Annotated in this window: 218 protein-coding genes, 1 tRNA gene and 14 pseudogenes (2 of these 233 only partly in view); 96 read left to right on the top strand and 137 right to left on the bottom strand. The window is 71.6% G+C overall.

The window, feature by feature from the left end; genetic code table 11:
- Positions 1-186, bottom strand: the 5' end (the start) of a protein-coding gene (locus QP939_RS34805) for a GntR family transcriptional regulator (protein WP_285450555.1). Its footprint begins 570 nt before the window's first position; the window shows 186 of its 756 coding nt (coding positions 1-186); it begins with the start codon at positions 184-186; its stop codon lies beyond the left edge, outside the window.
- A 96-nt stretch (positions 187-282) separates the two neighbouring features.
- Between QP939_RS34805 and QP939_RS34800 the strand changes: the two genes are divergently transcribed.
- Positions 283-1,323, top strand: a complete 1,041-nt coding sequence (locus tag QP939_RS34800; protein ID WP_285450554.1) for a YeiH family protein — start codon at positions 283-285, stop codon at positions 1,321-1,323.
- On the opposite strand, the gene QP939_RS34795 is transcribed toward QP939_RS34800, so the two are convergent.
- The gene (locus QP939_RS34795) at positions 1,307-1,879 is read right to left on the bottom strand and encodes a TetR/AcrR family transcriptional regulator (RefSeq protein WP_285450552.1); all 573 of its coding nucleotides are present in this window, start codon (positions 1,877-1,879) and stop codon (positions 1,307-1,309) included. The genes QP939_RS34800 and QP939_RS34795 overlap by 17 nt on opposite strands.
- 140 nt (positions 1,880-2,019) lie before the next feature.
- Here QP939_RS34795 and QP939_RS34790 point away from each other — a divergent pair, with 140 nt between their 5' ends.
- Positions 2,020-3,462, top strand: coding sequence for an MFS transporter (locus tag QP939_RS34790; protein WP_285450551.1), 1,443 nt, complete (start codon positions 2,020-2,022; stop codon positions 3,460-3,462).
- 100 nt (positions 3,463-3,562) lie between these two features.
- The gene (locus QP939_RS34785) at positions 3,563-3,946 is read left to right on the top strand and encodes a hypothetical protein (RefSeq protein ID WP_285450550.1); all 384 of its coding nucleotides are present in this window, start codon (positions 3,563-3,565) and stop codon (positions 3,944-3,946) included.
- Between the two features lie 43 nt (positions 3,947-3,989).
- Here QP939_RS34785 and QP939_RS34780 read toward each other — a convergent pair whose 3' ends face one another.
- Positions 3,990-4,919 carry a GlxA family transcriptional regulator gene (locus tag QP939_RS34780; RefSeq protein ID WP_285450549.1) on the bottom strand — a complete coding sequence of 310 codons (930 nt, stop codon included), beginning with the start codon at positions 4,917-4,919 and terminating at the stop codon, positions 3,990-3,992.
- Between the two features lie 151 nt (positions 4,920-5,070).
- Here QP939_RS34780 and QP939_RS34775 point away from each other — a divergent pair, with 151 nt between their 5' ends.
- Complete coding sequence (locus QP939_RS34775) at positions 5,071-5,508, top strand: Rid family hydrolase (RefSeq protein ID WP_285450548.1); 438 nt, start codon at positions 5,071-5,073, stop codon at positions 5,506-5,508.
- Positions 5,509-5,933: 425 nt separating this feature from the next.
- On the opposite strand, the gene QP939_RS34770 is transcribed toward QP939_RS34775, so the two are convergent.
- Genes QP939_RS34770 through QP939_RS34740 form a run of 7 tightly spaced genes read right to left on the bottom strand, consistent with a single transcriptional unit; the run spans position 5,934 to position 14,788 of the window.
- Entirely contained in the window at positions 5,934-7,157 is a 1,224-nt protein-coding gene (locus QP939_RS34770; protein WP_285450547.1) for an amidase, read from the bottom strand.
- 10 nt (positions 7,158-7,167) lie between these two features.
- A complete protein-coding gene (locus QP939_RS34765; protein WP_285450546.1) occupies positions 7,168-8,979 on the bottom strand; it encodes a hydantoinase B/oxoprolinase family protein in 1,812 nt (603 codons plus the stop codon).
- The gene (locus QP939_RS34760) at positions 8,976-11,081 is read right to left on the bottom strand and encodes a hydantoinase/oxoprolinase family protein (protein WP_285450545.1); all 2,106 of its coding nucleotides are present in this window, start codon (positions 11,079-11,081) and stop codon (positions 8,976-8,978) included. Before QP939_RS34760 ends, QP939_RS34765 begins: the two co-directional genes overlap by 4 nt.
- A complete protein-coding gene (locus tag QP939_RS34755) occupies positions 11,078-11,887 on the bottom strand; it encodes an HpcH/HpaI aldolase/citrate lyase family protein (protein ID WP_285450544.1) in 810 nt (269 codons plus the stop codon). The genes QP939_RS34760 and QP939_RS34755 overlap by 4 nt, the downstream gene beginning before the upstream one ends.
- Positions 11,884-13,050 carry an acyl-CoA dehydrogenase family protein gene (locus QP939_RS34750; protein WP_285450543.1) on the bottom strand — a complete coding sequence of 389 codons (1,167 nt, stop codon included), beginning with the start codon at positions 13,048-13,050 and terminating at the stop codon, positions 11,884-11,886. Before QP939_RS34750 ends, QP939_RS34755 begins: the two co-directional genes overlap by 4 nt.
- Positions 13,050-14,258, bottom strand: coding sequence for a CaiB/BaiF CoA transferase family protein (locus QP939_RS34745; RefSeq protein ID WP_285450542.1), 1,209 nt, complete (start codon positions 14,256-14,258; stop codon positions 13,050-13,052). The genes QP939_RS34750 and QP939_RS34745 overlap by 1 nt, the downstream gene beginning before the upstream one ends.
- Positions 14,255-14,788, bottom strand: a complete 534-nt coding sequence (locus tag QP939_RS34740; protein ID WP_285450541.1) for a MaoC family dehydratase — start codon at positions 14,786-14,788, stop codon at positions 14,255-14,257. Before QP939_RS34740 ends, QP939_RS34745 begins: the two co-directional genes overlap by 4 nt.
- A gap of 130 nt (positions 14,789-14,918) precedes the next feature.
- Between QP939_RS34740 and QP939_RS34735 the strand changes: the two genes are divergently transcribed.
- The 6 genes from QP939_RS34735 to ctaD all read left to right on the top strand — a co-directional run bounded on the left by QP939_RS34735 (position 14,919) and on the right by ctaD (position 23,254).
- Complete coding sequence (locus QP939_RS34735) at positions 14,919-15,659, top strand: FadR/GntR family transcriptional regulator (protein WP_285450540.1); 741 nt, start codon at positions 14,919-14,921, stop codon at positions 15,657-15,659.
- A 97-nt stretch (positions 15,660-15,756) separates the two neighbouring features.
- Positions 15,757-18,495 carry an MFS transporter gene (locus QP939_RS34730; RefSeq protein ID WP_285450539.1) on the top strand — a complete coding sequence of 913 codons (2,739 nt, stop codon included), beginning with the start codon at positions 15,757-15,759 and terminating at the stop codon, positions 18,493-18,495.
- 311 nt (positions 18,496-18,806) lie between these two features.
- A complete protein-coding gene (locus QP939_RS34725; RefSeq protein ID WP_285450538.1) occupies positions 18,807-19,937 on the top strand; it encodes an ABC transporter permease in 1,131 nt (376 codons plus the stop codon).
- Positions 19,934-20,635: an ABC transporter ATP-binding protein gene (locus QP939_RS34720; RefSeq protein ID WP_285450536.1), complete on the top strand. Its 702-nt coding sequence runs from the start codon at positions 19,934-19,936 to the stop codon at positions 20,633-20,635. The genes QP939_RS34725 and QP939_RS34720 overlap by 4 nt, the downstream gene beginning before the upstream one ends.
- Before the next feature lie 12 nt (positions 20,636-20,647).
- Complete coding sequence (locus QP939_RS34715; RefSeq protein ID WP_285450535.1) at positions 20,648-21,292, top strand: TetR/AcrR family transcriptional regulator; 645 nt, start codon at positions 20,648-20,650, stop codon at positions 21,290-21,292.
- Positions 21,293-21,445: 153 nt separating this feature from the next.
- Entirely contained in the window at positions 21,446-23,254 is a 1,809-nt protein-coding gene (gene ctaD / locus QP939_RS34710) for an aa3-type cytochrome oxidase subunit I (RefSeq protein WP_285450534.1), read from the top strand.
- Between the two features lie 59 nt (positions 23,255-23,313).
- Here the strand turns inward: ctaD and QP939_RS34705 are convergent, their stop codons facing one another.
- From QP939_RS34705 to QP939_RS34675, 7 genes and pseudogenes are all read right to left on the bottom strand, one after another.
- Positions 23,314-23,997, bottom strand: coding sequence for a helix-turn-helix transcriptional regulator (locus QP939_RS34705; RefSeq protein ID WP_285450533.1), 684 nt, complete (start codon positions 23,995-23,997; stop codon positions 23,314-23,316).
- A gap of 74 nt (positions 23,998-24,071) precedes the next feature.
- A complete protein-coding gene (gene tal / locus QP939_RS34700) occupies positions 24,072-25,202 on the bottom strand; it encodes a transaldolase (RefSeq protein ID WP_285459916.1) in 1,131 nt (376 codons plus the stop codon).
- 57 nt (positions 25,203-25,259) lie between these two features.
- Positions 25,260-26,081 (bottom strand): annotated as a pseudogene (locus QP939_RS34695) (universal stress protein); the annotation flags it as partial.
- 71 nt (positions 26,082-26,152) lie between these two features.
- Positions 26,153-26,509, bottom strand: coding sequence for a ferredoxin (gene fdxA / locus QP939_RS34690; RefSeq protein WP_285450532.1), 357 nt, complete (start codon positions 26,507-26,509; stop codon positions 26,153-26,155).
- Positions 26,510-26,889: 380 nt separating this feature from the next.
- Positions 26,890-27,054 (bottom strand): hypothetical protein, encoded by a 165-nt coding sequence (locus QP939_RS34685; protein ID WP_285450530.1) that lies wholly within the window; start codon positions 27,052-27,054, stop codon positions 26,890-26,892.
- Positions 27,051-27,419 (bottom strand): DUF488 domain-containing protein, encoded by a 369-nt coding sequence (locus QP939_RS34680; protein WP_285450529.1) that lies wholly within the window; start codon positions 27,417-27,419, stop codon positions 27,051-27,053. The genes QP939_RS34685 and QP939_RS34680 overlap by 4 nt, the downstream gene beginning before the upstream one ends.
- A complete protein-coding gene (locus QP939_RS34675; RefSeq protein WP_285450528.1) occupies positions 27,416-27,874 on the bottom strand; it encodes a MarR family winged helix-turn-helix transcriptional regulator in 459 nt (152 codons plus the stop codon). The genes QP939_RS34680 and QP939_RS34675 overlap by 4 nt, the downstream gene beginning before the upstream one ends.
- Positions 27,875-28,004: 130 nt before the next feature.
- Between QP939_RS34675 and QP939_RS34670 the strand changes: the two genes are divergently transcribed.
- From QP939_RS34670 to QP939_RS34660, 3 genes are all read left to right on the top strand, one after another.
- Positions 28,005-28,349: a hypothetical protein gene (locus QP939_RS34670; RefSeq protein WP_285450526.1), complete on the top strand. Its 345-nt coding sequence runs from the start codon at positions 28,005-28,007 to the stop codon at positions 28,347-28,349.
- A gap of 41 nt (positions 28,350-28,390) precedes the next feature.
- Complete coding sequence (locus QP939_RS34665; protein WP_285450524.1) at positions 28,391-29,296, top strand: slipin family protein; 906 nt, start codon at positions 28,391-28,393, stop codon at positions 29,294-29,296.
- A 151-nt stretch (positions 29,297-29,447) separates the two neighbouring features.
- The gene (locus QP939_RS34660) at positions 29,448-31,415 is read left to right on the top strand and encodes an aconitate hydratase (RefSeq protein ID WP_285450523.1); all 1,968 of its coding nucleotides are present in this window, start codon (positions 29,448-29,450) and stop codon (positions 31,413-31,415) included.
- Between the two features lie 220 nt (positions 31,416-31,635).
- Here QP939_RS34660 and QP939_RS34655 read toward each other — a convergent pair whose 3' ends face one another.
- Together QP939_RS34655 and aceE are read right to left on the bottom strand one after the other, a co-directional pair.
- The gene (locus QP939_RS34655; RefSeq protein WP_285450521.1) at positions 31,636-32,520 is read right to left on the bottom strand and encodes a universal stress protein; all 885 of its coding nucleotides are present in this window, start codon (positions 32,518-32,520) and stop codon (positions 31,636-31,638) included.
- A 5-nt stretch (positions 32,521-32,525) separates the two neighbouring features.
- The gene (aceE, locus tag QP939_RS34650; RefSeq protein ID WP_285450519.1) at positions 32,526-35,246 is read right to left on the bottom strand and encodes a pyruvate dehydrogenase (acetyl-transferring), homodimeric type; all 2,721 of its coding nucleotides are present in this window, start codon (positions 35,244-35,246) and stop codon (positions 32,526-32,528) included.
- A 278-nt stretch (positions 35,247-35,524) separates the two neighbouring features.
- On the opposite strand from aceE, the gene QP939_RS34645 reads away from it, so the two are divergent.
- Entirely contained in the window at positions 35,525-35,824 is a 300-nt protein-coding gene (locus tag QP939_RS34645) for a DUF3040 domain-containing protein (RefSeq protein ID WP_285450518.1), read from the top strand.
- A 71-nt stretch (positions 35,825-35,895) separates the two neighbouring features.
- Here QP939_RS34645 and QP939_RS34640 read toward each other — a convergent pair whose 3' ends face one another.
- Positions 35,896-36,273, bottom strand: a complete 378-nt coding sequence (locus QP939_RS34640) for a hypothetical protein (RefSeq protein ID WP_285459915.1) — start codon at positions 36,271-36,273, stop codon at positions 35,896-35,898.
- A gap of 314 nt (positions 36,274-36,587) precedes the next feature.
- Between QP939_RS34640 and QP939_RS34635 the strand changes: the two genes are divergently transcribed.
- The 4 genes from QP939_RS34635 to QP939_RS34620 all read left to right on the top strand — a co-directional run bounded on the left by QP939_RS34635 (position 36,588) and on the right by QP939_RS34620 (position 38,657).
- Positions 36,588-37,328 (top strand): DUF2249 domain-containing protein, encoded by a 741-nt coding sequence (locus QP939_RS34635; RefSeq protein ID WP_285450516.1) that lies wholly within the window; start codon positions 36,588-36,590, stop codon positions 37,326-37,328.
- Between the two features lie 167 nt (positions 37,329-37,495).
- A complete protein-coding gene (locus tag QP939_RS34630) occupies positions 37,496-37,993 on the top strand; it encodes a hypothetical protein (protein WP_285450515.1) in 498 nt (165 codons plus the stop codon).
- A gap of 42 nt (positions 37,994-38,035) precedes the next feature.
- Entirely contained in the window at positions 38,036-38,377 is a 342-nt protein-coding gene (locus QP939_RS34625) for a hypothetical protein (RefSeq protein ID WP_285450514.1), read from the top strand.
- A gap of 115 nt (positions 38,378-38,492) precedes the next feature.
- Positions 38,493-38,657, top strand: coding sequence for a hypothetical protein (locus QP939_RS34620; RefSeq protein WP_285450513.1), 165 nt, complete (start codon positions 38,493-38,495; stop codon positions 38,655-38,657).
- 64 nt (positions 38,658-38,721) lie between these two features.
- Here QP939_RS34620 and QP939_RS34615 read toward each other — a convergent pair.
- From QP939_RS34615 to QP939_RS34595, 5 genes are all read right to left on the bottom strand, one after another.
- Positions 38,722-39,881 (bottom strand): IS3 family transposase gene (locus tag QP939_RS34615; protein ID WP_434219586.1). Its coding sequence is split into 2 segments (ribosomal slippage): positions 38,722-39,600 and positions 39,603-39,881, totalling 1,158 coding nucleotides; the frame shifts between segments, so codons are not numbered across the junction.
- 294 nt (positions 39,882-40,175) lie between these two features.
- A complete protein-coding gene (locus tag QP939_RS34610) occupies positions 40,176-41,897 on the bottom strand; it encodes a hypothetical protein (protein ID WP_285450512.1) in 1,722 nt (573 codons plus the stop codon).
- Positions 41,898-41,967: 70 nt separating this feature from the next.
- The gene (locus QP939_RS34605) at positions 41,968-42,939 is read right to left on the bottom strand and encodes a tyrosine-type recombinase/integrase (RefSeq protein ID WP_285450511.1); all 972 of its coding nucleotides are present in this window, start codon (positions 42,937-42,939) and stop codon (positions 41,968-41,970) included.
- 28 nt (positions 42,940-42,967) lie between these two features.
- The gene (locus QP939_RS34600; RefSeq protein WP_285450510.1) at positions 42,968-43,462 is read right to left on the bottom strand and encodes a hypothetical protein; all 495 of its coding nucleotides are present in this window, start codon (positions 43,460-43,462) and stop codon (positions 42,968-42,970) included.
- Between the two features lie 449 nt (positions 43,463-43,911).
- Positions 43,912-45,570, bottom strand: coding sequence for a TIGR04141 family sporadically distributed protein (locus QP939_RS34595; protein WP_285450509.1), 1,659 nt, complete (start codon positions 45,568-45,570; stop codon positions 43,912-43,914).
- Between the two features lie 604 nt (positions 45,571-46,174).
- Here QP939_RS34595 and QP939_RS34590 point away from each other — a divergent pair.
- Positions 46,175-46,642 carry a hypothetical protein gene (locus tag QP939_RS34590; RefSeq protein ID WP_285450508.1) on the top strand — a complete coding sequence of 156 codons (468 nt, stop codon included), beginning with the start codon at positions 46,175-46,177 and terminating at the stop codon, positions 46,640-46,642.
- Between the two features lie 355 nt (positions 46,643-46,997).
- Here the strand turns inward: QP939_RS34590 and adhP are convergent, their stop codons facing one another.
- Positions 46,998-48,008, bottom strand: a complete 1,011-nt coding sequence (adhP, locus tag QP939_RS34585) for an alcohol dehydrogenase AdhP (protein WP_285450507.1) — start codon at positions 48,006-48,008, stop codon at positions 46,998-47,000.
- 72 nt (positions 48,009-48,080) lie between these two features.
- A complete protein-coding gene (locus QP939_RS34580) occupies positions 48,081-48,698 on the bottom strand; it encodes an Rv1733c family protein (protein ID WP_285450505.1) in 618 nt (205 codons plus the stop codon).
- A 194-nt stretch (positions 48,699-48,892) separates the two neighbouring features.
- Here QP939_RS34580 and QP939_RS34575 point away from each other — a divergent pair, with 194 nt between their 5' ends.
- Both QP939_RS34575 and QP939_RS34570 read left to right on the top strand, forming a co-directional pair.
- On the top strand, positions 48,893-50,305 hold the full coding sequence (locus QP939_RS34575; RefSeq protein ID WP_285450504.1) for a glycosyltransferase: 1,413 nt from the start codon (positions 48,893-48,895) through the stop codon (positions 50,303-50,305).
- A complete protein-coding gene (locus QP939_RS34570; protein ID WP_285450502.1) occupies positions 50,302-51,231 on the top strand; it encodes a galactose-1-phosphate uridylyltransferase in 930 nt (309 codons plus the stop codon). The genes QP939_RS34575 and QP939_RS34570 overlap by 4 nt, the downstream gene beginning before the upstream one ends.
- A gap of 5 nt (positions 51,232-51,236) precedes the next feature.
- Here the strand turns inward: QP939_RS34570 and QP939_RS34565 are convergent, their stop codons facing one another.
- The 5 genes from QP939_RS34565 to QP939_RS34545 are packed head-to-tail and all read right to left on the bottom strand — an operon-like array spanning position 51,237 to position 55,633.
- Complete coding sequence (locus QP939_RS34565) at positions 51,237-51,686, bottom strand: hydrogenase maturation protease (protein WP_285450500.1); 450 nt, start codon at positions 51,684-51,686, stop codon at positions 51,237-51,239.
- Positions 51,683-52,975, bottom strand: a complete 1,293-nt coding sequence (locus tag QP939_RS34560) for a Ni/Fe hydrogenase subunit alpha (RefSeq protein WP_285450499.1) — start codon at positions 52,973-52,975, stop codon at positions 51,683-51,685. Before QP939_RS34560 ends, QP939_RS34565 begins: the two co-directional genes overlap by 4 nt.
- Complete coding sequence (locus QP939_RS34555; RefSeq protein ID WP_285450498.1) at positions 52,972-53,724, bottom strand: NADH-quinone oxidoreductase subunit B family protein; 753 nt, start codon at positions 53,722-53,724, stop codon at positions 52,972-52,974. Before QP939_RS34555 ends, QP939_RS34560 begins: the two co-directional genes overlap by 4 nt.
- Positions 53,724-54,533, bottom strand: coding sequence for an FAD/NAD(P)-binding protein (locus QP939_RS34550; RefSeq protein WP_285450497.1), 810 nt, complete (start codon positions 54,531-54,533; stop codon positions 53,724-53,726). The genes QP939_RS34555 and QP939_RS34550 overlap by 1 nt, the downstream gene beginning before the upstream one ends.
- Positions 54,530-55,633, bottom strand: coding sequence for a 4Fe-4S dicluster domain-containing protein (locus tag QP939_RS34545; RefSeq protein WP_285450496.1), 1,104 nt, complete (start codon positions 55,631-55,633; stop codon positions 54,530-54,532). The genes QP939_RS34550 and QP939_RS34545 overlap by 4 nt, the downstream gene beginning before the upstream one ends.
- A 174-nt stretch (positions 55,634-55,807) precedes the next feature.
- On the opposite strand from QP939_RS34545, the gene hypF reads away from it, so the two are divergent.
- Genes hypF through hypE form a run of 4 tightly spaced genes read left to right on the top strand, consistent with a single transcriptional unit; the run spans position 55,808 to position 60,515 of the window.
- Positions 55,808-58,087, top strand: a complete 2,280-nt coding sequence (hypF, locus tag QP939_RS34540) for a carbamoyltransferase HypF (RefSeq protein ID WP_285450495.1) — start codon at positions 55,808-55,810, stop codon at positions 58,085-58,087.
- A gap of 6 nt (positions 58,088-58,093) precedes the next feature.
- The gene (locus QP939_RS34535; RefSeq protein ID WP_285450494.1) at positions 58,094-58,357 is read left to right on the top strand and encodes a HypC/HybG/HupF family hydrogenase formation chaperone; all 264 of its coding nucleotides are present in this window, start codon (positions 58,094-58,096) and stop codon (positions 58,355-58,357) included.
- Entirely contained in the window at positions 58,354-59,463 is a 1,110-nt protein-coding gene (hypD, locus tag QP939_RS34530; RefSeq protein WP_285450492.1) for a hydrogenase formation protein HypD, read from the top strand. The genes QP939_RS34535 and hypD overlap by 4 nt, the downstream gene beginning before the upstream one ends.
- On the top strand, positions 59,460-60,515 hold the full coding sequence (gene hypE, locus QP939_RS34525; RefSeq protein WP_285450491.1) for a hydrogenase expression/formation protein HypE: 1,056 nt from the start codon (positions 59,460-59,462) through the stop codon (positions 60,513-60,515). The genes hypD and hypE overlap by 4 nt, the downstream gene beginning before the upstream one ends.
- 38 nt (positions 60,516-60,553) lie before the next feature.
- Here hypE and QP939_RS34520 read toward each other — a convergent pair whose 3' ends face one another.
- The 9 genes from QP939_RS34520 to QP939_RS34480 form a co-directional block, all read right to left on the bottom strand.
- Positions 60,554-60,790 carry a hypothetical protein gene (locus QP939_RS34520; protein ID WP_285450490.1) on the bottom strand — a complete coding sequence of 79 codons (237 nt, stop codon included), beginning with the start codon at positions 60,788-60,790 and terminating at the stop codon, positions 60,554-60,556.
- Between the two features lie 17 nt (positions 60,791-60,807).
- Positions 60,808-61,113, bottom strand: a complete 306-nt coding sequence (locus QP939_RS34515) for a hypothetical protein (protein WP_285450489.1) — start codon at positions 61,111-61,113, stop codon at positions 60,808-60,810.
- Between the two features lie 48 nt (positions 61,114-61,161).
- On the bottom strand, positions 61,162-62,313 hold the full coding sequence (locus QP939_RS34510) for a nitroreductase/quinone reductase family protein (RefSeq protein ID WP_285450488.1): 1,152 nt from the start codon (positions 62,311-62,313) through the stop codon (positions 61,162-61,164).
- Between the two features lie 46 nt (positions 62,314-62,359).
- Positions 62,360-62,800 carry a hypothetical protein gene (locus tag QP939_RS34505; protein WP_285450487.1) on the bottom strand — a complete coding sequence of 147 codons (441 nt, stop codon included), beginning with the start codon at positions 62,798-62,800 and terminating at the stop codon, positions 62,360-62,362.
- Between the two features lie 110 nt (positions 62,801-62,910).
- Entirely contained in the window at positions 62,911-64,248 is a 1,338-nt protein-coding gene (locus QP939_RS34500; RefSeq protein ID WP_285450486.1) for a wax ester/triacylglycerol synthase domain-containing protein, read from the bottom strand.
- Positions 64,245-65,258, bottom strand: coding sequence for an Acg family FMN-binding oxidoreductase (locus QP939_RS34495; protein ID WP_285450485.1), 1,014 nt, complete (start codon positions 65,256-65,258; stop codon positions 64,245-64,247). The genes QP939_RS34500 and QP939_RS34495 overlap by 4 nt, the downstream gene beginning before the upstream one ends.
- A gap of 5 nt (positions 65,259-65,263) precedes the next feature.
- Positions 65,264-65,749 carry a DUF6292 family protein gene (locus QP939_RS34490; protein WP_434219591.1) on the bottom strand — a complete coding sequence of 162 codons (486 nt, stop codon included), beginning with the start codon at positions 65,747-65,749 and terminating at the stop codon, positions 65,264-65,266.
- 117 nt (positions 65,750-65,866) lie between these two features.
- Positions 65,867-66,601 (bottom strand): ABC transporter permease, encoded by a 735-nt coding sequence (locus tag QP939_RS34485; protein ID WP_285450483.1) that lies wholly within the window; start codon positions 66,599-66,601, stop codon positions 65,867-65,869.
- 11 nt (positions 66,602-66,612) lie between these two features.
- On the bottom strand, positions 66,613-67,323 hold the full coding sequence (locus QP939_RS34480) for an ABC transporter ATP-binding protein (RefSeq protein WP_285450482.1): 711 nt from the start codon (positions 67,321-67,323) through the stop codon (positions 66,613-66,615).
- A gap of 167 nt (positions 67,324-67,490) precedes the next feature.
- Between QP939_RS34480 and QP939_RS34475 the strand changes: the two genes are divergently transcribed.
- The 5 genes and pseudogenes from QP939_RS34475 (at position 67,491) to QP939_RS34455 (ending at position 72,071) form a co-directional block, all read left to right on the top strand.
- The gene (locus QP939_RS34475) at positions 67,491-69,041 is read left to right on the top strand and encodes a bifunctional aminoglycoside phosphotransferase/ATP-binding protein (RefSeq protein ID WP_285450481.1); all 1,551 of its coding nucleotides are present in this window, start codon (positions 67,491-67,493) and stop codon (positions 69,039-69,041) included.
- Positions 69,041-70,051: an Acg family FMN-binding oxidoreductase gene (locus QP939_RS34470; RefSeq protein ID WP_285459913.1), complete on the top strand. Its 1,011-nt coding sequence runs from the start codon at positions 69,041-69,043 to the stop codon at positions 70,049-70,051. The genes QP939_RS34475 and QP939_RS34470 overlap by 1 nt, the downstream gene beginning before the upstream one ends.
- A 14-nt stretch (positions 70,052-70,065) precedes the next feature.
- Positions 70,066-70,308 (top strand): SHOCT domain-containing protein, encoded by a 243-nt coding sequence (locus QP939_RS34465; RefSeq protein WP_285450480.1) that lies wholly within the window; start codon positions 70,066-70,068, stop codon positions 70,306-70,308.
- A gap of 212 nt (positions 70,309-70,520) precedes the next feature.
- Positions 70,521-70,679, top strand: a pseudogene (locus QP939_RS34460) (AMIN-like domain-containing (lipo)protein); the annotation flags it as partial.
- A 9-nt stretch (positions 70,680-70,688) separates the two neighbouring features.
- A complete protein-coding gene (locus QP939_RS34455) occupies positions 70,689-72,071 on the top strand; it encodes a wax ester/triacylglycerol synthase family O-acyltransferase (RefSeq protein WP_285450478.1) in 1,383 nt (460 codons plus the stop codon).
- A gap of 9 nt (positions 72,072-72,080) precedes the next feature.
- Here the strand turns inward: QP939_RS34455 and QP939_RS34450 are convergent, their stop codons facing one another.
- Positions 72,081-73,553: a WS/DGAT domain-containing protein gene (locus QP939_RS34450; RefSeq protein ID WP_285450477.1), complete on the bottom strand. Its 1,473-nt coding sequence runs from the start codon at positions 73,551-73,553 to the stop codon at positions 72,081-72,083.
- Between the two features lie 203 nt (positions 73,554-73,756).
- Between QP939_RS34450 and QP939_RS34445 the strand changes: the two genes are divergently transcribed.
- Positions 73,757-75,016: an NAD(P)/FAD-dependent oxidoreductase gene (locus QP939_RS34445; protein WP_285450476.1), complete on the top strand. Its 1,260-nt coding sequence runs from the start codon at positions 73,757-73,759 to the stop codon at positions 75,014-75,016.
- On the top strand, positions 75,013-75,615 hold the full coding sequence (locus QP939_RS34440; RefSeq protein ID WP_285450475.1) for a DUF998 domain-containing protein: 603 nt from the start codon (positions 75,013-75,015) through the stop codon (positions 75,613-75,615). Before QP939_RS34445 ends, QP939_RS34440 begins: the two co-directional genes overlap by 4 nt.
- Here the strand turns inward: QP939_RS34440 and QP939_RS34435 are convergent.
- Together QP939_RS34435 and QP939_RS34430 are read right to left on the bottom strand one after the other, a co-directional pair.
- Positions 75,583-76,410: an ATP-binding cassette domain-containing protein gene (locus QP939_RS34435; RefSeq protein ID WP_285450474.1), complete on the bottom strand. Its 828-nt coding sequence runs from the start codon at positions 76,408-76,410 to the stop codon at positions 75,583-75,585. The two genes, QP939_RS34440 and QP939_RS34435, sit on opposite strands and share 33 nt — an antisense overlap.
- Positions 76,411-76,416: 6 nt before the next feature.
- Positions 76,417-76,914, bottom strand: coding sequence for a universal stress protein (locus QP939_RS34430; RefSeq protein ID WP_285450473.1), 498 nt, complete (start codon positions 76,912-76,914; stop codon positions 76,417-76,419).
- 161 nt (positions 76,915-77,075) lie between these two features.
- Here QP939_RS34430 and gap point away from each other — a divergent pair, with 161 nt between their 5' ends.
- Entirely contained in the window at positions 77,076-78,089 is a 1,014-nt protein-coding gene (gap, locus tag QP939_RS34425; RefSeq protein WP_285450472.1) for a type I glyceraldehyde-3-phosphate dehydrogenase, read from the top strand.
- A complete protein-coding gene (locus QP939_RS34420) occupies positions 78,089-78,304 on the top strand; it encodes a hypothetical protein (RefSeq protein WP_285450471.1) in 216 nt (71 codons plus the stop codon). Before gap ends, QP939_RS34420 begins: the two co-directional genes overlap by 1 nt.
- Positions 78,305-78,408: 104 nt before the next feature.
- On the opposite strand, the gene QP939_RS34415 is transcribed toward QP939_RS34420, so the two are convergent.
- The 4 genes from QP939_RS34415 to QP939_RS34400 form a co-directional block, all read right to left on the bottom strand.
- Positions 78,409-79,209 carry a carboxypeptidase-like regulatory domain-containing protein gene (locus tag QP939_RS34415; protein WP_285450469.1) on the bottom strand — a complete coding sequence of 267 codons (801 nt, stop codon included), beginning with the start codon at positions 79,207-79,209 and terminating at the stop codon, positions 78,409-78,411.
- Between the two features lie 21 nt (positions 79,210-79,230).
- On the bottom strand, positions 79,231-79,812 hold the full coding sequence (locus QP939_RS34410) for a carboxypeptidase-like regulatory domain-containing protein (RefSeq protein ID WP_285450467.1): 582 nt from the start codon (positions 79,810-79,812) through the stop codon (positions 79,231-79,233).
- Between the two features lie 537 nt (positions 79,813-80,349).
- Positions 80,350-81,594, bottom strand: coding sequence for an NAD(P)/FAD-dependent oxidoreductase (locus tag QP939_RS34405; RefSeq protein ID WP_285450464.1), 1,245 nt, complete (start codon positions 81,592-81,594; stop codon positions 80,350-80,352).
- Positions 81,595-81,604: 10 nt separating this feature from the next.
- On the bottom strand, positions 81,605-82,240 hold the full coding sequence (locus QP939_RS34400; protein ID WP_285459912.1) for a CBS domain-containing protein: 636 nt from the start codon (positions 82,238-82,240) through the stop codon (positions 81,605-81,607).
- Between the two features lie 177 nt (positions 82,241-82,417).
- On the opposite strand from QP939_RS34400, the gene QP939_RS34395 reads away from it, so the two are divergent.
- Positions 82,418-82,654 (top strand): PLD nuclease N-terminal domain-containing protein, encoded by a 237-nt coding sequence (locus tag QP939_RS34395; RefSeq protein ID WP_285450462.1) that lies wholly within the window; start codon positions 82,418-82,420, stop codon positions 82,652-82,654.
- Here the strand turns inward: QP939_RS34395 and QP939_RS34390 are convergent.
- Positions 82,609-83,445: a universal stress protein gene (locus QP939_RS34390; protein WP_285450460.1), complete on the bottom strand. Its 837-nt coding sequence runs from the start codon at positions 83,443-83,445 to the stop codon at positions 82,609-82,611. The two genes, QP939_RS34395 and QP939_RS34390, sit on opposite strands and share 46 nt — an antisense overlap.
- Before the next feature lie 210 nt (positions 83,446-83,655).
- Between QP939_RS34390 and QP939_RS34385 the strand changes: the two genes are divergently transcribed.
- Positions 83,656-84,252 (top strand): DoxX family membrane protein, encoded by a 597-nt coding sequence (locus tag QP939_RS34385; RefSeq protein WP_285450458.1) that lies wholly within the window; start codon positions 83,656-83,658, stop codon positions 84,250-84,252.
- 73 nt (positions 84,253-84,325) lie between these two features.
- A complete protein-coding gene (locus tag QP939_RS34380) occupies positions 84,326-85,363 on the top strand; it encodes a zinc-dependent alcohol dehydrogenase family protein (RefSeq protein WP_285450456.1) in 1,038 nt (345 codons plus the stop codon).
- A gap of 54 nt (positions 85,364-85,417) precedes the next feature.
- Here QP939_RS34380 and QP939_RS34375 read toward each other — a convergent pair whose 3' ends face one another.
- The 3 genes from QP939_RS34375 to QP939_RS34365 form a co-directional block, all read right to left on the bottom strand.
- Complete coding sequence (locus tag QP939_RS34375; RefSeq protein WP_285450454.1) at positions 85,418-86,086, bottom strand: CBS domain-containing protein; 669 nt, start codon at positions 86,084-86,086, stop codon at positions 85,418-85,420.
- Positions 86,087-86,190: 104 nt separating this feature from the next.
- Positions 86,191-86,703, bottom strand: coding sequence for a universal stress protein (locus QP939_RS34370; protein WP_285450452.1), 513 nt, complete (start codon positions 86,701-86,703; stop codon positions 86,191-86,193).
- A 22-nt stretch (positions 86,704-86,725) separates the two neighbouring features.
- Positions 86,726-87,325: an Rv1733c family protein gene (locus QP939_RS34365; RefSeq protein ID WP_285450449.1), complete on the bottom strand. Its 600-nt coding sequence runs from the start codon at positions 87,323-87,325 to the stop codon at positions 86,726-86,728.
- Between the two features lie 208 nt (positions 87,326-87,533).
- On the opposite strand from QP939_RS34365, the gene QP939_RS34360 reads away from it, so the two are divergent.
- On the top strand, positions 87,534-87,935 hold the full coding sequence (locus QP939_RS34360; RefSeq protein WP_285450447.1) for a CBS domain-containing protein: 402 nt from the start codon (positions 87,534-87,536) through the stop codon (positions 87,933-87,935).
- A 3-nt stretch (positions 87,936-87,938) separates the two neighbouring features.
- On the opposite strand, the gene QP939_RS34355 is transcribed toward QP939_RS34360, so the two are convergent.
- A complete protein-coding gene (locus QP939_RS34355; protein ID WP_285450445.1) occupies positions 87,939-88,925 on the bottom strand; it encodes an Acg family FMN-binding oxidoreductase in 987 nt (328 codons plus the stop codon).
- Between the two features lie 174 nt (positions 88,926-89,099).
- On the opposite strand from QP939_RS34355, the gene QP939_RS34350 reads away from it, so the two are divergent.
- Positions 89,100-89,612: a DinB family protein gene (locus QP939_RS34350; RefSeq protein ID WP_285450443.1), complete on the top strand. Its 513-nt coding sequence runs from the start codon at positions 89,100-89,102 to the stop codon at positions 89,610-89,612.
- A 4-nt stretch (positions 89,613-89,616) separates the two neighbouring features.
- On the opposite strand, the gene QP939_RS34345 is transcribed toward QP939_RS34350, so the two are convergent.
- From QP939_RS34345 to QP939_RS34325, 5 genes are read right to left on the bottom strand one after another with little or no spacing between them, the layout of a single operon-like run.
- A complete protein-coding gene (locus tag QP939_RS34345) occupies positions 89,617-91,050 on the bottom strand; it encodes an MBL fold metallo-hydrolase (protein ID WP_285450441.1) in 1,434 nt (477 codons plus the stop codon).
- A 19-nt stretch (positions 91,051-91,069) separates the two neighbouring features.
- Positions 91,070-92,662, bottom strand: a complete 1,593-nt coding sequence (locus tag QP939_RS34340; RefSeq protein WP_285450439.1) for an ABC transporter permease — start codon at positions 92,660-92,662, stop codon at positions 91,070-91,072.
- Positions 92,659-93,561, bottom strand: a complete 903-nt coding sequence (locus QP939_RS34335) for an ABC transporter ATP-binding protein (protein WP_285450437.1) — start codon at positions 93,559-93,561, stop codon at positions 92,659-92,661. The genes QP939_RS34340 and QP939_RS34335 overlap by 4 nt, the downstream gene beginning before the upstream one ends.
- Positions 93,558-95,801, bottom strand: coding sequence for a phosphoenolpyruvate synthase (gene ppsA, locus QP939_RS34330; RefSeq protein ID WP_285450436.1), 2,244 nt, complete (start codon positions 95,799-95,801; stop codon positions 93,558-93,560). Before ppsA ends, QP939_RS34335 begins: the two co-directional genes overlap by 4 nt.
- Complete coding sequence (locus QP939_RS34325; RefSeq protein WP_285450435.1) at positions 95,798-96,784, bottom strand: Acg family FMN-binding oxidoreductase; 987 nt, start codon at positions 96,782-96,784, stop codon at positions 95,798-95,800. Before QP939_RS34325 ends, ppsA begins: the two co-directional genes overlap by 4 nt.
- A 170-nt stretch (positions 96,785-96,954) precedes the next feature.
- Between QP939_RS34325 and QP939_RS34320 the strand changes: the two genes are divergently transcribed.
- The gene (locus tag QP939_RS34320; RefSeq protein WP_285450433.1) at positions 96,955-97,410 is read left to right on the top strand and encodes a universal stress protein; all 456 of its coding nucleotides are present in this window, start codon (positions 96,955-96,957) and stop codon (positions 97,408-97,410) included.
- 78 nt (positions 97,411-97,488) lie between these two features.
- Here QP939_RS34320 and QP939_RS34315 read toward each other — a convergent pair whose 3' ends face one another.
- From QP939_RS34315 to QP939_RS34285, 6 genes and pseudogenes are all read right to left on the bottom strand, one after another.
- Entirely contained in the window at positions 97,489-100,161 is a 2,673-nt protein-coding gene (locus QP939_RS34315; RefSeq protein WP_285450432.1) for a cation-translocating P-type ATPase, read from the bottom strand.
- 2 nt (positions 100,162-100,163) lie between these two features.
- Positions 100,164-100,895: a hypothetical protein gene (locus QP939_RS34310; protein ID WP_285450431.1), complete on the bottom strand. Its 732-nt coding sequence runs from the start codon at positions 100,893-100,895 to the stop codon at positions 100,164-100,166.
- Positions 100,892-101,275: a hypothetical protein gene (locus tag QP939_RS34305; RefSeq protein ID WP_285450430.1), complete on the bottom strand. Its 384-nt coding sequence runs from the start codon at positions 101,273-101,275 to the stop codon at positions 100,892-100,894. The genes QP939_RS34310 and QP939_RS34305 overlap by 4 nt, the downstream gene beginning before the upstream one ends.
- 4 nt (positions 101,276-101,279) lie before the next feature.
- The gene (locus QP939_RS34300) at positions 101,280-102,365 is read right to left on the bottom strand and encodes an acetate/propionate family kinase (protein WP_285450429.1); all 1,086 of its coding nucleotides are present in this window, start codon (positions 102,363-102,365) and stop codon (positions 101,280-101,282) included.
- A 10-nt stretch (positions 102,366-102,375) separates the two neighbouring features.
- Positions 102,376-105,010, bottom strand: a pseudogene (locus QP939_RS34290) (GNAT family N-acetyltransferase).
- Positions 105,011-105,079: 69 nt separating this feature from the next.
- Positions 105,080-105,487: an Hsp20/alpha crystallin family protein gene (locus QP939_RS34285; RefSeq protein ID WP_285450426.1), complete on the bottom strand. Its 408-nt coding sequence runs from the start codon at positions 105,485-105,487 to the stop codon at positions 105,080-105,082.
- Positions 105,488-105,678: 191 nt separating this feature from the next.
- Between QP939_RS34285 and QP939_RS34280 the strand changes: the two genes are divergently transcribed.
- Positions 105,679-106,092, top strand: a complete 414-nt coding sequence (locus tag QP939_RS34280) for a dsRBD fold-containing protein (protein ID WP_285450424.1) — start codon at positions 105,679-105,681, stop codon at positions 106,090-106,092.
- 11 nt (positions 106,093-106,103) lie between these two features.
- Here QP939_RS34280 and QP939_RS34275 read toward each other — a convergent pair whose 3' ends face one another.
- Positions 106,104-107,798: a sensor histidine kinase gene (locus tag QP939_RS34275; RefSeq protein ID WP_285459911.1), complete on the bottom strand. Its 1,695-nt coding sequence runs from the start codon at positions 107,796-107,798 to the stop codon at positions 106,104-106,106.
- A 187-nt stretch (positions 107,799-107,985) separates the two neighbouring features.
- Here QP939_RS34275 and QP939_RS34270 point away from each other — a divergent pair, with 187 nt between their 5' ends.
- A complete protein-coding gene (locus QP939_RS34270) occupies positions 107,986-108,975 on the top strand; it encodes an Acg family FMN-binding oxidoreductase (protein WP_285450423.1) in 990 nt (329 codons plus the stop codon).
- Here the strand turns inward: QP939_RS34270 and QP939_RS34265 are convergent.
- The gene (locus tag QP939_RS34265; protein WP_285450421.1) at positions 108,972-109,610 is read right to left on the bottom strand and encodes a response regulator transcription factor; all 639 of its coding nucleotides are present in this window, start codon (positions 109,608-109,610) and stop codon (positions 108,972-108,974) included. The genes QP939_RS34270 and QP939_RS34265 overlap by 4 nt on opposite strands.
- A 165-nt stretch (positions 109,611-109,775) precedes the next feature.
- Between QP939_RS34265 and QP939_RS34260 the strand changes: the two genes are divergently transcribed.
- The 3 genes and pseudogenes from QP939_RS34260 to cydD all read left to right on the top strand — a co-directional run bounded on the left by QP939_RS34260 (position 109,776) and on the right by cydD (position 115,565).
- The gene (locus QP939_RS34260; RefSeq protein WP_285450420.1) at positions 109,776-111,176 is read left to right on the top strand and encodes a cytochrome ubiquinol oxidase subunit I; all 1,401 of its coding nucleotides are present in this window, start codon (positions 109,776-109,778) and stop codon (positions 111,174-111,176) included.
- Positions 111,177-111,191: 15 nt separating this feature from the next.
- Entirely contained in the window at positions 111,192-112,211 is a 1,020-nt protein-coding gene (gene cydB / locus QP939_RS34255; protein ID WP_285450418.1) for a cytochrome d ubiquinol oxidase subunit II, read from the top strand.
- Positions 112,208-115,565, top strand: a pseudogene (gene cydD / locus QP939_RS52265) (thiol reductant ABC exporter subunit CydD). Before cydB ends, cydD begins: the two are co-directional and overlap by 4 nt.
- Positions 115,566-115,583: 18 nt before the next feature.
- On the opposite strand, the gene QP939_RS34240 reads toward cydD, so the two are convergent.
- From QP939_RS34240 to QP939_RS34225, 4 genes are all read right to left on the bottom strand, one after another.
- Positions 115,584-117,224 (bottom strand): sensor histidine kinase, encoded by a 1,641-nt coding sequence (locus QP939_RS34240; protein WP_285450415.1) that lies wholly within the window; start codon positions 117,222-117,224, stop codon positions 115,584-115,586.
- A 360-nt stretch (positions 117,225-117,584) separates the two neighbouring features.
- Positions 117,585-117,992, bottom strand: coding sequence for an arsenate reductase ArsC (locus QP939_RS34235; RefSeq protein ID WP_285450414.1), 408 nt, complete (start codon positions 117,990-117,992; stop codon positions 117,585-117,587).
- Positions 117,989-119,062, bottom strand: a complete 1,074-nt coding sequence (arsB, locus tag QP939_RS34230) for an ACR3 family arsenite efflux transporter (RefSeq protein ID WP_285450413.1) — start codon at positions 119,060-119,062, stop codon at positions 117,989-117,991. Before arsB ends, QP939_RS34235 begins: the two co-directional genes overlap by 4 nt.
- The gene (locus QP939_RS34225) at positions 119,059-119,421 is read right to left on the bottom strand and encodes an ArsR/SmtB family transcription factor (protein ID WP_285450411.1); all 363 of its coding nucleotides are present in this window, start codon (positions 119,419-119,421) and stop codon (positions 119,059-119,061) included. Before QP939_RS34225 ends, arsB begins: the two co-directional genes overlap by 4 nt.
- 83 nt (positions 119,422-119,504) lie before the next feature.
- Between QP939_RS34225 and QP939_RS34220 the strand changes: the two genes are divergently transcribed.
- Positions 119,505-119,984 carry an ArsI/CadI family heavy metal resistance metalloenzyme gene (locus QP939_RS34220; protein ID WP_285450410.1) on the top strand — a complete coding sequence of 160 codons (480 nt, stop codon included), beginning with the start codon at positions 119,505-119,507 and terminating at the stop codon, positions 119,982-119,984.
- 56 nt (positions 119,985-120,040) lie between these two features.
- On the opposite strand, the pseudogene QP939_RS34215 reads toward QP939_RS34220, so the two are convergent.
- The 10 genes and pseudogenes from QP939_RS34215 to QP939_RS34170 form a co-directional block, all read right to left on the bottom strand.
- A pseudogene (locus QP939_RS34215) lies at positions 120,041-122,400 on the bottom strand (phosphoketolase family protein).
- Entirely contained in the window at positions 122,397-123,302 is a 906-nt protein-coding gene (locus QP939_RS34210; RefSeq protein WP_285450409.1) for a universal stress protein, read from the bottom strand. The pseudogene QP939_RS34215 and the gene QP939_RS34210 overlap by 4 nt, the downstream one beginning before the upstream one ends.
- Complete coding sequence (locus QP939_RS34205) at positions 123,299-123,910, bottom strand: CBS domain-containing protein (protein ID WP_285450408.1); 612 nt, start codon at positions 123,908-123,910, stop codon at positions 123,299-123,301. Before QP939_RS34205 ends, QP939_RS34210 begins: the two co-directional genes overlap by 4 nt.
- Before the next feature lie 158 nt (positions 123,911-124,068).
- On the bottom strand, positions 124,069-124,476 hold the full coding sequence (locus QP939_RS34200) for a hypothetical protein (RefSeq protein WP_285450407.1): 408 nt from the start codon (positions 124,474-124,476) through the stop codon (positions 124,069-124,071).
- A pseudogene (locus tag QP939_RS34195) lies at positions 124,473-125,385 on the bottom strand (universal stress protein). Before QP939_RS34195 ends, QP939_RS34200 begins: the two are co-directional and overlap by 4 nt.
- Positions 125,369-125,647: a DUF1918 domain-containing protein gene (locus tag QP939_RS34190; protein ID WP_285450406.1), complete on the bottom strand. Its 279-nt coding sequence runs from the start codon at positions 125,645-125,647 to the stop codon at positions 125,369-125,371. Before QP939_RS34190 ends, QP939_RS34195 begins: the two are co-directional and overlap by 17 nt.
- 14 nt (positions 125,648-125,661) lie before the next feature.
- The gene (locus QP939_RS34185) at positions 125,662-127,056 is read right to left on the bottom strand and encodes a DUF4389 domain-containing protein (RefSeq protein ID WP_285450405.1); all 1,395 of its coding nucleotides are present in this window, start codon (positions 127,054-127,056) and stop codon (positions 125,662-125,664) included.
- The gene (locus tag QP939_RS34180; protein WP_285450404.1) at positions 127,053-127,577 is read right to left on the bottom strand and encodes a flavodoxin domain-containing protein; all 525 of its coding nucleotides are present in this window, start codon (positions 127,575-127,577) and stop codon (positions 127,053-127,055) included. The genes QP939_RS34185 and QP939_RS34180 overlap by 4 nt, the downstream gene beginning before the upstream one ends.
- Positions 127,574-128,158 carry a CBS domain-containing protein gene (locus QP939_RS34175; protein ID WP_285450402.1) on the bottom strand — a complete coding sequence of 195 codons (585 nt, stop codon included), beginning with the start codon at positions 128,156-128,158 and terminating at the stop codon, positions 127,574-127,576. The genes QP939_RS34180 and QP939_RS34175 overlap by 4 nt, the downstream gene beginning before the upstream one ends.
- 20 nt (positions 128,159-128,178) lie before the next feature.
- The gene (locus QP939_RS34170) at positions 128,179-129,009 is read right to left on the bottom strand and encodes a universal stress protein (RefSeq protein WP_285450401.1); all 831 of its coding nucleotides are present in this window, start codon (positions 129,007-129,009) and stop codon (positions 128,179-128,181) included.
- A 108-nt stretch (positions 129,010-129,117) separates the two neighbouring features.
- On the opposite strand from QP939_RS34170, the gene QP939_RS34165 reads away from it, so the two are divergent.
- Complete coding sequence (locus QP939_RS34165; protein ID WP_285450400.1) at positions 129,118-129,735, top strand: hypothetical protein; 618 nt, start codon at positions 129,118-129,120, stop codon at positions 129,733-129,735.
- Here QP939_RS34165 and QP939_RS34160 read toward each other — a convergent pair.
- Positions 129,726-129,917 (bottom strand): hypothetical protein, encoded by a 192-nt coding sequence (locus tag QP939_RS34160; protein WP_285450399.1) that lies wholly within the window; start codon positions 129,915-129,917, stop codon positions 129,726-129,728. The two genes, QP939_RS34165 and QP939_RS34160, sit on opposite strands and share 10 nt — an antisense overlap.
- Before the next feature lie 16 nt (positions 129,918-129,933).
- On the bottom strand, positions 129,934-130,746 hold the full coding sequence (gene ppk2 / locus QP939_RS34155; protein WP_285450398.1) for a polyphosphate kinase 2: 813 nt from the start codon (positions 130,744-130,746) through the stop codon (positions 129,934-129,936).
- A 129-nt stretch (positions 130,747-130,875) separates the two neighbouring features.
- Between ppk2 and QP939_RS34150 the strand changes: the two genes are divergently transcribed.
- On the top strand, positions 130,876-132,018 hold the full coding sequence (locus QP939_RS34150) for a site-2 protease family protein (RefSeq protein ID WP_285450396.1): 1,143 nt from the start codon (positions 130,876-130,878) through the stop codon (positions 132,016-132,018).
- Positions 132,019-132,059: 41 nt separating this feature from the next.
- On the opposite strand, the gene QP939_RS34145 is transcribed toward QP939_RS34150, so the two are convergent.
- Entirely contained in the window at positions 132,060-132,458 is a 399-nt protein-coding gene (locus QP939_RS34145) for a hypothetical protein (RefSeq protein ID WP_285450394.1), read from the bottom strand.
- Entirely contained in the window at positions 132,455-133,681 is a 1,227-nt protein-coding gene (locus QP939_RS34140; protein WP_352247990.1) for an MFS transporter, read from the bottom strand. The genes QP939_RS34145 and QP939_RS34140 overlap by 4 nt, the downstream gene beginning before the upstream one ends.
- A 158-nt stretch (positions 133,682-133,839) precedes the next feature.
- Between QP939_RS34140 and QP939_RS34135 the strand changes: the two genes are divergently transcribed.
- The 4 genes from QP939_RS34135 to narI are packed head-to-tail and all read left to right on the top strand — an operon-like array spanning position 133,840 to position 140,566.
- Positions 133,840-137,529, top strand: coding sequence for a nitrate reductase subunit alpha (locus QP939_RS34135; protein WP_285450392.1), 3,690 nt, complete (start codon positions 133,840-133,842; stop codon positions 137,527-137,529).
- Position 137,530: 1 nt separating this feature from the next.
- Positions 137,531-139,306, top strand: a complete 1,776-nt coding sequence (gene narH, locus QP939_RS34130) for a nitrate reductase subunit beta (protein WP_285450391.1) — start codon at positions 137,531-137,533, stop codon at positions 139,304-139,306.
- The gene (gene narJ / locus QP939_RS34125; protein WP_285450390.1) at positions 139,188-139,829 is read left to right on the top strand and encodes a nitrate reductase molybdenum cofactor assembly chaperone; all 642 of its coding nucleotides are present in this window, start codon (positions 139,188-139,190) and stop codon (positions 139,827-139,829) included. The genes narH and narJ overlap by 119 nt, the downstream gene beginning before the upstream one ends.
- Positions 139,826-140,566 (top strand): respiratory nitrate reductase subunit gamma, encoded by a 741-nt coding sequence (narI, locus tag QP939_RS34120; protein ID WP_285450389.1) that lies wholly within the window; start codon positions 139,826-139,828, stop codon positions 140,564-140,566. Before narJ ends, narI begins: the two co-directional genes overlap by 4 nt.
- Before the next feature lie 7 nt (positions 140,567-140,573).
- Here the strand turns inward: narI and QP939_RS34115 are convergent, their stop codons facing one another.
- Together QP939_RS34115 and QP939_RS34110 are read right to left on the bottom strand one after the other, a co-directional pair.
- The gene (locus QP939_RS34115; RefSeq protein WP_285450388.1) at positions 140,574-142,853 is read right to left on the bottom strand and encodes a heavy metal translocating P-type ATPase; all 2,280 of its coding nucleotides are present in this window, start codon (positions 142,851-142,853) and stop codon (positions 140,574-140,576) included.
- Positions 142,843-143,286 (bottom strand): DUF2267 domain-containing protein, encoded by a 444-nt coding sequence (locus QP939_RS34110; protein ID WP_285450387.1) that lies wholly within the window; start codon positions 143,284-143,286, stop codon positions 142,843-142,845. The genes QP939_RS34115 and QP939_RS34110 overlap by 11 nt, the downstream gene beginning before the upstream one ends.
- Before the next feature lie 189 nt (positions 143,287-143,475).
- Between QP939_RS34110 and QP939_RS34105 the strand changes: the two genes are divergently transcribed.
- Positions 143,476-144,483, top strand: a complete 1,008-nt coding sequence (locus QP939_RS34105) for an Acg family FMN-binding oxidoreductase (RefSeq protein WP_285450386.1) — start codon at positions 143,476-143,478, stop codon at positions 144,481-144,483.
- Between the two features lie 845 nt (positions 144,484-145,328).
- On the top strand, positions 145,329-146,474 hold the full coding sequence (locus QP939_RS34100) for a hypothetical protein (protein WP_285450384.1): 1,146 nt from the start codon (positions 145,329-145,331) through the stop codon (positions 146,472-146,474).
- A 7-nt stretch (positions 146,475-146,481) separates the two neighbouring features.
- Here QP939_RS34100 and QP939_RS34095 read toward each other — a convergent pair whose 3' ends face one another.
- Positions 146,482-148,437 (bottom strand): DUF6541 family protein, encoded by a 1,956-nt coding sequence (locus QP939_RS34095; RefSeq protein WP_285450383.1) that lies wholly within the window; start codon positions 148,435-148,437, stop codon positions 146,482-146,484.
- Positions 148,438-148,889: 452 nt separating this feature from the next.
- Here QP939_RS34095 and QP939_RS34090 point away from each other — a divergent pair.
- Both QP939_RS34090 and QP939_RS34085 read left to right on the top strand, forming a co-directional pair.
- Positions 148,890-149,109, top strand: a pseudogene (locus QP939_RS34090) (transposase); the annotation flags it as partial.
- 39 nt (positions 149,110-149,148) lie between these two features.
- Positions 149,149-149,484, top strand: a complete 336-nt coding sequence (locus QP939_RS34085) for a hypothetical protein (protein WP_285450382.1) — start codon at positions 149,149-149,151, stop codon at positions 149,482-149,484.
- On the opposite strand, the gene QP939_RS34080 is transcribed toward QP939_RS34085, so the two are convergent.
- Entirely contained in the window at positions 149,460-150,095 is a 636-nt protein-coding gene (locus QP939_RS34080; RefSeq protein WP_285450381.1) for a CBS domain-containing protein, read from the bottom strand. The two genes, QP939_RS34085 and QP939_RS34080, sit on opposite strands and share 25 nt — an antisense overlap.
- 2 nt (positions 150,096-150,097) lie before the next feature.
- Positions 150,098-150,982, bottom strand: coding sequence for a universal stress protein (locus QP939_RS34075; protein WP_285450380.1), 885 nt, complete (start codon positions 150,980-150,982; stop codon positions 150,098-150,100).
- A gap of 186 nt (positions 150,983-151,168) precedes the next feature.
- Here QP939_RS34075 and QP939_RS34070 point away from each other — a divergent pair, with 186 nt between their 5' ends.
- Positions 151,169-151,516 (top strand): hypothetical protein, encoded by a 348-nt coding sequence (locus tag QP939_RS34070; RefSeq protein ID WP_285459909.1) that lies wholly within the window; start codon positions 151,169-151,171, stop codon positions 151,514-151,516.
- A gap of 20 nt (positions 151,517-151,536) precedes the next feature.
- Here QP939_RS34070 and QP939_RS34065 read toward each other — a convergent pair.
- Together QP939_RS34065 and QP939_RS34060 are read right to left on the bottom strand one after the other, a co-directional pair.
- Positions 151,537-152,537: pseudogene (locus QP939_RS34065) on the bottom strand (zinc-binding alcohol dehydrogenase family protein).
- Positions 152,538-152,574: 37 nt separating this feature from the next.
- Positions 152,575-152,703 (bottom strand): hypothetical protein, encoded by a 129-nt coding sequence (locus tag QP939_RS34060; RefSeq protein WP_285450379.1) that lies wholly within the window; start codon positions 152,701-152,703, stop codon positions 152,575-152,577.
- A gap of 24 nt (positions 152,704-152,727) precedes the next feature.
- Between QP939_RS34060 and ftsH the strand changes: the two genes are divergently transcribed.
- On the top strand, positions 152,728-154,632 hold the full coding sequence (gene ftsH / locus QP939_RS34055) for an ATP-dependent zinc metalloprotease FtsH (protein ID WP_285450378.1): 1,905 nt from the start codon (positions 152,728-152,730) through the stop codon (positions 154,630-154,632).
- 7 nt (positions 154,633-154,639) lie between these two features.
- On the opposite strand, the gene QP939_RS34050 is transcribed toward ftsH, so the two are convergent.
- Complete coding sequence (locus tag QP939_RS34050; RefSeq protein ID WP_285450377.1) at positions 154,640-156,307, bottom strand: SulP family inorganic anion transporter; 1,668 nt, start codon at positions 156,305-156,307, stop codon at positions 154,640-154,642.
- Between the two features lie 131 nt (positions 156,308-156,438).
- Between QP939_RS34050 and QP939_RS34045 the strand changes: the two genes are divergently transcribed.
- The 5 genes from QP939_RS34045 (at position 156,439) to QP939_RS34025 (ending at position 159,280) form a co-directional block, all read left to right on the top strand.
- Positions 156,439-157,302 (top strand): universal stress protein, encoded by an 864-nt coding sequence (locus QP939_RS34045; protein ID WP_285450376.1) that lies wholly within the window; start codon positions 156,439-156,441, stop codon positions 157,300-157,302.
- A gap of 139 nt (positions 157,303-157,441) precedes the next feature.
- Positions 157,442-157,897 carry a hypothetical protein gene (locus QP939_RS34040; RefSeq protein WP_285450375.1) on the top strand — a complete coding sequence of 152 codons (456 nt, stop codon included), beginning with the start codon at positions 157,442-157,444 and terminating at the stop codon, positions 157,895-157,897.
- Complete coding sequence (locus QP939_RS34035) at positions 157,897-158,877, top strand: magnesium transporter CorA family protein (protein ID WP_285450374.1); 981 nt, start codon at positions 157,897-157,899, stop codon at positions 158,875-158,877. Before QP939_RS34040 ends, QP939_RS34035 begins: the two co-directional genes overlap by 1 nt.
- On the top strand, positions 158,874-159,077 hold the full coding sequence (locus QP939_RS34030) for a hypothetical protein (RefSeq protein ID WP_285450372.1): 204 nt from the start codon (positions 158,874-158,876) through the stop codon (positions 159,075-159,077). Before QP939_RS34035 ends, QP939_RS34030 begins: the two co-directional genes overlap by 4 nt.
- On the top strand, positions 159,065-159,280 hold the full coding sequence (locus QP939_RS34025) for a hypothetical protein (protein WP_285450371.1): 216 nt from the start codon (positions 159,065-159,067) through the stop codon (positions 159,278-159,280). Before QP939_RS34030 ends, QP939_RS34025 begins: the two co-directional genes overlap by 13 nt.
- Here the strand turns inward: QP939_RS34025 and QP939_RS34020 are convergent.
- Genes QP939_RS34020 through QP939_RS33980 form a run of 9 tightly spaced genes read right to left on the bottom strand, consistent with a single transcriptional unit; the run spans position 159,240 to position 169,106 of the window.
- Positions 159,240-161,846, bottom strand: a complete 2,607-nt coding sequence (locus QP939_RS34020) for a cation-translocating P-type ATPase (protein WP_285450369.1) — start codon at positions 161,844-161,846, stop codon at positions 159,240-159,242. The two genes, QP939_RS34025 and QP939_RS34020, sit on opposite strands and share 41 nt — an antisense overlap.
- Entirely contained in the window at positions 161,843-162,967 is a 1,125-nt protein-coding gene (locus tag QP939_RS34015) for a carboxylate-amine ligase (RefSeq protein ID WP_285450368.1), read from the bottom strand. The genes QP939_RS34020 and QP939_RS34015 overlap by 4 nt, the downstream gene beginning before the upstream one ends.
- Before the next feature lie 8 nt (positions 162,968-162,975).
- Positions 162,976-163,485: a flavodoxin family protein gene (locus QP939_RS34010; RefSeq protein ID WP_285450367.1), complete on the bottom strand. Its 510-nt coding sequence runs from the start codon at positions 163,483-163,485 to the stop codon at positions 162,976-162,978.
- Between the two features lie 2 nt (positions 163,486-163,487).
- A complete protein-coding gene (locus QP939_RS34005; RefSeq protein WP_285450366.1) occupies positions 163,488-163,754 on the bottom strand; it encodes a DUF1876 domain-containing protein in 267 nt (88 codons plus the stop codon).
- Positions 163,755-163,764: 10 nt separating this feature from the next.
- A complete protein-coding gene (locus QP939_RS34000) occupies positions 163,765-165,393 on the bottom strand; it encodes an NAD(P)-binding protein (RefSeq protein WP_285450365.1) in 1,629 nt (542 codons plus the stop codon).
- Position 165,394: 1 nt separating this feature from the next.
- Complete coding sequence (locus tag QP939_RS33995; protein ID WP_285450364.1) at positions 165,395-166,390, bottom strand: thiamine pyrophosphate-dependent enzyme; 996 nt, start codon at positions 166,388-166,390, stop codon at positions 165,395-165,397.
- A gap of 4 nt (positions 166,391-166,394) precedes the next feature.
- Positions 166,395-167,636, bottom strand: a complete 1,242-nt coding sequence (locus QP939_RS33990; protein WP_285450362.1) for a transketolase C-terminal domain-containing protein — start codon at positions 167,634-167,636, stop codon at positions 166,395-166,397.
- Complete coding sequence (locus tag QP939_RS33985; RefSeq protein ID WP_285450360.1) at positions 167,620-168,210, bottom strand: 2-oxoacid:acceptor oxidoreductase family protein; 591 nt, start codon at positions 168,208-168,210, stop codon at positions 167,620-167,622. The genes QP939_RS33990 and QP939_RS33985 overlap by 17 nt, the downstream gene beginning before the upstream one ends.
- 2 nt (positions 168,211-168,212) lie before the next feature.
- A complete protein-coding gene (locus QP939_RS33980; RefSeq protein ID WP_285450358.1) occupies positions 168,213-169,106 on the bottom strand; it encodes a class I fructose-bisphosphate aldolase in 894 nt (297 codons plus the stop codon).
- Between the two features lie 159 nt (positions 169,107-169,265).
- Between QP939_RS33980 and QP939_RS33975 the strand changes: the two genes are divergently transcribed.
- The 7 genes from QP939_RS33975 to QP939_RS33945 all read left to right on the top strand — a co-directional run bounded on the left by QP939_RS33975 (position 169,266) and on the right by QP939_RS33945 (position 174,986).
- Positions 169,266-169,625, top strand: coding sequence for a spore germination protein GerW family protein (locus QP939_RS33975; protein WP_285450357.1), 360 nt, complete (start codon positions 169,266-169,268; stop codon positions 169,623-169,625).
- An 87-nt stretch (positions 169,626-169,712) separates the two neighbouring features.
- Positions 169,713-170,396, top strand: coding sequence for a response regulator transcription factor (locus tag QP939_RS33970; protein WP_285450356.1), 684 nt, complete (start codon positions 169,713-169,715; stop codon positions 170,394-170,396).
- A complete protein-coding gene (locus QP939_RS33965) occupies positions 170,393-171,772 on the top strand; it encodes a HAMP domain-containing sensor histidine kinase (RefSeq protein WP_285450354.1) in 1,380 nt (459 codons plus the stop codon). The genes QP939_RS33970 and QP939_RS33965 overlap by 4 nt, the downstream gene beginning before the upstream one ends.
- A gap of 48 nt (positions 171,773-171,820) precedes the next feature.
- Complete coding sequence (locus QP939_RS33960) at positions 171,821-173,203, top strand: ferredoxin reductase family protein (protein WP_285450353.1); 1,383 nt, start codon at positions 171,821-171,823, stop codon at positions 173,201-173,203.
- Between the two features lie 13 nt (positions 173,204-173,216).
- Positions 173,217-173,654, top strand: coding sequence for an FMN-binding protein (locus QP939_RS33955; RefSeq protein ID WP_285450352.1), 438 nt, complete (start codon positions 173,217-173,219; stop codon positions 173,652-173,654).
- Positions 173,655-173,695: 41 nt separating this feature from the next.
- Positions 173,696-174,388 (top strand): FAD:protein FMN transferase, encoded by a 693-nt coding sequence (locus tag QP939_RS33950; RefSeq protein ID WP_285450351.1) that lies wholly within the window; start codon positions 173,696-173,698, stop codon positions 174,386-174,388.
- A gap of 46 nt (positions 174,389-174,434) precedes the next feature.
- Positions 174,435-174,986 (top strand): DUF2231 domain-containing protein, encoded by a 552-nt coding sequence (locus QP939_RS33945; protein ID WP_285450349.1) that lies wholly within the window; start codon positions 174,435-174,437, stop codon positions 174,984-174,986.
- An 8-nt stretch (positions 174,987-174,994) separates the two neighbouring features.
- On the opposite strand, the gene QP939_RS33940 is transcribed toward QP939_RS33945, so the two are convergent.
- From QP939_RS33940 to QP939_RS33930, 3 genes are read right to left on the bottom strand one after another with little or no spacing between them, the layout of a single operon-like run.
- Positions 174,995-175,396, bottom strand: coding sequence for a DUF302 domain-containing protein (locus QP939_RS33940; protein ID WP_285450347.1), 402 nt, complete (start codon positions 175,394-175,396; stop codon positions 174,995-174,997).
- 15 nt (positions 175,397-175,411) lie between these two features.
- Complete coding sequence (locus QP939_RS33935; protein ID WP_285450345.1) at positions 175,412-176,206, bottom strand: sulfite exporter TauE/SafE family protein; 795 nt, start codon at positions 176,204-176,206, stop codon at positions 175,412-175,414.
- 4 nt (positions 176,207-176,210) lie between these two features.
- The gene (locus QP939_RS33930; RefSeq protein ID WP_285459908.1) at positions 176,211-177,569 is read right to left on the bottom strand and encodes an MBL fold metallo-hydrolase; all 1,359 of its coding nucleotides are present in this window, start codon (positions 177,567-177,569) and stop codon (positions 176,211-176,213) included.
- A 220-nt stretch (positions 177,570-177,789) separates the two neighbouring features.
- Here QP939_RS33930 and QP939_RS33925 point away from each other — a divergent pair, with 220 nt between their 5' ends.
- From QP939_RS33925 to QP939_RS33915, 3 genes are all read left to right on the top strand, one after another.
- Entirely contained in the window at positions 177,790-177,951 is a 162-nt protein-coding gene (locus QP939_RS33925; protein ID WP_285450343.1) for a DUF8730 family Cys-rich protein, read from the top strand.
- A gap of 16 nt (positions 177,952-177,967) precedes the next feature.
- Positions 177,968-178,633, top strand: a complete 666-nt coding sequence (locus tag QP939_RS33920) for a PIG-L deacetylase family protein (RefSeq protein ID WP_285450341.1) — start codon at positions 177,968-177,970, stop codon at positions 178,631-178,633.
- Between the two features lie 107 nt (positions 178,634-178,740).
- Entirely contained in the window at positions 178,741-180,432 is a 1,692-nt protein-coding gene (locus QP939_RS33915) for an aminotransferase class V-fold PLP-dependent enzyme (protein WP_285450339.1), read from the top strand.
- Here the strand turns inward: QP939_RS33915 and QP939_RS33910 are convergent.
- The 3 genes from QP939_RS33910 to QP939_RS33900 form a co-directional block, all read right to left on the bottom strand.
- Positions 180,429-180,692, bottom strand: a complete 264-nt coding sequence (locus tag QP939_RS33910) for a metal-sensitive transcriptional regulator (protein WP_285450338.1) — start codon at positions 180,690-180,692, stop codon at positions 180,429-180,431. The genes QP939_RS33915 and QP939_RS33910 overlap by 4 nt on opposite strands.
- A 34-nt stretch (positions 180,693-180,726) precedes the next feature.
- Positions 180,727-181,086 (bottom strand): thioredoxin, encoded by a 360-nt coding sequence (gene trxA / locus QP939_RS33905; protein WP_285450337.1) that lies wholly within the window; start codon positions 181,084-181,086, stop codon positions 180,727-180,729.
- Between the two features lie 82 nt (positions 181,087-181,168).
- The gene (locus QP939_RS33900) at positions 181,169-181,732 is read right to left on the bottom strand and encodes a rhodanese-like domain-containing protein (protein ID WP_285450336.1); all 564 of its coding nucleotides are present in this window, start codon (positions 181,730-181,732) and stop codon (positions 181,169-181,171) included.
- Between the two features lie 249 nt (positions 181,733-181,981).
- Between QP939_RS33900 and QP939_RS33895 the strand changes: the two genes are divergently transcribed.
- The 4 genes from QP939_RS33895 (at position 181,982) to QP939_RS33880 (ending at position 185,060) form a co-directional block, all read left to right on the top strand.
- On the top strand, positions 181,982-183,187 hold the full coding sequence (locus QP939_RS33895; RefSeq protein WP_285450335.1) for an NAD(P)/FAD-dependent oxidoreductase: 1,206 nt from the start codon (positions 181,982-181,984) through the stop codon (positions 183,185-183,187).
- Between the two features lie 6 nt (positions 183,188-183,193).
- On the top strand, positions 183,194-183,724 hold the full coding sequence (locus QP939_RS33890) for an MBL fold metallo-hydrolase (protein ID WP_285450333.1): 531 nt from the start codon (positions 183,194-183,196) through the stop codon (positions 183,722-183,724).
- Positions 183,709-184,593, top strand: a complete 885-nt coding sequence (locus tag QP939_RS33885; protein ID WP_285450332.1) for a rhodanese-like domain-containing protein — start codon at positions 183,709-183,711, stop codon at positions 184,591-184,593. Before QP939_RS33890 ends, QP939_RS33885 begins: the two co-directional genes overlap by 16 nt.
- A 107-nt stretch (positions 184,594-184,700) precedes the next feature.
- Positions 184,701-185,060: a carboxymuconolactone decarboxylase family protein gene (locus QP939_RS33880; protein WP_285450331.1), complete on the top strand. Its 360-nt coding sequence runs from the start codon at positions 184,701-184,703 to the stop codon at positions 185,058-185,060.
- Positions 185,061-185,105: 45 nt separating this feature from the next.
- Here QP939_RS33880 and QP939_RS33875 read toward each other — a convergent pair whose 3' ends face one another.
- Positions 185,106-185,741 (bottom strand): DUF2202 domain-containing protein, encoded by a 636-nt coding sequence (locus QP939_RS33875; protein WP_285450329.1) that lies wholly within the window; start codon positions 185,739-185,741, stop codon positions 185,106-185,108.
- A 79-nt stretch (positions 185,742-185,820) separates the two neighbouring features.
- On the opposite strand from QP939_RS33875, the pseudogene QP939_RS51965 reads away from it, so the two are divergent.
- From QP939_RS51965 to QP939_RS33865, 3 genes and pseudogenes are all read left to right on the top strand, one after another.
- Positions 185,821-186,162 (top strand): annotated as a pseudogene (locus QP939_RS51965) (response regulator); the annotation flags it as partial.
- A gap of 28 nt (positions 186,163-186,190) precedes the next feature.
- Entirely contained in the window at positions 186,191-186,583 is a 393-nt protein-coding gene (locus QP939_RS33870; protein ID WP_285450328.1) for a response regulator transcription factor, read from the top strand.
- Positions 186,573-187,934 (top strand): HAMP domain-containing sensor histidine kinase, encoded by a 1,362-nt coding sequence (locus tag QP939_RS33865; protein ID WP_285450327.1) that lies wholly within the window; start codon positions 186,573-186,575, stop codon positions 187,932-187,934. Before QP939_RS33870 ends, QP939_RS33865 begins: the two co-directional genes overlap by 11 nt.
- A gap of 4 nt (positions 187,935-187,938) precedes the next feature.
- On the opposite strand, the gene nagA is transcribed toward QP939_RS33865, so the two are convergent.
- Positions 187,939-189,090 carry an N-acetylglucosamine-6-phosphate deacetylase gene (gene nagA / locus QP939_RS33860; protein WP_285450325.1) on the bottom strand — a complete coding sequence of 384 codons (1,152 nt, stop codon included), beginning with the start codon at positions 189,088-189,090 and terminating at the stop codon, positions 187,939-187,941.
- Between the two features lie 412 nt (positions 189,091-189,502).
- Here nagA and QP939_RS33855 point away from each other — a divergent pair, with 412 nt between their 5' ends.
- The 3 genes and pseudogenes from QP939_RS33855 (at position 189,503) to QP939_RS51960 (ending at position 191,579) form a co-directional block, all read left to right on the top strand.
- The gene (locus tag QP939_RS33855; RefSeq protein WP_285450323.1) at positions 189,503-189,913 is read left to right on the top strand and encodes an ArsR/SmtB family transcription factor; all 411 of its coding nucleotides are present in this window, start codon (positions 189,503-189,505) and stop codon (positions 189,911-189,913) included.
- Positions 189,910-191,004 (top strand): annotated as a pseudogene (locus QP939_RS33850) (SulP family inorganic anion transporter); the annotation flags it as partial. The gene QP939_RS33855 and the pseudogene QP939_RS33850, both read left to right, overlap by 4 nt.
- Positions 190,938-191,579: an STAS domain-containing protein gene (locus QP939_RS51960; RefSeq protein WP_352252790.1), complete on the top strand. Its 642-nt coding sequence runs from the start codon at positions 190,938-190,940 to the stop codon at positions 191,577-191,579. The pseudogene QP939_RS33850 and the gene QP939_RS51960, both read left to right, overlap by 67 nt.
- A gap of 1 nt (position 191,580) precedes the next feature.
- Here QP939_RS51960 and QP939_RS33840 read toward each other — a convergent pair whose 3' ends face one another.
- From QP939_RS33840 to QP939_RS33810, 7 genes and pseudogenes are all read right to left on the bottom strand, one after another.
- Positions 191,581-191,916, bottom strand: a complete 336-nt coding sequence (locus QP939_RS33840) for a cupin domain-containing protein (RefSeq protein WP_285450321.1) — start codon at positions 191,914-191,916, stop codon at positions 191,581-191,583.
- 79 nt (positions 191,917-191,995) lie between these two features.
- The gene (locus QP939_RS33835; protein WP_285450320.1) at positions 191,996-192,382 is read right to left on the bottom strand and encodes a hypothetical protein; all 387 of its coding nucleotides are present in this window, start codon (positions 192,380-192,382) and stop codon (positions 191,996-191,998) included.
- A 63-nt stretch (positions 192,383-192,445) separates the two neighbouring features.
- Positions 192,446-192,604 carry a hypothetical protein gene (locus QP939_RS33830; protein ID WP_285460048.1) on the bottom strand — a complete coding sequence of 53 codons (159 nt, stop codon included), beginning with the start codon at positions 192,602-192,604 and terminating at the stop codon, positions 192,446-192,448.
- Positions 192,605-192,655: 51 nt separating this feature from the next.
- Positions 192,656-193,723: a fatty acid desaturase family protein gene (locus tag QP939_RS33825; protein ID WP_434219684.1), complete on the bottom strand. Its 1,068-nt coding sequence runs from the start codon at positions 193,721-193,723 to the stop codon at positions 192,656-192,658.
- A gap of 23 nt (positions 193,724-193,746) precedes the next feature.
- Positions 193,747-194,241, bottom strand: coding sequence for a DUF5994 family protein (locus QP939_RS33820; RefSeq protein ID WP_285459905.1), 495 nt, complete (start codon positions 194,239-194,241; stop codon positions 193,747-193,749).
- A 22-nt stretch (positions 194,242-194,263) separates the two neighbouring features.
- Positions 194,264-194,407 (bottom strand): annotated as a pseudogene (locus tag QP939_RS33815) (DUF6307 family protein); the annotation flags it as partial.
- Positions 194,408-194,526: 119 nt separating this feature from the next.
- Positions 194,527-195,387 (bottom strand): slipin family protein, encoded by an 861-nt coding sequence (locus tag QP939_RS33810; RefSeq protein ID WP_285450318.1) that lies wholly within the window; start codon positions 195,385-195,387, stop codon positions 194,527-194,529.
- A gap of 248 nt (positions 195,388-195,635) precedes the next feature.
- On the opposite strand from QP939_RS33810, the gene QP939_RS33805 reads away from it, so the two are divergent.
- The 3 genes from QP939_RS33805 to QP939_RS33795 all read left to right on the top strand — a co-directional run bounded on the left by QP939_RS33805 (position 195,636) and on the right by QP939_RS33795 (position 198,863).
- The gene (locus QP939_RS33805) at positions 195,636-196,106 is read left to right on the top strand and encodes a GyrI-like domain-containing protein (RefSeq protein ID WP_285450317.1); all 471 of its coding nucleotides are present in this window, start codon (positions 195,636-195,638) and stop codon (positions 196,104-196,106) included.
- 131 nt (positions 196,107-196,237) lie between these two features.
- On the top strand, positions 196,238-197,779 hold the full coding sequence (locus tag QP939_RS33800; protein ID WP_285450316.1) for a B12-binding domain-containing radical SAM protein: 1,542 nt from the start codon (positions 196,238-196,240) through the stop codon (positions 197,777-197,779).
- 748 nt (positions 197,780-198,527) lie between these two features.
- Positions 198,528-198,863: a hypothetical protein gene (locus tag QP939_RS33795; RefSeq protein WP_285450315.1), complete on the top strand. Its 336-nt coding sequence runs from the start codon at positions 198,528-198,530 to the stop codon at positions 198,861-198,863.
- A gap of 90 nt (positions 198,864-198,953) precedes the next feature.
- Here QP939_RS33795 and QP939_RS33790 read toward each other — a convergent pair whose 3' ends face one another.
- The 5 genes and pseudogenes from QP939_RS33790 to QP939_RS33770 form a co-directional block, all read right to left on the bottom strand.
- On the bottom strand, positions 198,954-199,220 hold the full coding sequence (locus QP939_RS33790; RefSeq protein WP_285450314.1) for a helix-turn-helix domain-containing protein: 267 nt from the start codon (positions 199,218-199,220) through the stop codon (positions 198,954-198,956).
- Between the two features lie 150 nt (positions 199,221-199,370).
- Positions 199,371-199,691, bottom strand: a pseudogene (locus QP939_RS33785) (DUF4142 domain-containing protein); the annotation flags it as partial.
- Positions 199,692-200,010: 319 nt separating this feature from the next.
- Positions 200,011-200,592, bottom strand: a complete 582-nt coding sequence (locus QP939_RS33780; RefSeq protein WP_285450313.1) for an aminotransferase class III-fold pyridoxal phosphate-dependent enzyme — start codon at positions 200,590-200,592, stop codon at positions 200,011-200,013.
- Positions 200,593-200,668: 76 nt separating this feature from the next.
- A pseudogene (locus QP939_RS33775) lies at positions 200,669-201,253 on the bottom strand (aminotransferase class III-fold pyridoxal phosphate-dependent enzyme); the annotation flags it as partial.
- A gap of 127 nt (positions 201,254-201,380) precedes the next feature.
- Positions 201,381-202,598: a hypothetical protein gene (locus QP939_RS33770; RefSeq protein ID WP_285450312.1), complete on the bottom strand. Its 1,218-nt coding sequence runs from the start codon at positions 202,596-202,598 to the stop codon at positions 201,381-201,383.
- Positions 202,599-202,817: 219 nt separating this feature from the next.
- On the opposite strand from QP939_RS33770, the pseudogene narY reads away from it, so the two are divergent.
- Both narY and QP939_RS33760 read left to right on the top strand, forming a co-directional pair.
- Positions 202,818-203,087 (top strand): annotated as a pseudogene (gene narY, locus QP939_RS33765) (nitrate reductase subunit beta); the annotation flags it as partial.
- 394 nt (positions 203,088-203,481) lie between these two features.
- Positions 203,482-204,641 (top strand): IS3 family transposase gene (locus QP939_RS33760; RefSeq protein ID WP_434219586.1). Its coding sequence is split into 2 segments (ribosomal slippage): positions 203,482-203,760 and positions 203,763-204,641, totalling 1,158 coding nucleotides; the frame shifts between segments, so codons are not numbered across the junction.
- 255 nt (positions 204,642-204,896) lie between these two features.
- Here QP939_RS33760 and QP939_RS33755 read toward each other — a convergent pair.
- A tRNA-Leu gene (locus tag QP939_RS33755) sits at positions 204,897-204,980 on the bottom strand.
- Between the two features lie 138 nt (positions 204,981-205,118).
- Positions 205,119-205,262: a hypothetical protein gene (locus tag QP939_RS33750; protein ID WP_285450311.1), complete on the bottom strand. Its 144-nt coding sequence runs from the start codon at positions 205,260-205,262 to the stop codon at positions 205,119-205,121.
- A gap of 214 nt (positions 205,263-205,476) precedes the next feature.
- Between QP939_RS33750 and QP939_RS33745 the strand changes: the two genes are divergently transcribed.
- Positions 205,477-206,220: a cellulose-binding domain-containing protein gene (locus QP939_RS33745; RefSeq protein WP_285450310.1), complete on the top strand. Its 744-nt coding sequence runs from the start codon at positions 205,477-205,479 to the stop codon at positions 206,218-206,220.
- Here QP939_RS33745 and QP939_RS33740 read toward each other — a convergent pair.
- Positions 206,217-207,107 (bottom strand): LysR family transcriptional regulator, encoded by an 891-nt coding sequence (locus QP939_RS33740; protein ID WP_285450309.1) that lies wholly within the window; start codon positions 207,105-207,107, stop codon positions 206,217-206,219. The genes QP939_RS33745 and QP939_RS33740 overlap by 4 nt on opposite strands.
- A 225-nt stretch (positions 207,108-207,332) precedes the next feature.
- Between QP939_RS33740 and mdlC the strand changes: the two genes are divergently transcribed.
- The 4 genes from mdlC to QP939_RS33720 are packed head-to-tail and all read left to right on the top strand — an operon-like array spanning position 207,333 to position 211,620.
- Entirely contained in the window at positions 207,333-208,781 is a 1,449-nt protein-coding gene (gene mdlC, locus QP939_RS33735; protein ID WP_352252786.1) for a benzoylformate decarboxylase, read from the top strand.
- 2 nt (positions 208,782-208,783) lie between these two features.
- The gene (locus QP939_RS33730) at positions 208,784-210,211 is read left to right on the top strand and encodes a benzaldehyde dehydrogenase (RefSeq protein WP_285450308.1); all 1,428 of its coding nucleotides are present in this window, start codon (positions 208,784-208,786) and stop codon (positions 210,209-210,211) included.
- Positions 210,212-210,225: 14 nt separating this feature from the next.
- On the top strand, positions 210,226-211,449 hold the full coding sequence (locus QP939_RS33725; RefSeq protein WP_285450307.1) for an MFS transporter: 1,224 nt from the start codon (positions 210,226-210,228) through the stop codon (positions 211,447-211,449).
- A 9-nt stretch (positions 211,450-211,458) separates the two neighbouring features.
- Positions 211,459-211,620 carry a hypothetical protein gene (locus tag QP939_RS33720; protein ID WP_285450306.1) on the top strand — a complete coding sequence of 54 codons (162 nt, stop codon included), beginning with the start codon at positions 211,459-211,461 and terminating at the stop codon, positions 211,618-211,620.
- Here the strand turns inward: QP939_RS33720 and QP939_RS33715 are convergent.
- The 3 genes from QP939_RS33715 to QP939_RS33705 all read right to left on the bottom strand — a co-directional run bounded on the left by QP939_RS33715 (position 211,617) and on the right by QP939_RS33705 (position 212,728).
- Positions 211,617-211,787, bottom strand: coding sequence for a hypothetical protein (locus QP939_RS33715; RefSeq protein WP_285450305.1), 171 nt, complete (start codon positions 211,785-211,787; stop codon positions 211,617-211,619). The two genes, QP939_RS33720 and QP939_RS33715, sit on opposite strands and share 4 nt — an antisense overlap.
- Before the next feature lie 29 nt (positions 211,788-211,816).
- Positions 211,817-212,053: a DUF6480 family protein gene (locus QP939_RS33710; protein ID WP_285450303.1), complete on the bottom strand. Its 237-nt coding sequence runs from the start codon at positions 212,051-212,053 to the stop codon at positions 211,817-211,819.
- A gap of 66 nt (positions 212,054-212,119) precedes the next feature.
- A complete protein-coding gene (locus tag QP939_RS33705) occupies positions 212,120-212,728 on the bottom strand; it encodes an HSP18 transcriptional regulator (protein ID WP_285450302.1) in 609 nt (202 codons plus the stop codon).
- 108 nt (positions 212,729-212,836) lie between these two features.
- Between QP939_RS33705 and QP939_RS33700 the strand changes: the two genes are divergently transcribed.
- Both QP939_RS33700 and QP939_RS33695 read left to right on the top strand, forming a co-directional pair.
- Complete coding sequence (locus QP939_RS33700) at positions 212,837-213,277, top strand: Hsp20/alpha crystallin family protein (RefSeq protein WP_285450300.1); 441 nt, start codon at positions 212,837-212,839, stop codon at positions 213,275-213,277.
- Between the two features lie 61 nt (positions 213,278-213,338).
- A complete protein-coding gene (locus tag QP939_RS33695; RefSeq protein WP_285450299.1) occupies positions 213,339-214,148 on the top strand; it encodes an ANTAR domain-containing protein in 810 nt (269 codons plus the stop codon).
- Position 214,149: 1 nt separating this feature from the next.
- Here QP939_RS33695 and QP939_RS33690 read toward each other — a convergent pair whose 3' ends face one another.
- From QP939_RS33690 to QP939_RS33680, 3 genes are all read right to left on the bottom strand, one after another.
- Entirely contained in the window at positions 214,150-214,596 is a 447-nt protein-coding gene (locus QP939_RS33690) for a nitroreductase family deazaflavin-dependent oxidoreductase (protein WP_285450298.1), read from the bottom strand.
- A 314-nt stretch (positions 214,597-214,910) separates the two neighbouring features.
- Positions 214,911-215,489 carry a TIGR03086 family metal-binding protein gene (locus QP939_RS33685; protein WP_285450297.1) on the bottom strand — a complete coding sequence of 193 codons (579 nt, stop codon included), beginning with the start codon at positions 215,487-215,489 and terminating at the stop codon, positions 214,911-214,913.
- 67 nt (positions 215,490-215,556) lie between these two features.
- Positions 215,557-215,910: an ArsR/SmtB family transcription factor gene (locus QP939_RS33680; RefSeq protein ID WP_285450296.1), complete on the bottom strand. Its 354-nt coding sequence runs from the start codon at positions 215,908-215,910 to the stop codon at positions 215,557-215,559.
- Positions 215,911-215,964: 54 nt separating this feature from the next.
- Here QP939_RS33680 and QP939_RS33675 point away from each other — a divergent pair, with 54 nt between their 5' ends.
- Positions 215,965-216,948, top strand: coding sequence for a cation diffusion facilitator family transporter (locus QP939_RS33675; RefSeq protein ID WP_285450295.1), 984 nt, complete (start codon positions 215,965-215,967; stop codon positions 216,946-216,948).
- On the opposite strand, the gene QP939_RS33670 is transcribed toward QP939_RS33675, so the two are convergent.
- The 7 genes in view from QP939_RS33670 to QP939_RS33640 are tightly spaced (at most 42 nt apart) and all read right to left on the bottom strand, a layout consistent with a single transcriptional unit that may run on beyond the window.
- Entirely contained in the window at positions 216,945-218,126 is a 1,182-nt protein-coding gene (locus QP939_RS33670) for an MFS transporter (RefSeq protein ID WP_285450294.1), read from the bottom strand. The two genes, QP939_RS33675 and QP939_RS33670, sit on opposite strands and share 4 nt — an antisense overlap.
- A 42-nt stretch (positions 218,127-218,168) precedes the next feature.
- Positions 218,169-219,500 (bottom strand): uracil-xanthine permease family protein, encoded by a 1,332-nt coding sequence (locus QP939_RS33665; protein ID WP_285450293.1) that lies wholly within the window; start codon positions 219,498-219,500, stop codon positions 218,169-218,171.
- A gap of 10 nt (positions 219,501-219,510) precedes the next feature.
- Positions 219,511-220,110: an SRPBCC family protein gene (locus QP939_RS33660; protein WP_285450292.1), complete on the bottom strand. Its 600-nt coding sequence runs from the start codon at positions 220,108-220,110 to the stop codon at positions 219,511-219,513.
- Positions 220,110-222,452 carry a xanthine dehydrogenase family protein molybdopterin-binding subunit gene (locus QP939_RS33655; RefSeq protein WP_285450291.1) on the bottom strand — a complete coding sequence of 781 codons (2,343 nt, stop codon included), beginning with the start codon at positions 222,450-222,452 and terminating at the stop codon, positions 220,110-220,112. Before QP939_RS33655 ends, QP939_RS33660 begins: the two co-directional genes overlap by 1 nt.
- A complete protein-coding gene (locus tag QP939_RS33650) occupies positions 222,445-222,927 on the bottom strand; it encodes a (2Fe-2S)-binding protein (RefSeq protein WP_285450289.1) in 483 nt (160 codons plus the stop codon). The genes QP939_RS33655 and QP939_RS33650 overlap by 8 nt, the downstream gene beginning before the upstream one ends.
- Positions 222,920-223,789 carry an FAD binding domain-containing protein gene (locus tag QP939_RS33645; protein WP_285450287.1) on the bottom strand — a complete coding sequence of 290 codons (870 nt, stop codon included), beginning with the start codon at positions 223,787-223,789 and terminating at the stop codon, positions 222,920-222,922. Before QP939_RS33645 ends, QP939_RS33650 begins: the two co-directional genes overlap by 8 nt.
- Positions 223,786-223,790 carry the 3' portion of an alpha/beta fold hydrolase gene (locus tag QP939_RS33640; protein WP_285450286.1) on the bottom strand. Its footprint extends 784 nt past the window's final position, so the window shows 5 of its 789 coding nt (coding positions 785-789); its start codon lies off the right edge, out of view — the gene reads right to left on this strand; its stop codon occupies positions 223,786-223,788. The genes QP939_RS33645 and QP939_RS33640 overlap by 4 nt, the downstream gene beginning before the upstream one ends.

The following is a 223,790-nucleotide window of genomic DNA, read 5'->3' as shown; positions in this document are numbered from 1 at the left end:
GTCCGCGCGCAGCTGCCGCAGGGCCTGCCGGACCGTGTGCCTGCTCACGCCGTACTCGTCGACCAGCGCGAGCTCACCCGGGAACCGGTCGGCGAACTCGCCGGCGTCGAGCCTGGTCAGCAGCTCGCGCTGCAGCTGGCGCCAGAGCGGCTCGGTGCCCGAGCGGCTGAGCGTCCGCGGCGGCATGGCTTCCTCCCGGCTGTCGCGCCCGACCCTACCCGTGGCCAAATGTCCGAACATCATCTACTTTGATTGTACGTACATTTATCCGTGGAGGAGCCGGTGACCACATTCCGGGACGCGCCCGCCGAGACTCCGGCGCCACCGGCCCGCGGCACCCGGGCGCTGCCGGGCTTGCTGGTCGCCGTGGCGGTCGCGGCCATCGCGACCGGGCTCGGCGAGCTGGTCCCGGTCGTCGGCGGCCCGGTGTTCGGCATCGTGCTGGGCGCGGTCGCCGGGGCCGTCGTCCCCGGCTTGCGGGGCGAGCGGTGGGCGCCGGGCTACGCCGTGGCGGCCAAACCCGTGCTCCAGGCGTCGATCGTGGTCCTCGGCACCGGGTTGTCCCTGACGCAGGTGCTGAAGGTCGGCGGGGAGTCGCTGCCGGTCATGCTCGGCACGCTGGCGGTCGCCCTCGGCGGCGCGTGGCTGCTGGGCCGCTGGCTCGGCGTCCGCGGCGACACGCAGACCCTGATCGGCGTCGGCACCGGCATCTGCGGCGCGTCCGCGATCGCGGCCACCACGGCGGTCATCAAGCCGCGGCAGGCGGAGGTCGCCTACGCCATCGGCACGATCTTCACGTTCAACATCGTCGCGGTGCTGCTCTTCCCGCCGCTGGGGCACCTGCTCGGACTGGACGCGCACGCGTTCGGTCTCTGGGCGGGCACGGCGATCAACGACACGTCCTCCGTGGTCGCGGCGTCCTACGCCTACGGCGGCGACGCGGGGCCGCACGGCCTGGTCGTCAAGCTGACCCGCACGCTGACGCTGATCCCGATCATCATGGTGCTGGCCGTGCTGAAGGCCCGGCGGCCGGGTTCCGGCGTCCCCGCGCTGCCGTGGCGGAAGATCGTCCCGCTGTTCCTGCTGGGGTTCCTCGCCGCGGCCGCACTGAACAGCCTCGGCGTGGTCCCCGCGTCGTGGCACCCCGCCCTGTCCGCGCTGGGCGCGTTCCTCATCACGACGGCGCTTTCCGGCATCGGGCTGTCGACGCGCTTGGCGGACATGCGCCGGGCGGGGCCCCGCCCTCTGCTGCTGGGCGGCCTGCTCTGGCTCGCCGTCGCGGCAGCGAGCCTCGGCTTGCAGGCGCTCACCGGGGCTCTCTGACCGGTCGGCGAAGGCCGTCGAGCACGGTTTCGAAGAGCGGTCGCAGGTAGCCGGGTGAACCGGCGATCTTCGCGACGGCGACGATCAGGTCGAAGATCTGCTCGAGGGTGACGTCGTCGCGGATCTGCCCGGCTTTCTGGGCGGCGGTCAGCAGGGGGCGGCCCGCCTCGATCGCGCGGGCCCGGTGACTGGTGATGGTGTTGCGGCCGGTGTGCTCCAGCAGCTCGGAGATGATCAGCCGCTTGTGTGGGATGAAGTCGATCTGCAGGCGCAGCCAAGCCGAGAGCGCGGCCTCGGGAGTCTGCCCGGGCTCGATGCGGGCGGCGTCGCAGATCTGGTCGGCTTCGTCGGCGTAGAGCGCTTCCAGCAGTTCCTGCCGCCCCGGGAAGTTGCGGTAGAGCGTGGCCATACCCACCTGGGCCCGGCGGGCGATCTCGGCCATCGAGATTTCGGCCGAAGGGTCGGCGAACGCCGCCCGTGCCGCGTCGAGGATCTTGGCGCGATTGCGTCGCGCGGCCGCCCGCCGGTTGGGGAACGCCGTCTCACCCGTCTCCATCACTGTCTCCACTCGCCGCGCGCTTTGGTGGACAGCCTATCCGCTATCGGTCTACGGTTGGCGGATAGCCTATCCGTCAACTGAGGAGAGCGACCGCGCCCCACCGGACACCCCCTTCACCGCCGCCGCCCAGCCCGGCCGTGTCCGCACCGGCGGATCCCTCGAACGGCGTGGCCAAACGCGGCGTCGCCCTCGCGGCCGTCGTGGCCGTGGCCTGCGTGGCGCAGTTCATGGTGGTGCTGGATTCCAGCATTGTGAACGTGGCCCTGCCGTCCATGAAGTCGGGCCTGGGCTTGTCGACGGGGGCCCAGCAGTGGGTGGTCAACGGCTACCTGGTCACGTTCGGCGGCCTCCTGCTGTGCGCCTCGCGCGCCGGCGACCTGTTCGGACGGCGGCGCGTCTTCCTGATCGGCTTGGCCGTCTTCTCGGCGGCGTCGCTGGCCGGCGGGCTGGCCCAAGACGGCTGGATGCTGCTGGCCGCACGAGCCGTGCAGGGCGCGGGCGCGGCGGCGTTGGCACCGTCCAGCCTGAGCCTGATCACCGCCGGCCACTCCGACCCGTCCCGGCGCAGACGCGCGATGACGTGGTGGGGCGTAGCCGCGTCCAGCGCCGGAGCCGCCGGCATCGTGGCGGGCGGCCTGCTTACGTCGGTGAGCTGGCGCTGGGTGATGCTGGTCAACGTCCCGATCGGCGTCGGCCTGCTGGTCGCGGGCCTGACCTGCCTGGCGCCGACGGTGACCGCCCACCGGCGGTCGAGCGTCGACGTGCCGGGCGCGATCACCGTGACGCTGTCGGCCGCGGCGATCGTCTACGGGGTCTCGGCGGTACCTGACGCCGGCTGGGGAGCACCACGGGTGGTCGTCGCGCTGATCGCCGGCGTCGTGCTGCTCGCGGCGTTCGCGGCCATCGAGCGTCGCGGCGCCGAGCCGCTCATCCCCTTGGGGATCTTCTCCAGCGCCACCGTGCGGATGGGCAACATCCTCACCCTGTGCCTGGGTGTCGTGCTCACCGCACCGCTGTTCTTCCTTTCCCTTTACCTGCAGCAGGTCGAGGGACAAAGTGCGCTGCGCACCGGACTCTCCCTGCTGCCCATGGTCGCCGTGATCAGCGTGGGAGTGCTGCTCTCCCAACGGTTGATCCCCACCATCGGCGCGCGGCGCCTGCTGGTGATCGGCGCCATCGGCGCCGCACTGGGGCTGGCCTGGCTGGGGCAGCTGCCCGCGCACGACGGCTACGTAACCCACGTCCTGCTGCCCACGGTGCTGGTGGGCGCGGGAACCAGCCTCACGATGATGCCGGCGATCGTCGCGGCCACGAGCGGAATCGACCCGCGCGACGCGGGCATCGCCTCCGGTCTGATCACCATGTGCCGACAGCTCGGTGCCGCGCTCGGCCTGGCCGTACTGGTCACGGTGGCCACCACCGTCACCGACCACATCGGCAGCGGTGGGAACGCCGCCGTGGTGGACGGTTACCGGGTCGCCTTCTACGTTCTGGCCGTCGTCAGCCTGGTCACAGCCGCCTTGGTGCCGCTGCTCCGGGAGCCCCCTCGCACCCACCCTGCTCGGAAGGAAGTCCCGTGATCGTCAGCACCTCCCGCGGAACGCTTGCGGGAGACGACCGCGAGAGCCCGGCGTTCGGCATAGCCCCGCCATCGGCCTCGATGAGCAGCCAGCTGGTCGCGTGCGGATGAAGTTCTGTGGGCACGAGAAACTGGCGCGCAATCCCGGCCAGCTGGTCGCCGTCGAGGTCGAGCAACCGCTCTCGGCGATCCTCGGGGAGCACGCCACCGCCGAGGAGCGCAGCCGGGCCGCACTGGAACTCGACCGCGCGCGAGGGCGGCGGCACGCGGAGGAGGTGACGGCCGCACTCGGCGCGGCGGCGACCTGGAAGGACCACGCCGACGTGGCACTGCCGGACGCGGTGCGGCTCGGACTGGACCTGGTGGTGCGGCGCCGCCCGCCCGGCGGCGTCCCGGGAGCCGCGGGTGCCGGAGTCGCCGCTGACCGCACGGGAGCGCGAGATCGCCGCGCTGATCGTCAAGGGACTCGATCACGTCCTGGGTGACGGCCACCGGCGCGGTCCGCTGAGCCAGGTCGCGGCCGCCCGCTCAGGACGTGAGTTCGCGGGCGCCCGCGTGCAGGCGGCGGTACTCCGTCGGCGTCGTGCCGACTTCGCGGCGGAAGACCGCGCGGAAGTTCGCCGCCGTGCCGAATCCGGTGGCGGCCGCGATGCGTTCGACGGCCCAGTCGGACGTCTCCAGCAGCCGGCGCGCGCCCAGGACGCGGTGGTTCGCGACCCAGCGCATCGGCGACACGCCGGTTTCGCGTTCGAACCGCCGGATGAACGTGCGGCGCGAGAGGTGGGCGTGGTCTGCCATGTGCTGCACCGTGATCGGCTCACCGAGGTGTTCCATCACCCAGCCGCGGGTGGCCGAAAGGCTCGCGCGCGGGGCGGCGAGGACATCGACGTACTGCGGCTGGAACCCGTCGCGGGCGGGGGCGACGACGACCTCCTTGCCCGCCTCGTGCGCGGCGGCCTCGCCGAAGTCGGTGCGGATGAGGTGCAAGCACGCGTCGATGCCCGCGCCGGCGCCGGCGGAGGTGAGGATCTTCCCGTCTTCCACGAACAGCCGGTTTTCCAGCACCCGCACCTGGGGGTACGTCTCACGCAGGGAGCGCACGAACCGCCAGTGGGTCGTGGCCTCGCGACCGTCGAGAATCCCGGCCTGGGCGAGGGCGAACGCGCCGGTGCAGATCGCGACCAGCCGCGCGCCGTGGTCGGCGGCTTCACGCAGCGGAGCCAGATACTCCTCGGGCAGCGGCGCGGCCGGTTCTTCGTAGCCCGGCACGACGACGATGTCCGACTCGCCGATCGAGGTCAGCGGATGATCCGGAGCGATGCCCGGCCCGGTACCGCGCTCGTCACCACACACGAGCACGCGATAGCCGGGATGCCCGCCGAGGATGTGCGCGGGAATGCTGAAGTCGAGCCCGATGACGCGGGGCACCGCGACGAGCGCCACACTCAGCTGAGCCATGGGGCCTCCCTCGGAATCGGGTTTTCAGGCTACCCGGCGCTGGCACGATCCTTGCTCAACCTGGCACCGGTGCCGCTGGTGACGGGCGAGGGCCGCTCGTAGCGTTCGGCGTGGTCACGATGATCGAGCGGCAGGAAGGCTGAACCCATCCATGAGCAAGCCAGCGGAGCGGACCGCCGAGCACTTCGGGGTCCCGTGGGAAGGCATCTACGGGTACGCGCAGGCGGTGAAGCACGGAGACACCATCTACGTGTCGGGCCAGCTGTCCCACGACGGAGACCAGCTCGTCGCACCGGCGCCGGTGGGCAGCGACGGCACGGTCGAGGACTTCTCCGCGATGGAAGCGCAGATGCGCCGGACGTACGAGAACGCGGCCGAGCTGCTGGGACGCTACGGAGCGACACTCGACGACGTGGTCGAAGAGGTGCTCTACGTGCTCGACGTGGACGCGGCCTTCGCCGTGGCGGGCACCGTCCGCAAGGCGGCGTACGGCCGGGAGGACCCGCAGGTAGCCAGCACGATGCTCGCGACGCCGCGGCTCGCGTTCCCCGAGCAGCTCATCGAGATCAAGCTGATCGCCCGGGTCTGACCGGATTTCGCGGACTCGGCCCTCACCGCGAAGGCCAGGCTTGCCCCGCACCGCGCGGACGACCTCGGGAACGGCCGCGCGCACCACCGGGGAAGCCGGTACCGAGCCCCGGTCGGCCGCGTACCAGACCAGCTTCGTCGGCACCGGGGCGAGCGCCGCTTCGCGCCAGACCGCGTCCGGCGTGCCCAGCAGGGCGCCGATGACCAGGCCGAACGCCAAGGCAGCCCGGCGCGGGCGGCCCGGCCGAACTCGACGACCTGCCGGTCGGCCGCGGCGAGGACCGAGGCCGCGATCGAGGCGCGGTACCCCGCCGCGCGGTGCACCCACACTTCCCCGTCCGGCACCTCGCCGACCCGGCCAAGGAGCTCGCGGATCGGCGGCTGGTGGCGGCGAACCGGGACTCGTCGCGATGCTCTGTCAGGGGGTCACACCAGCGCTTCGAGGCCGGCCGCCGCTCGCAGCAGGCGGTTCTCCTGCCACGGGGCCGCCGACAGCTGGACACCCACCGGCATTCCCGAGCCCGGGTGGTCGCCGCCCGGGAGGCTGATCGACGGGCCTCCGTAGCACGACCACACGTAGCAGAACCGGGCGATCTCCCTCGTCGATGCCGCCAGGTCGACCGCGTCGCGGCGGGGTACGTCCACCGGGATCGTCGGCATCACGACGACGTCGCAGTCCTCGAACAGTTCGTCCACCCGGTGGCGGAACTCCCGCTGCCACTCCCTCGCCCGCGCCGCGGTCTCCGGGGTGATCGACTGGCCGATCCGCAAGCGCCGCAGCACGTCCGGGTCGATCGTGCCCGGCTCTTCGCGCAACCGGCAGGCGTGGACGGCCGCCGCCTCCGGGTACATGATCTCGATCATGCGGTCCTGGGCCTCCGCCGCGCCCGGCACCTCGACGTCGAGGATCTCCGCACCCGCCGTGCGCAACGCCGCCACGACGTCGTCGACCACTCGCCGCACGCCGGGGTCCACGCGCGCGCGGAAGAAGCCCGTCGCGACGCCGAACCGCAGCGCGGCAACGGACGGGTCCGGCAGCGCGTCCACCGGCGGACCGGCCGACGACAGCACCGCGAGCATCGCCGCCGCCGTGGGAACGTCCCTTGTCAGCGGGGTCACCGTGTCGAACGACTCGCCGACCGGGAGCACTCCCTCGTTCGACACGCGGCCCAGCGTCGGGCGCAGGCCGACGATGCCGTTGACCGACGCCGGGACCCGGCCCGAGCCACCCGTGTCCGTGCCCAGCGCCGCCGTCGACATCCCGCTCGCCACCGCGACCGCCGAACCGCTGCTCGAACCACCGGAAATGCGCTGCGGATCGCGGGCGTTGCGGACGTCGCCGAACGCCGCGTTGCGGCCGACCACGCCCATCGCGAACTCGGCCAGGTTGGCCTTCGACGTGATGATCGCGCCCGCCTCGCGCAGCCGCCGGACGACCTCGGCGTCGACGGCCGCGGGTTCGGTGCCGAGGTGCGCCGAACCCGCGGTGGTCGGCACGCCCGCCACGTCGATGTTGTCCTTGACGCTGACCGTGAGCCCGTGCAGCGGCCCCTCGGCCGGGGCCGCCGGCGGCAGCGTGCGGATCAGCGCCCGCAGCTCGGGATTGCGGTCCCGGGCCACGGCCAGCTGGGCTTCGACGAGCGAGCGCACCGGGTCCACGTCAGACCGCCGCCCGCAGTCGCGCGGTCTCGGTTTCGTCGACCGCCAGGGCCGTGCCGGCCCCGGTGAGCACCACTCCGTAGTGCTCGCGCGCGTCGGACGCGGACAGGTAGTCGTCGAGGACGTCGTCGAGCACCTGTGCGGCGTCCCGCTCGAACGGGTTGCCGTAGCCGCCGCCGGACGGGAGCTTGATCTCCAGCGTGTCGCCCGCCGCGCACTTCTCCTGCGTCACCTTCGAATACAGCGGCTCGTCGCGCTCGGTGCCGGCGTTGCGGGTGAACGAGCCCGCGAGCCCGTCGTGTCCGCCCGCGAGACCCTTCGGCGGGTCGGTGCGGTTGTCCGCCTCGGAGCCGATGAACGTGTCGGTCAGCATCTTCCACTTCCGCACGCTGCCGATCCCGCCGCGGTAGCGGCCGGGCGCGGGCGGCTCGTCGCGCAGCTCGTAGCGCTCGGCGATCATCGCGTGGTTCAGTTCCAGCTCTTCGATCGGGTTGTTGCGCGTGTTGGCCATCAGCGAGTCGACGCAGTCGAGGCCGTCCTTGCCGTTGCGCGCGCCGTAGGAGCCCTCGTTGATCTCGATGTAGACCCAGTACGACTGGCCGTCCTCGGCCAGGCCCGAGTAGGCGATCGCGCACAGCGCGGCCGACGATCCGGCCACCGCTCGTTCCGGGAGGACGTCCGACAGCGCCAGGTTGATCGAGTCGAAGATCCGGTTGATCTGGGAGAACCGCGCGAAGCAGGACGCCGGGAAGTCCGGGTTGAAGATCGTGCCCTCCGGCGCGAACGCCTTGGCCGGGCGGAAGCAGCCGTCGTTCTGCGGCACGAACTCCTCGGTCAGCGCCTCGTCGAGCAGCAGCGTGCGCACCGCCGAGGCGACGGTCGGCAGCACCGAGCCCTCGAACGGGACGTTGAACGCCGTCGGCACCTGGCCGTGCGAGCCGGTGAGGTCCACGACGATGTCGGAGCCTTCGACGCGGACCCGCACCGACACCTTCAGCGGCACGTCCCGGTTCTTCCCGTCGTCGTCCAGATAGGACACCGGCGCCTCGTAGACGCCGTCCGGGATGTCGGTGATCCGGCGGCGCAGCATGTCCTCGGAGTAGTCCATCCACTTGTCGGCGGCGGACATCACCGTGTCGTAGCCGTAGCGGTCGAGCAGCTCCAGGAACCGCTTCTCCCCCAGCCGCGAGCACGCGATCAGCGCTTCGAGGTCGCCCGCGTTCTGCTCCGGCGTGCGGACGTTGTCGAGGATGTGCTGGATGAGCGCGGTGTTGCGGACGCCGCCGTCGTAGATCTTGACCGCGTCCATCAGCTTGCCCTCGGCCCAGACGTCGACGACGTCCATGCACAGGCCGGGGAAGTTGCCGCCGATGTCGGACACGTGCCCGGTGCAGCCGGCGAAGCCGATGTGCCTGCCGCCGAAGAAGATCGGGATCATGATCCCGTAGTCCGGCGAGTGCGCGGCGCCGTGGTACGGGTGGTTGTGCAGGATGACGTCACCCGGCTGGTACGTGCCGGCGAGCTTGCGGTTGATGCCCCGGATGTAGGCCGGGATCGACCCGCAGTGCATCGGGGTGGAGTCCGACTCGCACAGCTCGCGGCCGTTGACGTCGAACAGGCCCGCGCCGAGGTCCTCGGACTCCCGGATCAGGCTGGAGTAGGCCATCCGGTAGAGGATCTGGGCCATTTCCTTGGCGATCGAGTTCAGCGCGCCGCCGATGACGCGCAACGTGATCGGGTCGACGTCGACCGGGCTGAAGTCGTCCGGGCGCGCCCCGGCGAGCGAAACCCCGGCGGGATCGAGAGCGGTCACCGCTGGCCTCCTTCGGCGTCGACGGCCACCGCGGCCGTCTCGATGATGATGTGGCCCACCCGGTCGATCGTGGCGCGCTGGCCCGGCCCGATGACGGTGGTGGAGTCGAACTGCTCGACGATCGCGGGCCCGGTGAGCACGTTGCCCGCCTTGAGCAGGGCGCGGTCGTAGACGGTGGTGGGGAACGTGGCGGGCTTGCTGCCGTCGGCCCAGAAGACGGCCTCACGGGTGCCCTTGACGGCGGCGGCGGCGTCCTCGCCACCGGCCTCGATCTCGGCGAGCGGGACGTGCCCCACCTTGCCGATCCCGGTGACCCGGACGTTGACCAGGTGCACCGGCTTGTCGTCGAAGCGCTGCAGGTAGGTGCGTTCGTGCACCTGGTGGAACGCCTCCGACGCCTGCGCGACCCAGGCGTCGTCGATGTCGCCGGCCGGGGCCGGGACGCGCAGCTCGTAGCCCTGGCCGATGTAGCGGCAGTCCAGGCTGCGCTCGATGACGAAGTCCTCCGGCGCGAGGCCGTCGCCGGTGAGCTGCTCGGTCACCTGGGCTTCCAGCCGCGCGAACGCGTCGCGCACGCCGTCGAGGTCCGGGTCGGCCAGCGACGTCCACACGGTGGAGGGCTGCTCGACGCGGATGTCGGTGGCCAGCAGGCCCATCGCCGAGGCGATGCCGGGGTGGTGCGGCACGATGACGCGCGGGATGTCCAGCTGCTGCGCGATGTGCCACGCGTACAGCGGCCCGGCGCCGCCCTCGGCGACCAGCGAGAAGTCGCGCGGGTCGTAGCCCTTGCGGACCGAGTGCAGGCTGATCGCCTCGGTCATGGCGTGCGCGAGGATCTGGAAGATGCCGACCGCGGCGTGCTCGATCGTGGTGCCGAGCTTGTTCGCGATGTGCTCCTCGATCGCCTTCTCCGCCAGCTGCGGCTCGACCCGCATCGAGCCGGACAGGAAGCTGTCGGCCTGCAGCCAGCCCAGCACCACCATCGCGTCGGTGCTGGTGGGTTCGGTGCCGCCGCGGTTGTAGCAGGCCGGGCCGGGCGTGGCGCCGGCACTGCGCGGGCCGACGCGGAACATGCCGCCCTCGTCGACGAACGCGACCGAGCCGCCGCCCGCGCCGATCGTGTCGACCTCGGCCATCGGCACCATCGCGTGGTAGTCGCCGATGCGCGTGTCGAGCAGGTGCTTCATCCGCAGCTTGCCGTCGGGCGCGACGCCGATGTCGGCCGACGTGCCGCCGACGTCGAGGGTGATCACGCTCGGGTGGCCGGACGCCCGGCCGATGGCGCACCCGCCGAGCAACCCGGCCACCACACCGCTGGTGAGCAGCAGGACCGGGTTGTCGACGGCGTGCTGGGACGTGATGAGACCGCCGGCGGAGGTCATCAGCCGGATGTCGCCGCGCACGCCCGCCTCGCGGGTGGTGTTCGCGAGGTTGTCGATGTAGCGGGCCACCTTCGGCCCGACGAACGCGTTGAGCGCGGTGGTCGAGAAGCGCTCGTACTCGCGGTACTGGGGGGCGACCTCGCTGGAGAGCGAGATGAACACCCCGGGGTACTCCTGCTCGATGATCCGCTTCACGGCCTGCTCGTGCGCCGGGTTCCGGTAGGCGTGCAGGAAGCAGACGGCGATGGCCGCGACGCCGTTTTCCCTCAGCACGCGGACCTGCTCGCGCACGGCTTCTTCGTCGAGCGGGACGAGGACCTCGCCGGCCGCGTTGATCCGCTCGGGCACGACGCGGCGGTTGCGGCGGCGCACCAGCTGCCACTTCTGCCACGGCAGGTCCTGGTAGGAGGAGTAGTTGTAGGGCCGCTTCTTGCGCGCGATGTGCAGGATGTCGCGGAAGCCCTCGGTGGTGATCAGGCCGACGTCGGCGCCGTTGTGCTCCAGCACGATGTTGGTCGCGACGGTGGTGCCGTGCAGGAACTGCCCGAGGTCGGCGACCGAGATCCCGACCTTGTCGGCCAGCTGCCGCACGCCGTCCACTGTGGCCTGGGACGGGTCGTGCGGAGTGGACGGGACCTTGTGGACGGCGAGGCCGCCGTCCTCGTCCCAGTACATGATGTCGGTGAACGTGCCCCCGACGTCGACTCCGATGCGTTTCATCGTGCGGTCCTTTCCGGCCCTGCCAAGTCGGCGACCCGGCGGGCGTGCGCCACGACCGGCGGGTCGATCATCTTCCCGTCCACCACGAGGACGGCGTCGCTCGCTCCCTCGGCGGCCCGGACGATCTCCAGTGCCCGTTCGACTTCGTCGTCGGACGGCCGCAGCACCTCGTGCACCGCGGAAACCTGCGCCGGGTGGATGCACATCCGGCCGAAGAAGCCGAAGCGCCCCAGCTGTCGCGTGTCCGCGCGGAACCAGGGTTCGTCGCGCAGCGCGGTGGAAACCGCGGCGGGGGGCGGCGGGCAGCCCTCCGCCGTGGCGGCCGCGACGACGCGGGACCGCGCCCACGCCAGCGGCGCGCCGTCCACGTCCGGCGGGCAGGTGCCCAGCTCGACGGCCAGGTCGTACTCGCCGAGTGCCAAGGTCCGCACCCGCGGGTGCGCCGCCAGCTCGCGCGCCGCCCACAGCCCGGCCGCGGTCTCGATCAGCGCGACCAGCGGCACGGCGGTCGCGGCGGCGACCCGCTCGACGATCCCGGGCTCCGCCTTCGGCACCACGATCCCGCCGAAGTCCACCCCGGCGAGCGCGTCCAGGTCAGCCGGGTCGTGGTCGACCCGCACCCAGGTCCGCGCGGCCGCATCGGGGTCGGTCTGCAGCGCCCGGACGACCGCGCTCCGGGCGGCGTCCTTGCGGTCCGGGGCGACGGCGTCCTCGAGGTCGGCGACCGCGACGTCCGCCGCGGCGACGGCCTTGGCCAGCCGGCCGGGCCGGTCACCGGGACAGAACAGCCAGCTGCGCGGGATCACCAGCCGACCTTTCCCTTGCCCGCCACCAGCGACTTGGCGATGACCGTGCGCATGATGTCGCTCGTGCCCTCGCCGATGGTCATCAGGATCGAGTCGCGGTAGAGCCGCTCGATCTCGAACTCCGCCGAGTAGCCGTAGCCGCCGTGGATGCGCATCGACTCCTGCGCGGCCTGCAACGCCACCTCCGAGGAGAACAGCTTCGCCATGCCGGTCTGCAGGTCCGAGCGCTCGCCGCGGTCGAGCGCGGTGGCCGACCAGTACGTCATCAGGCGGGCGGCCTGCAGCTGAGTCGCGGTCTCGGCCAGGCGGATCTGGATGGCCTGGAAGTCCGCGATGGGCTGGCCGAACGCCTGCCGTTCGCGCGAGTAGGCCAGCGCTTCGTCGTAGGCGCGCTGGGCGATGCCGAGGCTGCGGCCGGCGATGTTGAGCCGGCCGACCTCCAGCGCGGAGAGCACCTGCTGCATGCCGCGGCCCTCGGTGCCGCCGAGCAGGTTCGCCACCGGCACGCGCACGTCCTCGAACACGACCTCGCAGGACTCGGTGCCCTTGTAGCCGAGCTTCGGGATGTCCTTGGTGACGCGGAAGCCGGGCGACTGGGCGTCGATCAGCAGGACGCTCATGCCCTTGTGCGCGGGCGTCGCGGTGCGGTCGGTCTTCACCAGGACCGGCAACGGGTCGGCGTAGCGGGCGTTGGTGATCCACATCTTCGCGCCGTTGACGACGTATTCGTCGCCGTCGCGGACCGCGGTGGTCCGGATGCCCTGCAGGTCGGTGCCCGCGTCGGGCTCGGTGAGCGCGATGCCGGTGCGCCGCTTGCCGGTGGCCAGGCCGGGCAGGTACTGCCGCTTCTGCTCCTCGGTGCCGTGCCGCGCGATCATCCAGCAGGACAGAGAGTGGCTGCCGAGGATGCCGGCGACGCCCATCCAGCCGCGCGCGATCTCCTCGAACATCAGCGTGAACGAGGTGAAGTCGGCCGCCGCGCCCCCGTACTCCTCGGGGATCATGAGCCCGAACAGGCCGAGCTGCTTCATCTGCTCGACGATCTCGGCCGGATACCGGCCGGCCTGCTCCCACTCGCGGGCGACGGGCACGATTTCCTTGTCGACGAAGGTCCGCAGCATCGAGCGGAACTGCTCCTGGTCGTCGGTGAGGCGGAAGTCCATCACTGCTCCTCGACGCCGAACGCGCCCGCGCGCGTGAGTTCGGCGAACTCGTCGGTCCCGGTGCCGAGCAGCTCGGCCAGGAGGGTTTCGGTGTGTTCGCCCATCCGCGGCGCCCGGACGTGCTCGGCGCGCGGCGTCCCGGCGCGGACCGGGGACGCGACCTGCCGGACGGTCCCGAACCGCGGGTGTTCGGTCTCCACGATCAGGCCGCGGGCGAGGGTGTGCTCCTCGCGCAGGGCCTGCGGGATGGTGTTGATCGGCGCGCACGGCACGCCGGCCGCTTCGAGCAGCGGCAGCCACTCGGCGGTCGTCTTGCGCGCCAGCTCGTCTTCGATGAGCTTCACGCACTCGGCCGAGTGCTCGTAGCGGGACGCCGGGATCGCGAAGCGTTCCTCGAGAGCCCACGCGGGCGAACCGAGCACGCCGACGAACCGCTCCCAGAACTTCTGCTTGGCGCAGCCGATCACGACCCACGAGTCCGCGGTCGGGAAGTTCTGGAACGGCACCAGGCTGGGATGCGCGGAGTGGTGAGTGCGCCGCGGCTCGAAGCCCTCGTTCAGGTGCCAGGTCGCCAGGTAGGTGAGCATCCCGATGGCCGTGTCGTACAGGCTGACGTCGCAGTCCATGCCGACGCCGTCGCGGCGGGCCGCGTGGATCGCCGACACCATCGACAACGCCGCGACGATGCCGCCGGAGTAGTCCACCATGGACAGACCGGACTTCGTGGGCGGGCCGTCGGGCTCGCCGGTCACGGCCATCCAGCCGGCCAGGCCCTGCAGCATGTAGTCGTAGCCGGGCTGCTTGCTGCGCGGGCCGGTCATGCCGTAGCCCGACAGCGAGCAGCAGACGATCTTCGGGTTGAGGTGCTTGAGGTCGTCGTAGCGGATGCGCATCTTCGCCGGGACGTCGCCGCGCAGGTTCGAGTAAACCGCGTCGCTCACCTTGACCAGGCGTTCGAACACCGCCCGCCCCTGCGGGTTGCCCAGGTCGAGGACGATCGAGCGCTTGTTGCGGTTGAACGCCTCGAAGAACAGCGAGTCGCCGTCCTCGGCGTACGGGGGCGTGTGCCTGCCGACGTCGCCGCCGAAGCGCGGGTCCTCGATCTTGATGATCTCGGCGCCGAGGTCGGCCAGGTGGACCGAGCCGAACGGGCCGGCGCCGTACTGCTCCAGGGAAAGGATCCTCAGGTCCTGCAACGGGAGGTTCACGCGCGCACCTCCGCCAGGGTCAGCGGGCCGGGCTTGGCCGCCGGGAACGAGTCGATGTCGCCGGCCGCCGACTGCTTGAACACCAGGACGGTCCGGTCGAACGAGAGGCAGACGTCGCCGTCGGCGTTCAGGCCGCGCGTGTGCACCTCGACCAGCCCCGCGTACGGCTTGGACTTCGACTCGCGCTTGGCGGTGCAGATCGACTCGCCGTAGAGCGTGTCGCCGACGAACACCGGGTGCGTCAGCCGGATGTTGGTCATGGCGAGGTTCGCGACGGCCCGCTGGCTGATGTCGGAGACGCTCTGGCCCAGCAGCATCGCGATGGTGAGCCCGGAGTTGACCAGGATCCTGCCGAACGGCGTCTTCCCCGCGTAGTGCGCGTCGAAGTGCGCCGGGTGGGTGTTCATCGTCAGCAGCGTGAACCACGTGTTGTCGGCTTCGCTGATCGTGCGTCCCAGCGGGTGCCGGTAGACGTCCCCGACGGTGAACTCTTCGTAGAACCGTCCCAGCCGGCTCTCGTGCACAGCCACGGCCACCTCCTCGTGCGTTCCGGGCTCGTGCGGCTGAGTATGCGCACCGAACGCCGCCCGCGCAATATGTCAGACGTTTTTCGTTCGGAGTTGCCTACCGAAATGGTGGCCCACGCCCTAGGCTGGCCGGATGAAGGACGAAACCGCCTCCGGGCTCCGCGTGAAGCGCGTACAGGCCGCGTACGTGCAGGTCGCGAACCAGCTGCGGGAGCAGATCATCGGCGGCGCACTGCCCACCGGCACGCGACTGCCGAGCGAAGCCGAGCTGTGCACCCTCTTCGGCGTCAGCCGCAGCACCGTCCGCGAAGCCCTGCGCCTGCTCGCGAGCCAGCAGCTCATCGACACCACCCGCGGCGTCACCGGCGGCAGTTTCGTGGCCGCGCCGGACGCCGGAGCAGTCGCCGAAAACCTCGGCGGCACGCTGGGCCTGCTGGTCAACGCCAACAACCTGAGCGTGGACAACCTCATCGAAGCCCGGCTGATGATCGAGCCGCCCGCCGCGCGGCTGGCCGCCGAACGCGCCGGCGAAGTCGACCTCCAGAGCCTGCGGCGGACCATGGAGCAGACCACGCAGCTCGACCCCGACAAGGGCTTCGCCCTGCACTGGGACTTCCACACCACGCTCGTGTCCATCACCGGAAACCCGCTGCTGCGGCTGATGTGCCAGCCCGTCAACGTCGTGCTGCGCTCCCGGTTGCACCGCGAACGGATCCTGGCGTCGCGCTGGGCCGAAATCGACACCCACCACGAGGGGATCTACGCCGCCGTGGCCGCGGGCGACGGCGAGGCGGCCGAGCGCCTGACCCGCGAGCACCTCGTCGCGCTACGCCCGTTCTACGAGCGGATGAAACCCGAAGAAGAAAACGTCTGAACTTTTCCTTGCGTCTCGGCTCGTGCACTTGCAGACTTACCCCGCGGGACGCTCCGGCGGCCCGTGGGTCATCAACGCCGAGTCCCTTGGAGGAGCCGTGTCCCCCGCTTCAACCGAGCCCCTCGCCCGGACCGTCGGCGAGTTCGCCGCGCGGGTCCGGCTCGGCGACGTGCCCCCCGACGTGGTCGACCGGGCCCGCCACCTGATCCTCGACGCGGTCGGCGTCGCGCTCGCCGCGGGCGACCACGAGTTCACCCGGCGGGCACGGCGAGCCCTGGCTCGGTTCGGCACCGGTGACCAGCCGGTGCTCGGGCTGCCCGACCGGCTGGCCCCGCGGGAAGCGGCGATGCTCAACGCGGTGCTGGTGCACGGACTCGACTTCGACGACACGCACAGCGGTTCGGTCACCCACGTCTCCGCGAGCGCGCTGCCCACCGCACTCGCCGCCGCGGTCCAGCACGGCCGATCCACCGAAGACCTGCTCCTGGCCTACATCCTGGGCGTCGAGATCAGCGCGCGCGTCGGCCAGGTCTCGCGCGGCGGCTTCCACACGGTCGGCTTCCACCCCACCGGCGTCGCGGGCGCGTTCGGCTCGGCGGTGGCGGCCGCGAAGCTGTCCGGCCTGGACGCCGACGGCATCACCGCCGCGCAGGAGATCGTGGGCTCGATGGCGTCGGGCATCCTGGAATTCCTCGCCGAAGGCGCGTGGACGAAACGCCTGCACCCGGGCTGGGCGGCGAACTCCGCGCTGACCGCGGTCGCCTTCGCCGCCGAAGACTGGCCCGGTCCCCCGCGGGTCTACGAAGGACGCCACGGCCTGTACGCGACCCACCTGCAGGGCCGCGAATGGGACGCCGCCGAGCTGGTGCGGGACCTGGGCACCCGCTGGGAACTCCTCGAGACGGCGGTGAAGCCGTTCCCCAGCTGCCACTTCACGCACGGCTTCGCCGACGCGGTGCTGGCCCTGCGCGCCGAGGCCGGCTTCGGCGCGGCCGACGTCGCCCGCATCCGCTGCTTCATCCACCCGACGCCGGGCGCCGCCGTGTGCGACCCAATCGAGCGCAAACGCGCGCCGCAGGACGACTACGACGCCAAGTTCAGCCTGCCGTTCGTCGCCGCCGCGTGCGTCTCGCGCGGCCGGCTGACACTGGCCGAGTTCACCGACGAAGCCTTGGGCGACCGGGAAATCCTCGAGCTTCGCCCAGCTCGTGGACATCGGCGACGACCCGGAAAGCCTGTTCCCGCACGCGTATTCGGCGGCCGTCGAAATCGACCTCCACGACGGACGCAAGCTCTCCCGCCGCGAAGCCGTCCACCGCGGCCACGCCGAGCGGCCGCTGTCCCACGAGGACATCCGCGAGAAGTTCACCGGCAACGCGGGACCGCGCGCGGACGCCGTGCTCCCGCTCGTGCTCTCCCTGGGCGAGCCCGGCGACGCGCGTGCGTTCGCCGAAGCCCTCGCGTCCTGAATTCTCTTTCCCTCCCTGCGAATTCCCGAGGCGGTACCCCCATGCCCGAAACAGCTCCCGCACGCCCGGTCGTGACCGGCAGGCCCCTCTCCCCCGCCCGCATCGCGACGTCGTCGATGATCGGCACGCTGGTGGAGATCTTCGACTTCATCGTCTACGCGTTCATGGCCGCGCTCGTGTTCGGCCCGCTGTTCTTCCCGGCCGCGTCCCCGTGGATGGGCACGCTCGCCGCGCTCGGCACCCACGCGGTGGCGTTCGGCATGCGCCCGCTCGGCGCGCTGCTGTTCGGCTGGCTGGGCGACACCCGCGGCCGCCGCACGGCGTTGCTCGGCTCGATGCTGCTGATGGGCACCGCGACCGTCGCGATCGGGCTGCTGCCCACGTTCGCCACGGCCGGGCTGTGGGCGCCGGTGCTGCTGGTCGCCTTCCGGATGCTGCAGGGCCTGGCGGTCGGCGGCGAATGGGGCGGCGCGGTCCTGGTGGCGGTCGAGCACGCGCCGAAGCGACGCCGCTCGCTCTACGGCTCGTTCGTCCAGCTGGGCACGGTGCTCGGCATCGCGCTGGCGAGCGCGGTCGTCCTGCTGGTGAGCACGGCGGTCAGCGCGGACGTCTTCCGCGCCTGGGGCTGGCGGGTGCCGTTCCTGGCCAGCGCGCTGCTGGTGGTACTGGGCCTGGTGCTGCGCAAGCGGCTCGAGGAGACCCCGGAGTTCGTGGCGGAGCTGGCCAAGCACGAAGCGACGACCGGCCGCCGCCCGAAGGTGCGCGCGGTGTTCCGCGACCACTGGCGCGAGCTGATCGCGGGTTCGCTGATGTGGTCGGCCCCGTGCTCGTTCCTGTACGTGCTGATGACCGGGCTGGTGGCCTACACGAAAACGTACGTGCCGTCGCTGAGCGGGCTGGACGTCCAGCTCGGGCTGCTGATCACGTCGCTGGTGCTGGCCGGGCTGACGGTGCTGAGCGCGACGCGCGCCGACCGCTGGGGCCGGGAGCGGCTGATCAGCTGGTCGGGCGTGCTCCTGGTGGTGTGGGCGTTCCCGGCGTTCTGGCTGGTCGACACGGGCGCGTTCGGCCCGATGCTGCTGGCGATGCTGGTGGGCAGCGTCTGCTACGCGGCGTTCAACGGCGCGGTCCCGTCGCTGATGGCGGATCTGTTCCCGGTGGCGTCCCGCTACACGGGCTGCGGCCTGTGCATCGCGTTCGGCACGGCCGTGGCCGGCGGCATCCTGCCCATCGCCGGGCTCGCGGTCGTGGGTGAGACCGGCGGTTCGTCGGCGCCGCTGTCGCTGACGCTGATCTTGTGCGGGGTGCTGACCCTGGCGGGTGTCGCGCTCGCGCGCCGCACGCGCCAGGAGCAGACCGCGGCGTGACCCGGCGTCCGGCCGGAAGCCGAGCAGCTTCGCGGCGAGGCAGGCCCATTTCGGACTGACGTCGACGTGATCGAGCACACGACACGCGGCTGAGATACGGCACCGCCATGGCAGCCATTGATGACCGGCTGCTCGGCTCTGCAGCGGGAACTCGGATTCACCCGAAAGCTGCGCCCGCGGGGCAGCCTTGCCCCGCGGGATGGCGGCCCGGGTTCGTCCGGGCCGTGCCGCGTCCCGTCTTCCACCCCGCAGAGTTTGCCGACACCGTGTCGGTATACTTGCCGACATGATGTCGGAAAAAGGGAGACGCAGTGTTCCTCGCCTTACGTGAACTCGCCTTCGCGCGCGGCCGGTTCGCGCTCATGGGTTCGGTGGTCGCGCTCATCGCGATCCTCATGGTGTTGTTGTCGGGGTTGTCGGTCGGACTCGTCAACGACGGTGTGTCCGGCCTGAAGAAGCTGCCGGTATCGGCGTTCTCCTTCCAGGAAGGCACTTCGACCGACGGCGCCTTCTCGCGCTCGGCGGTGGATGTGACCGTCGCCGAGACCTGGCGGGGACGCCCGGGCGTCGAAGACGCGAGCCCCTTCGGCAACACACTGGTGAACGCCGAGTCCGACCGCGGCGTCGACATCGACCTGGCGCTGTTCGGCGTGGAGCCGGACAGCTGGCTCGCCCCCCGGGCGACGAACGGGGAGCGGCTGGGCGGCCACGGCGACATCCTGCTCGGCCAGACCGCCGAGGACGCCGGTGTGCGGGTCGGCGACACCGTCGTGGTGGACCAGCTCGGCACGCCGTTGAAGGTCGCCGGCTTCCTCGACGGCCAGCACACCTTCGGCCATGTCGACGTCGCCTATCTCGACCTGCGGACCTGGCAGGAGATCCACGCCGGTGTGCGGCAGGGCGAGACCGCCCTCCCCCACACCTACGAGCAGGCCACCGCGATCGCCCTGCGCGCCGCGCCGGGAGCCGATCTCGACCTGACGGCCGGTGACCAGGCGGCGGGCACCAGGTCACTGACGTTGACGGAGTCCTTCGGTGCTTCGCCCGGGTACTCCGCGGAAACCTCGACACTGGATCTGATCCAGGTGTTCCTCTACGCCATCTCCGCCTTGGTGGTGGGCGCGTTCTTCACCGTCGTCACCATCCAGCGCAAGCACGAGATCGCCGTGCTGCGCGCCATGGGCGCCGACACGGCCCGTCTGCTCCGCGATTCCCTCGCGCAGTCGCTGATCCTCCTGCTCGCCGCGTCGGCGGTCGGGGTCGGGCTCGGCGTCGCCGCGGGCGCCGCGATCTCGGGCACGCCGATGCCGTTCGCGCTCGACTTCGCCTCGATCGGCGCCGCCACCGCCGGACTCGTCCTGCTCGGGCTGCTCGGCGCCGGTGTCGCCGTCCTGCGCATCACCCGGGTCGACCCGCTGACCGCACTGGGAGGATCCCGATGAACGCCACGGCACCCAGCCTCGTTCTCGACTCCGTCACGCTCGTGCACGGGGACGGCGACGAGACGGTCACCGCGCTCGGCGACGTGCATCTCACGCTCCGGCCCGGCGAGTTCGTCGCCGTCGTCGGTCCCTCCGGCTCCGGCAAATCCAGCCTCCTCGCGGTGGCGGGCGCCTTGGTGGCCCCGACCAGCGGGAGCGTGCGGATCGGCGGGGTCGACCTCGCCGGGCTGAACGCCCGGCGGCTGACCCGGCTGCGCCGCGACCACCTCGGGTTCGTCTTCCAGTCCGGCAACCTCGTGCCCGCGCTGACAGCCGTGGACCAGCTGCGGCTGCCCCTCACGTTCGGCAAGGGGGGCGACCGCCGCGACCCGGCCACGCTCCTGGCGGAGGTCGGCATGAGCCACCGCGCGGACCGCCGTCCGCACCAGCTTTCCGGCGGGGAACGCCAGCGCGTCGGCATCGCGCGGGCGCTGGTCACCCGGCCCGGCCTGCTGCTCGTCGACGAGCCCACCGCGGCGTTGGACAGCCAGCGCAGCCAGGAGATCGTCGGCCTGCTCGCCCGCGAGGCCCATGAGCACGGCGTGGCCACGGTGATGGTGACCCACGACCACGACGTGCTGCACCACTGCGATCGGGTGCTCTCGATGATCGACGGTATCTTGAGCGAGTACGCCCCGCAGACCGTTCCCATCCGCTGACCGAGGTTCGCCATGCCCCGCATCCAGGCACCCACCGTCGCCGAGCACCGCGCCCGGCAACGCCGGTCGATCCTGGACGCCGCCCGGGCCCTGCTCGCCGAGAACGGCGAGTCGCCCTCGCTCGCGGCCGTGGGCGCCCGGGCGGGGCTGGCGAGGTCCAGCGTCTACGAATACTTCTCCTCACGAGACGATCTTCTGGCCGCGGTCATCGCCGACGTCCTCCCCGCCTGGGCGGCCCGGATCGTCGAGTCCGTCGACGACGCCCCCACACCCGGCGCCCGCGTCTGGGCCTACGTCACCGCGAACATGGAGCTGTTCGCGGGTTCGGAACAGGCCGTCGCCCGCGCTTTGACGAACGTGGTGGACCCGGCCGTCCTGGCCGCGCCCATGGCGGAGTTCCACCAGTCGCTGCGCGAACCGCTCCTCGCCGCGCTACGCGCGCACGGCGAGCCCCAGCCCGAAGTCATGGCGGACATCGTCGGCTCGATGGTGGTCCGCGCCAGCCGCGACCTGTGGTCGCCGAACAAGCGGACGGCCCAGCGCCGTCTCGACGCGGCACTGGCGCTGCTGCGCCGGCTGCTGGGCCCCTACCTCCAGCTCCCGGGGAGCGAAGGCGGCGCCGGCGTGGAAAAGCCTTCGCCCAAGCGGGTCCGGTAGGCGTCATCCGGCGTTGGCCTCGAGTTCTTCAACGCCGACGACCTGAACCGAGCACCGACCATGGTCGAGGGTATCCGATCGACCCTTTTTACACTATGCTCAATCGTATAAACGATCCAAGCTGGGGGACTGAGCCGCAGGACGGAAGTGCACATGACCGCGACGCGAGGTCCGGCTCCCATCGAGACGCGCCCCTGTCCGGAGCGTGCGGTGGGGAAAGGCGCCACGCTTTTGCGGTTGCCGCGGACGACGGATCCGAAGCAGATCGGGATCATGTACATGGTCACGTCGTTCGGGTTCTTCATGGTCGGCGGGCTCATGGCCATGCTGCTCCGCACGGAACTCGCCCGGCCGGGGCTGCAGTTCCTCTCGCAGGAGCAGTACAACCAGATGTTCACCATGCACGGCACGATCATGCTGCTGCTGTACGCGACACCGATCGTGTTCGGGTTCGCCAACTACGTCCTGCCGCTGCAGATCGGCGCGCCGGATGTGGCGTTCCCGCGGTTGAACGCGTTCTCGTACTGGCTGTACCTCTTCGGCGGGCTGATCGTGCTGTCAGGCTTCCTGACCCCGGGTGGCGCTGCCGACTTCGGCTGGTTCGCCTACACCCCGCTCTCGGACGCGATCCACTCGCCGGGTGTCGGCGCGGACCTGTGGATCACCGGTCTCGTCGTCTCGGGCCTGGGCACCATCCTCGGCGCGGTCAACATGGTCACGACCGTGGTTTGCCTGCGCGCGCCCGGTATGACGATGTTCCGGATGCCGATCTTCACCTGGAACATCCTGGTCACGAGCATCCTGATCCTGGTGGTGTTCCCGATCCTGACCGCGGCGCTGTTCGGCCTGTTGGCGGACCGCAGACTCGGCGCCCACGTGTTCGACCCGGAGACCGGCGGCGCGATCCTGTGGCAGCACCTGTTCTGGTTCTTCGGCCATCCCGAGGTCTACATCGTTGCCTTGCCGTTCTTCGGCATCGTCACCGAAATCGTCCCGGTGTTCAGCCGGAAACCGTTGTACGGGTACAAGGGCATGATCTTCGCGACGATCGCCATCGGCGGGCTGTCGATGGCCGTGTGGGCGCACCACATGTACGCCACCGGCGCGGTGCTGCTGCCGTTCTTCGCCCTGATGAGCTTCCTCATCGCCGTCCCGACAGGGATCAAGTTCTTCAACTGGATCGGCACGATGTGGAAGGGCCAGCTGAGTTTCGAGACGCCGATGCTGTTCAGCGTCGGGTTCATGGTGACCTTCCTCTTCGGTGGCCTGACCGGGGTGATGCTCGCGTCGCCGGCGATCGACTTCCACGTCACCGACACCTACTTCGTGGTCGCGCACTTCCACTACGTGCTCTTCGGCACGATCGTCTTCGCGACCTACGCCGGGATCTACTTCTGGTTCCCCAAGATGACGGGCCGGATGCTCGACGAGGGCCTCGGCAAATGGCACTTCTGGACCACGTTCCTCGGCTTCCACGGCACCTTCCTGGTCCAGCACTGGCTGGGCAACGAGGGCATGCCACGCCGCTACGCCGACTACCTGTCCACCGACGGCTTCACGACCCTGAACACCGTCTCCACCATCAGTTCCTACGTACTGGGCGCCTCGGTGCTGCCGTTCGTCTGGAACGTCGTGCGCAGCTACCGCTATGGCGAGGTCGCCGAGGTCGACGATCCCTGGGGCTACGGCAACTCCCTCGAGTGGGCCACGACCTGCCCACCGCCGCGGCACAACTTCACCGAACTCCCCCGCATCCGTTCCGAACGCCCGGCTTTCGAACTGCACTACCCGCACATGATCGAGCGGCTACGCGCCGAGAACCACATCACGTTCACCGGCCGCACTGTGCCCACCACGGAAGCCCCCGACGCACCATCGGAAGCGTTCGCCTCAGCCGTGACCCCCGGCGACGCCGATGGCAGCGACACCCTCGGCGACGACCCCGGTTCGGACGCGCCGTAACCGACCGGGTTTCGCGAGCGTGGGTTTCCCGGCTCCTGACGACAGTCGGGGGAAACCCGTCAACTGCTCGACACGGTCAGATGGGCCAGGCACAGGGACGGTTCGACGAAGGGATCGAGCCGCTCGGCGGCGATAGGTGCGCGCACCTCGGCCAGGACACCTTGCATCAGTCCCAGGTGCAGCGCACACACCACATCACGGTGCTGCTGAGCGATCTCTCGGAACGGGCAGTGTCGCAGCGGGATGACCGGGCTCTCGGCGTCATCCACGGCGCCCGGCGCGAAGCCGGCGTCCGCGAGCACGGCCGACAGGCGCCGGATCCCGTCCTCGGCGTCGACACGCTCGAACGGCGTCGGCCGCTCGGTCAGGTAGCGGCCCCATTCCTGGCCGGCGGCGATGGCGGCCTGCCGCGGCTGCGGAAGTTCGCTGGCGACCAACGTGGTCAGCATCGTCGCGAGCAGTTGGTAGCTGCGCTGACCAGCAGCGGTGTCCTGCGGCTTCGCCTGGTACACCATCCGCGGCCGGCCGGGCTGGTTGCGGTCCTCGACCTGCCGCTCGGCCAGACCGGTTTCGACCAGATTGTCCAGGTGGAAGCGGGCCGTGTTCGCGTGCAGGCTCGTCGCCGCGGCGACCTGCTGCACACCGAGGGGACTGTCCGCCGCGCGCAGCAGGTCCAGCACCCGGGCCCGGCTCTCTCCGAGCGTGGGACCCGAGGCGACATCGGTCAACGGCCGTTCACTCATACCGGTCATTTTAGTCCACGTGGATTCGTGCAAACCAGCGTTTGCCCTCGAGCCGGACCTGGTGTCGCTGGTGCTCATGTCCGGCTGTCACGCCGGGCCGCCGCGTGGGCGCGCATGGTCTCCGCCAACTGGTCCGTGAGGTGATCCCAGCTGGTCTCGAACGCCGCCACGCCGTTGTCCTCGAGGGTTCGCACGACGTCGTCGTAGTCGAGGCCGATCTGCTGCAAGCGGTCGAGGACGCGCTGGGCGTCGTCGTAGTGGTCGCGGACGGAGTCGTCCGGTACTTCGCCGTGGTCGGCGACCGCGCGCAGGGTGGCTTCGGGCATGGTGTTCACCACTCCCGGCGCGACCAGTCCGACGACATAGCGGGTGTCGGCATAGGCGGGATCCTTGACCGAAGTCGACGCCCACAGTGGTCGCTGTGGATTGGCCCCGGCAGTCCGCAGCGCTTCCCACCGCGGCGAGGAAAACACCCGTTCGTAGCGTTGGTAGGCCAGCCGCGCGTTGGCGATCGCCGCGCGACCGCGCAGTTGTGTTGCTGCCGCGGTCCCGATCTTGTCCAGGCGAGCGTCGACTTCGGTGTCCACACGGGACACGAAGAACGAGGCGACAGAAGCGATCCGGGACAGATCGTGCCCGGCGTGGCGGGCCTGCTCCATGCCGTCGAGGAAGGCGTTCATCACCGCGTCGTAGCGCTGCAGGGAGAAGATCAATGTGACGTTGACGCTGATGCCCTCGGCGAGGCAGGTGGTGATCGCCGGCAGTGCCTGCCGGGTGGCGGCGATCTTGATGAACAGGTTGGGGCGGTCGATGGTCCACCACAGGGCTTCGGCTTCGGCGACGGTCGCGTCGGGGTCGTGGGCGAGCCGTGGATCGACCTCGATCGAGACTCGCCCGTCCACCCCGCCGGTTGCGTCGTAGACCGGACGGAGGACGTCACAGGCGTCACGGACGTCGTGGGTGGTCAGCGCTCGAAGGGCTTCGCCGGTGTCCACACCGCGCACGGCGAGACTCCGTATCTGGTCGTCGTAAGCGTCGCTACCGGTGATCGCTTTGGCGAAGATGGTGGGGTTCGTCGTCACGCCGACCACGTGATCGTGGGCGATCAGGCCGGCCAGGCTGCCCGAGGTCAGCCGGTCGCGGTCGAGGTCGTCGAGCCAGAGGGACACTCCGTGTTCGGTCAAGGTGGTCAGGGCGTCGGCCATGGGACTCTCCGAATCCGGCGACGGGTACGGGGTCCGGTGGCCCCCGCGGACGACGGCGACCGGGCAGGTCGCGTTGTGCAGCACGGTGTGGCTGGTCGATCCGAGCATGAGCGTGGCGACGTCGCCGTGACCTCGTGAGCCCAGGACGAGCAGCTCGGCATCGGCCGCCGCGGCGGTCAGGGTCGAGGCGGGTGCGCCGGAGAGCACAGCGGAGCTGACGCGGACGCCGGGGTGGCGCCGGGCGTGTGCGGAAAGCAGGCCGTGCAGCGTGTCCGCGGCAGTCACATGGAGGCGACGCAGATCGTCTTGCGGGAGGTTCGCCATGATCTGGATCGTGGCGGCGTCGAACACGTGGATGGCGCGCAGCTCGGCGTGGCGCTGGGCGGCCTGTTCGAAAGCGAACGCCAGTGCCAGGTGTGCGCTCGACGAGCCGTCGACCCCGACCACGACCGCCCTACGGCGGTCCTTGTCGATGTGGTCGCCGAGGTCCGGGACGACCACGACCGTGCAGTGCGCGTGCCGCGCGGTCTGGGCGCTGACCGAGCCCAGGCGGAATTCGTGTGGTCCGTCGGCTCCGCGCATGCCGACCACGAGCAACGCGGCGTCGGCTGCGGCGTCGATGAGCCGGCGTGCCGGGTGGCCGGACACCGCCGCAGGTACCACGTCCACTCCGGGTGCCCGCATCCGCGCATGACGGGCACCGTGGGCGAGGAGCTGTTCGGCCGCTGAGGCCACGGTGTCCTCGGCCCCGCGCTGGTCGGGCAGGCGCGCGTGACGGCCGACGTGGCACAGGACCACCTCGCTTCGGTCGCGCGCTGCCTGGGCCACGGCCCAGTTCGCTGCCTGGATGCTGCACGGCGAACCGTCGAAGCCGACCACGATGCGAGCCCGGTCAGTCACAGCTACCTCCACGTCGGCGACGAACACGAAATCCCCGCACCCCCGGGCCGTCAACTTCCCGGCGCCGGCTCCGGACGGGGCAACGAGGTGACGAGAGCCGTGTCGGCGCCGACGTCACCGACCTTCGCGGCACCACCAGGGCTACCCAGTGGCGCCGAGCGAGTCGCGAGAGTCTCGGTGAAGAAGCGGGCGTTGTCCTCGAGGTAGATCTGCCAGCGTTCGGGCAGGTCCTCCTCGTAGTAGATCGCTTCCACCGGGCACACCGGCTCGCACGCGCCGCAGTCCACGCACTCGTCGGGATGGATGTAGAGCGAGCGTTCCCCGACGTAGATGCAGTCCACGGGGCATTCGTCGACACAGGCGCGATCCATCACGTCGACGCAGGGCTCGGCGATCACGTAGGCCATCGGTGCTCCGTTCGGCTCGCCGGCTTCCGTCTCGGCTATTTATTACTAGAGTACTCGTATAAAAGACTGGCCGATAGCCCGATCGAGGCCGAAGGAGCGTATCGATGGAGAAGTCTTCACTGGACGAGCTCGCTCAGCAGCACACCCGTGCTCGCCCTGGCCGCGGGGTTTTCACTCGCTGAGCACGACAATCCCGGCGAGGCCGGGAGAGATGCTGATCGTGCCGCGTACGCGACATTCCCTCGAGGCGATCGAGGACTCGGCTGTGCTGCTCACCGTCGCCAAGAGCGGCAGCGACTACCCGGCACCCGACCGTGGCTGACCGTGAACCGGTCGCAGGCGCATCGGCCGCTTTTCCACGGCTGGTCTCGAGAGACTGGTTACTTGGCAGAGGCCGGGCAGTGCGACTCCGGGTCGACCTGGGCGTCCTCGATGAACTGGCCGCATTCCGGGCAGACGCGGGACAGCCAGCAGACCGGGTCGCCACCGGACGGCGGCTCCGCGACGGGCTGTTCGTCGCCGGGCGGGTGCCGCGGGGCGGTCATCGATGTCGCCGGAGCAGGTCAGCCAGGACCGCGGCTTGGCTTTGCTCTACGTCCTTGGTCGCCGTGAGCAAGGTCAGCGGCTTGCCTTGCGGCAACGCGCGGAGCCGGTCGAGCGCTGCCCGGCCGGCGACGGTGTCGAGCTCGTCGCGGTACCGGGAGGCGAATTCGGCGAACTTGTCCGGGTCGTGGCCGAACCACCCACGGAGCTCGGCCGACGGTGCGACGTCCTTGTTCCAGTCGTCCAGGTTCAGCGCGTCCTTGCGGATTCCCCGAGGCCAGAGCCGGTCCACCAGGACCCGGACACCGTCTTCGGGTTCCGGGTCGTCGTACGCGCGCCGCACCCGCACCAGCGGCTGTTCCGTCATGCTCCACCACCTTGCCCCTTGTCCGACGGTTCGTCCCAGATCGGCAGCGTGAGCGCGGCGCCCAGGCGCCGGAGTTCGTCCCGGTGCAGAGCACTCAGCTGCGCGAGTGCCTGCTGGCCGTGCTCGGTCAGCTGGACCCGCACGGCGCGGGCGTCGGTCGGATCCGGCGCCCGCTCCACCAGTTCTTGCTTCTGGGCCCGGTTGACCAGTTCGACGACGCTGTGGTGCCGCAACTGCAGCCGCTCGGCCAGTTCGCGCATGGTCGCCCACTCGCGGCCGGGGAAGCCCTTGAGGGCCAGCATCAGCTGGTAGTGCTGCGGGGTGAGGCCGTGGCGGCGCACGGTTTCCTCGCTGAAGCGCAGGTAGCGCCGGATACCGAAGCGGAAGCGCGCGAGCTCCTCGAAGTCCTGCTTGGTGAGCCGTTTCGATCCCACGCGGCCGCCGTCCGTTGTCATGACTCCATGAGACCACGCGCGCCGAGGAGTTTCACGGCGACCGACCCGACCACAACTATATCGTGATACGATACAAATGCATGGTCGGCCGACGTCCCGTCGCAGCCGGGAGGCACCCAGGAGGTGTGGCATGCTCAGTGCACGTGAACAAGAAATACCCGGCGAGATCCAGCAGCAGGCGTACGCGACCGCCGCGCTGGTCACGACAGCGCTCTTCGTGCTGATGCTCGTAGGCCCGAACGTCTTGAGCGAGAAGGAAATCCTCGCCCGGATGACCACACCGCCGCGTCGATCGTGGGCCGCCCCGGGCTCGCTCAACGAGCTGACCGACCTCGATCACTCCCCCTGGGCGCACGCTCAAGTGCTGCACGAACCGGACGCGTTCGGCGGACACCAGGTCCGACAGCTCCTGGCCACGCCGAGAACGGCACGCGGCAACAGCTTTACCGGTTACACACCTTCCGTCGCCGCCTGAAAGGCCGGCGCGGGTTCGAGGAACTCACCCGTGGAGGAACGATGGTCCTCACCTACCTGCTGCTCACCATCCTGGCGCTGGGCGCGATCTGGCTCAAGGCGAGCATCCGGGTCATCAACCAGTACGAACGCGGAGTGGTCTTCCGGTTCGGGCGGGTCCAGCCGGCCATCCGCGGGCCGGGCATCGCACTGCTGGTGCCGATCGCGGACCGACTGCAGAAGGTCAGCATGCAGATCGTCACGATGCCAGTACCCGCCCAGGACGGCATCACCCGGGACAACGTGACCGTCCGCGTCGACGCCGTCGTCTACTTCCGCGTCATCGACCCACGCCGCGTCGCCGTCGACGTGCAGGACTACGTCTCGGCCATCGGCCAGGTCGCCCAGACCTCGCTGCGCTCGATCATCGGCAAGAGCGAGCTGGACGACCTGCTGTCCAACCGGGAAGGGCTCAACCAAGGCCTGGAGCTGATGATCGACAGTCCCGCGCAGGACTGGGGCGTGCACATCGACCGGGTGGAGATCAAGGACGTCGTCCTGCCCGAATCGATGAAGCGGTCGATGTCGCGCCAAGCCGAAGCCGAACGCGAGCGACGCTCCCGCGTCATCACCGCCGACGGGGAACTGCAGGCGTCGGCGAAGCTGGCCCGGGCCGCCGAGACCATGGCCGAACACCCCGCCGCACTGCAGCTGCGGCTGCTGCAAACGGTCGTCGAAGTCGCCTCGGAGAAGAACTCCACGCTCGTGCTGCCCTTCCCCGTCGAACTGCTCCGGTTCCTGGAGCGCGCCACCCCCCGCGACGCAGACCAGCCGGCCGGCGACGCCGTTCACACACCGGAACCGGCGCCGTCCACCAGCAACGGCCGCCCGGCGCCATTCACGCCGCACATCATCGATGTCGACGACGCCGAGCACGCCGCGCCCGTCGGCGGGCGACCGGTCCAGTAGGGCCGCCCGTCGACAACACCCCTGCGGGCAGAGCACCCGCAGAATCGCGCCCCGACAGGAGCGGGGCGTCGCCCGGTCACCGGTGGATTCCCCCCCCCGTCCCCCCACCGGTGACCGGGACACCATCCCCGACCCGGCCAGGAGGCACGGTATGGGACAGAACGTCGCCCAGAAGCTGATCGCCGCGCACCTCGTCTCGGGCGAAATGACTCCGGGGCAGGAGATCGCGCTGCGCATCGACCAGACCCTCACGCAGGACGCGACCGGCACCCTGGTGATGCTCGAACTGGAAGCCCTCGGCCTCGACCGCGCGCGTACCGAGGTGTCCGTGCAGTACGTCGACCACAACCTGCTGCAGACCGACAGCAAGAACGCCGAAGACCACGACTTCCTCCGCTCCGCCTGCCGCCGGTTCGGCATCTGGTACTCCAAGCCCGGCAACGGCGTCTCGCACCCCACGCACATGCAGCGCTTCGGGCGCCCCGGCACAACACTGGCCGGGTCGGACAGCCACACCCCCGCGGCCGGGTCGCTGGGCATGCTGGCGATCGGCCTCGGCGGCATCGAAGTGGCGATGGCCATCGCCGGGGAACCGATCCACCTGCGGATGCCCGAGATCTGGGGCGTCCGGCTGGCCGGCGCGCTCCCTGCGTGGGTCAGTGCCAAGGACGTCATCCTGGAAATGCTGCGCCGCCACGGCGTCAAGGGCGGCGTCAACCGGATCATCGAGTACCACGGCCCGGGCCTGGCCACGCTGACCGCCATGGACCGGCACGTGATCGCGAACATGGGTGCCGAACTGGGCGCCACGACCACGGTGTTCCCGTCCGATGAGCAGGTGCGCGCCTTTCTGCGGGCCGAACGGCGCGAGGACGATTTCGTCGAGATACTCGCCGACGCGGACGCCACCTACGACCTCGCCGACGAGATCGATCTGTCCACAGTAGAACCCTTGATCGCGTTGCCCAGCTCGCCGGGCAATGTGGTCACCGTCCGCGACGTCGCCGGGCGCGACGTGCAGCAGGTGGTGCTCGGTTCCTCGGCCAACCCCGGTCTCCGGGACTTCGCCGTGGTCGCCGCCATAGTGTCCGGCCGGCAGGCCGACCCGCGGGTGTCGTTCGACGTCAACCCGACCTCGCGGCAGATCTTGCAGGACCTCACGAAGATGGGCGCGACGTTCGACCTCATCGCCGCCGGGGCACGGCTGCACCAGTCCGGCTGCATGGGCTGCATCGGCATGGGACAGGCACCGGCCAACGGCCGCAACAGCCTGCGCACCGTCCCGCGCAACTTCCCCGGACGCTCCGGCACCCGCGAGGACTCGGTCTACCTGTGCTCGCCCGAGACCGTCGCGGCCGCCGCCCTCACCGGGCAGATCACGGACCCACGCGATCTGCCCGCTCTGCTCGGCATCACCTGTCCGCGGATCAAGCTGCCGGCCGAGTCCAGCGTGAACACCGCGATGCTCGAACCGCCGCCCGCCGAGTCCGCCGACCACACCGAACTGGTCAAAGGCCGCAACATCGCCTCGCTTCCCGACTTCCCGCCGCTGCCCGACCGCGTCGAGGCGCCGGTCGTGCTCAAAGCCGGTGACGACGTGTCCACCGACGAGATCCTGCCCGCCGGAGCACGGGTTTTGCCCTACCGCAGCAACATTCCCAAGCTGGCGGAGTTCACCTTCGGCCAGATCGACGAAAGCTACGCCGATCGCGCGCTCGGGAGCCGGGACCGCGGCGGGCACATCGTCGTGGCCGGCACCAACTACGGCCAAGGGTCGTCGCGGGAGCACGCCGCCATCACGCCCCGCTTTCTCGGCCTCCGGATCGTCCTCGCCGTGTCGTTCGCCCGCATCCACTGGCAGAACTTGGCCAACTTCGGGGTACTCGCACTCGAGTTCGGCGACCCCGATGACTACCAGCGGATCAAGCAGGACGACGTCCTCGTGGTGGACAACCTCCGGTATGCGATCGCGTCGGGAACCGCGATCACCGTCCGCAACGCGACCACAGAGGACGAGTACCTCGCCCGGCACCACCTCTCCGCCCGGCAAGTGGCGATGGTGCTGGCCGGCGGGATGATCCCCTGGCTGCGCAACCACGAACCCGCATCCCCGCGCTGAGCCGCGGCACATCAGGATTTCGCGACGCCGGCGGGACGATCACCAGAGACCTCTCCCGGCTCACGAAACACACCGAGGCCCCTACCACGGCGCCATGCCCGGCGCCCGGTATGCCGGTCGACGCGCCTGCGCAGCGGCCAAGTGACCGTGGGTGTCACTCGCGAACCCTTCTCGAGAACGCTCCAGGAGAACACCGACGGATAGGGACCCAGGCGGACGGTCACGCCGGCTGTTCCCGGACCACGGCGACCGGACAGCCCGCGTGCTGCAGCACCGCCTGGCTCACCGACCCGCCCAGCGCCGCCCGCACACCGCCTCGACCACGCGACCCCACCACCACGAGGGCCGCGCCGGCGGACTCGGCCACCAGCACGTCCTGCGCGCGCCCCGGAACGAGCCGAAGCTCGATCTGCGCAGTGGCCAGGCGGGAGCGCCACGGGTCGAAGACGCGCTGGAATGTGCGCCACTCGGCGGCTTCGGCGAGCGACCAGTCGTCGGTGACCGCGGCGACGTCGGCCGTGCCGCGCACGGACCAGGCGTGGACCGCCGTGACGCCCACGCCTCGCTGCGCCGCGGCCCGCACGGCGAATTCGATGGTGCGTTCGCACCGTTGTGAGCCATTCACACCCACCACGACGCGGGCGGCCGACCGCCCCGGCGTCGTGGGCTGCATGGGGCGGACCACAACGACCGGACAGGCCGCGCGCGCGGCGACCCGGAAGCTGACCGATCCGCCGAACAGGCCGCGCACGCCGCCCAGACCGCGGCTGCCGAGAACGAGTAGCTCGGCGTCGGCGCTCTGGGCGAGCAGCGCGGGCGCTCCGGCCCCGGTCAGGAGCCGGGTGCTGATCTCGAGTTCGGCAGCGACGTATCGCGCGCGCTGCACCGCCTGCTCGATCACCAGTCTCGCGGCGTCGGGCACGCCGATGTTCTCGTACGGCCGCGGCAACTCACCGAGGACAGCCCAGGAGACCGCAGTCGCGTAGGCGTGCACGACGCGCAACGGGAGTCGGCGGGCCGCCGCCTCGGCGGCGGCCCAGTCGAGAGCGTCGTGAGCGGACTCGGTTCCGTCCACGCCGACGACGACCGGACGTCTGCGCCGCATCCCGCTCACCTGCTCGCGGGATCGAGCCGGTACATCTCGGCGGCCCTGGCCAAGACCAGCCCGCCCAGTTCGCCGCGGCGGACCAGCTGGTGCAGCACCCGGTACACGATCGACTCGGCGTCGATCCGGAAGTGCCGCCGCAAGGCCGGGCGGGTGTCGGACAGTCCGAACCCGTCGGTGCCCACCGAACACCAGTCACCCGGCACGAACGGAGCGATTTGATCGGGCACGGCCCGCATCCAGTCCGACACGGCCACCACTGGCCCCTGCACGTCCTTCAACCGGCTCGTGACGTACGCGGTGCGGCGAGGCTGCGCGGGGTGGGTGAGGTTCCACTCGTCGGTGGCGAGGGCGTCGCGGCGCAGCTGGGTCCACGAGGTCACCGACCACACGTCGGCGTGGACGTTCCAGTCCTGGTGCAGCAGGCGCTGCGCGTCGAGCGCCCAGGGCACCGCGATACCTGACGCGAGGATCTGTGCGTGCGCGCCGTCGCCCGGTTCGGCCGGAGCGTAGCGGTGCATGCCGGCGAGGATGCCCTCGACGTCGACGACGTCGGGTTCGGCGGGCTGGGCGATCGGCTCGTTGTAGAGGGTGAGGTAGTAGAAGACGTTCTGGTCCTCGCCCGGGTGTGGCTCGCCGTACATGCGCCGCAGCGCGTCGCGCACGATGTGCCTGAGTTCGAATCCGTAGGCCGCGTCGTAGGCGATGCACGCGGGGTTGGCCGAGGCGAGCAGCAGCGAGTGGCCGTCCTGGTGTTGCAGGCCTTCGCCGTTGAGGGTGGTGCGCCCGGCGGTCGCGCCGAGCAGGAAACCGCGGGTCATCTGGTCCGCCGCGGCCCACATGCCGTCGCCGGTGCGCTGGAATCCGAACATCGAATAGAAGATGTAGACCGGGATCATCGGTTCGCCGTGGGTGACGTAGGAGGTTCCGGCCGCGGTCCAGGATGCTGCGGAGCCGGCTTCGGTGATGCCCTCGTGCAGCATGACCCCCGTGGTGGATTCCTGGTAGCTGAGCATCTGGTCCCGGTCGACCGACAGGTAGTTCTGGCCGTGCGGGGAGTAGATCTTCCTGGACGCGAACAGCGCGTCCAAGCCGAAGGTGCGGGCCTCGTCCGGGATGATGGGCACGAACCGGTGGCCGATCTCCGGATCTTTCATCAGGTCCTTGAGCAACCGGACGAACGCCATCGTCGTGGCAACCTGCTGCCGGCCGGATCCGCGCCGGGCGACGGCGTACGCCGGAGCACCGGGCAGGTTCAGCGGCGAGCTGCGCACCGTGCGGGCCGGGAGGTAGCCGCCCAGCGCACGGCGCCGTTCGTGCAGGTACTCGATCTCCGAGGGTTTGCGGGGCCGGTAGTAGGGCGGCAGCTTCTCGTCGAGGTCCGCGTCGGGGATGTCGAGGTAGAGGCGGTCGCGGAAGCTTTTCAGGTCCTCGAGCGTCAATTTCTTCATCTGGTGGGTGGAGTTGCGGCCCTCGAAGTGCGAGCCGAGCGTCCAGCCCTTGATGGTCTTCGCGAGGATCACCGTCGGCGCACCGGTGTGCTCGGTGGCCGCGCGGTAGGCCGCGTAGAGCTTGCGATAGTCGTGGCCCCCGCGTTTGAGACCCCAGACTTGCTGGTCGGTCAGGCCGGCGACCATGGCGAGGGTTCGAGGATCGCGGCCGAAGAAGTGCTCGCGCACGAACCGGCCGGACTCGGCCTTGTAGGTCTGGAAGTCCCCGTCGGTGGTGGTGTTCATCAGGTTCAGCAGCGCGCCGTCGGCGTCGGCGGCCAGCAGCGGATCCCATTCCCGGCCCCAGATGACCTTGATGACGTTCCAGCCGGCGCCGCGGAAGTAGGACTCCAGCTCCTGGATGATCTTGCCGTTGCCGCGCACCGGGCCGTCGAGCCGCTGCAGGTTGCAGTTGATCACGAAGGTCAGGTTGTCCAGCCCGTCCCGGGCCGCGACGCCGATCGCGCCGAGGGATTCCGGTTCGTCGATCTCACCGTCGCCGAGGAACGCCCACACGCGCTGGCGGCTGGTGTCGCGGATGCCGCGAGCGTGCAGGTAGCGGTTGAACCGAGCCTGGTAGATCGCGTTCAGCGGGCCGAGACCCATCGACACCGTGGGAAACTCCCAGAAGTCCGGCATGAGCCGCGGGTGCGGATAGGAGGGCAGGCCGCCGCCGGGGCCGTGGTGGGACACTTCCTGGCGGAAACCGTCGAGCTGGTCCTCCGACAGCCGGCCTTCGAGGTAGGCCCGTGCGTAGATTCCGGGCGAAGCGTGTCCCTGGAAGAAGATCTGGTCCCCGCCACCTTCGGCGTCATGCCCGCGGAAGAAGTGGTTGAAGCCCACCTCGTAGAGCGAGGCGGCCGAGGCGTAGGTGGAGATGTGCCCGCCGACACCGATCCCGGGACGTTGCGCGCGGTGAACCATGATCGCGGCGTTCCATCGGATGTAGGCCCGGATACGCCGCTCGATCCGTTCATCACCCGGGAACAGCGGCTCGAGGTCCGGCGGGATCGTGTTGATGTAGTCGGTGTTGCTGAGGCCCGCCATCCCGAGATGGCGGTCGCGCGCCCGTTGCAGCAAACTCAGCAGCAGGTACCGCGCCCGGCCCGCGCCCTCGTGATCCACCGCGCCGTCCAGCGACGCCAGCCACTCCTGCGTCTCCGCCGGATCCAGATCGAGAAGCTGGCTGGGGAGCCTGCTGCCGATCACCGAACGATCCTGTGCACCTGACGACATCGACTCTCCCTTCCTGGCGCCACCCGGCTCTCCCGGAGCCGCTTGGCGGGCAGCGAGTGCTTCAGATCAATCGGAGGGCCGAGTGCGTAGGTGCCGATCGGCCCGAGCACGACAGGCGCAGCGCGCCACGAATATATCGTAACACGATACATAGACGGTACGGCTGCGCCAGCCGTCGCACTATCGACAGTCAGATATATCGTGTTACGATAGATCGGTGCGTGGGTCCACCCCTTGAACGGGCATCATCCGGCCGGGGAGGCACCAGGAGGTGCATCATGCTGAACTTCCGCGAGCGGAAGGCCTTGCGCGAACTGCAACATCGGCTCCTGGCGGATCACCCGGATCTCGAACGGTCGTTCCGCGACGCCCCGCTTCATCGGCCACTGTGGCACCGCTGGCGGCTCTGCATCACCGTGATCACCGCCTGCGTGACCGGCATTGTCATGCTGCTGCTGGGATCCCCGGCGAGCGCGCTGGGAATCGGTGTCGTGGCGTGGGTTGGGTGGCATATGTGGCTTCGCCCGGGCGAGACCGATGCACACCCGGGCGTGACTACTACTCCCCCGCCAGGATGACCGACGCCCGAGCGGGAGACCGGGCAACGGTACCGCCGTGTTCACGTACCGGACGCCGGTCCCCCGCTTGATCAGAAGTTCGCGATCCCGAGCACCACCAAGGTGACGACTTTCAGCAGCTCGACGGCAACGTAGGCGACGTGCGCCCGTGATCGCGGCAGGTCCGCCCCGTCCGGAGCGTTCAGGACCCGGTCGGTGCGGCGGTTCAGCCGCGGCCGGATCGCCACCAGCTGGACCACGAGCAGGACGAGCGCCAAGGCGACCAGCGAGCTCGCCAGACCGGCGAACCTCCCAAGTGCCACAGCGACGACAAGACCGACGGCCAGCACGCTCTCGACGACGTTCAGGGCACGGAACACCAGCCGGCCGATCCCCAACCCGAGGGGGATCGTGACCCCGGGCGCGCGGAACTTCAACGGTGCCTCGATGAAGGAAATGCCGATCACCATGCCGAGCCAGGTGAAGGTGAACGCACTCACGAGCGCGCTGGACGTGTGATCCACAGCGAGAAGGCCTTTCGTCACAAACTGCCGATTCAACGGATGAAGCCACCCGGGGGCCGACGACGCACGGCCGAGCGGCCGGACGCACGCGTCGGCCGGTCAAGCAAGCGCCCATCTTCCTTCACCGGAAAGCTGAGACGGATTTTACACTATCTACGCTTGTAAAAACTACGCTGGCCTGGTGAGGTGTCAGGTGCAGGAACTCGCCGAGCCGCCCGCGGAGCGCGGATCGGACGTGGCCACGAAGGAGGAAAGGCGACATGAGCTCGACTTCGGTCTACATCCGGGGCACCGGCGACGATCCCGTCGTAGGAGCGACTGCATGGCTCACCGACATCATCGACACGCTGCTGGCCGAAGCCCGGTCAAAGTCGGCATTGCTGACCGAGCTCAACTTGGAGCCCGCCGATCGGCAAGCCGCCCAGGCCAGCCTGAACGCCTTCTGCGCCGAGCGGGTCCTGCGTCACCTCGCCGCCACGGACCAAGCCTTGTACGCGCCTGCGGCAGGTGCTGGTCCGACCCGGCTGCTGGTCACCGCGTTGCGCATCCAGCATCGGATCATCACCGACGACGTCTCGGATTTGGAAACGGCCAGCACTGCCGACCGATCCCGCGCTGCCGCCCGTTCCCTCGTCACCATGCTCGAGTCATGCCTGGAGATCCAGAAATCGGTTCTCCTTCCCGCCCTCGCCGAACTCCCCGGAGCCGACCTGCCGAGCCTCGTTCACGACATGGGCGCCGTGCTGGCGGGAAAGTCACTGGAGAAGCCTGATGAGCTCGACGTCCGGGAGATTCCCCACGGCCGGCGGCACCCTCGTATCTTCGGCACCTACGCCAGGCTCGCCGAAGGCGAATCGTTCGTGCTGGTCAACAACCACGATCCAAAGCCGTTGCGCCGCGAGTTCGATGCCGCTTATCCGGGCCAATACGCATGGGATTACCTCGAACAGGGCCCCGCTCGGTGGCGGGTCCGCATCGGCCGCCCGGCCACAGCGCGGTGAGGTCGCAAGATGGCGGAACGTGCCGACCGGCCGAGCATTCTCTGTGACGCACGGACCGAGATCGCGAAGTCCGAGAAGGCCACCATCGCGATCCTCTGGCGATTGAGCGAAACAGGACGTCAACTCGACGCGAACCCCGTGCACCTCGCTCGCAGGGTTGCTGGGCGGTGACCAGCGACTTCGCGGGCTACTACGAGGTGTCCGGCGCGTTCGGGTATGGCGACGAGCAGCTCGGCACAGTCACGATGGCGTCCGAGTACACCGTGTCGGGCAGCAACGTCACCTCGAAACCCGTCTCGTTCTATGCGAGCACGGCCACCACCGGGGTCGTGTTCGAGGGAGATCTGATCGACGCGTGTGGCGGGCAGACCGGCAGTTCCGTCGACGGGAAGTACTCCTTCCTCGATGTCGGCGACGTGCCTGCCTACACCTCGCGGTTCTGGGAACCGAACGGCTACAACAGCTACTGGGGTGGCGGCGCCTGCAAGTCGCAGGTGACGCAGTGGTCGTGGAACGTGCCCGACGGCCCGTCCGGGCATTGGTACGTCTACGCCAAGAGCCCCGTGCTTTACAGCCTCGACGGTGACCCCCTCTACCGGTTCCACACCGCCCACCCGGTCGACCTGCCGGCCGACCCCGGCAGCGGCGGCTTTCACCAGTCCTGACGTCCCCAGCAGGCATATACGTTCCGGCGTAGGCTCGCTGCCATGACCGCTCCGCAGGAGCCATTCCGTCCTCGGCGTGACTACCTCTCGCCATCCCAGCGGCCCCTGCCGCCGGGATGGCAAGAGCGTCGCCACGCCGAGGACGCCGACGCACGCCCCGCGGCCGGCGAGGGCTGCGTCAAGATCTTCGTCCCAGGCACAATGCGCAAGTGGCTGGCCGTTCGTGCGCACGACGCGGACGCTCCGCACGCGGACACCCACGAAACCGAGACCTTCCACGAAGCGGTCACCTGGGCGTTCGACCAAGCCCCGGTGGTGTACCTGTCCGAGCCCATGACCGGTGATCTCACCAAACTCTCCCCACCGCCCCCGCAGGTCCGATAGCTCAACAACCGTCGCTCGACGAGGTCAACGACCAGACCAGACCGCGAGCTCGAGCGCGTCAACCCCAGAGCCGGTTGACCAAGGCCACCACCCGACAAGCTGGAACCTGAGGGCGGTGCCGAACCTCGTTGCCAGCCTCTTCGCAGACCGCGAGTCGGCCGACCGGGTGCACCGGACCGTCCGGCTTCTCGTGGTGGGTGCGGTGCTGATCGTCGCGATGCCGAGCAGCGTGCTGATGGTGCACCCGGAGGTCTTGACGGCGCTCGTCAGCGTGAGGTGACAGAAGGTTGACGACGGCGAAGGGGTCTGCCCAGGGTTCGGTTGACACCGGAGCTGACTACTTCTCAGGCCGCTGCTGCGGTCGTGTAGATGGTCTCAAACTCGACCGGGGTGAGCTTGCCCAGGGCGCGTTGGCGGCGTTTGCGGTGGTACTTCGTCTCGATCCAGGACACGATCGCCAACCGGAGTTCTTCCCGGGTCCGCCATCGCCGGGTATCGAGAACGTTCTTTTGCAGCAACGAGAAGAATGATTCCATCGCGGCGTTGTCACCACAGGCCCCGACCCGCCCCATCGACCCGGTCAGCCTGTGGCTGCGCAGCAGACGCCGGTAGGCTGCCGACCGGAATTGGGCGCCGCGGTCGGAGTGGACGACGGTTCCGGCCGGGTCACGCAGGGCGATCGCGTTGCGCAGCGCGCTGACGGCGAGTGAGGCCCGCATGTGCGAGTCGATGGAGTATCCGACGATCTTGTTGGAGTAGCAGTCTTTGACCGCACACAAATACAGCTTGCCCTCACCGGTGGAATGTTCGGTGATGTCGGTGAGCCACTTGGTATTCGGTGCGGTGGCGGTGAAGTCCCGGCGGACCAGGTCGTCGTGCACCGGTGGCCCCGCCTTGTGGGAACGGCCTTTCTTCTTGGCGTGCGAAGAGAAGATCTGCTGCATGGAGCAAATCCGCCACACCCGGTTCTCCGAGGCGGTGAAGCCCCGGCGGGCGAGTTCGTCGGCGATGAACCGGTACCCGTCGGCCGGATCGTCGGCGTGGATCTCGAGCGCGGCGTTGATCAGGTGCGCGTCGTCGTAGTCCCGCTGCGAGACCGGCGCTGCACACCATTGGTAGTAGGCCTGCCGGGAGATGCCCAGCACCCTGCACGTCACCGCGACCGACACCCTGATCGGGGCGCCGGCCGCGGCCAGTTCACGGACGAGCGGGAAGACTATTTTCCCGGCAGATTGCCTTGGGCCAGGTAGGCCGCCGCTTTGCGCAGGACCTCGTTCTCCTGCTCCAGCAGGCGGTTGCGTTTGCGCAGTTCCCGTAGCTCGGTGGACTCATCGCGAGTCACGCCGGGCCGGGTGCCGTCCTCGACGTCGGCGGCGCGCAGCCAGTTGGCCAGGCACGACTCGGAGATTCCGAAGTCCTTCGCGACCTGCTTCAACGGGGCTTCGCCGCGGCGGGCGACGGCGATCACGTCGTCGCGGAACTCGCGGGGGTAGGGCTTGGGCACGGTGACATCCTTCCAGGCGAGGCCGGAGCCTCACAGGTGAGGTGTTAACCGAACCCTGGGCAGACCCCCTCGTCAAGGCCTCGCCGTTGTGGCATCCGTCAAATACACAGTGAACCGGTGAGTTCTCGATTCGGTCGGCGGTTTCGGTGTACTGACGCTGTACGTCGACGGTGCGGGTCCCCTCTTCGGGCCCCGATCTCGCCGACGATCAGGACCGCGGCCTGGCGGCTGAGGCGACGGCAGGCGTTAGTCGCGCAGGTCGTGAGGACCGCGTCGGCATCCTTGACACGTCCTTTATGGCAGCAGACCGGTGGTGCTGAGCAGGGCGCCGAGTTGGCCCTCGAGGAGGGAAACAGATCTTGGGCCGCGCAGGTCGCCGTCGGCGTGCGGGTGAAGTCCGAGCACCGTGGCCTGGGCCGGGGAGGTTAGCTGAGGTAGGTCATTGATGCGGTTGTGCAGCAGGTCGTTGGCTGCGGTGAGCAGATCGAGACCCCAACTCTCGACGGCTGCTTCGCCGGTGTCGATGCGTTCCCCGTTGTCGTCCTCGACAAGCACTCCGTCGTCAGCCAGCAGTTGGAGGGTCCCGTCGAGTTCGGTCTTACCGTCGGTGAGTTGGACTTGCCGGGTGACGGGGTCGTACGCGACGGCGAGACAATGCTCGCCTCGACGCAATAAGGACTGCTCCAGGCCGCCTTCCCACGTTGATTGTTCCAGCTCCGCCCACCCGGCCGACGACAACACCGCCGTCACCTGGTCGAGAACACGGTCAAAGTATTCCGGCTCGGCGTCGTCGCCATAGAGCACCCGGTACGACTCGGCCCAGGCTTCCTCACCGGCGTCGCGGGCTGCCGCCGCGGCGTGCCCGGCAGTGATGATCGGTGTGAGCAGCGCGGCGATCTCGGGAAGATCGACATCGGGACAGCCGCCGCGGCGGCACCAGTGATCACCTGGGCACGACCAGATCACGCGGCGGACGGTGTCGACGGCGTCCGTGCCGTCGGTGGCTCGGGTCACGGCGAGCAGGTAGCTGTGCAGTGGGCCGGGTGCACCGTAGAGGCCGTCATCAGTGCGGAGCGCACCGCCGTACACGTACACGATGACGCCGCTGCGGTGCTCGTCTGCCCAGCCGGTGATTGCGGCATACGCGACAGCCATCGCGGCGGTGCCGTCGGCCGGATCGTGAGTCTCCAGCACCCATCGAGGGCTGTAGCGCCAGTCTCCTGCGGATACCAGGGCACCGACCACCGCGTCATACCCCTCGGAGGTGTTGTCGGTGACCGGCAGCCCGCCCAGCGTTGCGGTGGTGGCCAGCAGTTCGCTGGCCACGCCTGGATCCTCCTGCGCCGGCACCGATTTGGGCGGTTCGGACGACCACCAACGGCTATCCTCGGGCACCAGCGCTTCGTTGGCCTCCGCATCGATCGTGATAGTGCTGGCTGGTGAGTCGCTGTCGGCAAGACCGAGCAGCGAAAAGAGCGCAGCTTCCCACTCCCCGATACCACCCGATGCCATCGGTAACTCGGGGCGATCCTGTCCCGCTGCGGGAAGCTGAACGGTTACCTCGCCGATCTCGGCAAGGACGTCCACCGTGAGCGGCCGGTCCGGCTCGCGCGTGCTGGCGGTCGAGCTTGTTGCCGGCGGTTCTATCGGTTCGCCGTCCGATGTTATGCGGGGAATCCATGCAGGGCGTTTGTGCTGGCGCCGCCGGATCTTCGCCGCCTGCTCCAGCAACTCGCCCTTGGTGGGATTCGAACGGAGGAACCCGTCAGCGGCGGGCCGTACCAACGCCTCGAGGTCGGACTTGCGGAGTTCATCGACGTTTTCTGGCACGTCGATGAACACCTCGGGCTGCACCAGATGGGCGAGCCGTGCCTCCACCGCCGCCGTGAACTTCGCCCGGAAGTCACCCTTCGTGTCCTGGTATGCCTTTCTGGCGGATTCAAGGTCAACATCATCTCCCGCGAGGGTCGACCTCATCGACAGGAGAAGATCGTTGTGTGTGAAGGCGCTGAACATGGGCAAGACGATACTGCGCGGTGGGAATCACACCGTCTTCATTGACCGCACCACGCCGAGCTGTGGTCGGTCAGGGATGGGCCAAGGGGTGGGATTGTCCGGTCATGGCGGCGAGGGCGGTGGCGACGGCTTCGAGGTCGGCTTTGATGTAGGTGGTGGTGGCGGGGCCGGTGTTGTCGGTGTGGCCAGCGTAGGCGCGGGCGATCCCGTAGCCGAAGTGGCGTTCGACCCACGTCAGGGTGGTGTGGCGTAGCCAGTGGATGGAGATGCCCTGGGCGGCGACCCAGGGGAGTTGCTGGCCGAGGCGTGACCAGAGATGGTCGTAGCGGCGCGTGGTCAGCGGCCGTCCGTTGCGGTAGCGCAGGAGCTGATCGGTCGGCCCGGTGGCGCCGCGGGCTGCGGCGTGCTCCGTCAAAGCCTGTGTCAGGGCCGGGCTGGTGGGTTGCCAGCGGATGGTGCTGCCTTTCTCTTCGAGCCGTACCAGGCAGTGGGTGGTGTCGAGGTCGGCCAAGCGGAGACCGAGCGCGCCGCCGCGGCGGCAGGCAGTCTCGGTGTGCAGTCGCAGGAGGAGCGCGTCGAGGATGACGTCGTTGCCGCTGGTACGGGCGGCGGTGTTGATCTGGTCGAGCTCTTGGGTCGTCAGCGCTCGTCGGGTGCTCGGGAGTCTGCGTGGTTTGGCGACGCGATGTGCGGGGCTGGCGGTGGAGGTGATCAGGCCGTCCGCGATGGCTCTGTTGTAGATGGCGCGAGCGGCGGCGATGACGTGCTCGCCGGCGTGTCTGCCGTGGCGGCTGTTGCGTCGTGACCGGGCAGTGGCGGTCATGTCGCGCTGCATCGCTTCGATGTCGCTGGCCGCTATCTGGTCCAGCCGTCGTGAGCCCCACGCGGAGAGCATCCGGTTCCAGTAGGTGCCGTAGGTGCGGTGCGCGCCGGGGCCGGCCGCTGCGATGACGTGGGGCAGGTAGTCGGCCAGCGTTGGAACATCGGGCGCGGTGTCTTGGTCTTGCAGGTCGGAAACGTCCAAGCCGAGCTGCGTCAGCATGCGGCGTGCGGCGGCGATACGTGCCGGGTCAGCTGTCACGGTGTAGACCGGTCGCGGCTCGGTAGTGCTCGGCCAGCAGGTGAGCAGCGAGCGCTGCCGGATGGACGACGAGGATTTGTTCGTGCACCGCTGCGGCGAGAAGAAGCGGCGGGCCGGGCTCGATGCCGCACATCCGGCGTGCCGCGGCGGGCAACGTAACGGCGCCCCGGTGGTCGACCGCGTGCCAGCCGCCGGGGTCGGGTGCGACGACGATCAGCTCGCGGACCGTGTCCAGAGCCAGTCGCCGGCCTGGACCCCACCCCAAAGCCCGGAACAGCGAGCGTTCGTGGACGCGGCCGGTGCGGTCGATGCGTGCCGTGCCGATCAGCAGCCCAGACTCGGAATCGGCGGGCAAGCGCGTTGCGGGAAGTGCCGGCAGCGGGGCGGGCGGCGGCATGGGTTTCGCTGCGTCCGGCACGAGCGCCGCGATCAACTGCTCCCGGGGACGACGGAAGCGTGCCGGTACCCGGACGGGTTCGTTCATCCCGTTATCGTCACGCCAAGCAGCCCGGATGCAAGTGCACTGCCATCGACCCCGCCATCGGGAATGACAGCCAGTGAGATCAAACAACCCTATAGGAGACTGGGCTTCACTCCATCGAGTTGAGTGATGCTTCGCATGATTGGTGAAGTTCCACCAATACTGGTGTCCGAGGGGGGATCGAACACATGTTCGTGGCATCCCTGCGCGGGATGCGTGTTCATGCGACTGACCATAGCGCTGCACCGCGGCCGGACGCCAGCCGGTTCACGTGAACGTGCGCCATCAGAACGCCCCTTCTCCATGAACCTGCGGCCGCATTCGCCGTTCAAGCCCGTGGCAGACACCGTCGGAGGCACGGCTACACAGAGCCGCTGCCGGCCCCTGGGACAACGTTCCGCGTAGGGGAGTGCCGGTCGCGAAACCGGCCCTCCCCTACGTAGCACTCAACCTTAAGCCGCGTTTTCACGCATCTGCTTGGCCGTCTTCTTGTCCAGGAACGGGATCTCAGCGAACTCCAGCTTGGTGTCGAGGAAACGTGCTTCGGCGTTCAGGCGCAGCAGGCCGATCTGGGACAGCGTGAACAGCTTTTCGACCGTCCACGGTCGACCTGCCACGGCCAGCACCACCGAGGACGGTGCCTTCAGCTCGCGTTCCGGGTCCGCCGCACGCACCTTGGCCCGCAGCTGTTCGAGGGCTTCCGGCTCCGCGCGAAGGGACCAGGAAGCGCTGCCGGCCTGAACGAACAGGTGGCTGGCCGCGGTGGCCTGGAAGAGCCACTTGACGTGGATCAGCTGGTCGCCAGGGCCGAGCAAGTCCCCGAGTTCCAACCTCCGGTTGAACGGGGTCTTGGCCAGGTCCCGGTCGAGGCACACGAATCCGGCCTGCTCGGCGACCAATTCGCAGTAGCGGTGCTCATCGTCCTGCTTGCCTGTCGGGACCCAGGTCGGGAGGTCGAGGTCGGCGCGGTGGGTCAGGAGCTCGGCGACCTGGCTGCGGATCTGCTCGACGAACTGCTCGCCGATGCGGTACCACTCGCCCTGGTGGTAGCAGTAGGTGCTGTGGTCGATCTCGGTTTCGAACGAGATCCACTTGCGCAGGGCGATCTGGTTGCGGAGCTGGTACTGCCCTTCGACGTCCTCGCACGGCGTCACCGAGGCATCGCGCAGCAGCCTGATCCGCTCCCGCGGGTTCAGCAGCGAGAGCCGGCCGACGATCGCCTCGAGCCCGTCCTCGCGCGTGAAGACGACCGGACTTCTACCGGCCCGGCGCAGTTTGAAGGAGTCGGCCGATTCGGCCTCTCGGATCGCGTTGTGCGGCCAGGCGAATCCCAGCGGCCCGGCGTCCGCGTCGCCGCCGAGTGCCTTCGCCAGCCGGCGCTCGAGGTCGGGCAGCAACGGGTGGCGCTTCCCGAGGGGACGCGTCTGCGCCCAGAACCTCAGCGCGGAGTGCTCGTCCGGCTCGTCAACGATCGTTGTCAGGGTCTCCAGGTCCCGGGTGAAGGCGGCGGGGCTGCTCGACATCGGCAGGTTGAGCGACCGAGCGGCCCGGATCTGGTGCTTGCGCCGGGTTTCCCGGCCGTAAGTCAGGTCGCTCAGGTCCGCGGAACCGGCGACCCGCGTGACCATCTCGCCGTAGGGCTCCAGCCCGAAGGCCCCGAGGTCGCCGCCGCCGGGGAACGACGTCTGGATCTGACGCGCCGTTGCGTCCAGGGCGGCCCGGGCGACAGTGCCCAGGCGGTCGGCGTCGAGCCGCCGGATCGCGTACGACAGCCCGAAGGACTGGTCGACCAGTTCGTCGTTGAGCAGGTGGTGAGCGCCACCGAACGTGAGGGCGAATGTCCACTCACCGACCGGGAGGAGGACGACCGTCCACGGCTGGCGTCCCGCCAGCTCCGGGAGGGCAAGGCCGGTCAGCGACTCGACCTGATCCGCCCATGCCGGGCGGTCGGTCTCCCGCGTACCGAGGACCTGACGGCCTTCAATGCCATTGATGATGACGGGGCCGTCGAAGAGGACGTCGTCCTCCACGGGGCCGAGGTAGTCGGCCAGTTCACGGCCGCCTTCGAGGCGGTAGACGCTGACTGGTTTGCAGGTGGTGCTCACGGGCATCGGCGATCCTTTGTGGACGTGGCCAGTGAACACCGCAAGAACTGGGGCTGGCGCATTCCGCGCTGCAGCCCTAAGCTCGCGGTGTTCCATGGTTGAGCGACTTGGACGTGGTTCGGCTATTCAGTTGGAACACTCACGCGGCCCTCTGTTCCCGCAGAGGGCCGCGTTCCGTTACCTGGGTAACACGTGGTCGAGCCAGCATGCGGCACGACACGGCGCGTACTCGCTGGTAGTTCAACCAGAGCGGCCAGCGGTCCACCCGAAGCGGTGAACGGCCCGCTTCGGATAGTTCCGCCGATCGGCGGTGCACACGGCAAGCATGTGACCGACAGTACGAGGCGACCAGGCCAGTTTCACTCGTTGTAGCGAAGTTGTCTCGTTGTTGACCAGACTGCGTCGAGCGGACTTGCGACCGGGCCCGGATGGGTCCGCACCGGAGATGTCCTTCGCCCTTTCGACCCGAACCGCGCTCCGGCCGCGGCGATGGACCTCGGACACCACAGCCGATGACTTTCTTCTCTCCCCGTTCGCGCACTGCCGGATGACGATGAGCGGATACGGACGCGAGAGAGGAAGGGGCATGTCCCGCCATTCAGGAGCTATTGTGCTGACGACGACCGCGCTGCTGCTCGGCCTCACCCCGGCGGCGACCGCCGGCTTCGAAGGCAGGCTTGCCGTGCAACCGGCCAGGGGCTCCGCCGGCAGCCACGTCGAAGTCCGGATCGAGTGCCCGGCGGAAGAGCCGTTCTTCTTCCGGCCGCTGCTGCCTGTCGAGTCGATGGCGCTCGCCATCTCGGGAGCCGTGGACCCTCTCCGCTCGACCGCCGACCTGCCCGCGACCGTGCGGGCCGTGCCGTCGGGCCGGTACTCGGTGTCGGTGCGCTGCGAAGGCCGGGGCGGCAACGGCCTGATCGCGTACCGCACGCTCACCGCGACCTTCACCGTCGTCCCGAAAGCCGCCCCGCCGTCGACGCCGCCGCAGAAGCCCCAAGTTCCGCGGGTGCCCCGAGGCAGCGTCGCGACCGGCGACGGATCGGTCCGCGAAGGTCCCCGTCTACCCGGCGAGAGGTGACTCGCCGGGTCACCCCGGCCTGTCCCGCACCGCGCGGGCGACCTCGGGGCGGCTGGCCCGCCCGCGGCCTGATCCTGATGGGACTGTCCACGCCGGACACAGCGGAGCGGCGGACGGCAGCTCGGCCGTTCGGGGCGACGCGGCGGGCGGACTGGTCGGTGCTGGCGCGCTGGGGCCGGCCGGGATCGCGTCGTCGTTCCTGGAACCGACCCCGGGGTCACCTCGGACGCCGAGCGCACCGACGCCACCCGCCGGGCGATGGCGTCCTTGACCGTGCCCACCCCGTGAGCCGGACCTGCGGCAGGTAGGATGACCACCCGGCAGATCCGGCTCGGTGGAGCACTCTGTCACCGAGTCAGAACTCGATCACCAGACGCGCGGGAACGCGGTTGGCCAGGACCTCTTCGAACGCTTCGTTGATGTCCTCGAGCTTCCGGGTCTCGGCCTTCACGGTCGTCCGGCCCGCAGCGTGCAAGGCAAAGACCTCCGCCAGGTCCTTGCGGGTGCCGACGATCGAGCCGATCACCGAGATGCCCTTGATCACCGCCTCGAAGATCGGCACCGGAAGGATCCCGCCCGCCGGGATGCCGACGCACACCAGCCGACCGCCCCGGCGCAGGGAGCGCAGGGCCTGCTCGAAGGCACTCGGCGCGGTGGCCAGCACGATCGCCACGTCGGCGCCGCCTTCGGCCTGGATGGCTTCGGCCGGGTCGCCGGCGCTCGCGTCGACCACGTGATCGGCGCCGAGTTCGCGGGCGAGATCCAGCTTTCCGGGCTCGATGTCGACCGCCGTGACGAAGCCGCCCGCGATGCGCGCGTACTGGATCGCGAGGTGGCCGAGGCCGCCGACGCCGAAGATCGCGACCCGGTCCGCCGGGCGGACGTTGCCGACCTTGACCGCCTTGTAGGTCGTCACGCCGGCGCAGGTCAGTGGGGACGCTTCGAGCGGCGCGACGCCGTCCGGCACCGGGACCGCGTAGCGCGCGTCGGCCACGGCGTACTCGGCGTAGCCGCCATCGATCGAGTAGCCGGTGTTCAGCTGCGCCTCGCACAGCGTCTCCCAGCCGGAGACACAGAAGCCGCACTCACCACAGGCCGAGCCGAGCCACGGCAGGGCGACTCGCTGCCCGACCCGGGTCTCCGGCACGCCGGCACCGACGCGCTCGACGATGCCAACGCCTTCGTGGCCCGGGATCAGCGGCAGCGCCGGCTTGACCAGCCAGTCCCCGTGGGCGGCGTGGATGTCGGTGTGGCAGATCCCGCAGGTCTCCAGCCGGACCAGGATCTGCTGGGGGCCGGGCTCCGGGATCGGTACCTCGCGCAGCTCGAGCAGGGACGAGAAATCCGTGACGACGGCGGCCTTCATGTTCGCTCCTCTTCGGACGGTGAGCGTCCACGATCGCCGATCCACCCGTGGGCGGGCCGTGGCCGACGGTCACTAGCCGGCAGGACTTTGGTCATCCCGCCGGGTCCGGCCGGGCTGCCGGGCGAACCACTCCTGCTGCCACCGGGCGAGGCGGCGCCGGTTCAGCAGGACGACCACTCCGCCGTAGGCCAAAGCGAGCAGGAACACCACACCAGCCCAAAGCCCGGTCGCGATGACCGTCGCGTCCACGGCAGCCGCGATCGGGGTGAGCGGGCGGGCGACCGGCGTGCCGGTGCCGTCGAGCCAGATCGAGACCTCGTTGCCGGCGACCGTTCCGGACGGGGCGTCCACCTCGCCGGTGTGCCGTTGCCCGTCACGCGTCACCCAGAACGCCTTGGCCGGCCCGGATTCGCCCGGGATGCCGCCGCGCCCGGCCGTGCCGGGGGCCGGGCCGTCCGCCAGCAGTACCGCCGACGCCTCGTAGCGCGACGCGATCTGTTCGCGGGACTTGGCCGCTTCTCCGGCGTGGATGCCGATTCCGAGCAGGACCGCACCCACCCCGGTGAGGAGTGACGACACGACCACGAGGAGCAGGACGGCCGCCTGGACCCGGTCCGACGGGCGGGCCACGGTGCCGCGCCCGGGGAAGAGGCTGTGCCGCAACCGGGTGAACCACATCGACGTGTACATCGCGTCCTGCCTTCCGCTCCAGGGGGTGGGGCAAGCATCACCGCCGAGCACGGCCACGGTGCAGGGCACACGGTCCCCCGCCCCCGGGCCATGCGTCCGTTTCCGCCGCCGCGATTCCGGTGACTTTGGGCCCTGGCGGCACCGGTCTCCCGGACCGACGCTGGAACCCCGGCCGCCGAGCGAGAGGGCCTCAGATGCAGACTGTCGACGTCGGTGAACTCGCCGTTTCGGCGTATCGGAAGGTCGCCCCGGACTGGATCGTGGAACCGCTGCTGGCGGTGGCGGACCGGCTCCGCGGTGCCCGGGTCATCCACCTGAGCGCCACGCCCTACGGCGGCGGTGTCTCCGAACTGCTGCGCTCCGCCGTGCCGCTCTACAACGACCTCGGTGTTCGCGCGACCTGGAAGATCATCAGCGGCGAGCCGGCCTTCTTCGCGGTGACGAAGAAGCTCCACAACGCGCTCCAAGGCGGCACCGAACCGATCACGGACGCCGAGATCCGGCTCTACGAGGAGACTTCGCGCCGCAATGCCGAGCAGCTGTCGGCCGACCCGGACTTCGCGGACTGCGACTTCGTTTTCGTCCACGACCCGCAGCCGGCCGCCGTGCTGTCCTTTTCGGACACCACGGGAGCCCGGTCGGTGTGGCGGTGCCACGTCGACACCTCCCAGCCCGCCCCTGGCGCCTGGGACTACCTCGGCAAATTCGTCGAAGGCTACGACGCGACGGTGTTCACCCTGCCGGACTTCGTACCCCCGACGCTCCCGCGCGACCGCGCCGACATCATCTGCCCGGCGATCGACCCGCTCAGCCCCAAGAACATGTCCCTGGACGACCGGACCGCGCACGCGGTGCTCAACTGGATCGGCATCGAACCCGACCGCCCGCTCGTCACGCAGGTGTCGCGGTTCGACCCGTGGAAGGACCCGCTGGGCGTGATCGAGGCCTTCCGCCTGGTGCGGCCCGAAGTGCCCGGGCTGCAGCTGGCGCTCGTCGGGTCCATGGCGCTCGACGACCCGGAGGGGTGGGAGGTCTACCGCAGCATCAGCGACGCGAGCAGGGACGACCCGGACATCCACGTCTTCACCAACCTGACCGGCGTCGGCAACGTCGAGGTCAACGCGTTCCAGAAGTTTTCGTCGGTGATGATCCAGAAGTCGATCCGCGAAGGGTTCGGGCTCGTCGTCTCCGAAGCGCTGTGGAAGGGCACGCCGATCGTCGCGGGACGGGCCGGCGGGATCCCGTTGCAGGTCGCCGACGACACGGGCGGCGTCCTTGTCGACTCCACCGAACACTGTGCCCGGGAACTGCTGGACCTGCTCCAGGACCCGGGCCGCGCGGCCGCATTGGGCGCGTCCGGCCGCGAACGCGTCCGGCGGCACTTCCTGCTCCCCCGGCTCCTGCTCGACGAGCTGACGCTGCTCGACGGCCTCGCCCACGGCGATCCGCCCGGCGCGCTGATGACCCGGTCCGACCACCGCGATCCGGTCTGCGGACTGGCCGTGCCGCCCGGCGGCGCGACGCCCACCGTCGTCGACGACGGCCGCACCTACTCCTTCTGCTCCGAGCGGTGCCGCACCGCGTTCCGGCCGGGGCAGGCGTCGTGACGACCCAGGCGTGGCACGGCGGCGAGCTGCGCTGGAACGCCGAAACCGAGGACTGGACCGTGCTCGCGCCGGGGCGCCGGACGCGCCCGCACAGCGCGGCCGGGGCCGCGTGCCCGTTCTGCCCGGGCACCGAGGACACCCCGCCCGAGACCTGGCGGCTGCCCGGGGACGGATCGCCTTGGCGCGTCCGCGCGGTCCCGAACCGGTACGCGCTGTCCGACAAGCACGAGATCGTCATCGAGTCGCCCCGGCACGGCTGGGACCTCGCGACCGGCACCGAAGCGGAGGTCGCGGACGTGCTCAGCGCCTGGCAGCACCGGCACCGGGCGCTGCGGCCCGCGGCCGCCCAGGTTGTCGTGTTCCGCAACCACGGCCTCGCGGCCGGCATTTCGCTGGCGCACCCGCATTCGCAGGTGGCCGGCCTGCCGGTGCTGTCCGCGGGAACGCGGCGCGAGCTGGAGTCGGCGCGCGTCCACCACCGCGACCACGGCCGCCGGCTGGCCGACGAACAGCTCGAAGCGGCATTGAGCGAGGGCAAACGGGTCGTCTTCGCCGACGACCACGTCGTCGCCTACACGCCGTTCGCGCCGATCGCCGCCTACGAGGTCCGGATCCTCCCGCACCGGGCACGACCGGACTTCGCCACCGCGAACACCGAAGAGATCCACGCGACGGCCCGGTGCCTGCGGGCGGTCCTCGCCGCCTTGCGTGCCGAACTGGGTGATCCGGCCTACAACATCGTCGTGCGGACCGCGCCCGGCGGCTACGAGACCGCGCCGTTCCTCGCCTGGTCACTGCAACTGGTGCCTCGACTGGAGATTCCCGCCGGACTGGAGCTGGCGACGGATGTCCCGGTGACGACCGTGTCACCGGAACACGCCGCCGCGCGCCTGCGCACCCTGGTCGGGTCGGCCGAAGCGCGGTGACGCGCTCAGCGGCCGAGCTCGCTGCGCACCGCGCGAACGACCTCGGGCACCGCGGCTTGCACAGCGGGCGTGAGCCCGACCCCCAGGCCCAGATCCGCGGCTTCGACCGCGTACACCACGAGTTCGCCCGGCACCCGGCCGAGCGCGGCGCCGAGCCGGACGGCGTCGGGGATGCCGAGCGCGTGGGAACTCGCGGAGCCACCGCCCGGCAGTAGCGAGTCCACTGTGGACCGCCAGAGCCGGCCCGGTGTGCTCGGCTCGCACAACACGGCATCGACGACGATGGCGATTTCCGCCCCGGTCCACGCCTCGAGCAGGGCCGCCGGCTCGCCGTCGCAGAGGGCGGTGACGACGCCGGGAATCGGGTGCGCGTCGAGTTCGGCCAGCACGGCGAGCCCGACGCCGTCGTCGTGGCGGTATTCGTTCCCGACGCCGATCACCACGGCGCGGCTCACCGGTGTTCCCAGGTGACGTCGAGGAAGTGGGCCGAGCAGGAGATGCACGGGTCGTAGTTGCGGATGGTGCGCTCGCACAGATCGGTCAGCGCGGCGTCGTCGAGACCGAGGTTGCCGCTCACGACGCGGCGCAGGTCGTCCTCGATCGCGGCCTGGTTCTGCGAGGTCGGCGGCACGATGTCCGCCGCGCGGATCAGCCCGCCGTCGTCGAGTTCGTAGCGGTGGTACAGCGTGCCGCGCGGTGCTTCGCTGATCCCGTGCCCGATCCCGGCTCGCGGCGGGACGTCGACGGACGGCCGTGACGGTCGTTCGTACTGGTCGATCAGCCGCAGTGCCTCGTCGACGGCGTAGACCAGCTCGACGCCGCGGACGAGGATGCTGCGGAACGGGTTGCGGCACTCCTCCCCCAGCCCGGCTTCCGCGGCGGCCTGCCGGGCCGTCGCCGACAGCTGCGCCGAGTTCAGGGTGTAGCGCGCCAGCGGACCGGTCAGGTAGCGGTGCCCGTCGAGCGAGGCGTGCAACGCCGTGGAGTGCGGCACCTGCGACTCGACGACGTGCGCCGAGAATTCGCGCGGGGAAAAGGCCCAGCCTGAAGTGGTGCGCAGGGTTCCGTCGGCGATGGCGTAGCGGCCGGGTTCGTACGCAGCGAGGAAGTCGTGGTCCAGTTCGAGGTCGGGGAACTCGAACCCGGCTGTCCAGCGGACGGTGTCGAGGGCGATGTCGAGGGCCCGCCGCAGCACCTCGGCCAGTGGGGCCAGCTCGGCGCGGGTGGGCAGCGAATAGAACCCGCCGACCCGGACGTTGACCGGGTGGATCGCCCGCCCGCCGAAGGTTTCGAGCAGCGTGTTGCCCGCCTTCTTCAGCGCCAGGCCGCGCTCGACGATCTCGCGGTGGCGGGTGGCCAGGCTGATCGCGTCCGGGTGGCCGAGGAAATCGGGCGCGTGCAGCAGGTAGATGTGCAGCGCGTGGCTGGAGATCCATTCGCCGCAGTACAGCAGCCGGCGCACGTCGGCGAGCGGCGGATCGAGCGTGACGCCGCACGCCTGCTCGATCGCGTTGCACGCGCTGGTCTGGTAGGCCACCGGGCAGATGCCGCAGATCCGCGCGGTGATGTCCGGCGGTTCGGTGTGCGCGCGGCCGCGCAGGAACGCTTCGAAGAACCGCGGCGGCTCGTAGATGTTCAGTTCGACGCGCTCGACCGTGCCGCCGGTGATCCGGACGTGCAGCGCGCCTTCGCCTTCGACCCGGGCCAGCGAGCTGACCTTCAGCTGACGGCTTCGGTGGCTCATCGTTTCTCCCGCCGGGTCTCGGCCAATGTGAAGGTGCTGAACACGCGGTCCACCGCGTCCTCGCTCATGCCACGCGAACGCAGCAGCGGGATCAGCACCGGGGTGTTCGGCTTCGCCATGGGGCCGAAACAACCGAAACATCCCCGGTGGACGCCGGGGCAGAGCGCGCCGCAGCCGGCGCGGGTGACCGGGCCGAGGCACGGGGTGCCCTCGGCGACCAGCAGGCAGGTGAGGCCGCGGCGCTTGCATTCGGTGCACACGCTGGTGTCGGGCAGGTCCGGCTTCCGGCCGGCGAGCAACGCGGTGATCGTGCCGAGCAGCTGCCCGCGGTCGATCGGGCAGCCGTGCAGCTCGTGGTCCACCGGGACGTGCGCGGCGATCGGGGTCGACGTCTCCAGCGTGTCGACGTACTGCGGGTTCGCGTAGACGACGGAGGTGAATTCGGTGACGTCGGCGAAGTTCCGCAGTGCCTGAATGCCGCCCGAGGTGGCGCACGCGCCGATCGTGACGAGCACCTTCGACTGCGCCCGCACCTCGTGGATGCGGCGCCGGTCCGCCTCGGTGGTGATCGATCCCTCGACCAGGGACACGTCGTACGGACCGGGCAGCACCTCGCTGGACGCCTCGAGGAAGTGCGCGATCCGCACCTGCCCGGCGAACGCGAGGAGCTCGTCTTCACAGTCGAGCAGGGTCAGCTGACAGCCGTCGCAGGAGGCGAACTTCCAGACGGCGAGGGTCGGGGCAGGCATCACAGCTCCTTCACCGCGAGCAGGGGGCCGGCCACCGTGTAGTCCATGACCGGGCCGTCCCGGCAGACCAGCAGCGGGCCGAGCTGACAGTGGCCGCACAGACCGATCCCGCACTTCATCGCCCGCTCCAGGGAAACCCGGATGTGGTGCGCGGACATCTGTTTGGCCAGCAGGATTTCCGCGCAGGCGCGCATCATCGGCTCCGGTCCGCAGAGGAAGGCGCGGGTGCGCTCCGGGTCGAGCTCGAGGGCGGCCAGGGGTTCGGTGACGAAGCCGACCGGCCCGGTCCAGCCCGGCGCCGGGCGGTCGATGGTCTGCAGCAGCTCGACGTCGTGCCGGCCGGCCCAGGACGCCAGCTCGTGCGGGAACAGGAACTCGTCCGGCTTCCGGGCGCCCGCCACCACGACGACCCGCCCGTAGCCGCCACGGTGGTCCAGGACGTCGGCGAGCACCGGACGCAGCGGGCAGAGCCCGGCGCCGCCCGCGACGATCACGATGTCGTTGCCCGCCGCGTCCTCGACGTCCCAGCTGGTCCCGAACGGCCCGCGCACCCCGACGAGGGTGCCGGGCCGGAGGTCGTGCAGCGCCCGGCTCACCGCCCCGACGGCCCGGATCGTGTGCGTCGGCCCGGGGCCGCTGACCGAGATCGCCACCTCGCCGACGCCGTGGCAGTAGAGCATCATGAACTGGCCGAGTTTCGCTTCCGGCAGGGGCTTTCCGTGCGGTTCCAGCCGCAGGCTGACCGAGTCCGCGGTCTCCACCACCCGCCCGGCCACCCGGTACGGCACCGGCACCATCGGTTCGGTCACGGCGTACCTCCGGGGAACGCCACGAGCTTCGCCGCCTCTTCGGTGATGTCGATCCCGGTCGGGCACCAGGCGATGCAGCGGCCGCAGCCGACGCAGCCGGAGCTGCCGAACTGCTCGTGCCAGGTGCCGAGCTTGTGGCTGAACCACTGCCGGTAGCGGCTCGGGCCGGACGTCCGGACGCTGCCGCCGTGCACGTAGGAGAAGTCGAGTTCGAAGCAGGACGCCGAGCGCTGCCAGCGTTCGGCGTGGTCGCCGGTCAGGTCCGTGACGTCCTCGGTCGTCGTGCAGAAGCACGTCGGGCACACCATCGTGCAGTTGCCGCAGGTGAGGCAGCGGCTCGCGACCTCCTCCCACTGCGGCGACTCCCGGGCTTCGCGGATCGCCGCGGGCAGGTCGGCGTCCGGCATCGCCCGCCCCATCCGGCCCGCCGCGGCGGCGACGTCTTCGCGGGCCTCGCGAACTTCGTCTTCCACTGCGGGACGGGCGGTGATCTTTTCCAGCAGCTGTGCGCCTTTCGGCGTACCGACGTCGACGACGAACCGGTCGCCGCCGTCGCGTTCGGTGAGGCCGAGGTCGTAGCCCGGACCGGCCGCGGGGCCGGTGCCCATCGACGTGCAGAAGCACAGCTCGCCCGGTTCGGTGCAGTTCACCGCGACCACGAACAGCTCCCGGCGGCGGCGCTGGTACGAGCCGTCGGGGTTCGCCCCGGCGCCGAGCACCCGGTCGAGGACCGCGATCGCGGCGAGGTCGCAGCCGCGGACGCCGAGGAAGGCGTAGCGGGTGTCGTCCTCCGGCGCGGGGGTGAACTCCCCGGTGCGGTTCACCTCGAAGAGCTTCCGGCGCGGCGGGTGCAGGTAGGTCTTCCACGACTGTGGCCCGGCCGAGTGCCCGAAAACGGCTTCGTCGTCCCGGCGCCGCAGCCGGTACCGGCCGGGTGCGGTGGTGACGCCCCACCCCGCGGGCAGCTGCCCGGCGGAGTCCAGCTCCGCGAGCACGATGGCGTTGTCCCGCACGGTGGGGCCGATCACCCGGTAGCCCTCGCCGCGCAGCGCGTCGACGAGTTCGCCGAGTCCGGTCCGGTCGAGCACCTGAGTCTCCATCGAAACCGCACCTCCGGAGAACCACTGAACCGGCAGTGCCGGGACGCGGCCTAGGGCCGAAGGTCACCGACCGGCCGCGGGGACCAAAGTCCCTTCGCCGGGTACTTCGTGCCCTGGCCGCAACCACCCGTCCGCCAGCACGGTGGTGATTGAAGAGCACAGGCGGGAGGCGGGATGGCGGACACCGGGGGCGTCGACCGCCGCCGCATCGTGGTGCGGGGCACCGTGCAGGGCGTCGGGTTCCGCCCGTTCGTCCACCGCCTCGCCGGGGAACTCGGCATCGGCGGCGAGGTGCGCAACGCGGGCGGGCACGTCGTGATCGACGCCGAGGGCGACCGGCTCGACGACTTCCTCGCGCGGCTGGTCCTGCGTGCGCCTCCGCAGGCGAAGGTCACCGGCGTCGACGTCTTCGGCTGGCCCGGCGGCCTCGTGCTCGCACCGGGATTCCGGGTCGGCGCCAGCACCGGCGGCCGGACCGGTGACGTGCCGCCGGACCTGGCCACCTGCGCGGAGTGCGTGCGGGAGCTGTTCGACCCGGCCGACCGGCGCCACCGCTACCCGTTTCTCAACTGCACCGACTGCGGACCGCGCGCGAGCATCGTCGACCGGCTGCCCTACGACCGGCCGAGCACCGCCATGCGCGCGTTCCCGCTCTGCCCGGACTGCGCGGCCGAGTACCGCGATCCGGCGAACCGGCGCTTCCACGCCGAGCCGATCGCCTGTCCCATGTGTGGCCCGCGGCTCACCTGGTCCCCTTCGGTGCACGGCGAAGCAGCGCTCGCGGCGGCGTGTGCGGTCGTCGCCGACGGCGGGATCGTCGCGGTGAAAGGCCTCGGCGGCTACCAGCTGGTCTGCGACGCGGCACGCGAGGACGTGGTGCAGCGGCTCCGGCTGCAGAAACCGCGGCCGAGCAAGCCCCTGGCCGTGCTGGCCACCGATCTCGACGGCGCCCGGCAGCTGGCGCTCGTCGACGAGCCCGCCGCGAGCCTGCTGACGTCGGCCGCAGCCCCGATCGTCCTGCTCCCCCGCCGCCCCGGCGCGCCGCTCGCCGAGTCGATCGCGCCGGGGCTCACCGACCTCGGCGTCTTCCTCGCCACGACCCCGCTGCACCACCTCCTGCTCGCCGAGCTCGCCCGGCCCCTGGTCGTCACCAGCGGCAACCGGGCGGGCGGGCCCATCGTCATCGACGACGCCGACGCCCACGCCACGCTCGGCCCGATCGTCGACGGCGTCCTCGGCCACGACCGGCCGATCTGGTCCCGCTTCGACGACTCGGTCGTCCGCATGAGCCGCGGCCGGACGACCATGGTGCGCCGGGCCCGCGGCTACGCCCCCGGTCCCCTGCCACTGCCGCACCGGGCCCCGGAACCGGTGCTGGCGCTGGGCGCCCAGCTCAAGCACACCTGCGCGCTCGCCCACGACGACGTCGCCCACCTCGGGCCGCACACCGGCGACCTCTCCGACGCGCGGACGCTCGCCGCGTTCGAGCGGACTGCCGACGATCTCCGCCGCCTGCACAACACCGATCCGGCGTGGTGCGCGCACGACCTGCATCCCGGCTACCTGTCCACTCAGTACGCCCGGCACTGGCCCGCCGGACGCCGGATCGCCGTCCAGCACCACCACGCGCACGTCGCAGCGACCGCCGCCGAACACGGGGTGCCCGGGCCGTTCGTGGGGGTCGCGCTCGACGGGCTCGGCCTCGGTGCCGACGGCACGCTCTGGGGCGGGGAGATCCTGCTCGCGGACTACCGGGGCTTCCGGCGGTTCGGCCGGTTCGGCACCGCACCGCTGCCCGGCGGCGAAGCCGCGGTCCGCCGCCCGGCCCGGATGGCACTGGGTTACCTCTACGGCGCCGAAACCTTCGGCGCACCGCTGCCCGGGGAACTCGCCGGCGGCCTGCTGTCCAGAATGGACGAACGCGAGGTCGCCCTCGTGCGGACGATGATCGAGCGGAACGTCAACTGCCCGGCCGCGTCGAGCGCCGGGCGGCTGTTCGATGCCGTGAGCGCGCTGCTCGGCCTCTGCGACGACAACGGCTACGAAGGCGAGGCGGCGGCGCGGCTGGAAGCGGCGGCGAGCGGCCACGAGCCGGACCAGGCGCTGGACTGGGCCCTGCGGCACCGGGACGGCCTGTGGGTCTACGACCCGGTGCCGACGCTGCGTGACGTCTTGGCCTCCACGTCTTCGCCCGGCGAGACGGCTGCCCGGTTCCACCGGACCGTCGCCGAGGTCGTCGTCGCGCTCGCCGCCAAGGCCGCCGCCGCGCTGGGCACCGACGTCGTGTGCCTCGGCGGGGGCGTGTTCCAGAACGCGCTGCTCACCGCGGAGGTGCTCGACGGACTGGCCGAAGCGGGCCTGCGGCCCCTGGCCGGCGAACGCGTGCCGATGAACGACGGCGGGATCAGCTACGGCCAGGCCGCGATCGCCTGCGCCCGGATGAGCGGGAGGTGAGCCGCGATGTGTCTCGGGATACCCGGCCGGATCGTCGCCGACTCCGGGGACGATCCGGCCCTGCGGATGGGCACGGTCGACTTCGACGGCGTCCGGCGGCCGGTGTGCCTGGCCTACACGCCTGACGCGGCCGTCGGCGACTACGTGATCGTGCACGTCGGCTTCGCGATCAGCCAGGTCGACGAGGCGGAAGCGGCCAAGACCCTCGCCGTGCTCCGCGCGATCCCCGACGCGCTCGCCACGGAACTCGGACCGGAGGCGGTGTCGTGAAGTACCTCGACGAATACCGCGATCCAGTGCTCGCCCGGCGGCTGCTGGCCGAGCTGCGCACGGTCGCGACGTCACCGTGGGCGATCATGGAGGTCTGCGGCGGCCAGACGCACACCCTGGTCCGCCAGGGCATCGATGAGCTGCTACCGGCCGGGATCCGGATGATCCACGGCCCCGGCTGCCCGGTCTGCGTGACCCCGCTGGAAATCATCGACAAGGCGGTGGCCATCGCCGCGCGCCCGGACGTCGTCTTCACCAGTTACGGCGACATGCTGCGCGTGCCCGGCACCAGCGGGGACCTGCTCGGCGTCAAGGCGCGTGGGGGTGACGTCCGCGTCGTCTACACCCCGCTCGACGCGGTCCGGATCGCCCGCGAGAACCCGGATCGGCAGGTCGTGTTCTTCGCCGTCGGGTTCGAGACGACCGCGCCCGCCAACGCGATGGCCGTGCTGCACGCCGCGGAAACCGGGGTGCGGAACTTCTCCGTGCTGGTCAGCCACGTCCTCGTGCCCCCGGCGATCACCGCGATCCTCGACGCGCCCGACAACCAGGTCCAGGCGTTTCTCGCCGCCGGGCACGTCTGCGCCGTGATGGGCTGGACCGAGTACGAGCCGATCGCCGCGCGCTACCGGGTACCGATCGTGGTCACCGGCTTCGAGCCACTCGACCTCCTGGAAGGCATCGTGCTGACCGTGCGCCAGCTCGAGACCGGCCGGGCGACGGTGGAGAACCAGTACGCGCGGGCGGTGCGCCGGTCCGGCAACACCGCCGCACAGGACGTCGTGCGCCGGGTCTTCCGGGTGACCGAACGGACCTGGCGCGGGATCGGCCCGATCCCGGCCAGTGGGCTCGCACTCACCGAAGAGTTCGCCGGGTTCGACGCCGAATCGCGGTTCGCCACCGACGGCGTGCGGACCGCCGAACACCCCGACTGCATCGCCGGGCGCATCCTGCGTGGCACGGCGGTCCCCACGGACTGCGCCGCCTACGGCACCCGCTGCACCCCCCGCACCCCGCTGGGCGCGCCGATGGTGTCCGCCGAGGGCACCTGCGCCGCGTTCCACCACGCCGGCCGCCGTCCGTCCACAATGGAGGCAACCCGATGACGACGATCGACCCGGCCCGCACCACCTGCCCGGTTCCCGCCACCGAGACCGAACGCGTCCTGCTCGGCCACGGCTCCGGCGGGCAGCTGATGGCCGAACTGCTGGGAGAGGTGGTCACCGGGCAACTGGGCGAAGCGGGCCCGCTGGAGGACGCCGCGCTGATCGGCGTCGGCGACACCGATCTGGTGTTCAGCACGGACGGCTTCGTCGTCACCCCGCGGTTCTTCCCCGGCGGCGACATCGGCTCGCTCGCCGTGTACGGCACGGTCAACGACCTCGCGATGCGCGGCGCCCGCCCGGTCGCGCTCGCGCTCGCTTACGTTCTGGAAGAGGGCCTGCCCCTCGCCGAGCTGCGCGAGATCACCGCGTCGGTCGCCCAGGCCGCCCGCGAGTGCGGGGTCCGGGTCGTCACCGGGGATACGAAAGTGGTCGGCCGCGGTGCCGCCGACGGCTGCTACCTCACCACGACCGGCATCGGGGTGCGGCTGCGCGGCGCCTTCCCGTCCGCCACCCTCGGCGTGCCCGGCGACGTCGTCCTGCTGTCCGGTCCGATCGGTGCGCACGGCACCGCGATCATGAGCGCCCGCGAAGGGCTGGGCTTCGAATCGGAGATCCGCTCCGACAGCCGGCCGCTGCACGGGCTCGTCGCCGCGATGATCGCCGCGGGCGGACCGGCCGTGCACGCCCTGCGGGACCCAACGCGGGGCGGGTTGGCGAGCGCGCTCAACGAACTCGCCGAGGCCTCCGGTGTCACGGTGGAGATCGACGAGATCGGGCTGCCGGTACCGCCCCAGGTCGCCTCGGCCTGCGAGCTGCTCGGGCTCGATCCCCTGCACGTGGCCAACGAAGGCTGCCTGGTCGCCTTCGTCGCGGCTTCCTCCGCCGACGCGGTGCTGGCGGCCATGCGGAACCACCCGGCGGGCCGCCAGGCCCAGGCCATCGGCGTCGTCGGGGAAGCCGGGGGCATGGCCAAGGTGACCGCGCGCACCCTCGTCGGCTCGACCCGGGTCGTCGACATGTTGGTCGGTGAGCAGCTCCCCCGGATCTGCTGAGCGAGGGTCGCATCGCCCTTGCCCGGACCGCCGGACCATCACGACGGTCGCCGGGACCTGCCAGAGCAGGAACGCCGGGTACCGCCCGTAGTCGAGCCGGCCGTCCGGCGCCAGTGGCCCGCTGCCGATGGCGGACCGCACCACAGCAGCACGTGCGTGGCCGCGGCCACCACGGCCAGCCGGCCCAGCCACGCGGGGAAGGCGTGGTGCCGCAGCGTCACCACGGCGGCCGCCGCCAGCACCACCGCGAGCGGCAGGGCAGAGAGGGTGAACACCGCGTTCATCGTGCCGATCAACGCCGGCGGCACCCCGTATCCGCCGCGGTGGCGGCCCCGATCTGGAAGCCCTGGGCGAGCATGCTGATGCCGACCCAGACGAGCCCCGCGCCGAAGGCGATCGCGGACACCCGGCCGGTGCCGCCTTCGGCGCGGCGGAGGAAGCCGCGCAGGCTGCCGAGGAACCACAGGTAGAGCGCGCCACCGGCGAGGAACAGCATCCTCTGGGCGAGGATCGCGCCCCGGTTGCCGGCGAAGTGGGCGACCACGGTGCCGGCCGGGGTGACCGGCCCTCGCTCGAAGACCATCGCCGGTGCGGCCACCGGGCCACAGCGAACCCGGTGGCCGCACCCGCCGCTGCGGGGCTCGGCTCAGTCGTCGGTCACCGGCTCGGCGACGATGCGGAAGACCGGGATGTCCGGAGCGATCCGGGCGAAGTCCTCGACGGGGGCATGCCGGTCGACCGGGAGGTGGGCCCGCGCTCCGGGTGCGCAGGCGAGATAGCGGCGGAGAACCGGCGGGCGCTGTTCGGCCGCCACCTCTTCGAGCCGGACGGCTTCGCGGCGGCCGTGCCGGAGCACCACGTGGCTGTCGGCCGCGCGGACGTTGCGCACCCACTGCGTCCGCGCGCCGAGCATCGCGACGAGGTAGCGGTCCCCCTCGAGGTCGGCGACGACGAGCGGAACCCGGACCAGCCGGCCGGTGCGCCGGCCGGGTACCTCCAGCGTCACGAGCCGGTGCGGCCACACCCCGGCCGCGTAGCCGAGCGCGGCACCGCGGTTCAGCACCCGGGCCAAGCCGTGCGGACGTCCGCCGCGGTAGAGCCGGCGGGTCCACCGGGCCGGCAAGCCACCCGCCGCGGCCGGAGGGCCGTCGACGAGCGATTCGGCGTCCTGGCGGATCGTGCGCAACGTCGCCTGCATGACGGTGCGCACGAACGGCCGCACCAGCCACCAGTACCGGGCGAACCGGCGCGCCGACGCGGGATCGGTGGTGGCGGTGCGCGCCTCGTAGGTGATCAGGGTCCGGGACGGGCCGTAGGGACGCAGCGAGAGCCCCGCCGCGATCCGGCCCCAGCCCGGCTCGGTGAATCCGGCGAAGTCCTCCGGTGTCATGCCCTGCACGTCGTACCATTCGATGTCGGGCTGCCAGAACCGCCCGACGGCGCCCAGGACGACCTCGCGTCCGGGGGTCTCGCCCAGCGGCAGCCAGCCCGGCAGCGCGGCACCGCCGCCGAACAGCTTCAGCTCCGCGGGCGGCGCGGCGGGCCGGGTTCCGCCGAGCCGCCGGGCCAGCACGGTGGGCACGTTCCGCACGAACATGGCCGCGTCCGTCAACGGCGAGTGGACCCGCATCAGGTCCAGCTCGTGCAGTGCCCGCCAGGTTTCGGCGATGTCCGCGCCGGCGACGACGTGCTCGATCAGCGTCACGTCGAACCGGGGCAGGAACCGGTCGATCAGCAGGTCTTCGCCGGCGAGCGCGGGCTCCCGTCTGTCGTCGGCGGCAAGCACGGGATCGGTCATGGCCACACCTTTCTTCGCAGGGACCGGGACCTCCTGCCGAGCGGCCTCAGTGCCGCCGCAGTGCGGACCTGGCCAGCGTCACCAGCTGGACCAGCAGGCCGATCACCGCGCCGGCGATGCCGACGGCCAGCAGGACCCGCACCGTCAGCGGCCAGTCGAAGGAGGACCCGGCGAAGTCGAACGGGAAGACCTGCCAGATCCGCACGGTGGCGACCAGACCGGCGCAGGTTGTCACCGCCCCGCCGAGTGCCCTGAGCCACTCGGGGTCGGACCACACGTAGACGAGGCTGGTGACCAGGCCGGCCACCAGGGACAGGTCAACCACGCCCACCACCAGGCGGGTTTCCGCAGTCAGGAACGGCACCGCCGCCCAGCCGGGCCAGCCGTTGACGGCGATCAGGAGCGCGGCGTTGATCAGGGCGCTGACGAGGTAACCGGTGCGCCGGGCCCGCAGGGACGGGCGGCGCGTCTTCTCGGTGATGGTCATCGTGGCCTCCGTTCACACCACGATCGTCGGCCTGCGGCGGCGCCGGGGAGCAGGGTCTTGGGTCCGCGGGCGCAGAGCCGAAAGGCCACTTCCCGGCGGCGGCACGGCGTTCACCGGCCCTCGCGGCACACCAAGTCCAGCTCGGCACCCAGGCCGTCGACGAGCACGCCGAGGTCCGGCCAGCGGCCGGGGTCGGCGAGCACCGAGATCGTCAGGGTGCCCGCGTAGGAGAGCACCTCGAAGACGACGGTCAGGTTCCCGCCTCCGCCGACGCTGATCGGGACCGCCGACCGGATCGGTGTCCCGCCGAAGGTGACCGGCCCGCCGGGACCGCGCACGTGGCTGACGAGCGTGTGCATCCGGTGCTGGTGGTTCATGTACCAGCGGTAGCCACCGACTGCCGCCAGCGGCCGGAACAACGGCCCCAGCAGCGCGATCGGCGGCGGGCCGGTCGCGGCCGCCTTGCCCACCCGGACCTCGGCGGCGACCCGCTCCAGCCGCCGGGCCACGTCACCGGTGGCCGGAACCCCGACGAGCAACGGGCTGACCTCGTTGCCCAGCGCCGAGCCGTCCTCCGCGGCCCGGCCGGACACCGGCACGGTGATCGCGAACGTGTCGACGGCCTCGCCCCGGGCCAGGAGGACCCGGCGCAGGGCACCGGCCACCGAGACCAGGACGGCGTCGTTCACCGAGGCCCCGTTCCGGTGGGCGGCCGCCCGCAGGGGCGCGAGATCGGCTCGGACCACCGCGAGGCGGCAGCGCGGACCGGTCGGCGCGACGAGGGAGCACGGGGCCGCTCGCGGCGGGTGCAGACCGCCGCCGGCCGAGGTGGACGCCCGCAGTGCCCGCCAGGCCGGCCCGGCTCGGCGCACCGCCCGCAGCCTGTTCGCAAACGCGTCCCGCGCCAACGCCCCCCTCCCGGGCGACGAACGCGGGAAGGGCTCTTCGAGCGCCGCGGGGCCTTCGTCCACCAGGTGCCCCAACACGGCGAGACCGCCGATCCCGTCCGCCAGCACGTGGTTCAGCACGATCACGAGCGCGGCCTCCCCACCGGCCAATCCGGTCACGAAGACCGCCGACCACAACGGGGCGTTCCGGGGCAGCGGGGTGGAGACCAGCGAAAGGGCGGTGTCCAGCAACGCCTGCCGGTCCCCCGGCGACGCGCACACCGCGGCCCGGACGTGGCGGCGGACGTCGAAGCCGGAGTCGTCGACCCAGATCGGGCCACCGCACCCCCACGGGGCCCGGGTCAACCGCCGGCGCAGGCGCGGGACGGCCGGGATCCGCTCGGCGATCAGCTGCCGGACCCGCGCCAGGTCGAGGCCCCGGGCCCGGCCGAGCGACAGGAGCACGCCGAACTGCACCGGCTCGTCGTCCGTTTCCATCGCCAGGAACGCGCGATCGGCGGGACCGGCGCGTTCGACGACCGGCCGCGACGCGGGGATCATCGCGCGGATCGGCCGGGGTCCGGACCGTCGCGCAGCACCTCTTGCACGGCCCGGCGCGGCGAAGGCGGGTCGGCTTCCGCGGCGTACCCGATGCGCAGGAGCGCCTGCGGGAAGCCGGTGAGCCCGAGGTCCTCGCAGAGCGCGGAGCGCACCGGCTCCAGGTGCAGCGGCTGCGTCAGCACCGCGGCCGCCAAACCGAAGTCGACGGCGGCGAGCCAGGCCCGTTCCAGCGCGTACCCGGCGCGGACGTGGTCGAGCCGGGCGTCGTCCGTGGTGACGAAGACCAGGAGCGTCTCGCGCGCGAGACGCTCCTCCAGGTCGGGTGTGTCCGGCAGTTCGGTGGAGCGCTGGACCAGGCCGGCCCACGGCACCGAACCGGCCGGGACCCGACTGGCGGGGAGGCCGACCCCGTGCCGGTGGGCGCGTTCGTCCCGGATCGTCCAGAGGGACAGCTCTCGCTGGTAGCCGCTGTCGGACCGGAAGCGCTCCGCGGCGTAGTGCAGCAGCCTGGCCACCACGGCGACCTCCCGGCCGGGCCGGACGGGACGCGTTTCGACACCCGGTGCCCCGCCCGCGTCGACGAGCTTGCGCACCACCGGTGCCGGCACGGCGACCCCTTCGAACGGCGCCCGGTGGCTCGCCCGCCGGGCGATCGCCCCGTAGCGGTGGAGTTCTTTGCGGGTGGGGGCGGCCTCGGCGCCGACGGCGATCCGGGCGACCAGGTCCGGTTCCCGGCCGGCGGGCAGGAATTCGATCGTCACCGCCCGGCCGAGGGTGCGCACGGCGAGTTCGAGGTTGGCCACCGCGGCGCCGCAGGACGCGGCGCGGTCGCGGCCCCGCGGATCGTGGTGCGGGAGCGCCGGTTCGGCGCGTTCGCGCACCCGCAGCTCGGCCGCCTCGACCTCCAGCAGCCACGGCTGGGTGTTGTGCACCGACGGCGCGCGCATCATCGACCGGACCAGCACGTCGGTCTCGGCCGCCGTCCAGGACTTTCCCTCCACCGCGGACATCCGGATCACCCCGTCCGGGACAGCGACGGCACCGGGCCGGACCAGGCGCCCCGCCGGTAGCGCAGCAGGCGGTCCAGCAGCTCGCCCCGATCGCCCCGCAGCTCCGGCGGAACCGGCGCGGCGACCGGCACCCCGCCGGCCCCGATGCCGGCCACGAAGCGGCCGACACGCAGGGGCACGGGCACGAGCTCACCGCCGAGGTAGGCGAGCACCAGCAGATCCTCACCGGAATGGGTTTCCATGGCGAACGCCCAGCCGTGCCGCTCGTTCCACAGCAGGGCCATGTCCCGGCCCGGGTGGCGCGGCAGCCGCAGGTCCAGCGCGACGTACGCCGACGCGGGGTCGTCGAGATCCACGGTGCAGGACTCCTCGCCGACACCGACCGCGGCGCTCACCGCGGCTAGGTAGCCGGTCAGCCCGCACCGCAGGCCGTGGTCACGGTCGATACCGGTCAGCAGGGGAATCACCTTCCATCGCTTCGGGACGTCCACCGGCCACATCGGACCGGCGTCCCCAGGCCCCGACGGTACGAGTTCGCCGCCGGGACGCGATGGCGTCGTTCGGCCTCCATCGGAGGGACTTTCGTCACCAGCGCCCGCTTCGCGGCGTCACGGAGTACGGCGTCGCAGGGTGGCCGCACCGAGGAACAGCGCGAGGACTGCGCAGCCGGCGATGATCGCGATGTTGCGGACCAGCGTGCCGTCGATCGTCGCGGAGTGGGTCACGTGCGTGAGCGCGTCCACCGCGTAGGACAACGGCAACACGTCCGAGAGCGCGCTGAGCACCCACCCCATCTCGTCGCGCGGGACGAACAGGCCGCACAGCAGGAACTGGGGCAGCACGAACACCGGCAGGAACTGGATCGCCTGGAACTCGGTGCGGGCGAACGCGCTGACGAACAGCCCGAGCGCGGTCCCCAGCAGCGCGTCCAGCACGACGATGAGCAGCAGCGACCAGACCGAGCCGGCGATGTCGAGGCCCAGCCACGTCAAGCTGATCCCCGCGGCCACCACCACCTGCAAGGTGGCGAGCAGGCCGAACGCCAGCGCGTAGCCGAAGAGCAGGTCGAGCTTGCCGATCGGCATCGTCATCAGGCGTTCCAACGTCCCGGTGGTGCGCTCGCGCAGGGTGGTGATCGAGGTCAGCAGGAACATGATCGTGAACGGGAAGATGCCCAGCAGCGCCGGGGCGATCGCGCTGAACCGCTGCTGCGAGTTCAGGACGTACCGCAGCAAGATCATCAGCAGGCTCGGCACGCCGATGATGAGCGCAACCGTGCGGGGGTCGTGCCGCAGCTGGGTGAGGATGCGGCGGGTCGTGGCGAACGTGATCGGAGCACTCATCGCGCCGCTCCTTACCGGCCCTTGATCAGCCGCAGGAATGCCTGCTCGAGATCGGGCGCGCCGGTGCGCTCGCGGAGCACCTCGGGCGCGGCCTGTGCCAGCAGCTTTCCCTGGTGCAGCAGGAGCAGCTCGTCGCATCGGGCGGCCTCGTCCATGACGTGGCTGGAGATCAGCAGCGTCACGCCGGTCTCCGCGAGGTGGTGGAACAGCTGCCAGAGCTCGTCACGCAGTTCGGGGTCGGAGCCGACCGTCGGCTCGTCGAGCACCAGCAGTTCGGGGGTTCCCAGCAGGGCGACGGCGAGGTTGGCCCGGCCGCGCTGGCCGCCCGAGAGGCGGCCGATGACGGTCTTGCCCGAGGCGGTCAGCCCGGTCTGCGTGATCACCCTGTCCACATCGGACGGTGGAGCGCCGAGCACCGCGGCGAAGTAGCGCAGCCCCTCGGTCACGGTCAGGTCCGCGTAGATCGCCGGATCCTGGGTCGCGTACCCGATCCGCCGGCGCAGCTCCGGGCTGCCTGCCGGCCGCCGGAGCACCGTCACCTGCCCGGACTCGACGATCTGCACGCCGACGATCGAGCGCATGAGCGTGCTCTTGCCGCTGCCGTTGGGGCCGAGCAGGCCCGTCACCGTGCCGCGCCGGACGGTGAGCCCGACGTCGCGCAGCACTTCCTGCCCGCCGCGGCGGACCCGCAGGCCCTCGACCACGATCGCCGGTTCGTCCACGGCGTGCTCCTTCCGTCCGCCTCCCATGGTGTGCGCGTCCGTTTCCGGGGGCAGGTGCCCGCGGTCCTCGCCGTCGGTGACTTTCGTCCCCGGCCCGGGACTTCCGGCGGCCGGCCGGTGACCTAACGCCCTTCGGCGGCGACGCCGGGACGCCGGATCCTCGGGGTATGAACGCGCCCTGGGCCGACGTCCACGAAACCCACATCGGCGCGGTCTTCCTCGTCGGAGACCTCGCTTACAAGCTGAAGAAGCCGGTCGATCTCGGCTTCCTCGACTTCTCCACCCGCGAAGCCAGGGAACGGGTGTGCCACCGGGAGGTGGAGCTGAACCGGCGGCTGGCACCGGACGTCTACCTCGGCGTCGCCGACGTCACCGGGCCGGACGGCGCGGTCTGCGACCACCTCGTCGTCATGCGCCGCATGCCCGAGGACCGCCGCCTGTCCACCCTGGTCCGGCGAGGCGTGCCGCTGCACGTGACGATCCGGCGGTTGGCCCGGCAGCTCGCCGCCTTCCACGCACGCGCCGATCGCGGCCCCGGAATCGACGCCGACGAGACCCGCGACGCGGTCCGCGACCGGTGGCGCGCGAGTTTCGACCAGGTCCGGCCGTTCCACGGGGACGTGCTCGACCCGGCCACGGCGCTGGAGATCGAAGCGCTCGCCGAAGACTTCCTCGCCGGCCGGAAGGCGCTGTTCGACCGCCGGATCGCCGAGGGACACGTCGTCGACGGCCACGGCGACCTGCTCGCCGACGACGTCTTCTGCCTCGACGACGGCCCGCGTGTGCTGGACTGCCTGGAGTTCGACGACCACCTCCGGCACGTCGACGTGCTCGACGACGTCGCCTTCCTCGCGATGGACCTCGACCGGCTCGGCGCCCCGGAACTGGGCGAACAGCTGATCGCGGACTACCGCGAGTTCGCCGGCGACCCCGCTCCCCCGGCACTGCTGCACCACTACCTCGCCTACCGCGCCTTCGTCCGGGCCAAGGTCGCCTGCCTGCGGCACGCGCAGGGCGATCCCGAAGCCGCCGCGCTCGCGCGCGAGTACGCCGATCTCACGCTGCGGCACCTGCGGCTGGGGCAGGTGCGGCTGATCCTCGTGGGGGGCGAACCGGGCACCGGCAAGTCGACGATCGCCGGCGGGCTGGCCGACCGGCTCGGCGCGACGCTCCTGCAGTCGGACCGGCTGCGCAAGGAGCTGGCCGGGCTCGAACCCGTGCGGCGGCCCGCCGAGGGGTACCGGGAGGGCCTCTACGACAGCCGCCACACCGACGCGACGTACGCCGAACTCGCGCGCCGCGCCGGGGAGCTGCTCGCTTTCGGCGAGACCGTCGTGCTGGACGCGTCCTGGACCGCCGTGCGGCACCGCGAACTCGCCGTCGCGGCCGCCGAGCGGACGAGCAGCCCGCTGACCGCCCTGCGGTGCCAGGCACCGGAAGAGACGGCGGCGCAGCGGATCACCGCCCGGACCGGCACCCTGTCCGACGCCACCCCGGAAATCGCCCACCGGATGGCCGCGGACGCCGCCCCGTGGCCCGAGGCCCACCCGCTCACCACCAGCGGCACGCCGGCCGAGTCGCTCGTCCACGCGCTGGCGTGCCTGGCGCCGGAGCACCCAAAGTCCCCGGCCCAGAGGCATTCCGGCCCTCCCGGCGACCGGGCGGGCAGTGCGAGGGTCGAACCGGCAGAACACCCCGAACCCGAGGCAGGCCGATGATGGAGCGAGGATTTCCGGACGATTTCACCGTCAAGACCGCGGTCGCGATGGCGGTCCGCGCGCCATCGGTGCACAACTCCCAGCCGTGGAACTGGCGGACCGGGCACAGCTCACTGCACCTCTACGCCGATCAGGACCGGCGGCTGCGGGAAACCGACCCGGACGGCCGCGACCTGATCCTCAGCTGCGGCGCGGCCCTGCACCACCTCCGGGTGGGATTCGCCGCGCTCGGCTGGGCCACCGAAGTGCACCGGCTGCCCAACCCGGGCGAGCCCGACCACCTCGCGGCCATCACGCTGCACCGGCACGAGCCGACGCAGGACGAGGTCGCGATGGCCGCGGCGATCCCCCGGCGCCGCACCGACCGGCGGCGGCACAGCTCGTGGACCGTGCCGCGCGGGCACGTCGAAGCCATGGCCAAGGCCGCCGCGCTGGAAGGCACCGTGCTGCAGGTCGCCGAGGACGCCGCGCGCTACCACCTCGCGATCGCCGTCGAAGAAGCGTCGAAGCGGCATGCCGGAGACCCGGCCTACCGCACCGAGCTGGCGGCCTGGAGTGGCCGGCACGTCTCTCCCGACGGTGTCCCGGCCCGCAACACGCCGGCGCCGGACGACACCCCGGGTGCGCTGCGCGCCCGGCCGTTCGCCGACCCTCAGCTCACCCAGCCGCCCGACGCCAAAGCCGAGGACGACGAGACCGTCCTGCTGGTGCTGAGCACCGCCTCCGACGACCGGATGTCGCGGCTGCGGGCCGGGGAAGCAACGAGCGCCGTGCTGCTCACGGCCAACGCCTTCGGCCTGTCGTCGTGCCCGCTGACCGAGCCGCTGGAGCTGCCCGACGTCCGCGGCACTGTCACCGAGCGGGTGACCGGCGGGTCGTTCCCCCAGATGGTGCTGCGCATCGGCTGGGCGCCCGCCAACGCCGAGCCGCTGCCCGCGACCCCGCGGCGGGACCTCGCCGACGTGCTGCAACCGCTCGAAGCTCCCCCGAAACACTTCCAGGCTCACTAGGAAAGGAGCCGGTCATGCCGTACTGGCATTACCCCACCACAACCATGGGCTGGGCGGGCGGCATCGGCATGCTCGTGTTGATGGCGCTCGTGCTGGCCGCGCTGGTCGCCCTCGTCGTCGTCCTCGCTCGCCGGGGGCCACAGCCACCGCGGCCCGGCGACACCGCCCGGCGGATCCTCGACGAGCGGTTCGCCCGCGGCGAGATCGACCAGGAGGAGTACGAACGCCGCCGTGACGCGCTGACGCGGACGAGCTGACCGAGTGCCCGGCGCCCTCGCGCCGGAGCATTGGGCCGCGCGGCTCCGACCCGATGGGCCGGGACGCGCTCTACCTCGTCCGGCCCGGTCGGCACGGCTGCTTCGACCGGCCGTGTCCGACGTCGACGGCCCGGCGGACGCCGGGTACGCGGTCCGCTACGCCCCGGTCGTGACCCTGATCCGAAGGGTGCGACCCGCTCCCGGCGGCCACGCCGGGCTGGCCGTCGCTGCGGGCTGTGCGCTTCGCCGGATCCTTCGAAGGCCTGAGCACGTTCGCCGTCGGCGTGCGCGCGATGCTGCCCTTCCGCGTGTTCACCCAGGCCGGGCCGCGGGACCAGGTCCGCCGGGTGGTCGTCGACCTCGCCCACTGAGAGGACGTCATGGACCGGCTCAGCCCGCTCGACGCGGCCTTCCTCGAAATCGAGGACGCCGACCCCGGCTCGTCGCTGGCCATCGCCTCGATCGCGATCGCCGAAGGCACCGCACCGGGCCAGGACGAGTTCACCGCCGCCGTGCTGGCGCGGCTGTCCGGTGTTCCGCGCTACCACCAGAAGGTCCGCACGGTGCCGTTCGACCTCGGGCCACCGGTCTGGGTCGACGACCCGGCGTTCGACGGGAGCGCGCACTTCGGCCGGGTGGCGCTTCCCGCGCCGCACGACGAGTCCGCGCTCTGCGAGCTGGTGGCCCTGCTGATGAGCGAACGGCTGGAACGCGACCGGCCGCTGTGGGAGTTCTGGGTGATCGAAGGGCTGCCCGCCGGCCGGTGGGCGATCCTGACCAAGCTGCACCACGCGCTGGCCGACGGGCTCGCCGCCACCGACCTGCAAACGATCGTCTTCGGCGACACCGCGGCCGGCGCACCGGCCCGCGTCGAAGCGGCGCCCGATCCCGGCGGCACGCAGCTGCTCCTCGACGCGGTCGGCACGCTCTTGCGCACCCCGTGGGAGCAGACCCGCCTGCTGGCCCGGGAGGTGCTGCACCCGAACCGGCTGGCCCGCCGCGTCAGTGATGCCGCGCGCGGCCTCGCCGCGCTGACGTCGGCGCTGCTCCCCGCATCGCCGACCCGGTTGACCGGGCCGCTCGGACGGGACCGGCGGTACTCGACCGCCTCGGTCGCGCTGGCCGACGTCCAGGCCGTGGCCCGGGCGTTCGACGTCACGGTGAACGACGTCCTGCTGGCCGCGGTCTCCGGCGGCTTCCGTGAGTTGCTGCTGCACCGCGGCGAGACGCCCGCCGCCGACAGTGTGCGGACCCTGGTCCCCGTTTCGGTGCGCACCGGAACCGCCTTGGACAACGAGGTTTCTCTCCTGCTGCCGCTGCTGCCGGTCGATCTGACCGACCCGGTCCAGCGCCTGATCCGGGTGCACCGCCGCCTGGACGCGCTCAAGGCGGGCAAGGAGGCCGACGCCGGCGCACTGGTGACCGGGACGGCCGCGCACGGGCCGTTCGCGCCGATCGCCTGGGCGATCCGGGCAGCCGCGCACCTGCCGCAGCGCAACATCGTCACCGTGACGACCAACGTGCCCGGCCCGGCCGAACCGCTGTCCGCGCTCGGCCGCCGGATCGTCGAGATCTACCCGTACGTCCCGATCGCGCTGCGGGTGCGCACCGGCGTGGCGATGCTGAGCTACGCCGGTCGGATGACGTTCGGGATCACGTCCGACGCCGACACCGTCCCCGAGACCGGGGTGCTGGCCAAGGCGATCGAGCGGGAGATCCTGGCCCTGCGCGACGCGGCCCGCCGGGCACCCGCCCAGCGCTGAAGGCGTGGGTCAGGAGGCCGCCGCGAACTCCGCGGCCAGCGCTGCGACCAGTCCTCCCGGGTCCGGGATCAGCTTGCGGTCCGTGCCGAACCCGAACCGCACCTCCCCGGCGTAGCTGAAGATGCAGATCGTGATCGCCTGCCGCCCGCTGCACGGCGCCCAGCCGACGATCCCCTCGACCTCCGCGCCAGCCAGGGTCATCGGTACCCGCGGGCCGGGCACGTTCGTCAGCACCCCGACCGCCTTGCCGGCGAAGAACCGGCTCATCGCCAGTCCCAGCGGCGCCGGGCTCTGCGCGATGGCGTACTGCACCCCGAAGGTCAGCACGGGCTCGACCGAGTCGCGGATGCGGGCGACCCGGCGGTGCACCTCGGCGAGGCGCTCGGCGAACGTCCGGAGGCCGAGCGGGAGCTGGGCCAGCACCAGCGAAAAGTGGTTGCCCAGGGTGGCCGGCAGCTCGTCGTCGAACGAGGAGAGGCTCACCGGGATCAGCCAGCCGAGGTCGGACGAGCCGGGCCGGGCGGTGCCGTGCGCGGTGAAGTACCGGTCGAGCGCGCCGGCGACGAGCGCCGTGCAGACGTCGTTGATCGTCGTGCCGGTCTCGTGCCCGATCCGGGCGAGTGTGATGAGCGGGACCGGATCGCTCCAGGCGGCGGTCTTTTCGACCTCCGGTTCGCCGTCCCACACCCCGGTGGTGGTGGCGGGACCGAGCAGATCGGCCACCCCGGCGGCGCTGTGCCAGGCCGTCGTCACCGCCCCGGCGGCCGCGTCGACCGCGTGCCGGGGCCCACCGTCCAGCGCCGAAGCCAGGAACCCGGCGACGGCTCCCGTGGCGCCCACGGCCACCGTCGCGCCGAACACCGGCAACGCCACCGCGGTCTCCAGCACCGGGTGCACGCGGGCCGCCCGCTGCTGCACCTTCGCGCCGGTGTCCCCGATCGCGCGCAGCACGGCCGCACCGAGGCGGACCACCGGCTGCGCAACGGGTTCCCGGTGCCGTGCGGCGCTGCCGACCTTCGCGTGCGGTGCGGTTTCGCCGCCGGCCGGATCCAGCAGGCTGAACAGCACCTGCGTCAGCCGGATCCCGTCGGCCATCGCGTGGTGGGTGCAGGAGACCAGCGCGCTGCCCCCGCGGTAGCCCTGCAGCAGATCGATGGTCCACAAAGGATGCTTCGGGTCGAGCGGCCGGCTCCGCCGGGCGGCGACGAACTCCTCCAGCGCCGCCTGGTCGGCGGGTGCCGGCAGGTCCCGCACCAGGACGTGGTCACCGAGGTCGAAGCCGATGTCGGTCTCCCAGGCGAGGGTGCGACCGTGGCGCACGGCCCGCTGCGAGTACACCGGATAGCGCGCGATCAGCCGGTCGGACACGAGCGACCGCAGCCGCGCCGGGTCCACCGGGGTCTTCGTCCACAGCACGGACGTGACGAGCATCAGGTTCTCCGGCCGGTCCAGGTGCAGCCACAGGCTGTCCTGCGCGGGCATCCGCCGATGCGGCCCGGCCGGTCTCCGCGTGTTCCCCACCGTCATCGCCTTCTCCCGTCGCACCCTCACTCTGCAAGCCCCGCCGGATCCCGGAAAGGGCCGGAAGTCACCCGTGCACGTGGACGATTTCCCCTGCCTCGCGACCGGGTGCCGCGAGATCGTGAAGACCTCTGTGAATCACCCCGGCGCTTCGGAGGAAACCCATGTCCCTCAACCACGTCGTAGTACTGGGCAGCGGATTCGCCGGCTTGGAGGCCGCCTTCGCGTTGCGCGCGCAAGCGAGTCCGGACCGCGTCCGGATCAGCCTGGTTTCCGACCGCGACGACTTCCTGTTCCGGCCCAACAGCATCTACCTGCCCTTCGGGGCCGCCGAGGCACCGCTGCACGTGTCGTTGACGAAAGCGTTGCGGCGCCGGGAGATCGACGCCCACATCGCGACCGCCGAAGGCATCGACACCGATCGTGGTGCCGTGCACACCTCGCGCGGCGAGGTCCTCTACGACAAGCTGGTGATCGCCACCGGGGCCGCGATGCGCCCGGAGGAGGTGCCCGGTCTCGCCGAACACGCCTGCACCGTCTGGTCCCCCGGGCAGCTGCACGCGCTGGGCGAGCGGCTGCAATGGGTCGTCCGGCACGCCGCGCACGGCCGGCTCCAGCAGGTCCTGTTCCTGGTGCCGCCGAACAACAAGTGCGCCGGTCCGCTGTACGAGATCGCCCTGATGCTCGACACCTGGCTGCGCCGCCGCGACGTCCGCGACAACGTCCAGCTGGCGTTCACCACGTTCGAGCAGAGCTACGTGCAGGCGTTCGGTCCGAAGCTGCACGACGTCGTGGCCGGCGAATTCGCCCGGCGGGGCATCGACGGGCGCACCGGAGCCGCCCCCGAGAAGATCAGCGAGCTGGAAGTCGCCTACACCGACGGAACCGGGCACGAGTTCGACCTCCTCGTGGCGTTCCCGCCGTACGTCGCCGCCCAGCGGTTCGACGGGCTGCCCGCCGACGAGCGCGGGTTCCTCGCCTGCGAGGCGAGCACGCGCGAGGTGCTCGGGCACCCCGACGTCTACGCGCCTGGCGACGCCGGGGACTTCCCGGTCAAGCAGGCGTTCCTCGCGCTGCTGCAGGCCCAGGCCGTCGCCGGGCAGATCGCCGCCGACATCGGTGCGCACCTGCCGGGAGCCGGCTTCGAGCCGGTGAGCATGTGCGTGCTGGAGATGCTCGACAAGGCGACCTTCGCGCAGGTTCCGCTGGCGGTCACCGGGGACCCCGCGCAGCCCGTGGTCGTCGACCCGTGGGCCGGTGAGGCCTACCGCGTCGGCACTTCGTCCGCTTGGCGGCTGGGCAAGAAAGCCCTCGGTACCTACGTGCCGGGCCGCTTCCGCGCCGGGCTGCCGGTGCACGCGGGAACCGGCTGGGACGTCATGGCACTGGGCCTGCGCGGCGCGACCCGCTGGCTGGCCCGGTGAACCCCGGCGGACGGAAGTACCTGCTCGCGACCGCCGTCGCGGCGGTCGTCGTGTATGCCGCAGGGGACGTCCTTTCGGCACTGTCCTACGACGGCTACCGCGCCCGGGACCAGGCGATCAGCGAGCTGAGTGCCTTCGGCTCGCCCGTCCGGCCGCTAATGGTGACGGCCATCCTCGTCCACAACGTGTTGCTGCTCGCCTTCGGGATCGGTGTCCTCCGGGTGGCGCGCAGCAGGAGCGTGTGGTGGATCGGCGCCCTCCAGGTCGCGGACTTCGTCTTGGTGGGCATCGCGACGCACACGTTCTGGGCGATGAGCTCGCGCGGCACGCCTCCGGGGTTCAACGACACCATGCACATCGTCCTGTCCGGCGTGTTCAGTCTCCTGGTGGTGACGATGATGGTCCTCTCGGCCGTCGCCTGTCCGGGGTGGTTCGCTACTACGCAGTGGCGACGACCGTCGTGGTCGTCGGCTTCGGCATCGCGTCCTCGCTCGCGATGCGAGGGCTCGCGCGAAACGACACCCCGTGGGCAGGGGGCTTCGAGCGGATCAACGCCTACGCCTACTTCACCTGGCTCGTGGTTCTCGCCGTGGTGGTGAGCTCCACCGCTTGGAGCGGCCCGCGGTCATCAGATCGACGACCGTCTCCTTGGTGAGTTCTTCGGTGGCGAAGACCCCCGCCAACCGGCCCAGGTACAGAGCCGCGATGCGGTCGGCGACGTCGAAGACGTCGTTCATGTTGTGGGACACCACGATCACACCGAGGCCGCGCTCGGCCAGCCGTTGGACCAGCCCGAGCACGACCTCGGTCTGCTGCACGCCGAGCGCCGCGGTCGGCTCGTCCATGATCACCAGTTTGGAGTGCCACAGCACGGCTTTCGCGATCGCGACCGCCTGGCGCTGGCCACCGGAGAGCGACCCGACCGGCTGGCGGAGCGAGGTCACCGTGGTGACGCCGAGGCTGTGCAAGGTCTCCTTCGCCGCCAGTTCCATCCGGTCCTCGTCGAGCACCCCGTGCCGCAGCTTTTCGCGGCCGAGGAACATGTTCTGCACGATGTCGAGGTTGTCGCAGAGCGCAAGGTCCTGGTACACGGTCTCGATGCCTAGCGCGGCGGCGTCCCGCGGGGTGCGGATGCGCACCGGCTGCCCTTCCCAGGTGAACTCGCCGGCGTCCGGGACGTGGATACCGGCGATGCACTTGATCAGCACGGACTTCCCCGCGCCGTTGTCGCCGACGAGCGCGGTCACCTGTCCGGCCGGGATGTCGAGGTCGACCCCGGCGAGGGCCTGCACCGGCCCGAACTTCTTCTTGACGCCCCGGGCGCGCAGCAGAGGCACCTCGGCCGGTCCGGCGGCGTCCGGGGCCGGTGCGGCCCGTTCGGCGGTGGCGGTCATGGCGGGTCAGGCCTTTCCCGGGACGACTTCGGCGAGCCGCCGTCCCAGCGGGCTTTCCGGGGCGCGGGCGGGCGGCGGGATCACCGCGACGGGGCAGCTCGCGCGCCGGAGGCAGGCTTTGGCGACCGAGCCGGCGAGCGCCTCGCGCAGTCTGCCCCTGCCGTGGCTGCCGACCACCAGCATGGTCGCGCCCTTCGCGCGCCCGGTCAGGACCTCTGCGGGGTCACCGTCCGGGGCCGAGCACCGCGCCGTCACGCCGGGATGGTCCTTCGTCACCGCTGTCACGAGCGATTCGAGCTCGTGGAGGTGCACGGTCCGGGCCTCTTCCAGGGTCCGGTTCACCGAGGCGTCGTCGAGCATCGAGTCGTGCAGCCACACCGTCACGACGTCCAGCTCGGCGCCGGTGGGCTCGGCCTGCGCGGCCGCCCAGATCAGGGCCGCCGTGCTCGCGCCGGAACCGTCGACACCGACCACGATCCGGCCCTTCGCGGTTGTTTCCGTCATCACCGCTCCTTCCGGTCACCGCCCCCTGCACGTCCAGACAACTCCTTCCGCTCGCGCGGCGAAGCTGCCGTTCTGCCCGATCCACGAGGACCTTGGGCCCTACGAGTCCCGCCGGGCGATGCCGACCATCGAGGAGAGCAACCGACGACAGGGAGAAGCAGATGACGGTACGGCTCGGGATCAACGGCTTCGGCAGGATCGGGCGCGACATCCTCCGGTGCGTGCTGGAGACGCCGGACAGCCCCATCGAAGTGGTCGCGGTCAACGACATCACCTCCCCGGAGATGCTGGCACACCTGCTGGTCCACGACTCCACCTACGGCAGGCTGCGCATTCCGGTCGAGGTCGTCGACGGCGAGGCATTGCGCGTCGGCGACCACCTGATCCAGGTGAGCTCGACGGCCGACCCCACCCAGCTGCCGTGGGGCGAATACGGCGTCGACGTCGTCGTCGAGTCCACCGGCAAGTTCCGCACTCGCGAAGCCGCCGGTGTGCACCTGGCTGCGGGCGCGAAGAAGGTCGTCATCTCCGCGCCCGGCAAGGACGTCGACGCGACGATCGTGCTCGGGGTCAACGAGGGCGATTACGACCCCGCTGCGCACCACGTGATTTCGAATGCCTCCTGCACGACGAACTGCGTCGCGCCGATGGTGAAGGTGCTGCACTCGGCGTTCGGCATCCGGCGCGGCCTGCTCACCACCATCCACAGCTACACCGGCGACCAGGCGCTGCTCGACCGCCCGCACAAGGACCCGCGCCGCGCCCGCTCGGCCGCGGTCAACGTGGTGCCCACCAGCACCGGCGCGGCCAAGGCGATCGGCCTGGTGCTGCCGGAGCTGGCCGGCAAGCTCGACGGCGTCGCCGTGCGGGTGCCGGTCGAGGACGGCTCGCTGACTGACCTGACCGTCGAGCTCGAGCGCCCGGTGACCGCTGAACAGGTCAACCACGCGTTCGCCGAAGCCGCCGACGGCGACCTCAAGGGCATCCTGCGCTACACCGAAGCACCCATCGTTTCCCGCGACGTCATCGGCGACCCGGCCTCCTGCGTGTTCGACGCCCAGCTGACGAAGGCCGACTCGCACCTGGCGAAGGTGTTCGGCTGGTACGACAACGAATGGGGCTACGCGACCCGCACGGTCGAACTGGTGGAACTGATCGGGCGCTCGCTGGGCTAGTGCTCCGGGTGCCCGCCGGTGTCGCGGCCCGGCGGGCACCCGTCCCCGACTTGGGGAGCGGCACCTTCGGTTCCGCGCAGGCGGTCGACGAACGGGGCGAGACGGCAACGGGCCGGCTGCCGGCCGGCCACACGCACACTGTCGCCGTGACGATCGACAACCGCGGGGTGGCCGACTCCCTGCCCGCGCGCAGCGTCGTCTGGCCGCGCGGTTGACCACGTCGCCGAGACCATCCGGCAGGAGCGGCCGTTCGTGCTCAGGCACCCGCCCACCGGTCACGCGAGGCGTGCCGGCGGGCGGGTGCCTTTGCCGTGCCCCGTCAGGTCCGGCGACGGCTGCCGAGGATCAGGGACACCCCGGCGGCGAAGGTCAGCAGCCCGCCCAAGGCGAGCCAGCCGATGTCCACGCCGGTCGAGGCGAGCCGACCGGTTCCCGGCCCCGCGACGACCTGCCGGGCAGGTGCCGGGCGGGCGAGCACGCCGGCCTTGCCGGCCGGCGGCTTCGCCGTCGGCGGGACCGCGTCCGGATCGGGTTGGTCCGGACCGGGGACGATCACGATCCAGTTCCGGTAGTAGCTGCCGTCGTCACTGCCGCGGGCAAGCCAAATCTGTGTCCGGCCCCACTGCCCCTGCCACGGACCGACGATGCCGACGTCGTAGCGGTCGGCGGGCAGGTCGGAGAACACCACCGTCCCTTCCGCGTCGCTCACCGCACGCGCCACGATCGCTCCGGTCACCTGGTCGCGCAGATACACCTTCACACCGGGCACCCGTTCGTACTGCGGATGGCACCCGCAACCATAGACAGGGGTGACGACGTACCCGACGGACTTGATCGCCCGGGCGCCGGGCACCCGGGCGGTCGCCGTCACCTCGACCGCGGCGTAGTAGCCGGGAGGTTGGACCCGGCAGTGGACCTCCAGGTAGCCGGCGACGACAGCCTCCTGCCGGACCGGGACGGTGATCTCGAAGGTCCGCGAGGACGCGGGCTGGACAGTGGCTCCCGCTCCGGCCGGGTCCAGCTCGCCCAGGCCGATCGGTTGTGCGTAGTCATTCGTCCAGCAGTACCCGGTCAGGCCCGGAACCGGACCACGACCACTGTTGGCCACCGTGACGAACATCCGGGCCGTGTCGCCCCCGGTCTAAGTCGAGGCGGACAACCTGGCGGATCCCGTGAGCCACCCGGTGATGTCGTACTCGCCCCTGAGCACCACCTCGGGTTCACTCACCCCGTCCACCTCCACGGCCGGGTAGGTGAAAGTCCAGTCGGGAGAGCTGGGGTAGACGTGCCAGGTGCCGGCGAGCAGGTCGTGGAAGGCGAACCGGCCCTGGCTGTCGGTCACCGTCTCGGCGGACCATCCGGCGCCCTGACCCGAGGCCTGGATACGCAGGCCGGGGAGTACTTCACCCGGGTCGAGCACGTGGTTGCGGTTGTAGTCGCCGTAGGCTATCCCGGTGAATCCGCCGCGCACCACCGTGAGCGGAGCCGTGATCGTGACCAAGTTGTCGGCGGGCTCCGCGTCGGGCTCGGCGGAGGTGACCTCGACCTGCAGGCGCACCACATCTTCCGTGAAGTCGGCGATGTACGCCCAGGTACTGCCCTCGGCAGTCTGCCCCGGCGCCAGGACGATGTACATGCCGGTGAAACCGTTCCAGGTGTGGGACGCCAAGGTGCCTGAATCGGTCAGCCGGACGCCGGTGGCCGTGCCGGTGCCGGCGTTCACCACGGACACCCGTGCCCAGACCGGGTCGTTCTGCCGGTAGGACGGTTGGCCGAACGCCACAGTCAGCCGAAGGTCGGGGTGCTCCTCCGCGGCAGCGGGCGGCGCGGAAGCCGACGTCGTCGACGTCGGCCTCGTGCTGGGCGTCGACGTCGGCACCGGTTCGGACGAGGGCGGGTCCTTCACCGCCGTCTCCGACGGCTTCACTGAGGTGGGTGATGGCTTGGCTGTCCGAGACGGTTCAGTGGTCGGCGCCGGTTTCGTCGTCGGCGCCGGTCTCGAGGTCGGCGCCGGTTTCGTCGTCGGGGTTTCCGGCGCTGACGGTGGCGGGGAATCCGCCGCCGGTGCGGCGGCAGCCGGAGTTTCGGTCTCCGCCGCGAACACCGGCCCGGCCGACACGCCGAGGGACATCGCCACCGCCAACGTGGCCGCCGCGGCCACCCGGGACAGTCGTTTCATCCTCATTCCTTCCGTTACGCGGCCTACGCCGGCCGCTGCGCGCGTGGTCCGAAGAGCTGCGGCGGGGAGAGAACCGGGTGTTCAGCGTCCCGCGGGTTCCGGGAACTGCTTGCCCGCACGCGACATCGCGCTCGGCAGGCCGGGGAGGTCACGGCCGGGCAGCAGGCTGTGCCAGTAGAACCACGAGGAAAGCAGCTTCCCGAGGTGGTTGAGCCGCGACTCCTTGAGCAATGGCAGTCCCGTGTCCGCCGGGAAGCGACCGGGAAGCGGCTCGGTTTCGTAGTCGAAGTCCAAAAGCAGGGCCTTGCCGAAGCCACTCTCGACGAAACAGGTGGCGTGCCCGTCGAAACTCGCGTCGAGCGGCCTGCTGTCCAGGAACTGCCCGACGTTGCGGGCCAGCACTTCGCTCTCGAAGTACGTGACCGAGGCGGCCTTGACGGCCGGCAGCGCCGCGGCGTCCCCAATGACGAAGATGTTGTCCTTCACCTCGGCACGCAACGTGTGCTCGTCGGCGCGGACGAACCCGCGCTCGTCACCCAGGCTGGGTGAGTGGTCCACATAGGACGCGCCAGCGTGCAGCGGGACGACCACCGCCTGATCGAAGGCGACCTCGCGGCCGTCGGCGGACACCAGTCGCCGGGCGGTGCCGTCGACCTCGCCGGTGGCGAAGCCGGTCACCAGCTCGATGTTCTTCGCCGCCAGCAACTCCGCGAACACCCGGGCGGCCACCGGCTCGTCGAACGCGGCACCCAGCGGCGTCACACAGGTCAGCTCGACCCGGTCCCGGACGCCGCGTCCGGTGAAGAACCAGTCGGCGAGGAGGCAGAACTCGAGCGGGGCGACCGGACACTTGACCGGGAGCCCGAGGACGTCGACCACCAGGCGGCCGCCGTCGAACGCCGCCAGCGCCGAAGCCAGGCCCACCGCGCCGTCGAGGTCGTAGAACGTGTCGACGTGGGAACGCCAGCCCGGCCCGGTGAGCCCTTCGCTCCTCTCCGGCACGAGCCGCGCTCCGGTGGCGATCACGAGCGCGTCGTAGCGGAGCACGGTCCCGTCGGCCAGGTGCACGCGATCGGCGTCGACATCGACGCACTCGACCTCGCTGCGGTGGTAGCCGGTCCCGTCGGCCAGCTGCCGGGGACGAGACCGGACGAGGTCACCGGCGTCAGCCATCCCGAACGGCACGAACAGCAGGCCCGGCTGGTAGACGTGGTCGTCGTCCCGATCGACGACGGTGATCTGCGCGCCCTCGCCGAAGTCGCGGTACAGGCGGTTCGCCGCGAGCGTTCCCCCGGTTCCCCCGCCGAGGACGACGATGCGTTTCACCGTCGTCCCCTCAGCGCAGCCCGGCGGCCGCGCCGTCGTCCTGGGTGTACTTGAGGCGGTTGCGGACCGCGACCACTCCGGGCACGGCCTCGGTCAGCCACTCCGCGCGCTCCACCTCGCTGCGCCGGTCGATCACCCCGCTCAGGCTCACGACGCCGTCGTCGACCCGCACCGTGACCGTCGACGGGTCCGCCCAGATCGACCGCTGCAGCACGTCGCGCTCCACGATCTCCTTGATCTCCTCGTCCGGCCGCAGGAACGCGCACAGGACGTCCCGGCGGGCGAGGACGCCGATCAGCCGGCCCGAGCCGTCGACGACGTACAAGCGACGCAGCTTCGCTTCCACCAGCCGCCGAGCCGCACCGGCAACCGGCTCGTCCTTGGCGATCGTCGGCACGCGCCGGGTCATCAGCTCGCTCGCGGTGAGCCCCTGGGCCTTGGTCCACGCCCGGTGCTTCCGGAAGACCGGCTCGAGGCGGCGGCCGTCGCCGCGGTGGCGGGCCAGCAGGTCCGCTTCGTCGACGACACCGATCGGGCGCCGGTGTTGGTCGACTACCGGGATCGCGGCGATGCCGTGCTCCGCCAGCAGGGAGACGAGCTCCTTGAACGTCGTCCCGGGACCGGCGGTCACGACCGGACACGTCATCAGATCCGAAACCTGCGGACCGCGCATCACACACCTCCGTCGGACGGTTCTCTTCACGTTACGAATCCGCGTCACCGCCGGGCTGCGGGCAACGGTCCCCGGCCGAGAGGTCTTTCGCCCCTTTGCCCGGGCCCGCGGATGGCTTTGCCTGGACAGAGCCGATCGGAAGGAGAAGCCATGACCCGGCACAAGCGGTGGCACGACCTGAGTTCCCGGCAGCGCGGCGGGATCCGCCTCGCCGCGAGCGTCCAGCTGCTGCTCGCCGCGGCCGCGTGGTGGGATCTCGCGCACCGGCCGGCCACGCAGGTCCGCGGCCCGAAGTGGCTGTGGGCTCTCGTGATCGGGGTGAACTTCGTCGGCCCGGTGCTCTACTTCGCGCGTGGACGCGCCACCACCACCGGGCAGAGTGCGTAGGACATCAGCGCCTGGCTCGTCGACCCGAGAGCCAGGCCGCTGAAGCCGCCCCGGCCCCGGCTGCCGACGACCAGCAGCTGTGCCCGGTCGGCGAAGTCCAGCAGCCGCTCGGGCGCCCGGCCGGCCACGACCTCGCGGTCCACCGCCACGTCCGGGTACTTCTCCTGCCAGCCGGCCAGGCGCTGGGCGAGCAGTTCCCGCCCGTATTCGTCCGCAGCCCACCAGCCGTCGTGGCGGCAGTGCACCGCGATCAGCCGGGCACCGCGCCAGGACGCCTCCTCGAACGCGGTCGCGATGGCCTCCTCGCTCGCCGGGCTTCCGTCGACGCCGACCACCACCGGTCCCTCGGCGGGCGCTTCATCTTCCCCCACGTGCGGACGGATCAAGGCCACTGGGCAGTGCGCGTGCGCGGTCAGGGCCACCGTGACCGACCCGAGCAGGATCCGGCCCAGCGGCCGAAGTCCCGGTGTGCCGAGCACGAGCATCGCCGCGTCGGCGGACTCGGCGACCAAGGCGTCCGCGGGCCGTTCAGGCCGCAGCACCGTCTTCGCCTCGACCTCCGAAGCCGCGGCACGAGCCTCGGCGAGCATGGTCCGGCCCTGCCCCGCGGCCGCCTCCAGCAGCTGCTCGTACGTTGGGTCGGCCCTCGGGTAGGGCGCGGGCAGTTCCGGGAGCGCGTGGACCAGGCGCAGGCCACGCCTGCGCTCCCGCGCCACGCGGGCAGCCCACCGGACCGCCGCGAGTGCTCCGGCCGAACCGTCCACACCGACCACCAGTTCCGAGCCGCTCATCCGAATCTCCTTTCACCACGGGGAAGTCAAGCGGCCGAAGCCGCTCCCGGCACGAGGCTTCCGGCCCGGTTCGGAGGGACTTCGGTCCATTCCGCGCGGTCCTCGGGAACCGGCGGCCAAGGGCCTCCCGGCCGGGGACCTTCGACCCCAGAAATTCCCGCGGTGCGGGCCGAAACTGAGCGCAGCACCGAAAAGAACGGAGGTTTCCCCATGTCCATCCGACCGGAAGAAAAGAAGACCACCTCGGGCCACCGGGCCACCGAACCGGCGCCGGTCGCCGACTTCGTCGCCGAGCCCACGACCGCCGGGAAGTCCCTGGCCGTCCTGCGGATCGCGACCGGGTTCGTGTTCCTGTGGGCGTTCCTGGACAAGCTATTCGGCCTGGGCTACGCGACCCCGTCGAAGGGCGCCTGGCTCAACGGCGGTTCGCCGACCAAGGGCTTCCTGAGCGGCGTGCACGTCGGCCCGTTCGAGTCGATGTTCCACACCTGGGCGGGCACCTGGTGGGCCGACTGGCTGTTCATGCTCGGCCTGGGCGCCATCGGCATCGCCGTGATCGCCGGGATCGGGCTGCGGCTGAGCGCCGTCGCCGGCTCGCTGATGATGCTCATGATGTGGGCCGCCGAGTGGCCGTTCGCGCAGAGCATGAGCACCGGTGAGGCAACGCACTCCACCAACCCGGTCATCGACTATCACATCATCTACGCGCTCGTCCTCATCGCGCTCGCCGCCGCCTCGGCCGGGCACACCTGGGGACTCGGCCGCCGCTGGGCCGACGCCGTCGGCGAGCGCACGTGGCTGCGCTGACGCGATCCGTTCCACGGGCGCCCGCCGACCGGCGGGCGCCCGTTCCCGCTGCCCGAGGAAAGAAGGAGAAGAAATGAAGGCACTCGTCTACGACGGTCCCGGCCGGCGCAGCTGGACCGACCACGCCGACCCCGAGCTCACCGCGCCCACCGACGCGATCGTCCGGGTCGACGCGGTCACCATCTGCGGCACCGACCTGCACATCCTCAAGGGCGACGTGCCCGAGGTCGAACGCGGCCGGATCCTCGGTCACGAAGCGGTCGGCACGATCGTCGAGACCGGCTCCGCCGTCACCACCGTGAAGGCCGGCGACAAGGTCCTGGTGTCCTGCATCTCCGCATGCGGCCGGTGCGAATACTGCCGGCAAGCCGCCTACGGCCAGTGCCTCGGCGGCGGAGGCTGGATCCTCGGCCACACGACCGACGGCGTCCAGGCCGAATACGCGCGCGTCCCGTTCGCCGACACCTCGGCCTACGTGCTGCCCTCCGGAGTGAGCGACGAATCCGCGCTGATGCTGGCTGACATCGTCCCGACGTCCTACGAGGTCGGCGTCCGCAACGGCGGCGTCAAGCCGGGCGACACCGTGGTGATCGTCGGCGCGGGGCCGATCGGGCTGGCCGCGATCACGAACGCCCAGCTGTTCTCGCCCAGCACGATCATCGTGGTCGACCGGGAACCGGCCCGGCTCGACGCGGCGAAGTCGTTCGGCGCCGACCTGATGGTGCAGCCCGGCGACGCGGGCGCCGCGGTGGCCGAAGCCAGTGGCGGGCTCGGGGCGGATGTCGCCATCGAAGCGGTCGGCATTCCGGAGACGTTCGAGCTGTGCACGAAGCTGGTCCGCCCGGGCGGCCATGTGGCGAACGTCGGCGTGCACGGCGCCCCGGCGACGCTGCACCTCGAACAGCTGTGGATCAAGAACGTCACCATCACCACCGGGCTGGTAGACACCTCCAGCACGCCGATGCTGCTGCGGATGCTCGCGGCGGGCCGGCTGGACACGAGCCGGTTCATCACGCACCGGTTCGGGCTCGACGAGATGGACGAGGCCTACGACGTCTTCGCCCACCCACAGGACAGCAACGCGCTGAAGGTCGCCCTGTTCCGCGGCTGATCGCGAACCGAAGCGGCCACCGTCCATTCCGGACGGTGGCCGCTTCGGTGTGCCTCAGTTGTGCGGCTTGCGCGAGCTCAGGATCCCGACCGGCCCCGGCGGCACCGGGGACACGCCCCGGTCGTCGAACTGGCCCTTCAGGGTGTGCCGCACCTCCACGACCCCGTCGACCCGGCGGATCAGCGCCACGATCACCGGGATCATGCTCTCCCGCTCGACCGTGCCGTTGAGCGTCACGATGCCGTTGTGCACGGAAACATACAGAGACGCCGGGTCCATGGCCATCTCCCGCAGCAGCACCTCGTCACGGACCTCGTCCCGGATCTCGCGGTCGGTCCGCAAGAAGACCCGGAGCAGGTCCGAGCGGGAGACCACGCCGACGAGCTTGCCCTCGTCGTCCACCACCGGCAGGCGGTGGAAGTGGTGCTCCTCCAGCAGTTTCGCGGCCACCGTGACGTCGTCGTCCGCCCGGACGGTGATCGCCGGCTTCGTCATCAGGTCGGCGACGAACGCCGCTCCCGCCTTCCGCTTCGCTTGCCGGGAGCCGGGCTTGAGCAAGCCGTGCGGGGCCTCCCGCTCGAGCAGATCGCCTTGGGAGACGACGCCGAGGACGAGCCCGTCGTCGTCGACCACGGGAGCGCCGCTGATGTTCCAGGTGGCCAGCAGGAGCGCCACCGCCTTGAACGGCGTGTCCGGGCCCACGGTGGTGACTTCGGTCGTCATGACCGGACCCACTTTGCGGCGACTGGGCATCTTGGCCTCCTTCACATCCTTCTGTTTGGGGGTCCGGGTGGCGGAGCCCCCGGCCCGGGGCGAAGCCCCGGTTGTCACAGCAGCGGGCCCGGGTAGTAGGTGCCCACAGGTTCCTGTTCCGGCGCCGCTTCCTTCTCCGGCTCCACGACGGTCCGTGCCGGGATGACCACCACCGGGCAACTCGCCTCGCGCAGGCAGTGCTCGGCGACCGAACCGACGAGCAGCTTCAGCAGACGGCCGCGGCCGTGACTGCCGAGCACGAGCATCGCCGCGGTCTTCGACGCCTCTTCCAGCGCCACCGGGGCCGAGTGCTCGACCAGCTCGGCCCGGACGGCGACACCCGGATGCTCGGTCCGTACCTGGTCGACGACTTCGTCGAGCCGGCGCCGCTCCCGGTCCGCGACCGTCTCCGGCGATCCGGCGACCGCCGCGCCGAGGTCGGCGACCGGCTCGAACGACCACGCGCGCAGTGCGACGACCTGGCGGCCGCTCACCGCCGCTTCGGACACCGCCCAGCGCAGGGCGGCCACGCTGACCGCCGAATGGTCGACGCCGACGACGACGTCGCCCTGGTTTGCCTTTGTCATGAGAAATCACCTTCTCCTGTTCTCAAGAATGGGTTTTGCGGTCCTGTTCGTGGAACCACTCCTGCTGCCACTGGGCGAACCGGAAGCGGTCGAGGGAAAACACGGCCAGCCGGTAGCAGAGGGCGAGCAGTGCCAGTGAGCCCAGCCAGAGGCCCAGCCCGAGGACCACGGCGTCGATGACGACACCCGCGCTGCTGAGCGGGGGATCCACCGGGCTGCCGGCGCGATCCACCCAGACGGTCAGCGTTTCGCCTTTGAGCTTGCCCTGGTCGGCGACGACTTGGCCGACGCGGCGGGTTCCGTCCGGAAGCAGCCAGGTCGCGTCGGTGGGCCGGCCGTTGCCGACGACGCCGGCGCGGGAGTTCACCGTGATGTCCGGCCCGTCGGCGAGCAGGGTGGCGGTCACCTGCGTGCGCTCGCTGAGCTGCTGGGCCGACTCTCCTTGCTGTCGCGCGTAGGTTTCCGAGCCGATGGAGGCGGCGACCGGCAGCGCGGCGAGCGCGAGCAGCACCGCGAAGACCAGCAGCCCGGCCTGGAACCGGTCCGAGCCCCGCGCCACCGACCCGCGGCGGGGCAGGACGGTGCGCCACATCCGCGCGATCGGGTTCGACGAAGTGCTCATGGGTCCTGCCCTCTCCGGTCGGAAGTCCTTGGTACGACCAGGATCATCGATTTCCAGAGCTGCCCGAAGAGGCCTTGGACCCCGGCGTACGGGGACCGACCCACCCTCCTCGAGAGGCCCTCCGACGGTGCACCGGGGACTTAGGACCCTGTGCCGTGGCGGATCGGCCGGGGATGGTCGGGTAAACCGACGGAACGGAGCACCGACCATGCGCGCCCGCGAGATCATGACCAGCCCGGCGTTCGCGTTGACACCGTCCGCGACGCTCGAAGAAGCTGCCGAGATGATGACCGGCCACGGTTTCACCACGATGCCGGTGGTCGACGCGGACGGGAGGCTGCTCGGGCTGCTGTCCGAGGCCGACATCCTGCGGACGCCGGCTCCGCCCGGGGACCCGGACACCGGCGTCATGCTCGACGGCGGGCCGCGGACAGCGGGCTCGGTGATGCGCACGCGAGGACTGGCCGTGCCGGCCGGCACCGAGGTGCACGAACTCGCGCGGCTGATGACCGACGCCGGCGTGCGCTCGGCGCCGGTCGTCGAAGGCGGCTGCGTCGTCGGCATGGTGACCTTCCGGGACGTGCTGCGAGCCACGGCCGGGCGCACCTGAGCGTCAGCTCGCCGGGACGTCCGGGCCGGTGCGGTGGCTCAGGACGTCCTCGACCGGGCGGCGGTCCGTGAGCCGGGTCGGGGAGCCGTACCCGATGCGCAGCAACGTGTGCGGCTGGCCGAACCCGGCGAAGATCCGGTCGAGCGACGCCCGCGTCCGCGCGGTTTCGAACGGCTGGGACAGAAACGACGTCGCCAGGCCTTCGGCGGTCGCGGTCAGCAGCACCCGCTGCATCGCCATCCCGGCCCGGACCTCGGCGTGCGGTCCCCGGTCCCGGGTCAGCAACACCCCGAGCAGGGGCTCCTGCTCGTACTCGCGCGGCGGCAGGTTCTCGTTCTCGTGCGACGCGCGTAGCGTCACGACTCCCGGCCCGTACGGGGGCGGGCCGGACGCGGTCTTCGGCACGCCGTCGGGACTGCCGGGTTCGCGGTGGGTCCAGTACTCCGCTTCCGCCCGGAAGACCGGGTTGTCCGCCTGCAGGGCCTCGGCCTGCCGCACCAGCGACGCCACCGTGCTGTAGCGGCCGGAGACGTTGAGGTACTCGATCTGCCCGCCCTCTTGGAGGGCCGCGGACTTCAACGCCGTGCGGGCCGCGGGCGGCACCTCCTTGTCCAGCAGCGGACGGCGGTTGGTGTGCCGGCGGAACACCGCTTCGGCGAGCCTGCGCTCGCCCGCGGTGGCCTTCTGGTTGCCGTCGAGCCGGATCACCGCGACCAAGTCCGGCTCCGCCGGATCCGGCAGCATCCGCACGACCGCGGCGAACCCGTTGACCCGCAGGCAGATCACCAGGTTGAACGCGGCCGCGCCGCACGCAAGCCGCGCCTCCCGCCCGTGCGGGTCCGCGACGGTAAGGACACGCTCGCGGTCCAGCCACACCTCGATCACCTCGTGCTCGACGACGAACCGCCAGGGCTGGGTGTTGTGCGGCGAAGGCGCGCGCACCGCAGCGGCGAGGGCCTGGTCGAACACGGTGGGCAGCGGTCGGATCATCACGGGCTCCGGGTTCCTGGGGGACGAACACACCCAGCATCACCGGCGGTTCCGCACCGCGGCGACGGTCGCGCGTCACCACCCGGAGGGACCAAAGACCCTCGGGCCCCGTTGCTGAGACCGGCTTCAGCCGGCCGGTGGGATGCTCGACCGGCGCGAGCGGAGGGCCGAACCATGGACCGGCAGGCAGTGCACGAGCAGTGGGAGCGCGACCGCGCCACCCTCCACGAACTGGTGGCCGCCGCGACGACCGCCGAGCTCCGCCGCCGGTCGGCCGGCACCCGGTGGACCAACGGGCAACTGGTGTTCCACCTCGTGTTCGGCTACCAGATCGTGCGTGCCCTGCTGGTGCTGGTCCGCCTCTTCGGCCGGCTGCCCGGCTCCGTCAGCCGCCGGTTCGCCGCCGCGCTGAACGCGGCCACTCCCCCGTTCCACGTGATCAACTACCTCGGGTCCTGCGGTGGCGGCCTGCTCGGCCCCCGGCGCGCGGCCGCGTGGCTGGACCGCATCATCGCCTCGCTGCACCGCAGCCTGGACCGGGCCACCGAAGCCGATCTCGCCCGCGGGATGCACTACCCGACCCGCTGGGATCCCTTCTTCCAGCCGTACATGACGCTGGCCGACATCTACCGCTATCCGAGCCTCCACTTCGCCTTCCACCGGCAGCAGCTCACCCTCGACCGGTAGCGGCTCAGCACAGCACGCGCTCCCCGTCCTCCGGCACCACCGCGCACCAGCAGGCTTCCGCGTGCAAGGCCTTCGCGAACGCGTGCGAAGCCGCCGCCTCCCCTTCGACGACGAACGCCGTCTCGGGCGGTGGTGTCGCGGTCGCCCAGGCGAGCACCTCTTCCGGTCCCGCGAACTCGCCGGTGCTCCCCAGCGCGGTCACCTCGGCCCGGACCGGCACGTACCGGCCGTGGACCTTGAGCTGGCGGGTCCCGCTCGCCAGCTGTGCCGCGCGGGTTCCCGGCACCGGCGTGCCCAGCAGGACCACCCCGTTGCGCGGGTCCGGCAGCAGCTCGGCCAGGTGCCGCAGCACGCGGCCGGAGTCCGCCGTCGCCAAGCCGGCCACGACGATCGACGGCCGGTCGGGCACCTGCTCGACCAGCCCGGTGGGAACGCCGACGCGCCCGCCACGGTGCAGCTCGTGCCGGCGTTCCCGCTCGGCACGCTGGTGGACTGCGACGGCCGAGAGACCGGCGGGGCTGTCCAGCACCACCGGCAGCTTCGGGATCTCCCCCGCGGCCATCAGCTCTTCCAGCATCGTCAGGAGCCCTTCGCCACCGACCGCAGACACCGGGACGAGGACGCTGCCGCCCCGGTTCACCGCGCGGTGCACGGCCGCGGCGAACCGGCCGGCCAGGTGGCCGCCGCCGGAAGGTGACGGCGCGGCCAGCACCAGGGCGTCCGACCGCGGTCGCGGATCCGGCGGGCGCAGCAACGCGTGCTCCGCCGCGCCGAGCGGACCGGCGAACACGACCGACCGGCCGCCGGCCCGGATCCGCACCCAGGCCGCCCCGAGCCGCCCGCCGGCGCGGCCGAACTCGAACTCCGCGCCGTCGAGCTGCTGCAGCGTGCCGTACTCGACCGGCCGCACCAGGGCGATCGCCCGGGAGACGTCTTCCGCGCGGAAGGGCGGCACGGCCGGGCCGGGTCCGGCCCAGCCGCCGGCCTCGGCGGCGAGCGCGTCTTCGGTGAACTGCGTCGCGGCGTCGGACAACGCGACCGGGAGCAACGCGGCGGTTCCCGGCGTCGCGAACACCGGGCCGTGCCAGCCTTCGGCGACCAGCTGCGGCAGGAACCCCGAGTGCCCGAGGTCGGCGCTCGGCAGAATCACCGCGCCGACCCCGTGCAGTTCGTCCGGTACGGGCGAGAAGTTGCGCCGCCACCCTGCGTCCGGACCGGCAAACAGGCCACAGCCGACCAGGATGCGGGTGCCGGGCAGCTCGAGGAGGTGGCGGGCGCCGGTGGCCCCGCCGAGGAACGTCAACGCGGGGTCGAGGTGCGACGCCAGCCGATGACCGGTCACGTGCAGCCGCCCCGGCCACGGGCTGGTGCGGTAGCGCGCGGACGCCCGGCGAGCGGCGCTGAGCGCGGCCGCGCGGGATCCTGGGGCATCGGACATCGTTTCTTCCCCTTTCGCCTCAGCCGGCGATGTCTCGCTGCCGGAACCGCGCCACGCCCGCCGCGACCAGCACCGCGCCCAGCGCGGTGAGCCAGAACAACGGGGCGGCCTGGACGGCCGGGCCCGGCAGCTTCGGCGAGTGGGTGAACGGCGACAGGTCCAGCACCCACTGGTCCAGCTTCAGCAACGTGCCGAACTCGCCGAGCAGCAGGAACGTCGTCAGCGCGACCCAGGCGAACGCGACCGCCCGGGCGAGCAAGCCGAACAGCGCCGCCGCGAGCCCGGCGAGCACCCACACCGCGGGCAGCTGGGCCAGCCCGGCGCCGGCCAACCGGGCGACCTCGGTGCCGGGCGTGCCGAGGCGGACCCCGTACGCCAGCCCGGCCGTGACGCCCAAGGACGTCAACAGCACGACCGGCGCGCCCGCGGCGAGCAGCAGGTACCCCGCCATCAGGCGACGGCGGTCGAGCGCGGTGGCCAGCAGCGGTTCGACCCGCAGCGCACGCTCCTCGCTCCGGAAACGGACCAGGACGGTGATCGCGTAAACCGAGGTGATCACCGCCGCCATCGAGAACTCGGCCGCGAGGAAGGCGTCCTCCATCGCCTGTTCACCGCCCAGGGCGGCGATCAGCGCCCGGGCGCCCGCGCTGTCGAGCATCTTCCCGACGTTGCCCGCGAGCCCGCCGAGGACCAGTCCCAGCAGGACGTACCCGGCCAGCCAGGCACCCAGGTTCGCCCGGTTGAGGCGCCACGCCAGGCCCCACGCACCGGTCAGGGAACGACCGGCGTGCGCCGGGCCCGCCCGGTCCGGCAGCAGCCCGGCGTCGAGGTCGCGGGCCCGGGCCGCCACGACGGCCACCACGACCAGCGCGGCCGCCACGAGCAGCGGGAGGACCAGGACCCACCAGACGTCGCCCGCAAAGGGCCGGACCTGCTGGGTCCACCCGATCGGCGAGCCCCAGGACAACCAGCGCGGACCGGCGGAGTCGCCCACCGCACGCAGGAAGTACGCGGCGAGCAGGGCGACGACGGCGAGCCCCGACGCCGCCCGGGCGCTCTTGGTCAGCTGGGCGGTCAGCGCGGCGAGCCCGCCGAAGACCAGCCCGGCGCCCGCCCAACCGAGGCCGAAGGCCAGCGATCCGGCAACCGGCAGCCCCGCCGCCGCGAGCCCGGCCGCGCTGAAGAGGCCGATGACCAGGCTCGACACCACCGTCACCACAACTGCCGCCGCCAGCCCGGCGAAGCGGCCGACCACGGCGGAACCAAGCAGCTCCCGCCGCCCGGCCTCCTCTTCGGCCCGGGTGTGCCGGACCACGGTGAAGATCATCAGCAGCGCGATCAGGGCCGCGCCGAACGCGGTCAGCTTGAAGACCGACGTCGCGCCCAGCGTCGGTTCGTACACCGGCCCGTAGAGCGCCACCAGGGCCGGGACCGAGTTGATGCTGTCGGTCGCACCCTGCTGGTCCCCGGCGGCCGGGTAGATCGCCGCCGTCGCCGCGGCCGAAGACGCCGCCACGGCGGTGAACACCGCGGTCCACACCGGCAGCCGGACCCGGTCCCGGCGCAAGGCCAGCCGGACCAGCGCGCCGGTGCCGGTGAGCGTGCCGCTCATACCGGCACCACCTCCGGTTCGCTCCGGTAGTGCCGGAGGAACAGCTCTTCCAGGGTCGGCGGGTTGCTGGTCAGGCTTCGCACGCCGCGGTGGCTCAGCAGGCCGAGCACCGACGCCAGCTCGGTGTTGTCGACGGTCAGCCGCACGTGGTCGCCCTCGGCGGTGAAGTCGTGCACGCCCGGCAGGTGCGCCAGACCGTCCGCGGTATCGGAAATGCGCGCGGTGATGGTGGTCCGGCTGAGGTGCCGCAGTTCGTCGAGGCTGCCGGAGTCGACCAGGCGGCCGGCGCGGATGATGCTGACCCGGTCGCACAGGGCCTCCGCCTCGGACAGGATGTGGCTGGAGAGCAGGATCGTCCGGCCCCGCTCGCGCTCCTCACGGACGCACTCGCGGAAGGTCGCCTCCATCAGCGGGTCGAGCCCGGAGGTCGGCTCGTCGAGCAGGAGCAGTTCGACGTCCGACGCGAGCGCCGCGACGACTGCCACCTTCTGCCGGTTGCCCTTCGAGTAGGCCCGGCCCTTGATACGCGGGTCCAGTTCGAACAGCTCGAGGTAGCGCTTGCGGCGCTTCGGGTCCAGCCCGCCGCGCAGGCGGCCGAGCAGGTCGATGACCTCGCCGCCGGTGAGGTTCGGCCACAGCGACACCTCCCCCGGCACATACGCCAGCCGCCGGTGCAGGGGCACGGCGTCCCGCCACGGGTCGCCGCCGAGCAGCCGCATCTCACCGGAGTCGGCGCGCAGCAGCCCCAGCAGCACCCGCAGCGTGGTGGTCTTCCCGGCGCCGTTCGGCCCGAGGAAGCCGTGCACCTCACCGGTTTCGACGGTGAGGTCGAGCCCGTCGAGCGCTTGGGTGTGCCCGAAGGACTTCCGGAGGTCCCGGATCTCGATCGCGGCGCTCATCGTGTGCTCTCCAGGAGGATCCGGCGTTCGGCCGAGGCAATGGCCGCGCGGGCCGGGCCGAGGACGTCGGGGTTGACCGAGATCGACGTGATGCCGAAGCGGACCAGGTGCTCGGCGAAGCCGGGCTTGGTCGAGGGCGCCTGGCCGCACAGCGATGAGGTGATGTTGTGGTGCCGGGCGATGCGGACGATCTTCTCGATCGCGTCGAGCACCGCCGGGTCGGCTTCGTCGAACAGCTCCGCGCACACGGCCGAGTCGCGGTCGACGCCCAGTACCAGCTGGGTGAGGTCGTTGCTGCCGATGGACACGCCGTCGATGCCCATGCCCGCGTATTCGGGCAGCCAGTGCACGACCGAGGGCACCTCGGCCATCACCCAGCGGTGCAGGCCGCGCTGGCGACCGAGCGGGCTGGCATCGACCAGTTCGAGGCACTCCTCCAGTTCCCACTTGGTGCGGACGAACGGGATCATCAGGTGCAGGTTCGGTGTCTGCTCGCGCACGCGGGCCAGCGTCTCGAGCTCCAGGGCGAACAGGTCGCGTTCACGGACGTACCGGTAGCAGCCGCGGTAGCCGATCATCGGGTTGCTCTCGACCGGCTCGAACGCCTCGCCGCCGGCCAGGCCGCGGAACTCGTTGGTCCGCAGGTCGGTCGCGCGGTAGACGACCGGGCGGGTGCCGAACGGCCGCGTGATCTTGAGCAGCGACTCCGTCATCTTGTCCACGAAGGACCGCTCTTCGCCCTTGGCGAGCAGGTCGCGCGGGTGGCGGCCGTCCAGGGCCTCGGTCAGCAGGAACTCGGCGCGCAGCAGGCCGACGCCGTCGACCGCCTGGGCGGCGACCTCTTCGGCGTGGTCCGGCATGGCGAGGTTGACGTACAGCTTGGTGCCGATGGCTTCCGGCGCCACCGGGGCCACCACCGGTTCGGTGCGCGCCGGCGCCTTCTTGGTCGCGCCCGCCCGGACCTCGCCCTTGGTGCCGTCCACGGTGACCAGCGTGCGGTCGGCCAGGACCCGGGTCGCGTCGCCGGTGCCGACGACGCACGGCACGCCCAGCTCACGGGCGACCACCGCGGCGTGGCAGGTCATCCCGCCGCCGTCGGTGACCACCGCGGCGGCCCGGCGCATCGCCGGCACCCAGTCCGGGTTGGTCATCGGCGCCACCAGGACCTCGCCGTCCCGCAGGTGCTTCGCCTCGACCGGGTCGTGCAGCACGCGCACCGCGCCGCTGCCGTCGCCCGGCGAGGCCGCGAGCCCGGTGACGAGGGCCTCGGTCGTCACCGCCGTCAGCGGCGGCAGCGTGGTGATCGGCCGGGACTGGACGAGGGAGATCTCATCGGCGGCGATGGCGAACTCGATGTCCTGCGGGACGCCGTAGTGCTCCTCGACCCGCGAGGCCATCCGCGCCAGCTCGAGCACCACGGTGTCGCTCAGCACCCGCCGGCCGCCCGCGGGCTCGGGCAGGTCGATCGTGACGTCGCCGCCCCCGTCGCCGGCGATGATCTTGTGGGTCTGCCTGCCGACCCGGACCGAGTGGATGAGCAGCTCCTGCTTGCCGACGACGTAGGTGTCCGGTTCGACGGCCCCGCTGACGATCGCTTCGCCCTGGCCGAACACGGCTTCGATGACCACGCGGTCGCGGTCGCCGGTGCGCGGGTCGGCGGTGAAGATGACGCCGGACCGTTCGGACTGGATCATGCGCTGGACGACGACGGCGATCGCCGGTTCGCCGGTGAACCCGCGGCTGGCGCGGTAGCTGACCACCCGCGGGCTGAACAGCGACGTCCAGCAGTCGACGACGTGCTCGGCAACCGCGTGGTCGCCCCAGATGTTGGTGTAGGTGGCGTTCATCCCGGCGAAGGAGGCTTCGGCACCGTCTTCCCCGGTGGCGGACGACCGGATCGCGACCGGCGTCGACGCGCCGAGTGCCCGGTAGGCCTCGGCGATCTCGGTGTGCAGTTCACCGGTGAGCCCGGCCTGCCGGACGAGGTCGCGCATCCGGTCGCACTGCTCTGCCAGCGCCGCCGTGTCGTCCACATTGGCCACGGCCTTGGCGTGCAGGTCGGCCAGCTCGGCGCGGACGCCCGCGTGCTCCAGCGCCGCCCAGTAGCCGTCGCGGGAGATCACGAAGCCGCCGGGGACGGGGAAGCCGGCGGAGATCAGCTCGCCGAGGTTGGCGCCCTTGCCGCCGACGGTCTCGTCGTCGGTCAGCCGGATCTCGGCCAGGTCGCGTACGTAGGTCATCGGATTCCTCCTGTGGGTCCGTCGGGGAACAGTTCGCCGAGGGGAAGCCGCGGCGAGGGTGCGGCCGGGACCGCGGGGTAGCCGAACCGGAAGATCGCCTGCGGCACCCCTGGCAAGGCCAGCTCCGACACCAGTCGGGCGCGGAATCCGGTCAGGTGCAGGGGCTGGGTGAGCACCGAGCCGACCAGAGCTTTCGCCGTCGCGGTCAGCCAGACGCGCTGCAGGGCCGCGCCGGCGGCGATGTGGTCAGCGCGCGCGTCACCGTCGGTGCAGAGGACCAGCAGGTTCTCCGCGGCGAGCCGGGCGGCGAGCACGGCGTCGTCCGGGACGGGCGTGCCGGCGCGCACGAGCCCCGCCACCGGCAGGGCTTCGGGGCTGAGCGCGTCCTCGGGAACGCCGTCACCGACTGCGTCCCACCCGTGGGTGTGCGCGGTCCACGTCTCGAGTTCGCGCTGGTAGCCGCGGTCTTCCCGCAGGACCCGCGTGGCGAAGCCGAGGAGTTCGGCCAGCTTGTCCAGGCGGGCGGGCACGACGAGGTGCACCCCGGTCGTCTCGCCGGCGGCGACCACCGCGGTGTGGACGTCCTTCGGCACGCGGTTGTGGAAGAACCGGTGCCGGTGACTGCGGCGGCGGCCGATCGCCTGGTACAGCGAGTAGACCCGGGCGGAAGCCGCACGCTCGCGGCCGATCGTCACCGTGGCCACGACGTCGTCGTCGCGGTACTCGACGTGGCAGTCGCGGCCGAGCGCGCGGACCGCGAGTTCGAGGTTGGTGAGCGCGGCGCCGCAGGACAGCAAGCGGTCGCGGCCGGCCGGGTCGTGTCGGCGCAGCTCGACGTCCCGGCGCTCCAGCAGATCCACCTCGGTGCCGCGGACGAGCAGCTGCCACGGCTGGCTGTTGTGCACCGAGGGTGCGCGGCTCACCGCGCGGGCGAGCACGCCGATCTGCTCGTGGGTCAGGGCTGCCGGTGCTGCGGCGGTCATCGCGGTCACTCCCGAACGCGGAGTCGGACGCTCCGCCGAAGTCATGGTGGGCCCGCGGCCGGTGCGGGCACCGGAGCACAAAGTCCTCCGGTCCGGCGGAATTCGGCCCCTACCCGCGTCCTCGGCCGGGGCGCACGATCGCGGTAACACCCGAGGAAGGAAGGCAGATCATGAACTCAGCTACTGGCCGCGTGATCGTCGTCGGCACGGACGGCTCGGAACGCGGCGACGCGGCTTTGCGGTGGGCTCTCGAGGTGGGCGCGCACGCCGGTGACACGGTCCGCGCGATCCTCGTCCGGCCCCGGGACACCCTGCTGCCGGGCACGTCGTTCACCATCCAGCCGCACGGCCGGGTGCCGGAACAGGCTTACTCGCTCGAAGACCACATCGCCGCTCTGCGCATCGACACGGCGGCCACCCTCGAAACGAGCACGGTCCACGGCGACCCGGCCACCGAGCTGGTGACGGCCTCGGCCGACGCGGACCTGCTCGTGCTGGGCACCCACCGCGGCGGCGCGCTGGCCGACCTCGTGCTGGGCAGCGTGGGGCGGGAGTGCGTGCGCTTCTCGCGGTGCCCGGTCGTGGTCATCACCCCGGAGGCGGCGAATCGGCTGGCTTCGGTCTGAACCGCGGTTGCCCTGTTCTGCCGGGAAAGCCTCCGGCGGCCACCACGAAGCTGGTGACCTCCGGAGGCTTTCGTGCGTTCAGTGCCGGCGAGTGGCCCAGCGGAAGAGCTCGTCCGCTCCCCACACCAGGACCGGCATCGGCAGCATCAGCGCGATCACCCACGCCGGCAGCGCGGCCGTCCCGAACAGCGCTTGCAACGGCGGCAGGTAGATCAGCGCCGCGGCGAAGACCAGTTCGAACACGATCCCGCCCAGCAGCAGCCGGTTCGTCGTGAGGCCCACCTCCCGCAACGACACCCGCTCGGTGCGGGACGCGAAGGCCGTGCCGATCTGGCAGAACACGATCGCCGCGAAGCTCGCGGTCGTCGCCTGGAGGTACGCGTGGTGCAGAGGTGCTCCCGCGGAGACGTCCGCGCCGAGGTGCCAGCCCGCCGCGTACAGCACCGCGAAGTAGGCACCCAGCACCAGGACTCCGGAGAGCAGCCCCATGATCCCCCACGCGCGCAGCAGCATCCGGCCGGTGACGACGCCCTCCGAGCGGCGGCGCGGGCGGCGGGCCATCAGGCCTGGCTCGGCGGGTTCGCGGCCGAGGGCCAGCGCGGGCAGCGTCTCGGTGCCGAGGTCGATCGCCAGGATCTGCAACACCGTCAGGGGCAGCGGTATCGCCCCGCCGGACACCGCGAAAAGCAGGAACGGCAGGACTTCCGGCACCGCGTGCGCGAAGATGTAGAGCACGAACTTGCGGACGTTGTCGAAGACCCGGCGCCCCTCCCGCACCCCGGCGACGATGGTCGCGAAGTTGTCGTCGGTGAGCACCACCGTCGCCGCTTCCTTGGCAACGTCCGTTCCGCCGACGCCCATCGCCACCCCGATGTCGGCCCGGCGCAACGCCGGCGCGTCGTTGACGCCGTCGCCGGTCATCGCCACGACTTCGCCGCAGTCGCGCAGGGCGTCGGCGATCCGCAGCTTGTCTTCCGGCGCCGCGCGGGAGAACACGATCTCACCGTCGGCGGTGAGCGCTTCGTCGAGCGCCGGTTCCGGCAGCTCGGCGAGCTCGTCACCACTGATCACGCGGTCCGCGCCGATCCCGACGCGGCGCGCGATCTCCGCCGCGGTCCGGCCGTTGTCGCCGGTCACGACGTGGACGGTGATGCCCGCCGAATGGCAGTTCGCGACGGCGGCGGCGACTTCGGGACGCGGCGGGTCGACGAGCCCCACCAGCCCCAGCAGGCACAGGTCCGATTCGGCTTCGTCGCGGCTCCCCGGCACGGCGGCCGCCTCGCGGCGGGCGACGGCCAGCACTCGCAGGGCGCGGCCCGCCATCTCGTCGACGCGCTCGATGATCCGCTCCCGCAGCTCGGTCGTCAGCGGGACTTCGGTGCCGGAAGCGTCGCGGACCGACGCGCACCGCGGCACCACCTGTTCGGGCGCCCCCTTGGTGGCCACGAACAGCGCACCGTCCACGGAGTCCACTGTAGACATCCGCTTGAGCCGGGGGTCGAACGAGTAGAGGGTTTCCCGCGTGGTTTCCCGGGCCGCCGGGTCGAACGCAGTCCCGTGGTCGGCCGCGTAGCCCAGCAGCGCCAGCTCCGTCGGGTCGCCGCTGGCCGAGGTGAGGTCGGCGGTGCTGCAGCGCGCGAGTGACGCGGCCAGCACGCCCGCGTCCGAGAGAGGTTCGCCCAGGCCGTCCCGGACCTCTTCGACGTGCATCGCGTTGCGGGTCAGGGTTCCGGTCTTGTCGGTGCAGATCACCGTCGTGGAGCCCAGGGTCTCCACCGCCGACAGCCGCTTGACCAGTGCGCCTTCCTTGGCCATCGACCGGACCCCGGCGGCCAGCGCGAGGGTGATCGTCGGCAGCAGCCCCTCGGGGACGTTCGCGACCAGCAGGCCGATCGCGAACACGAACGCCGCCGACCACGAAAGCCCGGCCAGCCAGCCCAGCGGCAGGAAGCCGATGCCGACCACGACCGCGACCCCGGCGATCAGCCACGCCACGCGGCGGACCTGCCGCTCCAGCGGGCTCTCCTCACGCCCCACCCGGGCCGAGAGCGACGCGATCCGGCCGATCTCGGTGTGCCGCCCGGTGGCGTGCACGACCGCGTGCGCGGCGCCGGCGACGCAGACCGTGCCGCTGAAGACGAGCACGGGCGACTCCAGCGGCCGGGACGCGTCGTCGTGGACGTCGGCCATCCGCGTCACCGGCGCCGACTCCCCGGTCAGCATCGAAGCGTCGACGTCGAGGGTGCCCTCCACCAGCCTTGCGTCGGCCGGGACGCGGTCCCCCTCGGCGAGCACCAGCACGTCCCCGGGCACGATCTCCGTCGCGGGCACGTGCCGGACACTGCCGTCGCGCAGCACCGACGCGCGGTCGGGCAGGTACCGGCCGAGCGCCTCGACCGCCTTCTCCGCCTGCTGCTCCTGGACGAACGCCAGCAGGCCGTTGAGCAGGATCACCCCGACGATGGCGATCGCGAGGTTGGTCGTCCCGGCCAGCCAGGCGAGCCCGGCCGCGACCCACAGCAGCAGCGCGAGCGGGTGGATCAGCTGCCGCAGCAGGGCCAGCGGCCACGTCGCGCCGTGGTGGGACGGCAGCGCGTTGGGGCCGCTCACCTGGAGCCGGCGAGCGGCTTCACGGGCGGTCAGGCCCGTGACGCCGGTGCGCAGATCCCGCAGCAGGCGGGCGACGGGTTCGCGCGCGTCCACCTCCGGGGCTTCCCCGGCGTCCGGCTTCGTCCTCAGGTGCGTGGTCATCGTCAGGGCTTCTTTCGCTTCGGGGTGGCGAGACCGATCAACAGCAGGGCCTGCGGGAGTCCTGGCAGCAGCCCGTCCTCGACGTACCTGGCGCGCTCGGCCGGCGCGAGCCTCGGCAACGGCAGCACCTGCGAGGCGAAGCCGCGGACCGCGGTGGCGAGCCGGGCCGAGTGCAGGGCCGCGCCGGCCAGGACGTGGTGACGGCGGCTGTCGCCGGGTGTCGTCACCAGCAGCGAGGAGTGCCCGGTGACGTCGGCGCCGAACTGCTTGAGCGTCGGCGCCCAGTCCGGGCGGACGATCCGGACGTCTGTCTCCGGCCAGAAGCCGTCTCCGCTCACCGCACCCAGCACCGCGAGGCTGACCGGGCGCAGCGGCTTGCCGTGACCGGGCTCCCCCAGCTTCCGCAGCGCCGCGTACCGCGCCCATTCACCGCTGGACGGGCCCCGCGCGCCGCCGACGCGCACGACGGCCGCGACGTCGGAGCGGTCCGGGTCGTACGGGAAGGCGACCACCGGTTCGCGGCCCAGCACCCGCACGACGGTCCAGGTGGTCGACAGCGCCGCGCCGCATTCGAGGAGGGCGGCGGCGGCCCGATCGCGCCGGGCGGGCGGCTCGGTCAGGACGACCTCGTCCGGCCGGACCTCCGCGACGCACCGGTTCGGGCCGAGCCGCACCAGCCCGTCGGCGAGAACCGACCGTGACGACCGGTCCCACCGGAACGCCTGCGCGGTCATCCGCCGAGGTGTCTCGAGGCGGCGCGGCACGTGGCCAGCAGGCCGTCGACGTCGATCACGGTGACGCGGTTCTCCAGGCCGGGCGGGATCTCGGCCCGCACGTCCGGGTCCGGGGAGACCAGGGCGACCGGCACGTGGTCGCGGACCGCGCAGACGACGCCGTACTCGCGGGCAGTCAGCTCTGCCTCCTGACCCCGGACGTCGACGACCAGGTCGGGCTGGGCGAACGGCTCGTCGAGCGGGCAGCGGCCACCCGGCGCGAGGGCGCGGCAGAGCCCGGCGCGGCTGTGGCACCGGCTGACCAGGCAGCCGGCGTCGCGCAAGGGCTGGACGAGGAAGTCGGCGTCCCCGAAGGACGCTTCGGTCAGCAGGACGTGCATGACTTCACCTCACGATCATTCGGGCGAGCGCCTCTTCGGCGCCGCGGGCCAGCTCCAGGTCTTCCCGGGGCAGGACGATCAAGGCGGGCACCGGGGAGCCGGGAGCGGTGATCACCCGGTCGACGTCGGTGTGAGGGACGTTGCCGGCGCGCAGGCCGAGCACACCGAGCCCGTCGATGACGGACTTGATCAGCTCCGGCTGGTGCTCGGCGACGCCGCCGGTGAACACCACCGCGTCCAGGCGCGACAGGCTCGTCGCGGCCGCACCGATCTCGCGGCGGAGCCGGTGCCGGTAGACGTCGAGCGCGACCTCGGCGTCCCGTTCGCCGCGATCGGCCGCGGCCAGCACCCGGCGCAGGTCGCCGTTCGTGCCGCTCATCCCGGCCAGCCCGGAACGGTGGAACAGCGCGTCGGCCATCTCGGCCGGGGTCATCGGCGCCGTCTGCATCACGTGCAGCAGCAGCCCCGGGTCGACCGACCCCGACCGCGTGGCCATCATGGCGCCTTCGAGCGGAGTGAAGCCCATGCTGGTGTCGACGCCGTGACCGTCGCGGATCGCGGTCACCGACACCCCGGCCCCGATGTGGGCGCAGACCAGCTGCAGCTCGTCGGGCGCCCGGCCGAGCAGCTCCCCGGTGCGCCGCAAAGCGTACTGGCACGACAGGCCATGGAAACCGTAGCGGCGCAAGCGGTTCTGCGCGGTCCACGACCGCGGCAGCGGGTAGCGCGCCGCGGCTTCGGGCATCTGCGCGTGGAAGGCGGTGTCGAAGCAAGCCACCACCGGAACCTCGGGCAGCAGCCGCCGGACCTCCCGCGTCACCTCCAACGACAACGGCTGATGGTTCGGCGCGAGGGAGGTGAGCCGTTCGAGGTTCGCGAGCAGCGCGTCGTCGACCCGCGCCGGGGCCTTCTGCAGCCCGCCGTGGACGAAGCGGACGGCGATCGCGTCCACTTCGGACCAGCGGCGGATCGCCTGGGCGACGGCGCCGGGATCGGCCAGGTCCCACGCGGTCCAGCCGACCGCGGTGCCGTCGGCGACCAGCGAGACCTTCATACTCGACGAGCCCGGGTTCAGGGTCAGCACACGCACGGTCGCTCCTTCAGTCCCGTAGGTGGCGCAGGAACGGGTCGGTGGCGGAGGGCCGTTCGAACCGGGCGCGGACGTCGAGCGCCACGCAGCCATCGGAACGCACGCGCACCGGGTTGAGGTCCAGTTCGGCCAGCTCCGGCACTAGCTCGGCGAGCCGGCTGACCTTCAGCAGCAGCTCCCGCACGGCCGCCCGGTCGAGCTGCCCGGACGCCCACAGCGCCTTCGACGATCGCAACCCGTCCAGGAGCAGGTCGGCGTCGGCTGCGGTGAGCGGGGCGAGCCGGGCGGCGCGGTCGGCGATCAGGTCGGTGTCGACGCCGCCGAGACCGAACACGACCAACGGCCCGAACACCGGGTCCGAGCGAACACCGACCAGCAGCTCCCGCCCGGGTTCGGCCATCGGCTGCACGGTGACCCCGCGCAGGGCCGAGCCGAACCGGGATCGCAGGGTGCGGAACGCTTCCATGATCCGGTCGGCGCCGTGTACGTTCAGCAGCACGCCGCCGCCCGCGGTCTTGTGCAGCAGCCCTTCGGCGTCGGCCTTCAGCACGACCGGCGAGTCCAGGTCGGCGACCGCGGCGGCCATCGAGTCGTCGGCTTCGACGTACCGGGTCTCCACCATCGGGATGTCGGCCAGGCGTAGCACCTCGACAGCGTCGGCGGGTGGGAGCCAGCCCTCACGTCCGGCGGCGAACGCCCTCAGCGCATCGGGATCCGCCGGCGGAGCAAGGAACTCCTCTGTCTCGGGGCGGTTCAGCCACTGCTCGTAGCGGACGAGCCGGGCCAGGACCGCGGCGGCCGCGGCCGGGTCGTCGTAGCAGGCGGTCACCCCGCGGCCGGGCACCAGCGGGGCGACGCGGGCGCGCTGCCCGGGCCGGACCGCGAAGACGGTCTTGTACTCCGGCGGCAGCACCGCGGCGATCGCGGTCCCGGGGTCGCCGACAGCGGTGGGCACGGTCGCGGCGATCACCGCGTCGACCCCGTCGTCGGCGAGGACGGCCCGCAGCGCGTCGGCGAAGAGCTTCCGGTGGGACGGCCGCGGTCGTGTCGACCGGGTTGCGCACCGCGGCTTCGGCCGGGAGCAGCTTGGCGAGCCGGTCTCGGGTGTCGTCGGAGAGTTCGGCCATGACCAGGCCTTCGCGCTCGCAGGCGTCGGCGGCCAGCACCCCGGCCCCGCCGGCGTTGCTGACGACGGCCACGCGCGGGCCGCCCGGCAGCAGCTGCCACGACAGCCCGGCGATGACGTCGACCAGCTCGGCGACGGTGTCGACGGCGATGACCCCGGCCTGCTCGAACAGCGCGTCGCGGGTGACGGCCGGTGTCGCGGCGGCCGCGGTGTGCGAAGCGGCGGCGCGCTGGGCGGTCCCGCCGCTGCCCGACCGGACGGCGAGCACCGGCCGCGTCCGGGCCAGCTGCCGCGCCAGTCGGCTGAACTTGCGGGGGTTGCCGAACGATTCGAGATAGAGCACCGCCAGCTCGGTCCGGCGGTCGGCGGTCCACCACATCAGCAGGTCGTTGCCGCTGACGTCGTACTTGTCGCCGGTGGAGACCAGCGTCGACATGCCGAGGCCGAGGTCGCCGAGGGACTCCGCGAGCGCGATGCCCACTCCGCCGGACTGGGTGACCACGCCGATGTTGCCGGGCTTGACGGTCGTGCCGAGGAAGGTGAGGTCGTAGGGGCAGGCAGGGTCGGTGGAGACCACGCCGAGGCAGTTCGGGCCGACCAGCCGCATGCCGTGGTCGCGCACTGCGGCGTGGACCCGTTCGCCCGCCTCGGAGCCGGTGAGGCCCGAGGAGATGATCACGACCGCACGGACACCCCGTTTCCCGCATTCTTCGACCGCTTCGGCGGCGGCCGGCGCGGGCAGGCAGACCACCGCGAGTTCGGGGGTGCGGCTCAGCGCGGCCACGGACGGGACGCTCGGCACGCCGAGAATCTCACGGGCGTGCGGGTTCACCACCTCGACCGGTCCCCGGTAGCTGGAGGCGACGAGGTTGGCCAGGATCGCGTGCCCCACCGAACCCGGGCGCCGTCCCGCGCCGATGACGGCGATCGACGACGGCTTGAACAGGTGGGTCAGGCTGGCCGCGTCGGCGACCGAGTCGCGCTTCAGCACGGCGTCCAGGTAGGCGGCGTCTTCGTCGAGGATCATCACGACGTCCCGTTCGGGGCCGCCGACGCTGGCCTCGAACCGCAGGCCGAGGTCGGCGAAGACGTGGAGCACCTTGGCGTTCTCGGCGAGCACCTCGGCGACGAACCGCTTCAGGCCCGCTTTCCGGGCGTGGGAGACGAGGTGCTCCATCAGCAGGGTCGCGACGCCCTGCGTGCGCACGGTCGCGTCGACGACCAAGGCGACTTCGGCGTCACGGGAGTCCTTCAGGACCTCGTAGTTCGCGACGCCGACGAGCTCGCCGCGGCGGTAGCAGCCCACGGCGTAGTGGCCGGGGCCGGGATCGGCGGCGATCTCCGCCGCCAGCTTGTCGAGCATGGACGGCCGGGCCCCGAAGAACCGGAAGTAGGTGTCCTGCTGGGTGAGCCGGGTGTGCAGGGCGAGCACCTCGGCGGTGTCGGCCGGGTGCAACGGGCGCACGAGCACCACGTCACCGTCCGCGAGCAGGGCCCGGGAGCCCGCCTCCACGCTCATCGCTTCTCCTCACGGCACGATGGTGGGCGCGGCCGACCAAGTGGCCGCGCCCACCTGAGTGGGAGTCACCTAGTCTTTGGTGACCTGGATCTTGACGTGCTTGTCGCGCGGGTGCTCCGAGACCGGCATCGAGATCTCGAGGATGCCGTCGGAGTACGTCGCCTTGACCTTCGCCGGGTCGGCCCCGGCCGGCAGGCTGACGGTGCGGCTGAAGGTGCCGTAGTAGAACTCGCTGCGGCCCTCCGTGTGCTCCTTCGTCTCCCGCTCGGCCGTGATGGTGAGCAGACCGTTGTGCGTGGTCACGGAGATGTGCTTCTCCGGGTCGAAGCCGGGCAGTTCGGCCCGCACGAGGTACCGTCCGTCCTCAGTGGACTCCTCGATCCGGACCGGGTTGTGCTCGGCGAACGGCCACGGGTTCTCCAGCCACGCCGCGATGCTCGGCAACGCCAGGCGTGAGCCCGGCACCAAGGCAGTCATCGTTTCGCTCCTCTCCGCGGCGACGGGCGCCGCACCACAAGGAGACCTCGGGGACCCGGTGCCGCGAAGCGGCCGGACTGCCCGAACCGCGAGGACCTTCGTCACCGAAGACCCGGCCGGGGACCAACGGCCCTGTACTCAGTCCGGCCTCGCTGTCACCGTCGGCGGCACGGGGAGAACGGGAGCGAGAAATGAACCAGCCAGCGGAAACCTGGAGCTTCGACGTCGCCGTCGAGCACGGCCCGCACCGGACCCGGGCACAGATCGTGCTGCACACGCCGGACAGGCACGAGTTCTCCGGCGTGGGCCTCGCCCATCGGGCCGGCCCGGCCCGGATCGCCGGTTACCTGGCGCTGGGCCGGGCGATGTCCGACCTCACGGAAGAACTGGTGGAAGCCGCAACCGCGGAACTGGAAGCGGAAGCCGGTCGCACCTGGGCCCTTGAATCGCGGGACGCGGGCCGACGGGGCCGAGGGGGAGGGAGCGCGCCGGCCCGCGGGCCAGACGCTACCTACGTAGAGGCGAGCTTGCGCGGTGGACGCGCCGGGCGGAGTCTTCCCCACTCCGCCCGGCACCACACCACCGTAGAACATACGTTCGAATGAAGCAACCCGGGTCAGCCGACTGGCGCGGACCACTCCAGCTTCAGGCCACCGGCGGGGACGGCTTCGATCGTGAAGTGCCCGCCGACGGCTTCGGCGCGGTCACCGAGGTTGCCCAGCCCGCTCGGCGAGACGTCGGCGGGCAGCCCCTTGCCGTCGTCGGCCACGACGATCCGCAGGACGTCGTCCTTCACCACGACCGAGACCGACAAGACCGAAGCTTCCGCGTGCCGGACGGCGTTGCTGACCCCTTCGCGCACCACCGCCTCGGCGTGCTCGGCCAGCTGCGCGGGCAGCGCGTCGAGCGGGCCGGCCATGCTGACCGTCGGGTGCACCGGCGCGTCGTCGGTCAGCTCGGCGATCGCGTCGTGCAGGCGGTGCCGCAGCCGCAACCCCGTCTCCCCCGCCGCACCGCCGTGCAGGTCGAAGATCGCGGTGCGGATCTCCTGCACGATCTCGTGCATCTGCTCGATGCTGTCCCCGAGCCGCTTCTGCAGCTCCGGCGACTTCGTCCGCCGCTGCGTGCTCTGCATCGACAGGCCCACCGCGAACAGCCGCTGGATGACGTGGTCGTGCAGGTCGCGGGCGATCCGGTCGCGGTCACCGAGCACGTCCAGCTCGCGGGCGGTCCGCTGCTGGGCCGCCAGCTGCAGTGCCAGCGCGGCCTGGTCGGCGAACGAGGCCACGACCGACAGCTGGGCCGACTCGAACGACGCCGCGCCCGGCTCCCGGACGGCGATGAGCACGCCGGTCGTGCGGTCACCCGCCCGCAGCGGCACCACCAGAGCCGGCCCGAAGGCGTAGTCCCCCAGTTCCAGCTCTGGAACGCTCCGCGGCGTCCGGTCCCGGTACACCGCGCCGGGCAGACTGCCTTCGACGTCGATGTGCAGACCCGACAGCTCGGCGGCCCGGACCCCCGCGCAGACGGTCACCGTCAGGTCGTCGACGTCGTCGCCCCAGTCCTCGTCGACGTCGAGCCGCCCGGAATTGGGCAAGGCGAGCATGGTGACGTCCGATCCGGTCAGCTCCAGCGCCCGGCTGGCGATGATGTCGAGCGCCTCCGCCGGGTCGGTACCGCCCAGCAGTTCGGTCGTCACCTCACTGGTCGCGGCCAGCCACTGCTGCCGCACCCGCGCCTGCTCGTAGAGGTGCGCATTCTCGATCGCGATCCCGGCCGCGGCGGCCAGGGCCTGCACGACGACCTCGTCGTCGTCGGTGAACTGCTCGCCGTTCTTCTTTTCGGTCAGGTACAGCCGGCCGAACACCTCGTCCCGCACCCGCACCGGCACCCCGAGGAAGGAGTGCATCGGCGGGTGGTGGGCGGGGAAGCCCACCGACGCCGGATGGGCGGAAATCTCCTCCAGCCGCAGCGGCTTCGCCTCCTCGATGACCACGCCGAGGACGCCGTGGCCTTCGGGCAGGTCGCCGATCAGCGTGCGGGTCTCGTCGTCGATCCCGAGGTAGATGAACTCGGACAGGGAGCCGTCTTCGGCGAGTACCCCGAGTGCGCCGTACTTCGCCTCGCCGAGCTCGATGGCGGCCCGCACGATGCGCCGCAGCGTGGTGTCCAGTTCCAGTCCGGACGCGACGGCCAGGACCGCGTCGAGCAGGCCGTCCATCTTGTCGCGGGTCCCGATCAGCAGCTCGATCCGGTCCTGGAGGTCGCGGAGGACCTCGCGAAGCCGCAGCCCGGAGAGCGTCCCCGCCATCCGCCGCGGCCTGTCCTCCGGGTGCTGCCCGGGTCCGTTCTGCGACACCGTGTCCACGACCTCCGCACCGTCCGTTCCGACCTCGCCCTGGTGACTTTCTCCCCTTTCCGCAGCCTCGCCACGCGAGAGACCGTCGGAGGAAGCTTTCGGAACCACAGTGTGCCGCGCGGCGGCACGAGGGGAAACCATGACACTACCCATCACCGCGATCGGCCTGCTGGACCCCGATCAGGTGAAGTCGGTGATCGGCGCCGCGATGCTCGCGCCGTCGACGCACAACACGCAGCCGTGGCGGTTCCGCAGCACTCCCGCGGGCCTCGAACTGCACGCCGATCCGGACCGCGCCCTGCCCGTGGCCGACGCCGACCAGCGGGAACTGCTGCTCTCGTGCGGGGCCGCGCTGTTCAACCTGCGCACCGCCATCAACGCCCTCGGCGCGCACCCGGCCACCACGCTGCTGCCGCGTCGCGATGACCCCACGCTGCTGGCCCTCGTCCGGCCGTTCGCGGCCCGGCGTCCCGACCCCCGGTTGGTCCACCTGGCCGACGCGATCCCTCGCCGGCACACGAACCGGACACCGTTCGGCACGGACACCATCCCCGCACCGATGGTCGCCGAACTACGGCACGCCGCCGAAGTCGAGCAGGCGTGGCTGCCGCGGCTGGACGCACACCAGCTGGAAGGCCTGCGAGAGCTGGTGCACAAGAGCCACCAGGTGCAGGTTTCCGACCCGGCGTTCGTCGCCGAGTGGCGCTACTGGACCGCGCGTGCACCGGGCAGCCGGGACGGCGTCCCCGAGTACGCGGCCGGCGCGATGCCCTCCGACAACGGCGGCTGGGTGCTGCGGGACTTCGGTGCGCGGCGGCGCGGCCGACCCGACGAGTCGGAGCCGCTGGTCGTGGTCATCGGCTCCTTCGACGACACCCGGATCGACCGGATCCGGGCCGGTCAGGCCATGCAGCGGGTGCTGCTCACGGCCACGGCCGCCGGGCTCGACGCGTCGTTCATCTCCCAGCCGGTCGAGGTTCCCGCGGTGCGGAGGGAGCTGCGCGCCCTGCTCGGCGGGGGGCTGTGGCCGCAGATCGTGCTGCGCCTCGGCCGCGGCGCACCGGTGCCATGGACGCCGCGCCGGTCCCTGGCCGATGTCCTCCTGGAGCCGGAGCGAACGAGCGCCTAGCTCCCCTGGTTGCGCAGCTCGGTGGCCAGCACCGCGGCCTGGGTGCGACGTTCCATGCCCAGCTTGGTCAGCAGCCGGGAGACGTAGTTCTTGACCGTCTTCTCAGCCAGGAACATGCGCTCCGAGATCTGCCGGTTGGTCAAACCCTCACCGATCAGCTCGAGCAGCTTCTTCTCCTGGTCCGAGAGGTCGGCCAGCGGGCCCTTCTTGGTCTGGCTGTCGCGCAGCTTCGCCATCAGGGCGGCCGCGGCGTGCGCGTCGAGCAGGGACTTGCCCGCGCCGACGTCCCGCACCGCCGAGACCAGGTCCATGCCCTTGATGTCCTTGATGACGAACCCGCTCGCCCCGGCCATCACGGCGTCCAGCATCGCCTGCTCATCGGTGTAGGAGGTGAGCATCAGGCACTTCAGCTCCGGCAGCTTGGAGCGCAGCTCCCGGGCCAGTTCGATGCCGTTGCCGTCGGGCAGCCGCACGTCCAGCACCGCCACGTCGGGGTTGAGCGCCGGGATCCGGGCCAGCGCCTGAGACACGCTGCCGGCCTGCCCGATCACGGTCAGTTCTTCGTCCTCGTCCAGCAGGTCGGCGACGCCACGGCGGACGACCTCGTGGTCATCGACGAGAAACACGCGGAGCATTTCGACCTCCCGGGAACGGTTCGACAGAGATCAGAGTACGACCACAGGGCCCCCGATGGCAGGGACCCGGGACCGTCCGGGAAGTGACCAAGGACCCTCTCGCCGAAGCTGCCCCGGGCCCGATGCTTCCGGAGTCAACAGCGTCCGCGCGAGCAGGAGAACCGGATGAGCAACCTTGACCTGGCGCGATGGCAGTTCGGGGTCACCACCGTCTACCACTTCATCTTCGTCCCGCTGACCATCGGGCTGTCCTTCCTGGTCGCCGGGATGCAGACCGCCTGGGTGCGCACCGGGAACGACCGCTACCGCCGGATGACGAAGTTCTGGGGGAAGCTGTTCCTCATCAACTTCGCCATGGGCGTGGCGACCGGCATCGTGCAGGAATTCCAGTTCGGCATGAACTGGTCCGACTACAGCACCTTCGTCGGCGACATCTTCGGCGCGCCGCTGGCCATCGAGGGCCTGCTGGCGTTCTTCCTCGAATCGACGTTCCTCGGCCTGTGGATCTTCGGCTGGGACAAGCTGCCGAAGAAGCTGCACCTGGCGACGATCTGGATCGCCTCGATCGGCACCGTGCTCTCGGCGTACTTCATCCTCGCCGCCAACTCCTGGATGCAGCACCCGGTCGGCTCGATCGTGAATCCGGCGACCGGCCGCGCGGAGCTGAAGGACTTCGGCGCGGTCCTCACCAACTCGACCGCCGTCGGCGCGTTCGCCCACACGATCACCGCGTGCTTCCTCACCGCCGGAATGTTCGTCGTCGGGATCAGCGCCTGGCAGCTCCGCAAAGCCCACGCGACGGACGTCTACCGGCCGTCGATGAAGCTCGCGCTGGTCACCGTGCTGATCGCGAGCCTGGGCGTCATCGTCACCGGTGACCTGCAGGCACGGCTGATGACCGAGCAGCAGCCGATGAAGATGGCCGCCGCCGAAGCGCTCTACGACACCGTCGCACCCGCCTCGTTCTCGCTGTTCACCATCGGCTCGCTCGACGGCTCCCGGGAGAAGTTCTCCATCCGCGTCCCCGGCGTGCTCTCCTTCATGGCCACCGGGAAGTTCGACGGCCGGGTCGAAGGCATCAACGACCTCCAAGCCGCCGAACAGCAGCAGTACGGCCCCGGCGAATACCGGCCCGACATCCCGGTCAGCTACTGGACGTTCCGCCTGATGATCGGCTTCGGCTTCCTCTGCCTGCTGATCTCCCTGGTCGGGCTCTGGCTGTTCCGCCGCGGCCGCACCCCGCGCGCCCGCTGGTTCTTCCCCGTCGCGACCGCCGGGCTCGCCCTGCCGTTCCTGGCCAACAGCGTCGGCTGGATCTTCACCGAGATGGGCCGCCAGCCGTGGTCGGTGTTCGGCGTGCTCAAGACCGCCGACTCCGTCTCCCCCACGGTGTCTGCGGGCAGCGTGCTGACCTCACTGATCGTGTTCACCGTGCTCTACGGCGTGCTCGCGGTCATCGACGGCGTCCTGATGGTCCGCTACGCCAAAGCCGGTCCCCCACCCCCCGAGGCACCCGCGGACGAGACCGATTCCGACGAGCCGCGCCCCGCGGCCTTCGCCTACTGACGCCGGAGACCCGCCATGGCCCTCACCGACATCTGGTTCCTGCTCATCGCGGTCCTCTGGACCGGCTACTTCGTCCTCGAAGGCTTCGACTTCGGCGTCGGGACGCTCCTGCGTGTCCTCGGCCACGACGACACCGACCGCCGCGTGCTGATCAACACCATCGGCCCGGTCTGGGACGGCAACGAAGTCTGGCTGCTCGTCGCCGGCGGCGCCACCTTCGCTGCCTTCCCGCTCTGGTACGCCAGCCTGTTCTCCGGCTTCTACCTGGCGCTGCTGCTCGTGCTCGTCGCACTCATCCTGCGGGGTGTCGCGTTCGAGTTCCGCGGCAAGATCGACAGCCCACGCTGGCGCAACACCTGGGACTGGATCATCGTCTTCGGCTCCGCCGCACCGGCGCTGCTGTGGGGTGTCGCCTTCGGCAACATCGTCCACGGCGTCCCCCTCGACGCCCAGCACCACTTCACCGGCACCTTCTTCACCCTGCTCAACCCGTACGCGCTGCTCGGGGGCCTGGCCACGCTCAGCCTGTTCACCTTCCACGGCGCGGTGTTCCTCGCCTTGAAGACGACTGACGCCATCCGCGACCGCGCCCGGACATTGAGCCGCGCGCTCGGCGGCGCGGCGATCGTGTTCGGCGGCGTCTTCCTCGCCTACACCGCCATCGAGCACGGCGGCTGGACGTGGCTGACGTCGCTGGTGGCGGCCCTGCTGCTCGCCGCCGGAGTGCTGTTCGCCGCCGGCGAGCGCGACGGGTACGCCTTCGCGAGCACCGCCGGCGCGATCATCGCGGTTACCTTCACGCTGTTCTGGTCGCTCTACCCGAACGTGCTGCCCTCGACCACCGACCCGGCCTTCAGCCTGACCACGACGAACGCGTCGTCGACGCCGTACACGCTGCAGATCATGACCTGGGTCGCCGTCGCGTTCACCCCGATCGTGCTCACCTACCAGACCTGGACGTACTGGGTGTTCCGCAAGCGGATCAGCCGCACCTCGATCCCCGCCGGCGGCGGCCTGCCCGCAGCCCGCCGATGAGGCCCCTCGACCCGCGGCTGCTCCGCCACGCGAACGCGGTCCGGCCGTTCATCGTGGCCTGCGCGGGCCTCGGCGTGCTCACCGCGATGCTGGTCCTCGCCCAGGCCGAACTGCTGGCCAAGACGATCACCTGGGCGTTCCTCGACGGCCTTACGCTGCGCGCGCTTCTGGCCCCGGTCGGGCTGCTGGCCTTGGTGGTGCTGGCCCGGTCCGGCCTCGCGTGGCTGTCGGAGACGACCGCGCACCGCGCCGCGGCCCGCGCGCTTTCGCAGCTGCGGGAGACGGTCATCGGCGCCGCGCTGCGGATCGGGCCCCGGCGGGCGGACCGATCTCCCGCCGAGGTCGCCTCCCTGGCCACGCACGGCGTCGACCGGCTCGAAGGCTACTTCGCCCGGTACCTGCCGCAGCTGCTCATCGCGGCGGTGGTGCCGCTGGTGGTCGGCGTGCGGATCCTGGCCGCGGACTGGGTCGCCGCGGTGATCGTGGGTCTCACGGTGCCGCTCATCCCGATCTTCATGATCCTCATCGGGCTCTACACCCAGCGCGACGTCCAGCGGCAGTGGAAAACACTGTCCGTGCTGGGCAACCACTTCCTCGACCTCGTCGCCGGGCTCGCCGAGCTGACCGCGTTCGGCCGGGCCCGCGCCCAGCTGCGCTCGCTGCGGGAGATCACCGAGAAGTACCGCACGCACACCATGCGGACCCTGCGCGTCGCATTCCTCTCCGCGCTCGCCCTGGAACTACTGGCCACGCTGTCGGTCGCGGTCGTCGCCGTGTCGATCGGCCTGCGCCTGCTCGCCGGTGAACTCGACCTGCAGACCGCCCTCGTCGTGCTGGTCCTCGCCCCGGAGGTCTACCTGCCGCTGCGGGCGGTCGGCGCGCGGTTCCACGACAGCGCCGAAGGCCTCGCCGCCGCCGAAGAGATCATCGCGCTCGCCGACACCCCCACCGGCGACACCGGCACCCGCACGGTTCCCGACCTCGGCCAGGTGGCGTTGCGCTGCGAAGACGTGACGGTCGAAGGCCGGTCGGGACCGATCCTGGACGGGTTCACGCTGCGCATTCCCGCCGGCGAAGTCGTCGGGATCACCGGTCCGAGCGGCGCGGGGAAGTCGACGCTGCTGGACGTCCTGCTCGGCTGGCGGCGGCCCGGCTCCGGCCGGGTCGTGCTCGGCGACACCGACCTGGCCGAAATCGGCCGCGCCACCTGGCACCGGCACCTCGCCTGGGTGCCGCAACAACCCCACCTCGTCGCCGGGACAGTGGCGGAGAACATCCGGCTGGGCTCCCCCGACGCGACCGACGACGCCGTGCTCGCCGCCGCGGACACCGCGGCACTCGACGTCCCGCTGTCCACTGTGGTCGGCGAGCTGGGCGCCGGGCTGTCCACCGGACAGCGCCGCCGCGTCGCACTGGCCCGCGCGGTGCTGCTCGACCGGCCGCTGATCCTGCTCGACGAACCCACCGAAGGCGTCGACGCGGAAACCGAAGCGGTCATCCTCGACCGGCTGCCGGCGGTGCTCGCCGGACGGACCGCGGTGATCGTCAGCCACCACCCCGCCGTGCTGGCCCGGTGCGACCGCGTCGTCCAGCTCGGCGGGGCGGCCGTTCTTCCCGCGGCGGCCCCGGAGCGCGCCGCGGGGTCTGTCACGGCTCGCCCGCCCGCCGCCGTCCCGGCACCCGCTCCCTCCACGGTGGACGGCTCGGCCTCGAAGTGGCGGCCGCTGCTGGCTGCCGTGCGCCCGCACCGGTGGCGGCTCGCCCTGGCCTGTCTCGCCGCCACCGCCGCGCTGGGCTGCGGCGTCGCGCTCACCGCGACGTCGTCCTGGCTGATCGCGAGCGCCGCGCTGCACCCGCCCGTGCTCAGCCTCATGGTGGCGATCGTCGCCGTGCGAACCTTCGGCCTGGCCAAGGGCATCCTGCGCTACCTCGAGCGGCTACTGTCCCACGACGTCGCCCTGCGAGCGCTGACCGAACTGCGCGTCCGGGTGTGGGACCGGCTGGTCCGCCTCGGCCCGGCCCGCACCGCCCGCCTGCGCCGCGGCGACCTGCTGCACCGCCTGGTGTCCGATGTGGACAGCCAGCAGGACGTGCTGGTCCGCGGCCTGGTGCCGGGCATTTCGACGTTCGCGGTGCTCACCGGGGCCGCCGTCACCCGGGGTGATCCTGCCCGGCGCCGGGTTCGCGGCCGCCGCCGGCTTGTTCACCGCCGGAGTGCTCGCCCCGCTCGTCGCCGCGCTGACGGCCCGGCGGGCACAGCGCGACACCGCCCGGCTGCGCACGGACCTGACCGCGGGCACCGTCGAGCTGCTGCAGGCCTCGGCCGACCTGATCGTCCACGACGCGGCGGTGCGCCGGCACTCCCGCCTGCGTGAGCTCGACGCCGGCCTGACCGCCCTCGCCCGGCGGTCGGCGGTCCGGCGCGGCCTCGGCACCGGGATCGCCACCCTCGGGGTCGGCCTGACGTCCCTGGTCTGTCTCGCGCTGGGCATCCTGGCCGTGCGGGCGGGCACGATCCCCGGACCGGCGCTGGCCGTGCTGGCGCTGACCCCGCTCGCGACGGCCGAGCTGGTGGCGGGCCTGCCCGAGGCGGCGCAGCGGCTCCTCGGCGCCGGGCACTCCGCGCGCCGGCTCGCCGAGCTGGACGCCGGGCCCGCTTCGCGGACCGAACCCACCGCCACTGCGCCCGCCGCGGCCCACCTGGCCGCCGAACGTCTCGCCGTCCGCTGGCCCGGCGCCGAACGCAACGCCGTCGAAGGGGTCGACCTGCGCATCGGCCCCGGTCACCGGCTCGCGCTGACCGGCCGGTCCGGGGCGGGCAAGAGCACGGTGATCGCGGCGCTGATGCGCTACCTGGTCCCGTCGTCCGGCCGCGTCCTGCTCGACGACGAGGACACCCTCGCGTTCGACGGCGACTCGGTGCGGGAGCAGATAGCCTGGTGCGGGCCGGACACCCACCTGTTCGACAGCACGCTTCGCGAGAACCTCCGCCTGGCCCGGCCGTCCGCTCCCGACACCGCGCTGATCGCCGCACTCGACCTGGCGCAGCTGGGCGGGTGGCACTCGCACTTGCCCGACGGCCTCGACACGGCACTGGGCGCGCACGGCACCCCGGTGTCGGGTGGCGAGCGCCAGCGCATCGGTGTGGCCCGGGCGCTGCTGTCGGACCGCCCGATCCTGCTTCTCGACGAGCCGACGGCCCATCTGGACGCGCCCACGGCCGCGGCTTTGGCGGCGGATGTGCTGACGGCAACGGAGGGCCGCTCGACGCTGGTGGTGACGCACCGCCCGGCCGACTTCGCCACGCTGCCCACGATCGACCTCACGGCGGCACGCTCGCTCGGCGCCACCTGACGGTACCCGCTCCCGGCGTCAGGACAGCGGTACCCACCAGGTCAGCTCGCGCTCGTGCACCTCGGAGAGCCCTCCTCGGCTGCCCCCCAGCTCGGTGAACGTGACCAGGTCCGCCTCCGGCGTCCCGTCGAGCGGGTTACCTCCGTCGTGGGCGAGGACCACGCTCAGCCGTTCCGCGCCCGAGCGCACCGCGACCTGGACCGCGCCCGCGCCAGTGTGCCGGGCGATCACCCGCAAACCCTCGCGTAACGCCGTGACCAGTGCGTCGGCGAGCTCCACCGAAGCAATCGCGTCGAGCTTGCCCGAGAACTCCGTCGAAGCGGCGAGCCCGAACTCCTCGCCGGCCTCCGACAACACCTCCAGCACCCGGTCGTGCACGGTCGCCGTGGCGCGCGGCAGCACGTCGTCCAGCTGGAACACCGTCTCGCGGATCTGGGTGATCACGGCGTCGAGGTCGGTGATCGCCGTCCGCACCCGGCGCGCGACCACCTCCGAGCGGGCCGCTCCGGCGGTCGTCTGCAGGGACAGGCCGATCGCGTACAGCCGCTGCACCACCTGGCTGTGCAGCTCGGCCGCGATCCGGTCGCGCTCGTCGTAGAGCTCGCTGCGCTGCTGTTCCGCGCGGGCGTCGGCCAGCTCGATCGCCACCGACGCCTGACCGGCGAACCCGGCCGCCATCTCGAGGTCGTCGGCGGTGAACCCGCGGCGGCCGATCTTCCTGGCCGCGGTCAGCACGCCGGTCACCTGCCCGGCGCCGGTCAGCGGAACGACCAGCACGGCGTCGAGGTCCGTCCGCAACGGCGCGGACACCTCCTGCCGGGACTGCCGGTCGATCCACGACCCCACCACCGGCGCACCGCTGGCGAACACCTGCCCCGACATCGTGCCCTCGACGTCGACGAAGGCTCCCTCCAGCTCGGCCGCGCCGCTGCCGACGGCGACCTCGATCCGGAGCCCGTCGCCGGCCGGGCGCAGCACGGTGACCAGGTCGGCGTCGGCGAGGTCGTGGGTGTGCGTGGCGATCAGCTCCAGCGGACGGCCGGACCCGGTCGAGAGGAGTTCGCGCATGATCGCCGTCGACGCCGCCAGCCACTCCTGCTGCTTGCGTGCGGTCTCGTAGAGCCTCGCGTTGTCGATGGCCTGCCCGGCGGTCGCGGCCAGGGCGAGCGCGAGCTGCTCGTCCTCCGCGGTGAACTCGCCGTGCCGGCACTCGGTGAGGTAGAGGTTGCCGAACACCACCCCGCGCACCCGGATCGGCACACCGAGGAAGCTGCCCATCGGCGGGTGCTCGTCCGGGAACCCGGACGAGCGGGGGTCGTCGCCGATGTTCGCCAGCCGGATCGGCCGCGGGTCCTCCACCACGGCCCCGAGCAGCCCCTTGCCTTCCGGCAGCCGCCCGACCCTGGCCACCGTCTCGGCGTCCATGCCGACGTGGATGAACTCGACGAGCTGCCCGTCCGGCCCGATCACGCCGAGCGCCGCGTACCGGGCGCCCAGCAGTTCCCGCGCCGCCTCGACGATCCGGCGCAGCAGCGTCGGCAACGCCAGGTCGCTCGTCACCATCTGACTCGCGTGCAACAGCCCGCGCAGCCGCCCTTGCGTGCCCATGACTTCCTGGGCCCGCTCGACCAGCTGCCCCAGCAGCTGGTCCAATTCCATGCGCGGTAAGTCGGGGAACGTCAACCTTTCCGCCTCCGCGCGCTCATGATCTCCGCCTGCCCGGTTCACATCGCCCACTCCCGGTAGCCCGCCGACCGTCTCCGGCGCTTCCGACCAGTTCTCCTCCCCTGGCCGGGTGATGGTCAAGCCGCAGTGGGAACCTGTTTCGTGAAATTTCACGTGCCCCTCGGCTCACCGCCCCGGCCGATGCGCTCCCGGGTGCCGATCTCGCCGAACCGGCGCGGTGGCGGCGTGCGCCTGCTCGACGCTGACCGGCCGGACGACCTCGCCGCCCCGCATCGGGTCGCCGGTCGCGGCCGGCAGGTTCAAGATCTACACGCGGGACCGGATCCGCGAGGCTCAGGTCGTGGCGGGAACCAGCTCGGCGAGCAGGGCGCGGACCCGGCGGTCGATCTCGTCGCGGATCGGGCGGACGTGCTCGACGGACCGGCCGGCGGGGTCGTCGAGCTGCCAGTCGAGGTAGCGCTTGCCCGGGAAGATCGGGCAGGCGTCGCCGCAGCCCATGGTGATCACGACGTCGGCGGCCTCGACCGCGTCGGTGGTCAGTCGCTTGGGGAACTCGCGGGAGACGTCGATCCCCAGCTCGGCCATCACCGCGACCACGGCCGGGTTGACCTCGTTCGCCGGTGCCGACCCGGCGGAGCGAACGGTGACGCGGCCGGCGGCGTGGTGGTCCAGCAGGGCGGCGGCCATCTGGGAGCGCCCGGCGTTGTGGACGCAGACGAACAGCACTTCGGGGGTGTTCACGGGGTGACCTCCACGGGGGCCGGGGTGAAGCGGCGGCGCAGCGCCAGGGACACGTACACGAGCGCGACGAGCACGGGGACTTCGATCAGCGGCCCGACGACCCCGGCCAGCGCCTGCCCGCTGGTCGCGCCGAACGTGGCGATGGCGACGGCGATGGCGAGTTCGAAGTTGTTGCCCGCTGCGGTGAACGCGAGCGTCGTGGTCCGTTCGTAGGACAGGCCGACGGCCTTGCCGAACGCGTAGGACCCGGCCCACATCAGTCCGAAGTAGACGAGCAAGGGCACCGCGATCCGGACGACGTCCAGTGGCCGCGCTGTGATCTGATCTCCCTGCAGGGCGAAGAGCACCACGATCGTGAACAGCAGGCCGTAGAGCGCGGCCGGGCCGATCTTGGGCAGGAACTTCGACTCGTACCAGGTCCGGCCCTTCGCCCGTTCGCCGAGACGGCGGGTCAGGTAACCGGCCAGCAGCGGGATGCCGAGGAAGATCAGGACGCTCTTGGCGATCTGCCACCCGGACACGGCGAGGCCGGCTTGCGGTAGGCCGAGCCAGCCGGGCAGGACGGAGAGGTAGAACCAGCCCAGGAGCCCGAACGCGATGACCTGGAACACCGAGTTCAGCGCGACCAGCACGGCGGCGGCTTCGCGGTCGCCGCAGGCGAGGTCGTTCCAGATGATGACCATGGCGATGCAGCGGGCGAGGCCGACGATGATCAGCCCGGTCCGGTATTCGGGCAGGTCGGGCAGCAGCAGCCAGGCCAGCGCGAACATCAGTGCCGGGCCGACGAGCCAGTTCAGCACCAGCGACGGCCACAGCAGCCGCCGGTCGCGGGTGACGCTGCCGAGCCGGTCGTAGCGGACTTTCGCCAGCACCGGGTACATCATGACCAGCAGCCCGAGCGCGATCGGCAGCGAAATTCCGTCGACCTGCACCGCCGAGAGCGCGGTGTTCAGCCCGGGGACCCAGCGGCCGGCGAGCAGGCCGGCGACCATCGCGGCGGCGATCCACACGGGCAGGAACCGGTCCAGGGTGGACAGCTTGCCGACCACCCCGGCGTGCGTGTCGGTCATGCCGGAACCGGGGCGTCGCCGGTGACGAGCACGGCCGAGAGCCGGGCCAGCACCTCGGGGTGGACGCGGTAGTACACCCAGGTGCCGCGCCGCTCACCGGTGATCAGCCCGGACTCGCGCAGCACCTTCAGATGGTGGGAGATCGTCGGGCCGGTCAGGTCGAACGCGTCGGTCAGGTCGCACACGCACGCCTCACCTCCGGCGTGGGAGGCGATCAGCGACAGCAGCCGCAGGCGTACCGGGTCGGCCATCGCCTTGAACAGCTTCGCCAGCTCCGCGGCCTGCGGCTCGGTCAGCGGCTCGCGGGCCAGCGGGGAGCAGCAGGCATCCATCGCGACGATCGGCAGCTGTTTCGGCATGCATCTATCTTGACAGATGTCTATTCAGAGGGCAATCTACCCGGTATCGCTGCTTCGATGAACATCTATTCAAGGAGGACAGGATGTCACGGGTACAGCTCGCGCTGCGGGTGGGGGACCTCGATGGCTCGATCGACTTCTACTCGAAGCTGTTCGGCACCGAGCCGGCCAAGCTCCGCCCCGGCTACGCCAACTTCGCCATCGCCGAGCCCGCGCTCAAGCTCGTGCTGCTGGAAGGCGAGCCCGGCCAGGCGACCGTCATGGACCACCTCGGCGTCGAGGTCGAGACGACCGACCAGGTCAGCGAGGCCAGCAAGCGCCTCACCGGCGAGGGCCTGGAGACGCTGACCGAGGACAACACGACGTGCTGCTACGCCGTGCAGGACAAGGTGTGGGTGCACGGGCCTGGTCAGGAGCCCTGGGAGGTCTACACCGTCAAGGCCGACTCGCAGACCTTCGGCACCGACAGCGGCGCCCTCGCCACCCCGGCCACGTGCTGCACGCCCGACGCCGAGACCGGGCGGGTCGACCAGGCCACCCAGCCGGAGGGCTGCTGCTCCTGAGCACCCGTCCGGGGTTCGGTGACCGCCGCGGCCGGTGGGACCGCGGCGGTCACCCCTCACCCCTCCCAGGTCCAGTCGCGGATCTCGGGCAGGTCCTCGCCGTGGGTCCGGATCCAGCGGCGGTGCTTGCCCTGGGCCTCGGTCATCTTCTGCCGGAGCACGCCGGCCGTCGCGACCAGGCCCGGCACCCGGTCGATCACGTCGATCACCAGCTGGAACCGGTCCATGTGGTTGAGCACCAGCATGTCGAACGGTGTCGTCGTCGTGCCGTGCTCGGTGTAGCCGCGGACGTGCATGTCGTGGTGGTTGGTGCGGCGGTAGGCCAGGCGGTGGATCAGCCACGGGTAGCCGTGGTAGGCGAAGATCACCGGCCGGTCCGGGGTGAACAACGCGTCGAACTCGCGGTCGCCGAGCCCGTGCGGGTGCTCGGCTTCGGGCTGCAGGCGCATCAGGTCGACGACGTTCACCACCCGCACCGCCAGGTCCGGCAGCTCTTCCCGCAGGATCTTCGCCGCCGCGAGCACTTCCAGCGTCGGAGCGTCGCCCGCGCAGGCGAGGACGACGTCCGGCTCGCGGTCGGTGTGCGTGCTCGCCCACTCCCAGATGCTCACGCCCCGGGCGCAGTGCAGCGCGGCCTGCTCGGCATCCAGCCAGTTCGGCGAGTCGTTCTTGCCCGCCACGACGACGTTCACGTAGTCCCGGCTGCGCAGGCAGTGCGCCGCCACCTCCAGGAGCGTGTTGGTGTCCGGCGGGAAATAGATCCGCACGACTTCGGCTTCTTGTTCGCGATGTGGTCGACGAACCCGGGGTCCTGGTGGGAGAAGCCGTTGTGGTCCTGCCGCCACACGTGCGAGGTGAGCAAGTAGTTCAGCGACGCCACCGGGCGCCGCCACGGGATCTGGCGGTGCACCCGCAGCCACTTGATGTGCTGGTTCACCATCGAGTCGACGATGTGCACGAACGCCTCGTAGCAGTTGAACAACCCGTGGCGGCCCGTCAGCAGGTAGCCCTCGAGCCAGCCCTGGCACAAGTGCTCGGACAGCACCTCCAGCACCCGGCCGTCGGGCGACAGGTGCTCGTCCACCGGCTCGATCGCGGCCTGCCACTCCTTGGCGGTGACGTCGTAGACCGCGTCGAGCCGGTTGGACGCCGTCTCGTCGGGGCCGAAGAGGCGGAAGTTCGCCCGGTCGGCGTTGAGCGTGAAGACGTCGCGCAGGAACCGGCCCAGCGCGCGGGTCGGTTCGGCCCCCGTCGCCCCCGGTGACGGGACGGCGACGGCGTGGGCCGCGGTGTCGGGCAGCGTGAGCGGGCGCAGGAGGATGCCGCCGTTGGCGTTCGGGTTCGCGCCCATCCGGCGCTCCCCCGCCGGGATCATCGCCGTGACGTCCGCGACCGGGCGGCCGTGGTCGTCGAACAGCTCCTCCGGACGGTAGGACCGCATCCACTCTTCCAGCTGGCGAAGGTGCTCCGGGTTGCGCCGGACCTCGGCGAGCGGCACCTGGTGCGCCCGCCAGGTGCCTTCCACCGGCAAGCCGTCCACAACGGACGGACCGGTCCAGCCCTTGGGGCTGCGCAGCACGATCATCGGCCACGCCGGCCGCTCGTGGCGGCGGCGGATCACCGCGAGATCGGCGATCGCCGAATCCAGCGCGGCAGCCATCGCCTGGTGCATCGTCTCGGGGTCGCTGCCTTCGACGTAGATCGGCTCGTAGCCGTACCCGCGCAGCAACGCGTCGAGTTCGGCCGGGGCGATGCGGGACAGCACGGTCGGGTTGGCGATCTTGTAGCCGTTGAGGTGCAGGATCGGCAGCACCGCGCCGTCGCGGACCGGGTCGAGGAACTTGTTCGCGTGCCACGACGTCGCGAGTGGGCCGGTCTCGGCCTCGCCGTCGCCGATCACGCACGCGACCACGAGGCCCGGGTTGTCGAACGCCGCGCCGTACGCGTGGGCGAGCGAGTAACCGAGCTCGCCGCCTTCGTGGATCGAGCCCGGAACCTGCGGCGCCACGTGGCTGGGCACGCCACCGGGGAACGAGAACTGCTTGAACAGTTCCCGCATGCCGGCAGCGTCCCGCGTCACCTCGGGCCACGCCTCCGTGTAGCTGCCTTCGAGCCAGGTGTTGGCCAGCAACGCCGGACCGCCGTGGCCCGGGCCGGTGACGAACATGGCGTCCAGGTCGTGGGTCAGGATGGCCCGGTTGAGGTGGGCGTAGACGAAGTTGAGGCCGGGTGAGGTCCCCCAGTGCCCGAGCAGTCTCGGCTTGACGTGCTCGGGCCGCAGCTCCTCGCGCAGCAGCGGGTTCGCCATCAGGTAGATCTGGCCGGCCGAGAGGTAGTTCGCGGCCCGCCAGAGGGCGTCCACCTGCGCGAGCTCGGTGCGGCCCAGCACCGCCGGGCGAGCGTCGACGGCGGTCACTTCTTCCGCTCCGGGCGGACGACGAGCACCGGGCACTGGGCGTGCTGGACCAGCGCCTGGCTGGTCGAGCCGAGGAGCATCCCGGTGAAGCCGCCGCGACCGCGGCTGCCGACGACGACCAGCTGCGCGGTCTCGCTCGCCTCGAGCAGAGCGTGCCGTGGCCGGTCGCGGACCAGGAGGCGGCGGACCTCGACATCGGGGTACTTCTCCGGCCAGCCCGCCAGCCGCTCGGTCAGCAGCCGCTCCTCGCCCTCTTCCAGGGTCTCCGGCTGGGTGAGGATGCGGGCCGTGCCGCGCGTGTCCTCGTAGGTGATGTCGTTCCAGGCGTGCACCGCGACCAGCGGCACACCGCGCAGCGACGCCTCCTCGAACGCGACGGCGATCGCCTGCTCGCTGTTCGGGCTGCCGTCGACACCGACCACGACCGGTCCCGAATCCGGGAGCGTCGTGGTGCCCCGCCGACCGCGGATGACGGCGACCGGCCCGTGCGCGTGGCTCGCGACCGTGGCCGCGGTGCCACCGACCAGCATCTCGGCGAACCCGCCGGTCCCCGTCCGGCCGACCACGAGCATCCGGGCGTGCCGGGACTCCTCGATCAGCATCGGCACCGGCGGGTCGTTGGGCAGCTCGGTGGTGATCACCAGATCCTTGTCGATCGACGCGGCCAGGGTGCGGGCGTCGGCGATGGCGCGTTCGCCGTCGGCCTGGACCGCCTCGAACAGCGTGGCCGCGCCGATCCCGGTCATGCCCCCGCCGTAGTAGAGGCCGGCGACCTGCAGGCCGTGCACGATCCGGAGTTCGAGGTGACGCAGGGAGGCGATCTTCGCCGCCCACGCGACGGCGGCGGTCGAACCCGCCGAGCCGTCCACGCCGACGGTGATCCTCGGGTCGGTGGTGCTCATCGGTGCTGCTCCTCACCCGCGTAGGCGGTGTCGGCCGCGACGACGCCGGGCACGGCGAGCGCCAGCAGCTGCGCGACGTGCCGGTCGGTGTCGTCGTCGAACTGGTCGGTGATGTGGACGTAGCCGTCGCGGACGTCGATCTTCCAGCGGCCGCTGCCGCCGTAGATCTCCAGCCGGTGCTTGACGTCCCGGGCGATGTCGGTGTCTTCCCGCGCGAGCACGCGGACGATGTCGCCGCGGGTGACGATGCCGACGACGGCCGAGCCGTCGACGATCGGCATCGCCCGGATCCGGGCGTCCACCAGCGCCTGGCACAGCTCGGCGACGTCGGTGCCGGAGTCCATCGCGGTGGCGGGGCTGGTCATCACGTCCCCGACCGTCTTGCCCGCGACGGCGGCTTCGCGGTGTTCGTGGGCGTGCCGGGGGTCGGCGGGGATCCGGCCGCGGATCAGGTCGGCCTCGGTGACGATGCCGATCAGGCGCTCGTCGTCGTCGACCACCGGGAGCGCGGTGAAGCCGTGCATGGACAGCAGCTCGGCCGCCTCCTTGGCGGTCGTCCACGGCTGCACGGCGATCACCGGCGCGGTCATCAGGTCGCGTGCTCGCATCGGGGGGTTCCTGCCTTTCGTGTCACTTCCCAACCTAGGAAGGCGGGACCCGGGGCACCGCTGGCGTCGGTCATCGGTCGTGAGGACTTACGTCCCTTCGCCGGTTTACGTCCACAAAGGACGAAGGTCCGGTCGTGGCGGCCGGGCCAGGTCGCTCCTCACGGCTTCGCCAACCGGCGCCGGGCGAGCAGCGCGAGCCCGAGCAGCACGACCACGAGTGCCACGGTCACCCGCTGGACCGGGGCCCGCACCCCGATCACCCCGAACTGGATCGCCAGCCAGCCGGTGAGCACCGCACACGCCGCCAGCGCCGCGATCGGCGCGCGGAAGTCGATCCGCCACGCGAACACCGAAGCCCAGGCCAGGGACCCGCCGATGCCGAGCGCCAGCGCCAGCCCCGGCAGCACCCAGCTGGTCAACCCGAGCGGCGCCAGCCAGGCGACGGGCATCCTGAAGCCCGGCGCGCCGGCCATCAGGGAGATCCCGCCGTACACCGCGCTCGCGGCCAACACCGTCTCGAAGGTGGCCAGCAGCCGCATCGTCGCACGCGTTCGCAGGGTGGTCACGGTTCTCCCCCGGCCTTCTGGGGCCGTACGACCGCCACCGGGCACGGCGAGTGCGCGATCAGCGCCTGGCTCGTCGAACCGAGCAACATGCCGGTGAACCCGCCGCGGCCGCGGCAGCCGACCACGATCAGCTGCGCCTGCTCGCCGAGCTTCCAGCAGGGTCCGCACCGGGCGTCCGCGCATGACCTGGACCTCGATCGCCAGATCCGGGTACTTCTGCTGCCAGCCCACGACCTGCTCGGCGAGCTTGACTCGCTCCGCCTCCGCGATCTCCGCCGCATCCTCCTGCAGCGGGTGCGGCCGGAGCATGCCGTCGGCGAGGACGTCGCTCCAGGTGTGCACCGCGACGAGCCCGGTGCCGCGCAGCCGCGCCTCTTCACAGGCGAACGCGAGCGCGGCCTCGCTGTCAGGCGAGCCGTCGGCACCGACGAGCACCGGCCCGCTGACCGGCGGCGGGTCCTGCGGCATCCGGCCGCGGACGACGACGATCGGGCAGTGCGCGTGCGCGGCCACCGCGACGGCGGTCGAGCCGACGAGCAGGCCGGTGAACCCGCCCAGCCCGCGCGAACCCAGCACCACCAGTTCGGCGTGCTGCGACTCCTGCACCAGGGCGGTGACCGGGCTCCACTCCCGGGCGGCCGTGGTGACCGCCAGGCCGGGGTGCTCGGCGAGCACCGCGGCCCGGGCGTCGGCGAGCCGGCCTTCGGCCCGTTCGGCCAGGCCCGCCCGGACCTGCTCGTGGGTCCCGAACGCGACCGGGGCCTTCACGGGCGGCAGGGCGTAGATCTGCACGAGGCGCAACGGCCGGCCGCGGCGGACGGCCTCGGCCCCGGCCCAGACGGCGGCACGCAGCGCCGAACCCGACCCATCGATCCCGGCGACGACGGCACCGTCAGTGAAGCCGTGCATGGCTGTCCTCCTCGTGGATGAGCTGTTGGACCCGGTCATAACGGTGGCGGGCGCGTTCCTCGGCGGCTTGTTCCTCTTCGGCGGTCAGCACGACTGCGTCCGGGCCGGGGAAGACCGTCGACACGTGGTCGTCGGCGGTCCAGCGGACGACGTACGGGGGCGTGCCGTCGGCCGAGTGGACCTCGAGGATCCGGCCCCGCTGTTCGGGTGCGTCGACCCGGGGGCCCTTGATGACGAGCCAGTCGCCCGGCTTCGCGTGCATGGCCTTTCCCTCTCTCAGACGTCCACAGTGGATGGTTCGGGTGTGGTGGGCGATCCGGGGTGTCGCGACGCGCGGTGCGCGGCGACCCCGATCAGGACGGCACCGCCGGCCAGCACCACGGCCCCGGAGAGCAGCAGGCCGAAGGCGATCCAGCCGAGGGCGGGTGCGGTGGCGCCGGCCTCGGCGCGCACGGAGATCCCGCGCGAGGCGTCGGCGTTCATCACGACCGCGGTCCACTGCCCGTCGCGCACCGGCCAGCCGATGCTCTGCGTGCCCGGGCCGGACGCGCTCGCGACCCAGATCCCTGCATCGCCGGGCGGGACGGCCGGGGCGCCGCCCGGGTGGGTCCGGTCGCCGGGAGCCGTGTACTCGGTCGCGGCCAGGTACCGCTCGACGGCGTCGGTCCGGCCGATGCCCACGAAGACCGGGCGGCTGTCCGTGCCGGTGGCCCGGATCCGGACGTCACCGACGATCCCGGCCACCTTCGGCGTGGACACGCCCTGCAGCCGCACGGGGTCGCTCGCGACGGCGTAGCCGCTCGCGACGACCGTGGTGGAGGCCGTCAGGTAGCCGTCGGCGTCCCGCTGGGTGCGGTCGGCCCAGAGCAGGGTCGCGCCGCCGGTCAGCAGGCCCATCGAGCCCAGCACCAGCACCGCGCCCGAGATCGCGGCGGCGATCCGCCCGCCGGTCCAGCCGGACGGCCCGGCCGGGTGCGCAGGCGGGCGCGGGTGCGGCGGCTCGTGGCCGGCTTCGGCGCCGCCCATGTCGAGCCGGAACGGCGGGTATTCGTCGGTCATCAGCGACACGTAGGCCGCGACCCGCAGCACCCAGCGGTCCATCCCGAGCACGAAGTCGAAGATCGGCCGGGGGTAGCGGCCGGTGAACAGCAGCACCACCCCCGCCACCAGGACGAGCACGCCCACCAGACCGCCGGCCGCCCAGGTGAAGTCATCGCTCCCGTCGCGGGCCGCCAGCCAGCTGCCACCGCCCACGAACACGCCGACGACGATGAAGTGCGGGATGGCCAGCAGCCACCACTTCACCAGTACCAGGCCGCGGGAAAGCCGTTCGGGGTAGGCGATCTCGAGCCGGGCCGGGTAGTCCGGGACGTCGGCCAAGGTGAACGGCGGGTACCGGTCGGTGCCGAGTGCGGCGTAGGAGTAGTACTGCACCCGCCAGCTCCAGCGCAGCACGCCGGAGGTGAAGTCGAACAGCGGCCGCGGGTACCGGCCGGTCACCAGGATCGCGAAGAACGCGGCCATCGTGACGAACGGGTAGGCGAACCACAGGAACGCCAAAACGACGTAGTGCGGCACGGCCAAGAGCCACTTGACCAGCCACAGCCAGCGGGAAAGGGGTTCGTCCAGGCTCGCTTCGACCCGGACGGGATAGGTCTTCGGGATGGTCATGACGTGCTCCTCACGACTTGGGCCAGTGCGGAACCGATGTCCCGGCCCCACGCGCGGATCGACGGCCAGTCCCGGTTGTCGCCGTCCGCGACCCGCAAGGCCGCCACGACGGCGCGCTCGGGAAAGTGCAGCGAACGGCGGTCGATTTTCCCGCCGAACAGCCGGTGCCCGCGGGCCCCGAGCCGCCGGACCAGGTCCTCGACCGCGACCGGCTCTTCGGCCGGCTTGTCCTGCTCACCGATCGGGCCGCTGGAGAAGAGCCAGACCGGCACGCGGCGGAGTTCATCCGAAAAGGACTCGGCGAGTTTCCTGGCCGGCTCCAACCAGTGTCCCATGTAGACGGCGCTGCCGAGGACCACGGCATCGAAGCCCTCGACCGAGTGCACCAGGCCCGCGTCGCGGACCTCGACCAGCGGCTCGACCCCAGCATCGGTCAGCGCGGCGCCGACCGCGGTGGCAACGTTCTCGGCGATCTCCCTGGTGGCGCCATGCCGGGTGGCCACCGCGACGAGGATCTTCATGTCGTCACCGTCGCTTCTTCCCAGAGTTCGACGCCGACGACGCCGTAGACGGTCTTCGCCAGCGCGGTCACGACCCGGCGTTCGGCCTCGTCGGTGAAGGCGCCGCGGATCGTCACCATGCCGCCCGTGACGGAGATCGTCCAGCGGTCGCGGTGACCGGAGTAGTCGGACAGCAGCGCGTTGAGGTGCGAGGCGATGGAGTCGTCCTGGCGCACCAGCGGGCTGAGCATGTCGCGGCGGCTGACGATGCCGACGAGCACGCCGTCGTCGACCACCGGGATGCTGCGCAGCCGGTCGCCCAGCATCCGCCGGGCGATCTCGGTGACGTCGGTGTCGAGGCCGACGGTCTCGGCCGGCGTGGTCATCATCGAGCCCACCAGGAGGTGCGGCGCCGGGCCTTCGCCGGCGACGCCGCTGCGGAGCGCGTCGGCCTCGGTGAACATGCCGAGCACGGCGTCCTCGGCCCCCACCACCGGCAGGGCCGCGACGCAGTGCTCGGTGAGCAGCACGATGGCTTCGCGGACCGGCGTTCCCGGGCCGACCCGCACGACCGGCCTGGTCATGATGTCCCGTGCCTTCATGGTGGTTCCCTCGTTTCCGTTCAGTGCACGACCGCGACCGGGCAGGCCGCGTGCGCGAGCAGGGCGTTGCCGGTCGAACCCAGCACCCCGCCGGCGACCGGGCCGCGGCCACGGGTGCCCACGACGATCAGCCGGGCTCCGGGAGCGGCGGCCAGCAGGGCGCGGGCCGGGCTGCGGTCCCGCAGCGCCTGGGCCGTGATCTCCAGCGCCGGGTACTTGCGGGCCCAGCCCGCGAGATGCGCTTCCAGCTCCCGCTGCTCGACGTGGCCGTCACCGATGCGCCAGGCGTGCACGACATGCACCCGGGCACACACCGCGGCCGCCTCCTCAAGGGCGAACCGGAGCGCATGCTCACTCGAACCCGACGGATCGAACCCGACGAGCACCGGCCCGGTCCGAGTGGACCGCTGCCCCGGCACAACGACGACGGGGCACGACGCGCCAGCCGCGACCCGCAGGGCGACCGAGCCGATCAGCGCGCCACGCAAGCCACCAAGGCCGTGCGAGCCGAGGACGACCAGCGCCGCATCGGCCGACTCCGCGAGCAGCAAGTCGACGGCGAGCCCCAGCCGGACCTGAGTCTCGACCCGCACACCCGGCGCCTGCTCACGAGCGACCTCCGCGGCGCGGCGGAGGAAGCGATAGACGTGCTCCAGCAGCAGCTCGGAGTCGTCGTGGGGTCGTTCGTCTCCGAAGACACAGGCGTGCAGCAGCCGCAGTGTCGTGTCCCGGCGCACCGCTTCCGCGGCGGCCCAGCGGACCGCGGCGAGCGCGGCCGCCGAGGCGTCCACCCCGGCCACCACCGGGCGGGTCGCGGTTGCCGTCATCACGTCCTCCTCGGGTTCGGTCACCCCGGCAGCATGCGCGTCCGGTGTACTCACGGGTCAGAGCACGAAGTCCTTTTCGCCGGGGACCAAATCCGCCTGTCCCGCGACCGCGGGACGCCGACCCTGGTGGCCATGACCGAAACCGATCTGCTCATCGACCATTTCCTGCCGCACCCGCAGTTCGAGCTGGTGCGCACCGCCGTCGTGGACGCGCCGGTGAAGGACACCTACGCCGCCGCGCGCGAACTCGACTTCACCGACGTCCGCGGCGGCGTCGTCTCGGCCGCCGGCTGGGTGCGCGCGCTGCCCGAGCGCTGGCGCAACCGGCGGCACGGCCCACCGCGGCAACCGACCCGGCTCACCCCCGACGACCTCGACACCGGCTCGGAGTGGGCCCTGCTCGGCGAGCGGCCGGGCAGTGAGTTCGCACTCGGCGTCGCGGGCAAGTTCTGGAAACCGGTGATCCCGTGGCGCCGCGTCGAGGCCGACGACTTCGCCGGCTTCGAAGAGCCCGGCTACGGGAAGATCGTCATGGCCGTGTCGACCCTCCCGTACGGCCCGCACCGCACGCTGCTGACGGTGCACACGCGGGTCGCGATGACCGACCCGGAAAGCTGGCTGAAGTTCCGCCGGTACTGGCGGCTCTCCCGGCCCGTCATCGGATCCGTGCACACCGCCCTGGTCCGCACGATCGCCGTGAGCGCCCGGAAACAAGCGCTCACGGCCTACACGCGCGCCGATCAGGACTGAGGCTCCCCCGCCGGCCGCCGAGGCTCGTCCTCGGCGGCCGGGACGACGTCCTCACCGTTCTCCTTGATCGCGTGGTGCTCGACCGCGTACAGATACGGTGCCAGCTTGGGGCCGTGGCGGCCACGCTCGGCGACGTCCCGGCGCGCTTCGGCCTCGATGGCCGCTTTCTCCCTGGCATCCATGGTTTCCTCCTCGGGTTCAGCGCGGCAGCAGGGTCGCCGCGTGGTCGGGAACGTAGGTCTGCAGCCGCCGGTCGGGCCGGAAGTAGCCGGTCGGCCCGGGGCGCGGCGGCAGCGAAACCGCCGGGCGGGACACCTCGTGGTAGGGCACGCTGGAGAGCAGGTGCGCGATCATGTTCAGCCTGCCGCGCCGCTTCTCCTCGCTTTCGACGACGTGCCAAGGGGATTCCGCGGTGTCGGTGTGCACGAACATGTCGTCCTTCGCCCGCGAGTAGTCCTCCCAGTGGGTCACGGACTGCAGGTCGACGGGCGAGAGCTTCCAGCGGCGCATCGGATCGTCGATCCGCGCGGCGAACCGCCGTTCCTGCTCGTCGAGGCTGACGGAGAACCAGTACTTGCGCAGCAGGACACCGTCGTCGACGAGCAGGCGTTCGAAGATCGGGCACTGCTGCAGGAACCGGCGGTGCTCCTCGGGCGTGCAGAACCCCATCACGCGCTCGACGCCGGCGCGGTTGTACCAGCTGCGGTCGAACAGCACGATCTCGCCCGCCGCGGGCAGGTGCTCGATGTAGCGCTGGAAGTACCACCGCGTCCGCTCGCGCTCGGTCGGGCTCGGCAGCGCCGCGATCCGCACCACCCGCGGGTTCAGATGCTCGGTGACGCGCTTGATGGTGCTGCCCTTGCCGGCGGCGTCGCGGCCCTCGAACACCACGACCAGGCGGACGCCTTCGTGGCGCACCCACTCCTGCAGCTTGACCAGCTCGGCCTGCAGCCGCAGGAGCTCCCGTTCGTAGACCGGGCGCGGGATCCGCGACTTCTTCCTGTCCGCCATGCTTCGACGGTACGAAGCGGGCACCCGCGCGGGCTGCGGCCGGACGTCGGCGTCACGGAGGTCTTTGGTCCCTCCGGACGAGGCGGTGCGGCCCTCCCCGCCCGCGCCCGCGGGGAGGATGGTCCGGGCATGCGAGCCACCTTCCCGCTCGGGCGCCCGGCCGGTATCCCCGTCGGCGCGCACTGGTCCGTGCTTATGATCATGGCCCTGCTGGCCGACCTGCTCGCCGGGTCGCTGCTGCCCGAAGCCGCCCCCGGACTGCCGACGGCGGTGTACTGGGCCGCCGGGGTGGCCGGGTCCGTGGTGTTCTTCTCGTCGCTGCTGGTGCACGAGCTCAGCCACGCACTGGTGGCGCGGCACCGCGGACTCAGCGTCGACCGCATCACGCTGTGGCTGCTCGGCGGCACCACCGAGATTCCCGGCGAGCCGCCGAACCCCGGAACGGCCTTCGCGGTCGCTGTCGCCGGGCCACTGGCGAGCCTCCTGGCGGGTGCCGCGTTCCTGGGCACCGCCGTACTGCTCCCAGCGTCGGTGCCCGCCGTCGTGGTCGTCACGCTGACCTGGCTGGGCTGGACGAACCTCGTGCTCGCGGTGTTCAACCTGCTCCCCGGCACCCCGCTGGACGGCGGCCGGATCCTGCAGGCCGTCGTCTGGAAGCTCACCGGAGACCGCCGCCGAGCCCAGGCCGTGGCCGCCCGTGCGGGCCGCGTCCTCGGCGTGGTGCTGGCTTCGGCCGGGCTCGTCGAGCTGCTGTGGTTCGGCAGCCTCGCCGGGCTGTGGCTCGTCGGCATCGGCTGGTTCCTCGGCTTCAGCGCCCGGGCGGAGCTCGCGGCCGGCCCGGCTCGCGAGGTGCTCGCCCGGATCCGGCTGGGCGAGATCATGACGGCGGACCCGGTCACGGCACCCGGCTGGTTCACCGTGCGGGCGTTCGTCGACCAGGCCGCGTCCCTGCCGTTCCGCACCTACCCGGTGGTGTCGTTCGACGGCCGCCCGCTCGGTGTGGTCAGCCTGGCGGCTCTCGCGCGGGTGCCGGAAGAGGCCCGCACCTCGACCCGGGTGGAGGACGTCTGCGCCCGGCCGCCGGCGTGTCTCGTCGTCTCCCCCGAGACCCCGCTGACGGCGGTCCTCGGCCGGATCGGGGGCCGGCCGGGTCAGGACCTCGCGCTGGTGGTGGCGAACGGCGTCCTGGCCGGCGTCGTCAGCCCCGGCGACGTGGCGCGGACGCTGGAGCTGGCCGTGCTGGGCGCCGAAGCCCGCCGCCCGGCTCGGTAGGCGGGCTTCGGCGATCCCGCGTGGTCAGCCGGCGAGCGCGGTCACCCCGAGCCCGGCCAGCCCGGCGACCTTCTCACCACCTCGAGCCCGACGTAGACCAGGTGCGCGTGGCTGCGCGGGCCTTCCTCACCGGCGAGGACGCGATCGGATCGGCGAGTCAGCGCCGGGCGCACCGCGACCAGCTGCACGATCAGGACCAGGACCACCGCCCCGGCCATCGCCGACGAAACCACCGACCGGTGCCCCAGCAGCAGTGCCACCCACACCGCGGCTGCGAGCAGCACCTCGACCCGGTTGAGCGCGGCGAACACGAGGCGCCCGATGCCCAGTCCCACCTGCAGCGTCACCCCGGGCGCGCGAAACTTGAGCGGTGCCTCCAGGAACGAGATGCCGAGCACCAGGCCGAGCCAGATGAACGCGACCGCCGCGGCGACCGTCATGCGCTCGCTCCGGCCCGCCGCCGGACGACCGTGGCCGTGAGGGTCGCCGCGCCGGCCGCGGTGGCAGCGAGCAGGACGAACCCGAGCAGGTACGAGCCCGTGGCGCCGTAAACCGCGCCCATGACCAGCGGCGGGAAGAAGCCGCCCAGCCCGCCGGCCGCGCCGACGACGCCCGTCACGGCGCCCACCTCGCCCGGTGCCACCAGCCGGGCCACGAGTGCGAACACCGCGCCGGTCCCGGTGCCGAGGGCGCCGGCGATGCCGAGGAAGAGCAGCGTCCCGGCCGGTCGGAGGGGCGGCTCGAACGCGGCGGCGAGCGCCAGCACGCTGACCACCGAGAACACCCCGATGAGGATCTTGACGGGATCGGCCCGGTCGGACAGCCAGCCGCCGATCGGGCGCATCGCCACGGCGAGCACCACGAATCCCGCGGTGCGCAGGGCCGCGTCACCGCGGTCCAGGCCGAACGAGGTGACGAGGTAGGTGGGCAGGTACACGCTGAACGCGACGAAACCGCCGAACGCGACCGCGTAGAGCACCGAAAGCTGGCTGGTCACCGGCATGCGCAGAGCGGTCGCCAGCCTGCCGAAGAGGCTCCCGGCGGCCCGTTGCCGGTCCGGGCGGTCCCGCAGCACGAAGAACGCGAGTACGGCGTACCCCACGAGGATGGCGGCGACCAGGTCGAACGGGAAGCTGCTGCTGACGGCCTTGCTCAGCTGGACGGTCGAGAACGCCGAGATGGCTGTGCCGCCCATGCCGGCGCCGAAGACGCCGAGGGCCAAGCCGCGGCGCCGGGGCGGGTACCAGGAGTTCACGAACGGGATGCCGATCGCGAAGGTGGTGCCGCCGAGGCCGAGGAAGAAGCCGCCGGCGAGGTAGCCGGTCAGCGAACCGGCACCGTGCCCGAGGTAGAGCACCGGGATCGCGGTGAGCAGCGCGACCGCGGGGAACATGACCCGGGCGCCGAACCGGTCGGTGAGCGCGCCCACCGGGATCCGCCCGAGCGAGCCGACGATGACCGGGACCGCGACCAGGACGGCCTGCTGCACCGAGGACAAGTGCAATTGTTCACGCAGGGTCGCGCCCAGTGGCGACAGCAAGGCCCACGCCCAGAACGTGATCGCGAACCCGGCCGTGGCCATCGCGAGCATGAGGCCGGCGCCGGAATCCGGCCGCGACGGGGTGGAAGCGGGTTCTCCCCCGCGGGACAGGGACTTCGTCACGGCTGGCTCCTCGGGTGTGGACTCCTCGCTTCCATCGTCGGAGCACCGGAGCCGGCGCGGAATGGTCCTTGGTCTTCTCGATCGGTGACCTTCGGCGTAGCTTCGGGACGTCCGTCCTTGACATCGTTTCCACAGAGATCGAACTCGTGGGAGGCGCAGTGGCGCGAGGAGCGAAGGAGCCTGCGGGGACGGACGGCCCGCTGGCCGACGCCCTGCTGAAGACCGGCCGGTTCTTCACCCGGCGCGAGACCTCCGCCGACCTGCGGGCGGTGTTCAAGGAGGGCGGCCGCGAGGGCGACGTCTTCTACCGCGACCGCTGGAGCCACGACAAGGTGGTGCGCTCGACGCACGGCGTCAACTGCACCGGCTCGTGCTCGTGGAAGGTCTACGTCAAGGACGGGATCATCACCTGGGAGACCCAGCAGACCGACTACCCGTCGGTCGGCCCGGACTCGCCCGAGTACGAGCCCCGCGGCTGCCCGCGCGGTGCGGCGTTCTCCTGGTACACCTACTCCCCCACCCGGGTCCGGTACCCGTACGCGCGGGGTGTGCTGGTCGAGATGTACCGCGAGGCCAAGGACCGGCTCGGCGACCCCGTCGCGGCGTGGGCCGAGATCACCACCGACCCGGCGAAGCGGAAGCGCTACCAGTCCGCCCGCGGCAAGGGCGGCCACGTCCGCGTCTCGTGGGACGAAGCCACGGAAATCGTCGCCGCGGCGCACGTCCACACCATCAGGACCTTCGGTCCCGACCGGATCGCCGGGTTCTCCCCCATCCCGGCGATGTCGATGGTCAGCCACGCGGCGGGCTCCCGGTTCATCGAGCTGATCGGCGGCGCGATGACGTCGTTCTACGACTGGTACGCGGACCTGCCGGTGGCCTCGCCACAGGTCTTCGGCGACCAGACGGACGTGCCCGAATCGGGCGACTGGTGGAACGCCACCTACCTGCTGATGTGGGGCTCCAACGTGCCGGTGACCCGGACCCCGGACGCGCACTGGATGGCCGAAGCCCGGTACAAGGGCCAGAAGGTCGTCGTCGTATCGCCGGACTACGCCGACAACACGAAGTTCGCCGACACCTGGCTGCCCGCCCAGCCCGGCACCGACGGCGCCCTGGCGATGGCCATGGGCCACGTCACGCTCAAAGAGTTCTTCGTCGACCGCCGCGTCCCCTTCTTCGTCGACTACGTGCAGCGCAACACCGATCTGCCGTTCCTGGTGACGCTGACCGAGCGCGACGGCGCCCACGTGCCGGGAAAGTTCCTGACCGCGGCCGACCTCGGCGACGACGCCGAAGGCGCGGCCTGGAAGACCGTGCTGATCGACGGCGCAACCGGCGAACCATTTGTCCCCAATGGTTCCCTCGGTTTCCGCTACTCCGAATCCGGCGCCGGGAAGTGGAACCTCGAACTCGGCGAGGTTGCGCCGCAGCTGACGATGCAGGGTCCGGAAGCCGACGGCGTCGAGGTGCTGCTCCCCCGGTTCGACGCCCTCGACGGCACCGGCGGGGTCCTGCGCCGGGGCGTCCCCGCGCGGCGCGTGGCCGGAAAGCTCGTCACGACGGTCTTCGACCTGATGCTGGCCCAGTACGGCATCCACCGCGACGGTCTGCCGGGCACCTGGCCCGCCGGGTACGAGGACGCGGCCGAGCCGTACACGCCCGCGTGGCAGGAAGCGATCACGTCGGTGCCTGCCGGGCAGGTGGTCCGGATCGCCCGGGAGATGGCGGCCAACGCCGAGGAGTCGCACGGCCGGACGATGATCATCATGGGCGCCGGGATCTGCCAGTGGTTCCACGGCGACACCACCTACCGCGCCGTGCTGGCGCTGCTGATGCTCACCGGCTCGATGGGCCGCAACGGCGGCGGCTGGGCCCACTACGTCGGGCAGGAGAAGTGCCGTCCGGTGACCGGCTGGGCCACGATGGCGATGGCCACGGACTGGCAGCGCCCGCCGCGCCAGATGATCGGCACCGCCTACTGGTACACCCACACCGACCAGTGGCGCTACGACGGCTACCGCGCCGACGCGCTCACCTCCCCGCTCGCCGAAGGCAAGCTGGCGGGCAAGCACACGATGGACACCATCGCGCTGTCCGCCCGGCTGGGCTGGATGCCGTCCTACCCGCAGTTCGACGTCAACCCCCTGGACCTGGCCGACGAAGCCGACTACGACGTCGCCGCACACGTCGCCGACCGCCTGCGGGACGGCAGCCTGAAGTTCGCGATCGACGACCCCGACGCGCCGGAAAACTGGCCGCGCTGCCTGACGTTGTGGCGAGCCAACCTGCTCGGCTCGTCGGCCAAGGGCGACGAGTACTTCCTCAAGCACCTGCTCGGCACGCACCACAACCTCCAGGCGGAGCAAACCTCGCCGGACCAGCGTCCGCAAGACGTCGAGTGGCGGGGCGAAGAACCTCCCGAAGGCAAGCTCGATCTGCTGCTGTCGCTGGACTTCCGGATGACCAGTTCCACGCTGCTGTCGGACGTCGTGCTGCCGGCCGCGACCTGGTACGAAAAGCACGACCTCAACACCACCGACATGCACCCGTTCGTGCACGCGTTCACCCCGGCGATCGATCCGCCGTTCGAGTCGCGCACGGACTTCGACGCGTTCCACGCCATCGCCCGCCGGTTCTCCGACCTGGCCACCACGCACCTCGGCGTCCGGCGGGACGTCGTCGCCGTGCCGCTCCAGCACGACACCCCCGGCGAGACCGCCCAGCCCGGCGGCACGGTCCTGGACTGGCGCGCGGGCGAGACCGAAGCGGTCCCGGGCCGGACCATGCCGAACTTCGTGGTCGTCGAACGCGACTATCCCGCGGTGGCCGACAAGCTGGCCGCGATCGGCCCGCTGGTCGATCGGCTCGGCATGACCACTAAGGCCGTCACCTACCACCCCGACGAGGAAATCGCACACCTGGCGGCGAAGAACGGCGTCATGCTCGGCGGGGCGGGCGACGGCCGCCCGGCGATCGACACCGACGCGAAGATGGCCGAGGCGATCCTCGCGTTGTCGGCCACCACCAACGGCCGGCTCGCCGTGCAGGGCTTCGAGCAGCTCGAGCGCCGCACCGGCGTCCGGCTCGCCGACCTCGCCTCGGGCAGTGCGGAGAAGCGGATCTCCTTCGCCGACACCCAGGCCCAGCCGGTGCCGGTGATCACCAGCCCGGAGTGGTCGGGCAGCGAGACCGGCGGGCGCCGCTACGCCCCCTTCACGGTCAACGTCGAACGCCGGAAACCCTGGCACACCCTCACCGGCCGGATGCACTTCCTGCTGGACCACGACTGGATGCACGAGATGGGCGAGACCCTGCCGATCTACCGCGTCCCGCTCGACATGCACCGGCTCTTCGGCGAACCCGAGCTCGGCGAGACCGACGGCGCTTCGGTGACCGTGCGGTACCTGACCCCGCATTCGAAGTGGTCGATCCACTCCGAGTACCAGGACAACCTGTTCATGCTCTCGCTGTCCCGCGGCGGCCCGGTGGTGTGGCTGAGCGAACCCGACGCGACTGCGATCGGCGTGCACGACAACGACTGGGTGGAAGCGGTCAACCGCAACGGCGTGATGGTGCTGCGAGCGGTCGTGAGCCACCGCATCCCGGCGGGCACGGTGTTCGTGTACCACGCCCAGGAGCGGGTGGTGAACGTCCCGAAGTCCGAGCACACCGGGCGCCGCGGGGGCATCCACAACTCGCTCACCCGGATCCTCGTCAAGCCGACGCACCTGATCGGCGGCTACGCCCAGCTTTCCTTCGCGTTCAACTACCTCGGGCCCACCGGGAACCAACGTGACGAAGTCACCGTGATCCGGCGCCGCCGCAGCCAGAAGGTGGAGTACTGACATGCGCGTGATGGCCCAGCTGGGCATGGTGATGAACCTCGACAAGTGCATCGGCTGCCACACCTGCTCGGTGACGTGCAAGCAGGCGTGGACCAACCGCAGCGGTGTCGAGTACGCGTGGTTCAACAACGTCGAAACCCGTCCGGGACAGGGGTATCCACGCCGGTATCAGGATCAGGAACAGTGGAAGGGCGGCTGGGTCCGCACCCCCCGCGGGCGGTTGAAGCTCAAAGCGGGCGGCCGGTTCCGCAAGCTGCTCACGATCTTCGCCAACCCCGTACTGCCGAACATCCGCGACTACTACGAGCCCTGGACCTACGACTACGAGAACCTCACCGACGCACCGCTCGGTGACGACTTCCCAGTGGCGCAACCGAAGTCGCTGCTGTCCGGCGAGCCGATGTCGGTGGAGTGGAGCGCGAACTGGGACGACGACCTCGGCGGCGCCCCGGAACACGGCCCGCGCGACCCGATCGTCGAGCGGTTGCGCCAGGAGTCCGAGGAGAAGGTCAAGTTCTCCTACGAGCAGGCGTTCATGTTCTTCCTGCCGCGCATCTGCGAGCACTGCCTGAACCCGGCCTGTGTCGCGTCGTGCCCGTCCGGCGCGATGTACAAGCGGGCCGAGGACGGCATCGTGCTCGTCGACCAGGACCAATGCCGGGGCTGGCGGATGTGCGTGACCGGCTGCCCGTACAAGAAGGTGTACTTCAACCACCGCACGGGCAAGGCCGAGAAGTGCACCTTCTGCTACCCCCGCGTCGAAGTCGGGCTGCCGACGGTGTGCAGCGAGACCTGCGTCGGCCGCCTGCGTTACATCGGACTGTTCCTCTACGACGCAGACCGCGTCACCGAAGCGGCGTCCGTGGCCGACGAGCACGACCTCTACGAAGCCCAGCTGGACCTGCTGCTCGACCCCAATGATCCGGACGTGGCCGCGGCCGCGCGCCGCGACGGCATCGCCGAGGACTGGCTCGAAGCCGCACGGCGGTCGCCGGTGTACAAGCTCGCCAAGGACTACCGGGTCGCGTTGCCGCTGCACCCGGAGTTCCGCACGATGCCGATGGTCTGGTACATCCCGCCGCTGTCGCCGGTGGTCGACCGGCTCACCGAAACCGGGCACGACGGCGAGGCCGCCGGAAACCTCTTCGGCGCGATCGAAGCGTTGCGCATCCCGATCGGCTACCTCGCCGAGCTGTTCACCGCCGGAGACATCGCACCGGTCGACCGGGTGCTCCGGAAACTGGCCGCGATGCGCTCCTACATGCGCGACGTCAGCCTCGACCGGCCCCGCGACGAGTCGATCGCTTCCGCCGTCGGCATGACCGGCGGCGAACTGGTCGAGATGTACCGGCTGCTCGGCATCGCCAAGTACGAAGAGCGCTACGTCATCCCGACCGCGTACACCGGCGAAGCGCACCAGCTGGAAGAGCTCGGCTGCAGCCTCGACGTCGACGGCGGTCCCGGCATGGTCGGCAGCGGCCCGTTCGGCGAGGGCTCCGGCCGCGCGATGCCGGTCTCGGTCGAGACGTTCCACGCCCTGCGCGACCGCCAGACCAGCGACCGGGTCACTGACCTCGGCATGCCCGGCACGCGCGTCAACCTGCTCAACTGGGACGGCAAGGGCCGCCCGTTCCCCCGCACACCGAGAGGAGCGAGCCGTGAACCCGGACCTGTCCGCCCGCGAGCACGCAGTCGTGCTGCAAGCCGCGTCGCTCTGCCTGCAGTACCCGGACGAGGATCTGCGGGCGACGCTGCCGACAGCGCGGGCCGCAGTTGAGGCGCTCCCCGCCGGAGAGCCGCGAGACCGCCTTCGGGCCTTCCTCGCGGAGACCGCGTCGATATCCCCGGGCGAGCTCGCCGAGCACTACGTGCGGGTGTTCGACACCCGGCGCCGCTGCTGCCTGTACCTGACGTGGTGGAGCGACGGGGAGACCCGGCGCCGCGGCAGCTCTCTCGCCGAGCTGAAGTCCCGCTACCGGGCAGCCGGGGCCGAGTTCGACAGCACCGAACTGCCCGACTACCTCCCGGCGGTGCTCGAGTTCGCGGCCACGGCCGACCTGGCCGGCGGCCTTGCGCTCCTGCAGGAACACCGGGCCGGGATCGAACTGCTCCGCCTGGCCCTGCTCGACGCCGCCACGCCGTACGCGGCGCCCGTGCAAGCCGTCTGCGCGCTGCTGCCCGGCCCCTCCCCCGACGACGTCGCCGCGGCCAAGGCCCTCGCGCGCAGCGGCCCGCCGCGGGAACAGGTCGGCCTGGATCTCGCCCCGTTCGGCACCGTCCCCGCCGGAGGCCCCCGATGAACTTCCTCCTCTGGGGCATCGCCCCGTACGTCATGGTCGCCGTGCTCGTCGGCGGGACCGTGTGGCGCTACCGCTACGACAAGTTCGGCTGGACCACGCGATCCTCGGAGCTGCACGAGTCCCGTCTCCTCCGGATCGGCAGCCCGCTGTTCCACTTCGGGCTCCTCGTGGTGATCGTCGGCCACGTGATCGGGTTGCTGATCCCGAAGAGCCTCACCGACGCGCTCGGCCTCAGCCAGGAGGCCTACCACGTCCAGGCGCTCGTCCTGGGCACGATCGCCGGACTGTCCACTTTGGCCGGTATCGGGATCCTGGTCTACCGCAGGCGCACGACCGGACCGGTGTTCCGCGCGACCACGGCCAACGACAAGCTGATGTACCTGGTGCTCGTGGCCGCGATCGTCGCGGGTCTGGCGACCACCCTGCTCGGCGCCGCGGGCGGTGAGGAGCACAACTACCGGCTGACTGTGTCGCCGTGGTTCCGCTCCCTGTTCATCCTGAATCCCGACGTCGAGGCCATGAGCCACGCGGGGTTCGCCTTCCAGCTGCACGTCCTGGCCGGCATGGCGCTGTTCGTCCTCTGGCCCTTCACCCGGCTGGTGCACGCCTTCACGGCACCGCTGACCTACCTGGTCCGGCCCTACATCGTCTACCGCTCACGGGACCGGGTCGTGCCGTCGCGACCGGCACGCCGAGGGTGGACCCAGGAGAACGCCCGGCGCACCAAGCGGAGGTGATCACCGGTCACGCGGACGGGAGCGTGAAATACGCTTCCTCCTCCTGCGCGAAGTGCAGCGTCAGCACCGCGTCCAAGCCGTAGAGCGTGGCGCGCAGGTCGTCGACCTGGTCGGGCTGGATGCCGTCCGGCGCCTCCGCGAGGTGCCGCTGCAGCCGCCGGGCGAGCCGGCCGATCTCGGCGTGTGCGCGGCTCATCGTGACCGTGCCCTCCGGACCGCCCAGCGCGGGGGCCAGCGCCGGGTACAGCTCGGTTTCCTCGGCCTGCTCGTGCGGCAGCAGCTGCTCGGTCAGCAGCCTTGCGGCCATGCGCGCGGCACTGTCCGCGTCCGGCGTCGCCCCCTCGGTCAGTGCGTCGGCCGCCTGCCGGACCGCGACCCGAGCGGGCAGCAGGCGTTCGTGCTCGGACTCGAACCGCCGCACCAGCTCGGCGGGCGCCGGGCCGCCGAGCTTGACGCCGCCCAGCGCACGCAGCGCGTTCAAGATCACGACGACGTCGATGGCTTCCTGGACGAGGGCACCGGCGACCGGCACCAGGAAACCCCCGGCCGCGGCGAGCATGGCCAGGAGCGACAGCAGCATCCCGGCCACCGCGCTCTGCACGGCGAGCCGGCGCGACCGGCGGGCGATCTCCGCGGCGTCGGCGAGGCGGTCGAGCCGGTCGTCGAGGATCACCGCGTCCGCGGCCTGCGCCGCCGCGGTGGCACCCCGTGAGCCGAGCGCGACGCCGACGTCCGCCGCGGCCAGCGCGGGCGCGTCGTTGACGCCGTCCCCGGTCATCACCGTCACCCCGCGCGCGCTCGCGGCTTCGACCGCGCGGACCTTCTCCGCGGGCGTCACCTCGGCCTGGACGTCGTCCAGGCCGAGCATCGCCGCGACTTCGCGCGCGTTGTCGACCCGGTCCCCGGTGAGCAGCCGGATCTCGCCGATTCCGGCGGCGCGCAGCCGCCGCATCGTGCGCGTGGCGTCCGGCCGGATGGGGTCCTTCGCGAGCAACGCGGCCACGGGCTCACCGCCGACCTCCACCCACAGCACGGACGCGAGATCGAGCCGTCCCCGCCGGGCCGCGCCGCGCGCCCAGGCGGGCAGTTCCGTCCCGGCGGGAAGCCGGCCGACGCGGACCTCGTGGTCACGGACCCGGCCGGCGACGCCGGACCCCAGCTGTTCCTCGACGTCCTCGGCTGACGCGGGCGCCACCCCGGCCGACGCCGCGGCCCGCACCACGGCCGCGGCCAGCACGTGCGGCGAGTACTGCTCCACCCCGGCGGCGAAGGCGAGCACTTCGGCCGCGTCGTGGCCCGGCGCACAGACGACGTCGGTGATCTCGGGCCGGCCACGGGTCACGGTGCCGGTCTTGTCCATCAGCAGCACCGCGACCCGGCCGAGAGCTTCGAGCGCGGCGCCGTCCTTGACGACCACGCCCGCTTTCGACGCCCGGGACATGCCCCCGGTGATCGCGATCGGGACAGCGAGCAGCAACGGGCACGGCGTGGCGGTCACCAGCACGGCCACCGCGCGTCCGGCTTCGCCGGTCAGCGCCCAGGCGAGCGCGGCGATCAGCAGGGAGGCGGGCAGGAACCAGACCGCGACGCGATCGGCAACCCGGGCGACCCGCGCGGTGCGGGCCGCGGCCTGTTCGGCGAGCCGCACGACCCCGGCGTAGGCGCTGTCGGCGGCGGCCGCGCTGGCCCGCACGTCGACCGCGGCGCCGGCGTTCACCACTCCGCTGTGGACGGTGTCGTCCACGGGCCGGGTCACCGGGAGGGGTTCGCCCGTCAGCGCCGACTCGTCGAAGGTCCCGCCGTCCGGCAGGACGCCGTCCACCGGCACGACCTCGCCCGGCAGCACGACGATCAGCTGCCCGGCACGCACGTCGTCGACGGGCACGGTTTCGTGCCCGGTCTCCGTGCGCCGGTGCGCCACGCGCGGCGCCCGGTCGAGCAGCGCGGTCAGGTTCCGGCTCGCCCGCCGCTGCGCGCCGGCTTCGAGCACCCGCCCGGTGGCGACCATGGCCGCGACGATCGCGCCGGCCAGGTACTCCCCGACCGCCACAGTGGCCACCAGGGCGAGGACAGCCAGCAGGTCGGCACCCCACCGCCGGGCGCGCAGATCGGCCGCGACCCACACGACCGCAGGCACCAGGGTGATCACGTCCGCGGTCGCCCACACGACGTTCGCGGCGATCGGCGCACCCGTCCACCACGCGGCCCCGCCGGCGGCTACGAGGACCAGGACACCCGCGAGCAGCCCGAACTCCCGCAGCCTCGACCGGCTTTCTTCAGCACGCACGACGACCCCCGTGGCCGGCGGTCAGGAGGGTGACCAGGGACTCCGGCAGCAGCTTCAGCACGTGGTCGAGCTGCCCCGGTGAGCAGAGTTCACCGAGCGCCGACGTCACCGCCGCGGCCGCCGCGGGCACTTCGGCGCGGGTGAGGCCGGCCGAGCCGGCGAACCGGGCGACGAAGCCGTCCACCTCGTAGCGGGTCGGCACGTGAGCCGGGTTCCAGCCCTCGTAGAAGACGCCGCGGAGCAGTTCGGGCAGCTGAGCCGCGAAGTGCGCCGCCGACTGGACGGTGAGCCGGTCGCGCACGACGTGCAGCCACGCCCGGAGCACGCGGTACGCGAGCTGCTGGTCGTCGGCGCCGAGGCGGCCACGCACGACGGCCAGCCAGGTGTGCGCGGTGTTTTCCGCGTGGGCGAAGGGATCGTTCGACTGCGGCACGGCTTCCTCCTGGCGGGACGGACTTCGAGGTCCAGGTTCGGCCGCCGCCCGGCGCGGGGGAAAGAGTCCAAGGGCCTCAACCCTTGGGCGCGGACGGGCCCGACGTCCCCGCGGTCGAAGCACTTCGGCCCTGGGAGCCCATGTCCGCCGCGGCGAACATGGGGGGCAGCCCGTTCCGAGGAGGAAGCGATGGACCAGAACCTGCCCGACGCGTACACGGTGAGGGCGGCCGTCGCGCTCGCTGTGCGGGCTCCTTCCGTGCACAACACCCAGCCGTGGAGCTGGCGGTTCAGCGGCCGGACGGTCGAGCTGCGCGCCGACGAAAGCCGGCTGCTGCGGCACACCGACCCGGAGGGCCGCGACCTGCTCGTCAGCTGCGGGTGCGTGCTGCACCACTTCACGGTCGCCGCGGCGGCCTTGGGCTGGGCCGCACAGATCCACCGGCTGCCGGAACCCGGCGTGCCGGCGCGGATCGTGCTGGTCCCCCACGACACCCGCGACGGCGACATCGCCCTGGCCACGGCCATTCCCCGGCGCCGGTCGGACCGCCGCCGGTTCGCCGCGCGTCCGCTGCTCGTGCGGGACGAGGTCTTCCTGGCCAAGAGTGCCACCGATCAGGGCGGTGTACTCCGCTTCGTCGACGCGGCACCACAGCGATCGGCGCTGACGGCCGCCGCGGTGGAAGCCCAAGGACTGCACCGGGCCGACCCGGACTACGGCACCGAGCTGGCGGCCTGGAGCGGGCGCCGCTACGCCCCCGACGGCGTGCCCGCGCAGAACGCGATCCGCGCGACCGCCGCCCCGCGGGTGCGTGACTTCGCCGACGCCATGCTCCCCGACACCGGCGGCCCCGACGGCGCGGCCCTGACCGTGCTGGCCACAGCCGGCGACGACCCGATCGACCGCCTCCGCGCGGGCGAAGCGGCCAGTGCGGTGCTGCTGACCGCGACCCGGCTGAACCTGGCCTCCTGCCTGGTCACCGAACCGCTGGAGCCGGTCAGCACCCGCGGCGTGATCCGCGACTGCGTCCTCGGCGGCGGGCTCGAGCCCCAGGCGGTCGTCCGCGTCGGCTACCTCCCCGAGGGGGCGGCCCCGCTCCCGGCGACCCCGCGCCGCCCGATCGGCGAGGTCCTGCGGCCGGCGGCCCATCCCTACGGCGTGGGGCTTCCGGTCCCGGCCGAGCTGCGCGGCCACTGAGAACCGGCCAAGGCCCTTCGGTGCGACTAGTACGGGCAGCCGCAGTGTGGGATGTTTAGCGCGTTGTCGCTGGTAGCGGCTGTGGCGGGCGCGGGTTTGGTGGCGTCGGGGCCAGTGTGACCGGTGATGGGTGTGCGCTTCGCGGTGGGCGGGATCGGTTAGGGCGCCACGACTGGGGTGGCGCACTGGCGGCGGACTGGGCGTCTCGCCACTCGTCGCGGGTCCGGACGTTGGCGTTGACGGAAGCAGTCCTGAAGCCGATGACGTGGGAGGAGTTCCCGCCGGCGGGAGCGGAGTGTTCCGCGCGATCACGACCGGCAGGTCGCTCATCGGGGAGTTCTTGTCCGGCCTTCCGCCGGAGTACGCGACGTCGTTCCACTGCCCGTTGCTGCAGTGGGCCCGCTCAGAGCCCCTGGGCGGCGAGCCGGCCGGGGTAGTGGCCCGGATCGAGGCGCTCGGGCGGTGGCCGGCGTCTTCTTCGATTCCGAAGCTGCTGGTGACGTTCGAACCGGGCTCCGACACGATGCTGACCCCGTCGATGGTGGAGTGGCGCGCGCATCGGCGTTCGCGGCCTTGGAAGTGGTGCGCGGCCCGGAGAAGGCGGGGACCAGACTCCGGAGGAACAGCCGGACGCGCCGGCGAAAACGTTGGCGACCTGGTTGGCGGGCCTCCCGTCGTGACGCGGCGCGCTGAGGGCGTCTGTCTCCGTCAAGCCGGCCGACCGCTGGTACGGCAGTAGTTCCTCCTCCGGAAGGCACTTCGTCCCTATCCGGCCGGCCGGGATCTCCTCGACTGTGGGTGCTGTGCGCGGCCGTGGTGGTCGCTGGAACACGGGGAGGACCACGATGTCAACCGTTCGGCTTCATGCGATCTTCCTGGCGGTCGGTGCGCTCATGGCACTGCCGGCGGCTGGGGCGGCGGCTGCGCCCGGCCAGCGGGCGGCGCAGTTGGTCGAGTTGCGCCCGTTGGCCGGCGACGTCACGACTTTCGCCACCGCTGTCAACGACGGCGGTCTGGTCGTCGGCTATTCGGCCGTCAGCGGTTCGCTGTCTCCGCGGCGCGCCGTGCGCTGGGACAACACCGGTACGCCGACCGACCTGGGTACGCTCGGCGGCGCGCTCAGCACAGCCGATGCGGTCAACGACAACGGCCAGATCACCGGCTTCGCGGAGTTGGCGAACGGTCAGGTCCATGCTGCCCGGTGGTCAGCGGATGGGCGGATCACAGACCTCGGCACGCTGCCCGGCGGGACCACGAGTTACGGCGGCGATATCGCACCGGATGGCACGGTGGTGGGTACCTCCGATGCCTCCGATGGCCTGCGGCATGCAGTCAAGTGGGGTCCGCGAGGCCGGATCACCGACCTCGGCTTGCCTGCGGGAACCGAAGCCAGCTGGGCGGGACTGGTCAACGCTGCCGGCGACGTCGTCGGTGGGGCCGCAACTCACCTGGGCGTGATCACTTCGCTGCGCTGGAACCGGGACAACGTCATGGTCCCTCTTCCCGGCTTGGACGGGTCCGGTGCGTACGCATACGACCTGGCCGCAGACGGCACGGCGGTCGGGGAAGCCGATACTTCCGCCGCCGGCTACCCGGTGCGCTGGGATCGCGCGGGGCACCTGACCCAGCTGTCGGCGCAACGCGGTGCTGCCGGCGCGATCGGGGCTGACGGCACGATCGTCGGGCACGTGGAAGACCACGCCGTCAAGTGGGATCGACAGGGCCGTCCGATCACGCTGGGGGCACTGCCTGACGGGGCACAAAGCTGGGCACGCGATGTCAACGGCCGCGGTGTGGTGGTCGGCAACGTCATGCGCTCCGATATCGCAGCCGGGCGCGCGGTGTACTGGGACCGCAACGGGCGCATCGTGGAACTGCCGACCCCGGACGGCGCCCAAGACGGTGGTGCCGAGAAGATCAATCGCAGTGGTCTGGTCATCGGCGGCTTCTCGCTCGTCAGCGGCGGACATCATGCTGTGCTGTGGAAGTGAAGCCCAATCAACGTGAGTCGGCGGTCTTGTCGCACGGGCTGACCCGGTACAGCCGGAACGAGCCGCCCTGGTCGATCTGGCGGAACCCGGCGGACGGTGCCGGGTAGGCGGTGCCGTCCCACCGGTTGCCCCTGGCGTGGTCGTTGGTCAGCAGGTACCGGACCTGGAGCCGGTTGACGATCTCGCACACGCGGGGATCGCTCGCCGCCTGGTTGAGGTGCTGGGCCAGGTACACCTGGTCCGTCGTCAGCCGGCCCAGGTTGAGCTGGGGGAACAGGACCTGGCGGCGGGTCAGGGCCATCACCGCCGGGCTGCCGTTGTACGGCATCTGGGCCACGATGGTGCCCGGTTCGGTCCGCCGGCCGATCCGTTCGAACAGCGCGTATTCGTCCGGGGTCACGAGCGGGTTGGCTTTCGGGTACGCGGCCAGGACCCGGTCGCGGTGGTCGGCGTGGTGCAGGCCGCCGGTCGCCAGCAGCAAGGCGATCACCACCACCACGGCGGCGGCCGGGGGCCACAGGCGAAGCCGGCGCAGCACGCCGTCCGGCGCGAGCCCGGCACGCGCCGCCGAGACGACCGCCAGCACGCCGATCACCACGAGCGGGACGCCGGTGACCGGGAGCATGGCGGCCAGCCGGTGGGAGTCGGTGTACCAGAAGCCGGTGAAGATCCGGCGAGACGCTCCGGGCACGCCCGCGGCCAGCACGTACAGGCCGCCGGAGAGGGCGTGCCCGGCCACGAGCCACCGGCGGGAGCGCTGCCGGAAGCACGACACCGCCCCCACGATCACCAGCCCGGCCAGGACCCAGCCCGCGCCGTGGTGGTTCGTCGCCCCGGTCAGTACCTCACCGAGTGCCTGCGACGGCGACTCGAAGGGCGGTGAGTCCGCGGTCATCGGTCCCGCGAACACGCCCAGCCTGACGACGACCAGCCAGTACGCCGGCGCGGCGAGCACGATGGGCGCGGCGAACAGGGCGGCCTGCGGCCGCCGGCCGGCCCGGTACCGCCGGGCAGCGGCCCGTGCGAGGGCGACGACGATCGCGGGGAGGGTGATCGCGGCCAGGCTGACGACCGCGTTCGGGTGTGCGATGGCGATCGCGGTCAGCGCCACCGGCGCCAGCAGGAACGCCCGCCCACGGCCGATCACGTCCTCCCGGGCCAGGCCGGCCATCGACATCACGACCGCGACCCCGGCCGGGACCAGCGAGAGCCCCAGCAGGTTGGGCCAGAGGATGCCCCAGCCGAGCAGTTCCCAGGGGAACGCGCCGAACGCGACGCTCAGCAGGCCGGCGAGGGCCAGTGCCTGCCGGTCCGGCCCGGCCAGCTGCCGCATCAGCAGGACGCAGCCCAGCGGCCACACGACCAGCGCGATGGTGACGGACAGGATGTTCGCCGTGGCCGGCACCGAGCCGCCGGTGAGCATGGCGAGCAGGGAGCCCAGATCGTGCCAGGCCGCGGGGTAGAAGCCGCGGACGCGTCCGGGCACGCCGAGGGTGTCGATCCGGAACGTGGACGCCACCCCGCTGTTCAGGATGTTGGTGACGGCGTTGTAGTGGAACGACGAGTCGTCGGTCTTGACCAGTTCCTCGGGACTGCCGATCGCCGCTCGGATGGCGAACACGCCGAGCGCCAGCGCGACGACGAGCCCGCTCGCGGCAGCCGCGACGACCGGCAGGCTGTCGCCGGGCGCGGGCTGCAGCAGACGCCGGCGAAGAAGCATGACGACGCACCCGGCCACAACCGCCGACCCGACGGACACGAGGAACACCAGCGGCGGCGACCACCGGACGCCGAGCTTCGCCGCGCCGATCGCCGTCACCGCCACCAAAGCCACGACGACGACCGGGGCGACGGCCACCATCGCCAGCCGTCGCAGCCCGAGCAGGTACGTGAGGGGAAGCCCCGGCAGGACGAGCAGCACTCCACAGAGCACCATCGTCGGCGCAGCGTCGAGCCACGACATGGTCGAACCCCCTGGTACGGAAACCGGCGATCTGCCGGAAATCGGCATGTTCTGGTGGCGTCATCGCCATCGAGCCGGCGAGAGTTACTCCTTCGCAGGCAATTGCTGAATCCGCAGTGAAACGGATCTGACGAGCCGGATTCCGCGGCGTCGAAAGTGGACTACATCGCGGCTGCCGTCCCCGAGTTCCCCGTTCTGTCCGGGATATTGGGCCTGTCGGGGTAGAAAGTAGAGGTTTGCCGGGTTCGTGTGTCCGAAGATCTTTCGTGCTGCATCGCAGGCAGCTGCGGGACGCCACGGATTGGTGTTGCCGGGAACAAAGGAGCCGGCGTGGCCAGCGGCCGTGCGATCACGCGTATTCGGTGAAGAAGAGGCGGCCCTACGGCGTGGCCCCTGAGTGTGCGCGCGGTCGGCCGGTCCGGCGGCTGGTGACCTGACCCCGGACGGCATGGCTGCTGAACTCCTACCGCTGGGACACCGAGGCGACCCGTGACGATGTCCGCTCCTATGTGCTGGGCAGTCTCGGTGACCGGGGCGGGATCGTGGTGGCTTGGCCGGTGAGACGGGTTTTCTGAAGAAGGGCACCAAGTCCGCCGGGCGCAGCGGCAGTACTCCGGTACCGCCGGGCGGATCGGGAACTGCCAGCTCGGGGTGTTCTTGACCTACGTCTCATGAACGCTGCGCGGAAGCCGGAATCGGTACCCAGATCGAGTGCGCGACCAACCCGAATTCGCCCGGCGGATGCTGGAACGGCTGCCCGACCCCGGCGCCGCCGGCGGGCAACAGCTGCTGGTTCGCCGCTCGATCGGCAAACCCACCGAGCTGGCCTACTACATCTGCCACCCCACCTACCACTGGCGACGACGCCACCAAACCCGCGCTCGCCACAGCCACTACCAGCGACAACGCGCCAAACATCCCACACTGCGGCCGCCGTACCAGGCACCGAAAGGTCATTCTCACAGATCTTTCGCGCACGAAGAAGGCCTCCGTCCGGAATGGACGGAGGCCTTCCGCTGCACTCAGGCCACGTCGTTCCAGACGTAGTCCAGGCGGTTGCGCACCTCGACCACGCCGGACAGCTCCTGGATCAGCCGGGTCACCGGGTCGATGTCGCTGCGGCGCTCCACGCGCCCGACGACCGTGACGATCCCGGCCCGCACCTCCACCCGGACCCGATCCGGCCCCAGGTTGAGCCGCTCGCGCAGCACTCCGTCGCAGACCTCGCGCTCGAGGTCGGCGTCGCCGCGGGTGAAGACCGCCACCAGGTCGCGGCGGGCCAGCACGCCCACCACCTTCCCGTTGCGCAGCACGAACAACCGGCGGACACCGCTGCGCGCGAACTGCGCCGCAGCGGCGGCGAGCGTCGCATCTGCGTCGATGGTGACGGCCGGGCTGGTCATCAGGTCCTTCGCGACGCACGCCGTCGCCTTCCGGGCCAGCCGACGGTCGCGCCACCGGGGCTTGCGGTCCTCCCACAGGTGCGGGAGCAGGTCCGCTTCCGAGACGACACCCACCAGCGCGCCCGTCTTGTCGACCACGCCGACCGCGCTGATCCCGTTGCCGGTGAGCAGGGCGGCGATGTCCTTGAACGGCGTCTGCGGGGAAACGGTGATCGGGTCGGCGGTCATCACCGCGGACACCTTGCCGGTGTTCATCTTCAGACCTCTTTCTCGGTACGGACGACCATGACCGGGCAGGCCGCGTGGTGCAGCAGCGCCTGGCTCGTCGAACCGAGCACCAGCCCGGTGAAGCCACCGCGGCCCCGGCTCCCGACGACGACCAGCTGCGCGTCGCGGCTCATCTCGAGGAGCCGGGCCCGGGGCTTGTCGTGTTCGACGCGGCGCTCGACGTGGACGTCGGGGTACTTCTCCTGCCAGCCCGCGAGCCGCTGCGCGAGCAGCCGGCGCCCCGAGTCCTGCAGGCCTTCGCCCTGGAAGGCGACGTTGCCGTCGCTGAACAGGCCGGCGGTGTCGCCGTCGTGCCAGGTGTACAGCGCGACGAGCGGGGCGTTGCGGATCGAGGCCTCCTCGAAGGCCCAGGCGATCGCCGCTTCGCTCAGCGGGCTGCCGTCGACGCCCACGACCACCGGGCCGCCGACCTTCTCCGAGCCGCGCACGGTCACGACCGGGCAGTGAGCCCGCGCGGCGAGGTCGACGTCGGGCGAGCCGCTGAACAGGCCCGCGATCGCCCCGACCGGCTCGCCGGTGACGAGGATCCGGGCCCGCGCCGAGACCTCGAGCAGCCCCGGCACCGGTCCGTGGTCGCTGGCCTCGGTCAAGATCTCCAGGCCGGGCACGGCGGCTTCGAGCGTGGCCCGGGTCTGCCGCAGCAGCCGGTCCGCCTCCGCCTCCTTCACCGCCAGCCAGTCCGACGGCGGGTACATCTTGCCGCCGAAAGCGGCGTCTTCGTAGCCGTAAGCGGTGTAGACGAGCAGGGACGCATGCCGGCGGCCTGCTTCCCCGGCCGCCCACAACGCGGCCGCTGCGGCGGTCTCCGAACCGTCCACGGCGACGACGATCGGCGGGTTTCCGGTTGCGCTCATGACCTGTTTCCTCCGGGTTCCGGTGCGCTGACCACGCATCCGAACCGACGGTAGGTCCCGGCCGCGACCGGCTGCTGCGGTCGTCGGCCACCGGCACGAAGGACTTTCGGCACCCCGCGCGGAGCCCTTGGCCGCTCCCGGCGGTCCGTCCCGCGGGCGCATCGTGAGCCGGAGGAGGTTCCCGTGATGCAACGCGAATGGCGAGACGCGGTGGCGACCGTGCCGGTCCTGTCCATCGTCGCCCTGTACGTCGACTACTTCCCGGACGACACCGCGCTGTGGGTGCACGGCCCGCGCGCGATGGCGACCAGCGCGCTGGTGCTCGGGCTGGTCTCCTTCCTGCTCGGCGCGGACCGGTGGACCGGGCCGGCGCGGTGGATCAGCGCCCCGCTGGGCACGGCCGCGCTGCTGTGCGCCGTCTTCACCCTCGTCACCGGCGATGGCTTCACCCTTGCCGTGCTGGTAGGGCTGATCGCAGCGTTGTGGCTGGTCTCGACCGTCCGCCACCTGCGAACGCCGGCCGGGTTGCCGTGACCGTCCGGCTGGTCCTCGGGTCAGGTCGCCCGCAGCACGGCCGCGCCGTTCACCCGGTCCGCGGCCAGGTCGGCGAGCGCCTGGTCCGCCTGGTCCAGGGCGTAGGGAACCGTGCTGACGCTCAAGTGGTGTTCGCCGGCGAAGGCCAGGAACTCCCGCGCGTCGGCCCGGGTGTTCGCCGTGACACTGCGCAGCTGACGTTCCTGGAACAGGTGCTGCTGGTAGTTCAGCGGCGGGACGTCCGACAGGTGGATGCCCGCGATGGCCAGCGTCCCACCCCGGTCCAGCGCTCCCAGCGCGGGCAGCACCAGTTCGCCGGCCGGCGCGAACAGGATCGCCGAATCCAGGGGCTCCGGCGGTGGCTCGGCGGCGTCCCCGGCTGACACGGCGCCCAGCTCCAGCGCGAGCTTGCGGGCCTCGGCACTCCGGGTCATCACGTGGACGGTGACGCCGCGGGCGATGGCCACCTGCGCGGTCAGGTGGGCGCTGCCACCGAAGCCGTAGATCCCCAGCCGGCCGCCTTCGGGCACTTCCGCCCGCGCCAGGGCGTGGTAACCGATCAGCCCGGCGCACAACAGCGGCGCGAGCTCGTCGTCGGAGTAGCCGCCGGGCAGCGGCAGCGCGTACGCCGCCGGGACCACGGCGAACTCCGCGTAGCCGCCGTCGGCGTCCCAGCCCGTGTAGCGCGACTCCGGGCAGAGGTTCTCCCGGCCCCGGAGGCAGTACCGGCAGCGACCACAGGTCCCCGCAGCCAAGCGATGCCGACGCGGTCGCCGGTCGCGAACTCCGTGACCCCGTCGCCGAGGGCGACGACCTCACCGACGACCTCGTGCCCCGGCGTGACGCACTGCCGGTGCACCGGCAGGTCACCTTCGGCGACGTGCAGGTCCGTCCGGCACACCCCGCACACGAGCACCCGCACCAGCAGCTCACCGGCCGCAGGCCGCGGCACCGGCACCGTCGAGGAGTCCAGGGGGCCCGAAGCCATCGGCCCGGGCCGGGTGACCCGCCACGCGGTCATCGTCGTCGGCAGCTCCGGCACGGTCGGCCTCCTCTGGTCACGGCGTTTCCGCCAGGATGGCCGCTCCGCGCGCGGGCCGCGAGTTCCCGTGGTCCTCCCGGCCGGGGACGTTCGCCCCTTCTTCCCGCACCCGCCGGTCCGCGATCGTGGGCAGGAAATCGATCACCCACGACTTCTGGGAGCGAGCGTCATGTCCCGAACGGCCCGGTCCGGCCCACCGCCCACGCCCGCGCCCGCGCCCGCGCCGAAACCGGATCCGGATCCGCCCCGGCGGTCCTGGGGCGGGTGGCTGCTCACCGCGGTCATGCTGCTGGCGCTGGCCGGGATCGTCGCGCCGGTGTTCTGGACTTCACCGGCGCCGTCGGTGAGCTACACCGAGTTCCTGTCCAAAGTGGACACCGGACAGGTCGAGTCGGTGACGATCGACGACGAGGGCGCGGTCGACGGCGTCGAGCGGGGCGGGGCCGCGTTCACCAGCCGCGTCTCGACCGCGCTGGACCCGGGGCAGCTGGAGGCGAAGCTACGCGAAAAGAACGTGAAGATCACCGCCACGAAGGCGAGCGGCTCACTGCTGTCGGGGTTGCTGGGCTACCTGCCTTTCGTGCTGTTCTTCGGGTTCCTCGTGTGGGCAGGGATGCGCGCGCAGAAGGCGGCAGGCGGGATGGGCGGGCTCGGTGCGGGCGGCTTCGGCCGCGCCAAGGCCAAGATCATCGAAGCGCAGCGCCCGACCACGCGGTTCTCCGACATCGCCGGCTACGAGGGCGTGAAGCAGGAGATCGGCGAGATCATCGACTTCCTGCGCGATCCGGCGCGCTACGCCGCGGCCGGGGCCAAGGGACCGCGCGGGGTGATCATGGTCGGCCCGCCCGGCACCGGCAAGACGCTCTTCGCCCGGGCCGTCGCCGGGGAGGCGAGCGTGCCGTTCCTGTCCATCACCGGCTCGGCGTTCGTCGAGATGTTCGTGGGCGTCGGGGCGGCCCGCGTGCGCGACCTGTTCGAGGAAGCCCGCACCCGTGCGCCCTCGATCATCTTCATCGACGAGATCGACGCGGTCGGCGGGCGGCGCGGCACCGGCGGTGGTCTCGGCGGCCACGACGAACGCGAGCAGACCCTCAACCAGCTGCTGGCCGAGATGGACGGCTTCGACCAGAGCAGCGGCGTCGTCGTGCTGGCGGCCACCAACCGGCCGGAAACGCTCGACTCCGCGCTGCTGCGGCCGGGCCGGTTCGACCGGCAGGTCACCGTGCCGCTGCCGAACCAGGCCGAGCGCGCGGCGATCCTGGCCACCCACATCGACGGCAAGCACCTCGATCCGGACGTCGACCTCGGCGTCGTCGCCCGCGGCACCCCCGGCTTCTCCGGCGCCGACCTGGCCAACCTCGTCAACGAAGCGGCGATCAACGCCGTCCGCGACGACCGCACCGTGCTGACCGCGGCCGACCTGGCCGCGGCCCGGGACCGGGTGCTGCTGGGCCGGCGGGACAGCTCGAACGCCCTGTTGCCGGAGGAGCGGCACTCGGTCGCGGTGCACGAGTCCGGGCACGCGCTGGTCGCCGCGCTGTGCGAGCACGCGGACCCGGTGGCGAAGGTGACGATCCTGCCCGCCGGGATGGCCCTGGGCGCCACCGAGCAGCTACCGGAGGCCGAGCGGCACCTCTACCGCGAGAGCTACCTGGCCGACCTGCTCGCGGTCCGCCTCGGCGGCCGCGCGGCGGAGCTGGTGGTGTTCGGCGAAGCGTCGACCGGCGCCGCGAACGATCTCGCCGGTGCCACCGCGCTGGCGGCGAAGATGGTGACGGAGTTCGGGATGTCGCCGTCGCTCGGCCCGGTCGGCTACGGCTCGGCGGACGGGCACGACGGCCGGGCCGAGCTGCTCGGCCGCCCGTACTCGGAACAGACCCAGCGGGCCGTCGACGAGGAGATCGCCCGGCTGGTCCGCGCCGCGGAGGACCGTGCGACCACGTTGCTGCGACGGCACCGGCGAGCGCTCGACACCCTGGCCGGGCACCTGCAGGAGCACGAGACGATCGGCGGCGACGTGGTGGCGGCGGTGCTGCGCGACGAACTGGTCCCCGTCGACGAGCAGGCGGGCTGAACCCCGCTCAGCCCGCGTTCGCCAGCCAGGCCCGGTAGCTGCGCACCGCGGTCGGCAGCGTCGGGAAGATGCGCTCCTCCCCCACCTTCGCCACCAGTCCCGCGGCGACGAGGTCGTCGCGCAGGTCCTGCTTCACCCTCGCCATGGCGAACACGACACCCCGCCGGCCGAGCGCGTCCCGCAGCCGGTCGAGCGCGTCGGCGGCGGTCACGTCCAGCTCGACGTTCGCCTCGGCGTTGAGCACGAACCACCGCGCCGTCCCGTCCACCGCGGCCAGCGCGCGGCGGCGGAAGTCCTCCGCGTTGGCGAAGCACAACGGCGCGTCGTAGCGGTAGACGACGAGACCGGGTTCGGTGGTCGCCTCCGGGTAGTCGTCGACGTCGTGCATCCCGGCCAGGCCCGGCACCGTGCCCAGGATCCCGTCGTGCGGCCGGGCGATCCGGCGCAGCAGGTCCAGAATGGACAGTCCGACGGCGGCCAGGACGCCGTACAGCACGCCGAGGCCGAGCACCCCGGCGGTGGTCAGCAGGGCGAGCACCAGCTCGCTGGGCCGGAACCGGGCGAACCGCCGCAGCTCGCGGACGTCGACGAGGTGCAGCGCCGCGAAGACCACCAGCGCGCCGAGGGCCGCCTTCGGGAATTCCGCGAGCAGCGGCCGGGCGAACAGGACCGTGAGGACCACGGCGGCCAGCGCGACGAGCGAGTGCAGCTGCGTCCGGCTGCCCACCGCCGCGCCCAGCGCCGTGCGGCTGGCGCTGCTGCTGACCGGGAAGCCGTGCAGCAGCCCGGCCGTCACGTTCGCCGCCGCGAGCGCCCGCAGCTCCTGGCCGGCGTCGATCTCCTCGCCGCGGCGGGCCGCGAACGCCCGCGCGGTCAGCACGTTGTCGGAGAACCCGACGATCGCGATGCCCACGGCGGGCAGGATCAGCTGCCCCACGTCCTCGGCGGAGATCCCGGACACGGCGGGCGGCAGCCCGGCGGGCAGCGCCCCGACGACATCGAAGCCGGCCGGGGCGAGCACGGCGACCGCCACCGTGGCCAGCGCCATCGCGGCCAGCGGCCCCGGCAGCCGTGGCACGAACCGCTCGAGCGCGTACAGCACGGCCAGCACCGCCGCCGCCAGCGCCACCGTCGGCCAGCGCACCCGATCGAGCTGGGTGAAGAACGAGCCGAGGTCGCCGAGGAACTCCCCGCCGTGGATCGGCACCCCGGTGACCTTCCCGAGCTGACTGGCGACCATGAGCGCCGCGATGCCCGCCATGTACCCGGTGAGCACCGGCTTCGACAAGAGTTCGGCGAGGACGCCGAGCCGGGCCAGGCCGGCGAGCAGGCACAGGCAGCCGACCACGACCGCGAGCACGGCGGCGAGCGCGGCGTAGTGGCCGGGGTCGCCGGCGGCGAGCGGGGCCAGGACCGCCGCGGTCATCAGCGCGGTCGTCGACTCGGGCCCGACCGACATCTGGCGCGACGAGCCGAGCAGCGCGTAGACGGCCAGCGGGCCGATCGCCGCCCACAGGCCGGCCACCGGCGGCAGCCCCGCCACTTCGGCGTAGGCCATCACCTGCGGCACCAGGTAGGCGGCGACGGTGACGCCCGCGACGACGTCCCCGCGCAGCCAGGCCCGGCGGTACCGCCGCAGGCGCGCGAGCCCGGGGAGAGCCGCGGAGAGGTTCACGGTTCCGAGGATGCGGGCCGGACGGGCGCACCGGCTGCGGCCGGAAGTCCTTCCGTCCGGTGACTTCCGGCCGCGGCGGCCGGCCCGGCGCCGAGCCTACGGTCGGGGCACGTCTGCCTCGGGAGCTGCCGATGACCACCGTACCCAGTCCACCGATCGTCACCGGAGTGGATGGATCCGTCGAGTCGCTCGACGCCGTCCGCTGGGCCGCGCGCGCCGCGCACCTGCGTGGCGCGCCGCTGGAGATCGTGTACGCCGTCGACTTCTCCGCCCTGCTCGCCGGCGGCGTCGTCCCGCCGCCCGAGGAGATGAAGGAAGTGCTGCGCGTCCGCGGCCGCCGGTACCTGCGCGCCGCGGCGGAGCTCGCCGCGGCGCAAGGCGTGCCGGACGCGGCCACCCGGCTGGATCCCGACCGCGCCGCCCAAGCCCTCATCGACGCGTCCCGGACGGCGTCGCTGCTCGTGGTCGGTTCGTCCGGGCACGGCAAGCTGGCGGGCCTCCTGGCCGGCTCGGTCGCCTCGGCGGTGGGCGCGCACGCCTCGTGCGACACCGTCGTGGTCCGCGGCGACACCTGGGACGAACCGGGAGCGGCGGACCGGCCGGTCGTCGCCGGCGTCGACGGCGGCGAAGCGAGCGCGCGGATCCTCGAGACCGCCATCGCCGAGTCCCGTGCGCGGCACGCCCCGCTGGTCGTGGTGCACGCGGCGGCGGACGAGTCCCAGAGCCGTGAACCGGACCGCGCGGCCCTCGCCGACGCCGGGCACCAGTTGCTCGCCGAGCGGCTGAGCTCCCACGACACCGAGGGTGTCGCGGTCGAGGAGGTCGTGGTCCAGTCGCACCCGCGGCGTGAGCTGATCGAGCGCAGCACGACCGCGCAGCTGGTCGTGCTCGGCACCCGGGGCCGCGGCGGGTTCCCCGGGCTGCTGCTGGGGTCCACCGGCCAGGCGCTGCTGCACAACGCGGCCTGCCCGGTCTACCTGGTCCGCGGCGCCTGAGGCGGCCGAAAGTCCTCACCTCGACGGGCCTTGGCCCCTCCGGATCCGGGGTCCCCGGGCCCCGGGAACCGGGGCGGTCCGGCCCTCGTCGCCTGGTCTCCCACGGCGGAGTCTGGATCAGACGAAAGTGAGGCACATCATGGACAGCCAGCACTCCCCCCGCGGATTCGCCCCGGCGACGACTGCCGAGCCGACGTCCGAAAGCACCCGCCGCAACCGCCGTGACCGGCTCGCGCTGCGGCCGGCCGACTTCGTGGACCCGCGCTACGCCGACGTCTCCGACCGCCGCCTGGCACTGGCGCTGACGGCGGAGGACCGGTCCGAAGAGGACGGTCTGGACCCGCTGGAGCGCGTCACGTGCCGGACGCACCGGCGTTGGCTGCACGACTGTGTGTCGTCGCCGCTGCACGTCGTCATCGTCACCGGCACGCGCTGGTGCCGGCAGTGCGAGTGCGCACTGAACGTCGCGATCGACCAGCTGGCCGGCGACGTCGCGGTGCGCTGCCCGTCCTGCGGCGAGACCCCGGCCACCCGCGCGACCCGCCAGCTCGTCCGCGCGTGCCGGACCAGCCTGGCCACCGCGGCCGACCGCTGATGCCCGCGAGCCGGAGCCGCCTGTACCGCAGTGGCGTCCTGGAGCGGGAGAACCTCTCCGTCGCCGAAGCCACGCGGCAGCTCACCGACCCGGCCGTGACGCTCTGGCTGGACCTCGACGCCCCCACCGCCGCGGACCTGGCCGCGCTCACCACCGAACTCGGGCTGCACCCGCTCGCGATCGCGGCCGTCCTCGACGAAGACCACCAGCGGCCGAAGCTGGTCCACTACGACCACCATTCGTTCCTCACCGCCTACGCCGTCCGGCTGGACTCCGGCGACGGTGTGCTCACGGCGTCGGAGCTCGACGCGTTCGTCACCGACCGAGTGCTGGTCACCTTGCACCGCAACAACACCGCGGACATCGACGCCCTCACCAAGCGCTGGGACAGCACCCCCGAACTGGCCAAGAGCGGCACCGGGTTCCTGTTGCACGGCCTGCTCGACCTGCTCGTCGACGGCCACTTCGACGCGCTCCAGACCCTCGACGAACAGGTCGAGGAGCTGGAGGACCTGGTCTTCGCCGACCAGACCGACGTCACGGACCTGCAGCGCCGCGCCCTGCGGCTGCGCAAGAGCCTGAGCCGGCTGCGGCACCTGGCCCTGCCGATGCGGGAAATCGTCGGTTCCTTGATGCGCCGGGAAGTCCGCACGGTCGACGACGCGCTGCTGCCGTACTTCCAAGACGTGTACGACCACGTCCTGCGCGTGACGGAGTGGACGGAGTCGCTGCGCGACCTGCTCGCGACGATCCGCGAAACGCAGCTGAGCATCCAGGGCAACCGGCTCAACACGATCATGAAGAAGGTGACCAGCTGGGCCGCGATCATCGCGGTGCCCACCGCCATCACCGGCTTCTACGGCCAGAACATCCCCTACCCGGGGTTCGCGCAGGCGTCCGGGGTGTGGGTTTCGACGCTCGCCATCCTGGTCATCTCGGGGACCCTGTACGTCCTGTTCAAACGACGAGACTGGCTGTGAGCCGGACGCTCCGGACCTGGTTCGCGACCGTCACGCCGGCCGAATTCCTCGGATTCACCGTCCCCTCGGTGACGGGCGCCCTCACCGCGGACGCCTCCGCCGCCCTCGTGCTGCCTGTGCTGCTGGCCGCGGGAGCGGTCGAAGGAGCCGTGCTGGGCGCGGCCAAGCCCTCGTCCTCCGGCGCGCCGTGCCCGCGTTGAACGCCTGGCGCTGGATTGCGGCCACGACCGGCGCGTGGCTGCTCGGCCTCGCGGTCTTCCTGGGCGTCACCATGCCGCTGTGGCAGCCCGGTCAAAGCCTGCCCACCACGATCACGATCGGCGTCCTCGGCGGCTTCCTGATGGCGGCCACCACGTCGGCGGTCACCGCGCTCGCTGTCCGCCGCCTTCCCGGCCTGAGCTGACTCGCCGCCGCGCCGCCACCCGGTGCCAGATCAGCTTGTCCGCCTCCACCACGAGGAATGCCACGACGGCGGCACCGAGAACCCACAGCCAGGAGCCGGCGCCGACAGGTGCGGTGTGGAACCACGTGTTCATGATCGGGACGTAGGTCAACAGCAGCTGGAGCCCCGCCGTGAGCCCGAGGCCGAGCGCGAACATCCGGCTGCGGCCGGGCCACGCGAGCAGCACCGGGCGGTCCAGCGAGCGGCAGCTGAGCAGGTACGCGGCCTGCACGCCGACGAACACGTTGATCGCGCTCGTGCGGGCCTCCGCGAGCGACACCCCCGCGGCCAGGTCGGCCCCATAGGCTGCGAAAGCCGCCACCACGAGCAGGAGCGACACGAGCACGACCCGGCGCAGTAGCGCGGCGGTGAAAAGCGGACGCTTCGGCGGGCGCGGAGTCCGCCCCATGATGCCGGTCTCGGTGGGCTCGAACGCCATCGTGAGACCCAGGAACACCGCGGTCGTCATGTTGATCCACAGGATCTGCACCGGCACGATCGGCAGTGTCGCGCCGAGCAGGATGGCGACCAGCACGACCATGCCCTCGCCGATGTTGGCCGGCAGCGTCCACGCGATGAACTTGCGCAGGTTGTCGAAGACGCTCCGGCCTTCCCGCACCGCTGCTTCGATCGAGGCGAAGTCGTCGTCGGTCAGCACCATGTCCGCGGCCTGGCGGGCGGCGTCGGTGCCGTTGCGGCCCATCGCGACACCGATGTCCGCGCGGCGCAATGCCGGCGCGTCGTTGACGCCGTCGCCGGTCATCGCGACCACGTGCCCGCGCCGCTGCAACGCCTGCACCAGCTGGAGCTTCTGCCCCGGCGACACCCGGGCGAACACCTGGGTGTCCGCCACCGTCTCGTCGAAGCCCGCCTCGGGCAGCTCCGCCAGCTCGGCTCCGGTGAGGACCCGCGCGGACGCCGCTTCGTCCACCAGCCCGACTTCGGTGGCGATCGCCCGGGCCGTCCCGGCGTGGTCGCCGGTGATCATCTTCACGTCGATGCCCGCGCTCCGGCACGCCGCGACGGCCGTGATCGCCTCCGGCCGGGGCGGGTCGTGCATCGCCTGCAGGCCCACCAACGTCGGCGCGGCGCCCGGGGTGAACCGGGCGAACGCGAGCACCCGCAGCCCCTGCCCGGTCAGCTCCTGCTGCAGCCGGTCCACGGCGGCGGCGTCGAGGGGACGGACGACGCCGCCGGGGCCGAGCTCGTCCCCGCACCGCGCCACCACTTCCTCGACCGCGCCCTTGAGGTAGCCGACGTCGCCGTGCACCGTGGTCATCGTGCGGGTCTCGGACTCGAACGGCACGGTTTCCGTGCGCGGCGCGGCGGCGCGGATCGCCGCGGGGTCCAGCCCGGCCGCGAGCGCCGATTCGAGCAGCGCGATCTCCGTCGGGTCGCCCTCCCCGAGCTGCGCGTCGTTGCAGAGGACACCCGCGACGAGGCATTCGCGGGCCTCCGCCGGGGGAACCACCCGGCCGGCGACGGCGAGGGTGGTCACGTTCATCCGGTTCCGGGTGAGGGTGCCGGTCTTGTCGGTGCAGATCACCGTGGTGCCGCCGAGGGTTTCCACAGCGGGCAGGTTCCGCACGATCGCGCCGCGCCGCGACATCCGGACCACCCCGATCGCCAGCACGATCGCCACCGCCGCGGGCAGTCCTTCGGGAATCGCCCCGACGGCCAGCGCGACCACCGCCGTGAACATCTCGGGCATCGGCGTGCCGCGGAAGACCCCGAGCGCGAAGGCCGCGGCGGCGACCGCGACGATCGCGACGCTCAGCTGCCGGGAAAACCGCGCGAGCTTGCGGGTCAGCGGGGTCGTGACCACCTCCGCGGTGGCCACCAGGTGCTGGATGCCGCCCAGCTCGGTGGCGCCACCGGTCGCCGTGACCACGGCACGGGCCCAGCCGCGCGTCACCAGCGTCCCGGAGTAGGCACAGCCGGCCCGGTCGGCGACCACGGCTTCCCCGGCCACGGCGTCGGCGGACTTGCGCACCGGCACCGACTCCCCGGTCAGCGCCGACTCGTCGACCTCGGCCAGGCGGACCTCGGTGAGCCGCACGTCGGCCGGTACGCGGTCCCCCGCGGCCAGCTCCACGACGTCGCCCGGGACCAGCTCGGCGGCCGGTACCCGCCGGGTCACCCCGTCCCGGAGCACGGTCGCCTCCGACGGCACCATCCGGGACAGCGCGTCGAGAGCGCGCTGCGCCCGCGACTCCTGCACGAACCCGACGAGGGCGTTGAGCAGCACCACGCCCCCGATCACCCCGGCGTCGACGTAACCGCCGAAGAGCCCGGTCACCACGCCCGCGAGCAGCAGGACCTGGACGAGGGGGTCGTGGAACTGCCGCAGCACCCGGAGCACCAGCCCCGGCCCGGCCGGCGCGATGACCGTGTTGGGGCCGAAGTGGTCCAGCCGCGCTCCGGCTTCCTCGGCGCTGAGCCCTCGAACAGGGTCGACCCCGAGTTGCTCGGCGACGGCGGTCGCAGGCCGGGCGTGGAACGCTTCGGGGTGGGCTGTGGTCTTCACTGCGCTGCCTTCCGTTCCGTGGAACTGGTGTCTTCGCCGCGGGTCGCGGCCGCCAACCGGGCGACGAACTCCACCGGCGTGCCCGATACCGCGCGCAGAGCGCGCTGCTGCTCTGCTCCCCCGCCCCGCGACCCGAGTGCGTACCAGCCGGCCAGGACGTCCTCGAGATCACCGGTGGCCCGCAGCGCGGGCCGGACGTACGCGAGGAGGTCCTCGACCAGTCCTTCGGAGGCCACGAGCGTGCCGGTCAGCACATCGACGCCCGGTCCGGCGAGGCCGTAGCGCGCGGCCGCCCGCAGCGACCGCTCGACCAGCGCGTCCGGCACAGGTGGCAGAGGCGCCCCGCGGCGCTCTTCGGCCAGCGCGGTGACGACCAGGCCCCGCACCAGGCCCGCGAGCAGCACCGCGTCGTCCACGTCGAGACAGACGTCGGCAATCCGCACCTCGACGGTCGGATGCCGCGGGGACAGGCGGGCGTAGAAGTACACGCTGCGGGCATCGATCGCCTCCCCGCGCCGGATGGCGCCGCCGACCGCGGCGTCGTAGGCCACGACGTCGCGCCACTCGCCCGGTGGGCGGGCCGTCGGCCAGCGCGACCACAGCGGGTACCGGGCACTGGCCCAGCCGGAGTCCAGCCCGTCGACGTACGGCGAGTTCGCGCTGATCGCCAGCAGCGCCCCGAGCCACGGCCGCAGCCGCGCCAGCACCCGCACCCCGGCGGCCCGCGACGGGACTCCGACGTGGACGTGGCAGGCGCACGTGCCCGCTTCCCCGACCAGCGCCGGAAACCAGGTCGCCAGCGTGCGGTAGCGAGGATCGGCCGTGACCTGCGACACCGCCCCGAACGGAGCCACGCCCGTAGCCAGCGCAACGCAGCCAGCGTGCTCCGCGGCCTCGGCCACCCGGCGCCGCAGCCGGGTCAGTTCCGCGCGGACCGCGGACAGCGACCGGCACACGCCGGTCGCCGTCTCCACCTGGAACCGCAGGAACTCCGCCATCACCCCCGGCTCGTCGGCCAGCAGCTGCAGGACCCGCGGTGCCGCCGCGGCCGTCGCCCCCGACCGCGGGTCGACGAGCACGAACTCCTCCTCGACACCGACCGTGCCACCCCCGTCGTCCACGACCGGCCTCAGGAGACAGTGCGGCGCGCGGCCGCGCCGAGCGCCACGCCCCAGGCCTGGGCCCGGTCCGGCTCACCGGGAGCAGAGCCGGTGCCGGCCGGATCCGTGCCGACAAAGAAGCTCTCGGCGGGCGCGGCCAGGCGGCACCCACGACGGCGCAGCAGCTTCGCAATGCCGAGCGAAGCGGCACCGGTGAGCCAGCGGGACTTGTCGATCCGGGTGTCGAAGGCCGCGACCGGAAGCCCCTGCGGGACCGGTCCGAGGGAGCCGAGCCACTCGCGCACCCCGGTCTTCGACCGGGTCGGCTGGTCGCCCTGATCCGCGGCCGATTTCCGCGTCGTGGCACGGCTCATGCCGTGCACGTGGGTGGGCCCGCCGACGACGAGCAGGTCGACGCCGGTGAGGTCGGCCGGCGCGTCGTCGACGTTGACCACCTCGGCGTCCAGCCCCTTGGCGATGGCACGGGCGATCTGCTCGGTGGCACCGAACATCGACTCGAACACGACGAGGGTGCGCATCGTCAGCTCCTCAGCTCGACCGGTTTGTGGGTGAGCTCTTCGATGTCGCCGGCGGCGCACTCGAGCAGGTTGTGCGCGAGATCGCTCAGCGCCCGCGAAGCGGCGAGTTCGTCGCCGATCTCGGGCACGTTCCGGTCGGCCGGGTTCAGCCGGGCGGTCCCGGTCCCGGAGATCCGGGTGTCGTCGGCCGTGCACAACCGGGCCGTGGCCCGGGTCCGGCCCTCGTCCTCGTCGATGATCAGTTCGACGTGCCAGCGTTTCTCCTGCATGGCTACCTCCTCAGGATTCTTCGGGGACCATTTCGATGGCCCCGCACGGACATTCGGCGACGCAGATCCCGCAGCCCTTGCAGTAGTCGAGATCGATCGCGTACTTGTCGCCCGGTTCGAGCTTGATGACCGCGTTGTCCGGGCAGACGCCGTAGCAGTTGTCGCATTCGAAGCAGTTGCCGCAGGACAGGCAGCGGCGAGCTTCGAACAAGGCCGTCGACGCGTCCAAGCCGCTCTTGATCTCGTCGAACGTCGACACCCGCCGGGACAGGTCGAGGTGTGGCCGGACGGTCCGGTCGGCGTCGCTGTAGTACCAGGTGTTCAGGTTCTCGAACGTCGCCGGGCGCGCAGCGGGCGGCGCGGCGGTGACCGCGCCTCGCAGCCAGGCGTCGATCTCCCTGGCCGCTTTCGCGCCGTGGCCCACCGCGACGGTCGCGGTCCGGCCCGACGGCACCATGTCGCCACCGGCGAAAATGCCCGGGTGCCCGGTCATCAGGCCTGGCCCGACCTGCACGACCCCGTCCGCGCGCTCGACGTCCGCCAGTCCGTCCACAAGGGACAGGTCGGTGTCCTGGCCGAGGGCCAGCACCACGCTGTCGGCGGCCAGCCGCTCGAACTCGCCGGTCGGCTGGGGGAACCCGGACTCGTCGAGGCGCATCTTCTCCACGGTGATGCCTTCGCCGTCGATCTCGCTGATCGTCGACAGCCACCGCATCGCGACGCCCTCTTCGACGGCCTCGGCGACCTCGGACTCGTGCGCGGGCATCCGGTCGCGGGTGCGCCGGTAGACGACCACGGCGTCGGTCGCGCCGAGCCGCTTCGCGGTGCGGGCGGCGTCCATCGCGGTGTTGCCACCGCCGTAGACCGCCACGCGGCGGCCGAGCAGCGGCGGCTCCCCGGTTTCCATGTCGTGCAACAGCGAAACCGCGTCAAGCACGCGCGCGGAGTCACCGGCGGGGATGTAGGCGCGCTTGCCGACCTGGGCCCCGACCGCGAGGAAGACCGCGTCGAACCCGCCGTCGGCCATGGCCTGTGCGGCGTCGGTGACGCGGCTGTTCTGCTCGAAGACGACGCCCATGTCCCGGATCCGGCCGATCTCCGCGTCGAGGACTTCGCGCGGCAGCCGGTAGCGCGGGATGCCGTAGCGCATCATCCCGCCGGGGGCCGCTTCTGCGTCCCGGACGGTGACCGCGTGGCCGAGGCCGGCCAGATGGTAAGCGGCGGACAGGCCCGCGGGCCCGGCACCGACGACCAGCACCCGCTTCCCGGAAGGCGCGGAGACCGGCATCGACCAGCCCTGCTCGATTCCCTCGTCGCCGAGGAACCGCTCGACGGAGTTGATCCCGACGGCTTCGTCGAGCTGGCCGCGGTTGCACGCGCTCTCGCACGGCCGGTAGCAGATCCGGCCGAGCACGGCCGGGAACGGGCTGTCGACCATGATCCGCCGCCACGCGCTCTCGTAGTCCCCGGATTCCGCGTGGTAGAGCCACTTCTGGATGTCCTGGCCGGCCGGGCAGGCCTGGTTGCAGGGCGGCAGCAGGTCGACGTAGACCGGTCGCTCGGACCGCCACGCGCCGGTCTTGTTGGCCCGGCTGGACCCGACGTCGAGCGTGATCGCGAACGGCTTCTCGTGCTCCATGTCAGTCCTCTCCGAGCAGGCCGTAGCGGCGGATGTTGCGGTCGGCCTGCGCCTGGATCCGCGCGATCACGTCGGTGCGGGGCTGGTCGCCGAACAGGTGCGCGTACCGCGTCTGGCGCCGCAGGTAGTCCTCGACCGGGACCCGGCGGCGGATCTTCGACGTCGCGACGATCTCGCCGTGCTCGGCCTCGAACACCGGGAACAGCCCGCTTTCCTTGGCCAGGCGGGCGATCAGGATCGTGTCGTGCGACGCGCTGCCCCAGCCGAGCGGGCAGGGCACCAGCACGTGCAGGTAGCGGGCGCCGCGGAACTCCATCGCCCGCGTCACCTTAGCTTCGAGGTCCCGCAGGTCCGCGACGGTCGCCGTCGCCACGTACGGGATCTCGTGCGCCAGCGCGATCATCGGGACGTTCTTGCCCTGTCCGAACGCTGCCCCGGGCTCCGGTCCCACGGCCGGTGTCGTCGCCGTGCGAGCCGCGGCCGGCGTCGCTCCGGAACGCTGGACGCCGGTGTTCATGTAGGCCTCGTTGTCGTAGCAGATGTAGAGCACGTCGTCGTTGCGCTCGAACATGCCGGAGAGACACGCGAAACCGATGTCGACCGTGCCGCCGTCGCCGCCTTGGCCGACCACGCGGACGTCGGTGCGGCCCTTGGCCTTCATCGCCGCGGCGACCCCGGTGGCCACCGCGGGGGCGTTGCCGAACAGCGAGTGCAGCCACGGGATGCGCCACGACGTCTCGGGGTACGGCGTCGAGAAGACCTCCAGGCAGCCGGTCGCGTTGACCGCGACCATCCGATTGCCCGTGGCGCGCATGGCCGCGTCGAGCGCGTACCGCGCCCCCAGTGCTTCACCGCAGCCCTGGCACGCGCGGTGGCCGCAGTCGATCGAGTTGATCCGCTCGCGGTCGGACTGCACGCTGCGCTGGTCGGGACCGAGCAACCGGCCCCCGACCGCGAAGCTGCCGGTCTGGTAGAACTTGATCGGCGTCACCGCCATGTCATCACCCGATCCGTGAGGCGACCGTACCGAGGTCGCGCAGGAGGTTTTCCGCCGTCGGGCCCGAGCGCCGGGCGGCGGCCAGCCGTCCCAGTTCCCGGTCGATCAGCGAGCGGTTGAGGTCCAGGAAGGTCAACGGCGGCAACCGGTCCGCCGCTCGCAGCACCCGGTCCAGCGAGGTCTTGGTGACCGCGCGGCCGCCGAGGCCCGCGACGACCGTGTGCACCCGGGTCGCAGGCGCCGCCGTGACCACGTTCTGCGTGACGATCCCGCCGACGCCGGGCTCGAAGGCCCGCTCCAGCACCACGACGTCCCGGGCGTGCCCGAGCGCCGCGCGGACGGCGCCGGCGGGGAACGGCCGGAAGCAGGTCAGGCCGAGCACACCGACACGCAGCCCGTCTTCGCGCAGTTCGTCGACGGTGTCCTTGAGCGTGCCGAGCACCGAGCCGAGCGCGATCACGATCGTGTCGGCGTCCTCGGTGCGGTAGGCGCGGGTCAGCCCGCCGGAGTTGCGGCCGAACGCCTCGGCGAAGCGGTCCGAGACGTCCGGGACGACATCGAGAGCCTCCATCAGGCGGGCGTGGGCGAGGTAGCGGACCTCGGTGAACGCCTCGGGGCCGACCATCGCCCCGATCGACGACGGCTCGGCCGGATCGAGGACCTGCCGGGGCTCGTAGGGCGGCAGGAACGCGTCGACCTGGTCCTGGTCCGGCGTGTCGACTTGTTCCCACGCGTGGGTCAGCACGAAGCCGTCCATGCAGACCATCACCGGCGTGGACAGCTCCTCGGCGATCCGGAACGCCTGGACGTGCAGGTCCGCGGCCTCCTGGTTGGTCTCGGCGTGCAGCTGGATCCAGCCGGCGTCGCGCAGGGCCATGCTGTCGCTGTGGTCGTTCCAGATGTTGATCGGCGCGCCGATCGCCCGGTTGGCCACCGTCATCACGATCGGCAGGCCGAGCCCGGACGCGTTGAACACCGCCTCGGTCATGTACAGCAGGCCCTGGCTCGCGGTCGCCGTGTAGGCCCGCGCGCCGGCCGCGGACGCGCCGATGGCGACCGACATCGCGGCGAACTCCGACTCGACGTTGACGAACTCGCACGGCGCGAGCTCACCGGACTTCACCAGCTCCGCCAGGCCTTCGACGATGTGGGTCTGCGGAGAGATCGGGTACGCGCAGACGACTTCCGGGCGGCACAGCGCGACCGCGTCGGCGACGGCTTTGGACCCCTCAATCTGCCTGAGCACCGGTCAGCTCCTCCCGTTCGGCACGGACGAACCCGTACGCGGCGGTCGCCGCGGCGATGTTGCCGTCGGCCTTGGCGCCGGTGAACCGGCCGGAGATCGCGGTGATCACCGAGCGCAGCTCGACAACGCCGGTCAAGGCGGCGAACCCGCCGAGCAGCGCCGCGTTCGGCATCGGGCGGCCGAGGTGCTGGCGGGCCAGCTCGGTGGCGGGCACCACGAGCAGCCGCTCGCGCCGGAACCCGCGCACGAACTCCCCCAGCCCCAGTTCCTCGAAGCTGTGCGCGGAGTTCACCAGCAGGTAGCCCTCCGGCCGCAAGCCCTCGAAGACGTTCACCTGGTGCAGCAAGGTGGCGTCCTGGATGATCAGCGCGCTGGGCCGCACGATCGGCTCCCGCGTACGGATCACCCGGTCGGCGATCCGGCAGAAGGACACGACCGGCGCACCCATGCGTTCCGAGCCGAAGCTGGGGAATGCCTGTGCGTGGCGCCCTTCGGTGAACGCGGCGACCGACAGCAGCTCGGCCGCGGTCACCACGCCCTGACCGCCGCGGCCGTGGATGCGGACCTCCGTCATGCTCATGTGCTCGGGTACTTCGCGAGGATGTCGCGCAGCGCCGCGACGAACCGCAGCGACTCGTCGTGGTCACGCTGCCAGACGTTGCGGCCGAAGATCAGCCCGGTCGCGCCGGCTTCCATGGACTCGCGAGCCTTTTCCAGCATCGCGTCGTCGCCGGCCTTGCCGCCGCCGGAGACGAGCAGCAGCGTCCGCCCGGCCGACCGGACGACGGCGTCGATCGCCTGCTGGCTGGTCGTTTCCTTCGCGTACGGCGCGGGGACGTTGTCGATCTTGGCGGGGTGCGGGAAGTTGACCTTGACGACGTCGGCGCCGAGCTCGGACGCGGTCCGTGCGGCGTAGTCGACGGCGTAGAACGAGTCTTTCCCGCCCTTGCCCTCGATGGCCGAACCGCGCGGGTAGGCCCAGACGATCAGCGGCATGCCGAGACGATGCGCGTCGGCGCGGACCTGCCGCAGCTGGGCGAAATCGTGTTCCTGCGCGGGACTTCCGACGTAGAGGGTGTAGCCGACGGCGTCCGCGCCGAGCCGGACCGCGTCCTCGACGCTGCCGTGCAGCGGGGACAGCGCCTCGGCGTCGGACGGGATTTCGGTCTTGCCGTTGAGCTTCAGCACCAGGGGCAGCTCACCCGCGTAGTCCCAGTAGAACTTCTCGGCCAGCCCGATCTGGATGGCGATCCCGTTGAACCCGCCTTCGAGCGCGAGCTTGATGATGTACTTCGGGTCGCTCGCCGCCGGGTTGGCGAAGAAGTCGCGAGGACCGTGTTCCAGGCCCTGGTCGTAGGGCAGGAAGAACGCGGTCCCGTTACGCAGGCCGTGTTCGTGCAGGATGCGGTGCAGGCGTGTCTTCTTGCCGGTGTTCAGCCCGAGTTCGGCCAGTGCGGGACGGTGCGCCATGGCGGCCTCCGACAGTCGCGGGTTCGTGGTGTGCCCAGCAAATCGCGGCGCGGCGGTGATCACCGCTGGCGAACGCCACCGGCACCGGGGCCCTCGGTCACCAACGGGTGGGACCAACGGCTCTGCTGCTCGCGCGCCCCGGCGATGAGACTTGGCCGCATGAAGGTCGACGAACTGCTCGAGAAGGCGAAGGACGGGCTGGAGACCAAGATGGTCTACAGCGAGCCGTACGAGGTCGACGGCGTCACGGTGATCGTGGCTTCGACCGTCGGCACCGGCGGAGGTGGCGGCGACAGCCGCGACGAGAAGGGCCGATCCGGCGAAGGCGGCGGCTTCGGGCTGTCGGCCAAACCGGTCGGGGCCTACGTCATCAAGGACGGCAAGCTCCGCTGGGAACCGGCCGTCGACGTCAACCGCCTCCTGGCCGCTCTCGGCGCGATCGCCGTCGCGGCGCTCTTCGCCGCCACCCGGCTGGCGAAACTCAAGTACCGAGCCGCACCGCCGGTTGATGAGCGGTAACGGTGCGGTTTTGCCGTCCATTAACGTACTGCTCACCAGCCGAAAACCCGGCCGGACGCGACCACGGCACGCGGGCATGATGGCGGCATGCCACACCGAGTCCTGCTCGCCGACGACGACCGGGCGATCCGCGAATCGCTCGTCCGGGCCCTCGACCTCGAGGGCTACCACGTCACCGAGGTGACCGACGGCGTCAGCGCCCTGGCCACCGCCCGCCGCGACGAGTTCGACGTGCTGATCCTCGACGTGATGATGCCTGGCGTCGACGGCCTCGGCGTCTGCCGCGTTCTGCGCGCCGAAGGCGACCGGACGCCGATCCTCATGCTCACCGCGCGGGTCGAGACGCCCGACCGGGTGGCCGGGCTCGACGCCGGGGCCGACGACTACCTGCCCAAGCCGTTCGAGCTCGACGAACTCCTCGCCCGGCTGCGCGCGCTGCTGCGCCGCACGTCACCCGAGCCGGACGCGCGGCGCACGCTGCGGCTGGGTGAGCTCGCGGTCGACCCCGCGGCCCGGCGCGTGTGGTGGCAGGGCACGGAGATCACGCTGTCGAAAACCGAGTTCGACCTGCTCGAGCTGCTGGTGCGCAACGCCGGGATCGTGCTCGACCGCGCGACCATCTACCAGCGCATTTGGGGCTACGAATTCGGCTCCGACTCCAAGAACCTCGCCGTCTACATCGGCTACCTGCGCCGCAAGCTGGAGCAGGCCGGCGCGACGGAGCTGATCCACACCGTCCGCGGCGTGGGCTACTCGGTGCGGCCGGCGTGAACCTGCGCAGCAAGCTCGCGATCGCGTTCGCCGGGGTCGGCGCGGCGGTGGCGATCCTCGTCGGGGCCTTCAGCTACCAGGCCGCCTCCCAGCGCATCGATGCCGAACTCGACCGGTCCCTGCTGACCACCTCCGCCGAGGTCGCGGCCGGAGCGACGCAGATCCTCGCGCCCAGCCCGGTCACCCGCGGCCCCGATGACGACGACCACGACGAAGCCCAGCCGATGGTGGCCCAGGCCATCGCCGCGGACGGGAGCGTCCGCCCGCTCGGCGGCCGCCCGGTGCGCCTGGCCGTCGGCGACGAGGACCGCGCGCTGGCAGCGACCGGCGCCCTCGCCGACCACCGCTATACGAACTTCACCGCCGGGCACGACGAGTACCGGGTCATCACCGTCGCGCTCGGACCCGGCCGCGGCGCCGTCCAGCTCGGCATCGACGTCGACGAGTCCCGGCACGTGCTGAGCGAGCTGGCCGCCCGCATCACCGGCGTCAGCGCCCTGGTGCTGGTCGCGGCGGCGCTGGCCGGCTGGCTGCTGGCCCGGCAGATCACCCGCCGGCTGGTCCGGCTCACCGACGTCACCGAACAGGTCAGCGACGGCCGCCTCGACGACGTCGCCGTGCCCACCGGCGGGCGCGACGAGGTCGGCAGGCTCGCGACGTCGTTCGACCGGATGCTCGGCCGCCTCGCCGACGCCCGCGCCGACCAGGACCGCCTCGTCCAGGACGCCGCCCACGAGCTGCGGACCCCGCTGACCAGCCTGCGCACCAACGCCAGCGTCCTGCGCCGGTTCGCCGAGCTCACCCCCGAATCCCGCGCCCGCCTGCTCCACGACGTCGACGGCGAGACCCGCGAACTCACCCACCTCATCGACGAGCTCGTCGAACTGGCCACTCGCCGCTACCAGTCCGAAGAACCCGCCCCGGTCGAGCTGGGCGCCGTCGCCGGCCGCGCCGCCGACCGCGTCCGGCGCCGCTCGGGCCGCACCATCAGCGTCCAGGCCGACGGATCCGCGCTGACCGGTCAGGCGAAGGCCCTGGAGCGCGCGGTGTCGAACCTGCTGGAGAACGCCGTGAAGTTCGCTCCCGACGGGCCGATCGAGGTCGTCGTCCGCGACGGCCGCGTGCAGGTGCTCGACCGCGGCCCCGGCATCGGCGACGACGACGCGACGCGGGTGTTCGACCGGTTCCACCGCGCGGACGCCGCCCGCGGCCTGCCCGGCTCCGGGCTCGGGCTGGCCATCGTGCGGGAGATTGCCCTCGCCCACGGCGGGTCCGTGTTCGCCGAGCCGCGCCCGGGCGGCGGGGCCGTGGTCGGGTTCACCGTCGCTGCCGATCTTCTCTTACCCGGTTCTCACCCCGGTCACGTCGACCGCTAACCGGGCTCCGGAAGGGTGGATTCCGCAGCGACCACTCCGAGGAGCCCGATGTCCACCGTCTTCGCCACCCACCGCGTCACGCGGCCCGCGGTGCGCGCGTGGTGGCGCGACGCCGCCGGCCTGACGGCCTGGCTGAGCGTCCTGTTCGTGGTGGCGCTCTGGGTGTCCGGCCGCGGCCTGCAGGACCTCGCCACCGACTTCCTGACCTCCGCGGGGCGGCTCACCGGGCTGCTGTCGGCCGATCTCCTCCTGCTGCAGGTGCTGCTCATGGCCCGGATCCCCTGGGTCGAACGCAGCTACGGCCAGGACGAGCTGGCCCGGCGCCACCGGCTGACCGGGTTCACCTCGATCACGCTGCTGGCCGCGCACATCGTCCTGATCAGCCTCGGGTATGCCGCCACCGACGGTTCGGGCCTGCTCGGCGAGGTCTGGCTGCTCGTGACCACCTACGCGGGCATGCTCCTGGCCACGGCGGCGACCGCCGCACTGGTCATGGTCGCCGTGACGTCGGTGCGCGCGGCCCGGCGGCGCCTGCGGTACGAGTCCTGGCACCTGCTGCACCTCTACGCCTACCTCGGCGCCGGGCTCGCGCTGCCGCACCAGCTGTGGACCGGCGCCGACTTCACCGCCTCGCCGGTGGCGACCGCCTTCTGGTGGACCGCGTACGCCGCAGCAGCGGGCGCCGTACTGGTCTTCCGGCTCGGGCTGCCGGTCTTCCTCAATACCCGGCACCGCCTCGTTGTCGAAAAGGTGGTGCAGGAAGCGCCCGGCGTCGTCTCCGTGTACCTGCGCGGCCGGCACCTCGACCGGCTCCCCACTGCTGCGGGCCAGTTCTTCGTCTGGCGGTTCGTCTCGGGTCCGGGTTGGACGCGAGGCAAGCCGTTCTCGTTGTCGGCCGCTCCGGACGGTCAAGGGTTGAGGATCACGGCGAAGGATCTCGGGCCCGGCAGCCGCCGGCTGGCCACTCTGCGGCCCGGCACCCTCGCCCTGTTCGAGGGGCCGTACGGCAGGCTCACCGGCACTGTCCGGAAAGGACCAAAGCTGGCGATGTTCGCGTCCGGGATCGGGATCACGCCGCTGCGCGCGCTGCTGGAGGAACTGTCCTACCGGCCCGGCGAAGCTGTGCTGTTCCTCCGCGCGGGGTCGCAGCGGGACCTGCTGTTCCGCGCCGAGCTCGAGGACCTCGCGGCGCGGCGCGGAATCCGGCTTCACTACCTGCTCGGCCGGCGCTCCCGCGACCGCGCATCCTGGCTCCCGGCAAACTACACCTCCGTCCCCGACTACCAGGTCCTGCGCCACCTGGTGCCCGACATCGCCGGCCACGACGTGTACGTCTGCGGCCCGGACGCCTGGACCGAAGCGGTGCTCGACAGCGCCCGCCGCGCCGGTGTCCCCGCCGACCGCGTCCACGCCGAACGGTTCGGCTGGTAGGAAAGGACTTCCGATGCGCAGGATCGCCATCGCCTTCGCGGCGACCGTCTCGGTCGTGGTGCTGCTGTTCAGCTACCGCACCAGCACCGGCCAGGCCCCTGTCGCCACAGGACGTCCCCTCGGCAGCGGCACGCAACCGACCGGCGCCACGAGCCCGGCCACGCCGGGTTCGGCGAGCGCCACCTTCACCGGCGGCGCCGCGGACACCCGCTACGGCCCCGTCCAGGTCCGGATCACCGTCAGCGGTGGCAAGATCACCGATGCCCAGGCCGTCGAGTACCCCCAGGAAAGCGGTCGCGACGTCCGGATCAACTCCGCGGCTGTGCCCGTGCTGAACCAGGAGACGCTGCAGGCCCAGAGCGCGCAGATCGACACCGTCAGCGGCGCGACCTACACCTCCGAGGGTTACCAGCAGTCCCTGCAGTCCGCGATCGACGCGGCCCACGGGTGACCGCCGCGCACCGGCTACGCCGGTCCTGGACCCGGCCCGTGATGGGCACCCAGGTCAGCCTGCACCTGCGCGGGCCCCGCGTGGACATCGATCCGGCGGTCGAACCGGCCGTGGCGGCGGTGTTCGGGCACCTGCGCGCCGCCGACGAGCTGTTCAGCACCTACCGGCCGGACAGCCAGGTCAGTGCGATCCGCCGCGGTGAACTCCCCCACGACCAGTGGCACCCTTGGGTCACCGAAGTTGTGGCGCTGTGCGAAGAAGCCCGAGAACGCACCGACGGCTACTTCGACCCGTGGCGGCTGCCCGGCGGCTTCGACCCGTCCGGGCTCGTCAAGGGCTGGGCGGCCGAAACCGCCGCGGCCCACCTCGCCCGGCTTCGCGGATTCGACCACTACCTCAACACTGGCGGCGACATCACCGCCGCCACGCGCACCCGGCCGTGGCGGGTCGGCGTCGAAGACCCCGCCGATCCGGCCGCCTTCCTCGCCGTCCTCGAGCTGCGCACCGGCGGCCTCGCGACGTCCGGCATGGCCGCCCGCGGCCCGCACATCGTCGACCCGCACACCGGCATCCACCCCTGCGGCCTGCACGCCGTGACGGTCAGTGGCCCGACTCTGCGGTGGGCGGACGTCTTCGCCACCGCCGCGTTCGCCCGTGGCGGTGAAGACGTCGAGGAGTGGGTTCCGGCGCGGGCGCCGGGCTACGAGATCGCCGCGCTCGCCCGCGCGCCCTGACGGCCTGCCCTTCACCGTCCTCGACCAATCCACCACAAAGGACATCATGACCACCGTCAACGGCCTGCCCGCCCACATCCTGCTCGTGCACGCCATCGTCGTCCTGCTCCCCCTCGCCGCACTGCTGCTGGTTCTCGGCGCTCTCTGGCCCGCCGTCCGCCGCAAGGTCGCCGGCCCGAACGCGATCCTGTCCGTTCTCGTCGTGGCGCTCGTCCCGATCACCACCGAAGCGGGCGAATGGCTGGAACGCCGGGTCGCTTCGACGCCGCTCGTGCGCAGCCACACGGAACTCGGCGACACGGCCCTCTACGTCGCGATCCCGGTAGCGGTGCTCGCCGTCGTCGTCTGGTGGCGGCACCGCGAAAGCCTGCGAGGCCGGATGTCCGATCCCGCGAGCGCCGGCTCGACCGCGGTCGCCACCCGCCGCACGTTCCTCGCCCCAACCTCGACCGCCGTGACGGTGGTGATCGCGGTGCTGGCGGTGGTGGCCGCGGGCGCCGCGTGGTACGACGTCTACCGCATCGGGGATTCTGGCGCCCAGGCCACCTGGCAGGGCCAGTTCACCTCGTCCCCGGCTCCCCGTGGCACCGGCCGCTGAGGGACCGGTCAGCGGGTCAGGTTGCCGAGGGCGGCGCGGATGCGCTTGCCCGCTTCTTCGGCGACCGGGCGGAGTTCCTCGCGTTCGGGCAGCTCGATCATGACGCGCGGATCGAGCGCTTGGACCAGGCTGCGCTCGGCTCCGTCGGCGCGGACGACGACGTTGCAGGGCAGCAGCAGCCCGATCGTCCGGTCGGCCTCCAGCGCGCGGCGCGCCAGCGGCGGGTTGCACGCGCCGAGGATCACGTACGGTTCCATGTCCGCGTCGAGCTTCTCGCGCATCGTCGCCTGGACGTCGATCTCGGTGAGCACCCCGAATCCCTGCTCCTTCAACGCCGCCCGCACTTCGGCGACGGCCTTCCCGAAGGGCAGGTCCAGGGTGATACTCAGGTCGTACTTCACGGTGATCATCCCTTTCGTGACGGCTCAGCCGCCGTGGAGGGCGGCTGGAGCAAAGACGGCAGCGGCCGCGACTCCGGCGGCGACCACGAGGATCAGGAAGGCGAACGTCCGCCGGACGCTCCGCGCCGAGAGCCGATCTCCGGCTTTCCCGGCCAGCAACGACGCCAGCAGCGCCACTCCCGCGAATACCGCTGCGATGCCGTAGGGCAGGTCCGGCATCGTGGTGGCGTGCGCGGCCAGCCCACCCAGGGATGTCAGCACGATGACCACCAGCGACGTCGCCACCGCCTCCGGCGCGGTGAGACCCAGCAGCATGGTCAGGGCCGGGACGACGACGAACCCGCCGCCGACGCCGAACAGGCCGGTCAGCACCCCGACGACGGCGCCGACACCGAGCGCCTTGGGCACGCAGCTGCGCCAGTTCACCCCGCCCGCGCTGGTCCGGCAAGCACCGTCCCGCTCCGGGGCGGCAACGAGCATCCGCACTGCGACCACCGCCATCAGCACGGCGAAGGCGACCAGCAGCCACCGGTCCGGCAGCAGCTTGCCCAGCGCGGTGCCGCCGAACGCGGCCGGGACGCTCGCCGCGGCGAAGACCAGCGCGACCGGCCAGCGGATCACCTTCGACCGCCACCGCGCCACCAGGCCACCGGCCGCGGACACCGCCACGACCAGCAGCGATGTCGGGATCGCGGCGGACAGCGGCAGCCCGACCCCGTAGACCAGCGCGGGAATGGCGAGGATGGAGCCGCCCGCGCCGAGCAGGCCCAGCGCGCCGCCGATGACCAGGCCGAACACCGCTGCCAGCAGGAACGTCATGAGCTCAGCCCACGACCAAGGGGAGCCCGGCCCGGGCGGCCCGGTCGAACTCGTCGTCCACCGCGACGACCTTCCGTCCGGCCGCGGCCAGGACCGAAGCGGCGATCGAGGCGCGGTAGCCGGCCTGGCAGTGCACCCACACCTCGCCGGCCGGGACTTCGCCGAGGCGGTCCAGCAGTTCGTGGATCGGGATGTGCAGGGCGCCGTCGAGGTGGTTCTGGGCCCATTCCTGGTTGCGCCGGACGTCGAGGACGGTGACCGGCCGGTGATGGCGGACCATGGCCAGCTCCCCGAAGTCCGCCCGCGGGAACCAGCCGAGCGGGGCATCGCCCGACCAGGCGTCCGGGGTGCCGGTGGCCGCGGACTCGACGCGGTCGATGCCGATCCGGACCAGTTCGCGCTGCGCGTCGGCGACCTGCTCGGCGGTGTCACCGAGCAGGGACAGGGGCGTGCCCCAGGGGATGAGCCAGCCCAGGTAGGTCGAGAAGCTGCCGTCGGCGCCGAAGTTCAGGGTGCCCGCCACGTGGCCGGCGGCGAACGCGATGCGCGAACGCAGGTCCACCACCCACTCGCCCTTCTCGATGCGCGAGCGCAGTTCGGCAGGGTCGGCCGCCCCGGGCGGGGTGAGGTCGGGGGCGTCCGGGCCGGCGCTGTTGGCCGGGCCCATGTGCGCGTAGTAGGCCGGGTAGGCGTCCAAGCCGGCGAGCAGTTCGTCGACGTAGGTCTGCTCGTCGCGGGTCAGCACCGGGTTGACCTGCTTCTCCCGGCCGATCGTCGACCGGTCGGCCTCGGACTGGGTGGCCGAGCAGAAGCTGCCGAAGCCGTGCGTCGGGTAGATCTCGGCGTCGTCGGGCAGCACGTCGGCCAGCCGGCGCGCCGACGCGTACTGGCGCTTCACCAGCTCCCCGGTGTTCGCGGGGCCCAGCAGGTCGGGCCGGCCAGTGGAGCCGAACAGCAGTGACCCGCCGGTGAACACCGCCGGGACACGTCCTGGCGCCTCCAGGACGTAGGAGAGGTGGGTAAAGGTGTGCCCTGGTGTCGCCAGCGCGCGCACCCGCATGCGCGGCCCGACCTCGATCACGTCCCCGTCCGCGATCGGGGCGCGTTCGAAGGACACCGGATCCGCGGCGTTGACGTGGTAGGCCGCACCGGTCACACGAGCCAGCGCGAGACCGCCGGTCACGTAGTCGTTGTGGATGTGGGTCTCGAACACGTCCGTGATCCGCAACCCGCGCACCTGGGCCAGGTCCAGCACCCGGTCGATGTCGCGCTGCGGGTCGACCACGAACGCCGTCTCGCCGTCCTCGACGAGGTAGCTGCGATCACCGAGACTCGGGGTGTCGATGGCGATGATCTCGATCATAGTTCCTCTCTTCATACCCCCGGGGGTATCTGAATTCAGGATAGCGCACTCTTCCCCGCCTCTCTTGATACCCCCGGGGGCATGACAATCCCAGAGAACTAGGTCCTCGGCACGCGCGACCACGGTCACTCCGGACGAGGCCGGCCCCTCAAAGGAGGGGTACCCCCAGGGGTATAGTGAGCGGAGAAGCAGGACCTGGAGAACCGTGGAGGAACACCGGATGTGCCAAAGGATCGTCTGTTCGAAGTGCGGGAAGCCGTCCTACCAGGGCTGCGGCAACCACGTCGAACAGGTACTCGGCGACGTCCCCGCCGCCGAGCGCTGCTCGTGCTCCGCCGAGCAGTCCGCACGGAAGCCGTGGCGGCTGTTCGGCCGCCGCTGAACCCCCGGGAGGAAACATGACAGGGGGCACCGCGCTTCCGCGGCTCGAGCGGGTCCTGGCCGTGGTCGCCCACCCCGACGACGAATCCTTCGGCCTCGGAGCGCTGCTGGACACGTTCGTCCGCGGCGGCGCGGCCGCCTCGGTGCTGTGTTTCACCCACGGCGAAGCGTCGACGCTGCACGGCAGGCCGGGTGAACTCGCCGACGTCCGCGCCGCCGAACTGACCTCGGCGGCGGAAGTCCTCGGAGTGACCAGCACGACGCTGCTGGACCACCCGGACTCCGCCCTGGCCTCGGTAGCCGTCGCCGATCTCGCCACGGACATCGCCGATGCCGCCGCCCGGGTCGCCCCGGGCCACCTCCTCACTTTCGACATCGGTGGCGTGACCGGCCACCCCGACCACATTCGCGCCACGGAGGCCGCACTCGAGGCCGCGGCGGCACTCGGCATCCCGGTCCTCGGCTGGGCCGTGCCGGACGAGGTCGCCACGCAGCTCAACGGCGAGTTCGGCACGGCCTTCGCCGGCCGGCGAGCCGACGAGATCGACTGGACCGTGCCCGTCGATCGAAGCCGGCAGCGGAAGGCGATCGCCGCACACGCGAGCCAATCCGCTGACAACCCGGTCCTGCATCGCCGGCTGCAGTTGCTCGGGGATACCGAGTACTTGCGCAGCCTGGGCTGACTCGCCACGGTGAGGACCTTGGTCCTTCCTCCCGGGGACCATGGCCCGCGTCGGCACCCGCCGTCGCCGCGCAGGCTTGACCCACGTCGACGAGGCAAGGAGTCCCGGTGCCCCAGACCGCAAGGCCCGCTACGGCATCCGCGTTGCTGGACCGGATCAGCCGGGGCCTGATCGGTGAGGGCGAGGTCCTCGACGGCCCCTACGGCCCGCACCGCATCACCTACGCCGACTACACCGCTTCGGGTCGGGCCCTGGACTTCCTCGAAGACTTCATCCGCGAGCACGTCCTCCCCCGCTACGCCAACACCCACACCGAAAGCTCCGGCACCGGACTGCACACCGGCCTGCTGCGCGAGCAGGCACGGGCCATCGTCCACGCTTCGGTGGGCGCTGCCGAAGACGACCTGGTGATCTTCTGCGGCTCAGGCGCGACGGCCGCGATCAACAAGCTGATCGGCATTCTCGAGCTGCGCATCCCCGCCGGCCTCGACGAGCGCTACCGCCTCACCGACCACATTCCCGCCGGCGAGCGGCCGGTCGTGTTCGTCGGGCCGTACGAGCACCACTCCAACGAGCTGCCCTGGCGTGAATCGATCGCCGACGTCGTCGTCATCGACGAGGACGAGAACGGCCACATCGACCTCGGCCGGCTCGAAACGGAACTCCTCCGGTACACGGATCGGCCGCTGCGGATCGGCAGTTTCTCCGCGGCCTCGAACGTCACCGGCATCCTCACCGACACCGATCGCGTCGCGGCCCTGCTGCACCGGCACGGCGCACTGTCGTTCTGGGACTACGCTGCCGCCGGGCCCTACGTGCCGATCCGGATGGCCGAAAGCACACCCGGCCGCGGCGACCACAAGGACGCACTCTTCCTCTCCCCGCACAAGTTCGTCGGCGGCCCGCAGACCCCCGGCGTCCTGGTCGTGCGGCGCGACCTCGTCACCAACCGGGTGCCCACCGTCCCCGGCGGCGGCACCGTCGCGTTCGTCGGCCCGCACGGGCACCGCTACCTCGACGATCCGGTCGCCCGCGAGGAAGGCGGCACTCCTGCGATCGTGGAGTCCGTCCGCGCGGGCATCGCCTTCGCGCTCAAGGACGCCGTCGGCACGGACCTCATCCAGGCCCGCGAGGAACGGCTGTGGCAGCACGCGATCACCCGCTGGTCGGCTCATCCCGCGATCGAGGTGCTCGGCGACCACCGGGCGGCCCGGCTGTCCATCGTGTCGTTCCGGATCCGCGCCGGCGGCCTGTTCCTGCACCACAACTTCGTCGTCACCGTCCTCAACGACCTGTTCGGCATCCAGGCCCGCGGCGGTTGCTCCTGCGCCGGGCCCTACGGGCACCGGCTGCTCGCCATCGACCCCGAGCACTCGATCGCCTACGACGACGAGAGTGCCCGCGGGTGTGACGGGATCAAGCCGGGCTGGGCCCGGCTCAACTTCAACTACTTCATCTCCGACACCGCCCGCGACTACCTGGTCGACGCCGTCACGCTGCTCGCCGAGCACGGCCACCGGCTGCTGCCCGAGTACCGCTTCGACCCACACACCGGACTCTGGCGCCATGCCCGCTCGGCCGAGTTCACGCCGCGGGTCCCGGACCTGCGCGCGTTCGACGCCATTCCGGAGGAGCCTGCCCACCGGCTCGGCGAGGACGCCCTGGCCGAGCACCTACAGCGGGCCGAGCGGATCCTGCGGTCGCGGCCGGACGTCGCCCTCGACGAGCCCAGCGCGCTGTCCCACGACTTCGAGATTCTGCGGTGGTTCCCGCTCCCGCCCGGCTGCCTGGGTCCTTAGGCCAGGGTCAGGAAGAGCTTCTCCAGCTGCTCACGGTCGGCGGCACCCTTCTCCGAATCGTCGGACACGCACTGCTCCAGCCCGCTGGCGATCAGCCGGAACCCGGCCCGATCCAGCGCCCGGGACACCGCGGCGAGCTGGATGATGACGTCCCGGCACTCACGGCCTTCGTCGATCATCTGGATCAGGCCACCGACCTGGCCCTGGGCCCGCCGCAGCCGCTTGCGCACGTCCGCGACCACGTCTTCGTTCAGCTCCACGCCAACCTCCTCTGGTACCCCCCAGGGTACGTGCTCACGATCGTGACCGGGCTTCGGCACGCACCTGCGCCATGTCGAGCTGCTGGACCTTGCCGATCAGCTCCTCCAGGGCGGCCGCGGGCAGCGCGCCCGGTTGCGAGTAGACGACGACGCCGTCGCGCACCGCCATCAACGTCGGGATCGACGAGATGCCGAACGCCTGCGCCAGCTCGACCTGCGCCTCGGTGTCGACCTTCCCGAACGTGATGTCGGGATACCGGGCCGCCGCCTGCTCGAAGACGGGGGCGAACATCCGGCACGGTCCGCACCACGACGCCCAGAAGTCGACCAGGACCGTGCCCGGGCCGTCCACGATCTCGGTGAAGTTCGTCTTGGTCAGTTCCACAGTGGCCATGGGCCCTCCTCGTCTCACATACCCCCCGGCGTATCTGTCAACCGGTGGCGCACCGGGATTGTTCCCGGCACGCCGCCCTCGCTCAGCCCTGCCGCGACAGCCGGGCGAGAGAGTGCTCGATGTCGGTTCCGCCGCGCCGGTTGTACGGCAGCTTCGTCAGCAGCATGCCCAGGACGCAGGTGTCGGTGACCGCGGCCAGCGCCAGCCCGGCGCCGATCACCCCGGCCAAGAAGCGCGCCGGGAGCCACCACAGACTGACCACGACCGCCAGCAGGACGATGCTGCCCGCCGCCAGCCGCACCTGACGCTCCAAGGACCATCGCGGGACGCCCCGGGCGATCGGAGCGCCCGCTGCGGCCCACGCGTTCATCCCGCCGTCGAGCACTGTCGTGTCGGCCAGCCCGGCGGCGGCGAGCACACGCTGACAGCGCTCGGCACGCGAACCGCCTTGGCAGACCAGGATCACCCGGCCGCCGGCGTCGTCGACAATGCGGCGGAGGTGGGTGTCGACCTGGTCGAGCGGCAGGTTGACCGCTTCGGGGATGTGAGCGGTGCCGAATTCGGCCGGGGTGCGGACGTCGACCACGAGCGTGTCGGGGTTGTTCGCGATGAGATGACGCGCGGAAGCGACATCGAGAGAACTCACCTGGGTTTCCTTTCCGAGGGGCCGCGCCGGCCGGACGGTCCCGGCCGGGCCACGAAGGCGACAGTACCAAGTACCCCCGGGGGTATACCGAGACGACCATTCAGAGCAGGCACTCTCCACCTTCCGAGACCAAGGACCCTTGCCTGGCAGGGAACTTGCACGATGCGCCCCGGCTGGTTACCGTGGAGAGCAGATACCCCCAGGGGTACCTTAAATACTCGGGTCGACGACCAGCGAAGGAAGCCTCGAATGGGCAGTTCCCCCGTCCCCCACCGTGTTCTGATCGTCGGCGGCGGCACCGCCGGCATCACCGTCGCCGCCCGGCTGCGCCGCGGCGGCGTCGAAGGCGTCACGGTGCTCGACCCCGCGGTGACGCACTACTACCAACCGCTCTGGACGCTCGTCGGCGGCGGTCAGGTCGACGTCCGGCGCACCGGCCGCCCGGAGGCGAAGGTCATCCCGAAGGGCGTCGAGCACATCGCCGAGGCCGCGACGGCGATCGACCCGACGGCCAAGGTCGTCACCACAGCGAGCGGACAGCGACTGCACTACGAGACCCTGGTGCTCGCGCCGGGCCTGCAGCTGGACTTCGGCGGCGTCCCGGGTCTCGCCGAAGCTCTGGCCGAGGCGCCGGTGAGCTCGAACTACCGGGCGGACCTCGCGCCCCGCACCTGGGAGCTGATCCGCGGCCTCCGCCGCGGAACGGCGGTGTTCACCCAGCCCGCCGGGCCGATCAAGTGCGCCGGTGCCCCGCAGAAAATCGCCTACCTGGCCGCCGACCACTGGCGGCGGCGGGGCGTGCTGGACGACATCCGGATCGTGCTGGTGCTCCCGGGCCCGGTCATGTTCAAGGTCCCGGTCTGGGCCGAACGGCTCGAACGCGTCGCGGCCCGGTACGGGATCGAAGTCCGCAAGACCAGCGAACTCGTCGAGGTCGACGGCGCCGCGCGCACCGCGGGGATCGTCGATCACACCACCGGGACCAAGGAGGCGCTGCCGTTCGACCTGCTGCACGCGGTGCCACCGCAGAGCGCACCCGCCTTCGTCAAGGCGAGTCCCCTGGCCAACCCTGAGAACCCGTTCGGCTACGTCGACGTCGACCAGTACACCCTGCGGCACAAGCGGTTCCCCGAGGTGTTCTCCCTCGGCGATGTCGCCGACCTGCCGACGTCGAAGACCGGCGCCGCCATCCGCAAACAGGCACCCGTCATCGTCGCGAACCTGAAAGCAGTACTCACCGGCCAGGAACCGACGGCCCGCTACGACGGCTACACCTCCTGCCCCCTGGTCACCGCCCGGGACAAGATGCTGCTCGCCGAGTTCGGCTACGACCTCGAACCCGCGCCCACGATCCCCTTCATCGACACCACCCGGGAGCGCCGCGACATGTGGCTGCTCAAGCGCTACGGCCTGCCCGCCTTCTACTGGCACGCCATGCTGCCCGGCCTCGCCTGAAACCCCTTGGAGCACAACGTGTACTTCGCCCAGCACTACCTCGAATGCCTCTCCCAAGCCTCGTACCTGATCGCCGACGAGAAGACCGGCCGCGCCGTCGTCGTCGATCCCCGCCGGGACGTCACCGAGTACCTCGACGACGCCGACGCCCGCGGATTCACCATCGAAGGCGTGATCAACACCCACTTCCACGCCGACTTCATCGCCGGGCACCTGGAAATCGCCGCCCGCACCGGCGCCTGGATCGGCCACGGCCGCCGCGCCACCGGCGTCGAATTCCCCATCAAACGGCTCGGCGACGGTGACAGCATCAGTCTCGGTGACGTCACCCTGGAGATCCTCGAAATCCCCGGCCACACCCCGGAATCGATCGGCGTGCTGGTCTACGAACACGCCAACGACGAAGTCCCGTACGGCGTGCTGACCGGCGACGCGCTGTTCATCGGCGACGTCGGCCGCCCGGACCTGCTGTCCTCGCTCGGCTCCTCGGCCGACGAGCCGCCCGCGAACTCCACCACAGCGTGCAGCACAAGCTGATGGCCCTGCCCGACGAGGTCCGCGTGTTCCCCGCCCACGGCGCCGGATCGGCCTGCGGGAAGAACCTGTCCACCGAGCGGCAGTCCACGATCGGCATGCAGCGGCTGACCAACTACGCGTGCGCGCCCATGAGCGAAGCCGAGTTCGTCGCCATCGTCACCGAAGGCCAGCCCTCGGCCCCCGGGTACTTCGGGCACGACGCCGTGCTCAACCGCAAGCACCGCAATCTGCTCGACGTGCCCGCGCACCTCAAAGCGCTCCCGGTCGAGGAGTTCCTGACCCGGCGGGACGCGGGCACTGTCGTGCTTGACACGCGGGAGCCGCAGGAGTTCGCGGCCGCGCACCTGCGCGGCTCGCTCAACGTCCCGGCCGACGGCCGCTTCGCCGAACGCGCCGGCATGGTGCTGCGCCCCGGTGAGGACATCCTGGTCATCGCCCCACCCGGTGCCGAGGAGGAGGTCATCACCCGCTTGGGGCGGATCGGGCTCGACACCGTCGCCGGGTACCTGCCCGAACCCGAGTCCGTACTCCTGAACATCCCGGGTCAAGTTGATCGCGCGAGCAGGCTCACCGCGACCGAACTGCACGCCGCACTCGCGGGTCCGGCGCGGCCGGTGGTCCTGGACGTGCGCAACATCGGCGAACTGGCCGGCGGCACCATCGACGGGTCCCTGCACATCCCGCTCGCCGAACTGCCGAACCGGCTGGCCGACGTCCCGTCCGGCGCGCCGGTGGTCGTGTACTGCGCCGGCGGCGTCCGGTCCTCGATCGCAGCCAGCCTGCTGCGCCGCAATGGCTGGGCTGACGTGTCCGACCTGACCGGCGGCTACAGCGCCTGGGAACTCGCCTTCACCGGCGCGGACGCCTGAGCACCGGGAGGGGCCGAAAGTACCGCCGAGGCGGGACGATCGGCTCCCCGGTTCCCGCGCGTTCGGCGCACACTGGCTGCCGAGTCCGGTGCGGGAAGGGATCAGCCATGGGATACGGCAAGACGGTCCGGGACGAATTGCGGGAACCTGCGCGGGACCTGCGCAAGGCGATTCCCACGGTCTACCAGGGGTTCGCGCAGCTGCACGAAGCCGCGCTCGCGGCGGGTGCCGTGGACGCGAAGACCAAGGAACTCATCGCGCTGGCCATCTCGGTGAGCAAGGAGTGCGACGGCTGCATCGCCGCCCACGCCCGCGGCGCGGTCCGCAAGGGCGCGACGCTCGAGGAGGGAGCGGAGGCCATCGGCGTCGCGATCATGATGAACGGCGGCCCGGCCACCGTCTACGGCCCCCGCGCCTTCGCCGCCTTCCAGGAGTTCGCTCGGGAACGCGACGAGTTGCCCGGGTGAGCGCGGGTGCCGAGACCCCGGGAGATCTCGGCGCCCGTGTCGCACTCATCGCGCGAGCCAGTTCTCGAACGCCGTCAGGTGGTGCTGCGACGCGGTCAACAGGTGCTGGTAGATCCGCTGGACGTCGGGCGCGGTGGCTCCGTCGAGGGCCTTCCGCAGGTCGGCGATGTCCGTCGTCTCCACCGTCCGCCCCACCTCGAGCGCCGCGGCCTGACCGCTCGCCCCCTGGGCCAGCAGCTTGTCGTAGGTCGTCTGCACGGCCGGAGTGGTGAAGTGGCCCTGCGCCTGGCCCGCGGTGGGATCGGTGACCCCGTAGCGGGCCATCAGGGTCCGCACGGCGTCCAGGTGAGCCGTCTCCGCCCTGGCGATCCGGTCGAAGACCACGGCGTCGTAGCGGCCGGCGAAATCGGTGTAGAGGTCGTGCGCGAGCTTCTCCTCTTCGGCGTTGGCCGCCAGCGTCGTGCGCTGCGCCTCGCTGAGCGAGCCACTCGGGTCGGCGACGCCGGTGAGGCAGCTCCCGTCGCGGTTCATCCCGCCCTGGACCATGACGCCCGAACCGGCGTCACGCCCCGGACCGGTCCCGGTCGGCGGGCCACCGGCGAACGCGGGGATCGCGACGAGCGCACCCACGCTCAGGATGCCGCCCGCGGCGATCGTGGTGATCAGTGTGCGGGTCCTCATGACTCCTCCTTCTCCGGATTTCCTCTGACACCTTCAGGGTGCGTCCCTCGCGGCGAGGTCCCGTGTGGTCGGTGTGGAGATGGCGTGGAGACCGGCACCGGGGACCTTGGACTCTCGATCCGCCGGCACCGCACCGGGTAGACCTGCCGGTGTGAGTGCCACCGTGCTGGTCGTCGAGGACGAGAAGGAGATCCGGGAACTGCTGCGCCGGTACCTCGAACGCGCCGGCTTCGCCGTGGTGACCACCGGTTCGGGCGCCCAGGCGCTCACGATGCTCACCGCCCACGCCGTCGGGATCGTCGTGCTCGACCTCGGGTTGCCGGACATCGACGGCTTGGAGGTGCTGCGCGCAGCCCACCGCGACGGCGGGGTGCCGGTCGTCGTGCTGACCGCCCGCGGGTCCGTCGACGACCGGATCCACGGGCTCGAAGCTCGGCGCGGACGATTACGTGACCAAGCCGTTCAGCCCGACCGAGGTGGTGTTGCGGGTGCAGGCCGTGCTGAACCGCGTGACCGGCTCCCCCGACCCGGCGACGGCGTCGTACGGGGACGGCCAACTGCGCCTGGACGAGTCACGGCACGAGGTTCACTGGCAGGGCGAACTGCTGGAGCTCACCCCCACCGAGTGGGGCCTGCTGGTCACGCTGGCGGCCGTGCCCGGGCGGGTGTACTCGCGCTACGAGCTGATCAACCGGGTCCGCGGCTACGAGTTCGAAGGCTACGAACGCACCATCGACTCCCACGTGAAGAACCTGCGCCGCAAGCTCGGCCCCACGGGCGCGGACGTGGTGCAGACCGTGCTCGGCGTCGGCTACCGGCTGGGGTTGCCCCGTGACCACTGACCGCCCGCGATGGGGACCGCTGGCCTGGCGGCTACTGCTGGCGTTCGTGCTGGTGGCGCTGTCGTCGGTGCTGGTGCTCGCGGCGGCGGCGCTGCTGGGTACCGACCGGGGCCTGGCCGCCGCGGAACACGCCGAGCGGCAGCAGACCGCGGAACAGGTGGCCACCGCTGCAGGCGCGGCGTACGCCGCGGCGGGCAGCTGGACCGGGGCCCGACCGGACGCCGCAGTCGCGATCGCCACCGGCGCAGGAGCCCGGCTCGTCGTCCGGGACGTCGACGGTTCACCCGTCACCGGACGGGGGCACGGCATGCCCGGGATGAGCACCCCGATGGCCGGTGCGCTCGGCGGTGGCCGTGTCGATGCTCCCGTCGTGGTGAGCGGCGTAACCGTCGGGGCGGTCCAGCTCGCGTTCGGCACGTCCACTGCATCCGCGGCCAAGGACGTCGCGTGGGGCTGGATCGCCCTCGCGGCCGCGGTGGCGCTGCTGCTCGCGGTGACCGCGAGCTGGTTCGTCAGCCGGCGCATCGCCGATCCACTGGTCCGGCTCACTGCCACGGCGAAGGACATCGCCGCCGGTGACCGCTCGGCCCGAGCCCTGCTCCGGGCTCCCGGTGAACTCGGCGAGCTGGCGGACGCCTTCGACCACATGGCCGACCAGGTCACCCGGGCCGACCGCGCGCGGCGGAACCTCACCGCCGACGTCGCGCATGAACTCCGGACCCCGTTGGCCACGCTGCAGGCCGGACTCGAGGAACTGCGCGACGGACTCGAACCGCCCGACGTCGAACGGCTGACCAGCCTGCACGACCAGGCGTTACGGCTCGGCCGGGTCGTGCAGGACCTCGCCGACCTGACCGCCGCGGAAAACGCCGCCGTCTCCCTGCGCCTCACCGACTTCGACCTCGCCGCGTTGATCGGCGAAGTGGTGACGGCCCACAGCGCCCGGCTGCGCGCGGCCGGCATCGACGTCCACTCCGAACTCACCGAGCACATCCCGGTACACGCCGATCCCGATCGGCTGCACCAAGCCGTCGGGAACCTGCTCGGCAACACCGCCCGCTACGCCCGGCCCGGCGACAGCGTCACCATCCGGACCCGCTCCGCCGGCGGCGCCGCGACCATCGAAGTCGCCGACACCGGACCGGGGATCCCCGCCGACGAGCTGCCGCACGTGTTCGAGCGGCGGTGGCGCGGCCGGTCCGGCGCCCCGGTCCCCGGTGCGGGCATCGGCCTCGCCGTGGTCCGGGAACTCGTCACCGCCCACGGCGGCACGGTCACCGCGGCTTCAGAACCGGACGGCGGCAGCACGTTCACCATCACCCTCCCGCTGAAGGATGCCGGAGGCGCGTAGCGCATCACAGCTCTCGTGCTTCTCGCAGGACTGTGCGAAGCGTCAGCGCGTCGTCGAGAACGAGAACGTCGGCGCGGTCGCCCGGACGCAGCAGCCCGAGGCCGGCCTGCGGGAACAGCGCGGCTGGTGTGCGGGTCGCCGCGTTGAGGGCGGCTTCCGGCGGTACCCCCGCCGCGCACGCTCCGCGGACCGCGTCGAGCAGCGTGATCGTGGTGCCGACCAGCGTGCCGTCGGCACGCCGGGCCGTGCCACCTGACACGTCGAACTCGACGTCGCCCAGCCGGTAGTGGCCGTCCAGGCAGCCACCGGCGGCCAGGACATCGGTCACCAGCACGACCCGGTCGCGCGCCGCCTGGAAGGCCAGGCGGACCGCTTCCGGGGCGAGGTGGCCGGGATCGGCGATCACCCCGACGAACACGTCGTCGCGGGTCAGCGCGGCACCCGCGATGCCGGGGTCGCGATGGGTGAACGGGCGCATCGCGTCGAACAGGTGCGTGACCGACCGCGCACCGCGGTCGAAAGCCGCGTGTGCCTCGGCCGCCGTCGCGTCACTGTGGCCACAGGAGACGAGCACACCGGCCTGAACGCACGCGCTGACCACCTCCAGCGCACCGGGCAGTTCCGGTGCCAAGGTCACCTGCGTGACCGGACCGGCGGCGAGCAGCCGTCCGATCAGCTCGGTGTCCGGAGCCCGCAGCAGCCCGGCCGGATGTGTCCCGGGCCGCGCGGGAGACAGGAACGGCCCTTCCAGGTGCACGCCGAGGATCCGGGCACCGCCTGGCGCCGCCCGTGCCTTGGCGGCGGTCTCGATGGCGGCCACGGTCTGCCCGGCACGACTGGTGATCAGCGTCGGCTGGTAGGCCAGCACTCCCGTGCGAGCCAATGCGGCACCCGCGTGCGCGTAGCCGCCGACGTCGGCGGTCAGGAAGTCGACGCCGGCGAATCCGTTGACCTGCAGATCGACCAGGCCGGGCACGGCCATTCCGGCCCCGGTCCCGCCGACGCCCACGGCGACGACTCGCCCGCTCTCCCGGTCCACCTCGACGTCACCGCGCCGGTACGCACCACCGACCAGTGCACCTGCCACGCCCAACCGCACGACACTCCTCCGTTCCGGCACCACGCCGGACGCGGGCACCGTGCTCGATCGGTCCATCCTCGCCCGCTCCACCCGCCGTCCTGGGCAAGGCCGAGCCGGAACTCAAGCCCGCAGCCGGGCCACCAGTCCTTCGCGGCCGGCATGGGCGCCCGGCGGGCGCCCATGCCGGCGGTGAACACGAGCGCGGCCGCGGCGACCACGGCCAACGCGGCGAGACCGAGGCGTAGGAGCTGAATGCGCCGTAGCTGGCGCCCATCACCAGCGGCGGGATGAAACCGCCGAGGCCGCCGGCCGCGCCGGTCACCGACCTCCACCTGGTGTCCGTCGGACACTGCTCAGCTTCGACGACGGCGTCGCATTGATCACCAGGCGAATGTCACGCCTCGAATGGACTTTCGTCCTTCGCATGCCACTGCCGGATCCGCTACGGATTGATGGATTGATAGAGTCATCAATCCAGGAGGTGCTCATGCCCGCAAGATCCCGCACGACGGAGCCGCTGTACCGGATCAAGGCCGACCTGTTCAAGTGCCTCGCGCACCCGACGCGGATCCAGGTCCTGGAGGTGCTGGCCGCCGCCGGTGACGACGGCGCGTCGGTGACCCGGCTGCTGGAGGTGACCGGCTGCGAAGCTTCCCAGCTGTCCCAGCACCTTGCAGTGCTGCGCCGCACCCGGGTCGTCACCTCGTCCCGGACCGGCAACGCCGTCGACTACTGGCTCGCCGAACCGCTGGTGGCCGAGCTTCTGGTCGTCGCCCGCGCGTTCCTGCTGGCCGGGCTCCGCCCCGGTTCGGAGCAGCTGCGCGCCGCGCGCGAACTGCCGCCGCTGCCCGGCGCGAGCCCCCAAGCCGTGCTCGACGCGATCGCGGCCCGGGCGTGACCGCCCGCGACCTGCTGCCCGGCCGTGGTGACTACGACCTCCACGGGCCCGTGCTGCGCGCAGACCTCCTCGCCGGGGTCACCGTCGGCGTCGTGGCCCTGCCCCTGGCCCTGGCCTTCGGAGTCAGCTCGGGCGCAGGACCCGCGGCGGGGCTGGTCACGGCCGTCGTGGCGGGGATCGTGGCCGCCGTCTTCGGCGGCTCCCCGGTCCAGGTGTCCGGACCGACCGGCGCGATGGCCGTCGTCCTGGCCCCGATCGTCGCAGCCCACGGACCGTCCTCGATCGCCCTGGTCTCGATCCTCGGCGGGCTGGTCGTGCTCGTCGCGGGAGCCGCGCGGCTGGGCAGGCTGGTCGGGTACCTCCCCTGGCCAGTCGTCGAGGGCTTCACCCTCGGGATCGCCTGCATAATCTTCCTGCAACAGGTCCCCGCGGCCGTCGGCGCCACCGCGCCGCCGGGAAAGAACCCGCTCCTGGGCGCGGCCAACGCCGTCGCTCACGCCGTGACCGGCGGCGGGACAGCCGTTTGGACGATCGCCACCGTGGCGCTCATCGCGGCCATCATGCTGGCGCTGCCCAAGCTGCACCGCGGGCTCCCGGCATCCCTGCTCGCGGTCGCCGCGGCGACCATCGCAGCCGAGCTCCTCCATGCACCCCTCCCCCGGATCGGCGGACTGCCCAGCACACTGACCCCCGCCCTGCCGTCCTTCACCCTCGGCGCGGCCGGCGACCTCACCGGCGCCGTCATCGCCGTCGCCGCACTGGCGGCCATCGAGTCCCTGCTCTCCGCCCGCGTCGCCGTGACGATGACCCGCGGCGGGCCGTCGGTCGGGCCGACCCGCCCGGACCGCGAACTCGTCGGCCAAGGACTGGCCTCGATCGCCAGCGGTCTCTTCGGCGGCATGCCCGCCACCGGTGCGATCGCCCGCACCGCGGTCAACGTCCGCTCCGGCGCCCGGACGCGGCTGGCCGCCATCACCCACGCCCTGGTGATCCTCGCGGTGATCTACACCGCTACCGGGCTCGTATCCCGCATCCCGCTGGCCGCGCTGGCCGGCGTCCTCATGATCACCAGCCTGCGCATGGTGCCGCTGCCCACGATCCGCGAAGTCCTCCGCGCGAGCCGGTCCAGCGCGACCACCTTCGCCGTGACCGCCCTCGTGACCGTCGCGGCCGACCTCATCCTCGCCGTCGAGATCGGCCTGCTCGTCGCCGCCTTCTTCGCCCTGCGCCACCTCGCCGGCGCCGCCCACGCCCGCCACGACCCGCTGCCCGGCCCCGCCACCCCCGGCGACGAGCACATCGCGGTGTTCGGCTTCGAAGGCGCCCTGTTCTGGGCGCCTCCGAACGCATCGTCACCGACATCGCCGACATCGCCGACGACGTCCTCGTCGTCATCCTGCGCCTGTCCCGCCTGCACCTCCTCGACGCCACCGGAGCCAAAGCACTCGGCGAAGCAATCGAAGAACTCGAAGCCCGCGGCATCACGGTCCTGGTCAAGGGCATCCGGCCGCACCACCGGCACCTGCTGACCGCCACCGGCGCCCTCGGCAAGCTCCGGCACGAGAACCACCTGTTCACCGACCTCGGCGAAGCAGCCGCCCACGCCCGATCACACGTGCAACGCGCCCGGGCGACCGACGCCACCGCCGTCGGCACGCAGGGCTGACCTAGTGCAATGCGACGGTGAGGAGGACCGCGCTGTCGGCGAGCGCGGTCAGCCCGTGCCGTTCCGGGGGAATGCGGACGAGCTGACCGCGCTCGAGCATCCAGGTGTGGTCGTGGGTGTGCAGCTGCACGCGGCCGGTGACGACGTAGAGGGTGGCGGCGGGCGGTGCGTCGTGTTCGGCGAGCTCGGCGCCTTCGGCGAGCGCGACGACGGTCGCTCGCTGGAGGGAGCCGGTGATGAGGGTCCGCGCCGCACGGTGAGCATCGTGGCGGCGCGCTTCCTCGAGCAGTTCCGCCGAGACGGCGTCGAGCTGGGTGACATCTTCGTGGATGGTCATTTGCCTGATTACCTCCGCGGAGTCGGGTCAGCCCCTCATCGACGGTACTGGTGGCGCGGGTCGGCATCCGCGGCGCTGACTAGCCGTCCTCCTCGAGCAGGACGGTGTCCGGCGGGTACACCCAGGTGATGGCCAGCGAGCCCAGGCCCCGAGCCACCAGGTCCTGCCGGATCTCGTGGGCGGTGCACCCGCCGTAGACCAGGTGAGTCAGCCGCAACGTCTCCGCGTCACGCATCGGCCGGGCGATGACGCTGAGCACGCCGTCACCGAACGAGTGGTGCTCGACCTGCTCATCGGGGCCGGCGTACTCCGCCGCGATCATGGTTTCGTAGTCGCGGCGCCCGTTCTCGGACAGCGTCGCGTACAGCTCGTCGACGAGGGCCTTGACCTGCGGTGGGTGGTCCAGGTGATGGGTGATCAGGGTGCTCCGCCGCCAGCTCTCGTCGTCAGGCGCTCGCCAGGACACATTCTCTCCTCTCCGCGGCAGGGCGCCGCGGCTTCCGGGGTTCACCGACCCGCAGGCGATCCGTCAGCGGCGAAGTGCCCGGCGGCGGACGAAACCGATGACGGCGGTGCCGACGAACAGCACGATCCCGACGATGGCCAGCCAGACCAGGCCCTTGAACGCGAACCCGATGACGGCGGTGATCAGCCAGACCACCAGCAGAACAACGATCAAAATCATCATGACGACCTCCTGGTCGACTGGAACGAAATCCGGTCCACGGACGCCTTTGCGTCAGTGGCTTCTCGCGCGGCCCTTCTTCCGCGCGTCTTCGGCCCGCAACGGCGCGCCGACCTCGTGCAGGTACCGCAGGATCTGGCCGTAGGACATCAGCAGGCCACCCTCGCTGTAACTGATCCCCCTGCTCGCGCAGAACGCCTGCACCAACGGCTGAGCACGCCGCAGCGTGGGGCGAGGCATGCTGGGGAACAGGTGGTGCTCGATCTGGAAGTTCAGCCCGCCGAGCGCGAAGTCCACCCACGGCCGGCCGGTGACGTTGTGCGAAGTCAGCACCTGCTTGCGCAGGAAGTCCAGCTGGTTCCCCTTCGACAACGTCAGCATCCCCTTGTGGTTCGGCGCGAAGGAGCACCCCATGTAAAGACCCCACAGACCCTGGTGCACCGCGATGAACACGAACGCCTTGCCGGGCGAAAGGACCAGGAACACCGCGGCCAGGTAGGCGACGACGTGGATCGTCAGCAAGGTCGCCTCCACCCACCGGGCCCTGAGCCCGCCGTGCCACACGGCCTTGATGCCCGACCAGTGCAGATCGAGCCCCTCCAGCAGCAACAGCGGGAAGAACAGAAACGCCTGGTACTTCGCCATCCACCGCAGGAACCCCCGCTTCGCCCGGCTCTGCCGCGGCGTGAACGCCAGCGCGGCGATGTCGATGTCCGGATCGGCGCCCTCGACGTTCGGGTTGGCGTGGTGGCGGTTGTGCTTGCCGACCCACCACCCGTAGCTCATCCCGACCAGCCCGGCCAGCCCGATCCCCACCGCGTCGTTCGCCCAGCGGCGAGGGAAGATCTGCTTGTGCCCGGCGTCATGCCCGAGGAACGCGACCTGCGTGCACGCCACGGCCAGGAACACCGCGGTGAACAACTGCCACCACGTGTCCCCCAGCAGCACGAAGACCACCCAGGCGCCGGCGAAGGCCAGCAACGTCAGGCTGCCTTTCACCGCGTAGTGCACCGGACGGCGGCGCATCAGCCCGGCTTCCTTGACGACGTGCAGCAGTTCGGCGTATTCGCTGCCGTGCTTGGGGCCCGGCACTTGCCGAGTCTGCGGTTGAACGGAGTTCATGGTTCGACCTCCCGATCGTGCTGTCAGGCCGGCGCCCGCAGGCGCCCGCCTTCCGCTTCCCAGCGCTGCCGGGCCGACGCCATCCCGTCGGCCCCGAGCAGCGCCTCGGGGCGCTCGACGTTGCCCACCTCCGAGGCCGTCCTCAGCACCCGCCCGGCGGTCCCGGGTTCGGTTCCGGGCGGCACGGTCAGCAGGGTGAGCCGCCGCTGGCCGCCGGTCCCGATCACCGTCAGGGTGCCGGGGTGCTGCGAGCGGAACCCTTCCAGGCGCACCACCCGGCCTCCGACGATCAGCCGGCGACCAGGCGACTCCCAAGCCGTGAGGTTGAAGGTGACCCGCTCGGCAGTCCCCAGCCGACCGGCCAGGGCGGCGAGCAGGTCCGGCAGCTCGGCGGCCAGGTCTGCCGTCCGCGGCCACCAGGCGCCGTCCACGAAGCCGGCGGGAGAACCGGCCGGCTTCACCGACACCCGCGACGTGCGACGCTCCGAGTCCGTCTTGGCGAGAGTTTCGTTTCCCATGACGACCTCCGCGGATCTTCTCGGGAATCTCTTCAAGCGTCCGCAGCAGCCGAATCGCCAGCTCGCGGGCTTCTTCCGCACTCAGCGGCGAATTGTCCTTCACCACGTCCTCCACGAGCTTCACGCGCTGCTCGTAACGGGACACGTAGACCGGTTCCACGTCCATCTCGAACCTTCTCCCGACGACCGATGCCGTGCTCCTTCGATGATCGAACGGGCCCGGTCCACCGGGAAAGGGCGCAAAGCACTCATCCCGGTGGACCAACGTCCCGAAGCGCCCGGTAGCTACACCGAAGCCGGAACCGCCGGCGTTTCCCGCCGGGGCGCGGCCGGAGCCGGGGTGAACGCCGCGTCCGGCCGGGCCGGAACCACCGCGGTGGCCGACGCGGCTTCGCGGGCGAGGAAAGTCCCGAGCTCACCGATGGTGCTCATCAGCGGCGCGGGGAACACGACCGTGGTGTTCTTGTCCACGCCGATCTCCACCAGGCTCTGCAGGTTCCGCAGCTGCAACGCCAGCGGGTGCGCCATCATCGTGTCCGACGCGTCACCCAAGGCCGCGGCAGCCTGCGACTCACCCTCCGCGTTGATGATCTTGGCTCGCTTCTCCCGCTCGGCCTCCGCCTGCTTCGCCATCGCCCGCTTCATCGACTCCGGCAGCTGGATGTCCTTCAGCTCCACCAACGTGACCTCCACGCCCCACTCGGTCGTCGTGACGTCGAGGATCTGGCGGATGTCGGAGTTGATCGCATCCGTCTCGGACAGCGTCTCGTCGAGTGTGTGCTGCCCCACGACCTTCCGCAGCGTGGTCTGCGCGATCTGGTCGATCGCCGCGTGGACGTTCTCGATCGCCACGACCGACTTGGTCGCGTCGACCACGCGGAAGTACGCCACCGCGGACACGTCGACGCTCACGTTGTCCCGCGTGATGATGCCTTGGGACTGGATCGGCATCGTCACGATCCGCAGCGACACCTGCCGCAGGACGTCGACGACCGGGATGATGAACCGCAACCCCGGCTCGCGCACCCCGATGACCCGGCCCAGCCGGAACAACACACCCTTCTCGTACTGCTTCACGATCCTGATCGACATGCCCAGCAGGAGCAGGACGACCACGGCGACCGCGGCGATGATCCAGCCATTCATGGTGAGTCTCCCGTCGTAGGTGGAACCCGGGCGACCTCCGTGCGACATTCCCAGGTCGCCGGAGTCCAGGCGGACGGCCGTCGTCCGTGAGCCAAGCCAAGCCCGCCGACGTGGTCGCGGCCACGGCCGGAAGTCACCGTGGCCCGGGACCTCGGCCACCGGCATCCGTCCGGCGCGGGCCGAAAGTCCTTCTCCGGCGGGACGGACGACTCTGGCCCCGCTCGGGCAGCCACTCGGACACTCTCGTCATGCAGATCCACGAGATCCGGCTGCACAACCGGAACGAGCAGCCCACCGCCGTCGTGGAAGCGACCTTGCCGGTCGCGCAGATCGGGCCTTGGCTCGGCCGGCACTACGGCACCATCGCCGAAGTCCTGGCCGCCCACGGCTGGGCACCGACCGGCCCCCCGTTCGCGCGCTACCACCCGGAAGCCGAGGGCCGGTTCCGCGTCGAAGCGGGGTTTCCGGTCGCCACCGCCATCGAACCCGTCGACGACGTCCACCCGTCGACGCTCCCGGGCGGTCCGGTCGCCGAGACCGTCCACATCGGACCATACGACGCGATGGAGTCCGCCTACGGCGCGCTCGCTTCGTGGGTGCACGAGCACGACGGCGAACTCGCCGGGGACGCCTGGGAGATCTACTTGACCTCCCCTGCGGAGCAACCCGATCCGGGTACCTGGCGAACCGAGGTCGTGCAGCCGTACCGGATCCACTGAACCGTCGTTTCGGAGCAGGCCCCTATACTCGCACCTGATCGCCGCGTTGCCCCAGTCCCCGGCGACGTCGCCGTCAGCTCGTCGCTGATCCTTGTTTCCTGCCTGGCCGGGCTATCCGAAGGGGCCACGTGGTGCGAGTCGGAATCCTCGATCTTCTCGGTTCACCGGTCCGGCGCCCGGTGGACCTCGCCTACCAGCTGCTGATCACCAAGCAGTACGCCAGTATCACGCCGCAGGCGGTCTCGGTGTGGTGCCGCCGGAACGGGCACGAGACGTTCTACGCCACCTACTACGGCCTCGGTCGGCCGCACCGCCTGCTGCCCACCGACCTGGACGTGGTCTTCATCTCCTGCTACACGCAGGTCAGCCACCTCGCCTACGCGCTGGCGAAGCTCTACCGCCGGGCCGGCGTCCGCACGGTGATCGGCGGCCCGCACGCCAAGGCCTTCCCGGTCGACTGCCTGCGCTTCTTCGACCTGGTCGTGCAGGAGTGCAACCCGGAACTGGTCGCCGACATCCTGGCCGGCCAGTTCGACCCGGGCACCATCATCTCGGCCGACCGCCCGTTCGACGACGTACCGGCCGTCGAGGAACGGATGCCCGAAATCCGGGCGTCGGCCTTCTTCTGGAAACGCAAGCCACTGCTGCTGTCCGCCGTCCCCATGCTCGCCAGCATGGGCTGCCCCTACCGATGCGACTTCTGCATCGACTGGAACAGCACCTACCGCCCACTGCCGACCGACCGCCTCCAGGCCGACCTGCGATACCTGGCCCGGCACCTGCCGAACCGGCTCATCGTGTTCCACGACCCCAACTTCGCCGTGAAGTTCGACCAGGTCTTCGAAACGCTGGAGGACCAACCTCCCGGCCAACGCCCGCCCTACATCATCGAAAGCTCGCTCACGGTCCTGCGCGGAGACCGGCCACGGCGGCTGAAGGAAACGAACTGCGCCATGGTCGCGCCGGGCGTCGAGTCGTGGACCGACTACTCGAACAAAGCCGGGGTCGGCCGGACCGGCGGGACCGCGAAGGTCGACCGCGTCGCCGCGCACTTCGCCCAACTCGCCGAGAATGTGCCATACCTGCAGGCGAACTTCATGTTCGGGCTCGACACCGACCAGGGCGACGACCCGGTCGAGCTGACCAAACGGTTCATGGACCTGGCCCCGTTCGCTTTCCCGACGATCAACATCCCGGTGCCGTTCGGCGGCACGCCGCTGCACGCCGAACTCACCGCGGCCGGCCGGATCCTCACCACCATGCCGTTCACGTTCTACTACGCGCCCTACCTGGTGACCACCATCAAGCACTACGACCCGATCACCTACTACGAAAAGCTCATCGAGCTCTACTCGCACGCCGCGTCCCCGGCGATGCTGCGCCGACGGCTGCGGAGCACGTCCCACCGCCTCGTCGGATACGTCCACCGGGCGCGCACCGCGGGTTTCCGCGCCGACGTCGCGAGTTTCCGCCGCATCCTGGAAATGCTGCGCTCGGATCCGGGATTCCTCGCCTTCCACGAAGGCCGCACCACAGTCCTGCCGGATTTCTACCGCCACCTCGGCGATCGCATGCTGGGCCGCTACGCCGAACTGCTCACCCCGGCCGACCGGACACCCGACCTCTCACCGGCCGGCACTCCACCCCATTCCGGCCTCGACAAGCAGCAGTAGCGGCGGATCGCGGTTCCTTCGCTCCCTATGCCGCGGACCTGGGACCTCCCGGGAGCGGTAAGTCCCGAGGAGCAAGGGGATCCCGGTCGAGGACCTTAGACCCTTCTGGGTGAACGCCGGGCCCGGCATGGTGGTGCCGTGAACCTCCGACGTCGCCCCGCCTTCCGGCGCCTGCTCACCGTCGCCGGGCCGGCCGCAAACCTGGGAGTGCTCCTGGCCGGCTGTGCGCCGGCTGCGAACACCGTCGCCGGCACCGCCCTCCAACCCGGCTTCTGGCTCGGCCTCTGACACAGCTTCATCTGCCCGATCACGTTCCTCGTCTCGCTGTTCAACGACCACGTCGGCGTCTACGAGGTGTACAACAACGGGCACTGGTACGACTTCGGCTTCGTGTTCGGCATCCTGCTCGCCGCCAGCGTCTTCCACGGCCCGCGGTACGCGCGCCGCCGTCCCTCGGGCCGCGGGAAGTAACAGCTCCGGCACCCGTGCCCGAGCCGGGCGCGCTTCGTGGACGGTGTCCGCGAGCAGCGTCAAGCCACCCGGACCGTTCTGGCCGCGTCGACTCACCGAAGTCCTTCCCCGAAGGGTCCATCGGCCGCATCGGCGCCACCACCTGCGCGGCACGCTCCTCGTATACGTCGGCCTTTCCGACACCGGAGGCGAAGGCCATGACCGACTCGGACCCCTATCCCCGCACCGACCCCGATGGCGCGCTCCGACTCCGCCCAGCGACCCACCGGAACCAGGTGTGCAGGGAAGCAACCGGCGGTGGACCCGGATCTGGCAGGTCCGGCCGGCCTGCACGATCGTGCACATCATCTGCGGAACGTTCGCGGTCGTGCTGCTCGCCCGGATCGTGCTGGTCATGGGCGACGCGAATCCCGCCAACGGGATCGCGGCGTTCGTCCGCGGCTGGTCGGGAGCGGTGTCCCTGGGGTTCGAAGATCTGTTCACGCCGGCCTCGGCCGGAGCGCGGACTCTCCTCAACGATGGCCTCGCGGCGCTCGCCTGGGTCGGGTTGAGCGCGCTGGTCACCACGCTCATCCGGCGGCTCGCGCTCCCTGCTCGTGACCAGGACGCTTGAGGCCGCTTGCTCCCCGCCGCGGCGAAATGATCCAGTCCTCGCTCTCCGGACCGTGTGCATGCCGGACATGTCCGCTGTCGGCCGGTCCGGTCATGGCCGGTGGGCGCAGCACGTGTCCGCCTTGTCCTCCACACCATCGCGACGGCAGACGAAGGGAACGCCGTGAGCAGACTCAGGTTCGACATATGTCCAGTGCTCCCCGGAGATCGACAGCTCGGTGATGACCATGTCGGGGTGGTTCTGTTCGCGTTGCCGCAACGCTTCCCGTTCGGTGCCGGCTTCGGTCACCGCCCGGACGCCGGCGTAGTCCTGCAGCAGCTGCCGGACCGCGTACCTGAGCACGGGCTGGTCGTCCACCACGAGCGTCGTGGCGCAGTGCACAGTTCCCCTCGGTGTGTTGTCCGGTGCTCGGGCCTCTGCGATCGTCCCGCTTCCGGTACCGGGTGAGGACCGTCAACCGGATGATACGGCCGTTCTCCCGCGGAGCCGGCGCCGGACGGTCTCCCCTCACCCGGGGGTGCAGGTGGCCACCGCGGCCCGCACCTCGTCCAAGTGGTGCCACAGCACGGGCGCCGACCTGGCGGCCAGTGCCTTCACCTCGGGCGACCACCCGTTGCGGGTTTCCCGCTCACCCTGTGCGAGTCCCCGCAGGTGCGCGGCGACCTGGTCCCGCAGCCAGGCGGTGTCGAAGTCCCCGCCCGACCGGGCCGACAGGTCGGCGATCTGCCTGAGCTGGCCGGGATCGGGCACGGAGTACAGCGTGACGGCGGCCTGCGCCGAGACGGCGACCAGGTCGGCGTCCAGCTCCGTGTGGTGCGCGGCGAACCGGGGACCGAGCTTCCCGTACCCGGGCGCAGCTGCCCCGGTCCCCCAGGTTGCCGGTGACGATTTCGAACAGGTTGTCCTGGTGCGTCCGGTTCAGGTACTCGCGATCCTGCTGGGACACGTCTGAGCGGACCGGCGGCGGTGCGGCGCCCGCGGCCGGCACGACCGGCAGCAGGACGCCGAGCACCGCGGCGACGACGGATGCGGACCGGATGTTCATGGTGATCTCCCTGGGTTCGGGTCGGGGGCGGCGGGACGATCGTCGGCGATCGATCGCGGCGCGGGCAATCCGTGGCCCGAGCCGCGACGTCCCATTCGGGACTCAGCAATCGCCTTGTCGCGGACGGCAGTGCTCGATCGCGTCGAGCAGGATCGTGCTCGCCGCTTCGATCACGTCGTGGGTCACGTTCAGGGGCGGCAGGAGCCGGACGACGCAGTCGTCGCGGCCACCGAGCTCAAGGATGAGCCCGGCCCGCAACGCGTGTGCCTGCACCGCGCGGGCGTACCCGGAAGCCGGGCGGCCGTCCTGCGGGGAGGCGAGTTCGATCCCCCACATCAGGCCGAGGCCGCGCACCTCCCGGACCCACGTCCGGTCGCGCAGCGCCGAGAGCGCCCGGCCGAGCTGCTCGCCGCGCCGCCGGACGTTGCCGAGAACGTCGTCGCGCAGCATGATCCGCACGGTCTCCGCGCCGGCGGCGAAGGCCGCTTGGTTGCCCCGGAACGTGCCCGTGTGCGCGCCCGGCGCCCAGACGTCCAGGCGACGGTCGTAGAGGATGACCGCCACGGGCAGGCCCATCCCGCTCAACGCCTTCGAGGCGACCACGACGTCGGGCTCGATGTCGTACTGCTCGAACGCGAACCAGGTTCCGGTGCGGCCGCACCCGGTCTGCACCTCGTCGAGCACGAGCGGGATGTCGAGCTTCCCGGGTCAGCGCGCGAACCCGGCGGGCGAACTCGCGGCGGGCCGGGATCACCCCGCCTTCGCCCTGCACCAGTTCCATGACCACGGCGGCGGGCCGCGGCACGCCACCGAGCGGGTCGCGCAGCGCGTTTTCGAGCAGACCGACGCAGTTGATGTCGCAGCTGTCGGGGGTCAGCCCGAGCGGGCACCGTGAACAGGACGAGTACGGGAAGAAGTGCACACCGGGCACGCCGTGGGCGATCGGCTGCTTCTGCGCGACGAGGCCGGTCAGCGCCATCGCCGCGTGGCTAGCCCCGTGGAAACCGCCCTGGAAGGACACGACGTCCCCGCGTCCGGTCGCGGTCTTGCAGAGCTTGAGCGCGGCGTCCACCGCGTTCGCGCCGCCGGGGCCGCAGAAGTGCAGTTTCATCCGTGACCTCAGGGCTGGCGGGAGCATCGCCAGCTGAGCGTCGACGAACGCGCGCTTCGCCGGGGTCGGGAAGTCCAGGCCGTGGGTGAGCAGCCGGTGCTGGTCGTTCGCCGCGCGGACCACTTCGGGGTGGTTGTGGCCCAGCGCGAGCACCCCGGCGCCGGACAGGAAGTCGATGAAGACGTTCCCGTCGACGTCCCGAACGTAGCTGCCGGTCCCTTCGGCGAGGGCGATGGGCAGGTTCCGCGGGTAGACCCGGGCGTTGGACTCCCAGCGCCGCTGGTGCGCCAGGAAGCCGCCGACCGCGGACCGGGCAGGTCACCGGTGACGTGCGGCTGTGTGATGGTGGTCCGGGCGCCGGTCATGACCACCTCCCGGGTGCGACCGGTTCACCGGCGATCTCCGTGGCCGGGTTGCCCCGCCAGCGCGACCCCGGCGCCGTGACGGAGCCCTTCATCAGGAACGCATCGGCGTCGACGACGGCCGCCTCGCCGATCGTGACGCCGTAGTGGACGAACGCTCCGACGCCGATCGTGCTCCCGGCGCCGACAGTGGTGCGGTCCGACTTGAACGTGCCGTCCTCGAGCGAATGGCACTGGATCACGCTGCCCACGTTGAGGGTGACGTCGTCGCCCAGGGTGACCAGCGACTTCTCCGGCATCGCGCACCCGTCGTCGAAGACGCGGCGGCCGACGCGCACACCCAGCAGCCGCCACAGCAGGCCCTTGAAGGGCGTGCCGTTGAACAGCGCGAGGTAGCGGCCGGGGCTCAGCTTCCAGAACCGTTCGTGCCGCCAGAAAACGGGGTCGTAGATCGAGCAGAACCGGGGCCGCAGCGGCCGGAAGCCCTGCGCCGTGCGTTCGGCCAGCACCAGGAAGAGGACGGAGAACAACAGCGCGGCCGCGATGCCCCCGGCGGTGGCGAACACCCCGAACCGCGGGTGCAGCCCGCCCGCGAGTACCCCGATGCCGACGACCCCGGTCAGGTTCAGCCACTGCACGAGCACGTACCAGGCGATCGTGACCGTGTTGTGTCGCAGCTTGGCCGCCGGCCCGCGGCGCCGGGCCGCCCCGGTCCACAGGTGGTCGAAGCCCCGGTCCCGCCGGACCGAGCGGGGGATCTCGAACGCCGGCGAGCCGAGCAGGCCGACGTCCTCCCGGACCGGACCGTCGAGCGGGACCAGCACCTTGGTCGCCAGCAGGCAGTTCCGGCCGACGCGGGCCCCCGGCGGGTACGCGATGTCGTTGCCCAGGAACGCTTCCGGCGCGACGGCGGTCCGGCGGAGCCGGAAGGACGAACCCGAGTAGTCCGCGTTGAGCAGCGAAAGCCCGTCCGAGACCATGGTCCCGGTGCCGACCGTGCTCAGGAACGGCGTCTCGTGCTTGACCTCGACCCCGAAGTTCGACCCGGTCTGCCGGACCGAGGACAGGTCGTACCCCAGCCCGCGCAGGTAGTGCACGATGTAACTGCTGTCCCCGAACAGGTAGGTGAACGTGCGGACGTTCGTCAGCCGCGCGATCCACCCCTGGACGGCGTGGTGGAAACCGTAGAGCGGGTCGAAGCGCTGCGGGTGGACCACGCCAACCACTTCCTCGGACTGCGACTCAACGACTGGACCTCGCTGCTGGTCTTCCTCGCCGCGCTGGCCGTGTTGCTATGGCACCGCCGGCAACGCCCCTCGAACGATGTCGCTGACGCTCCTGATGCAGCCGACCATCCGGGTAGACCACAACGGGACCGGACGTAACAACGTTTGGCTCGCAGGCCGCGATGACCACAGGCGAATGACTCGTGACGCGTCGAGCGTCTGCGCTACATCAGCCTCGTGCTCTACGACGCCCAGCGCGGCGTCCTGCTCGATCCGGAAGACCCGCGGGTGCAACGCGAAGCCGAACGCGCAGGCATCCAGCGGGACCGGATCGAGGCCGCGCGCCGGTGACCGATCTACGCGCTCATCAACACCTACCGGGTGGCGCTGCCGCTGCACCCGAAATACCGCACCATGCCGATGGTCTGGTGTATCCCGCCACTGTCGCCCGTCGTGGACATCGTGCGCGACACCGGCCACAAGTTGACTCGCTGATTGACTGGTTCTGCTCGGCCGGTCCTTCGCAGTGAAGGACGTCGAACTGCTGGTTTTACGGCATCGAGTCGCCATGCTGCGCCGGACCTCTCCCGCCCGCGGCTGAACTGGACCGACCGCGCGGTGCTCACCGCGCTCTCAAACCCCACGCCGGTACGTCGTCAATCAGTCCTCGGCGGCCGATCAACGAACATGAACCCGCGGCGGATCAACTCGCTGTTCAGTAGACATATGGCCGACTTTTGACACCCGCAGTCGACGGCCCGCGCCGCGACCGGAGATAACGAGAGCCGTGTGATGTATCGGACTCTGGGGTCTGCCCAGGGTTCGGTTAACACCTCACCTGTGAGGCTCCGGCCTCGCCTGGAAGGATGTCACCGTGCCCAAGCCCTACCCCCGCGAGTTCCGCGACGACGTGATCGCCGTCGCCCGCCGCGGCGAAGCCCCGTTGAAGCAGGTCGCGAAGGACTTCGGAATCTCCGAGTCGTGCCTGGCCAACTGGCTGCGCGCCGCCGACGTCGAGGACGGCACCCGGCCCGGCGTGACTCGCGATGAGTCCACCGAGCTACGGGAACTGCGCAAACGCAACCGCCTGCTGGAGCAGGAGAACGAGGTCCTGCGCAAAGCGGCGGCCTACCTGGCCCAAGGCAATCTGCCGGGAAAATAGTCTTCCCGCTCGTCCGTGAACTGGCCGCGGCCGGCGCCCCGATCAGGGTGTCGGTCGCGGTGACGTGCAGGGTGCTGGGCATCTCCCGGCAGGCCTACTACCAATGGTGTGCAGCGCCGGTCTCGCAGCGGGACTACGACGACGCGCACCTGATCAACGCCGCGCTCGAGATCCACGCCGACGATCCGGCCGACGGGTACCGGTTCATCGCCGACGAACTCGCCCGCCGGGGCTTCACCGCCTCGGAGAACCGGGTGTGGCGGATTTGCTCCATGCAGCAGATCTTCTCTTCGCACGCCAAGAAGAAAGGCCGTTCCCACAAGGCGGGGCCACCGGTGCACGACGACCTGGTCCGCCGGGACTTCACCGCCACCGCACCGAATACCAAGTGGCTCACCGACATCACCGAACATTCCACCGGTGAGGGCAAGCTGTATTTGTGTGCGGTCAAAGACTGCTACTCCAACAAGATCGTCGGATACTCCATCGACTCGCACATGCGGGCCTCACTCGCCGTCAGCGCGCTGCGCAACGCGATCGCCCTGCGTGACCCGGCCGGAACCGTCGTCCACTCCGACCGCGGCGCCCAATTCCGGTCGGCAGCCTACCGGCGTCTGCTGCGCAGCCACAGGCTGACCGGGTCGATGGGGCGGGTCGGGGCCTGTGGTGACAACGCCGCGATGGAATCATTCTTCTCGTTGCTGCAAAAGAACGTTCTCGATACCCGGCGATGGCGGACCCGGGAAGAACTCCGGTTGGCGATCGTGTCCTGGATCGAGACGAAGTACCACCGCAAACGCCGCCAACGCGCCCTGGGCAAGCTCACCCCGGTCGAGTTTGAGACCATCTACACGACCGCAGCAGCGGCCTGAGAAGTAGTCAGCTCCGGTGTCAACCGAACCCTGGGCAGACCCATCCATATCCGGCTCGGCGTTCAAGACAGCGACGGCCACGCCACGCCGGAGCTTGACCGACCAAGACACAGACGTGTGGCCGCGGCGCTGCGCGACTCAGGGAAGATCATCATCTACGACAGCACCGGATGGCGACTGGAGAAGATTGATTCGAGCTGAGCTACGATCACTCCAGCGTCAAGATCGCGTTCCGCGATCCGTGGGGTAATACTGTGTCCGAGGGGGGACTTGAACCCCCACGCCCGTTAAGGGCACTAGCACCTCAAGCTAGCGCGTCTGCCATTCCGCCACTCGGACCTGCTGAAGAAAGAGTATACGGCGATCCTTCGCCCTCGTTCAGGGGGGTCCGGATCTCGCCGTTCCCGCCCTCTGGCAAGATCGGGAAGTTTTGCCTGCTCTGCATCGATTCAGCTGCCTGGGCCTGGGCGAACATCCTCAGGGGCTCCTGGTAACGGTCCACGGGTCCAGCATCTGCGCGCCCACCGCCTTGGCTTCGGCCTTGCTGTCGAGGTGCAAGACCTTGTAGTTCCCGTGCAGCGTCGACGTGTGGCCGTCGTCGCGCCGGTGCGGGCGGATCACGTGCCGAACGTCGATACGCGCCGTACGCGCCCTCGAACGCCCTCCTCAGGCTCGCCTCGTCGTCAAGGTTCGCCGCGACGAGCTCGGCGCCGCGCGCGGCGAAGGCGCTGACCTTCTTCTCCGACGTCGAGTTCCCGGCCCCGTGCACGCCGTTTACAAGCCCGTCCGCGCTCCCTAAGCTTCGCCGGTCGGGCCGCGGGACGGGAGGTTTCGGATGGCGCGCGCCGGCCGTCGGCGGGACGATGAGATCTCGGTCGCCGAGCTTCTCCGGGCTACCGGGGCGACTCCGCGGTCGCTCGCCGGGACCCCTGGAGCCACTCCCCCTCGCGAGGAAGACACCGGCGACGGCTACCGCGAACGCCTCGAGCAGCGCGCTCGCGATGCCGCCGCGGCTCAGCAGCGTGCCGGGCGGCGGATTCGGTGGATTTCCGGCATCTGTGGCGGGGTCGTGGTAGTCGGCAGCGTCGTCGTCATCGCCGTCACGTCCGACAGCTCGCCGCGACGTCAGGCCGCCCCCGCTCCTCTCGCCCCCGCGACGTCCTCGCGGCCGACGAGCGTCAAACCGGCGAGTCCGACGCCGATTCCCACCGTGCTGCGGCAGACGTCGTCCCAGGCCGCGCCGCCTCCTGTCGAAACCGCGAAATGCCTCGTGCGGTTCAGCGTGACCGATCAGTGGACCGATGGCTTCACCGCGGGCGTCTCGGTCACCAACAACGGCAGCGAGACGCTCTCGCCGTGGACGCTCACCTGGACCTTCGCCGCCGGGCAGCGCGTCACCCACAGCTGGAACGGCGACTTCAGCCAGCGCGGTGGACGCGTCACGATCGACGCCGTTTCCTACAACGCCACGCTCGCGCCGGGCGCCACCGTCGACATCGGCTTCAACGGCGCCTTCGACCACGGGAACCCGCCGCCCACCGGCTTTGCCCTCAACGGCGCCCGCTGCGACGCCGGTTAGCCGAGCACTTCGCGCATGAAGTCCACCAGCCAGTGCTGCGCCGGGCTGCGGGCGTGCGTGTGTCGCGTGTAGACCGATACCTGCGCCGGCTCGACGTCCATCGGCAGCTCGAACAGCCGCACCCGGTGCTGGGCCGCGAACATCTCCGCCACCAGCCTCGGCACCATCGCCACCAGCTCGCCGTCCTGGACCAGGTACGGCAGGGCCGCGAAGCGCGTCACCTCCAGGACCACCTGGTCCAGGAGCCCGTGCGCCTCCAGTGCTCGCCGCGGGCCGTCGTGGCCTGTGGGGCCGAACACCGTCACGTGCCTCTCCGCCGCCAACTCCGCGAAGTCCACCGAATCGCCCAGGCGCGGGTGGTCCCGCGCCACCATGCCCAGGTAGCCCTCCGAAAACAGCGGGACCCGGGCGACGCGCTGGGAGCTGATCAGCGGGGACGCGATGAACGCGTCGATCTCGCCGCGGCCGAGCTGGTCCGCCGCGCGCTCGACGTCCAGCGGGCGGACCGTCAGCGTCACCCCCGGCGCCGCCGCGGGCAGCGCCGCCATCAGGCGCGGCAGCAGCGAGATCTCGCCCAGGTCCGACAAGCACAGCGTGAACGCCGCGCGTGACGTCGACGGCGAGAACGACCACGCGCCGCTCACCGCCGTCTCGATGCCCGACAGCGCGCTGTGCAACGGCTCGTACAGCGCTCGGGCCGTCGTCGTCGGCACCAGGCCGCCGCCCGTGCGGCGGAACAGCTCGTCGGAGAACCGGCGCCGCAGCTTCTGCAGGCTGTAGCTGATCGTCGGCTGCGTGACGTGCAGGGACTCCGCCGTCGCCGTCACGCTGCGGGTCTCGTAGAGCAGCACGAACGTCCGCACCAGGTTGAGGTCGAAGTCGCGCATCATCGATCTCCTCTATGAACCACCGAGACAACATTTATTGGAACACAGGCGCTGGGCTCCTTAGGGTTCGGTCCAACCCGCCCGAGGAGGACCCGCGCATGCCCACCGCCCGCCGGCTCGCCCACGAGTTCCTGGACCGCCGTGGCCTGACCACGATCTTCGGCAACCCCGGTTCGAACGAGCTGCCCTTCCTCGCCGAGCTTCCCGGCGCACTTCCGGTACGTCCTGGGCCTGCACGAGGGCGCCGTCGTCGGGATGGCCGACGGCTACGCGCAGGCCACCGGCCGCCCGGTGCTGGTCAACCTGCACGCCGCCGCCGGTTCGGGCAACGCCATGGGCGCCCTGACCAACGCCGTCTACTCGCGCTCTCCCCTGGTGCTGACCGCCGGGCAGCAGGTGCGCTCGGCGATCGGGCTGGAGGCGATGCTCGCCAACGTCGAGGCCACGCAGCTGATGCGCCCGCTCGTGGCCTGGTCGGGCGAGCCGAGCTGCGCCGAGGACGTCCCGCGCTCGCTCGCCCAGGCCGTGTTCGAGGCCGAGCTGCACCGGCGCCCGAGCTACCTCTCGGTGCCCTACGACGACTGGGCCGCCGAACTCGACGCGAACGCCGCCGCGACGCTCGAGCGGACCGTCCGAAGAGGACTCACGCCGTCCGAAGCCCAGCTGGACGACCTCGTCAAGACGGTCGAGGCCGCGAAGAACCCCGCGCTGGTGCTCGGCGGCGACGTCGACGCCACCGGCTTGTTCGACCGCGCCGTCGCTCTCGCCGAGCACCTCGACCTGCCGACCTGGGTGGCGCCGTCGCCGCACCGGCTGCCCTTCCCCAACCGGCACCCGCTGTTCCGCGGCGTGCTGCCCGCGGGCATCGCGCCGATCTCGGCCGCGCTCACCGGGCACGACCTCGTGCTCGTGCTCGGCGCGCCGGTGTTCCGCTACCACCAGCACGTGCCCGGCGCCTACCTGCCCGAGGGCACCCGGCTGATCCAGGTGACCGACGACTTCGGCGCCGCGGCCCGCGCGCCGATGGGCGAGGCGCTGGTCGCCGACCCCGCCCCGGTCATCGAGGCGCTGCTGAAGCAGCTCCCAGCCCGCGCGACCCAGCACGACTACGTCGGGAACCCGGCACCCAAGACCGGCGAAAAGGCACTGCACCCCGAGCAGGTCTTCGCCGCGCTGCGCGACACCCAGGCCGCCGACACCCGTTACGTCGTCGAGTCGACGTCGACGAACTCGGCGTGGTGGCGGCAGATGGACCTGCGCCGCGAAGGCTCGTACTTCTTCCCCGCCGCCGGTGGGCTCGGGTTCGGCCTGCCCGCCGCGGTCGGCGTCGCCATGGGCAGCCCGGACCGCCCGGTCGTCGGCGTCATCGGCGACGGCTCGGCCAACTACGGCATCACGGCGTTGTGGACCGCCGCGCACTACCGCGTCCCGGTCACGTTCGTGATCCTGCGCAACGGCGTCTACGGCGCCCTGCGGTGGTTCGGCGAGCTGCTCGGCACGCCGGACGTGCCCGGCACCGAGATCCCCGGCCTCGACTTCACCTCGATCGCCGAGGGCTACGGCGTGCCCGCCACGACCGTCACCGGCGAAGCCGACCTGCGTGACCAGCTCAAGACGACCCCGGACGGCCCGCGGCTGATCCAGGTCGACACCGAACCGACCACACCGGAGTGAGCATGACCTTGCTGGACAACGAGTTCCTCGGCGGAACCGGCGGGACCCACGCGGTCGTCGAACCCGCCACCGGGGAAACCCTGGGCCGCGTCGGGATCGCGACGCCGGAGGACGTCGCGAAGGCCGCCGAGACCGCCGCGAAGGCCCAGCGCGACTGGGCGCGGCGCAAGCCCGCCGAGCGTGCCGCGGTGCTGCGCCGCGCCGGTGAGCTGTGGGAGGCGCACGCCGCCGAGGTCCAGGACTGGATCGTCCGCGAAGCCGGTTCGACGCGGCCGAAAGCCGGGATCGAGACGGAGATGGCGGCCGGGATCTGCTTCGAAGCCGCGGCCCTGCCGACCCACCCCCTCGGCGAGGTCCTGAGCACCGGCGAGCCGCGCTGGTCGCTGGCCCGGCGCACGCCGTGCGGGGTGGTTTCGGTGATCTCGCCGTTCAACTTCCCGCTGATCCTGGCGATCCGCTCGGTCGCGCCCGCGCTGGCGCTCGGCAACGCCGTGCTGCTCAAGCCCGACCTGCGGACCGCGGTGTCCGGCGGCGTGAGCATCCTGCGGGTCTTCGAGGAGGCCGGGCTGCCCGAGGGCCTGCTGCACCTGCTGCCCGGCGACGCCGCCGTGGGCGCCGCGGTCGTCGACGCGCCCGAGGTGTCCGTGGTGTCGTTCACCGGCTCCACCGCGGCCGGGCGGAAGGTCGGCGAAGCCGCCGCGCGCTCGCTCAAGCGCGTCCACCTGGAGCTGGGCGGGAACAACGCGCTCGTCGTGCTGCCGGGCGCCGACGTCGCCGAGGCGGCCTCCGCCGGCGCGTTCGGTTCGTTCCTGCACCAGGGCCAGATCTGCATGACCACCGGCCGCCACCTCGTGCACGAGTCCCAAGTGGACGAATACGTCGAAGCCCTCGCCGAGAAGGCGCGACGGCTGCCCGTGGGGAACCCGGCCGAGGGCGACGTCGCGCTCGGCCCGATCATCGACGACCGCCAGCTCGCGCACGTCACCGACGTCGTCGACCGCAGCGTCGCGGCGGGCGCGCGGGTGCTGGCGGGCGGCAAGCCCGACGCGCCGTTCTACCCGCCGACCGTCCTCTTCGGACTCGGCGACGACACCCCGGCGTGGCGCGAGGAGATCTTCGGCCCGGTCGCGCCGGTGCGGGCCTACCGCGACCTCGACGAGGCCGCGCGGCTGGTCAACGACTCCGAGTACGGCCTCTCGGTCGGCATCCTCGGCGACGTCGGCACCGCGATGAAGCTGGCCGACGAGGTCCGCTCGGGGAAAGTGCACATCAACGAGCAGACCGTCGGCGACGAGCCCACCGCCCCGTTCGGCGGTGTCGGCGACTCCGGCAACGGCTCCCGCTTCGGCGGGGCCAAGGCCAACATCGAGGCCTTCACCGAAACCCAGTGGCTGACCGTCCGCGCGGACATCGCGGGCTACCCGTTCTGACAAGGAGCACGGCAATGACGACGTCTCCCGCCCGTCCCGTGTGGACGGCGGTCCTCTGCTGGCTGACCGTCCTGCTCGAGGGCTACGACCTGGTCGCGCTCGGCGCCACCATCCCCACCCTGCTCAAGAGCGGTTACCTCGGCTTCACCGCGGCCGGCGCGACGCTGGTCGCGACGGTCTCGCTGATCGGCGTGGCCGTCGGCGCGGCCTGCCTCGGCCCGCTCACCGACCGCTTCGGCCGCCGCGGCATGCTCATCGGCTCGGTGCTGCTGTTCTCGCTGTTCACCTTGCTGACGCCGGTGGCGCCGAACGTCGCGACGTTCGGGATCTTCCGGTTCGTCGCCGGGCTCGGCCTCGGCGCGTGCATGCCGGTGGCGCTCACGGTCATGTCGGAAAACCTGCCCGCGCGGCGCCGCGCCAGCGCGAGCACGTTCACCATGACCGGCTACCACGTCGGCGCGGTGCTGACCTCGGTTCTCGCGCTGTACGCGAAAGAAGACTGGCACCTGCTGTTCTACGGCGGCGGGATCGTCGGACTGCTGGCCGTGCCGCTGATGTGGTGGAAGCTGCCGGAATCCGCGGCCTACCTCGCGGCCAAGGAGGAGCCCGCGACCGAGCGCATCGGCCTGAAGGACCTGCTCGGCGCCCGGTTCCGGCGGATCAGCATCGCCGTGTGGACCGGCTCGTTCATGGGGCTGCTGCTGGTCTACGGGCTCAACACGTGGCTGCCGCAGCTGATGCGGACCGCCGGCTACCCGATCTCGACGTCGATCACGCTGCTGCTGGTGCTCAACATCGGCGCGGTGCTCGGGCTGGTGCTGGCCGGCACGATCGCCGACCGCTTCGGCATCCGGCCGATCGCGCGGATCTGGTTCGGCGCCGGTGCCGTGCTGCTGGCCGCGCTGAGCCTGAAGATCGGCAACGCGTTCGTGCTCAACACGGTCGTGCTGCTGACCGGCGTGTTCGTGTTCTCCGCGCAGGTGCTGATCTACGGGTACGTCGCGCAGGCGTTCCCGGCGCAGGCACGCGGGACCGCGCTCGGGCTGACGTCGGCGGTCGGACGGCTCGGCTCGATCCTCGGGCCGTTCGTCACCGGCGCGCTGGTGACGGCCGGGGTCGCCTATCCGTGGGGTTTCTACTTCTTCGCCGTCGTGGCCGCGTTCGGCCTGGTCGCGGTGCTGGCGCTGCGCGGGGAGGCGCGTGAGCCGGAGCGGTTGACGCCGGTGTCCGCGGGGTAGCCGCAGGGGATGTCGGAACCACACCACGAAACCGGCGAAGAGGACTCGAGCGGCAACCGGGTCGACGACCCGCCTCGCCGCAACGAGCCCGAAGGGCCGCTGGAAGACGAAGACGCGAAGGCGCGGCCCGGGCACCCGGGTTCGCAGGAGAACTTTCGCGGCGGTGACTAGGCCGTCTCTTCGGGACGGCGGCGCATGGTGGGCTCCGGCCGCTCGGTGCGGCGGTCGGAGTCGCGCAGGACTTCGCGGGCCTGGCCGCGCGGGTCGTCGCTGTCGGCGGCTTGCTCCTCGGGCAGCAGCTCGGCCCGGGTCTCGGACCGCTTGTCATCGGGTTCCATGATCGGCGGGTACCCGGTGCCGGGCGGTCTCAGACACCGCCCAGCCAGCCGAAGGCGAGCGCGATGACGAGCGCGGCGACCATCAGCACGAGGACGCCGGTGAGGATCAGCCACAGCACGGGCGTGGTCTTCGACGGCATGGGCTGGGGGTGCGAGAGCCCGGACGTCTGGGCCGAGTCGGGTGGCGTGCTGCCGGGCGGCACCCCGCCACCGGCCTCGAGGTCCGGGGTCCGGCGCGGGTCCGGATCCGGCGGGTCGGCGGTCATGGCGGCGTCCCTTCGTCGCGGTTTCGCTTCCGCGACGGGTGCCCGGCGGTCCGCCGGGCAAACGCGTCAGTCCCGGGATCTGCGGTTTCCCACGGCGTCGCGGCGGAGCTGCGCGGTCTGTTCGGAGATCGCCCCGAGCTGCTCGGCCAGGCCGGCGTGGGCGTCGGTCAGGTGCGGCTGGGCCGCGGCCAGCGGCGGGAGCAGGGAGGCGGGGTCGTCGTCGCCGAGGGCGGCACCGAGCCGGTCGGCGCTCTCCTGGGCCGCCGGGCCGAGGCCGTCGAGGGCGCTGACCCGGCCCGCCAGCTGGCGCAGGATGGCGGAGTTGCGCCGCGCCCAGTCCGCGACGGCCCGGTCGCCCGCGCGCCGGTCGCGCTCCGCGTCGACACGCGCCTCGCCGGTCTTCTCCCCGGTGTCCGACGGCTGCAGGCGCAGGTAGCGCCGTTCCGCGGCCTGGCGGCTGGCGACGCCGAGCGCGGGCGCCAGCACCACCCAGCTCGCCCCGGCCGCCCTGGCCGCCGTGATCAGCTCCGGTTCCCAGCCCGCGAGCTCCTCGCGCAGCAGGCGCAGGCTCGTCAGCGCGGTCAGCAGGCTGTCCTGCTCCGCCGTGCCCGCGCGGGCCGCCTCGACCACATCGTGGATCCGGCGTACGGCGCCGGCGGGGTCGCTTTCATTCATTCCGTCATCCTTCCGACGACCTGTCACTTGTCATCGCTTCGACGACATGATAGAACAGAGGTGCGTGTTGACACCAGAGAGTCGTCGAACCACAGGAGGTGGATCCCGATGTTGATGCGCACCGACCCGTTCCGCGACTTCGACCGGCTCGCCCAGCAGGTTTTCGGCAGCTCGGCCCCCGGCACCTGGTCCAAGCCGGCCGCCATGCCGATGGACGCCTACCGCGCCGGCGACGAGTTCGTGGTCTGCTTCGACCTGCCCGGCGTCGACCCCGGTGCCGTGGAGCTGGACATCGAGCGCAACGTCCTCACCGTCAAGGCCGAACGACGGCCCCTGCCGACCGGTGACGACGTCCAGATGCAGGTGTCCGAGCGGCCGCTCGGCGTGTTCTCGCGCCAGCTGTTCCTCGGCGACACCCTCGACACCGACCGCATCACCGCCGACTACGACGCCGGCGTGCTGACCGTCCGCATCCCCGTCGCGGACAAGGCGAAGCCGCGGCGCATCTCGATCAGCGGCAGCGGCGAACGCAAGGAAATCAAGGCCTGACCCCGCCGCGGCGGGCCGGGAGCCACCCTCCCGGCCCGCCGCCACGCGACGAGGAGGGTTCGTGCTGACCGACAGACCCACGCCGGGCGAGCGAACCCCGGTGACCGCGCTGCTCGAGGAACTGCTCGAGCGGATCGCCGCGGACGTGCCGGGCACGCTCGGCGCCGCCGTCTCCACGCACCACGGCGACGCTCCCCCGCGCGTGGCGGCCGCGCGCGGCCTTTCCGCGGTTTTCGTGCCCGCCCAGGTGGACCGGTTCGACGGGCCGGTGCCCGCCGCGGGCCGCACCGGCAAGCCGGTGCTCACCGCCGACGTCTTCGCCGACGAACGGTGGCCGTGGCTCACGCTGAGCGGGCTGATCGAACGCCACCCCGCGCTCGCGGCGGACTGGCCGCGCGTGCGGGGGGTCGCCGCGCTGCCCGCGACGTCGGACACCGAAGGCGGATTGGTGCTGTCCGTGATGCTGGACCGCCCCGCCACCGAAGAGACCCTGACGGTGCTGCGCCGCCACGAACGGCTCGCCGCGCTGGCGTTCGTCGTCGCCGAGGCGGCGGCGCGGCCGGACCGGACCGGCCAGATGCTCGACCTCCTGCAGTCGCGGGCCGCGCTGGAGGAGGCCAAGGGCATCGTCATCGCCCTGCGCCGCTGCGACCCCGACGAGGCGTGGGCGACTCTGCGCCGCGCGAGCCAGGAGTTCAACGTCAAGGTGCGCGAGCTCGCCGTCGCCCTGGTGGAGCTGCTCGCCGGGGCACCGGCGCCGCAGCCGGACGGCGACCGCACGATCCTCCCGAGTCCCGCCGCCCGCGTCGCCGCCGCGCAGGTTTTGCGTGCGCTGGAGGGAACTTCGGCTCCCGGGTTGACGTCCGGCTGACTCAGGCGGGCTCGACGCGGAAGACCGCGATGCGCTCGGCCGCGGCGGCGACGGCGTCCGGCGTCGGGGCGTCCGCGAGGCCGGTGGTGACGAGCCGCTTCCCCACGCTCGGCGGGCTCTGCTCGACCAGCTTCCGCAGCAGCGGACGGCGTTCTTCGACGGGAACTTCGGTCAGCCGCGCGGCCGACGCGCGGCGGCCGCGGGTGAGCGTCACCTCGCCCGCGGCCCGCGCGTTGGCCACCCAGGCCGCCTTCGGGTAGGCCTGGAAGATGTAGCGGTCACCGTCCAGCGGGATGACCGCGATCGGGAAGGTGCGGGGGACGCCGGTGCGCCGCCCCGCGACCGTGAGCAGCTGCATCGGGCCGAACGCGAGGCCGAGCCGCTGCAGCCGCACGACGATCTTGTTCCCCGCGTTGACCATCCGGCGGTAGTTCTGCGCTGTTGTCATGCCGCCGACGGTACACGAGATCATATGAGTTTCATATGATCTGATTCTCGTAACTGCGTTCCGGGCCGGGCTGCGGGTCCGGCGGCAGCGGATCGGGCACGGGCGTGCCGCCGGGTTCCGGAGTCGGCCGGTCCGGCCCCGGACCCGGCGGCACCGGGTCCGGAACGACGGGATCGGGCGGGAGCGGTTCGGGCGGCATCGGCGGTGCGGTCAGGCGAACTGCGGTCGTGGGCATCGGTCATCCCTCCGCGCCGCCCGCCGTTCGGGCGGCGATCATCGTGGGCTACCACCACGCTCCGCACCGGAAACAACGCTCAGACCGAGACGGACGCCCAGGCCCGGCGGCCGAGGAAGGCGAGCAGCCGCGTCCACTCGTCGGCACCCGCGGGCGGCTCGAGTTCCGGGCCGAAGAAACCGGGGCGCCGGACTACGTGCGCCCGCGCCCATTCGAAGGCGACGTCCACGAGTTCGGGTTCCGGGCGCACGTCCTGGCCGGTGGCCGAGCCGATGTCCCAGCTGTGCGCGACCAGGTCCGTGATCAGCAGCGTGACCACGCCGACGAGGGGGATCTCGCCGAGGCCGGTCAACGTGATCTCCCGGTGCAGCTGGTCGTCGGTCAGGGTGGTCACCCGCGCCGCTCGCCAGGTCGCCAGCGGGTCGTCGCCGGCCAGTTTTGCCGGGTGGGGTGCGCCCGGGGCGCCCGCGGGTTCGGCGTAGTCCTCGCCGGTCGCCCAGGCGCGGAGCTGGTTCTGGCCCCAGATGACGTGACCGGCCACGTCCCGCACCGACCACTCCGCGCAGGCTGACGGGGTTTCCCATTGGTCATCGCGTACCGCGGCCAGCACCGCGTCGACGCCGTCCTGTGCGCGGCCGAACAAGTCCATTGTGTCCATTTCGCTCCTTCGTCCTGAGAGGTGGTTTCACCTCGAGGACGAACGGGCGGGCCCGGACTCGACAGGATCAGCTGGGGTGGTGCGCGTGCTCCGACGGCAGGTCGCGGTCCAGGTGGTCCGCGTGGTGCAACGCCTGGGCCAGCAGGCCGCGCACGTGGTTGTCGGCCGCCGAGTAGTACACGAACGTTCCCTCCCGGCGGCCCTTCACCAAGCCCGCCAGCCGGAGCTTCGCCAAGTGCTGGCTCACCGCCGTCGGGGCCGCTCCGGCCAGCTCTGCCAAACACGCCACCGAGGACTCGCCCTGCAACAACGCCCACAGCACCTTGATGCGCGTCGGGTCGGCGAGGAGGCGGAACGACTCCGCCGCCAGGTGGACCTGCTCTTCGGTGGGCATGTCGAAGTCCGGCAGCGACGCGTGCATGCCCACTACCCTACTACTTGCGTATCTGCGTGTGTGCGCAGATAGACTCATCCCATGGGACACGGACATGGACACGGACACGGACACGGACACGGACACGGCCACTCCCGGTGGCGCCCGCACAGTCACGACAGCGCCGACCGCGTCGACCACGCCCTCGAAAGCAGCCGGCGGGGTCTTCGCGCCCTCGGGTGGTCCTTCGCCGCGCTGTTCGCCACCGCCGTCGCGCAGCTGGTGCTCGTGCTCGTCACCGGTTCGGTCGCGCTGCTCGGTGACACCATCCACAACTTCGCCGACGCGCTCACCGCCGTCCCGCTCGGCATCGCCTTCGTGCTCGGGCGGCGGGCCGCGACGCGCCGGTTCACCTACGGCTTCGGCCGGGCCGAAGACCTCGCCGGGGTGGTCGTCGTGCTCGTCGTCGCCGCCTCGGCCGTGCTCGTCGGCTACGAATCCGTCCTGCGGCTGTTCGATCCGCGGCCCGTCGGGCAGCCGTGGGTGGTCGCCGCCGCCGGGGTCGTCGGCTTCGTCGGCAACGAGCTCGTCGCGCGGTACCGGATCAAAGTCGGGCGCGAGATCGGCTCGGCCGCGCTGGTCGCCGACGGCCTGCACGCGCGGACCGACGGCTTCACCTCGCTCGCCGTCGTCGTCGGGGCCGCGGGGATCGCCTTCGGGTTCCCGCTCGCCGACCCCATCGTCGGGCTCGGCATGACCGTCGCCATCCTGTTCGTCCTGCGCGACGCGGCGAAGGAGGTCTTCCGGCGGCTGCTGGACGCCGTCGACCCCGCGTCCGTCGAGCTGGCCGAAGCCACCGCCCGCGCCGTCGACGGCGTGCTCGGCACCCGGGACCTGCGGATGCGCTGGATCGGGCACCACCTGCGCGCCGAGCTGGCGGTGACCGTGGCAAGCGACCTCACCGTCACGCAAGCCCACGTGCTCGCCCACGAAGTCGAACACCGGCTGGTGCACGCGATCCCGCGGCTGGCCGCGGTGGTCGTGCACACCGAACCGGCCACCGGCGCCGAGCTCGCCCACCACTAGGCCGGGGCCAGGACCTCCTGCCGCGCGGTGGCCCGCCAGACCGCGGCCGCCGAGACCGCCGTCAGCGTGGCCAGTGCGCCGGACACCGCGATCGCCACCGCCGGGCCGATCTGCTCGGCCAGCAGGCCCGCGCCGACGATCGCCACGCCCTGGGAGCTGTACAGGCACGTGCTCAACCGGCCCATCACCGTGCCGCGGCGCTCGTCCGGGATCAGGTCGACCACCGCCGCCTGCAGGCGGATCAGGTACACCGTCGACAGCCCGCCCGACACCGCCCAGCACCCCACCGCCCACCAGCCCGGCAGCACCGGGCACAGCAGCAGCGGCAACCCGGCCAGCGCCGCCGGGACCGCGACCGACCGCGGTGCCGTCCGCGGCCGCGCCGCCGTGCGGGCCGCCCACCAGCCGCCCACGACGCTGCCGACCGGGTCCGCCGCCATCAGCACGCCCACCCCGGCCGAACCCACTCCGGCCAGCGACGCGAACGGCGCCGCGAGACCTTCGGGCACCACCAGGAACCCGATCATCGCCGCGAACGCGTACACCGCGATCAGCACCGGTCCGGCCTTCGCCGCCGGGCCCGCCGTCCGCGTGGACCGCGCCGCCGGGCGGGGCCGCACGAACAGCACGACCACCGCCGCGCTCCCGAGGAACGTCGCCGCGTTGGCCAGCAGCGCCACCGCCGGCCCGGTCGCCGTCACCAGCACGCCGCCGAGCCCGAAGCCGGCGACTTGCACCGCCTGCGTGGTGATCTGCCGCAACCCCATGCCCGCCTGGAACAACGGCCCCGGCAGCACGTCCGGCAGCAGCGCGAGCTGCGCGGCCTTGAACGGCGCGGCCGCCAGGGTCAGCACGCCGATCAGCGCCCACAGCAGCCACAGCGGCAGCCCGGGCACGGCCATCGCGGCGGCGAGCAGGCCGCGGACGACGTCGGTCGTCACGACCACCGCCCGCCGCGGGTACCGGTCCGCCAGCCCGGACAGCAGGACCCCGCCGAGCACGGCCGGGACGAACGTCAACGCGTACGTCAACGCCGTCAGCGCCGCCGAGTTCGTCCTGGCGAAGACCACCAGCGACAACGCCACCCTGGCGACCTGGTCGCCACCCACCGACAACGCCTCGGCCAGCCACAACGCCCGGAACTCCCGCACGCGCAGCGCACCGCCGAACCCCGCCATCCGCATCACCCCGCGCCTCCACGCGCGAGGCCGCGGCGGGGTTTAGTCCCGGCGCAACCCGAACGCCAGCTTCAGCACCACCAGCAGCACCGTGCCGAGGATCAGCGGCTGCGCGAGGACCAGCTGCACGACCGTCGGCATCGCCTTGAGGGTCGCCGCCGGCACGAACAGGCCGCCGATCGCCGTGATGAACGGGAAGCCGGCCAGCATCAGGTTTCCGCGGGACCAGTGCACGCCGGACAGGACGTCGATCGCGCTGGCGAACAGCACGCCGAAGAGCACCGTGCCCGCCGCGGCCAGCACCGGCAGCGGCACGGCCTGCAACAGCCGGTCGAACGGGCCGAGCCCGCCCAGCACCAGCAGGATCACGCCGGTGGCCAGCGTGACGTACCGCGAGCCCACCTTCGTCACCCGCAGCAGGCCGATGTTGTCCGGGTAGGCCAAGGTGGACAGCCCGCCGAACACCGCGCCGACGGTGCTGCCCAGCACTTCGCCGAACACGCCCTGGGACGCCCGGTGGCCGGACAGCTCCTGCCCGCCCCAGTCCGCCACGATGTCGTAGGTGGCGATGCTCTCCGCGATCGCCGGCAGCAGCGTGATGAAGAAGATCAGCACCAGCTCGCCGCGCACCGCGAAGCCGAACGGGAAGATCCGCGGCACGGTGACGCCGAGGTTCTCCCCCACCGCGCCGAAGCTCGTCGGCGCGAGGAACGCGTAGACGATCGTCCCGGCGACCACCGCCACCAGCACCGCACCCCGGCGCAGCAGGGTTCCCTTGGGCAGTAACGTCAACGCGATGACCAGCGCCGCCGCGACGCCGCCCGCGAGCAGGTTCACCCAGGGGAAGCCGGGTTTGCCGGGCGTGCCCAGCCAGTTCGGCAGCGCGGTGCTGGTCAGCTGGGTGGCCAGGATGAGCACGAGCACGCCGGAGACGATCGGGTCGCGCACGAACCGGGCCAGGTACGCGACCGGCCCGAACCGCCGGAGCGGGATCGCGAGCACGCACCAGATCAGCCCGGCGACGACCATCGACCCGAACGCCGCGCCGAGCCCGCCCGGCCCGTGCCCGACGGCCAGCAGCGCGGCCAGCGAACCCGCGTACGGGCCTTGGATGATCGGCAACCGGAGCAGCAGGACCGACTGCAGGACCACGACCAGCCCGGACGTCATGAACGTGACGCCGTAGAGGTAGGCGGTGTCCGCGGCGGAGAGCTTGAACGCGGTGCCGATCAATGCGGGGAAGATCAGCAGGCCGGCCATGCCGAGGATGTTCTGGATCCCCAGCCCGATCGCGCTCGAGACGCGGACCTTGTCGTCGATGCCGACGTCGAACACGGGCGTGGCCGACGTCGGCACGCTGATGCGGGTGGTCATCGCGACGCCGTCACCGGGCGGGACGCGGCGTCCGCAGGCGCGCCGCCCAGCGTTCGAGGATCCCGGCGAGCACGATCCGGGCCAGTTCGAGGGCCTTCATCGGCGGCGCCTCGGCGACCGGCGGTGCGGCCACCGGCGCGGCTTCTTCGGCCACGGGCTCCTCGCCGTGCTCGATGCGGTCCCGGACCCGGGACGCGAGCTCCCCGACCATGCGGCCGGAGACGTCGGCCATGATCCCGCGGCCGAACTGCGCGAGCTTCCCGGAGATCGTCAGGTCGGTCGCGAGCACGACGTTCGCGCCCTCGCCCGCCGGGGTCACGCGCATGGTCGCGCGGGCCTTGGCCGTGCCGGCTCCTTTGGTGTCCTTGCCGTCGGCCAGCAGCACCGCGGTGCGCGCGACGGCGTCGCGCTCGACCACCTTCGCCACGCCCTGGTAGGCCGCGGTCACCGGGCCGACCTTGATCTTCACCTTGCCCCGGTAGGAGTCGTCGCCGAGGTCCTCGACGAGCTCCGCGCCCGGGAAGCAGGCGGCGACGTTGTGGGCGTCCTGGAGGAACCGGTACACCTCGTCGGGGTCGGCGGCGACCTCGAAGGAGTTCTCGATGAGCATCAGCTGACCTTCTTTCCGGCGACCGAGGCGGCGGCGAGGAGCGCGTCGACGACGCGGGCGGGGGTGACGGGCGCGCGGGTCACGCGGGCGCCGAGCGGGCGCAGCGCGTCCTCGACGGCGTTGGCGATCGCGGCCGGCGGCGGCACGGTGCCGCCCTCCCCCGCGCCCTTCACGCCGAGCGGGTTGAGCGGGCTCGGCGATTCGATGTGGAAGAGGTCGACCGGCGGGACTTCGGCCGACGACACGAGCGCGTAGTCGAGGTAGCTCGTCGCCTGCGGGGTCGCTTCTTCGTCGTAGACGGCCTCTTCGTACATCGCGTTGCCGAGGCCGTGCGCGAAGCCGCCGAGGACCTGGCCGTCGACCAGCAGCGGGTTGATCACGGTCCCGCAGTCGTGGCCGATGACGTACTTGAGGATGGTGATCCCGCCCGTTTCCGGGTCCACCTCGACCAAGGCCGCGTGCGCGCCGCTGGCGTAGGCCGCCCGCTCCGGCGAGAAGTAGCTGGCCGTCTCCAGCCCGGCGGTGATGCCGCGCGGCAGTGTGATGCCGTGCTTGCCGATGTTGGCGACCTGCGCGAGCTGTTGCAGGGAAACGGACTTCTCGCGGTCGCCGCCCAGGCAGACGAGGTCGCCGACGAAGTCCACTTCGGACGCGTCGCAGCCGAGCAGCACCGCCGCGGTGTCGAACAACCGGGCCCGCATCTGCTTGGCCGCGTCGAACACGGCGGGTCCGCAGGTGGCGGTGATCCGCGAGGCGAACGTGCCCTGGCCGAACGGGATCCGGGCGGTGTCCCCGGTCGTGACGTCGATGCGGCCCATGTCGAGGCCGAGGCCGTCGGCGGCGATCTGCGCGTAGACCGTCTCGTAACCCTGGCCCTGCCCGGCCGCCGCGAGCGTCACGAGGATCCGGCCGCGGTTGGTGACGCGGATCTTCGCGCCCTCGTACGGGCCGAGGCCGCACCCCTCGACGTACACCGCGAGCCCGATACCGACGTACCGGCCTTCCTCACGCAGCCGCGCCTGCTCCCGGCGGGCCTCGTCGTAGCCGATCCGCTCGAGCGCGCCTTCCAGCAGGGCCGGGAAGTTCCCGCTGTCGTAGGTGAGCGGGCTGCCGTCGCGGAACATGATCCCGACCTGGTACGGGAACTCGTCGGGCTGGATCAGGTTGCGCCGCCGGACTTCGGCCGGGTCCAGGCCGAGGTGCGCGGCGATCCGGTCCATCATGCGTTCCATCACGAACACCGCCTGCGGGCGCCCCGCGCCGCGCACCGAGGACGTCGGGACCATGTTCGTGTAGCAGGCCCGCAGCTCGATGTCGATGTTCGGCACCTTGTACGGGCCGGGCACGGTCGACGTCGTGATTGACGGCACCTGCAGCCCGGCGCAGTACGCGCCCTGGTCGTGCTCGATGACGTCCTTGGCCGCCAGCAGGCGCCCGTCGTCGTCGAAGCCGACCTCGACCCGGTGCGTCTGCGAGCGTTCCATCATCGCCGAGACGAAGTTCTCCTGCCGGTCCTCGACCCACTTCACCGCGCGGCGCAGCTTCTTCGCGACCCACGGGATGACGACTTCTTCGCCGTAGAACTGGGCTTTCGGGCCGAAGCCGCCGCCGACGTCGGCCGGGGCGATCACGCGCAGGTCGTCCTCGGCCATCTCGTAGATCATCGACAGCTGCTGGCGGGCGTAGTGCGGCGACTGGGTGGTGTCCCAGATGGTCAGCTGCCCGGTCGCGGGCTCGAAGCGCGCGGCCACGGCGCGGGGTTCCATCGAGTGGCCGCCGCCGCGCATCTGGTGGAACTCTTCGCTCAGCGTGTGCGGCGCGGTCCGCAGTGCTTCGGCCGCGTCCCCGGCGCTCTGGGTGAGCAGGACGGCCACATTGGACTCGTCACCGCTGTGCGCGAGCGGGCCGCCGGGCCGCAGCGCCGCGGCCGTCGAACCGACCGCGGGCAGCACCTCGTAGTCGACCTCGATGAGCTCCAGCGCGTCTTCGGCGATGTACCGCGACTCCGCGATGACGACGGCGAGTGGCTCGCCGACGTAGTGCAGTTCCTCCGGCGGCATCGGCAGGCGCGGGTAGTCGCGCAGCTGGGGGTGCTGAACCTTGGGGGCGAGGGGTTTCTGGATCTCCAGCAGGTCCGCGCCGGAGAACACCGCGACGACGCCGGGCAGCGCGCGGGCCGCGGTGGCGTCGAACGCCGTGATCCGGGCGTGCGCGTGCGGCGAGCGCAGGAACGCCGCGGCCAGCGCGTCGGGCAGGTCGAGGTCGTCGAGGTAGCGGCCGCGGCCGGTGAGCAGCCGCTCGTCCTCGCGGCGCGGCAGCCGCGCGCCGATCATCTCAGGCATCGGACTGTCCTTTCGCGACGTCCAAAACGGACTGGACGAGCCCGGTGTAGCCGGTGCAGCGGCAGATGTTCCCGCTCAGCACCTCGCGAGCCTGTGCCTCGTCGGCGACGGTGTCTTCACGCAGGGCGGCCGTGACGCTCATCAGGAAGCCCGGGGTGCAGAACCCGCACTGCAGGGCGTGGTTGCGCTTGAAGGCCTGCTGCAGCGGGGCCAGCTCGCCGTCGGTGGCCAGGCCTTCGACGGTTTCCAGCGCCGCGCCGTCGGCCTGGACGGCGAGCATCAGGCAGGAGCGCGTGGCGGCACCGTCGACGATCACCGTGCACGCCCCGCAGACGCCGTGCTCGCAGCCGAGGTGGGTGCCGGTGAGCCGCAGCTTTTCGCGCAGGAAGTCCGCGAGCGTCAGGCGGGCGTCGACGGTCTCGTCGAACGTCTGCCCGTTGACCGTGCCCCGGACCCGGTGGGTGGTTTCAGGCATGGGCCTTCTCCGTGATGTCGGCGAGCGCGCGCTTGACCAGCACGCCGGTGAGCCGGGCGCGGTACTCGGCGCTCGCGTGGATGTCGCCGGTGGGATCGACCTGGGCGCGGGCGGCGGCGCCGGCAGCCGCGCCCAGGTCGGGTCCGAGGGGCTGGCCGACGACCAGCTGTTCGGCGTCGGTCAGCCGCTGCGGGGTCGGGGCCACGCCGGCGGCCGCGATCCGGCACGCCGTGACGACGCCACCGTCCACTTCGCACACCACGGCCACGCCGGCCAGCGCGAAGTCGCCGCGCCGGGTGGCGAACTCGCGGAACGCGGAGAAGTGGTTCGCCCCCGGCCGCTCGACGCTCACCTCCAGCAGCAGCTCGTCCGGCTCCAGCGCGGTGGTGAGGTGGAACAGGAAGAAGTCGGCGGCGGGGACCGTGCGGACCCCGCGGGCCGAGGCGAGGGTGAACTTCGCGTCCAGCACGGTGAGCACGCTCGGCAGCTCGGCCGCCGGGTCGGCGTGGGCGAGGCTGCCGCAGACCGTGCCGCGGTTGCGGATCTGCGGGTGCGCGACCTGGTGCAGGGCCTCGGTGAGCACCGGCAGCAGCCGCGCGGCCTCGGGCGAGCGTTCGAGCTGCCGCTGCCGGACCAGCGCGGGAATGGTGATCGTGGTGTCGCCGAACGTCGGCGTCTCCCAGCGCCCGCCGAGCCGGTTGATGTCGACGAGGTGCTCGATGTGGGCGAGGCGGAAGTTGAGCATCGGCATCAGGCTCTGGCCGCCGGCGAGGACCTTGGCCTCGTCGCCGTGCTCGCGCAGCAGCTCCAGCGCTTCGTCGAGCTCGCGGGGTGCGTGGTAGGTGAAGGGGGCGGGTTTCATC

It is taken from the genome of Amycolatopsis nalaikhensis, from assembly GCF_030264295.1.
GTDB classification, from domain to species: Bacteria; Actinomycetota; Actinomycetes; order Mycobacteriales; family Pseudonocardiaceae; genus Amycolatopsis; species Amycolatopsis nalaikhensis.
This window is presented reverse-complemented; position numbering and strand designations above follow the sequence as displayed.

What these genes read in the sequence shown, in the direction of transcription:
- QP939_RS34795 (WP_285450552.1), bottom strand. Translation starts at nt 1,879, where the DNA reads ATGGAGACGGGTGAGACGGCGTTCCCCAACCGGCGGGCGGCCGCGCGA.
- QP939_RS34780 (WP_285450549.1), bottom strand. Translation starts at nt 4,919, where the DNA reads ATGGCTCAGCTGAGTGTGGCGCTCGTCGCGGTGCCCCGCGTCATCGGG.
- QP939_RS34775 (WP_285450548.1), top strand. Translation starts at nt 5,071, where the DNA reads ATGAGCAAGCCAGCGGAGCGGACCGCCGAGCACTTCGGGGTCCCGTGG.
- QP939_RS34760 (WP_285450545.1), bottom strand. Translation starts at nt 11,081, where the DNA reads ATGAAACGCATCGGAGTCGACGTCGGGGGCACGTTCACCGACATCATG.
- QP939_RS34750 (WP_285450543.1), bottom strand. Translation starts at nt 13,050, where the DNA reads ATGGACTTCCGCCTCACCGACGACCAGGAGCAGTTCCGCTCGATGCTG.
- QP939_RS34735 (WP_285450540.1), top strand. Translation starts at nt 14,919, where the DNA reads ATGAAGGACGAAACCGCCTCCGGGCTCCGCGTGAAGCGCGTACAGGCC.
- QP939_RS34720 (WP_285450536.1), top strand. Translation starts at nt 19,934, where the DNA reads ATGAACGCCACGGCACCCAGCCTCGTTCTCGACTCCGTCACGCTCGTG.
- QP939_RS34715 (WP_285450535.1), top strand. Translation starts at nt 20,648, where the DNA reads ATGCCCCGCATCCAGGCACCCACCGTCGCCGAGCACCGCGCCCGGCAA.
- ctaD (WP_285450534.1), top strand. Translation starts at nt 21,446, where the DNA reads ATGACCGCGACGCGAGGTCCGGCTCCCATCGAGACGCGCCCCTGTCCG.
- QP939_RS34705 (WP_285450533.1), bottom strand. Translation starts at nt 23,997, where the DNA reads ATGAGTGAACGGCCGTTGACCGATGTCGCCTCGGGTCCCACGCTCGGA.
- tal (WP_285459916.1), bottom strand. Translation starts at nt 25,202, where the DNA reads ATGGCCGACGCCCTGACCACCTTGACCGAACACGGAGTGTCCCTCTGG.
- fdxA (WP_285450532.1), bottom strand. Translation starts at nt 26,509, where the DNA reads ATGGCCTACGTGATCGCCGAGCCCTGCGTCGACGTGATGGATCGCGCC.
- QP939_RS34685 (WP_285450530.1), bottom strand. Translation starts at nt 27,054, where the DNA reads ATGACCGCCCCGCGGCACCCGCCCGGCGACGAACAGCCCGTCGCGGAG.
- QP939_RS34680 (WP_285450529.1), bottom strand. Translation starts at nt 27,419, where the DNA reads ATGACGGAACAGCCGCTGGTGCGGGTGCGGCGCGCGTACGACGACCCG.
- QP939_RS34675 (WP_285450528.1), bottom strand. Translation starts at nt 27,874, where the DNA reads ATGACAACGGACGGCGGCCGCGTGGGATCGAAACGGCTCACCAAGCAG.
- QP939_RS34670 (WP_285450526.1), top strand. Translation starts at nt 28,005, where the DNA reads ATGCTCAGTGCACGTGAACAAGAAATACCCGGCGAGATCCAGCAGCAG.
- QP939_RS34665 (WP_285450524.1), top strand. Translation starts at nt 28,391, where the DNA reads ATGGTCCTCACCTACCTGCTGCTCACCATCCTGGCGCTGGGCGCGATC.
- QP939_RS34660 (WP_285450523.1), top strand. Translation starts at nt 29,448, where the DNA reads ATGGGACAGAACGTCGCCCAGAAGCTGATCGCCGCGCACCTCGTCTCG.
- QP939_RS34655 (WP_285450521.1), bottom strand. Translation starts at nt 32,520, where the DNA reads ATGCGGCGCAGACGTCCGGTCGTCGTCGGCGTGGACGGAACCGAGTCC.
- aceE (WP_285450519.1), bottom strand. Translation starts at nt 35,246, where the DNA reads ATGTCGTCAGGTGCACAGGATCGTTCGGTGATCGGCAGCAGGCTCCCC.
- QP939_RS34645 (WP_285450518.1), top strand. Translation starts at nt 35,525, where the DNA reads ATGCTGAACTTCCGCGAGCGGAAGGCCTTGCGCGAACTGCAACATCGG.
- QP939_RS34640 (WP_285459915.1), bottom strand. Translation starts at nt 36,273, where the DNA reads ATGGTGATCGGCATTTCCTTCATCGAGGCACCGTTGAAGTTCCGCGCG.
- QP939_RS34635 (WP_285450516.1), top strand. Translation starts at nt 36,588, where the DNA reads ATGAGCTCGACTTCGGTCTACATCCGGGGCACCGGCGACGATCCCGTC.
- QP939_RS34625 (WP_285450514.1), top strand. Translation starts at nt 38,036, where the DNA reads ATGACCGCTCCGCAGGAGCCATTCCGTCCTCGGCGTGACTACCTCTCG.
- QP939_RS34610 (WP_285450512.1), bottom strand. Translation starts at nt 41,897, where the DNA reads ATGTTCAGCGCCTTCACACACAACGATCTTCTCCTGTCGATGAGGTCG.
- QP939_RS34605 (WP_285450511.1), bottom strand. Translation starts at nt 42,939, where the DNA reads ATGCTGACGCAGCTCGGCTTGGACGTTTCCGACCTGCAAGACCAAGAC.
- QP939_RS34600 (WP_285450510.1), bottom strand. Translation starts at nt 43,462, where the DNA reads ATGAACGAACCCGTCCGGGTACCGGCACGCTTCCGTCGTCCCCGGGAG.
- QP939_RS34595 (WP_285450509.1), bottom strand. Translation starts at nt 45,570, where the DNA reads ATGCCCGTGAGCACCACCTGCAAACCAGTCAGCGTCTACCGCCTCGAA.
- adhP (WP_285450507.1), bottom strand. Translation starts at nt 48,008, where the DNA reads ATGAAGGCCGCCGTCGTCACGGATTTCTCGTCCCTGCTCGAGCTGCGC.
- QP939_RS34580 (WP_285450505.1), bottom strand. Translation starts at nt 48,698, where the DNA reads ATGTACACGTCGATGTGGTTCACCCGGTTGCGGCACAGCCTCTTCCCC.
- QP939_RS34575 (WP_285450504.1), top strand. Translation starts at nt 48,893, where the DNA reads ATGCAGACTGTCGACGTCGGTGAACTCGCCGTTTCGGCGTATCGGAAG.
- QP939_RS34560 (WP_285450499.1), bottom strand. Translation starts at nt 52,975, where the DNA reads ATGAGCCACCGAAGCCGTCAGCTGAAGGTCAGCTCGCTGGCCCGGGTC.
- QP939_RS34555 (WP_285450498.1), bottom strand. Translation starts at nt 53,724, where the DNA reads ATGCCTGCCCCGACCCTCGCCGTCTGGAAGTTCGCCTCCTGCGACGGC.
- QP939_RS34545 (WP_285450496.1), bottom strand. Translation starts at nt 55,633, where the DNA reads ATGGAGACTCAGGTGCTCGACCGGACCGGACTCGGCGAACTCGTCGAC.
- hypF (WP_285450495.1), top strand. Translation starts at nt 55,808, where the DNA reads ATGGCGGACACCGGGGGCGTCGACCGCCGCCGCATCGTGGTGCGGGGC.
- QP939_RS34535 (WP_285450494.1), top strand. Translation starts at nt 58,094, where the DNA reads ATGTGTCTCGGGATACCCGGCCGGATCGTCGCCGACTCCGGGGACGAT.
- hypE (WP_285450491.1), top strand. Translation starts at nt 59,460, where the DNA reads ATGACGACGATCGACCCGGCCCGCACCACCTGCCCGGTTCCCGCCACC.
- QP939_RS34510 (WP_285450488.1), bottom strand. Translation starts at nt 62,313, where the DNA reads ATGACCGATCCCGTGCTTGCCGCCGACGACAGACGGGAGCCCGCGCTC.
- QP939_RS34505 (WP_285450487.1), bottom strand. Translation starts at nt 62,800, where the DNA reads ATGACCATCACCGAGAAGACGCGCCGCCCGTCCCTGCGGGCCCGGCGC.
- QP939_RS34500 (WP_285450486.1), bottom strand. Translation starts at nt 64,248, where the DNA reads ATGATCCCCGCGTCGCGGCCGGTCGTCGAACGCGCCGGTCCCGCCGAT.
- QP939_RS34495 (WP_285450485.1), bottom strand. Translation starts at nt 65,258, where the DNA reads ATGTCCGCGGTGGAGGGAAAGTCCTGGACGGCGGCCGAGACCGACGTG.
- QP939_RS34485 (WP_285450483.1), bottom strand. Translation starts at nt 66,601, where the DNA reads ATGAGTGCTCCGATCACGTTCGCCACGACCCGCCGCATCCTCACCCAG.
- QP939_RS34475 (WP_285450481.1), top strand. Translation starts at nt 67,491, where the DNA reads ATGAACGCGCCCTGGGCCGACGTCCACGAAACCCACATCGGCGCGGTC.
- QP939_RS34470 (WP_285459913.1), top strand. Translation starts at nt 69,041, where the DNA reads ATGGAGCGAGGATTTCCGGACGATTTCACCGTCAAGACCGCGGTCGCG.
- QP939_RS34465 (WP_285450480.1), top strand. Translation starts at nt 70,066, where the DNA reads ATGCCGTACTGGCATTACCCCACCACAACCATGGGCTGGGCGGGCGGC.
- QP939_RS34455 (WP_285450478.1), top strand. Translation starts at nt 70,689, where the DNA reads ATGGACCGGCTCAGCCCGCTCGACGCGGCCTTCCTCGAAATCGAGGAC.
- QP939_RS34450 (WP_285450477.1), bottom strand. Translation starts at nt 73,553, where the DNA reads ATGCCCGCGCAGGACAGCCTGTGGCTGCACCTGGACCGGCCGGAGAAC.
- QP939_RS34445 (WP_285450476.1), top strand. Translation starts at nt 73,757, where the DNA reads ATGTCCCTCAACCACGTCGTAGTACTGGGCAGCGGATTCGCCGGCTTG.
- QP939_RS34435 (WP_285450474.1), bottom strand. Translation starts at nt 76,410, where the DNA reads ATGACCGCCACCGCCGAACGGGCCGCACCGGCCCCGGACGCCGCCGGA.
- QP939_RS34430 (WP_285450473.1), bottom strand. Translation starts at nt 76,914, where the DNA reads ATGACGGAAACAACCGCGAAGGGCCGGATCGTGGTCGGTGTCGACGGT.
- gap (WP_285450472.1), top strand. Translation starts at nt 77,076, where the DNA reads ATGACGGTACGGCTCGGGATCAACGGCTTCGGCAGGATCGGGCGCGAC.
- QP939_RS34415 (WP_285450469.1), bottom strand. Translation starts at nt 79,209, where the DNA reads ATGTTCGTCACGGTGGCCAACAGTGGTCGTGGTCCGGTTCCGGGCCTG.
- QP939_RS34400 (WP_285459912.1), bottom strand. Translation starts at nt 82,240, where the DNA reads ATGACGTGTCCGGTCGTGACCGCCGGTCCCGGGACGACGTTCAAGGAG.
- QP939_RS34395 (WP_285450462.1), top strand. Translation starts at nt 82,418, where the DNA reads ATGACCCGGCACAAGCGGTGGCACGACCTGAGTTCCCGGCAGCGCGGC.
- QP939_RS34390 (WP_285450460.1), bottom strand. Translation starts at nt 83,445, where the DNA reads ATGAGCGGCTCGGAACTGGTGGTCGGTGTGGACGGTTCGGCCGGAGCA.
- QP939_RS34385 (WP_285450458.1), top strand. Translation starts at nt 83,656, where the DNA reads ATGTCCATCCGACCGGAAGAAAAGAAGACCACCTCGGGCCACCGGGCC.
- QP939_RS34380 (WP_285450456.1), top strand. Translation starts at nt 84,326, where the DNA reads ATGAAGGCACTCGTCTACGACGGTCCCGGCCGGCGCAGCTGGACCGAC.
- QP939_RS34375 (WP_285450454.1), bottom strand. Translation starts at nt 86,086, where the DNA reads ATGACGACCGAAGTCACCACCGTGGGCCCGGACACGCCGTTCAAGGCG.
- QP939_RS34370 (WP_285450452.1), bottom strand. Translation starts at nt 86,703, where the DNA reads ATGACAAAGGCAAACCAGGGCGACGTCGTCGTCGGCGTCGACCATTCG.
- QP939_RS34365 (WP_285450449.1), bottom strand. Translation starts at nt 87,325, where the DNA reads ATGAGCACTTCGTCGAACCCGATCGCGCGGATGTGGCGCACCGTCCTG.
- QP939_RS34360 (WP_285450447.1), top strand. Translation starts at nt 87,534, where the DNA reads ATGCGCGCCCGCGAGATCATGACCAGCCCGGCGTTCGCGTTGACACCG.
- QP939_RS34355 (WP_285450445.1), bottom strand. Translation starts at nt 88,925, where the DNA reads ATGATCCGACCGCTGCCCACCGTGTTCGACCAGGCCCTCGCCGCTGCG.
- QP939_RS34350 (WP_285450443.1), top strand. Translation starts at nt 89,100, where the DNA reads ATGGACCGGCAGGCAGTGCACGAGCAGTGGGAGCGCGACCGCGCCACC.
- QP939_RS34345 (WP_285450441.1), bottom strand. Translation starts at nt 91,050, where the DNA reads ATGTCCGATGCCCCAGGATCCCGCGCGGCCGCGCTCAGCGCCGCTCGC.
- QP939_RS34340 (WP_285450439.1), bottom strand. Translation starts at nt 92,662, where the DNA reads ATGAGCGGCACGCTCACCGGCACCGGCGCGCTGGTCCGGCTGGCCTTG.
- QP939_RS34335 (WP_285450437.1), bottom strand. Translation starts at nt 93,561, where the DNA reads ATGAGCGCCGCGATCGAGATCCGGGACCTCCGGAAGTCCTTCGGGCAC.
- ppsA (WP_285450436.1), bottom strand. Translation starts at nt 95,801, where the DNA reads ATGACCTACGTACGCGACCTGGCCGAGATCCGGCTGACCGACGACGAG.
- QP939_RS34325 (WP_285450435.1), bottom strand. Translation starts at nt 96,784, where the DNA reads ATGACCGCCGCAGCACCGGCAGCCCTGACCCACGAGCAGATCGGCGTG.
- QP939_RS34320 (WP_285450433.1), top strand. Translation starts at nt 96,955, where the DNA reads ATGAACTCAGCTACTGGCCGCGTGATCGTCGTCGGCACGGACGGCTCG.
- QP939_RS34315 (WP_285450432.1), bottom strand. Translation starts at nt 100,161, where the DNA reads ATGACCACGCACCTGAGGACGAAGCCGGACGCCGGGGAAGCCCCGGAG.
- QP939_RS34310 (WP_285450431.1), bottom strand. Translation starts at nt 100,895, where the DNA reads ATGACCGCGCAGGCGTTCCGGTGGGACCGGTCGTCACGGTCGGTTCTC.
- QP939_RS34305 (WP_285450430.1), bottom strand. Translation starts at nt 101,275, where the DNA reads ATGCACGTCCTGCTGACCGAAGCGTCCTTCGGGGACGCCGACTTCCTC.
- QP939_RS34285 (WP_285450426.1), bottom strand. Translation starts at nt 105,487, where the DNA reads ATGACTGCCTTGGTGCCGGGCTCACGCCTGGCGTTGCCGAGCATCGCG.
- QP939_RS34280 (WP_285450424.1), top strand. Translation starts at nt 105,679, where the DNA reads ATGAACCAGCCAGCGGAAACCTGGAGCTTCGACGTCGCCGTCGAGCAC.
- QP939_RS34275 (WP_285459911.1), bottom strand. Translation starts at nt 107,798, where the DNA reads ATGGCGGGGACGCTCTCCGGGCTGCGGCTTCGCGAGGTCCTCCGCGAC.
- QP939_RS34270 (WP_285450423.1), top strand. Translation starts at nt 107,986, where the DNA reads ATGACACTACCCATCACCGCGATCGGCCTGCTGGACCCCGATCAGGTG.
- QP939_RS34265 (WP_285450421.1), bottom strand. Translation starts at nt 109,610, where the DNA reads ATGCTCCGCGTGTTTCTCGTCGATGACCACGAGGTCGTCCGCCGTGGC.
- QP939_RS34260 (WP_285450420.1), top strand. Translation starts at nt 109,776, where the DNA reads ATGAGCAACCTTGACCTGGCGCGATGGCAGTTCGGGGTCACCACCGTC.
- cydB (WP_285450418.1), top strand. Translation starts at nt 111,192, where the DNA reads ATGGCCCTCACCGACATCTGGTTCCTGCTCATCGCGGTCCTCTGGACC.
- QP939_RS34240 (WP_285450415.1), bottom strand. Translation starts at nt 117,224, where the DNA reads ATGGAATTGGACCAGCTGCTGGGGCAGCTGGTCGAGCGGGCCCAGGAA.
- arsB (WP_285450413.1), bottom strand. Translation starts at nt 119,062, where the DNA reads ATGACCGACACGCACGCCGGGGTGGTCGGCAAGCTGTCCACCCTGGAC.
- QP939_RS34225 (WP_285450411.1), bottom strand. Translation starts at nt 119,421, where the DNA reads ATGCCGAAACAGCTGCCGATCGTCGCGATGGATGCCTGCTGCTCCCCG.
- QP939_RS34220 (WP_285450410.1), top strand. Translation starts at nt 119,505, where the DNA reads ATGTCACGGGTACAGCTCGCGCTGCGGGTGGGGGACCTCGATGGCTCG.
- QP939_RS34210 (WP_285450409.1), bottom strand. Translation starts at nt 123,302, where the DNA reads ATGAGCACCACCGACCCGAGGATCACCGTCGGCGTGGACGGCTCGGCG.
- QP939_RS34205 (WP_285450408.1), bottom strand. Translation starts at nt 123,910, where the DNA reads ATGCGAGCACGCGACCTGATGACCGCGCCGGTGATCGCCGTGCAGCCG.
- QP939_RS34190 (WP_285450406.1), bottom strand. Translation starts at nt 125,647, where the DNA reads ATGCACGCGAAGCCGGGCGACTGGCTCGTCATCAAGGGCCCCCGGGTC.
- QP939_RS34185 (WP_285450405.1), bottom strand. Translation starts at nt 127,056, where the DNA reads ATGACCATCCCGAAGACCTATCCCGTCCGGGTCGAAGCGAGCCTGGAC.
- QP939_RS34180 (WP_285450404.1), bottom strand. Translation starts at nt 127,577, where the DNA reads ATGAAGATCCTCGTCGCGGTGGCCACCCGGCATGGCGCCACCAGGGAG.
- QP939_RS34175 (WP_285450402.1), bottom strand. Translation starts at nt 128,158, where the DNA reads ATGAAGGCACGGGACATCATGACCAGGCCGGTCGTGCGGGTCGGCCCG.
- QP939_RS34165 (WP_285450400.1), top strand. Translation starts at nt 129,118, where the DNA reads ATGACCGAAACCGATCTGCTCATCGACCATTTCCTGCCGCACCCGCAG.
- QP939_RS34160 (WP_285450399.1), bottom strand. Translation starts at nt 129,917, where the DNA reads ATGGATGCCAGGGAGAAAGCGGCCATCGAGGCCGAAGCGCGCCGGGAC.
- ppk2 (WP_285450398.1), bottom strand. Translation starts at nt 130,746, where the DNA reads ATGGCGGACAGGAAGAAGTCGCGGATCCCGCGCCCGGTCTACGAACGG.
- QP939_RS34150 (WP_285450396.1), top strand. Translation starts at nt 130,876, where the DNA reads ATGCGAGCCACCTTCCCGCTCGGGCGCCCGGCCGGTATCCCCGTCGGC.
- QP939_RS34145 (WP_285450394.1), bottom strand. Translation starts at nt 132,458, where the DNA reads ATGACGGTCGCCGCGGCGGTCGCGTTCATCTGGCTCGGCCTGGTGCTC.
- narH (WP_285450391.1), top strand. Translation starts at nt 137,531, where the DNA reads ATGCGCGTGATGGCCCAGCTGGGCATGGTGATGAACCTCGACAAGTGC.
- narI (WP_285450389.1), top strand. Translation starts at nt 139,826, where the DNA reads ATGAACTTCCTCCTCTGGGGCATCGCCCCGTACGTCATGGTCGCCGTG.
- QP939_RS34105 (WP_285450386.1), top strand. Translation starts at nt 143,476, where the DNA reads ATGGACCAGAACCTGCCCGACGCGTACACGGTGAGGGCGGCCGTCGCG.
- QP939_RS34100 (WP_285450384.1), top strand. Translation starts at nt 145,329, where the DNA reads ATGTCAACCGTTCGGCTTCATGCGATCTTCCTGGCGGTCGGTGCGCTC.
- QP939_RS34095 (WP_285450383.1), bottom strand. Translation starts at nt 148,437, where the DNA reads ATGTCGTGGCTCGACGCTGCGCCGACGATGGTGCTCTGTGGAGTGCTG.
- QP939_RS34080 (WP_285450381.1), bottom strand. Translation starts at nt 150,095, where the DNA reads ATGAACACCGGCAAGGTGTCCGCGGTGATGACCGCCGACCCGATCACC.
- QP939_RS34075 (WP_285450380.1), bottom strand. Translation starts at nt 150,982, where the DNA reads ATGAGCGCAACCGGAAACCCGCCGATCGTCGTCGCCGTGGACGGTTCG.
- QP939_RS34070 (WP_285459909.1), top strand. Translation starts at nt 151,169, where the DNA reads ATGCAACGCGAATGGCGAGACGCGGTGGCGACCGTGCCGGTCCTGTCC.
- ftsH (WP_285450378.1), top strand. Translation starts at nt 152,728, where the DNA reads ATGTCCCGAACGGCCCGGTCCGGCCCACCGCCCACGCCCGCGCCCGCG.
- QP939_RS34045 (WP_285450376.1), top strand. Translation starts at nt 156,439, where the DNA reads ATGACCACCGTACCCAGTCCACCGATCGTCACCGGAGTGGATGGATCC.
- QP939_RS34040 (WP_285450375.1), top strand. Translation starts at nt 157,442, where the DNA reads ATGGACAGCCAGCACTCCCCCCGCGGATTCGCCCCGGCGACGACTGCC.
- QP939_RS34035 (WP_285450374.1), top strand. Translation starts at nt 157,897, where the DNA reads ATGCCCGCGAGCCGGAGCCGCCTGTACCGCAGTGGCGTCCTGGAGCGG.
- QP939_RS34010 (WP_285450367.1), bottom strand. Translation starts at nt 163,485, where the DNA reads ATGCGCACCCTCGTCGTGTTCGAGTCGATGTTCGGTGCCACCGAGCAG.
- QP939_RS34005 (WP_285450366.1), bottom strand. Translation starts at nt 163,754, where the DNA reads ATGCAGGAGAAACGCTGGCACGTCGAACTGATCATCGACGAGGACGAG.
- QP939_RS34000 (WP_285450365.1), bottom strand. Translation starts at nt 165,393, where the DNA reads ATGGAGCACGAGAAGCCGTTCGCGATCACGCTCGACGTCGGGTCCAGC.
- QP939_RS33995 (WP_285450364.1), bottom strand. Translation starts at nt 166,390, where the DNA reads ATGGCGGTGACGCCGATCAAGTTCTACCAGACCGGCAGCTTCGCGGTC.
- QP939_RS33985 (WP_285450360.1), bottom strand. Translation starts at nt 168,210, where the DNA reads ATGACGGAGGTCCGCATCCACGGCCGCGGCGGTCAGGGCGTGGTGACC.
- QP939_RS33980 (WP_285450358.1), bottom strand. Translation starts at nt 169,106, where the DNA reads ATGGCGCACCGTCCCGCACTGGCCGAACTCGGGCTGAACACCGGCAAG.
- QP939_RS33975 (WP_285450357.1), top strand. Translation starts at nt 169,266, where the DNA reads ATGAAGGTCGACGAACTGCTCGAGAAGGCGAAGGACGGGCTGGAGACC.
- QP939_RS33970 (WP_285450356.1), top strand. Translation starts at nt 169,713, where the DNA reads ATGCCACACCGAGTCCTGCTCGCCGACGACGACCGGGCGATCCGCGAA.
- QP939_RS33960 (WP_285450353.1), top strand. Translation starts at nt 171,821, where the DNA reads ATGTCCACCGTCTTCGCCACCCACCGCGTCACGCGGCCCGCGGTGCGC.
- QP939_RS33955 (WP_285450352.1), top strand. Translation starts at nt 173,217, where the DNA reads ATGCGCAGGATCGCCATCGCCTTCGCGGCGACCGTCTCGGTCGTGGTG.
- QP939_RS33950 (WP_285450351.1), top strand. Translation starts at nt 173,696, where the DNA reads ATGGGCACCCAGGTCAGCCTGCACCTGCGCGGGCCCCGCGTGGACATC.
- QP939_RS33945 (WP_285450349.1), top strand. Translation starts at nt 174,435, where the DNA reads ATGACCACCGTCAACGGCCTGCCCGCCCACATCCTGCTCGTGCACGCC.
- QP939_RS33940 (WP_285450347.1), bottom strand. Translation starts at nt 175,396, where the DNA reads ATGATCACCGTGAAGTACGACCTGAGTATCACCCTGGACCTGCCCTTC.
- QP939_RS33935 (WP_285450345.1), bottom strand. Translation starts at nt 176,206, where the DNA reads ATGACGTTCCTGCTGGCAGCGGTGTTCGGCCTGGTCATCGGCGGCGCG.
- QP939_RS33930 (WP_285459908.1), bottom strand. Translation starts at nt 177,569, where the DNA reads ATGATCGAGATCATCGCCATCGACACCCCGAGTCTCGGTGATCGCAGC.
- QP939_RS33925 (WP_285450343.1), top strand. Translation starts at nt 177,790, where the DNA reads ATGTGCCAAAGGATCGTCTGTTCGAAGTGCGGGAAGCCGTCCTACCAG.
- QP939_RS33920 (WP_285450341.1), top strand. Translation starts at nt 177,968, where the DNA reads ATGACAGGGGGCACCGCGCTTCCGCGGCTCGAGCGGGTCCTGGCCGTG.
- trxA (WP_285450337.1), bottom strand. Translation starts at nt 181,086, where the DNA reads ATGGCCACTGTGGAACTGACCAAGACGAACTTCACCGAGATCGTGGAC.
- QP939_RS33895 (WP_285450335.1), top strand. Translation starts at nt 181,982, where the DNA reads ATGGGCAGTTCCCCCGTCCCCCACCGTGTTCTGATCGTCGGCGGCGGC.
- QP939_RS33880 (WP_285450331.1), top strand. Translation starts at nt 184,701, where the DNA reads ATGGGATACGGCAAGACGGTCCGGGACGAATTGCGGGAACCTGCGCGG.
- QP939_RS33875 (WP_285450329.1), bottom strand. Translation starts at nt 185,741, where the DNA reads ATGAGGACCCGCACACTGATCACCACGATCGCCGCGGGCGGCATCCTG.
- nagA (WP_285450325.1), bottom strand. Translation starts at nt 189,090, where the DNA reads ATGGACCGATCGAGCACGGTGCCCGCGTCCGGCGTGGTGCCGGAACGG.
- QP939_RS33855 (WP_285450323.1), top strand. Translation starts at nt 189,503, where the DNA reads ATGCCCGCAAGATCCCGCACGACGGAGCCGCTGTACCGGATCAAGGCC.
- QP939_RS33840 (WP_285450321.1), bottom strand. Translation starts at nt 191,916, where the DNA reads ATGACCATCCACGAAGATGTCACCCAGCTCGACGCCGTCTCGGCGGAA.
- QP939_RS33830 (WP_285460048.1), bottom strand. Translation starts at nt 192,604, where the DNA reads ATGATGATTTTGATCGTTGTTCTGCTGGTGGTCTGGCTGATCACCGCC.
- QP939_RS33825 (WP_434219684.1), bottom strand. Translation starts at nt 193,723, where the DNA reads ATGAACTCCGTTCAACCGCAGACTCGGCAAGTGCCGGGCCCCAAGCAC.
- QP939_RS33820 (WP_285459905.1), bottom strand. Translation starts at nt 194,241, where the DNA reads ATGGGAAACGAAACTCTCGCCAAGACGGACTCGGAGCGTCGCACGTCG.
- QP939_RS33810 (WP_285450318.1), bottom strand. Translation starts at nt 195,387, where the DNA reads ATGAATGGCTGGATCATCGCCGCGGTCGCCGTGGTCGTCCTGCTCCTG.
- QP939_RS33805 (WP_285450317.1), top strand. Translation starts at nt 195,636, where the DNA reads ATGCAGATCCACGAGATCCGGCTGCACAACCGGAACGAGCAGCCCACC.
- QP939_RS33745 (WP_285450310.1), top strand. Translation starts at nt 205,477, where the DNA reads ATGGCGCGCGCCGGCCGTCGGCGGGACGATGAGATCTCGGTCGCCGAG.
- QP939_RS33740 (WP_285450309.1), bottom strand. Translation starts at nt 207,107, where the DNA reads ATGCGCGACTTCGACCTCAACCTGGTGCGGACGTTCGTGCTGCTCTAC.
- QP939_RS33730 (WP_285450308.1), top strand. Translation starts at nt 208,784, where the DNA reads ATGACCTTGCTGGACAACGAGTTCCTCGGCGGAACCGGCGGGACCCAC.
- QP939_RS33725 (WP_285450307.1), top strand. Translation starts at nt 210,226, where the DNA reads ATGACGACGTCTCCCGCCCGTCCCGTGTGGACGGCGGTCCTCTGCTGG.
- QP939_RS33720 (WP_285450306.1), top strand. Translation starts at nt 211,459, where the DNA reads ATGTCGGAACCACACCACGAAACCGGCGAAGAGGACTCGAGCGGCAAC.
- QP939_RS33715 (WP_285450305.1), bottom strand. Translation starts at nt 211,787, where the DNA reads ATGGAACCCGATGACAAGCGGTCCGAGACCCGGGCCGAGCTGCTGCCC.
- QP939_RS33710 (WP_285450303.1), bottom strand. Translation starts at nt 212,053, where the DNA reads ATGACCGCCGACCCGCCGGATCCGGACCCGCGCCGGACCCCGGACCTC.
- QP939_RS33705 (WP_285450302.1), bottom strand. Translation starts at nt 212,728, where the DNA reads ATGAATGAAAGCGACCCCGCCGGCGCCGTACGCCGGATCCACGATGTG.
- QP939_RS33700 (WP_285450300.1), top strand. Translation starts at nt 212,837, where the DNA reads ATGTTGATGCGCACCGACCCGTTCCGCGACTTCGACCGGCTCGCCCAG.
- QP939_RS33690 (WP_285450298.1), bottom strand. Translation starts at nt 214,596, where the DNA reads ATGACAACAGCGCAGAACTACCGCCGGATGGTCAACGCGGGGAACAAG.
- QP939_RS33685 (WP_285450297.1), bottom strand. Translation starts at nt 215,489, where the DNA reads ATGGACACAATGGACTTGTTCGGCCGCGCACAGGACGGCGTCGACGCG.
- QP939_RS33680 (WP_285450296.1), bottom strand. Translation starts at nt 215,910, where the DNA reads ATGCACGCGTCGCTGCCGGACTTCGACATGCCCACCGAAGAGCAGGTC.
- QP939_RS33675 (WP_285450295.1), top strand. Translation starts at nt 215,965, where the DNA reads ATGGGACACGGACATGGACACGGACACGGACACGGACACGGACACGGC.
- QP939_RS33670 (WP_285450294.1), bottom strand. Translation starts at nt 218,126, where the DNA reads ATGGCGGGGTTCGGCGGTGCGCTGCGCGTGCGGGAGTTCCGGGCGTTG.
- QP939_RS33665 (WP_285450293.1), bottom strand. Translation starts at nt 219,500, where the DNA reads ATGACCACCCGCATCAGCGTGCCGACGTCGGCCACGCCCGTGTTCGAC.
- QP939_RS33660 (WP_285450292.1), bottom strand. Translation starts at nt 220,110, where the DNA reads ATGCTCATCGAGAACTCCTTCGAGGTCGCCGCCGACCCCGACGAGGTG.
- QP939_RS33655 (WP_285450291.1), bottom strand. Translation starts at nt 222,452, where the DNA reads ATGCCTGAGATGATCGGCGCGCGGCTGCCGCGCCGCGAGGACGAGCGG.
- QP939_RS33650 (WP_285450289.1), bottom strand. Translation starts at nt 222,927, where the DNA reads ATGCCTGAAACCACCCACCGGGTCCGGGGCACGGTCAACGGGCAGACG.
- QP939_RS33645 (WP_285450287.1), bottom strand. Translation starts at nt 223,789, where the DNA reads ATGAAACCCGCCCCCTTCACCTACCACGCACCCCGCGAGCTCGACGAA.